We start from the raw sequence: 230,686 nt of genomic DNA on the forward strand, positions 1-230,686 counted from the left end.
GCTCCGCCAGCTTGTAGATCCCTGTATGAGGAGTATTGGAGGGATACTCAAGCTGCCGCTGGGTAATCACTCTCGAAAGGTGGCTAGACCACTGTTCGTAGTCAGGATACAGACTCTCCAGACGTCGGAGCCTTCTTCTCCCAAGGCGCCTTGAGCCAAACAGCAGGTAAAAGAAAAAACCGGCTACCGGCAGAATGAACAGCAACAGTACCCAGGCCAGAGTCACGCCTACCGGCCTGCGCTGCATAATAATGTGAATTCCGAAGGCGATGATCAGGGCAAGATAGATTCCCCCAAACAATGCATTGAGCCAGCTGTTGTCCATTCAAATATCTGAGTGACGTTATTCTTCACAAACAGTTATAAGACTCCAGGGCGAGGAGCCTGCAGGACTATCTATAATAACGCTAAACCGTCACTTTCGCAGAAAAAACGTCAAAACAGCAAATGTCCGTATTCGTCCCACATGAGTTTGCCGGTCATAACCAGTGAAATAACGACGATCATGGGACGAATAATCTGCTGACCACGCTTCACAACCATTCTCGATCCCAGTCTGGCGCCGATGAACTGACCTATCAGCATGATTCCCCCTACGGCCCAGACAACCTGACCACCCAATATAAAGAACAGCAGGGAAGCCACATTACTGGTACAGTTCAGAACCTTGGTATGAGCCGTCGCCATTGTCAGGGAATAACCAAGGAGGCTGATAAAGGCTATGGCGAAGAAAGAGCCCGTGCCCGGGCCGAAGAAGCCATCATAAAAGCCGACTCCCAACCCTGCTGAACAGGCAAAAGCGGTCAGGCTCATTCTGGCAGAAGAAGCTTTAGTATTTCGGACACTGGGGGAGAGAATAAAGTAAGCAGCTATACCCAATAACAGGAAGGGAATAATCTGCTTCAAAACCGAAGCATCAATCAACTGAACCAGAATCGTGCCTGCGGCACTGCCAACAAAGGTCATGAAAATGGCAAAACGCATTTCCCTGAGATTCACCAACCCTCTTCGAATAAAATAAACACTGGCAGAGAAAGAGCCGCCTGTTGACTGTAATTTATTGGTCGCCAGAGCCTGTGCCGGAGAAAGCCCCACCGCCAGAAGCGCGGGGACTGTAATCAATCCGCCGCCGCCTGCAATGGAGTCAACAAAACCAGCCAGAATCGCAACAAAAAACAGCAATAACCCCCAATCAAGAGTAAATACAAAATCCAAAACAGGCCTCAACTTTATGATGCGTCAGGTATTTGTCGTCCAGCAAATAACCCAAACGTTTTTTCTTTAATGACGAAATGTCTTTTTTTATTGGATCGAATCCAAACACGAATGAGATTATCTTGATGTTTTGAGTGCCTGGCTATCCGCAATGACAACAGATAAACATTCACACAAATAACTTCATGCTCAGAACAGCATCTGCGCCCCCCCCGAAGATCACCTTCCTGATCAAAACAAGTTGGGCGTTACTTATACATTGAGGTTTTAAAAGTCACTGAAACGAAGAAGCCCGACCTGTTTCAGTCGGGCTTCAGAAAGATGGCTGGGGTGGAGGGATTCGAACCCCCGCATGGCAGGATCAAAACCTGCTGCCTTACCGCTTGGCGACACCCCAATAAAATGGTAGCTAGGGGCAGATTCGAACTGCCGACCCCAGCATTATGAGTGCTGTGCTCTAACCAACTGAGCTACCTAGCCATTTTTATGGCTGGGGTGGAGGGATTCGAACCCCCGCATGGCAGGATCAAAACCTGCTGCCTTACCGCTTGGCTACACCCCAGCAAATACGAAATGTTTTATAGGGTATGGACATTCCGTGTACACTTTCGACCCTACGTTAGCAGTCGCCTGCCTGCAAGCTCCTGAATATGGTAGCTAGGGGCAGACTCGAACTGCCGACCCCAGCATTATGAGTGCTGTGCTCTAACCAACTGAGCTACCTAGCCGCCGAAAGATGGTGCGCATTTTCAGGATTTAACGCTGTCCTGTCAACTGTTTAAGCGGCTTTTTTAGGAACTTTCAGAAAACCCCTACCCCTGTTTCGTATTTCTGCGGGTACTGGCATGCGCCTTATTCAAAGCCTTATTATTTTTTCAGAACGGACTGTTAATGCTTCTATTAATACCTTTCTGGATAAGAGCAATGTCAATGGCAACATTCAATGACTCTCCAGAAGTTAATGACCCGGAATTAAAAAGGACAGGGCTGGTCAGACAGCCCCAATTGCATCAGACATTGAAACGGAAATGCATAACATCGCCATCTTTGACGATGTAATCCTTGCCTTCCACTCTCAGACGACCTGCTTCCTTGGCACCCTGTTCACCGTTGTACTGAACAAACTCATCGTAAGCCGTCACTTCCGCACGAATGAACCCACGCTCAAAGTCAGTGTGAATCACACCTGCAGCCTGAGGCGCCGTCGCACCGATCTTCACAGTCCAGGCACGCACTTCTTTAACTCCGGCAGTGAAATACGTCTGTAGTCCAAGAAGTTCATACCCCCCCCTGATCACACGATCCAGACCTGGCTCTTCCATACCCAGATCGGCCAGAAATTCATCCCGCTCTTCATCTTCGAGCTCAGCAATCTCAGCTTCCAGCTTGTTGCAGACTGTCACCACGACAGAACCCTCGCTCCTGGCGATGTCACGAACAACGTCCAGATAAGGGTTATCTTCAAAACCATCTTCATCGACGTTGGCAATGTACATGGTGGGCTTTGTCGTCAGAAGATGGAATGTTTTGGTCAGCTTCTGCTCTTCATCGGTCATTGCCATGGATCGAACAGGGTGGCCTTCTTCCAGATGGGGAACAATTCTTTCCAGCAGGACTTTCTGGGCCTTGGCATCCTTGTCGCCGCTTTTGGCGACACGAGTGACTCGCTGCAGCTGTTTTTCACAGCTTTCCAGATCCGCCATGGCCAGCTCGATATTGATAATGCCGATATCCGCCGCCGGATCAATCTTATTGGCCACATGAATAACATTATCATTCTCAAAACAACGTACTACGTGGGCGATAGCATCAGTCTCACGAATATTGGCCAGGAATTTGTTGCCCAGACCTTCACCCTTGGAGGCACCTTCTACCAGGCCGGCAATATCGACAAATTCCATGGTCGTGGGCAACACACGCTGAGGCTTAACAATCTCAGCCAGCTTGTTCAGACGCGGATCGGGCATGGCCACGACACCCGAATTTGGCTCGATAGTACAGAAAGGGAAGTTCTCTGCATCAATCCCTGCCTTGGTCAAAGCATTGAACAGTGTTGATTTGCCGACGTTGGGCAGACCAACGATGCCACATTTAAAGCCCATAAAAAGTTACCAGGGGAAATTCAATAAAAATTTGGGACAGGATTATAAAGCCCGACCTGAATTGACACCAGTATTATGCCCGACTGCTCTTTCCGGATTTATACTGACTCACAGCAGAATGCTTTCCCTACCGGCAGAACAACACCCGGCAGGTTAGCCAGACAACCCTGAAGAGAGCTTTAAAAAAAACCGCAGCCTTGAATCCAAACAACTGTTTCCGCAGTATAGTTACGCAATAGCAGGCCGGAGTCTGGCTCCTGCGACCACATAAGCGAAATTAAAATCAAAGAATAATGACAAGCTACGAACCAAGTCTGATAAAAAAGGCAACATTGATACTTGTGTGCAAAAAGCCCGCCTTACACCAGGGAAAACAACGCCTTGCTGCTGACATGGGAACAGAACAGGCTCTGACGGTTGCTCAGCACCTGCTAGCCTGTGCACTGGAAGATTTATCAGAGTGGCCAGGCCAGAAAGTTATTGCTCCCTCTCATGAAAGCGACTATGACTGGGCCAGTCAGCTTCTGAAGGGCGACGACAACCTGGTAGTACCCCAGGGCTCTGGCAACCTCGGTGAGAGACTGAACCACATCGACAATGAGCTGAGACTTCAGGGAAAAGAAAACCTCATCTATATTGGCAGTGACTGTCCGACACTCAGCCTCAAAGACCTTTCGGACACAGCACAAAAGCTCAAGACCTACGACACCGTATTCAGCAAGGCCAGTGATGGCGGCGTCACCATCATGGCGAACCGAACTCATTGGCCTGACCTTTCAAAGCTGCCCTGGAGCACAGGCTCTCTGGGAGTGTCACTGACGAGTCTTTGTCGTCAATCCCGCTTATCCGTCGGCTACGCTCCTTCTGGCCAGGATGTTGATCATTTAAAAGATTTGCTCGGAGTACTCCCCGAACTGAATCGTGATAATCGACCTGCCCGAAGGGCTCTGTCAAAACATATTCAATCTATTTTCAAGCAAGGAAAAATCTCTCATGCATGAAACAGTACAGAATTACTATGGCAAGACTCTGCAAGGCAGCGATGACCTGCAGACCAATGCCTGCTGCACCGATGCAACCATGCCACGCCACCTGAAAAGTGCCCTTGCCAATATTCATGACGAGGTTCTGAGCCATTACTATGGCTGCGGACTGGTCTGCCCTGAGCAGTTGCAAGGCGCCAGAATACTCGACCTTGGTTCCGGATCAGGTCGTGACTGTTATGCCCTGGCTCAAATGGTCGGAGAAGAGGGTTATGTCGTCGGTGTCGACATGACAGACGAACAGCTTGCGATTGCCAACCGACATGTCGAATACCACCGGGAAAAATTCGGCTATGCAAAAGCCAACACCGAATTCCACAAAGGCTATATTGAAAAACTGGATCAACTGAACCTGGAAGAAAACAGCTTCGACATGATCATTTCAAACTGCGTGATCAACCTTTCTCCGGACAAGGAAGCAGTGTTGAGAGAAGCCTGGCGTCTGCTGAAACCAGGCGGTGAACTTTACTTCTCTGACGTCTATTCTGATCGCCGCATTCCTGCTGAACTGGTCGATGATCCGGTGCTTTACGGAGAGTGTCTCAGCGGTGCCCTCTACTGGAATGACTTTTTGAATCTGGCCAGAAAGGCCGGTTTCACTGACCCCAGACTGGTGGAAGATAAACCTGTCACTATCAATAACCGTAAGATTGAAGCTCAGGTCGGTGATATCCGGTTTTTCTCGGCGACTTATCGATTGTTCAAACTGCCAGAGCTGGAAAGTCATTGCGAGGACTATGGACAGGCTGTGATCTATAAAGGCACGATTGATCACCATCCCAACACTTTCAATCTGGATGGGCACCACCCTATTACCAAAGGCAAGGTTTTCCCGGTTTGCGGTAACACCTGGAGAATGCTGCACGATACAAGATTCCGTGAACACTTCGAGTTCATTGGTAACTTCAGCACCCATTATGGCATTTTTGATGGCTGCGGAACCTCGCTGCCCTTCTCATCTTCCACCCATGAAAACAAGGGAAGTGATGGCTCATGTTGCTGACAGGAACACCTCCAGACACTAAAAGCCAGGATTGGCACTTTACGCCTGATGGCAGCCCCAGAGGTTATATCAAACCTCATCAACTGAAAGAACTCTGGTTTCATACCGGAACCCGTTGCAACCTTTCCTGCGGCTTCTGTCTGGAGGGTTCAAGTCCGGCCAGCAAGAGGCTGGACGCCCCGACTCTGACAGAAGTAAAACCCTACATTGATGAATCACTTGAACTGGGGGTTGAACAATTCTCTTTTACGGGAGGAGAGCCTTTTGTCATTAAAGACATTATCCGAATCCTGGACTATGCCTCCCAGCATCGCCCCTGCCTGGTTCTGACTAATGGCACGACCCCCATGATCAAAAGGCTTGATGAGCTGACTCGTTTGAGCAGTAACCCTTACCCCATATCCCTGAGAGTCAGCCTGGATCATCCAAACGCTGAACAACATGACGCAGGACGAGGTGAAGACAGCTTTGCCATCGCTCTTTCAGGACTGAAACTACTGCATGAAAATGGCTTTAACATCTCCGTCGCCAGACATATGGAAAAAGACGAAAACACGGCAGTGGTTGAACAGGCCTTCAGAGATCTTTTTGAACTGAACGGTTTGCCCATCAACCTGAAACAGGTGGCCTTTCCGGATTTCCTGCCTCCCGGTTCTTTACCGGATGTTCCCCACGTCAGCACAGACTGTATGACCCGCTATCAGACAGAAGAAAGTCGTCGTCAGTTTATGTGCGCGTTTTCCAAAATGATGGTCAAACAAAACGGGCAGATGCAGGTTTACGCCTGCACACTGGTGGATGACGATACTGAGTACAACCTTGGCAAGAGTTTACGGACGAGCCTGAGTGAAACCATCAGTATGAAACACCACCGTTGCTACAGCTGTTTTGCTTTTGGCTCTTCCTGCAGCGAACTCTGATTGTCTGCTCAATAACAGGAGATTTTGATGGCTAAAACCCGGATACTGTTCCTCTGCACTGGCAACTCCTGTCGCAGCCAGATGGCGGAAAGTCCAACACCCAGACAGGGGCAGATCATTCTCAAGTGTTTTGATGACCCTCCCCGGCTGGCTGAATCGGTGAAAACAGAAGAAGAATCATTAACAATCTATCGTCGTGTAAGAGACGAGATCAGAGCATGGGTCAATCAGCTTCCCAGCCTGATCCAACAGATGTCTGATGAAAAACACAATGAAAAGGAAACCCAATGCTGGCAGTGATTGGTGGAACAGGCATCTACAGCCTGGATGGACTTGAAGTATTAAATGAGCAGACGATTGAAACACCTTATGGCCCTCACTCAGGTCCAATAACAACAGGTCTTTTTAATCAACAAAAGCTGTTGTTCTTGCCCAGACATGGAAGCGGCCACCAACTTCTGCCTCATGAAATCAATTATCGGGCCAACATCTGGGCATTAAAAAGTCTGGGTGCGACCCGGGTGATAGGCCTTTCTGCGGTTGGCAGTCTGCAGGAGGAGATTGCGCCGGGCGAATTATCGCTGGTCAGTCAGTACTTCGACTTCGTAAAAGGACACCGGGAAAAAAGCTTTTTTGGTAACGGTCTTGTCGCTCATGTCTCCACCGCAATACCAAGCTGTCATCAGCAATCAGAACAACTGCTCAATGCTGCTAACCTGGCAGAAATAGGACTGCATACAGATAAAACCTATGCCTGCGTTGACGGTCCCAGGCTGGGTAGCCGTGCAGAGAGTCTGTTCCTGAAAAACGCCGCTCAGTGCGATGTTGTCGGCATGACTAATGTGCCTGAAGCGTTTCTGGCACGGGAAGCTCAGCTTTGTTACACAACAATCGCTATTGCCACTGATTACGATTGCTGGAAAGATGACCCTTCAGCCCACGCCAGCGTTGAGCAGATCATTGCCAGATACGGCAAAAGCCTGACACTGGCTAAAGCGTTGTTAGGGCAATATCTGAAACAGCAGGAAGAAACACCTCATGACAGCACTTATTGCCAGTGCAGGAGCGCACTGAAATCAGCAGTACTCTCTCCTGAGAACAAGCTTGGCCAGAAGCAGAAAGCATTGCTGGAAGTGCTGCAAAGATAATTATGCCCAGCCTATCTGTAATCGTGCCACTGGGCCCTGGTGAGACGCAGTGGCCGACGCTTCTTGAACAATTAAGTCTTCTTCCCGCAGGCAACGAGGTGATCCTGGTTGGCTATGACGACGATCAGCGGCCTGCCAAACTGGATCAGCTTCCGGGCCCTTTGCTTCACCTCAGGTGGATTTGGTGTACTGCAGAACAGGGACGTGCCTGCCAGCTCAATGCAGGCGCAGAGAAAGCCACAGGGAATTACCTCTGGTTTCTGCATGCAGACACAGTATTGGACAAAGAGAATGTCCAAAGCTTACTGAATGCCATTGATCAATATCCCAGACACTTGTTCTACTTTGATCTCTGGTTTTACGACAAAGACACTTGCTGGTTATCCATCAACGAATGGGGAGCCAGATTCCGCTCCGATATTCTGGGATGCCCCTATGGTGATCAAGGGTTTTGCATCAGCCGGACACAATTTTTCGACCTCAAGGGTTATCCCACCGACACTTTCTACGGTGAAGATCATGCATTTGTCTGGAAAGCCCGGCAAAACAGGATCCTCCTCCACTCCTGTGGCACCAGACTGGGTACCAGTGCGAGAAAGTATCACGATAAAGGCTGGCTAAAGCTGACCCTGAAATACCAGCATCTCTGGCTAAAACAGGCGACACCGGAATTTTTTAAATGGCTCAGGGTAAAACTGGACAGAGGAAGGGTCTGAATAGATTCATTAACCTGACTGGTCAGATTTGGCTTATGTACTAGGCTTGACTGATCATAGCCCTAACAAAAGCCATCAGACGAATGCCCAACAAAAGCAAAACTGTAGCCGTCATCTGCGGCGGCCTGTCTCCCGAAGCCGATGTATCCAGACTCTCCGCAAGCCGAATCACCCCCTGTCTGGAAGAACATTATGGCAGAGCCATCCACCTGGAGCTCGACGAAACCCTTCCGGAACAACTCGTAGCCCAACAGGTTGATGTTGCTTTCCCGGTCGCCCACGGTCCTTATGGTGAAGATGGCCGCCTGCAGGGTCTTCTGGATATTATGGGCGTTCCTTACGTAGGTTCCGGAGCCCTGGCAAGTGCCTGCTCTCTGGATAAGGTGGTTACCAAACGTCTGCTTCAGCCTGTCGGCATCACAATGGCCAGAGACAGAGTCGTCTATCGCAGCGAAAACTATGAAGATGCTACTCTCGACTGTATCGAATCCCTTGGGCATAAAGTCATCATCAAGCCGCCTGGTCAGGGTTCCGGTATTGGCATCCAGTTTGCCATGGGTTATGAAGACCTTTTCAGCAAGCTGAAAGCGGGCCTGCAAATGGATGAAAAACTATTGGTTGAAGAGTTTGTTGCCGGACGCGAAATCACTGCCGGTATCCTCCACCTGGATGACTACCAGATCCTGCCCGTTACCGAAATCACCACACCAGACGGTGCCTGGTATGACTATATTCACCGCTATACACCCGGTCTTAGTGATCATGTGATTCCCGCCAGAATCTCGGATGAGCAGTATCGAAAAGTTCAGCAGATTGCACTGAAGGCACACCAGATTCTGGGCTGTCAGGACCTGAGTCGCTCTGACTTTATCGTTCCTGAATCAGGAGAGCCAGTCTTTGCAGAACTCAACAACCTGCCGGGAATGACCCCAACCAGCCTGTTTCCGGACGGTGCCAGACATGCAGGAATACCCTTTGATACCCTGATCTGCAAACTGGTGGATCAGGCTTTGAAACGGGGAGAAAGCATTCGCAAAAGAAGAGAGTACTGGCCAATCCCGAAACTGAATATCAGGCCATCGTGAAGTCAGGCTTTAAAGGTATGTAACTCTTGAACGGCCTTGGCACGAGCACCATTAAAGGCCTCGGGGGAGATGCGGATGGCTTCGTCAATCACTGAATCAATCTTCTGTCGATCCGACACGGAGGGCTTGTTCAGCACATAATTAATCACTTCCTTGCTCTGACCCGGATGACCAATCCCCAGACGCAAACGCAGAAAGTCCCTGTTATTTCCCAGCGCTGAAATAATGTCCCGAAGGCCGTTGTGTCCGCCGTGGCCACCGCCCTGTTTCAGGCGACCAATACCCGCTGGCAAGTCCAACTCATCGTGAACAACAAGAATAGATTGAGGGGGAATCTTGAAGAAGGTGCTGATAGCACCCACCGCCTGACCACTGCGATTCATGAAGGTGGTCGGGTTTAGCAGACGGACATCCTCTCCAGCGATGGTAATGCGGGCAGTCAGACCAAAGAATTTTTTCTCGGGTTGCAGGCTGACGCCGTAGGCTCGAGCTAACTGCTCCACATACCAGAATCCGGCATTATGGCGAGTATCATCGTATTGAGCACCGGGGTTGCCGAGTCCGACAACCAGCCTGATCGAGTGATCCTTCGCCATAATATCCTCCATAGCCCTGACCTGCGTTAACAGCGCGGGGCCATAAAAAAAGCTGATTACTCTTCGCCGCCTTCTTCTTCAGAGGCTGCTTCTTCAGCTTCTTCTTCTTTGCCACCACGGGTAGTCTGAACAGATGCAACATCCAGATCATGACCTTCGCCCTGCAGCAAAGCAACCAGTTCAACACCCTCAGGCACGGTCAGGTCGGTCAGGTGAATATGACCACCCAGCTCGACATTAGCCATATCGACTTCGATGAACTCAGGCAGATCAGCAGGCAGACATTTAACTTCTACTTCAACACGAGCGTGAGTGATAGCGCCACCGGCTTTGACACCGACACAGCTATCTTCGTTCAGAAAGTGCAGCGGGATGTGCGTGGTGACCGCGTGAGCAGCGTCAACGCGCAGGAAGTCCAGGTGCATAGCATAGTCTTTTGCAGGGTGACGCTGAAGATCCTTCAGAATAACCTGCTGGGAAGCGCCTTCTACATCCAGGGTAACGATCTGGGAGTAGAAAGATTCAGATTCCAGTGCCTTACGAATAGCACGGGCTTCCAAAGTAATTTGAGCAGGTTCCTGCTCACCGCCGTAAATAACGGCAGGTACCAGTTCTGCACGACGCAGGCGGCGGCTCGCACCTTTCCCTACGTCCTTGCGTGCAACAGCGCTCAGAGCGATAGCTTCAGACATTTTCTTTCTCCAAAGGAATACCTCAATATCTTGCGACCAGATATCGGGGGCTTTAACAAAGGCGCCATATCATACCGGCAATCGGGGCAATTGCAAAAAAAAGTTTGGGTTTTACAGCAAGTCACCAACATCCTCATCAAAAATGCGAATAGCCTCTGTAAAACAACCCTGCGACGAGTGGTGTCGCTTGCAAACCTGAAAACAAGGATTGATATTTCCGTGACACTCCCCGCCTTGTCAGGCGAGGCTTCTGACTTCACGGGCTACTACAGCCAGCCTGTAGCGACTGGACTTACACAGAAGCCTCCATCAGCAGTAACCGGGTGCCCCTCGGTTATTTTGTTGGTCTTTTGTTTGATTTGTTGAGTATCTATACGGTTCCAGTCGATGCGTTGCAATAACGACTTTCGAAAGTCTTCTAGCCCAACAAGCAGCTAACTCTGCTATGGATTTTTTTTAACAGTGCTTGGTTTTCGTCACCGTGAGTCCCTGCATAGGGACAGACCGACAGAGAATATAGCCAGCTACGTACAAACACGCAAGCGGAACGCTCTGCGTTCCCGTCTTATATCTCCGCCCGATTGGGCGAAGGTTTACGACGATTTTGCTAAATGTCAGCCGGAGTGGTAAATGACAGCTACTATGTTAACCGCGAAAGAAAACCATAAGCGGACATGGGGAAGCCAATGCAGCTCAGCGTTAACATCCGTAACCTTTCAACTCGCTCCCATACTAATGCATCGGAGTGCGGTCGGCCCACGATAACCGCAGGCTTGCCTCGGGGTAGTTCATTCGCCAGATTTTTCGGTGTAGCCTGTGTTCTTTTAACGTTTATCTGTATTCAGGCTTATGCGGAGGATTTGTCGCTGACACTCCCGGACAGTGCCTACAAAGGAGATAATATCTCATACAGCCTTTACTGCGGTTTGGATGAGTCGATCCAGCTCGATCTGAAAATCGGTGATCACTGCGTATTTTCTTTTGACTGCTCTAACAGTCGGGATGGCCGATGCAATGTGAGCCTGATGCAAAGAGAAGGTTATAATTGCGCAGCATTATCAATCGATCATCGCTATTACCCTGTTTATAAAACGAAAAAGATTAATTCTGACTATTCACAAGTCAGCTGTGTCTCTGGAGATGGTTGTTCAAATAATAAGTGTCTGAGATGCACGTATGCGCAGGCTTATTGTTCTATCCCTAATGAAGTGGGCTGCCCCAAAAAGAAATGCCCTAAAGGACACTGTGTCATCAAAACGGTTGATTATATTGCTCATAGTCACATCAGCTTTGATTTTACGATGCCAGAAGGCTCTGTGACGCTGAGCAACTTCCATTGCAAAAAAAATACAGGTTCGAGCAGGACAAAAATCGAAAACTTTGTCATAGAGGACAGTTCTTCCAGCACAATAACCGGGATCAATATCAGTTGTGGCGAAAAAGGCAACCCTGTATTGAAATGGCAAAAGATTGATCCTGCTAATATTGGATTTATTTCAGTGGATCTTCCAGGGCAAGTCGATTCATTGATAAGGCCTGCCAGTGAAACCGAGTTGCAAATTCTTGATTTCATAGAAAGCCGATCTCTGTCAAGTGGTTTGATCAAGCTAAAAACCATCTTCTTTACACGAGAAGGCAAAAGATATGGTAAAGAAGCAAGCGTATTCTTTAATGCAGGCTCCTGTCATTAAACTGGATCACTTCGAGTGGCTACGTTAAAGGCGAATGCACAATGAACAGTTTATTATATCCAACGGTCAAGAAAAAATTACATAACAAATCAATTGTTTGCTCATTGTTATTTAATACGGGTTGGATTTATGCCTGTATGCTGTTGATAATAATGCCTGCCCGTTCTCAAACCCTTACGACATTGAGTTCCAACCGGCTTTGTCCCGGAGTTGACCATATACTTCTGAAATTACAGTGTGGCACAGACCAACATCCAGAATTCTCTGTTACCACCCGAACAGCCGGGGGTGTTTGTACGACACATTTTGACTGCTCTGGCACCCTTCATGGACATAAGGATGGAACTCACAGATGCCTGGAGAAAACAGATAATGGCAGTGTTTCATGCCCGATATTAAATTACAGTTACACGGATGAGCGACAAAACATACCTGATTTCCAGCAGCTGGCAGCAGAAACCTATGAATTTCCTGATTATAACTGCGGTCATTCGATCAATAGTCGATGTCGTTGCTACGATCGCAACGATCGCTACGATCGCGATAAAGCAAATGCATTTTGCGTTAAAAAATATTCTTGCTCTCGTTGCTCCCCCTCTCAAAAAGGTTCTGTTAATGCCGGTTACAGTGATTTAATCATTAATACACTGATGCCTGAGGGTTTGATCGAATTTCATAACATTAAATGCTGTAGAGACAGGCACGATTCAGGTTCTTTTCAAAGTTCCACCGAGTCTGAGTGCAATGCATTTAAAAATATTAAATTCAATCATTCAGTGCCTGGGCATGTCTATCACCCGGAAATAAAATACTTCGAAAAAAAGCCTGTTTTATCATGGACGGCAACCTCTGATGCCGAGCTATTCATGATTAATTTTGATGGTGACAGCTACTATACAGAAAAAACAAACATCGTTATTCCAAATGCATTACGAAATTATAAAGGAAATATTACGATAACCTCAGTGACAATTAATGAAAAAACACAAACGCCATGCCCCGGAAAGGGTACTGAACTATTTTTTAATTCAACAGCACTTGTTACTCGGTTAATGGGGGTTGTTAACTCCGATTCCGGAGAAACAGAAATAACAGTAAGCAGGACATCTCCGGAAAAAACAAGCCACTCGTTATCCAGCTCGATACTGCCATCAGAAAATGAATCAGCCAGATCATCATCAACAGGGTATTCTCCGATAATGTTCAAATTAATGACAGCGCTTATCATAAGGGTGTTATGTATTTAACAGGGAAAATAAAATCGAATATGGAATTGTCTATGAAGACAAAAAAATTAAGGAGCCCCATCGTTACTATCTGCCAGAATCTTATCGGCAAGGGCTTGGTTTCACTATGTCAAGGAGGCCGACTAAAAGTTCAGGCGATGTTGAAGGACTCCCTGGGTAAAATACCGGTTGATCCATAGTGGCTTCAATAAACTTTTATTTCACTGTTGAATTAACAGGTTTGCACTAATAGGTTCCTTCTGATCGTGAAAATGAATGGCAGGCTCTGCTTAGCTATAAATGAAAGCAGTGATCTTTTAAACTTATTTAGTGAATTAGACCTGCTGGAAGACCTTCAAGAAATAATAAATGAAATTTTAAAGTTAAGAGAAGGTGAAAAAAAATCACACATATAAGCCATATATCCTTTCAAGGGGCACAATTCTGACCTTGGAAGAAAGTCAGAACTAGTGATAGCTTTTGGTTCTGCTTGTTATAGTTCACTGCAAATTATTTGCTCACAGTAAACGCATATCGCAGTCTTCTGTGTACGACGGATTATATGTTAGTTTAGAAACTTTGTAGATATTCTGACTTTTTACTGACAATTTTCGCTCATTTTTTGTTTTTGCAAATATACAGTGCTATTTTACTTGAACTAAGAAAACCATGAGATTAGTTCACTATGAGACTCATAAATACGATTTTACTGTTAATAATATGTTCAATTTCATGTAATTTGAATGCGACGGTACTTTCAGCAGCTTCTCGCTTCATCAAACTCTACGACAATGGATTTGCAAATTCATTTCATAAAGGCGCAGACAGTCATCAAGCATTTTTGAAAGCTTTTGACAGCCCTGGGTTTTCAGGAATGGAGCCAGCAATTCGAATGATGATAGCAGTACTTTCAAGTGAAACCGAACATGACTCAAAAGATCCAAAAGATCTATATCTTGAGCAATTAAAGGCATCACCAAAGGTTTCTTTACATCCTCATCCTAATTGTTTTAGTTTTACGATGTCTCTTGATCCTATATCTGGACCAGGTGGTGTGCTTGATGTTACCTTTCAGAACATGCAAAAAAACAAATATTTAGAGGAGCGGTTGAAGCTTATCTTGATAAGAAAATTGAAAATAATTGATGAAAGTAGTGAATTTATGAAGTTATTTAGTGATTTAGACATAATGGAAGATTATCAAGAACTAAAGAGCGAAATTGAGGGGTTAAGTCAATCCGAATAAAAACATGACCTATATGGACCATCGTTCTTTCTACCCTTCCCCCGTCAATCCTGGCGGATGCCACTCTATATCTACCGCTTCGGAGCTGTGCATTACTACTCCGCCCATTAATATCAAACAGCAGGCTATACCTTTCTTAAACATGGGGCCATGATTTGATGCTCCGGAATATCAGGGTGCTACTATCAGTCATTGCAGTCGGCATATAGCTGAGGCGAGATAATATTATCGACTACTACTTCTGATAAAGCGGAAAGAACAGCCACTGCGACCCAGACTAATTGTTGAGAATACAACCGACCATTTAGTAGGCTGGCATTTTTCCTTATACGTTGTCGTTACCTGCTCTGTTCTTTTTCCATTTTTAGTGATCACTTTTATTTTGTATTCAGGTGCCCACATCAGCTCAACATCAACGGCGGCACTGGAAATAAACGACTCCAAACCTGAGTCCATTGATACACCCTGAACAATGCTTCCCCAGCTTATTGTTGCTTCTCCTTTTATGAAGTCACCCAGTGCCACTTTTTTTACTCCCTGCTTCCCAGCTAAATCAAATGACAACTGAAAGCCGCTGTCCTTGGAAAACTTGTCTTTACGCTTTATTTTTGTCTCGCCTTTGGCAGCATCGTAGACACCTGAAACTAACTCAATTTTACCCAATTAGGGCTTTTTATAAAGAGGGATGGCTTTAAAAGCTCGCTGCAATAGCAGCCACAGATACAACCAAAAGGCTAAAGACTCCCGCTGTTAAGGAAGCAGCGCCAGCAGTAGCTGTGCATTTCTTTCCGCTGCAAGTTCCACCTGAATTACAGACACATGTACTTGTCTGCAATTTTCCAGCTTTGCCGTCTTTAATGCTACATTCACCAAAGCAACCACAGGCTGTGCAATCGCTACAAGTCCAAGTGCCAACTTCTACGCCACCCAAGCTGACACCGTTGAACGTACAACCAGTTGCTTTCCCGCTAGACTCCCTTTTGCTTCTAGCAGACCGCTTACTAATATGTGTTGCTTGTTTATGAGTATTTCCGACACAAGCACCAGCCCCATCAGCCAGACAAACCACCTTCTCACCTGATATAACAGGGCTTCCAGGAGGGAGGTTAGTATCAGAGTGAAGCGGTTGGAACTGCACCCCATGTTTCACCTCTATATCACCTAAGCGAACGGTTGCGTGCCCGACAGTAAGGCTCTCCCCCTGTTGCAGGAAATAAGCCCGTGGTTCATTACCAGAAGCAGCAAGCCCTGTAACAGAGAACAAGCTATTTGGGCTTACTGCTCGGTGTAGCGAAGCGGAAAGAATCCCTTTCGCTGTTTCATCGGTATTAATAGCGGATAGATGCCCAATGCTTTGTCGGCTGTTATCCAACAGGTTTACTGTACCACCCATACTAACCTGTTCAGCTATGGTTTTAGCGCAGGCTGGCGCAGTAGCAACATGGCCAGAGGAAAGTAAAAGACCTTGGCAGGGCAGGCTCTCAGAAGACGGTCGGACTTCCGAGATGGAGGACGACGAAAAGGAGACTAAATAATCAGGTCTAGTGTTGAGAACAGAGCTGGCATGTACTGACAAATAGCTCAGTAGATTTATAGCTAATATAAGAAAGCGAGAAACAGAGGAAATCACAAGCTACACTCCCGAAATGGTACGGAAACACAACAAACATCGCACTTCCAAAAACAGAGTAAAGAGAAAGAGCTAACACTATTCGTTCGCAGCGGAAATTATAGTCACTTATCAGGGCAGTGCTTTTCAATTATCCTCAAACCCATAAAATTCCAAAGACAAAAAACGACACAAAGGAAATTTAGCAAAATCGTCGTCAACCCTCGCCCAATCGGCTATCACTTAGTCACAAATTCTATACTGGGCTTAACCTCTCTGAGACGAGTCAAGACCATGCTTCCACTGTCTCCTCAACAATGAGGGTGTCGCAAAACTCCAACAGCTCGTTCCTATGCTCTGAGTTCGTCATTCCCGGCTTCATCTCGTCATTCCCGCGAAGGCGGGAATCCACACTGACTCTCCACCAGAACCATACTGCCCGGTGTCCCCCTGGCCTTGTCATCCCCGAGAAGGCAGAGATCCACCGTTGGCGCTGGATTCCCGCCTTCGCGGGAATGACGACTTCAGAGCGTGAGAACGAGCTGTTGAAGTTTTGCGACACCCTCCAATGGGCTGAACATACTTTCGAGTTGCGCAGAAATTAGGTGATAAACGTCGTGCAAAGAGACTAACCCGTGTAGCTGCTGAACTAGCTGCCCACACGGGCTCATCTTTAGCCTCCTCATCGTCGTAAAAACCAATGTTCACTTTCCGACGGATATTAACCGAGGAATCAGCTCAGGCTATAGATTCAACGATATGGCCAGCGAGGCTATGACGCCCAAAACATTGGTCGCTGGGATTGTATCCGCTGATGAAGTAGAAACCGCGTTGATACTGAAAGTCGCATTGGTAGTCGCATTGGTAATAGAAACAGAGGACTGAGGGCCAGTCATGCAAACAGCTGAGTCAAAGTAGAACTGACCCGTCCACCAGCCTTGAGGTGTTTGGCAAGTACAGTGAACTACCCGCCCCTGAAGGATGGAGTACATTGTGGTGCATGAGGTGGTGCACTTGCTGGACCCCTTCTACAATGAACGCTTTAAGCAATTGATGACGCATTATATGCTGAACTGGCGGTCTTATCGGGATGAGCTGAATAGCTTGCCAGTGCAGTATGAGGATTGGGGGTATTGACAGCCATAGTTTGTGCTAACAAAGCCGGGCTGGATTTTGTTTATTATGTCCAAGATTGAAATTACTCAAAGAGAAATGGATCGTGCATTCAGAAGCCACCATGAGGCGACACGTCACCTACCATCATCGTGTAACCCTTCCAAACTGGTTTGCCTTTTTTACGCTGTTGAGTGTGGCTTGAAATCACTTATTATTAAGCGTGAAAGGCATCAAACTTCTGAGGGTATCGATCATTACGGGTTTGAACACAACATTAACAAGATGTTGAGTCATCTTCGCTGTGGAAAAAAGCTGAGGCTACCTGTGAATATATCTCTTGATACGAGCAAACCGAATACTCACCGTGATACCGACCAGAGTAAGTTGAACCAGGTTTGGCGGTATGGCGTTAAAATTAAAAATCAGGCAGATCATACACATATCACTCAAACCCTTGAGAATATCTGTCATTGGGTTAAGTAGCAGTATTAATGAACCTCTATAGCTGGCTGGATGCCGAACGACTGCTGGCATCCAAAACTCAGAACTTCACACACTTTCCTGAGGGTATAGCCGACATCCGTGCTTATAGTGAAGCGATCGAAATAGACCTTGAAGGTGACGATCAAACCCTTGCCTTCGATTTTGTAAAAACAGTATTTGGAAATAACTGGCATCATGATGAACGAAAAATTGAGCTGGCTTATGGCTCACAAAGCTCGATAGATGTTGAAATCATCACGGACTGTGAAGAACAGAACCCACGCCATCCAAGACCGCTTTGGCAAGACCTTGGTTATGATGGAGCAACGTCAATACTGCCAAAAAGCCCTGAACCTTTCGAAGGGAAGTGCAGGCTTGCAGCCTTTCACTCCTTTAAAGGAGGTGTTGGCCGCACCACTTCATTATTGACATGGTTTAAGGCGCTTCAGGTGAATTTCCACCATCGTGAAAGCAATCGTGGGAAATTAAAAGTGTTGCTTGTCGATGCTGATATTAAAGCGCCGGGGCTGACCTATTTGTTCAAAGACAGCGACAAACCGGATGTATCATGGATTCAGTTTCTGGAAGCCAGTCACTACCCTGCGGTTGATGAGTCAACCACGATTGCTACTTTTGCCAAAGAGCTTGATCGTTATACAAAAAGTGAAGCCGGTTTTGAATACTGCCTGCTCCCTGCCTTTTCCGATAGCGAAGCAGATATTGAAAAACACAGTGAAAGCAAATCGGGAATGGCTCAATTAATCAACATTTCTGTCCGACCAGAACACCTTGCCCGAACCTACGAGCAACCCTGGCGTTGTACCGATATGCTACAAAAGCTGGGAAATCAACTTCAGGCGGATTTGGTTCTGATTGACTTGAGAGCCGGACTCAGTGAACTCTCGAGCCCGCTGTTATTTGATCCGAGGGTGGAGCGATTTGTTGTGACCACTTTGGCCGAGCAGGCTATTAAGGGTACAGAATTCATTCTGAATCGCCTGACCTCTCTGGCCAATAATCGGGATTGGCGCAATAAATTTGGTGAAAAGACATTAGACCCTCGAGTCATCACCACATTTGTCAATGAAGAGTTCAAAAAAACCGATCAGTACAAAGCGGGCCTCGAACGACTGACTGCTGCGTATACGCCTGATATATACACTGATGATGCTAACGCCACTAACGGCCTTGAGATTATTGAGGCTGAATTCAGTTCTCAACTGTTGAACCTCGGGGCACTGGACAGCACACTTTCAGTTATAGAGCATGCAAGCCCACTGCTCAATGAAGGGTTAAACTGGGCCAAAGGCTTCTTTGATGCTGATTAACTAGCACATAGTTTCAATGAGTTTGATGTGAACAATCTACGCTCAGGGTGAACGGAGCTTGAGTGTCATTAATAGAGGGAACCCATCAATTACATTGAAACCGTGTACTAGTGCAGCCAAGCCTTGATATCCATACAGGCCACTCGTTCCGATACTCTGAGGTCGTCATTCCCGCGAAGGCGGGAATCCAGCGCCAACAGCGGGTCTCTGCCTTCTCGCGGATGAAAAGGCCAGGGGGGCACCGGGCAGTATGGTTCTGGTGGTGAGTCAGTGTGGATCGGGAATGACGGGAGTGAAGCCGGGAATGACGGGAGTGAAGCCGGGAATGACGAGAATGAAGCCGGGAATGACGGGAGTGAGGCCGGAAATGGCGGGAGGGGAACGGGTTTTGCGACACCCTCTGTTGCGTGGGAACGAGGGGTGTATGGATATCAGAGCTTAGCTGTACTAGCCATCAACTAAAAAGCCTTGATTCCGACCAGCACAGGGAAGCTCCGCAATGGCTGAGCAATAATAAAGTCAGCAGCCCTCTGGGTATTTGTATAGAATACTTCAGTTCGCTGAATTTTGGTAGAAAGCACTTCCTGCCTGGGGAGCCGATCTATGAGCCTGCATACCAATCTGGCAGGAAGGTTAAGGAATACCAATCTGCTCAAGAGTCATGGACTTTTCCCGGTTTTTGAAGCCGTCGTTAACTCTCTGCAAGCTCTTGAAGAAAACAATAATCTGCTCACAGGCGGCACTGTGACACTAAAAATACTACGTAGTCAGCAGGCTTCCTCTGGGCTTGACGACTCTGAGCGCTGCTCAGAAATAGTCGGCTTTGAAATTCACGACAATGGCATAGGCTTCAACGAAGAAAACATGGCATCGTTTGAAACCCTTGACTCTGATCATAAGATAGGAAAAGGGTGCCGGGGAGTTGGGCGTCTATTATGGCTCAAAGCATTCGACAGAGCGGATGTTACCAGTGCTTTCAAATCAAACTCATCAGGTATCGTTAAGCGGCAATTCTCGTTCACTGCTGCTCAGGGGATACAGACTCAGGATCCTGAGCCTGACCCGAATGGCGAAGGGCCTTTCTCTATCCTCACCTTATCTGGCTTCGATAAAAAGTATCGTGATGCCTGCCCAAAAACGGCGACCAGCATCGCTAATGCTTTATTAGAACACTGTCTTTGGTATTTTGTCAGAGAAGATTCTGTACCTCGTATAACGATAAAGGATGGGACAGAAACTATTGCCTTGGAAAACTTGTTTGATCAGTACATGCATAGCAAAGCCAGTAAAGAATGTATTGATATAAAAGGCTATGCGTTCAGGCTGACCCATATAAAATTTCATGCTTCGACCAAAAAGAAGCACTCTCTCGCCCTTTGCGCGGCTAACAGGCTGGTGCAGGAAATTCCCATTAGTCATCAAATCCCGGGGCTGTTTGGCAAAATATCGGATGAGGCTGGTGAGTTCATCTACACCTGCTACGTTTCATCCGACTATCTGGACGACCATGTTCGTCCAGAGCGCACTGCATTTGATATAGCGGATGATATAGAGGGTATTCTTGAGGATGTCGAAGTCAGTTTCAAAGATATGCAAAGTCATGTTCTGGCCAGAAGCAAGCAGTACCTGAGCAATTATCTGAGTGAAAACCTGAAAGCAGGTCGTGAGAGAATCAACGAGTTCGTCTCAGAAAAAGCCCCCAGATACCGACCGGTAATGCACCTGATCAATCAGCAGGAGTTTTCTGTTGACCCCAGAATAAGCGATAAAGAGCTTGATACATTGTTGCATAAACAGTATTCCGATATTGAGTGCCAGTTGCTGGCAGAAGGTCACGAGATAATGAATCCGGCCATTGAAAGTGACATGGATTTATATCAGAAAAAACTGAAAGCATACCTCAAAAAAGCAGAGGATTTTAAGAAGTCAGACCTGGCCAGCTATGTCTCTCATCGACGTGTGATTCTTGATTTGCTAGAGAAATATATTGGACAAATGGACAACGGGAAATATGTGCATGAAGAGCTGATTCATCAGCTTATTATGCCTATGCGGAAAACCTCTGAAGAAGTCTCCACAGATGCCTGCAACCTCTGGCTTATTGATGAAAGACTGGCTTTCCATGATTTTCTGGCCTCCGATAAATCACTTCGATCCATGCCCATTACCGATGATAGCTCTACGAAAGAGCCTGACTTGTGTGCACTGAACATTAACGACAATCCCATTTTGGTTTCTGAAAAAAAATCAATGCCCTTAGCCTCTCTGACAGTGGTTGAGATCAAGCGACCTATGAGGAATGATGCCTCAGAGGGAGAAGATAAAAACCCTATTGAGCAGGCTCTTGGCTACCTGAAGCGCATCCGTGAAGGTAAGGTAAAAACCACATCAGGCAGACCTATCAGGAACAGTCAGGAAATACCCGGCTATGTCTACGTCATTAGCGACCTGACCCCAACCATGGTAGAACGATGCGAGCTGGCGAGCCTGACCGAAACCTATGATGGAATGGGTTTCTTTGGTTATAACAAGCCTCGAAATGCTTACATTGAAGTCGTTTCTTATGATCGCCTGCTGCAATCAGCAAAAGAGAGGAACCGGGCTTTCTTTGACCAGCTCGGCTTACCTGCGTAGTCATGGAAATCAACTAAAAAGCCTTAATGTTGCATTAGCGGTTTTCGCGTACAAGGTTTAGAAGTCGGTCTCTGATATTGGGATTACTCATACGGTCATAGACATCTTTAACCGGGTTTTCACGCGACAAATGTCTCAGTCCCTGTCTGATGGGGTTTCCGGTCATTTTGTAAGCAGTAGTCACTTCAATCGCATCGAGCATTCTGGAGTAATCAGTACTGGGGCTTTGAGGTGCAAGATGTCGGGCTATATGGTCTCGAAGCTGGCGAAAATCACCTGTGTTCTCGAGGAGATTATCAACAGTTTCAGCCCCACGAAGCCAACTGGGATGACCATAAGTTGCAAACATCATCGAAGCAATGAAACCAGTGCTATATAAATTCCTGGCAAACAGCTCCTCTGCTGTGAGCTCACCCCGGGAACCCAATACATCCCTGAGTAAAAGTTTTAGCCTCTCTTTAAATAGACCTCCAAGAACACTGCTGCAGTCTCTTGCGGTTCTCGCGATATTTCGCCTGACAGTTTGCTCGATTTCTGAGAATATTCCTGACTCTTCTCTTTGCCTGACTTCCCATTCCAACCTTCTTTGGGCCACATTCTCTTGATAGCTCTGAGCATGTTCCTTTACGCGCCAACGATTTGTGTCTTCATATTCCTGTATTTTTTGTTGCACAATTTTCCAGGTTGAAAGTGTGAATTCACTATAATCGGATATTAACTCATTTTCGGCTCTCTCAGCCTTCTGTTCTGCATTTTCCTTCTCTTCTTTTTTTGTAGACTCCGTTTTTTTCGTTTCTTCAAGTTCGGCCTTACCCAAATACATCCCTATGGGCGCATATAGTAAGGCTCCTATACATCCTCCTACTTTTGCTCCTGGTATAACCCCGGCTGGTCCGGCCATAAATCCTGCAACACCTCCAAACAAAGCCCCAACAACTCCTCCCGAACATCCTACTCCTACTCCTACTCCTGCCAACAATGTTTCACGAATAAATGGAAGCCATTCGCTCTGTTGTTTTTGTAATTCTTCCAGTGCTTCGTTATGTGCTTGAAGCATTGTTTCCTCTATGCTTTTCAACTCAGTATACCGTTCAACAAGAGGGTTTCGTTTGCTGTCTAATTTTTCGAATTCCTCACTAACACCCGATTTACTTAGAAGCTCTGGTATTCTTTTACTTTCTACTCCCAGTTTTTCAAGATAATCTCCAATAATTTTTTGGGGGTGACTATCTTCAAATTTGTCAGAGTAAGTTAAACGTTCATAGATTAAACTATTGAAATCAGGCTCTATCTTATTTAACCCATACCTTGTTTTCTTGTAATGTTCCCATTGAGACTTTTCATGTTCTGAAACTTGCTCTTGTATTTCATCCAATAACCGCTGTATGGGCAAAGCGTTGCTAGCCTGTACACATTCAGTCAATACAAGTGGAAAGCTTTCAATATCGTTATCTTCGCCGAATTTCTGATTATAAGATTCAACATATTTTTCTTTTAATAAGGCCTCTGCACCCTTTATATCCTTTGCGCCTCCATCTGCGATGACTGCATCAATGCTTTTATTGCACTGATTAAAAACATGTATTAGGCGTTTACCAGATAAACGCCTGAGAAGTTCCATCTCTTGCTCTGAACCCTTGAAAACTTGGTTTGTGACATAAACAAAAATATTGTCTCGGTCACCAATAAAATGATCTGCCTCAGCCTTCACAAATTCATCTTTTCTATACCTTCGATGATCAAAGCCGGGTAACGACCTTATTTCAAGGTGGGGTGTAATATAAGGAGGCTCACCGTTTTCATTACCGGGTAATCCATAGGTTTCACTATGCCCCACCTTGAAAAAAGAATAACCAATAATACGATTGGCTATTGAGGATTTTCCAACATCGCCTGCACCCAGAAGCACTATTTTAACTGGCTTGACTGCGTTTTCACTCTGGGAAGCTGCGGCTGCCCCAGAGGCACCGGCTTCATCACTCCCACTATTCTCCCTGCTCTCCTGACTGCCTCTGTCGGATGGGTGGTTTTGATCGACAGGGCTAGCTTTCCCGCCAGAACCTGAACCTGAATTTTTTGCTACCTGCTTGCCAGAGCTAGCTGGTTTGCCAGGTGCCGTTTCTAGAACACCCTTAACAACTGTTTTCTCCAGACGATACAGATGTAGCTCCAGATTGAGAGCATGGTCACCGGTTTCCAGTAACTCTGCCAATTGCTCTTGCATTAACGCACGGGCGTTTTCATCCAATTGACTGACATCTGTTTGCGATAGCATGGCCAACAACAGCTGAACCAATTCTTCACGACCATTGAGTTTTGGGGCCAGCCAGTTCATTAATGCACGTGCGTTGGTCAGGTGCTCTTTCATTTCCTTCTGCTCATAAGCACTAATGTTCAAAATAATGACTGAAGATTTCTGATCGGGTTGCAGGTCATTACGCAATAGTACCGTCAGACCTCCATTCGCATTCAGATTCAGATAGTCAAGCAGGGTGTACCAGGTGCGCAGGTCGGGTAGATAATCGCCCAGCCCGGGAGGCAGTTGCAGGTTGGGCAGCAGGGTCAGGCTGTAGCCATTGCTGGTTTGGAATGGCATCCAGGGCGGGCGCCTGGTCTGGTCATCATCATCCAGCCCGTAGCCACTTCCACCAAAAAGCATTGGTTCATTCTGTTGAGCCGCGATTGGATCAAAGCCACCCAATACCCCTTGACCCGATAACCGCCTTGATGCTTTTTCCTGCTTGCTTACTGGCCGGAATTCCGCCATGAACGGCTGATCAGAGTAAAGTATATTTCGGATTTGATAACTGTAACCGGTTAGTGAAACGGTATTATAGGGTGCCGCTATCTGCAGGCGTGACTTTTGAGCAGTGGCTATCAATTGTCTACAACCTGCCTGTCTGAGTGCTACGTCATTTGGCTCTGTTTTTACTGCAACAATGGATTTGACAGCTTCAACATGCCCGGCACAAGCGACGAAGGTCTGCCCCGTGTTGGCCGTAATATCAACATCGGCCAAACCCTGTATGCTGCTGTCAGTATCAACAGGTGTTGAGCTAAGTCGCATGTTTACCCGATACCTTTCCCCCGTCAATCCTGGCGGATGCCACTCAATGTCTACCGCTTCGGAGCTGTGCATTACTACCCCACCCATTAATATCAAACAGCAGGCTATAGGTTGTCTTAAACAAGGGGCCATGATTTGATGCTCCGAAATAACAGGGTGCTACTGTCAGTCATTGCTGTCGGCAACTTCACCCGGCAAAGGAAGTCGAAACCAGCGGCACACTCCGGGTGGCAGTCGGTGAGATTGATGGAGAAACCGACGTTTGAAACTTATTTTCAAACTGGTTAATACTCTGAATAAGAATATTCAGGTCATCCTGTTGAATGCTGCCATCTCTATAACGAATACCGGTCAGGCGCGGCTGGTCAAAACTGTCTTTTCCTGATTTGGATTTCCCGGTGATATAAAACAGGTCTTCTACTTCCTTACCCTCATGTTTGAATTTGACTCCAACTTGAACAACGCCAAGACTTTCCGTTAAAGTGATGTCATTGATAGCTACATCGCCAAAATCCAACTCCAGATTGCCCTCTCCCAATACCTGTATAAGGTCTATGCCGCCCCATTGTTCGTATTGATAAACCATTGTCCCCCGGGACCGATGCCTTATATGGTCATCCCCAGCCCCCGATTCAACCCGCCCATTTAAGGCGGATGAGCCCAGCTCAAAGGTGTTATCAAGGTCATCTCCCTTTAATAAAACATCAGTCTTACTGTTCCATTTAAAATCCCTGATCTCTTTAAGAAGCACGTTCAAAGTCTGACCAGAGGTAACCTGTTGCGGATCAAGATCAAGATCGACCTTAACTGTCTGATTGTACTCGGTTGCCATTGCGGCCGCCGGGCCCTGGCATGGCGTGTAACAGTTAATGGCTTCTCCATAAGAAAAGGGTGTTAACTCGGTTATATTGTAATTTTTGCCCCCTTCGGTATCCCATACTAAACCTGTTACATTACAAGGCAAAAAGCATTCAGTCTGGTTGAGCAAAGAAGAAGAAACAGTCGGGATAGGAGAGGCACCAGTAGGCACCAGAGGCAAGCAAAGCGCAGAGCAGTTTCCCAATACCGACCATTGATCACCCAGAGGAACCTGCAGTTGCGGTGCCTGGTGATAATCAAGCAACTCGACAGAACTTTCATTGCACTGAAGTCCATTGTACGAAAACTGACGTTTATTACTGGTACTCGAATCCCTCCCACTGCCTGCAGGTGAGCCACTGGAAAAACATGGGAGGGATTCAAGCTCTTTGAACTCAGGCTCAGTGGAGTTGTTTGCCCTGGCAAGCAGATCTTCCCCCCCCGGTATCTTGGTTAATTCAGGCGCCTCCTCCTTAAGAACAGTCAATGAAGTATTAGGAAACACAAGGGGCTGAACACTTGGCTTTAATTGGGTAGGAGTCGGTGTTACCTGAGTAAACTGAGTATTTTTTGTGGGGGTAAGTCGATTTTCGACAGTAGCCGCAGGCTTTGCAGTTGCAGGTACCGGAGCGATGGTGGTCACTGAACCCGTAGCATTGGGGCTAACCTTTGGCTCCGTTAATTCAGCATCCTTCCGGAAGTTTTCCAAAGATTCCATACTTTGGTTCTCAACAAAGTCGGTATGATCCAGAGTTAAGCGCTGCTGACCCACGGTGACAGTCTTTGGCCCGCCCCCCTTGACCACCACACCCAGCTCAGGGGAATCGATTCGTTTTAACCGAGTCAACTTTCCGCTGGGTGTTTCTGCCAGCAAAGCTGCGGTTCTGGCGTTAACTCTGCCAGCCACCAAAACCACCGCGTCCAGCCAACCTCTGGCACTGTCCCCAATCTGCGTTCTGCTGCGTAAAGCCCTGGGCAAAGGAGCAAGCACTTCAGACTGGATAAGCTGGCCATTTTGATAAATCATCAAATCGTTCTGATTCTGGGACACCAGCAGGTGCGTTTTTTTGCCCGGTGGGAAAAAGTCATTGGCGTCAATCCTTCGTTCTTTCCCTTCAGACGACAATACCCTTATAACCAGATCCTTCCCCTGACTGACCAGCAGGGTCATTGCCCCCTTGTCGCTGTCCGTCAAGTCAGAAAAATCAAACAACTCAACCTCGGCAGATCCAGACACATCTCCAGACACATCTCCAGACACATCTCCAGACACACCAGGACTGACAAAACAGGACAGTGTCATCTGTCCCCCCGTCAGAATATTCTCAAACGTTGTTGCTGGCTCAAACTTTTGCACCATCAGGTCGGACAACTTGATGCCCGGATAGTTAAAATGGACGTTCTCAAGCCCGGTTCCATCTTCCTTGCAGGAGATAGTCACCGAGTTCCAACCGGTATCCAGCAGTCGCACAGTTCCGGTGTCACCAACGACAATGGTTTCAAGCCTGGCCCCGGTTTTAACCTGCACATCTCCCAAGGTAACCGTTAACTGTTTCACCTCCGGTGGTGGGATAAATTGGCCAGAACCGGATACCTGCCAGTGGATAGACTCGAATCCGGACACTGAGCCTTTTACCTGCCCATCCACAACAATGTGCTGTTGGTTAACAATAAACGACGTACCGACGGAGACTTTGGGGGCAAGCACCAGCGAATCATAGCCCTCACCGCCGCCGAGATAACCCCAGCGTAAATCCGTTACCGTGAACTGATCATCACCGCCCAGCCCAAAAAAGGCACCTGTCTCCCCTGATGAGTGCCACTTGTCAGCACCCGGAGTACCCAGACGTACTATACAATCTGACGAGGACGCAGCAATGTCAGTCAATGGGCAGAACCCAGCCGTTTTCTCAAACACATTACGGGCACTAAGCTGCAGCAAGTGCTCATCACTGATGTCCTTGTTTGACCCGGAAAGCAACACCTGTCCGTAGGCCCGGGCCAACCCGCGCCAATCCATGGCCGACAGGGAACATATTGCCTTTGTCCCTCTGGTGGGCTGAACGGTTGGGCAGCTTAATGTGACCAGCGGATCATTCTCATAATTATCCCAGACAACCGGCCACAACTGGCCCAGCGTCATTCCCAGGGGAAAATGGTTCCCGCCAAAGAACAGCAGCAACTGTCCCTGGCGTTCCAGCACCCTGACCTCCTCAAGTCTTGCCTTGTTGAGGATTTGTGAGGGTTGTGGAAAATCGCGGGTGAGCGACCAAATGTCTTCCAACCGCAAAACTCTATGATCCAGCTCAATGCGCTCAACCCGATCCGAATGGTTGCTATTAAAATAATTCTGATATCGTCTCCGATCCGAAACGCTGGTCAAAGAAGTCGTTTTCAGGCTTTCGCCATCCTTGAAAAGATAAATCATCAGGTCATCATTCTCTTTACGAAAGACAACCTGACTATCTTGATTAACGTTCACCACCAACAAATCGGCGCGCCCCGGCGCCTCGACAATCTCACTGTAACCATCGCCCTGCTGAAACAACCCTTTTTTGCTGTTTTTATCCGCAACAAAGACCTGTCGTCCATCCGGTTCAGGAATCATACCCGGCAAACGTTCAATAGACTGGAGCCAGTCACGAACCGTATCCTGACCATCAAGGTAGTACCTGGCACCCAACTCCAGATAGTCAGGATAATGAGTCAGAGCCACTTCAACTGAATCACACTCAGACGACAGCTTCACCAGGTTTCCGCTGGGGGATTTGGCCAGCTGACTAATGGCCTCATCAGCCATCGGATGATCGACCACCATCAGCCCGGCAACGGTCAAGGTTGCGTTACTGGGATTCTGAGTGCTCACCGCCAGCGCTTCCCGACCCAGAAAATTCACGGGCCTGATCATCCGTTTTGGCACATCAACCCTGACGCCTTCCAAAACGTTTTTCCCATCTTTATAAATGCCCACCAGGCCCTCACGATTCACCCGCAGCGCCAAATGCAGCCACTGGCCATCCTGAAAAAAATCAGATACCCGCCCATGAAAGCTGGTTTCAGCAGCAGCGTCGGAAAGGGTCAGTTCCAGATCATCACGGCCCGTTTTATCTACCCTGATGCCATGACGACCAACGTCATCAGCAAAATAAATAATGGGAAGCAAGGCCTGATCCAGACCAGAAACCCGCAACTGCAAGGACAGTGTCATGGCTCCACCCGTCAATAAGCCCGGTATTTCCAGCCATTGACTTCTTTCAGTTAACTTCCGTGCATTTTTGAAGCCTGCACTATTTTCACCAGAGAGGGGCCCGCCATGGCTGACCAGTTGCCCTGGCTCAACGGACTGCCAGGAAACGGACCTGAGCTGTTCTGGCGGAGATGGCAAAGAGAGCCCGAAGGTTTGTGATTGATCCGGATCAAAACTGACAAAAACCCTGGCCCCTTCACCCACAGCAAGCTGGTTATGGCCTGGCCCCGGGTAGACATCCGCTGTCGCATTGCGAACCAGGAAAGTATCGTGCCCCTCTTCACCGAAGAGCTTGTAGTGGCAGCCAGAAACTCCTTCCGTCTGGTTGGGTTTCCGGCAGCCCAGTGCCATCAGGTCATCATTGCCGATGCCTGCATGAAGCACCGGATCGTCAGCCTCTGCAATCAGGATGTTGTCCAGACGGGGATCCTTTATCAACCGGTCCTGATAAAAAAGCTTTAAATCTTGCTTGGTCAGGGGAGCCGCAGACGTTTTGTTGCCTTTTTCAGTATCCTCAATGCGCAGATAAGGAAAATGCTGATGGAGTGCTTCGACAAAATGCCCGGTGTCCAGGCTGCCATCAGGACGAACCCTTCTTGGCACAGCGTCCATGGTGATGTTTACCCAGTACTGTCCCTGGTCTTGAAAGGCCAGCTGACTGAAATTCCCATTAAGTACCAGCCCAATATTCTTAGAGGTGGCCCCTTTGCCTCTGAGCATCAGCATATTGCCATTATCCGGGTCAGCAATCTCTGACCCCCTGGCTTGCCAGTCGATGAGATAAAAATCCTTGCCTTTATCGCCCATCAACCGGTCAGGACCCTGATCCGCAATCATTTTATCATCGCCAGGGCCGCCATAATGAACATCGGAACCTGGCCCACCCACGGTGGTAGTGCCCAGGCTATCGTTACGAAGGCTGGCATGGAGTATGTCATCGCCTTTGCCACCGTTCAGGGTTGCTCCCTCTGATAGATCCACCAGGCGGTCATTGCCATCAGCCCCATTGGCTAAATGTTCGGCCAACGTCAGGAAAAGGACATCGTCACCCTGGCTGCCAAACAGGTTTTCAATGTCGTATAACTGATCTTTGATGCCTCGCGATCTGGGTAAAGTCGAACTCTCCTCATAACGAAAGACGACAAAGCCTGAACGACAGGTGACCGAAACATTGGCTGACCTGCCAAGGGTGTCGTCATTTGGACAAGGCAAGCCGGCCTGTTCGACATAGTCTGACCAATCCGGGTCAAACCAGTGGGTGCCATTAAACCCGCCCTGACCGTCTGACAGTGCCTGATAATCCTGTAAAATCATAATACCCGTGGTACCGGGGGGTAATTCCAGGGCCTGATAATCGACGGTATCCGTGCCATTGCCGCCAGAAACCAGGTGGGTTCCCTCAAACAGTAGAAAGCGATCGTTGCCTTCCCTGCCATGGACTTCCTGGTTGTCGCCTGCCCGGGGAGTGAAAACATTATCAAGTTCATCGCCGTAAAGAGTATCGCTACTCACACTGCCGGTGATCCGCTCAAATCCCGCGACATGAAATAGCTCCCCGGTTCCAACCCTGGCCTTGCCCGCTTCCAGATCTAACCAGACGCCCTGACGAGTTTCAAACACCAGGGTATCGATGCCGTTACCACCATTGAGGCTGGGTTTTACCGGCTCCTGCCCGGAATCCAGAACAATAACCAGATCATCGCCTCCGCCCATATCCACAGTATCGTCACCACCGCCCGTGGTATATTGCTCGTTATCGTCCGATCCGGAATAATGATCGCTATTGCCAGTACCAACAATATGGTCAATTCCGGTAAACTGATCTGAAAATGATTTGTCTGGAGATTGTCTGTTATTGGCTTTCCATGTATGAAGAACTCTTCCGCTGGCCATATCCACCGAAATAGCATCCAGCGTGTAGGGAATGAAGGGCCGACTTTTCAGCCAGGTCCGGGTCGTCACCTGATACAAAAGCGTGTCGTATCCGAGGCCGGCGGTGATGGTGTTATCTCCCATTCCTGTAGAGAACTGGTTATCTCCGCCCATATCAATTAAACGATTATTACCGCTGCCCCCGATAATTCTATTATTTTCATCGGGGTTTCCGGTAATCCTGTCATCACCGTCCTGAGCGACCAGGGTCGTTACATCTTGCACCTGCAAGCGCCCATCTTTTTTGTAGGTTAAATCGATGGTCACTGATGGCGAATCAATCGTTGAGAATTCGACCGACCATTGAGTAGGCTGGCATTTTTCCTTATACGTTGTCGTTACCTGCTCTGTTATTTTTCCATCTTTAGTGATCACTTTTGTTTTGTATTCAGGTGCCCACTTCAGATCAACATCAACGACGGCACTAGAAATAAACGACTCCAAACTTGAGTCCATTGATACACCCTGAACAATGCTTCCCCAGCTTATCGTTGCCTCTCCTTTTATGAAGTCACCCAGTGCTACTTTTTTTACTATCTGCTTCCCAGCTGAATCAAATGACAACTGAAAGCCGCTGTCCTTGGAAAACTTGTCTTCACGCTTTATTCTTGTCTCGCCTTTGACGGCATCGTAGACACCTGAAACTTTTAGCTTTAATACATTATTCGCAAGATCCACCACCAGGCGGACAGGTGCAAAATCCAAGCACTGGAATTTCGTCAGGGGCAACGATGTCGGTTTAACAAAATGTTCAAGTAAAATAGATTCTAAGAATGACAACACTGGAGACTTCGTTGTTGGCTGTGTGCTCGGAACAACGACAGAAGTCGGCAGCCGTTTGAATTTCAACGTAACAATGGGCCGCAGAGTACTGATTAGCTGATCCCTGCCTCCTCCGCCCTGAATCAGATGCTGGGTGTGAGTGGTATCCGAAAAATAAATTTCATCATTGCCTTTGCCACCCTCGACAGTATGATGCCCAGCCTTCAGGAAAACCTTATTACTCCCTTCATGCAACCGCATTGTCGTGGTTCCACCATCAGCCAGTACGGTGTCATCACCCCCGTAGGTATACACTATGTTATCGCCAGCCCGGGGAATAAAGGTAGTGCTTTCATCATTCCCCTTCATGATATCGTCGTGATTTGATCCCTCAAAGATTTCGACATTGACATACACATCACCATACGACAATTGACTTTTATCTCTGGTGAGGTCGATGGTCACGCGCTGTTTACTTTGTGCATATGAGACCCTGTCAACACCTGGGCCGCCGTCGACGTATTTCCGGCTTTTCTCTGAGGCCTTAATAGATATGGTATCCCGCCCGGCTCCGCCATAGACTTCATCAAACTCACTCCCGGTGACAATCTGGTCATCGCCAGATGATCCCTTGAAGAAATTACGGCCACTCTTACCTACCATCAGATTGTTCTGGTCATCTCCGATTATTTTGGTGCTGTAAGCACTGCCAACTACGTTTTCAATATTTTTGACCTCCCCCTGGGTTCCGATAAAATCCATAAGACCCGCGTAAAATCGAACCACCGGGTTATTAAGGTGAGTGTAACGCCTGCTATTACTCTTATCGTAAAAGGATTTAAGGTTGGCATATTCAAGCAACTGTGTATGATTAAACTCAATCAGGCGATCCTCTTTATCACTCAAAAAGTACATAGTGATTGAACGATCCTTCTTCTCCTCCTTGAGCCCCTTGGTATGTATATACAGAGCTCCCTCGTACACTTGGTTTTCTTTAATATAATCAATGCCCGCCACTCCATAAAAAACACAGCAATTTTCAAGAGTTTTATATGCTGAACTGTCTGCACAACGGGTCTTTTGATGAAGCAACTGACAACCGCCACCGGGCATTTTTTTTTCATTTACAACCCCATAAATTCGTCCTTTTGCATCAGCCTTCAGGCTGTTGTAAGAATGATGACGATGCTTATCCACATTCAGGGCAAAGATGTCTTTTTTAGACTGGGACTTATAAAGCTTTTTGTGCTCTTTAGCTTCCCAGTGCTTAACTTCCTCTCTGCGAAGAAGGGCGATAACAACATCACCCACTTTATAAACTTCTTTTGCAGGGAGTTCTTTGAAAGGTTGAATATCAGTACCAATTTCACTGAACGGCACCACATCCTCATCATCAGGGCAACCTGAACGACTTCGGGATATGTCAGTTTTACCTTTGCAGTTTTTCAGACTGGAATAACTATGAACCAGGAAGGTCGTGGGGTCACCCGCATAATTGATAAAGTTAATACCTGAATCGTGAACCCGCAGGCTATCTTTACCTTTCTTCTGCAAACCATACAGGTCCTTCAAGATACCGAAGTCATTGCCCTCCTGCTTTTTCCGCTCTAACAGTTCAACCAACCGGTTGGTGAACGTTTGTTTTGAGAGATCTACCTCAAACAGATAGGGGAAACCATCCTGCCCCGTTTTCAGCGCTTCCTGATTAAACTTGGCAACCACACCAGAAGAACTAAAGGTCGCTTTTTCATAGCAGAAGACGCAGTGATATTGGAGCTTTGAGAAATCATCAATCTTCCGTACCCCCAAATCAGTTTTCAGGCACTGTACCTGGTACATGCCCTTAAAATGGGTCTCAAACACAGGGCTGGGCAAGACCAGAGTGTCCTTACCGGCCTCACCGTCAATAACAGCAAACCCGGTACCGGGGCTTATTTCATCGTTACCTTTCCCTCCCTCCTGAACTACTTTACCGAGAGTATGCACGAGCCTGTCATCACCGGCACCCCCACTCTGAAACACTCCCCCCACCAGCAGGTCATTACCAGCGCCACCGAAGGCTTTCCCCTGGTGCATCTCGAGGAAAATCTTATCTTCGCCCCCCAGTCCATGAACTTCTTTATTGCCTTTTGCCACCACATAGTCGTCTTTATCCGTGGTGCGCGCCAACAGCTTTTTGGACAGTGCATCCATATCCCAGATTTTGATGCCTTTTTCACCGCTGCTCTCTAGATCCCTGACGACCTGGTGTCGTAAAGTTCGCAAATCCACTTCATAGGTTTTAAAGCGATCTTTAAGATGCTGATCTGCCGTTTCCCTCCAGGCAAATCGGCTATAGCCTTCCTCTGCTGCGTCCCCGGCCAACTTATCGATAAAGTCTGTAAACGCCTTACTCGTCATCAGGGCATCAAAGTCCTGACGGGCATTGGTGGGCGGGATAAAAAGACCGATGATGGTCTGAACCAGTCCAAGCAGGGTGGAAATGATATCCAGTAAAAAACCAACCGGTGCCAGAATCACCGAGGCTTCCATAACAGTACTGACCGCATCCAAAGCAAGACCAATGCAGTCCAGTGCAGCATTCACTGCATAAAATGCCACCTGGGCACTATTGCCTGCCTCACTGGCATCCTTCGCAGCCATGACACTGGAAGCCAGGGCGGCCGCACCTGCCGCCACGGCAACAAAGCCTCCCACCATGGGAACAAATCTGGCCAACCGGGATGTGGTTTTCGCCGATAATTTGATGGCGCTTTTCCCTACCAGCCTTGGCGCATTTTCAATGGCCGCACCGGCAAGACCCAGCCCTTCATCGGCAAAGCCGGCAGCTTTGGACAGTGCCGAGTGCGCTGTTCTGGACAAAGCGTAAATGCTGCCAGTGTATCCCAGTGCCACCCCGGCAATCCCCGTGGCATAGGTTTCTGGTGACAGATAGTCCCGATATTTATTCAAGTTGTACAGCGACACCGAGCTTTGGGCCAGGCCGGTTATCCCCATACCCACACCGAACGCCATCTGACCCTTGCCAAACCAGGGCTTGGCGGACAGTTTTGCCTGAACGTTCTGAAATTTTTTCAGGGTCAGGGATTGGTCAACCTTGTGTTTCCTGAGCCAGCGGTCAATCATGTTTTCCCGCAAAGCTCCAGCCTGTTTCAGGGCATCACTGCTTTCATGGCTGCCTTTTTGATCCACCATGGACTCAACAATGGCCTTGAATTCGTCGCTTCCCCTGATAGCCTCCCTCAAGTCGCTGATGTCTTCCGCAAAAACTTCCTTGCTGGCAAAACCTTCCTTGCTGTATATCTCCAGAACACTGTCTATAGCCGCGTCCACAGAACTGGCTTTACCCGTCGACAACAACTCCACCAGCTTCGTCATCACCTTCTGCTGGAGTTTGCTATCATCCGCAGGGCTGACTCCCGAAACGGCAGCAAATCTCTGGTTGGCAAAGAGATTAATGGTTTTCAGCAGCTCTGCCGCCTTACCCTCAGTACCCGATGCCATCAGTTGCTGTTTTAGCGCCTCCAACTCCCTGCTGGTCAGGGCTTTATCCAGCTCATCATCCACCTGATCGAGGGTTTGGATGGCAGAGCGACCACAGCTCTCACCCGTAGCCCTGCGACAAATAACCTTGGGTATATCCGGCTCCGGCTTGGGCAGGTTCAGTGTTCTGCTAAAAGCATTAAGCCGTTTGCGAAAAGGCTCCTGGCCGATATTCCAGTGGCTCTCATCGCCGGACATGGTTTGCAGTAATTTAACGCTGTTTGAAATTCTCTGTTTCAGTAATTCAACGCTGTTCGAAATTTTCTGTTTCAGTAACCGCGCACTGTCTGCACTGTCACCACTGCCAAATGCGTCCAATTCTCTTACTAACCCGGCGGCTGTTTCCAGACGATCCAGTTTGGCCGCCACGTCCAGGCGGGCTGGCATTACCCTGACCCTGCCCGGATCGTTGATCGCGAGACCTTCAGGATTATTTCGAACCCCGAGAGCTACCAGGTCGCTGCCGGTGTGTTCTCCGCCAATCGCCCTGTCCAGCACCTTAAACAGCGTTAAGGCTCCTACTGCCACCAGCCCCTGCGTCTTTGTGGTGCCAATAACCATCCGGTTTTGCCGGGTATCCACCCAGGAGGCATCCAGAGTCAGCGTCGGATTTAACTCCACTGCAACCCGGGTGCCCCGCAAATCCAGTGACAAAGTCACTACATCAGTCAACCTGCTTAAAGCGTCCACCCGCCGACACTGAACGTCTTCAAGGCGTTCATCTGCTGCCAACTGTCCGGCAATATCACTGAGCTCAAGTTTCAGCAGCTCACCAGCAAGTTCGGAACGAGCCTGCCATTGGCTGCGATCAGCAACAATGTCTGTTTTTTGCTCATCACTGACCCGATCAATCAATGCCTGCCCAAGTCGGTTCCGATCAATGGGACCAAGCTCACCGACTCTTCTGGCAATGTCTTCAGACAGGGACTGCGGGGGTTCGGTAACATCGCTGAAAACCGTTTCCAGATTCTTAATAAAGGCCAGAGTTTCTGAAACTGAGCCACCAATGCCCGACTGCCGGGTTAATTGCAATATCCCATCCACTTCCCCTGACTCAAGGTTTTGCCAGGCGGCCACTCGCTCAATATCGACACTCACCATGCCAAACACCTGGTCACCACTTTTTACCAGTGGCTGGCGTTGCTCCTCGTTAATGGCTACCGGGTCAATGACAGGGTCGCTGGTTCGCGGGCTCAGCGACATGGGCTCAACAGGTAACTGGAACGCCTCTCCTTTTGACACCCTGAGGGACAGAGTTTCCGCAAAAACGCTGTACACGGTTTTATCAAACAGATGACCCTTTAGAACATTTTTATCAATATTGGCAAAATCAGTAATGCGACGCGCAGCCGCCTTAATAGTGGCGGTGAAAGAGTCAAGCCGGTTTTTATTCACTGCCTCGTTCAGTTCTTTTGCCGCATTTTGCGGTAACTCACCGGCTACTGCGTCACTGACACCCGTCAGGGGCAAGAACCCTGCAGAAACATCAGGCGTCATCTGTCTGGCAATTTTCGTAATGCTTTGAAAAAGGAAGTTGGTAAACAGGGACTTAATATGAGACCGGTATTGGCTATCAACAGTCGTGTATTTCAGCACCAGCTTCTCTGCTTCTGAACGACACTTGGCAAGAAACCGTTGCTCACTTTCACTGGACATCAGGCGATCCAGGCCGGACAGCGGGCTTCCCCAGGTCTGTAAGTTGACGAACTCCCGCTGCTTGCCCGGTGAGCCATCAGGGGACGTTGGTTCAACATTGACAAAATCAGATACGGAAGTCTTAATTTTTTCAATCAGCTCATTGTTCACCACTTTGAAAGGCGGCAGTTCGCCTGAAGCCCGTTCCGCCAGTACTTGATTAACACGCTCAAGGTTTTGAACCAGGTAGCGACCGTTCGCCTGGTCATCACGCAGCGCTTCGGTTAACACCCGGCTGATTGTTTCCTCATCCAGACCAGAAACGGCCTTAAACGACTCAGGATCACTGATTTCCAACCGCAGGGAGTCCACAGCATCCATCACCAGCCGCACATAAGGCTTGCCACTCTTTCCCGGAGGCATTTCAGCAACAACAACCTGTCGTTTGAATTGGTCATAAGCCCCCTGTTCATTAATGGTCAGGCGCAGTCCCTGGGCTACCTCAATGGATCGAACGACGAGTTGCTCATCTCCCTTAGCGATGGCGTCCGAGATTTTTTGCTCAACGACGGGCAATCCCAGACTCTCCCTGATGCGGTTTTCATACTCAAGCTCCCCACCGGCAGGCAACACCTCCGGAAAAATACTGGCCAGTCTGGGAAACAGCTGGGTGCTATCACTGATTTCAGCTCCGGGCCTGATGGTTGACGGGTCTATTTTTATTGTCACAAACCCGTTTTGTCCCTGGTAACGCTCAAGGCGTAGATTCTGGTCGCTGGTGCTGTCCAGCGTCATCAGAACCCTGGCCTGATCGGGAATAACGCGGGAAACTTTACCTCCGGCTGCCTGGGAAATCTGCGGGAGGTCACTCAAAGAAACAGGCCGGGCCAGATCAGTGACCAGTGGGGTTAAGCGTTTTTTTAATGCCTTTCCTTCATCGGTACTTTTGAAAAAAAGCGCCAGCGAATGACGCATTTTTTTTAATACCCGAAGGCCATCAGCTTCCTGGTCAGCCGATCCTGGGGGAAGGTGAAAGAGAATGAACCTCAGTTCCGGATCAGAAGCAGTGAATAACCGGCCTGCCTCCGGCTCCCCTGTTGAGGGATTCAGTTTGCTGTCTATTGCTACAGCGTCCTGAATGTGACTGACGGTGGTTGTCTCACCGAAAGGCACGATCCGCACATTCTTTGGCACACTACTTACATCCGGTTGCTCGCCATCACTTTTAGCATTTTGTAGAAGAACCCCGTACTGACCACTGTCTTTCATCCTGACCAGCCAGAAACGCTGGTTCTCTCCCGAATTGACGACTTCCGTTGTCTTTATATTTTGGAGGTTTTGCAATAAGGGGCTGAGCTGAGACCGTACCAAGGCGGCTTTATCAAGGTTCAAAACCAGGCGGTCAGTGCCTGAATCAGCATCCGTCCTGACCAGCCTGAACTCAGCATTGGCATTGTCAATCAGCAGCTTAAACCCTAGCCGCTCGTAAGCGGCGGGTTCACTCCTGAAAACAGGCTGTATCTGTTTACCGTCATAATGACTGATGGCGAATTCAAGAGGTTGCCTGCCGCTGTATTCAAACTCGGAAGGATCGAGAACCAGCACTGACTGGCCGGACGATGGAAATTCAACCCGCGCCAGGCCATCATTTCCTCTGACCTGCCTTAGCACTGAGTTCAATGCGCCTGTCATGGCTATAAGCGTTTTTTCCTGGCCTGAAACCCCGTAGTCTTTCATTCGGGTCAGATGCTCAGGACCTATGGCTTTTAACAAGGCGTCTACTTTTTCCCGGTCGCCATTAACCGGGTGATTCAGGGCTTCATAAGTACTGGTAACCGCAAAAATAAAGCGGGCACGCTCCTGTTCCGGCATCTCACCAAAGTATTGAAAGGCCTGGGCAAACACCTGCCTGAGCTCTGCTGACGGTAAACGGTTAAAGACATCCCTGAAATCAGCAACCGTGCCGGGGCGAATTTGCCAGTCGTGTTCCTGACCGACCAGCATCTTGTGATAAAGGCTGTCTGCCGTTGACCTCAATACCGGCAACGGGTCATAAAGAGCGGTTAAGCCAACGGTATCGCCGAGCTTATCCAGAAATCGGTTATTTTGATTCCAGATAGTATTAACCAGAACTCTTCTGGGGTCAGTGGTGGCTTGTTCTGACGGTTGCCCGTCAGTGTAACTGGCGGCCAGGGCTAGCGGGTAAAGGGTTTTAACGAGGCCAGGAAGGTTCTCTCCCTGGGCTCGGAGGGTTCCCAACTGCACTCGCACTGGCCGGGCCGGGTCATCCCGGTCATACATAAGTACCCTGCTCTCAACCGGCGACCACTCTGGCATCAATTCAATGCGGATACCCCTGCCAACATTCAAACCAAGGTTTTCCCCGGCTTTTATGCCCAATGCCTCCAGTTTTTCCGCTATCCCCCTTTCTGAAAACTGGCGGACAATCTCGTCAATATCCAACTGCAACTGATGCTTGATCAGGCTTCCAGATAACAGTGCCTGCCTGTAACGGTTTTTATCAATCACCAGAATCGTTTTGGGCAGGAGAGCTTCCCTTGTTATTTTGATCTCATTAAGGTCAGGGCCATCATAGGTTACCCGGTAGTTGCTCTTGTCCCTGTCATAGGCAAGGTCGTCCCTTACACCCACCGTCAGGGTTTTCAGACCGTTCTGATCTTTCCGCTCAAAATCCCTCATGGACCTCTGGGCATCAAATTCCAGCCCGATGATCTTCCCGTCAGCAGTATCAAACCCGGCAGGAGGCGTTTTAGAAAGCGCGTGGAGTTGCGCCAGCCTGATAACCTGTTCACCGGTATCTTGCTGACCATAAAGCAGATCGGAGTGTAACTCACGGGCCCGGCGCTTGATCAGCTCAGCCAGCAAATCTTGCCTGCTGGCATCACCGATAAAGCCAGGGTCTTGTTTCCGGCTCAGGTCAATGAAAATGTCTTCCACTTGCTGGATGCGCTCATCCGTCAGGCCGACAACTTTGTCCCGCAGAATTTCATGAAAAAAATCGGCCTGATTAATCCCGTTGTAATTCACCGCTGTGTCCGCCAGGCCTAAAATAAAGTCCCGGGTTGCCTCGGGCTTAGTACCCAGGGCATCGGGATTCATCATCAGTGCCAGCCAGCCGGCCATGCCGGAACTTTCCGGTGATTGCCGGATCAGTGAGAGTATCTGCGATTGAGTATGCCTGATTTCTATTTTAACGTGATGTTGACCATCAGCCGTCTTCACAATCGGTAGTCTGGAGCCTGGGTTAAGCGTTCCGATATTGATCAGCTCACTTGTGCCTTTCCCGATAGGAAAAACACGGCGGCTACTTAAAATATCCGAAGAGGGAATCGGAACCCGAAAAGCGCCATATTTCTTTCTTATCACAATGGCTTCCAAAACGCTTTCGAGCCGCTCCTGTAGCATGGTTTTTTTCAGATCTGGAAAGGTTATTTCCTCGGAAAATCCCGACACAATATCCTGATGTATCTTATCCGTCAGGTTTTCAATAGTCTCCCGGGAAAAATAACGATCCAGTGTGTCGACTTCCTTTTTACTTAGAATGGAGGTAATTGCCTCGACTTCCCCAAACCTGAACAGCAAATTCACTCTCGTTTTTTTTGTTTCCTTAGGATCAGGCGCTCCATGGACGATACGTCCTTCGAAGAACAAATGGACAAGGAAAGACCTTATATTCTCGGTGACCTGACCCGTATCAATGCGTTTTGCGTATTCATGAGCCAGGACCTGGGCATTCAGGAAATCGGGGAGCACTGATTTTAGGCCGTCTGGATAAATAAGATCGGCCATCATGGTAAACGGGTCACCAATGGCTCGATAATTGGCATTTAATGTTCCCTGGTCTCTGACAGTCCACTGTTCCCGTTGTTCGTTACGAGTGAACCTTATGTTTTCAAGTGGGGTATCGCCAGAAAAATAAGGATTAGGACGAAGCTTGTAATCTGCGGCCTCATCACCTAATGACTCCAGGCTTTTATTAAACCGGTCAACAAATCCCTGCACCGACTCCGCTCCGTCCTGGGGAATCGCCTTGAAGCTTTTTTTCAGCTTTGCCATAACCCGGTAGTAGGTTTTCTCATTATACTGATCAAGGGTCAGAGGCGCGGTGACGACCTCAATGATCGCTCCACCAAGATGGGTATCCGTTGAAATATTGAGAAGAGGGTAGCCCCAAGAACCTAATTTCGAATAGGCGAGGCTCCTTCGTTTGTCTGCGTCCAGGAGGGAACCATCTTGTTCATTAAGGACGTGTATATTGAGATACTCTCGCTCAAAGCCAATCCGGTTGGGTTGGTTATCCCTGGCAACAGGAGCAATAACGGCCTTGGCTTTTAGTTCTCCATACACCTGCGCGAAAGATTTAGGAATATCGTCAAAATAAAGGTAATAATTCCGGAGTATTTCGTTTCTGATATCAATGGGGCTCAGGTTTTCACGGCTATTGAGTACCTCTTTGGCAACTTCTTCCAGGCCTCTGCTGCCTATACCTTTACCGGCGACAGGGGCAGTCGCGGCCATTATTTCCATAGCGACTTTGGGGAAGTTGTAGCTATAGTTCAATTGACCAAATGCTTTACCCAGCGTTGGGTCGACCAGCAAGCGGGTAATTGAACCAGATACGCCCGGCTTGTTGCCTTGTCCAGCCTTAGGGTCGAAGGGTAATACTCGTCTTTTCCTTTCCCCGGACTGCAACTTGGCAAGGCTTTCCGGAGTCTCAAGAACCAGTATTAACTTGAGTTCTTCTGGAAAACGTATCTCAGGCAGACCGGGATCCAGGTCACTTAACTTTTCAGGATGAGCCAGCCTCCCTGTCAAGTTTTGAAGGTATTGATTGAAACGTTTGCCGATCTCATTATTGCTTAAATAATAAATCAGCTTGTCTGTGAACCGGTCAACAAAATCATCATACTTATCACTGTCTGTAAATTCAGGTGAATTGGCCAGTATGCCAATCGTGCCGCCACTTTCCTCAATGACAGCCAGGTAAGATATTTTTTCTGAATCACTTCTTGAATCAAAATCACTGGCGGCTTCAGCTGCTTTTAAAAGAGCATCGGGGGTTTGCCCGGAATCGAACAGGACAACATCGCTGGCGTCTCCAGTATTAATCCTGACACCAAATGAATGGAGCCCGTCGGGCTGTTTTAAGTAAACCCATCGGTCATCCTGTTTTAGCGCAACGGATGTCCTGTCATTGCCATCAATAGTAAAAATCTTATTACCGGTTAGCTCGATTTGATCAGGAAGCCGATCAAATCGTTCATAATTTGCCAGGATAAAATTCTGGATCGCTGATATTTTTTTCGGATCATTCGGATCATCCACCTTAATTATTTTTCTCGCTCCCCCATCATCTGCCCAGGAGCTGACCCTGAACCCGTCAGCCTCTTTTACGACAATGATATTCAGCTCTGAGCGCAGCAGATAGAAGGGTATTTTTTTCCGCAATACCCGTTCAACCAGATCGGTCTTAACCGGCACATCGACAAATTCATTGTCTTTATAAACCCGTCCAGAGGGCAGTCTGCTTTTTAACTCAGCATTCAGGCTGCCATAACGAGCCTTCATGGTGATACCGTCGATCAAACCCTGTCCCAGCGGCTGGCCGGTTGATGGCGGCGTTAGGTCAGTCATTACCCGAATATCGGTAACCCTTTCCTCCTTTTGCAAGTCCCTCAAAACCGGCAGCACACCATTCCAGAAATAATTGTCGTACCTCAGCCCACCCTCTGCAAAAACATAAACTCTACCTTGAACACCCGCAGCATAAAAAGAGCTCGTAATGGCAGTATTTCTGTTAAATAACTTATAAAGCATATCTTTAGTTTTTTCTGGGTACGCCCCCCTGCTTAATTTCCAAAATTCGGAACCCATTGAATGTAGCCAGGCCAAACCATTCAAATCCAAATCAATAACGACTTTCTGATTTGTGTGCCTTTCGACCATTTTTTTATAATCAGGCAAATGATCGCGGCGTTTTCCATACCAAAATGCTGCGTTGCTTTGGTCGCCTGCATCGAAACGTAATCCCAAACGTTCCATATCGGAAATCAATACCCCTCTTTTTGGCAAACTGCCTTCCAGCAAGGAGTCCACAAACAGTGATGCCAACCTGTTAGCCTCAGCCTCGTTTGCTAAAGCGGGAGGGAGCATAAAATTATCCAGAATTTTTGCAGAAATCGAGCCGATCAGCGTTTCCCTTATATTGGCCGTAATCGCTTTTTTAATCGCCTGTTGATCGTACCCCGGCAAAACGGCTGGAAGAGACTCGCCATTATCTGCCTGCACACGTCGCTGAACGTCTTCAATGAATTTCAGTTTTTCCATGACCCAAGGAGAAATATCTGCGGATTCCGGGGTATCAGGAAGGAGGCGGTCAGGCCTTTCACTTCGAACCAGGTCAACACTCTGGCCGGAAACGGTCTCCAGTTTCAGTATCGGGTCAGCATCCGCCAGCTGGATGGCTTTTGCGTATTCCTTTTCCCATTGAAATATCAGGCCTGTTTCTTTCTCTACCAGAATATCCTTAATCTCAACAGAGCCGACCGGTATCGAGATGGGACGCCCTAAGCCGCCATCGCGCTTTTTCTGTTCTATCTGGCGATGAGTAGCAACCACCGAGTCCGCACCGACTACCCGGCGTCCCTTGATGAGTGAGTCACTCTCATTGATGATCTGGTAAATTTCACCGTTGAAAGCCCCATAGCGGTAAAGCTGGAACCGGGCAGATTCATCCTTTCCAACCATGTCCGGCGATACATCAATAACCCGCCGTTCTATCGGTTGGTCAGAGAGCAGAACCCGCATTGAACAGGAAGCTCCCACCACTCTTTTGCAGGTTTTGGAAAGGATGATGCCAACAGAATCTTTACCATCGTCTGCACGGATGATTTTCGTGCCGGAACGCTGGTAGTCCTCACCGTTGACTAGAAAAAAATCCTTCCTCGAATCACTGCGAACAATCGCCCGGGATCGTGTTCTGACCACAGGCTCAAAGTCTGTTTCCGAGGGGTCAAGGATGGTATGGGGATTTCCTGACTTGTCAGCGACAAGGTCTCCCAGACCGTCCGCTTTTACCAGGTCCCCTTTGCGCTCGCCCTTCGCTGCCAACTCAGCCATTTTAGCCATACGTTGCCGGGCAGGCTGATCCAGCTGAGTCTTGGACAGTTCCTGCCAGAGTTCCTTACCGAGAGCGACACTGAAATTCTGCTTATCCCAGGCGGCCGTCCCATCGTAGTGAACCAGCAAAAACCTGGCCCACTCAGTGATGGCGCTGTCCCCGGGATGTTGTCTGATGTATTCAAGAATCTGACCGACTGCTTTACTGGCACTGGTAGAGGGATATTCTCGCAAAAGCCAGTTCAGGGCAGCCTTAAAGCCGGTATTGTCACCATTGAGCATTTTCAGGTCATGGGGTGCTTCAGCCACCAGGGTTTGGTATAAGCGGTTATCCTGTTCATCGGGCAAGGCCGTTGGCTTCAAATCACTGAATAAGCCAATCCGTGACCCCAGCTCATCAAAATCGCGCGGTTCCTCACCCCAAACCTCCTGAATCAGGCTCTGAGGTCCCTCATAGGAAGGCTTCCGCTCAGGCGGGGTTCTATTCTCAGGTCTGGGGTTTTCAGTAGAGGAGCGAACGAATAAACCAATTTGGTCCTTGTAACGAGCCATCAATCGGTTGATGTCTTCATGCTCCACATTGGCAGCCTCACCAACCACTCGAAAACCATCCTGTTGCAATTGTTTTCTGAGTTTTTCAGCGTGTGTACCCAGATTTTCGTTATCTGAAAACAACATCAATGGCAGCTTGGTGGACACCTTGCGCAGGTTTTCTCTGATATTAAACCGTTTTGCCAGCCTGTTGATCATACGGCCAGAACCGGGAACAACACCCAGGCCATGAGCCACGACAGCCGCCCCAAGACTGGCCATGGGACGATCAAGAATAAACCCCGCTGGCAACTGTTGCCGGACCGCAGCCGTCCTGGCCAGATGCGCTCCGACAGCCGCTCCCATGGAATAGCCGTGAATCACAATACGACTGGGGTCTATATTTCGATCCTTAATCAGGTACGACAGCATGGTCCAGGCATCGTCCGTCAGCCCTTTCATACTGGGGGAGCCATCACTCTTGCCAAACCCCCGTCCGTTGACCGCCAGAAGATCCATACCCTGATTACGGTAATGCATCCAGGTGGTTTTGACCTGGGTTTCACAGGATAAATGAGTTCCATGGAGAAACAGCACGACCTTTTTATCCGCTGCCGGGCCACCATTGCCATGATGAAAATACCCCTTAAGCCTGCCACCGGTCCCGTCCAGTGTGATCTTTTCCGAGTTGCCTTTTCTAACGGCTTCTTCAAGAAGTAATTTCGTGGACAGATCAATGTCACGACGGTCATCCGTTGAACCATAAATCTGATCGTTCAGGACTCTGCCAATCGGGCTGGCCGGTGGTTGATCTACCGGAGGAATTTGATCATTGGTCAACACCACCGACTGATAATCAGACGACAGTTTAGATTTTTCCCCCACAGAATGAATGGCCTTCATGGGGTCGCCCTGACTCTGGAAAGGTAGCGTCGCGAGTTTTGAACTATGAGTGGCGGCCAACCCGAACAAGCGGCTGACGGTGCTGCCAAATACCTTTTTTTCAGTTAACTGCTTTCTGTCTGCCATCCCCAGTCGCACGATCACCGGAGGCTCCCCTGGGCGGTCAGCAGCCGGGGCAATAATCTGGCTTTGCTCCAGCTTCAGATCCGGGCGCAGAACGATCTCAATGTTCCGACCAGTGGTTAAGTCAATCCTGTGCTCATGGGCCAGATACTGGGCCAGGCGACGTTTTCCACCCAGCTCCCCGGGACCATTCAATTTAATCAGGGCGCTGATATCGTCCTGTAACGAACCGGACCACCCCGGGGAAATAGCCTTTTCTTTATAAATACCCGAATCCCAGGTAATCCGCGTTTTCGGGAATACCATGGCATCGTCAGCACTGCCCGTAACAAGGACGCTGGAGGGGGTGCCCTGTGATGGCTCAATGAGGTAGCCACCTCCGGGCTTGATGCCAAACCGGTCAAGGGCCCCGATTCCCAGCGTGTCAGGCTGGCCTGGTGCCCCCCGCGCAAAGTCAATGGTACCCAGTGGCAGGTCTGTGCGCAGAACAACCCTGTTGACGGTTAAGTTATCCTGTGACTTAACCGTCAGGCTCCGCGAACCAGACAGCTCCATCAGGCGGGCTAAGGGTTCCAGCGATTCCCTGGTCACCCTGTTGCCAGCCCGTTGCCCGACAACAAACTTGGCAAGGGGTTTTACCATTCTGTGAGCCAGCTTTTTCATCCCCGGACGATTATTCACCCCGTCCTGGTCAGCGCTGACCACTCTCAGCAGTTCTCTGCCCAGGCTTTCCAGGCTCTCCTGGTCAAGCCCTGAAATCACATTGCTCAGCTCAACACTAAAACTTTCTTTTGATTCCGCAAGCTGCTTATAGGTTCGGTCAACCTGCTCAAGAAACAGCCGGTTCTGATCCGGCCCACTTCCCGGTTTGATACCCTCCTTCAGGGCAGAAAGTTGTGGCAGTAAGTCGTCAGGCAAAATCCCGGTGCCAGAGCGTTGATTTAACGGACTGCCCTCACCCCAAAACTGCATCAATATATTGGCGGACGAAGCGGTAGCCCCAATGACTGGCTGCCGCGATGTCTGGGGCATCATTCTGTGAAGCACCAGTTCCGCGCTTCCCGGCGTCACCGGCTGCCAGGGGCTACCGGTATGGGTAACGGCCAGCTGAAAGGCAGGGAGCACCTTTCCATCCCGGTACCTGAGACTGAGGGCATGGTCAAACACCTCAGCAACCGCCGTATCAAAATTCCGCCTTACTGAATGCCCGGCAGGCAGTTGATCAAAGCGACCCAGAGAGAGTTCATCCAACGCCTTTGACAGTTGCCCGGTAAGATCCGTCAGCTTTCCCTTGTCCAAATAGCTTTTAATCGTCTCGATATCGCTCTCTGGCAAAACTGACACCAAGGCATCGGTAGGCGACACCATAAGCCCAAGGCCATCCGTTCTGGGGCTTACTTTTTCCAGAGTGAAATAGTACTCAGTCAGTAAAAAGTGCATTAAAAAGGCAGTGAGGGAACGGCCCGGCGTCTTGCCACTGATGTCACGAGCCAATCCTGTCGCAATGGTTTTTGCTCTTAACAACAGATCCTGTTGTATTAATGACGTGTTCAATCGGCCAAGAACCGAAAATGAATCGGCCAGGTTTTCATAACGGGTTTCTACATAGCTGGTCGGAACATAACTGAGCGGATGCCATTCATAAGGTTGTATAGCGATGTCGGTGCCAATGATATTTCCCAGCCGGTAGGGAGACTGATCATTCCCTGTTGCCTCTTTCAGCTTCTGGTTGTAATCGGAAATCACCCTGCTTAGGGATTTATACGGCTTCAGTCTTATAGTGCGAAAACTGCTGAGTAGCAGCTGTCTGGCCTGCTGGTAGCCCTTATCAGCCACTTGGCTGGCCGGAACGACCAGAATAATTTTCCCTCCGTTATCACCCGGTTCAGCTTTTAATCCGAAGCGGATGTTCGTGGTTTCGCCAGTATCGACCGCAGCCGTGAGCAGCCGCTGGTAACCCTCCCCCGGTTCGCTGGTCAGGGAAATTCCCTGAATAACATCCTCAAACCACTGGACACCCCGGGCACTTGTTTTGGGCACAGGCAACAGGTCTGATGACAAAGGTTTGCGGTTCAATGCCTGGAAACCCAGCGTTTTTCTGATCAGCGCCTGCTGTTCTGCTCGCCGTTGCTCTGGAAAAGCCGATGACTTGCCTGCGACCTGGAAAGCTGAAGCCGTCCATTCAGAGAACAGCCGGGTATGTTGTGACAACCAGTTGTCGGTCATGCCCCTCTCACTGGCATAACCGGGGTCAACGTGAATAATACTGAGTGACCCCTGACGATCATCGGCAGCTTGCCGGTCAAAGGGCACCGCCTGATTGAGTGGTTTTCCACTACTCTGGCTTTCACTACTCTGGCTTGAGTGCTGCAGGACAATCAGCTGCCTTGCTTCCTGAGGGATTGCTATCTTCGCTTCACGGTGCGAGTCGCCTGCCATCAATCCCGACTGGACCAGCTCAGCCAGAGTGACTGGTTTGCTAGGATCAGTAGCAGCAGACAGCAGCCGGGAGTATTGCCGAAAAGGCTCCGGACAATCCGCAAAACGGCTGGCCAGGGTATTCAGCTTTTTCAGTTCGTCCCTGACATTGCCGCCGGAATCAACGACAGCTTTCTGGTATTCCGGTGAAACCCAGACGACAACCAGATTACCCAGACCATCCACATCCTGGCTCAACCTTCTGAAAGGATAAAGGCCGGTATAGTCGTTCTCATCCGGCTGGCCGGGTATTCGAGCAGTTCCGGGAAGCTCATGGAGATTCCTGTAATCCCGAACCAGCAACCCACTCTGGTCAGAACGATGATCCAGAGACTGAAAAATATCCTTCAGGTCCGCACTGATTCGCTCAGTCTGGACATCAGTGATCCCCATGGCTAAGGGGCGTGAAGCGGTGATATCCCGTACCGCTTGCGGGCGAACAGCTTTCAAAAAACCTTCCGGCAACTGTCGTATTAAAAAAGAGTGCCCGGACTCAGGGTTTCTGATAGAGAATGCCAGCGGTTGACTGCCTTTGCCGGTCAAGTCAACCGACTCGTCACCAGACGGTTGCTGAGGACTCTTATCCGTCGAAGCCACCGCATAAAGTTGATTTCCAGCCTTGAATACTCTTACCCCGCCCTGAATATTTAATTTTTCCGGGATCTGGTCACGCCATTGAGTTGACAGGGTGTGTTGTGCATGTTGCGACAGACCGTCAGCAATGGCATTCAAAAATGCCTTGTTAGCCTCCAGCTGTTCTTTTTGATTACTGGCCTTGTTGCGGCTAAACCAGGTTATCTTTCCGTCATGGTAAACGGGTTTTGCTTTGCCCTCATTACCTGAAAGATCTATTTCAAGGGTTAATGATGGCATGGTAAAGCCGAGCGTTTCTTTGAAGATATTTCCGTATTTAAGCACCAGGGTGTCGAAGAGTTTTTTGAGACCAACGGTATTTTTCTGAAGCCCTATTTTCATCAGGCTGGGTACAATATTATCGTCCTTTAATATGTATTCAGATAACAGCCGGGTCATTCTTTCCCGAGCTATATGAATGGCATCCTCTTTCTCAAGCGTTTGATAGATCTTTTGCAGGGCCTGCTCTACCCTGTTGGATTTTTTGTGGAGGACTTTGCCTAAATCAACCTCTTTCTTTGCCTGCCGCAAAATGACGTCCTGGTACTTTTCCATTGACGACACCGGAAGACCAGCAAGAAGGGCCGGGTCAATGACCAGAGAGTGACGCACATCATGCTGCAACTTCCCGGCCACGTCTTCCAGTTTACTGACCGCCCGATTTTTGATGAGGGCAATATCCTGCTTAGCATCAACGTCAAGGCGTTTGAATTTAGCTCTGGTTTTATCCAGGGATTCCAGCCATCTGACACGATAGACACCCAGAGCCAGCCTGAATGCCTTTTGGGCATCCGGTGATTTGATGGTGTCATAGTAATCAGAAATCGCTCCGGCAAAATCAGACAACTCAAGCGGTGAATACCGAGCCTGATTTTTATGAATGTGTTCAATCCTTGCATGCAGCCTTCCAGACTGATAAACGGCTCTTACCGCCCGAAACATATCGGAATGAGGTTCGGACCGGATTCTGATATAGTCTGGTCCCTTGGCGACTAAATCACTATAAAGCGATGCGTCGGGAAGATTATACAGAGGGGCCAGCCTGAAGCTCTCATCCAACCCATAGTAGAGACCCAGGCTCATTAACTGGCTATTGCTGTATTTCCAGATATTCCCTGCCGGCCCCAGATCATCTTTGCCTGCTAACTGGATAGACCTTAACAGCGCCGAACCAAACAAACCGGAAACGGCTTCCCGAAGCGTTGAATCGGGTATGCTCTCAATACCCTTTGTACCTATTTCAATAACCGGTTTGCCGCCTTCGGGGATAACGACATGACTCTCAAACAGAGGTTTATCCGGATGAACCAGGACACGAACCTGTTCCTCACTGGTATAACGGATACTTTTTGCGGTTTTGCCCAATTCCCTGAGCTGGTCATTTAACCGCCCTTTCAAAAACAAGTCGGTTACTTTGCTGATATCATCCTGAAGCCGTGAAGCGGGAAAATCGTTATTTCGAACCCCCCTGTCATACTCGGCAATATCAAACTCCACGGCGATATATCGGGCAGGAAGGTCAAATCTCTCTTCCAGATACAAAAGGATACCCAGTCCTCCCGGAATTTTTTCTGTCAGATAACCTGCACCAAACTTCTGATAGGAAAGTTCTTCCTCTCCTATGATTAACACCGGAGCCTTGTCTGGAATAGCTGGGCGCTCAGGTTCATTGAGCTGTCCCGACTCAAGGATTTGCAACAGCGGGGCCAGACTAAACCGTTCACGAAAACTAATCCGGCTGCCGGCTCCCAGCCTGTTACTGATCTCCGTTGGTGTTTCATCAATACGCTTGTATGAACGATTTCGATAGGTCAGGAAGCCATCCACAACATCGTAGTACTTCTCGATACTTGACACCTGTTCAAAGGTATCCGTTTGATAAACCCGACCTTCAGGATCAATAAATAAAATTTTGTCATCCCGCTCGGGGTATTTGATGTTGTCCTGTTCTGTGCCATGGTGACAGACTTTAGGCAACCCCTTTTTCGCCGCCGCTTCATTGATCTGGTCAATGATGTTTTCCTGAAAATGAGTCAAGGTTCCCTTATCGGGATCAAACCTGCGTCGCTCACGCGTACCCAATGCTTCGGTAACACGACGATAGGCAGACAGCCAGCGAGCCCTGGCCAGTTCGCTGGAAAACTGACCCGCGCCCTTGTTCGCTGATGATAACCGCCCAATTCGATCCGCCTCTTCCCTCACGCCAGTCATAAGGTCGCTTGAAGATGTGTCCAACCGCTTGAACAGGGCAAACAGGTCAATGTCTGCCGTAAACAATCGACGGGAGCCATCGTCATTGACTTCAGCCATGACCATCAGGGGACGGAAAGCATTATATTCCGGATGCCCAATGCCATAGTCTTCACTTTTATACTCGACTTTCCAGAGGTCATTGGACTGCTCGGTCAAACGATACTGAAACACCACCGGGCGCTCACCGGCTCTGCCATCACTGGATTCAATGGAACGAGTTACCGTTGCCAGATAACTGCCATCCTCCAGTGGCGTCAGCGAACCCAGCTTGCCCTGTTCCAGACGACGCTCAATGGCGCTCCAGTCCAGTTGCAGCTGAACGGCGGCCATGCCCGGCAAGTGGGTTGAATGGACATTCTGGTAGTCCCCCTTTTCGATCTGCGACCGATGTTCCAGACCGCCTTTGCCAAAGACCTTGGACAAAGCGGAATCGAAGGGAATCAATCCCGCCTGTATTCCCCAGTCCGCACTTTTGCCCTTGACACTTAAACCTTTTGTGGCAATTTTGATACCGTCACCCAGACCATGATTGAGCAGGTCGGAGGCATCTGGATTAATGGGCCTGATGGCAATCAGTGCCTGGTTTTTCCGGGCTATTTCCCTGAATCCTTCCCAAAGGGCTTGCGGTACACCAGAAGCTGCAAAAGCCTGGTCACCCTGGATCAGCTTTCCCGCCCACTGCTCCAGGGAGACCGGACGTACTTCCGACGGTTCCGGCTCCTGGGGCGCGCGACGCTGTCTGTCACTTTGCCGGAGACTCTCGGCTATCGGGTCATGGCGTGAGAATTCAAGGATGGCACCCGTCGGGTAATCCTGGAGCAGGGTGAAATATCGGGTGCGGGTCAACTGAAACCATTGGCCTGAAGCATTCACCAGAACTTCGCGCTCGCCGCTGTGACCCCAACCTTCAGCCTTCGCCTGACTGATTTGTAAATCGGCGATTTCCTGTTGCTGTTTGATGGCCGTGGCAATCACTTGAAAGCGATGGCTCCAACCCTGGTACAGAGAAAGACGACGATCGCCTGCTAAGTCATTACCGGGGAGTTGTCGGTAAAGCAGCGTATTCAGAGCTGAGAATGAAGCCCGAGATAAAATCTGGTTTTGTATAAGAGCCGCCAGTGACTCCGCAACAAAATGGAGTCTGGATTGGCGTGCCAGCGGCGACACAGCCTGAGTGTCATCATCCTTAATAACAAAATGGAGTCTGGATTGGCGTGCCAGAGGCGACACAGCCTGAGTGTCATCCTTGGTAGTGTCGGGAGCAGGCGTCAACTTCCCAAGCGGCTGACAACCTGTTGCATCGCGGTGAAAGATGCTGAAATCCTTCCAGAACGCCCCCGGTTGCAGTCGCTCATAAATGACCATGGACAAATAATGAAGGAGAATCAAGCTACCCCGGTCGCTGGCTGGAGCCAGTTCTGCCAGAGCGGTGGACTGAAACGGGGAAAGATCAGAGTCCAGGAAGCTGCCACCCAGAACCAGCTTGACCCCCTCGTTGGTAAAATAGAGTCCATTTTTTACCCAGGGACTCAGAGACACCAGCACCGTGAAACGGTCAGTCATGTCATCCGGTAAGCCGGAATAACCAAGCAATTGGGTAAATGCCAGATTGACGTCCCTTTCGATCTGGCGAATGTCCCTGGATGATAAAAAGTACTCAGACTGGCTGCTGCGATCTGCCGTCACGGTATCCAGCAGCAACTGAATAGACAGTTTGCCTTTGTTTATCAACTTACTGAATACATAACCGCTTTCATTATCATATCCAAGCTCACGCAACACCTTACGATAATGCTCTCTGGTGAGGTCAATGGCTCGGGAAATATCATTGCGTGGAAGAACTTCCGTTTCTCCCGGGGCAAAATCTGAGGACTGGATTTTCCAGTGCCCCCCGGGGGTTCTGTAACAGGCCCAGTGCTGTCCATTCCCCTGCTGCCATAGCAACTTTCCACGATCATCAACAGCAGCGACCCAGGGCTGGCCAAGATCATCAATCTGGGTCAGCTCCCGGGCCACTTCCAGAGTATTCAATCTCGCCTGCCCTTCTGGCAGGGCGGCCAGCACCTCCCGGAAAAATCCGACAATGCGCTCATTACCCAATGCGGGATCGGCAAGACAGTAGATCTTTATTCGGTGGCTTGACTGACGCAGCCATTGGCTGGCAAGACCGGCCGCCAGGGCTGACCCGGAAAAGCCTGATAAACGACCATCTGCTGTCAATCGGCCAACCAAAACCAACAGCCCAGATGATGGCGGCTCAGTAAAAAAATCCAGGGCATGATCAGCATCCGGGGAAAGCGCTGACAGCCGCTGTGTCGCCTGAGGGTAACTGCGATGGAGGAATCCGGCGATGGCCTGAATGTCGTCATCCTGACCCAGGGGAAGAACATATTGCTTCAGCTTGCTGTTGTTCTTTTCAAGATGAAATGACAGGCTGTTTTGCTGTGGATCTACCGCCAGAGCCAGGTGTTCTTCGGTGGACAAAGTCCCCCAGCTGGCCAGCTGTTTCCCTATCGGGTGCTGCTCCGGGGGCACGGGCTGTTCGCCCAGCGATTGAATATAGTCGGTCATCGCCTCCCTGAGCAACTCATCGCCATTGAGAAACAGGTTAAGGCTTTCATCCCCGCGCAGCAGTCCCAACCGGTAAGTACCAATGCGGGCCAGATGCAGGGGAAAACCCTGATCCTTCGCCGCATCCAGCTGGCTGAAATAAAACCGTCGGGTCTCCTGCCAGTTGTAGGGTTCAGCTCCCCCCAGGGCATTGTCTAAAAACCGGTACCTTTTTACCATCAAAGCCAACACCCGTTGTGCGACAGGCGACTCCTTACCGGCGGCCATCATGCTGGCGGACAGACGCCCACGGGATTGTCCGGCCTGAACAGTACCGGGAATCAAACCCGTCTGGTTAATTGACCGAAAGGGTTGCCGGGTCTCTCTGGCTGCCGCCAGCAGTTGCTGACGAACCCCCGGCCTGAGATCATCCAGCAGCTTGAGGCTGTCAATGTAGCCACTGCGAAGCGGTTGCCGGAGTTTGTCCAGGCGGTGAGGGAAGTCGTCCGGATGGCTCTCCAAAATCGCCTGGACAATACCGGCTTCCAGCATTTCCTCTGGCAGGCCATCCAGTTCAATCCCCGTTAACCAATCCCGATTGATGCCGGGCAGGCTATCTGGCCTGACAATAAAGCCACCCGCACTGAACAGGATCTGAAAACGGGCCAGATTTTCCGCTCCGTTAATATTTCCTCGCAGCAGCTCATTGAAGTAATCACTGGTCAGAATGTTCCCTTCTGGCCACAGTGACGCAATATCCCGAACGTTAACCCGGTGCGCCTGATTCCCATGGTCACTTAACCGGCTCAACTCTTCCCTGGCATAGAGAATCTGCTGATTAAAACGCGCCTTCTCAGCGGCCAGTTCTTTGGCAGAAGCATTGGTATAGGAAACCAGAAAATTCTGCACTGCCCGGTCAATGGAAGCCCCCTTATTGAAACTATTGAGAACATGACTGACGGCACGGCGCTGGGTATCGATTATTCGACGGATCAGTTGTCCGGCAAATGGCTCAAGGTCCCGGGCATTGGCAACATCGGCGTGCGCCCACTCTATGATGTATTTTCGCATCAGAGAAGCCAGAGAAACCCTGTAGTCCTGCCAGAGATGGATTTGATAATCGGGGTTAGCCCTGATCCAGGCTTTCAAATAATCCAGGCCAACCCTGTCCAGTGGCTGGAGCAATAACAGGTGAATGGTTTTGGGGGGTTCTTCAAGGGTGCGGTTGAGAAAAGCCTGAACGGGAGATAACACTGAGGCTACCCAGTCTTTCTTAAAGGGTTCCTGCTGCAGGTACTCCTTCGCCCAGGTTTCTATCTGGCTGGCAGCCAGCCAGCCTTTAGCGGAATTTTTCTCCTGGATGGCATCGAAAACACTATAACTCTCCATTAACTTGCGGTAATGAAACGTTTTGCGGTCTTCCAGGGAAAGCCCGTTGTCGGCCATTTCCAGAAACTGGCTGAAATCAGGCTCTGATACTTGAGGACGTTTAGCATTCTTACCAGACATTTTTGAAAACCCTTTGCGATAGCCCTTTTACGTTTTCGTGATAGGGATTGCCATGCTGAATAAGACAAAATATATACGGCAATAGGCTTATTTTTATGAGTTACTCAGGTTGATATGAATCTCTGCTATCATTCCCGAGGGCCAGGAACCTTTGCCTGATGCTATGTAATCCGGATATTACGGCAACCTTATTGGTGATTGATTACAGTACAACAGGGTTTAATTTGCCAGCCGATGTGTTTTATTTTCTGGCTGATGACATGATTAAGGGGGGCATTGCCTATGAACTACCGAACTCGTCGTATCTATCGAAAAGACCGCGATACGAATCAAGTCTGCGCTGACCCTCTAGTGTTTTTAATTATGAGATCTGAAAATATAAGAACAAAGGCGTCTTTCCCCATCTTTGCTCTTATGTTCATTGCTATTGCATGGATTGCCAGCTCCGCTGCAGCGGAAGAAACCCGGCAACATCGCCTGCTATTAATGAATTCCAGCGGGCTGGCTGCCAGGGAGGAAACCTTGAATATCTATGAGGGTTCTGTTTCGTTCTATAACACTTCCCATATTCTGCTGACTGTTAATAATGCTACTGATTCCAGATCTCGCTTTTTAGTTGATTTCAATAACCTTAACGTTGTTCAAAAATGGTCAGATGTTCTTGCCACTTCACCTCCCGAGCAAGACTCTCTCTTCAGCGAGCCGTTAGCCGAATACCTGGCTCAAAAAGCAGGCTCTGTGGTTCCTGTGCCACAGTCAAACCTGACATACATTGCAGCTCTGAATGACATACAGGAAGGCAACAATGGTATAGCCATGATGAGCTCGCTGATTAAAGTGGACAAAGACTGGCAGGAGAATCAATGGCGGAATCGCACTCTCGCTTCATCTTCAGACATTCCGGCTCTGAAAGACATTGTTAGTATGACACTGTCACCGGATGGACAGTTCCTTGCAGTAGTCGCTGCCGAAACCCAAACCCTGCTGATTTTTCGATACGACCAGGGACAATTGCATCTGATGCAATCAGTCTCCAACCCGGAAGATCTTGAGAAAGTTGACAGCTGGTTTGGAGTGCACGATGTAACCATTGCCAGACTACCCCGTGACTCCATCACCGCCTTTATTGCCTCTACCGACCGGTTCGTCCATCTGGTGGTTTTAAACAAGGAAGATCAGTGGGAAACTCAGGAGGCTCAACTTATTGGCCTTCGAAACATGCCTCAGGCACTCACCAGCATAGCCTCCAGCCCGGATGGCAGAAAAATAGCCGTGATTGGCAGACGAGGTAGCCTCCATACCCTGAAACTCATCTCTCCCCCTTTATTCGCAGAATGGCAGGACCCTCCTGAATATGACTACGATGAATCCAATATGGAAAATAACCAGTTCGTAGTAGGGCTTATGAATGTGACGGACCCCAATCAGTCAGACAACGAGAATTATTCTCAATTGATCGTCAGGGTTGACTGTGAAGGCCATGAAGGCAATTGCCCATTCATTTGGCAAAACAAAAGTTTAGTGGTCAACCCAGAGAGTGATACCCCTTTGAGTAAAAAGAGCGGAGGTTGGGCACTCTCAGAAAGATGGCCCCTGACGGTAACAGCAACTAACCCACACAAGCAGTTCAGTCAAATACGAACAGTGGTCAGCGTAAAACCAGCTGATTACACCTCCCGATTACTGAAACGGGTGTTCGCTGGTGTGTTGCCAGCGTTGGGCGTAGCAGGCCTGGGTGGTTACGGCCTGATTAAATGTTACAGATCAAGGATGAGAAACTATGAACTCAATCAAGAAGATCCATCCGACGATAACACAGAAAATATCTCTGATCGCCCTGAAAGCAATGATCAACCAGCTCCGCCAGCCGGTTTAATGGTTCACTTTGATCCTGAATCAAATGGATTAACCCAAACGCTGGTGCACCCGGCACCAGGTGATACAGGCTCCAGTTTAAGCTTATCCCTGTCTTGGCCTGCCCCTGAAGTTATAGATATGACCACTGCAGATGCTCCTGAAGTTATAGATACGACTACTGCAGATGCCCCTGATGTTATGAATACGACTTCTGCAGATCCTCTTGAAGTTATGAATACAACCACTGCAGATGCCTCTGAAGCTACAAATACGACCACTGCAGATGACCCTGAAGCTACAAATACGACCACTGCAGATGCCTCTGTAGATCGCGCATATGGATATGGGGAGCCAACTATTCCACATCATGCTCTCAGAATACCGAAGGGTCCTGGAAACACATATCCTAACCAACGAGGACTGCAAATTTATTTTAAATACTTTGGTGTTGATATCAAAAATAACAAAACAAAAGAGCACTGATCTCATGTGGTGCCTGATTTTAAGGCAATAAAAAACCCCTTAGCGATTTCCCTGCAAGCAGTTCTATCGAAAGGGGCCGTGATACTGATGATCCTGGCTCACCTATGGACTAAGTCAATAAGCAATGTGGGAATCCCAGGTTCGGCATACGAGGTATTCCCCGCCCTACAAAAACGGATAACGAGCCATCATCGTTTTGCAACAGAAAGTGAGTCACCAACATCGCAAAATAGCAACAGCGTTAAACAACGTGGTAAGAAGCGGCACCATCGAAGCGACAAGTAATGGTGAAGACGATTCAAGGGGCAGACCCGCTTGATGAATTCTCAGGAGATGGACGGAACGATCAAAGCGATTGCCGAACACCAGCAGGCCACTGCTGAAGTCAAAGGTAATTCGGTTTCCTGGCCAACCGTCACTTCCTTGGCGACTGGTCAGAGTTGTTTGATAACAGAGGCTACCATTGTCAAACCGAACAACGTGCAAGCCCCGCTCGCCAGCAATCAAAAAAGTATTATTGTCGTATTGCCGGATTTCATCCAGTTTTCCCAAGTCTGGCCAGCTTGACTCGATGGTATTCTCGACGCCTTCCCCGTCCGATGAAAAAATGGCATTCTCACACGCACTTAACGAGCAAACCTGTTGGGTCGTTGCCTGCTTGCCGGTAGCGGTTTGGCATTGATGGGAATACAGTCGACAACCAAGGGCCTGATAGGAATAGTGAGCAGGACCAGTGTCAGTGAATTGATTAACAACCTCAGGAGGGCATAAAACTATCTCTCCACCCCTATGGATAAGCAACAAGTATGCATCTGCGAAGATAGCCCCTACAGGTTGGTCAATAACAACCTCACCAATAGCCGGTGTCAGTATGGTGACAGGCCGCCAGTCTTCAGCCAATTGCTCAAAGCAGGCTATCTGGTTGTCAAACGCCCAACTGACACACAATTGCGTGCTGTCCTTATTGAAACTGGCAGAGGAGCAGCCCCGGCGAAAAAGATAGTGACTTTGTCCACCAAAGCGTTGGAATGATCCCGTTTGACAGTTTTTTTCCTGCTGATAAACCCGCAACTCACCCATGAGCAGAGAGCAAGCGGCGAGCCATTTTCCATCCGGGCTCACCCCTAGAGATGAAACACCAGCAAACGCCACTAAAGGGCCCGTGGTCAGCTGCCCCTGTTCCCAACTGAAGCTGCCAATACTTCCTCCCTCTTGACCCGAATCGCTGGATACATAGAAACAGTTTTTATTTTTAACCAGACTTCGATGTTGTCTTGAGTTGGGTGATATCTGGGTCGTCGTTTGCACAACACACTGGTCAGAATCCTCTGAACATTGGAACGCAAGACAAAGCCCCCTGTCATTAATAACAACCACTATCACATTGTTTTTTTTGGCAAATAATGCAATGCCCGCAGGCGCACCAAACCATTGGGTCTCATTTGCAAACTGGTAGGTTTCACGCAACAACACATTGTCAATCAATGTCAGCCCAAGCCCGAGTGAAGGCATCCCAAGAACAAGAAAAATAACAGTACAGCAGGTGCGGCCCACGAGAGCCGCAAAGCAGGCAGAAACTTTACGTACAATATCAGTATTCAAGTTGACACCCTTTCAAACGACGGAATTTACGCTCATTCGATAAAGTAGCACGCTTAAATGAGAATCTGCCTGCAAAAGAACGCCAGTCTGTGCTCTGAAGACAGTTTTTTGTGATTTGCAAAAAATTTGTAACGGAACCAACGGAGAAGTCTACACTGTGAGACTCAACTGAGCAGCTGTCGTGTTAGAGGATTGCATCTTCAGGTTGAACTGTCGTTTAGCAACACAATCAGGATCAAGGATATTGCCAATGGACTCTATAGATGCCGATACCGAGCCATCTGCCGGGAGTGGCTTGTTTTGCTTTTTGTTGATGATGCAATACCTGAAGAAAACCATTGACATTAATGTCATTAAACATGAGTTCTGCCCCGAGGGAGATGACCTGACCCCACTGACGATGCTCAGGGCCTTCAAACAACTGAAACTAAGAGCCAGACAAGTCAGAATCAGGCGGCAGCGATTAACTAAAATACACTGCCCGTTTATTGCCATAGACAAAAACGAGCAGTTTTTCATTATTGCCGCCATCAGCGATGGCAAAGCATTGATTCAACGGGAGGGAATGAGACCTGAGTCAGTTTCTTTGGATAAACTCTGGAGTCATTGGCATGGCCAGGCCATTTTAATTACTGATCGAAGTATTCTGCCAGGCAAAAATCAACACTTCGATATCAGCTGGTTTATACCGGCTATCGTCAAGTTTCGAAAACTGTTCAGGGACATATTGGTTGCTTCTTTTTTCATGCAGCTATTCGCCCTGCTGACACCGCTTATTTTTCAGGTGGTGATGGACAAAGTGCTGGTTCACCGGGCAGAAATGACTCTGAATGTACTGGTTGTAGCGCTGCTGGCTATTTCCCTGTTTGAGGTTATGCTGGATGGCTTGAGAACCTATGTTTTTTCACATACCACCAACCGGGTTGATGTTGAACTGGGTACCCGGTTATTCCGGCACCTGCTGAAACTTCCTGTTGCTTTCTTTCAGAGTCGACCAGTGGGTCAGGTTGTGGCTCGTGTGCGTGAGCTGGAAAACGTGCGTAATTTCCTCACCAGCAGCGCTCTCACCCTGGTCATAGACCTGTTTTTCAGCCTGTTGTTTATTGTTGTCATGTTCTTCTATTCCAGTCGGCTGGCCTGGATCGTGATTGGCTCAATTCCGATCTATATTATCATTTCTATTTTGATTACTCCCCGCCTGCGCCAGAGAACCGAGGAATTGTTTCACCGCAGTGCCATCAACCAGGCATTTTTGACCGAAACCCTGACCGGGGTAGAGACCCTTAAATCCATGGCCATCGAACCCCAGATGCGCCAGCGCTGGGAACATCAGCTGGCCGGTTTTGCTCAGGCTTCTTTTCGCTCGGTGGTGACCGGCATGTACGGCAGTCAGTCGGTGCAGCTGGTGAGCAAGCTGGTCACCGCTCTGTTGATGTGGCAAGGATCTCTGGAGGTCATTCACGGGCATATGACGGTAGGCGAACTGATCGCCTTCAATATGATTTCAGGACAGATTTCTGCCCCCATCCTGAGGCTAGCCCAGCTCTGGCAGGACTTTCAGCAATTTCGCATTGCCATCGACCGCCTCGGTGACATCATCAATGCTCCTACCGAACCCCAGAGTCATTTAAGTCAATCCTCACCTCCGGTAATGAAAGGAGCCATCAGGCTTGAGAATGTTGTTTTTCGCTACAGCCCTGCAAACCCCGCAGTACTGAACCGCATTGACCTGGACATTCCTGCAGGACAGGTGATCGGCATTGCTGGCCGTTCAGGCTCTGGTAAGTCAACGCTGACCAAGCTGATCCAGCGGCTCTTCATACCAGAAAGTGGCAAAGTTTATATTGATGGTGCCAACCTTTCACTATTAAACCCAGCCTGGATCCGACGCCAGATTGGTGTCGTCCTTCAGGACAGCGTGCTCTTTAATGGCACCATTCGAGACAATATTGCTCTTGGGAATCCAACCCTGGATATGGAGTCGGTCATCGCTTCAGCCCAACTGGCCGGAGCTCATGATTTCATTATCGAAATGCCCCATGGCTACAATTCTGAGCTGGGTGAGCGCGGCGCAGGGCTGTCCGGCGGTCAGCTTCAACGCCTGGCCATAGCAAGAGCACTGGCCACCCAGCCCAATATCCTGATTTTTGATGAAGCGACATCGGCTCTGGATTATGAGTCAGAAAAAATTATTCAGGACAACATGCGGGCTATCAGCAAAGGCCGCACCGTCATCATCATCGCCCATCGACTCTCAACTATCCGTCGTTGTGATCGGATTATAGTGATCGAAAAAGGGGTTATTGAAGAAGATGGCAGCCATGATGAGCTGGTTCAACAGCAGGGACGCTATGCCCAGCTGTGGTCTTCACAAATTGATGTAACACAAAGAGTTTAAACAATTGGGACGCATTCTCACGCTGATCAGAGACAGCCTGCACCATGAGAAAAAACATCCTCGGGTCAGGCGCAAAAAAGATGAGCTGGAGTTTCTGCCGGCCGCTGTTGAAATTCTCGAATCACCACCGTCACCGTTCGCTCATGTCCTGATGTTGCTGATTTGTGCCCTGCTGACCTTTGTTTTGCTCTGGAGCTGGTTCAGCTTTATTGACACCGAAGTCACCGCCAACGGCAGAATAATACCAGTGGGCAAGGTCAAGGAAGTACAATCACTGATTGCTGGCCGAGTGGATACCATCTATGTCACAGAAGGTGAGCATGTTTATAAAAACCAATTACTGATCAAGCTGAACCCCACCGAGCCAGAAGCTGATATTCGCCAGATTGAAGCCATGTTGCTGCAAAACCAACTCAATGTCAGGCGATTGCAATTGTTGCTTGAATCGGCAACGGAAACGCCTCTGGCGCCACCTCCCAACCTGCAGCAATGGATTAGCCAGGCTAAGCTGCCGCTCTCGGGAAAGCCAAGCCCTGACCAGTGGTTTCGCCAGCAACAGTTACTGGATTATGACTACCAGCATTATCAGAGCAGCAATCAATCCGTAGTGCAGCAAATCGATCAGCGTCGGGCAAAGGTTATGGCGATTCAGGCCGAAATTGACCGACTGCAGATACTTAACCCCCTGCATCTGGAAAATGAAAAAGCGACCCGGCAATTATTAGACAAAGGTCTTGCGTCACGACTGGAGTGGCTGGCCACCAGGGAAAAACAGCTGGATACCAGCCAGCAGCTGCAGGTCCAACAGAGTCGCCAGAATGAAGCAAAGGCAGAGCTGGCAGCGCTTGTCAGTGAAAAAGAAAGTAGACAAAAAGCATTTCGTCATGAACGCATGGAAAAACTTAATGAGTTCAGTGATAAGATCACTGAACTACAAAACAGCATTATCAAAGCCAGGGAACACAACCAGAATTGTTATATCCGGGCACCGGAAGACGGTACGATACAACAGTTTTCGGCGCTGGGTCACGGCTCGGTGATCCAGCCGGCTGTGACTTTGATGTCGTTGGTTCCGGACAAAGCGGAGCTGCAGGCCGAAGTTATGGTGGAAAACAAGGACATCGGTTTTGTGAAGGCGCAGATGGCGGCCGATATCAAAATAGAAACGTTTCCCTATACATTTTTTGGCTATTTACACGGCGTAGTTGAGCTGGTTTCCAAAGATGCCCGGAACCAGGGCGAGCAGGGATTGATGTATCCGGTATACATCCGATTGAACCAGCAATTTGTCAATGTTAACGGTCAGAATGAACCTTTGCATGTAGATATGATGGTCTCTGCCGAGGTGAAAACCGGTAGACGCCGACTGCTGGCATTTTTTCTGGAACCATTCTTGCGCTACCGTGACGAAGCACTGAATGTCCGTTGAACTGGCTGCTAGAGCCTTGCGATACCCTCACCTGGGCGAGGGCTTACTGCGCTTTTGCCAATTCCCTGAAATTACTGGAACATCGCACTGATGGATTCAGCGTTACTGATTCTGCGAACAGACTCAGCCAGCAGAGGCGACATATCCAGCTGGCGAATCCGACCCAAAGCCTGGGCAGCGGGGCTCAGAGGAATCGTGTTGGTCACTACCAGTTCGTCCAGCTCGGAGTTAGCCACATTTTCCAGAGCACGGCCAGACAGAACAGGATGAGTACAGTAGGCAATCACCTTGGTAGCGCCTTTGGACTTCAGCGCAGCTGCAGCAGCGCACAGGGTACCGGCCGTGTCGACCATATCATCGACCAGCACAGAGGTACGGCCGCTAACATCACCGATAATGTTCATTACTTCAGATTTATTGGCTTCAGGGCGACGCTTGTCGATGATCGCCAGATCGGTATTCAGGCGCTTGGCCACAGCACGGGCACGAACTACACCACCGTGATCGGGTGATACCACCATCAGGTTCTCGTAACCCTGACGCTCCATATCATCCAGCAGAATAGGAGAACCGTAAACGTTGTCCACAGGAATGTCGAAGAAGCCCTGAATCTGGTCAGCGTGCAGGTCGACTGTCAGGACACGATCCACACCCACTCCGGCAATCATGTCAGCGACGACTTTGGCACTGATTGGTACACGGGAAGAGCGCGGACGACGATCCTGACGAGCGTAACCAAAGTAAGGCAGCACCGCTGTGATGCGAACCGCAGAGGAGCGACGCATGGCGTCTGCCATAACCAACAACTCCATCAGGTTGTCGTTGGTAGGGGCGCAGGTGGACTGGATGATAAAAACATCACGACCACGGACGTTTTCCTGAATTTCTACTGCAATTTCGCCGTCACTGAAACGGCCAACATAGGCCTTGCCCAGGGGAATATGCAGGTGATTGACAACCTTGTGCACCAGCTCCGGATTTGAGTTGCCGGCAAACACCATCATTTTGGACACGGATAAATACCTTGCTCTGGTCGTAGTCGTGGGTGGATGTAGCTCTTCACCAAAGGAGCTGACCGCCCATCGCCGACAGCAATGAGCGTCACATCCTGTTTTTGTCTGCCTGGATTGGAACCATTACCATCGAATGTTTCGAAGGTGAATGTTTTGTCCTGAGCGTTACGTCTCATAAAACAGTGGAGAGAGCTATCTGTAAGATAGGATTCTAAACAGTGGCTGGGGTGGAGGGATTCGAACCCCCGCATGGCAGGATCAAAACCTGCTGCCTTACCGCTTGGCGACACCCCAGTAACATAATTTACAGTCACTGTAAGCGGGATAATGGAGTTTAATTCACACATGATCGCAGTTGACTGATCGAGTTGTGAAGCGGAGATGTATTGACACCACTGGCAACGAAACCATCAACGTCAGAGTCGATTCCTGCCAGAGTCGCTTCCGCCTCTTTACGACTGGCAAACGGCATAAACACACAGGCACCCGAACCGCTCATCATGGCCTGCCCCACGCTCGAATTTCCGGAATTATCCAACAGCACTAAACATTTATCAACTTCCGGATAAAGCCTTCGAACCAATGGCTGAAAGTCATTGGTCAGCTCATTTCCATGCAGCCGGTTCAATGCGGCGGAAACTTTAATGGGACGAGTATCTCTTGTCAATTCCTGATGACGGAACATTTCGGTAGTGTTGACATGGCAGTCAGGTTTGAGAACCAGGTACCAATTCTCCTCAGGACTGACAGGAGTAAGCTTCTCGCCAACCCCCTCAGCAAAAGCAGCATGACCCCGAACAAATACCGGAACATCTGCTCCCAATTTCAGTCCCAGCTCTGCCAGTGTGTCTTCGTCCAGTCCCAGCCCCCACAATATATTCAGGCCATGGAGTGTTGTGGCGGCATCGGAGCTGCCGCCCCCTATTCCCCCCCCCATGGGCAGACGTTTAAGGAGCCTGATTCTGACGCCTTTTTCACAGCCTGTATGAACTTGTAAAAGACGGGCAGCCTTGAGAATAAGATTGTCATCACCGACCAGCTCTGGAAGGTTACAATCCAGTAATAACTCGTCGTGATGCTCAAAGGTCAGCTCATCAGCAAAATCCAAAAACTGGAAAATGGTCTGGAGCTGATGATAACCATCTTCTCGACGTCCAATTATGTGCAAGAAAAGATTTAGCTTCGCCGGAGCAGGCAGAACCAGAGTTGAAGACGACATCAACGAACCATCCTGAAATTGCGATCATGAACTATCAAGCAACTTCTGCCCGATAGCAAAAGAGAAATTAAAGATGAAAGCCTATTTTAGCTGCCATCTTCTGGCAAACAGAGTTGCCTGCACCTCACCCTGTCGGACTTTTATCCTGACAGGCAAGGTTATTCCGGAGAAGTCCTCGTACTGCAAATATTCAACCTGCCACCCCTGCTGTGTAATCAGCACAGGATAACCCTGATTATTTAACCGGATAGTGGCTCTGGTATCAGGACTGGGCAGCCCCATGACCCAATATCGCAGCAGACTGACAGGTAAATCCCAACCGGTCAGCTCAAACAGCAACTTCTCAGGACTCTGGCCTGGATAACGCTTACCTGAGGCTTCCAGTTCTACTGAGCCCGGTTGACCATTAATTTTTGCCACTGTCTGTCCCAGGGGACCATCCAGATAGATAAGATAGTTCTCTTTACTCTGTTGCCATTCCAGAGATAAGGTTCCGGAGTCTCCAGGGACTCTCAACCCCAGTCGCCCTGTCAAGTGCCAATAATCCAGTTCTGAGAGCTGCTGTTGATGAGCTTTCCACAATGACTGACGCTGAGCTTCTGAAAGCCCTTTTTCCGGTTTGGGAGCCGTGGCGCAACCAGAGAGAAGCAGGGCAAAAATCACAAGAATAGACAGTTTTGTTGTTAATGAAGAGTCAGTCAGGTATGAAGTTGAAAACGGTATCTGCATACAACTTGCCAGTTTTTGCGTTGAGTGAACGGGCCGCCAGGCCCGTTATGATAGATAATCCAGCAGGCTTACTTGACGATGGAAACCTTGGGGTCCGCTAAAGCATCGGCCTCTTTATGCTGCTTTTCCAATCGCTCTCGGGTCTCTTTCAGAACGTCACTGTCTGGAGTCATCTGCAAAGCCTCGTCCCACAAAGCTCGTGCATCTTCTTTCCGCCCAAGGGCCCAAAGCACCTCGCCCAGATGAGCCGCTACCTCATGATCGGGATACTTATCATAGGCGTTTTTGAGATAAACAAGAGCAGCCTGATAGTTACCCAGACGATATTGTACCCAACCCATGCTGTCCATAATGGCAGGATCATCTTCATCCAGGACATAGGCCTTCTCGATCAACTCTCTTGCCTCTTCAAAGCGATCAGTACGATCCGCCAGGGTGTAGCCAAGCGCATTCAGAGCGGCCGCATTTTCGGGCTGAAACTTGATAATGGCACGCAGATCTGACTCAAGATCCTTGATTCTTCCCATTTTCTCAAACACCATGGCCCGACCATAGAGCAGGTTAACATTCTCGGGGTAGCGCAATACGGCGCCTGAAAACAGCTTCAGAGCATCGTCAAGTTCTCCGGCATTCACCAGAATTTCTGTCTCGAGCAAATAAAGCTGAACAGCATGTACCGGGAATCGGTTGCGGTCTTCTTCCAATTGCTGTCGGGCCTCTGCCATTTTACCCTGCTTGAGCAGCATCTGGATAAGCGCGACCCGTGACATCATGAACTCCTTACCTGGCATCACGTTCAGAAAAGACTTCCGGGCCTGTTCATAATGCCCTTTCTGTTCTGATATCCATCCCAGATAATAATGAGCGGTACTTTTTCTCTGTCCCAGAGCCAATAGCTGTTTAAAATAGCTTTCAGACTCTGCCACCATCCCGCTCTCAAGTGAAATCAGAGCCAGAGACAACAACATCTCAACATCGAAGGGTGACTGATTCAGGAGCACCTGAAACTGTTCGCGAGCCTCGCCAAGCTTATCCAGATGCACCAGTACACTGGCATAAATCAGACGCAGACGAGGAATATCCGGATACTTTTTGACGGCATCAGCCAGCATTTTCTCAGCCTCATCACCTTTGTCCATCTTATTGAGGATGCGACCCTTGAGTATGATAGCCTTGACGTAGTCCGGCTCCTTAGCAAGAAGCTGATCACAGATCTTGATCGCTGCTTGCAACTGATTATCCTGAAGCAACAAAATGGCCTTACCCAGCTTCAGCGACCGATGACCGGGATAATCCTTAAGAATGCTGTCAAAGGTGCTCAGCAATTGCACCCTTTCATCTTCAGGAAGCTCCAGGGCACTGGCTGCGAGGAAATCAAAATTAGCCTCACCTTCCAAAGCCAGAACGTCTCTCATCTGCTCAACGGCTCGATCCAGTTGACCCGCCCTGATCAGTTCAATAGCACCAGCTTGCAATGCGGCAGCATTTTTATCATCCAGCTTGGCCCAGAGTAACGCCGCATCCAGAGATGCCTGGCGAGCCCCAACCACCTGACTGATTTGATAGGCCCGTTTGGCAACCCCCTTGTCCTGCGTCTTATGAGCCTGTTTGAGATAATATCCCAGCGCCAGATCATAACGCTTACGCTGCCCGCCCAATTCGGCCACGAGCAGATCGTAAAGGGTATCAGGTTCAAAAGAAGCTACCGGCTCTTGCGGCTCGTGACTGACCTGGGCAGGAACCGATTCAGCCGCCCCGGGCTGCCATGAATATTGAACTGAAGAACAACCTGATACCAGCATGGCTGTCAGCACTATAGAGAAACTATTAAGTTTCTTCATGAATGGTATGCCTTTACCCGTTGGAAATAATTTCTGCACTGAACTCTGCAGTCCCGGATGGATCAGCTTTGAACTGTGGCCTTCTTTATCATGACATACGCAAATTATTGTGAAAAACATTTTACTACAGAGCCTGCAAAGAAAGGCCGGACAAAATATTTCTCTTTTTCTATGGGTATGACTGGATACATCCGGGTTTGCAGTTGTTGCCGTTCCATAGGAGAATTGATCGGCCAGAATGTCCATAACGAAAGAAGGTGCTGTTAAAACAGAGTGAAGATCAAGATTCTTCGCTGACCTGAGCGTGTCACTGTTTGCTGACTGTAGTACTTAAACAGCACCGGGGCCTCGCACTGAACGAAGATCTGACAACAAACTGCGAATTATCAGGTGTTAAAAATCTGCCTGGCATGACAGGGATTCCCTCAGCTTCCATTGAAACAACTTGTATTGAGACAACCATGGACAGACAAAAAGTCAAACCAGTTACCCGAATGTCTGGAACAGAAGTTTCGATCTGCTTCGGGCAACATAATTAAGGGCACAGGCATCAGTCTGCTGTCCAGTGTTGTAGAATACTGTACGGTCAATAATAGCAGTGGCTCTCAAATAGACAGCCCAATCTTTCGTCAAAAGGCACGGAGACTGGATTAGATAAATGAACCTCCAGAGTAAAAAGACAGCCCTGAGTACCTCGCCAGTGGGTTACTTGTGGCTGGCTAGAGCGTAAGAAAAGGCAACAGGACTTTATGGGGTATCTTACCGCCGGTATCAATCACAGAACTGCACCCATCGCACTCAGGGAGCAGGTTGCTTTTTCACCTGAGCAACTGCCCGAGGCGCTACAGGATGCCCGTCATTTCATGCACACCAATGAAGTGGCCATTCTGTCCACCTGTAACCGGACAGAACTTTACTGTGCCAGCAACGCCGATTATCACAGAGCGCTTGAATGGTTGACAGGGTATCACAACCTGGATCAGAAGCTGCTTAGCGAGCACAGTTATATTCATCACGATAAAGCCGCTGTTCGCCATATAATGAGAGTGGCATGCGGCCTTGACTCCATGGTTCTCGGTGAACCCCAGATTCTCGGTCAGCTGAAGTCAGCCTACGCCCAGGCCCAGGAAGCCGGTACTATTGGCTCGCTGCTTTCCAGACTGTTCCAGTACTGCTTTACTACCGCCAAACAAGTTCGAACCAATACCGCTATTGGTAGACAGCCTGTTTCCATCGCTTATGCAGCCACGACACTGGCCAGGCAGATCTTTGCCGACCTTTCTGAAAACACCGCTTTACTGATTGGTGCCGGTGAAACCATTGAACTGGTGGCCAGACACCTTCATCAACAAGGCCTCAAAGACATCTTTGTCGCTAACCGGACCATGAGCCGGGCGAAACTGCTGGCCGACAAATTTGACGGCAAGCCGGCCCTGCTTTCAGATATTCCTCACTTGTTGCCAGCCGCTGATATTGTCGTCTCCTCAACGGCCAGCCCGGTTCCCGTTCTGGGTAAAGGCAGTGTTGAAAGAGCGATTAAAAAACGCAAACACCGCCCCATATTTATGGTGGATATCGCTGTTCCCCGGGATATCGAACCCGAGGTCACTGAGCTACCAGACATCTTCCTGTATACCGTCGACGACCTGCATGACGTTATTCAGGACAATATGCAACAGCGACAGGATGCTGCAAAAGAAGCTGAGCTGCTGATCGAAACCGGTGCTTTTGAGTTCATGAGCCAACTGCGCTCACTGGATGCAGTGAATGTGCTGAGGAGCTATCGAAAAAATACCGAGGAACTCAGAGATTTTGAGCTTGAAAAAGCCATGCTTTCTCTGGCCAATGGTGTTCCGGCGGAACAGGTTCTGACTCAATTTGCACGTTCACTGACCAACAAGCTCATGCATACCCCCAGCGTGCAATTGAAAAAAGCCGCTGCAGAAGGTCAGAACAACCGACTGGAATGGGCTGAAGAACTGCTGGGCATTCATCGCCGTTATGAAGACCGCGCTAAAGAGCCGAGCCACTCCTAGCTGTGCCAGCCATTACCGGCTGAAATTCAGCCAGAAGCCACCGGATACCTGTATAACCCATCAGGTTCACACCTGAAACAAGCATTGATTAAATCCAAATGAAAGATCCCAATCTGGACAGTCTGAGCGCCAAGCTTGAAAACCTGCTGGAACGCTTTGAGGAACTCGGTGCTTTACTGAGTGACCCACAAGTCATCGGTAACCAGGACCAGTTCCGCAGACTCTCCAAGGAATACGCTGAACTTGAACCCGTCGTCAATGCCTACCGGGATTACGACCAGATTCAGAGAGATCTGGAAGACGCCCGGGCCATGAAAGACGACCCGGAAATGGCTGATCTGGCTGAGGAAGAGATTCAGAGCTGCGAAGAAAAGCTGCCAGCCCTGGCTCAGGAGCTGCAACTACTGCTCTTACCCAAAGACCCCAGGGACAACAACAATACTTTCCTGGAAATTCGTGCCGGTACTGGTGGTGACGAGGCTGCTATTTTCGCGGGAGACCTGTTCCGGATGTATTCCCGCTTCGCTGAAAAACGTGGCTGGAAAATCGAAGTCATCAGTGCCAATGACGGTGAACACGGTGGCTATAAGGAGATTATTTCCCGCGTGGTCGGCAATAATGTTTTTGGTCATCTGAAGTTTGAATCCGGTGCCCATCGGGTCCAGCGTGTGCCTGAAACAGAATCCCAGGGGCGTATACACACATCAGCCTGTACTGTCGCCATCATGGCAGAACCTGATGAGCAGGAAGCCATCGAGATCAAAAAGGAAGATCTTAGAGTCGACACCTACCGTTCATCGGGTGCCGGTGGTCAGCATGTAAACACCACCGACTCGGCCATTCGACTGACCCACCTGCCTACCGGTATTGTGGTTGAATGTCAGGACGAACGTTCACAACACAAGAACCGGGCCAAGGCCATGGCTCTGCTTTCTGCAAAACTACAGGATGCTCAGGAGATGGCTGCCGCCAAAGAGATCAGCGAAACCCGTAAAAGTCTGGTGGGCAGTGGCGATCGCTCCGAACGTATCAGAACCTATAACTACCCTCAGGGGCGGGTCACTGATCATCGCATCAACCTGACACTTTATAAATTGCCAGAAATTATCGAGGGCGACCTCGACCCTGTGATTAACCCCCTCCTTCAGCAACATCAGGCGGACCTGTTGACAGGATTGTCCGATGAGTAGACTAATGAGCAGGATTGATCAGACCCTCAGTGAGGCCACTCAACGCCTCACTGATAGTCATACAGCCAGAAAAGAACAAAGCGACACGGCCCGTCTTGATGCCGAAGTTCTGCTCTGCCATGTATTGGGCAAACCATACAGCTACCTTTTCACCTGGCCCGAAAGAGAGCTGACGCCCGAACAGGCTGAACAGTTTGAGTCCATGCTGGCACAACGGATACTGGGAACCCCTGTCGCTTATATAACGGGTGAGAAAGAGTTCTGGAGTCTGAAGCTTAACGTTTCACCCTCCGTACTGATTCCCAGACCCGACACTGAAAGGCTGGTTGAGCTCGCCTTGTCTATGCCCGTTTCGGACCAGGCAACCGTTGCCGACCTTGGCACAGGCAGCGGTGCCATTGCTCTGGCAATGGCTATCGAGAGGCCACACTGGCAAGTGATTGGCGTTGACAGACTGTCCGGGCCAGTCGCCATCGCCAAAGAAAATGCCGCCCTGAACCAGATAGGCAATGTAACCTTTGTAGAAGGTGACTGGTGCTCACCCTTATCCGACCCATTGGACATGATTGTCAGCAACCCGCCGTACATTCGTGAAGACGATGAGCACCTTGCTCAGGGGGATGTACAGTTTGAACCCCGATCAGCATTGACTGCAGGCAAAGACGGTCTTGATGATATACGCACCATCAGCCGACAAGCCTTCGGGAAGCTGAAACCGGGTGGCTGGTTGTTGTTTGAGCACGGTTATGATCAGGGCAGTGATATCCGGATCATTCTGGAGTCCAATGGCTTTACCGCCATTAGCACACAACAAGACCTGTCTGGTCAGGACCGTGTCACCCTGGCGCAAAAAACCGCCTGAACTGGAGCCTGATAGCTGCATTTCCCCTATGCTTACGTTTGGTTATACTCCTCTGCTCTTAGCTGAAGCAGTAAACCCTTAAACAGTCGTGTGCGATAGAGGATATTTTTCGCATCTGACAATCAAAGATTTCACAAGGTAGGCAGGAAGTAGGGATGGAAAATACCGGAGCATTGCTGGTTAATCTGGGTTCGCCCGATAGTCCGCATGAACAAGATGTACGACACTATCTGAATGAATTTCTGATGGATGCTAATGTCATCGATATGCCCTGGCTCGTAAGACGCATGATTGTCAGTCTGTTTGTCCTGCCCAAAAGACCGGCTCAATCCGCCAGAGCCTACGCCTCTGTCTGGACTGAGAAGGGCTCACCTCTAATCAGCAACAGTAAAGACCTTCATGAAGAAGTCCAGAAGCTCACTTCCATGCCAGTAGAGTTAGCCATGCGTTATGGCAGGCCAGACATGGAGAGCGCTCTGGTCAGACTGGCAAGCAAGCCGGAGATCAAGGAAGTTCTGCTGTTCCCTCTCTACCCTCACTACGCCATGTCAACCGTCAAGACAGTGGTAGAGAAAGCTGAAGAAATCATCAAAGACTACAAACTGCCGGTGACATTGAAAGTTCACCCCGTGTTTTATAATCACGATGCCTACATTGAGGCACTGGTAGAAAGTGCAAAAGAGTATCTGGAAAAAGATTATGATCACATTGTGTTCAGTTATCACGGTGTTCCGGAAAGACACATCCGTAAGGATGACTGCACAGGTTCCCACTGCCTGAAATCCGAGGACTGTTGTCAGAAAGCATCACCTGCTCACCTTACCTGCTATCGACATCAGGTTTACAGAACCACCGCCTGCTTTGTCGAGAAAGCCGACATCCCGGTGGACAAATACTCCGTCGCCTTCCAATCAAAACTGGGGCGGGACAAATGGTTGGAACCGGCCACCAGCAGTACCATTAAATCACTGGCAGAACAGGGCATCAAAAAGGTTCTGGTCATCTGCCCGGCATTCGTGGCTGACTGTCTGGAAACCCTTGAAGAGATTGGCATGGAAGCGAAAGAGGACTTTATTGCAGCTGGCGGTGTATCCCTGGAACTCATTCCCTGCCTGAACAGCCACCCTGCCTGGACGAAGCTGGTCAGTCAATGGCTAGAGAAACCGCTCCATAATTGATCACGGGATGAGCCCGACACGCTTTCTCAGGTGCCTGCGCCTACTGCGCGGCATCTGGCTTTTGCCATATGTTATACAATAGAACTGGCCAACTGAGAATGCGATCAATGATTACCGGCGTTAGAAGAATTATTGTTTTTAGAACATAGTTATTATGCTTGATTCCTGCATATGAGCTTCCAACAATAACAGGCATAGCTAATATCACCATTTTTGAGATATCGCTTATGTCTAATTGTTTACTCTGATTCCCATAATATCTAACAGTAACGGATAGGAAAGATGCCAGAGCATTACTGTCTGAAAAAATATAAAACAGTCTGTTTTTTGTTCCCTGATAAAGTAACATTGCAGCCAGAGAGATGATAATAAACTCATTTTCATTTGATTTTAGATGATCAGCTCCAAACTCGTTATAGACCGACACACGTTCACTTAATGATGCAGCCAGCGAAATACAACTAAGGAGACCACCTCGAAAAAGATAAAGGCCTTCACTCATATCGAATTCGTCAATTATGCTCTTTAATTCAACAGGCTCTGGCCGTAAACAACCCATAAATTTTTCAGGTGCATTGGCCGCATATACAATCGCACCATGTCTATCTCGGGTAATATATCTCCTGATGGATTCTAAATCATTAATTCCAATATCTTGTTCATAAACAACACCCTTAGATGCGGTAAGCTTTATTTTGTGCACGTATTCTGACGGACTGGTATAAAAAGCTAAAGACAGTGGAGCTTCAGCCAATGCACTTATCAATTGAACAGCAAAAACACTGTAGCAACCCTCTGCTTTGTTTATTTCTTTCGTTTTTACTTCAGTTGATAAAAAAAACATCGCTATGACAAAAAATAAATTGTGCACTAAGTCAGCCCCACAACAAGTGATCATTTCATTTGGACTGATCAGAGTAGCCTGTGTACCCAAAAAATCCAGAAAACAGCCTTGGGTAGCCAATGACTTTGGCGTTTGCCGACAGATGCATGAGAGTTTTTCTGCTTTGGTGACACTCCCCGCCTTGTCAGGCGAGGCTTCTGACTTCACGGGCTACAGCCAGCCTATAGCGACTGGACTTACACAGAAGCCTCCATCAGCAGTAACCGGGTGCCCCTCGGTTATTTTGTTGGTCTTTTGTTTGATTTGTTGAGTATCTATACGGTTCCAGTCGATGCGTTGCAATAACGACTTTCGAAAGTCTTCTAGCCCAACAAGCAGTTAACTCTGCTACGGATTTTTTTTTAACAGTGCTTGGTTTTCGTCACCGTGAGTCCCTGCATAGGGACAGACCGATAGAGAATATAGCCAGCTACGTACAAACACGCAAGCGGAACGCTCTGCGTTCCCGTCTTATATCCCCGCCCGATTGAGAGTGTCGCAAAAGGGTATGGTCAGCAGGATATATCAAGATCGTCGTTCCCGCGCAGGCGGGAACCCACCACGAACAGTGGATCTCCGCCTTCGCGGAGATGACGGTTTGAAGCTTGAAGCGTTTTAATTGACCTTTTGCGACACCCTCGATTGGGCGAGGGTTTACGACGATTTTGCTAACTGGCGCTGCCCGGGATTGCTATTTTGTGCAATTTATCAATGAATGCTCTCGGAAACAGGCCACTACTGATGCAGTCCTTAATGATAGGTGTCAGTGGTAAGCATTTATCACGGATCACATTTTTCATTTGCAAAAAACTATTCATAACTGAAAGATTCCAGGCGCCAACACTCTTTTTGACTGAAGGTAGAAGTTTAAAGTGATTTAACAGCTCCGGTTTACGTAAATAAACATCGAGTTTGATTTCAACATCCCCCAGAATTTCTTCCTTTTCAACTAAATATATTTCCTCGTCATTGCGATTGTAGTAAGGGAGGCTATACAGCTCTGCTTGCCAGGCATCCCAGTCCCATAGATCCGGTTCGGTAGGGTTTTGAAGGGTGCTATCAGCGCTACTGGTAACACTGGCAGCTGGTGAAAGTCGCGTATCTGTCAAACCAAAACGCTCTATCAAAAAGTTAGCCAGTTGTCTGGCAAATAGCTCTGGCCGACACTGGTGCTCCTCCGACTGAGTTGTGATCAGCCTGACAGTCTGCTCTTGAAGGGCTACCATGCGAGAATGAAACTGTGCCTGTTCTGCATTAATGGCTTGCACCGTGCTCTCATAGCTGGGCGGCTGGTCAGTGGCAGCAGTTTCTTGACGGAGCGGGGGCGCTGTTTGGCCAGCGCCGTTATCAGAACCAAATGTATACATAATCTGTTCTCCATTTAAACAGATTATCGTAAAGCCCATGGACTCTACGAAGATCATTGTTATTCGCAAAAATGTTGCCATTCAGGCTGCAATAGCGCCCGATTGAAAAACCTCTTCATGGTTGGACAATGATTACAGGGAAAAATTCCCTAAGGGACTGCTCCTCAAGGCGTTTTTTCTGCCTGTGAGAACATCAGATTTCAGGCTACCTGGTGTTCGATCGACAGGATTAAATGATAAAGACTCAGGCCTGTTTCAGAAAACCTCTCAACCTTGGGTCTGCCAAGGCTCTGCTCAGCACATCACTGAGCACTTTATCGATCAGCTCTTCGTTCTTTTCATCAGAGGGTGCCTTGGGTACACGCTCACTGATTTCGCTGGAGTAGACCCCCTCGAAACGCTGATCGCCTTTTACAACCCTGACCCGGACTTTTGCCTTCAGGTCCACCTGGGTGATGTAACTGCCCTCTGGTACCTTGTACTCCAGATCATCAAGATAAACCTGGAACTGGGATACATCTTCAGATTCAGTAACTGTCAGCCCCATCTCTCTCAGACCCAGCTCCACTGCCGAGCGAATAGCCAGAGTCAGGCGGTCATTGGTCGTAATGGCGTTGGTATTTGAATAAACCCCTCCACGATGACCAAGAGAGCGGGACAAGCGCTCATCATAGACGGTCACACTGACCGTTCCCTGCAATGGTTTAATTGGCTTTTCCACAGCAATTCTGGGGGTTACATCCACTTCCTGAGGGCTCAGGGCACAGCCGGCCAGGGCGAGAGCGGCCAATAAAATAAGTGACATTTTTTTCATGAGTCCGGCTATCCTGTGATGGGCGGGGCGCCCTTGGCGAAAGAAAATAGGGTCGACACAAATCCTATCCAGTCTCGAAAACCGGATCAACCGGCTTGGCAAAGCGACTTATAGAGGATATAGTGCATTCCACATAATCCATTAAACAATCTTACGCTGATTTCAGAACGCTGAGCGTGATTACAATGCCTATAGCGAACGATAAGCAACAGCCCGAAATCTTCCGGGACTCTGATAACGACACCAATGCGCAGGTAACAGCTGCCCGTGAGCCTGTGGTGCTCACTCCCAAGTCCATCTTTCGTCCTTCCCGCCTGCTACTCCTACTGCCTTGAGCAGACTATTTAATTTCACCTTCGACCCCGGCCGTCTGGCCCTCTGACCCCAAAGTCAGAAAAATGATTACATTTGTACGAATTCCGACTGACAAGTGCAGAAAATGCCGCCTGTTGCAAGCAGCATCTTCTATGTCGGCACTTTCAAAAATCCTTTTGCACAAATAGAACCTTTTGCACAAAAAGCGCGTCAAAAAACATTGAACTGATAAAAGAACAGCGGGAGCAGCAACCATGAGCAACGATCAGGTTATTATTTTCGACACCACCCTGAGAGACGGTGAACAGAGTCCCGGCGCTGCTATGACCGGGGATGAGAAGGTCCGGATTGCCAAATCTCTGGAAATACTCAAGGTGGACGTCATTGAGGCAGGCTTCGCCATTGCCAGCCCAGGCGATTTTGAAGCGGTCAAAAGCATCGCTGAAACCATTAAAGACAGCACTGTCTGCAGTCTTTCCAGGGCATTGCCCAAAGATATTGAAGCAGCAGCACAAGCTGTGCAACCAGCTGCTCAAGGTCGTATTCATACCTTTATTGCAACCTCTGCGCTGCACATGAAACACAAACTTTGTATGACGCCTGAGCAGGTGCTGGAACAGGCAGTGGCTTCGGTTAAGCTGGCCCGCAACCTCATTGACGATGTTGAGTTCTCTCTGGAAGACGCTGGACGATCTGACATCGACTTTATGTGCCGTATCATTGAAGCCGTTATCGATGCCGGTGCCCACACCATTAACATTCCGGACACGGTTGGCTACGCCCTGCCTCACCAATTCGGCAACGTGATTGCCCAGCTGATTGAGCGTGTTCCCAATTCAGACAAAGCCATCTTCTCGGTTCATTGCCACAACGACCTTGGGCTCGCAGTAGCCAACTCCCTGTCAGCCGTGGTTAACGGTGCTCGTCAGATTGAATGCACCATCAACGGCCTTGGAGAGAGGGCGGGTAATGCCTCTCTTGAAGAAATCGTTATGGCTATACGTACCCGCCAGGACGAACTCAAGGTCGAAACGGGCATCAACACTCAGCATATCGTTCCTACGTCCCGTCTGGTCTCCGGTATCACCGGCTTCCCGGTTCAGCCCAACAAGGCCATTGTCGGTGCTAATGCTTTTGCTCACGAATCCGGTATTCACCAGGATGGCATTCTGAAAAACCGCGAAACCTACGAAATCATGAAGGCTGAAGACGTTGGCTGGAACACTAACCGTCTGACCCTCGGTAAATTATCCGGCCGCAGCGCCTTTCAGTCCCGGATGGAAGAGCTGGGTATTACTTTTGCTGATCGTAACGAACTGACCGAAGCCTTTAACCGCTTCAAGGTGCTGGCTGACAAGAAATCTGAAATTTTCGATGACGACTTGCAGGCACTGGTCAGTGATGTTCGCTCCGCTAATGAAGAAGAGAAATACCGTCTGCTTGAGCTGGAAGCGGGCTCCAGTACCGGTAAAACACCAGAAGCACGTCTGGTTATTGCAGTAGACTCTGATGAGATTGAAGTACGCAGTGCAGGAGACGGTCCTGTTGATGCGGTCTTCAAGGCCATAGAAAGTATTGCTAATTCCGGTGCCCGTCTGGCATTGTATAATGTTAGCGCGATTACCAGCGGTACTGATTCACAGGGCGACGTCAGCGTACGTCTGGAGAAGCAGGGTCGCATTGTCAATGGCTCCGGAGCAGACACCGATATTGTGGTCGCTTCTGCCAAAGCCTACATCAATGCTTTGAACCTGCTGAATGCTGACCATCCAAAAACCAACCCACAGACAGGGAACCTCTAACAGTCATGCAAGGCAGGATCAGCGAGCAAACTCGGCAGCACTACCTCGATGCCATGGGTATCCAGACCTGGTTTCCCAGCCAAATCCTGCCTAATGCATTGCCCCCCAGGGCGTTTGACTTTCCAGAGGAAGAGCCGGTAGAAGCGTATAAGCCCGGACAATTAACTGTTTCTTCCCACCCATCTTCAGCTCCACTTTCTGAAGTTGCCACAGGTGCTTCTTCGGCAAAAGATTTGCTGGGCATATCCAGTCGTGTTGAAACGAAACAGGATCCGGAGCCAGCAACCTCTGTAGAACAGAACATTATTTCTGAACCCCGGCCAATAGAAATCAGCAAGTTCAGGCTGGTCACTCTGGCCGCCAACGAACACTGTCTGGTAGTCGCCGAAATGCCTCACTCCGGACTGAATCAATTTTCACGCTTTCACCTTCGATTACTCAGCGATATTCTTCGCGCTATTCAACTGCCTGCAGGGTCTGAAACTCTGCCTTTCAGTGAGTTCGTCTGGCCACTGGGCAATGCTGGCCTGATGGAGCACCTGAGCCAGGACGACTCCGCTGCTGCCGACGCAGTTTGCGCCTACCTCAGTAACCAGTTTGGCCTGGCCAGACGAAAAGTAGTTCTGCTCTTCGGTCAGGCAGCAGCCCGTTTTGTGATAGATCCAAGCCGACAGTTCAACGACCTGAGAGGTTTGCAGACGGGCCTTCACTCCAATCAATACTTCATTGTCACTCACGGTCTTAATGAGTTGATGAAACTTCCAGCCCTGAAGTCAGAAGTCTGGCAGGATATTTCACCGATAATCAGGGAGCTGACCCCTTCATAACCGCCTCATGAGCAGAAAATCGATTACGCTTAGCAGCCTGTGCTGATGCCAGACGCCCGATATTCCTCAGTTATCACGATAAAGAAAACTTATATGCTGTCATTCAGAACAATGACTCACCAGGATCTTCCGGAACTGGCGGCTATCGAGCAGGAAGCCGGACCTCATCCATGGAATCAAAAGCACTACATGAACAGTATCGACTCGGGTTATCTCTGCATGGTAGCCGAACACCAGGGTAGAATTGTTGCCCAGGGAGTCGTCATGCTGGCTGCAAGAGAAGCCAGCCTGCTGATTCTGACCGTCTCTCGCAGTGAGCAGGGCAGAGGCTATGGCACTGCCATGCTGAATCAACTCATCGATGCTTCAGCCAAATTGGCAGAAACCCTGTTTCTTGAAGTGCGCGAATCCAACAAAAAAGCCTTCAACCTCTATCTTAAATCTGGTTTCAGTGAAATTGGCCGCCGTAAAAACTACTACCCGGCAAACAAAGACCATAAGGCCGAGGATGCTATTGTTATGGCTCTGGATCTCAGCGTCAGGGAGTGACCGGACAGTCATCCAGCCAAACGCCAGTGACAGGATGTCTGCCACATCTGCCAAGTAGCCACTCGAAGTAGACTTTTAGCTCTTTTGGTTTCTTTTTCTTCTGTTCGTTCACTGTGATGGGCAACGTCAATGCCTCAGTGTATGAATAAGGATCAAGGCCCCCGTTCAACATAGTTCTCAGACGCCCTCTTTCCGGGGATGCAGGAGTCTTGCCACGGGCAAAATACCACTTTTGAGACGGACTTCCTCCGGGAAAGCAGGGTAATAGTGAAAAGCTTCCCGGCAGCCAGGTCAGGCAATATCGGTAACCTGCAGCACGATTAAAGATTCGCTTGGTTAACAAGTCATGGCGCCAAACCTGGCTGTTCTGGCTATCGCAAGTACCCAGTTCAATGGATGTCGATGAATAGCAGCTACTCATGTCAGGAGATTCGGACAAACAGCTTTCTGCGGCGCTAACACCAAGGCAAAGCCTCAGGTTCTGATTCACCAGCAGGATATCTTCTGTCAAACGCTCAGAGACCCAGAAAGCTCTCTCAGGCCGCTCTTCCCAGCTCAAAACAGGTGGGACTTTTTCTTCCTCAGGTTGCGCTTCTTCCGGCGGCATTATCTCTTCAGGTGGAAGGGGCTTTTCAGGTTTCGTTTCTTGCCCAGACACCTCTTTCTCTTCACCGGATTCGGGCCCCTGGTCATTTAGAGGTTCCCGCTCAAACTCACAGACGGTCTGTCCGGTATGCAGATTCTGATAGCAGCGCCGCTCTCCCATGTCCGTCTCAAGATACCGATAAAGCAAAGGTGCAGGATCCTCACTCTTATCAAGCAGCGCGATATATCCGTTCTCCTGTTGTCGATCAGTTGCGTTCGACAATCTGCCTTGCTCATCAAATAGCCAGATCTGGGCGCTGGTCGATTCTATACAGGGCAACATTGCCAGAGTGTCTATCATTCTGGATAGACAGATACTGGCAGCAAAGCCCTGATAATGGATCGTTTTTCTCTGGAAATCATAATACCATTTCTGGAATGGGCTATTGTCGTCGCAGGGTTTGATCACTGCCCGGTTTCCGGGATAACAGAGCCTTTTCTGCTCAGGGTTCTGATGCACACAGGTAGTAGACTCATCCCCTTCAACATCCAGCCCCAGGCAATAGGAAGCGCCCTCTTTCTGGAGGAAGAATTGATTGGCAAAATGTGCAACCGGCCGATGATCGTCTGAGACATCTGCCCCGGACAGGAGCGGAAAAAAAACGAAGAAAACAGATAAAAGAGTAAAAGCTCCGAAGAACAAAAATCCCCATAATGAAACAGGAACAACTACCAGTCCATTTTTGTAGTTCCACTTACCTGCCATCTCTGTCGCCACTCTATTTATTAATTATTTTGACATTAGCTGATTACCCTTCTTTGTCAAAATGCTAACTGCCGGTCAGAGCCACAAAACAGCCGCTTTTGCAGCCCGATAAAAAAGTGTAGTAACCCTCTGAGCTTCGGGATTTTCCTACTTTTCTTACCATTACAATGCCACCTCAGCCCGGTATCCCTTAAAACAGTTTTTGAATAGCGCACAATCCCCACTACACAGAAGGAAATCGGCAGGTATAATTGCGCGCCTGTCACCGTCAGTAGAAAGGTCATCCAGCGTTGATTATCTTCACCGTCACTAATAAAGTAACAAAACAAATTTTTGTAGGCTCCACTCGCAATGACCTTGAAAGCCAGTGGGAAAAAATGGTGGCAGCTGCACACCAGGATATGGACTACCCGCTTTACAGAGAAATCCGCATCCACGGCGAAGACGCATTTACCGTGGAGGAGTGGGATAGGGCCGAGTCCCGTGAGGAACTGGCTGAGCTCGAGCAGGACGCGATCGATTTCTTTGGTGCCCATAGCCTCAGAGGCTATAAGACCAGCACGGTAAAAATCCTGCCCAAAAAGAAGCGGCGCCAGCGCAAGTCCAACATTGAAAAAGAGCTGGCCTCCATTTTTGCAGAAATCAATGAAGGTGATTCCAATACACCTCCAAGCCTTGCCATGAAATCCGGCAATGCTGGCAATAAAGCGAATGATGACTCTGCTCAACAGTCAGAAGCCGGTTCGACTGCGCCTGCTCAGGCCGCTGAACACTCAGCTGCTGAGCCTGTGTCTGCGCCAGCTTTACCCAGCCCGACTCCAGACTCAACCGGGATCAAGGTTGTCCAGTCCGAAAAAGAAAAGCCAAAGCCTGAACCAACCCAGTCTGCGGGCTCCAGGGCCAATGCGATGGTTCAGTTGAGCAGCATTGAAATGAGCGATGACATCACAGCCCAGCTGGCTGCGATTACTGCCGCTGCCGACGCCTGCCTGGCCGGTGACAGCGACGCCCTGAGTCAACTGGATGTTCAGTCTGAACCTGCAGTTGAAGAAAGCTCTCAACCGCCAGAAACCACTGAGCCAGAGCCAGCAGCCATTGTTGAAACAGAGGTCGTTGCTGCTGACCCCATCTGCCCGAAAGAGCTTCGCATACGTGAGGCTATTGAACGCCACAGAAAACAACGCGCACAACGCAGTGCTGAAAGTCAGGAGAACGAAAGAAGAAAAATGGCCGAAACCCTGGCAAAACTCAATGCCAGAATTCAGGAAATGCAAACAGGGAAGCTGGCAGCAGTAGCCTGATCGCTACCAGAGTCGACTCTATTGGGGTCGACTCGGTTGTCATTTTTGAAACGGCAGCAGAGAATTCAATACGGTTTCTGCAAACTCGCCCGTAAAAATACCTGAAACACTTCAAAATATAGTGACAAGACTGGTCAAATTTGCGCCATATCGAATATCCGATATTCAGGGCAGGCACTATCAATTTAACCACAACTTCTGTGGATAACCCTGTTAATTGCTCACATCATCCTGAACTAACCCCGTCAGTCACGGGCCTTCCAGCAAAGTGGGCATTATTTGCTCACAAAAAATCCAGACTACCAGATATGGGGGTATAAAAGAAAACGAGCACAAGACAGCACTTTACCCACAAAGATCAACCTAAGAAATCTCCACCATAAACCGTGATTTATCGAAAAAATAACGATACCACTCCCATATTCTAACCGACCGTAAAAATCGTTATCATCGGGGGTTTTTACTCCCGAGTGAAACCTCAGCATGTTAGAACGGCTATTCAAACTGAAAGAACATCACACCGATGTTAAGACAGAAGTGCTGGCAGGCATTACTACATTCCTGACCATGGCTTACATTATTTTTGTAAACCCAAGCATGCTGGCCACCACCGGTATGGATCAGGGGGCCGTTTTTGTTGCTACCTGTCTGGCTGCTGCTATCGGCTGTATGATCATGGGCTTTTATGCTAATTACCCTATTGCTCTTGCTCCTGGTATGGGTCTCAATGCCTTCTTCGCCTTCACCGTTGTAGGTCAAATGGGTTATAGCTGGCAGGTAGCACTGGGGGCGGTTTTTCTTTCAGGTGTCTGCTTTTTCGCATTGAGTGTCTTCAAGATTCGTGAGTGGATTATCAACAGCATTCCTCTCTCTTTGCGAGGTGGTATTGCTGCGGGTATTGGGCTCTTCCTGGGCTTTATTGCTCTGCAGAATGCCGGCATTATCGTTGGCGACCCGGCCACACTGGTAACACTGGGAGATATGAATTCCTGGAGCGCCATTATGGCATCCATTGGCTTCGCCCTGATTGTGGCTCTTTACTACCGCAATGTCACCGGCTCAGTCATGATTGGCATTCTGGCCATCACCGTCATCAGCCTTGTAGTCGGCAAAGTAGAGATGAATGGTGTGTTTTCCATGCCTCCCAGCGTCGCCCCGACATTTCTGCAACTGGATATTGCCGGAGCATTGGAAGTCGGCATGATCAGCATTATTTTCTCTTTCCTGTTTGTTGACCTCTTTGATACCTCAGGCACATTGGTTGCCGTAGCGCAAAAAGGCGACCTGCTGGACAAAGATGGTAAATTCCCTCGCCTGGGCAGAGCTCTGATGGCAGATTCCATGGCCAGTATGGCAGGGGCTGGACTGGGTACTTCAACCACTACCAGTTATGTTGAAAGTACCGCCGGGATTTCAGTGGGTGGTCGCACAGGCCTGACCGCTGTGGTTGTTGGCATACTGTTCCTGGGATGCCTGTTCCTGTCGCCACTGGCAGCCGTAGTGCCTGCCTATGCAACCGCCCCTGCTCTGATCTTCATAGCCGTTTTGATGACTCACAGTATGTTCCAGATTGACTGGGACGATCTGACAGAAGCTGCTCCAGTGGTTATTGCAGCTGTTTCCATGCCTCTGAGTTACTCGATCACAACCGGTATTGCCTTTGGTTTTATCTCCTATACCGCCATCAAACTCCTGAGTGGTCGTGCAAAAGACCTTAATAGTGCACTGATTGTTCTATCTCTGCTGTTCACCGTTAAGCTGGTGATATTCAATTAATGAACTGAAAACCAGTTTTCATCTCTTCGAAAGCGGCCCATAATATGGGCCGTTTTTATTTATCGAAGAGCATCATGTCATTAGCCGTAGTAGAGCCTGAAAAGTACGAAGCCCAGCTGAGCGAGAAGGTAAGCCTTACCCGAGAAGAATTTAAGACTTTTGATGTTCCTGAACTGGAAGTTTTCAGATCCCGGCCTCAGCATTACAGAATGCGGGCAGAGTTTCGCATCTGGCATGAGCAAGAACGCAGCTACTACCGAATGTTTGACCCTGAGACCAGACAGCCTTTCAACGTCGACCAGTTTCCTGCAGGCACAAAGCGTATCAATGAATTAATGATGCCGCTGATGAGAGACATCGAGCAGCAGGAGGTCCTGCGAAAAAGGCTTTTCCAGCTGGAATTTCTGACAACCCAGACCGGTGAGGCTCTGATCAGTATGCTTTACCACAAACCGCTGAATGATGAGTGGAGGGCTTCGGCGGAGAAATTACAGTTTTCTCACAATATTCGCATCATCGGTCGTGCCAGAAAGCAGAAAATAGTCCTGGATCGGGATTACGTTGTCGAAACCCTTAATGTGTTGGGTAAAAACTACCAATACACTCAGGTCGAGAATAGTTTCACTCAACCCAACGCCGGAGTTAATGAGCATATGCTTGGCTGGGCCAGTGATGTCTGTAGTGGTCTGAAAGGGGATCTGCTCGAGCTTTATTGCGGAAACGGCAATTTCACTTGTGTCCTGGCCAATCACTTTGACAAAGTTTTGGCAACAGAGATATCCAAAACATCAGTGAACTCTGCTCATGACAACTTTGAGCTTAATGCCATCGAGAATGTTCAGATAGCCCGTTTATCCAGCGAAGAGTTCACTCAGGCAATGAATCGTGAGAGATTGTTCAGACGCTTGCAAGACATTGATCTGGACAGCTATGACGTATCCACCATCCTGGTAGATCCTCCCAGGGCTGGCCTTGATGAAGGCACTGAAGCCCTGGTTCAAAAGTTCGACAATATTGTCTACATTTCTTGTAACCCTGACACACTGAAGAAGAATCTGGAAAAGATCACCCTAACTCATAGTGTGCAACGTATAGCCCTTTTTGATCAGTTCCCTTATACCCATCATCGCGAAATGGGTGTATTCCTGATGCGAAAATAATTCCCTGAAAGGCCAAAAAGCAACCAGCTGCTGACCTTTCCTTAAACGGAATTCTGTACCAGACTGTTAGCCTCCCTGTTTCAAAAGCAGATAAAACCAGTAACGGGGATTCTAACGGAGACAGAATGAAAAACTATGCAGACTCTCTTTGTGCGCTGTTTGTTTGTTTCTTTATAAACATTTTCAGCTCCAATGCACTGGCAACAGAAAACATTGATCTTCTTTTGGTCGCTTATGATCAAGGGGAAAGTAATGCTTTTAAACAGCTTGAAAAAGCCCTGAAGAAGCGAGGTATTAACTACCGCATTTTATCGATTGGCAGGGCCGCAGAAATCTTCCGGAATCACCCGCTCAACCTTACCATTTCTGTACCTGATCCAGAGCAGCTCAGGAACAATCGGGAAACAGTCTGGCCCAAAAGCGCTCTCATTGAGTTATCGAAACGTATTAGGCCTAAGATCGTTTATTCCGGAATGGCCAGTGCTGTACAGGCCCAGATTCTCAATCATATGAAGCAAGGTGGCAGCTTCACTCTGGCTTTCTATGATAATTTTGATCCCATTACCAACAAGGAATATGTGCAGGCATTTCTGGAAACAATTCGAACGCTTGATGAATTCCATATTCCCACTTCTGCAACCGCAGTAAGCTTCAAAGATCTTGTATTTTGCCCCAATCCCCTCTACGTAGTAATTGGGCAACCGGCGCTTGAGGCTTGGGATGATATTTACCGACAAACGGATAACCGATCTGTCCGCCTTGAACTAAACATTGGTCCCAATGAGCCTGTTGCGGTATTCGCCGGGGGTTATGACGACACCTATGAAGAGTATTTCAGAATCTTTATTGAAGCCACCCGAAAGCTGCCGTCCGTGACCTTTCTGGTCACCCATCACCCTAAGACCAGTGGTGAGGTCGAGCGATGCTGGATTAAGGAAAGAGGTACCGGGAATGTTCGATTAGTGGAAAATAATCGCCATTCTACCGCTGCTCTCACAAAAATGTCTGTTGCTGTTATGGTCCATAAATCCTCTATTGGAACGATGGCACGCTATAAGGGAAAACCTGTTATTTACATTGCTGAACCAGGAACAGACAACTTTCTGATCCGCGAAAAGGCAGCCTTTCTGGCTTCTACTCCGGAAGAAGTGGTCAAAAAGTTTCAGTCTGCCATTGCCAGCGATAACCAGGTTCCCTCACTGGAGTCGCTGGGTATACCCGATCAGCCTTCATTGTCTATTGCCATCGAAATCGAGACTATTTTGGAGGATATGAGACGATCAGAGTCCGATACACTTTAACCAGCAGGATGATTATGGTTAACTGTCTCTGAATTCCTTATTTTACGGAGACTTCCGAATGCAGGGCAGGCCGACCCGCCTAAAGGTTGTTACTGGCTTGTTTGCTGGAGCTGTGATAGGACTCATTTCCCTGATCGCTATCGCCAACTGGCTGGTCAATACCAAAACCAGCTCGCGGCTTTATAACAATGTAGAAAGCATTCCATACAATAAAGTCGGTGTTCTGCTCGGCACCAGTAAGTACTCTCGTGAAGGCGGGTTTAACAACCATTATGCTCTCAGGCTCAAGACTGCCTATCTTCTCTACACCCGGGACAAGATCGATTATATTTTGATCAGCGGCGACAATGGAACACCTTATTATGATGAGCCGAGCACCATCCGAAAGGACCTTTTGAAAATGGGCATTCCTGCCGAAAGGATCTACAGGGATTATGCAGGTTTTCGAACCCTGGACTCCATTATCAGGGCAAAGTTTGTCTTCGGGCTTGATACGTTCACCATAATTTCCCAGACCTATCACAATAAACGGGCACTCTATATCGCCCAGAATAAAGAAATTAATGCTATTGCTTTTAACGCTGGTGACGGGGCCGATAGTGACCTGAGCAATAAGGCCAGAGAGATCCTTGCAAGAGTTCTGGCCGTCCTGGAAGTTCACTGGTTAAACACTGGCCCCAAGTACCTGGGCCCAACGATCGATATTGGTAATACACCTCCGACATAGAACCAGACCTGAAATGCGACTGATTATCAACAAAAAAAAGACAGGCATACATTTTTTGGCTTTCTGCCTGCTTCTACCCAGCACTCTCGCTCTGGCCGATCAAAACAGGATCACTATTTCAACAGGGATGTATCCGACAGATTACCCTCCTCTTTCATGGAAAGATGGAAGAAAAGGCATTGTGCAGAAAACCCTTGAAGCCATCAGCGAGCGGAGCGACTTTGACTTCACGGAAGAGTACTACCCTTTCAACCGTATCATTTACAAGGTAGGCAATGGCAGCCTGGATCTGCAAGCCTGGAGCTCCCCCCAGTGGCGAGAAGGCGTTTCCGGGAAAGTTTACTTTACCGAACCTTTTGCAGAGCACTGTGAAATCATTGTGCAGTTACAAGGCAGTAAACTGGAAGTAAACCAACCTGGCGACCTTCAGGGAAAGCGACTTGGGGTGGTGCAGAACTATACCTTTAAGACTTTTGAACCTTACTTCCAATCCGGAGAAGTGATTCGCCACAACTCCAGGGATGAAGTGCACGCTCTGAAGCTTCTGGAGAAAGGCCGAAATGATGCAGCACTGATGGACGAAATGGTAGCACGCCACCTCATTAAAACCCGGTTCGCGGGTTTGTTTGTGACAGGGAAAACATTCGACTGTGTTCCTGTGACATTCATGTTCAGTAAGTCTGCTGAAAAGCACGGAATAAAGATCAACAGGATTCTTCAAAAGTTAAAGTCAGAAGGTGTCATAGATCAGATAATAAAAATGTATCGATAAAGGATAACGACGTCCTAAAATTCCTTAGAGATTGGACAAGTAATCGTCTAAATCACTAAATTGCCTGATCGTTTTATTAATTTGTAACATGCTCAGAAGCTCGTCCGTCTTAGCATTTACACCTACCAAGGTAAGCTTTCTTTTTTCAATTTTTAAACGCTTATAAAGAAAGACCAATACACCAATACCAGAAGAATCAAACTTTTCAACAGAACTCATGTCTATAATCAAATCACCTGAGCAATCTTTGATCAGGTGATCGAGTTGAGATCTTAAACCATTAACGGTTTCAGCATTAAATTGACCTTTCAGTGAGATGACATCATATGACTGAGCGTGCGAGATTGAGTAATCCATTACTTCCTACTCCTTAACTTTACTCCTGACTTTCAACAGCGAAGAACCAGACATTTTTTACAAGTTCTATTCTCATAATAGACAAGCCGTAGCCTAAAAGATGAACACATCTATATCCTTTGGCAATAACAAAACAAGCTCAAAATAACACTTCCCAATCAAAATACTCTTTTGCCAACTTGCCATCGTTTTTTTAAAGAAAAAACAAATAAAAAACCTTCCGACAATTATTTTACCTGATAAAAAGCTAATTAAAATTGTGTTTAAGGATTACAATTTTGTATTAGTAAACTGCTCTCAACTTCCTATAGTTAATTTCACAAGGAAATAAAAAACTCTTAAGCCAACATTTGTTTGCTCACTAGTTGCTTTCCTCTTTTTTTAATACATAGCCAACCTCGTTGAAGTCTGTCGTTGAAAACGTTCTATGGATGGCGTCAAAAAAGTCAAAGAATATGGAAACCAGCACAAGCATTGATGCTAAGCAACGCTTATCTGCCAAATTGCTAAAAGCTGTTCTAATGGCAGCCTGTGTGCTGGGTATTTCGATCAGCTGTGTTCAGATTTTCTTTGATGCCCGCCAGTCCAGCAAAAGCATTGACTCGGAAGCCTGGCAAATGCTGTCTATGATCAGGGAACCCTCCATTCAGGCCGCCCACAGAATGGAACCCACAATGGGCGAAGAGATTCTTTTCGGGTTAATGGAGCATCAGGCAGTTCACATCGCGGCGATCAAAATACCCAATGAACCTGAACTTGCTGTTATAAAGCGTGACCTTTCCAAATCAGGGTATCGCTATTTTTCAGACTATCTATTTGAACCTGTTCGAATTTATCGTATTCCTCTGTACAAAAAAGAACCCGTTCATGAACATTACGGCGAGCTCTTTTTGGCCATTGATACGGCTCACCATGGCCAGGAGTTCATTCAGCGCTCAGTGATAGTAATGGTCAGCGGTATTTTCAGAGCTATTGCAATGGCATTCTTGCTCTACCTGATCTATTCATTGATTCTTACTAAACCTCTGAACCGTTTGATCAGAAACCTGTCTCAGATTAACCCGGACGCTCCCGGCTCTCATAAACTGCGCATCCCAAATGGCCATCAGAACAATGAGCTCGGTCTTTGGGTTAGAACAGGCAATCAGCTACTGGAATCAATAGAACGAAACCTGAACCTGAGACAGAAAGCTGAGGCTCAGATCATGAGACTGTCTCAGTATGACTATTTAACCCGCCTGCCAAACAGAAGAACCTTGCAGAAGCACTTGCAGAGCATGATCAATAAACCCGGGAGCTCTGATAACAATATTGCCATTCTCTGTCTCGGCCTTGATGATTTCAAATCACTAAATGCCCATTTCAATTTCAATGCGGCAGAGCATACACTGGTCAAAATTGCAGATCGTCTGAGAAACCATATTGGTAATAGAGGCTTCATCGGTAAGCTTGGAGAGGATCAGTTTGCAATCATTCTTTCTAAAATCGCCCAACCGTATACAGCAGCTGAAACGGCTCAGGCACTTCTGAAACAGCTGGCAACCCCCATTACAGTGAATGATGAAAAGATAACCATTAACGGAACTGTTGGTATCACGTTATTTCCTGACGATGGTCAGCAAGTGGATAATCTCTTGCAGCAGGCTGAATTCGCCATGATTATGGCCAAGTCCAGAAATCAGAACCGCTACCAATTTTATATTGCCTCCGTTGATACCGAGATCCGGCAGCGCAAGAAACTTGAAAGGGATCTTCATGAAGCTCTGAAGCATCATGAACTCAGTCTGGTGTATCAACCACAGATTGATTTCAAAACTTCCCGGATGGTGGGTGCAGAGGCTTTACTTCGTTGGAAACATCCTGAGAAGGGACTTATTTCACCGGAAATGTTTATCCCTATGGCAGAAGATAATCTGGAAATTATTCCTATAGGTGACTGGGTGCTTGAATCGGCATGCCAACAGCTCCATGAATGGCATAAAACAGAGTTCCATGATCTGAGAATCGCCGTGAACCTTTCTGCCATTCAGCTAAGAGACAAAAATATCGTTGATCGCATCAAATACCTGTTAAAAAAATATCAGATTCCCCCCCAGTTGCTGGAAATTGAAGTGACTGAGACCTCCATAATGGAAGATATTGAGCTTTCCTCTGAACAGCTCAATAACATCAAGGCAACGGGCATTACCCTTGCAATGGATGATTTCGGCACAGGCTACTCCTCATTAAGTTACCTGAAACAGTTTCCATTCGATAAATTGAAAATAGATAAATCCTTTGTCGAAGGGCTACCAGGAAATAAGGAAAACACCGTTATCGTTGAAGCCATTATTCAACTGGGTCGCAGCTTTGGCATTAAAGTCATCGCCGAAGGTGTTGAAAACAAAGAGCAGGAAACACACCTTATCAAGTCAGGTTGCACAGAAGGCCAGGGGTACTTTTACAGCAAACCCCTTGCGGATCAGGAATTTGCTGAATTTTTAAGAAACTGGAAAAACAAATCTGCTAGCTCCAGGAAAAGGACATTCCCCAATGAACCCGACGTCGACAAGCACTGAAGAAACCACTCGTGCCATTGAGCGCTACCTGACCGACAACCCTGGCGATGAGTCACTGAATGCACTTGGCATGACGGCAGATGGGCGGATTGTCCGGTTGGCCGAGCATGATGAATGCCAACGGCTGGAACTGCATCAGATGCTTGAACAACAGCTCGGAACGCTAATGCCCCCGGAGTTAGATCAGTCGATAAGGGAGCGGATGATTGAGAACGCACTAAAAACTGGCGTTCAGACCCTGGGTGAATATAAGAAGAAGATTCGTCGGGACCGGCAAATCCGAAATAGGTTAGAGACTTTGAAGGCTGATTATGCCGCTCAATTTGCCATCATGCACGAACGGACCGAAACGAAAGTGGGCCGAAAGGGAGAGACCGAAACCGGTGGTTGCGGGTCAATCTATGGTATAGCAGATTGGGATTATCACTTCAGTAATGAGTTTACCCGGACGCATTGGAAATTCATGAGCAATTTCAAACGTGGAACTAATGTCGCCAGAGATTTTTTCATGAGTAACGTGATTACGTACCAGCTTGAATGGACTTTTCTGGACAAACGCTGGCTTCTGGAACTGCCAACAGCCATTGAACGCTGCAAAATTGTCAATAATGTGACTCTCGATGTTTTGCGCCATCATCATCAGGATTACAGCACCGAAAGCTTTCGCAAAGACTTTCTGGAAACCACCCATAATGGCAAGAGCACTGTAAGAGTCGCACAGGACCTGGGACTTAAAATTGCCGACCTGACCGTGACTTACTGTGACAAGCCCGTCAAAGCAGTCAATCTCGATGCACTATTTAATGCCCGAAGAGAAAAGACCTTTTCTGTGATTGTGCACGTTTATCCGGACTCCTCGATTTACGATGTATGAAATGAAAGCCGAAGCTAAAAGGGAGTCGAACCATGAAAGGAGTCACCTATATTCACCCGCTTACCACTCTCGGTAAAAGAGCAATGGATTTGGTCTTAGCAGTGATCGGCATTATTTTTACACTGCCTCTTTACCCCTTCATTGCTTTAATGATCAAACTGGACAGTCCTGGTCCGGTTTTTTATCGTCAGATGCGTATTGGCTATCAGAGCAAAAACTATGTCTGCCTCTTTCTGATGAACCGGTTCAGAACCATGAGCGTCGATAAAGAAGCCCAAGGTGACCCTGTCCGGACGACGAAGAATGAACTCCGAGTCACAAAAGCAGGTCTTTTTCTTCGCAGGACCCGTCTGGATAAATTACCTCAACTCTGGAATGTTCTCATGGGCGATATGTCCATCGTCGGTCCCAAACCTGAGCGCCTTGGAATCTGCCATAAGCTGGAAGACAACATCCCCTTTTATACCGAAAGAACCTATGATGTTATCCCCGGAATGACCGGACTGGCTCAGGTAAACCTGAGTTGCGACGAAACCCTCTATGATCTGAGAAACAGAGTCGCTTATGACCATGCCTATGCGCTGTCTTTGAGCAACCCTGCTGACTGGCTAAAGATGGACGTTAGCATCCTGCTCAAAACTCTTTGGGTTATGGCAACGGGCAAGCGGTAACCACCATCAAACTAATGACCTCAATAATTCAGATGGTTCGCTACCAGTATGTCCAGTGCTCTGCGCATTCCTTCCCGGCCATGCACCTCAGTTTGGAAAGGGTCGGCCAGAGGCTTCTGAAGCAGTGAACACCCTATCCCTTCCAGTGCTTCACGCTCCTTTGGCCACAAGAGCACATGAGGATAGACCCCTTTTGTGTAAGAAAGGTGGCTGATGTCTCCACCTTTACACGACTTTATACCACTTTCTTCAGTAATGAGCCGTTATCGATAAATCGATCCGGAATCAGTTCAGGTAACCTTTTTGTAAGATAGGCTTCCAGTTTGGTCTTGCCGGTTTTATCCAGCTCAATGCCCAGCTTGCTTCGACGCCAGATGATATCTTCAACCTGGTAAGCCCACTCATGCTCAATCAGATAATCAACCTCAGCGGCATAGAGACCGGCACCGAAATACTCTCCCAAATCGTCCAATGAACGACTCTCTCCCATCAAACGACGACTCAGGCTTCCATAAGTTCTACTGAAGCGGGAAGCGATCTCTGGAGGCAGCCAGGGGTAAGCATTGCAAAGCTCTTCGGTACAGTCCTGAACACTCTTGAACCCTTCACTGCCCGGCAGCTGACAGGCTTTGGTCCAGCTTTCACCCATAACAGGGAAATAAGGCTTAAGTTTGCCAATAGCCGCTTCAGCCAGCTTACGATAGGTCGTGAGTTTACCGCCAAAGATAGAAAGCAACGGCGCCTTGCCGTCCTGATCTTCCAGCTCCATGGTGTAGTCACGGGTAATCGCCTGGGGAGAGTCTGATTCATCTTCACAGAGTGGCCGCACTCCAGAGTAATCCCAAACAACGTCATTCAGTGAGATCTGTTGTTTAAAGTGTTTGTTCACGATATCACAAAGATAACGTTTTTCATCTTCAGAGCAGCATACATCAGCAGGATCACCCTTATACTCAACGTCGGTGGTACCCACCAATGAATATTGGTCCAGATAAGGAATGACGAAAACAATCCGGTTATCTTCGTTCTGCAAAATATAAGCACGTGGCTCTTCGTGAATACGAGGAACAATGATATGACTGCCTTTGATCAAACGAATTTTACGCGGGGATCTTTGCTTCAGCCCCTCATCAAAGAAAGATTGAACCCAGGGGCCGGCCGCATTCAGCAGGGCACGACTTCGAACAATAGACTCTTCTCCAGTGATCTCGTCACGAAGAGTAATATGCCAGACGCCATCTTTTCGTTCCGCATGCAATGCCTGAGTGCGAGTTCGAACTTCCCCACCTTTTCTCTGAAGCTCCATAGCATTCAGAACGACCAGACGGGCATCATCTACCCAGGCATCAGAATATTCGAAGCCTTTTCTGAAGTCTTCCCTGAGTGCAGAATCCTTGCCAAACCTGAGAGACTTTGATCCCTTCAGAGAAAACCTGGCACTGAGGTTGTCATAGAGAAAGAGCCCGGCACGAATCATCCAGGCGGGTCTCAGATGCGGTCTGTGAGGCAGACAAAAGCGCATGGGAGAAGCAATGTGAGGAGCCATTTTAAGCAGAACTTCTCTCTCTGCCAGCGCTTCCCTGACCAGTCGGAACTCATAATGCTCCAGATATCTGAGACCACCATGAATCAGCTTGCTGCTGGCTGATGAGGTGGCACCGGCCAGATCGGACTTCTCGCACAGACCTACTTTCAGGCCCCTGCCTGCTGCATCTACGGCAATGCCTACACCATTGATACCACCACCAATCACGTAGATGTCAAAGAGATCCCCTGTCTGCACCTGTTTCATTTTACTCACACCCAAAACGAATATTTACGAATACTTATAAACTATAGTGAACTTAATAGTACAAAAAAAACCAATACATTTACCAATTCGGACAAATACGAATATACAGGTGACTCATAACGGGGCAACAACACAAATAGGAAGGGTGCAGGAAGACCTTAGATCAGGCTCCTGCACCAAGAATGCGAGGGGTTATCAGGAACAGGCGCATTTGGCTGATGTTTTGCTTCTTATCGGCACGGAACAAGCGACCAAGAACAGGTATATCGCCAAGTACCGGAACTTTAGTCGTCTTCTGATCCTGACTTTCTTTATAGAAGCCACCAATCAGCAAACTTTCATTTTCGTTTACGATTGCTTGTGTACTAATCGAGCTGTTACTGACCCTGGGCAGGGAAAGGTTCTGGTCGTTGGAATCTCCTCCATCCTGAATATTCACACTCATATGGATCCGACGACCCATCTCCTCTTTGACAATTCTGGGGGTAACCTGAACAACGGTTCCCGAAGTAACGGGGAACAGTTCTGCATCTTCCTGGCTGGCCACCTGAACATAAAAGGTACTGCTGTTATCGAAGACTGCCTCCAGATTGTCCAGTGTAAGAATGGAAGGTTTGGAAACAACTTTGGCTCGACCTTCATCCTCCAATAGACTGAGTCGAGCATTAAAACTGCCAATGTTCATACCCAGAACAGTCGTAAATGAAGAGAAGTCATCAGCATAGGCAGAAGAACCCGGATCAAAAGTAATTTCAGAATTCGTTCCACGGGTATTGTTCCAGTCAACACCCAGCGCTTCTATGTCGGCTGTATTAACATCAATAATGGAGACGCTGACCTCGACCTGGGAAGAAGGTTTGTCCAGAGATTCAATAAGGCCTTCATACATGACCATCTTGGACTCCAGATCATGGACAATAATGGCATTCAGCCTCGGATCTGCACTAATGTAAGCCCCTTCTATATAGGCACCGGCATTCAATGCTTCTTCGGGCTGCCGGGACTGCTGTTTATTCTGAGCACCATTGCGAACAACACCCTTTGCGGGCTGCATTGCAAGTGGTTCAACAGGCTTACGTTCAACGCTGGCAACCCCTCCTCCACTGACGATGTTTCTTAACAGGCTAGCTACTCCGGGAACAACAATCTGCTGACCTCTGAAATTGAAACTTTTATCGGTAGCCCAAGCGTACTTGAGTCTGAACATACGCACTGTCAGTTTACTCTTCTGCCGTTCCCCCTCTTTATCATCGAGTAACTCAGCCGTTTGCCCCACTATTTCAATGTATCTTGGTGGTCCGGATACATAGATCAGGCCATCTTTTGGCTGTTCTTTCCAGAAAAAGCGACCGTCCCAGACACCCACTTTTTTAAGTGTTTTCTTGAAGTCCCGGGTACTCATGTATTCTAGGCTGATGATCTTTTGCTCAGCTGAACTGCCACTGTAAATGTAGAGTGAGTGGCCATCAAAATACCAGATAAACCCGTAAATATTAGCCATGTGATCCAAAAAATCGACGGGCGTCAGTGGACCAATCTTGCCGTTCACTTCTCCTATAACATCTTCAGAGATAACGATTGGAACATAGTAACTGGCAGCAAAGTTCTGTAATGCCTCAAGCAGATCTTCACCACTGCCATAGAAGGAATAAGGACGGTCTCCAAAGACAGCCAGGGCTGGAGAGTCTGAATCTTTTACGTCCTCCTCCAATTCTTCCAATAATGCCTTGCTGGCCGCCTCAATACTTTTCATCTGTTTGACCGCAGACTCAGAACTATCTTGTTCCCTGGATGATGCTTCAACTTCCAGAGGAATATCAAAGCCAACCCTGACTTCGGGCTGTGGAGCCTTTCGCACATAGTTGTAGTCGATATTTTCGATACCTGTCGTTTGTTTCTGACCACCCATCCACTGCTGCAACCTGAAATATTCCTCTTCATCAGGTCTGGATCTTGACGGAGGAAACGCAGTTGCATCCAGAGCCTGAACCGGAGGCTCTGCTGGCCGGGTTGTCAGAAACCCGGGCTCAACATATTCGGTAGAATTATCTGGAAGGTATATGGTTTGTCCCACCATCAGATTTGAAGGGTTGCTAATATTGTTCAACTCAGCCAGCTCATGGAGCTCAAAACCATAATTCTGAGCAATGATGAAGAGCGATTCACCAGGGCGCACAATATGCCTTCGAGTAGTGTCAGATTGGGAAACGGAAGACCAGACCGCCGCCTGAGAATTGGACGACAACAAGCCAGCAAAAAGTATTTGGCTTAACAAAGCCAGAGCAGGCAACAAAATCAGCCAGAGCTTTAGATTTTTTGAGCCCATTTGAAGAGTGCCTCCATGCCCATCCTCTAAACAACCCAGTAATAAAGGTATTAACGGCTAAATAAACTTTTTACAATTAATATTTTATTTTTTTATAACTATTTTGAATACACAACAGAATAAGACCAGTGTATCCAAGATTACCCATCAATTCTAATCATTTACACAGTTTTAGAGCCAGTGCTACGGTTTACTGTCATCCAGCCGATGCTAAAACGAAGATAATCAATTCATCTAAATAGAGGCTGTGCATTATGGACGTGTCTTTTAAAAACGGTCTTTCGGGGATTTCATTCATCAATAATGATTTCATTGATAAAGATTTTCCGAAAAACAAGTCTTCTTTTAAACCCTCCGGCAAGGGTATTTCAGCCGAGCTCTGGAAAGCCCTTGAACTGGGTCGTAACTACCAGAATCGTGAAAAAAAATACGCGCTCGGCCTGACTGAAAAGACTCCTTCACTCTCCCCTGATGAACATCACATGATGACGGATATGGCCATGAGCCTTCTAAGTAAACACGCTGAAGAATGGCCCGAAGCAAAAGCAGCTCTGGCCGTATTAAAAGAGTCAAAAGAATTGCAGGAATACCTGACCATGACACGAAACGTTCTGGTCGCAGGCTAATAGCAACAATAGGGAGGAGAAACCATGAATAGGCCATTAAGACAGTGGTTACTGGCTCAGGCCTCTTATTATATGGAGTATCTACAGCCACGAAAGTCGATCGCTTTGTTGGAAGCCGTTAGACGATTTGAGCCCAAAAATCCCGATGTTTATCGAATGCTCAGCTACGCCTACCTGCAAACGGATCGACCTGAAGATTCCATCAAGGCCGCCGATACTTTTCTGCAGTACGCGAAGCCTGGAATGGATACCCGGGCTATTAAATGGATCAAGGGGCGAGCACTGCTCAAAAAGAGAAAGAAAGCTGCTGTAAAATAATCTCTTGCTTGACCAGACTGCTCTCTCCTGCAAACAGACTGGTCATAAAGCATGAATCCTGTCGTCGCAGGGCTTAATAAACTGGGCCAAAGAAATGACCTGATGCTGGCAGTCATGCTGGTAGCCATCGTCAGTCTCATCATTTTGCCCATGCCCACCGTTCTGGTGGACTTTCTTATTGCCCTTAACATGGGGCTCTCTTTCATCCTGATGATGACGTCTATCTATCTGTTATCTCCGCTGGAATTCTCTTCGTTTCCAGCAGTGCTTCTGGTAACGACCCTGTTCAGGCTGGCACTGTCCATCACCACTACCCGACTGATACTTCTCCAGGCTGATGCTGGTGAAATCGTCTATACCTTCGGTAATTTTGTGGTCGGCGGCAACTTGATTGTCGGTATCGTAATCTTCCTGATCATCACGATTGTGCAGTTCCTTGTCATCACCAAGGGCTCAGAGAGGGTTGCAGAAGTCAGTGCCCGCTTCTCACTGGACGGTATGCCCGGTAAACAGATGAGTATCGACGCCGACCTTCGTGCCGGCTCCATCGAGATGGAAGAAGCACAAAAACGTCGGGAACTGGTGCAGAAAGAAAGTCAGATGTACGGCTCCATGGATGGCGCCATGAAGTTCGTTAAAGGTGATGCCATCGCGGGTCTGATCATTATCTTTGTGAACATCACAGCTGGTGTTGCCATTGGTACCATGATGAACGATATGACGGCAGGTGAGGCATTGCAGCTTTATGCCATACTGACTGTGGGCGATGGTCTGATTTCACAGATACCAGCTCTGCTGATCTCCATCACCTCCGGTATTATCGTCACCAGGGTCTCCAACGAAGACTCCAAAGATCTGGGTAATGAAATTGGTGGACAGCTGCTCGATAAACCCAAAGCGCTTCTGGTTGGGGGCGTTCTGCTTCTTGGCTTTGCCCTGATTCCCGGTTTTCCCACATTCATATTTCTAATGCTGGCTCTGATAATTGGTGGTGGTGGCTATTACCTGTTGAGGAAGGCCTCCCGCGAGATGGCTCAGGAAGCCGAAGGCGGAATTCCAGCCATGGCCGCTGCGACTGAAACAGCCGGAGATGCCAAGTCCAGACTGGATCAACAGGAAGAGTTTACACAAACCCTGCCACTGATTATTGATGTACCGACTTCCATTCAGGAAACATTGAACACCCAGATGCTTAACGATGAGCTTCTGAAAGTTCGAAAAGCTCTATACATGGATCTCGGGGTTCCCTTCCCTGGTATCCATCTTCGCTTTAATGACTCGATGATGGACAACACCTATTCCATCATGCTTCAGGAAGTTCCTGTGGCGAACGGCCATTTCAGACCGGGTTATGTCTTCGTGCGCGAAACCATCGACCATCTGGAAATGCTGAAAATACCTTATGAGCAGGAAGAAGATTTCCTACCCAGCCTTGATACGCTGTGGGCAGAAGAAAGCCAGAAAGAGAAGTTGGAAAAAAATAATGTTAATTACATGGATGCCCCTAAAATCCTGACATTTCATCTGGCACATGTATTGAAAAAATACGCAGAAGAGTTCATTGGCATTCAGGAAACCCGATATTTGCTGGAAAAAATGGAATCTTCATTTGGCGAGCTGATAAAGGAAGTCCAGCGTCTTCTACCAGTCAATAAAATCACTGAAATATTCCAGCGACTGGTCTCAGAAGACATCTCGATCAGAAACCTGAGGTCCATACTCCAGGCACTGGTCGTCTGGGGCCATAAAGAAAAAGAAGTGGTTCAGCTAACTGAATACGTCCGCTCATCATTGAAACGATACATCAGTTACAAGTATTCGAATGGTAAAAACATGCTGCCCGTATATCTTCTTGATCAAGATGTAGAAGATACCATTCGTGGTGGCATCCGACAGACGTCGGCAGGCAGTTACCTGGCCCTTGATCCGTCCCAGTCTGCTCGCTTTGTCGAGAATGTAAAAAACACAGTGGGTAAAATTGGACACCTTGAACATAAGCCTGTCCTGATCACATCCATGGATATTCGCAGATACGTCAGGAAACTTCTGGAACTGGAAGTTTATGATCTGGCCGTATTGTCCCACCAGGAGCTTACTGAAGAGATCACAGTACAACCTTTGGGTCGTATATCACTTTGATCAATGCTGATAACTCAGACAGCCTATTCTCTTTAGTAGAAAGGCTGTCTGCTTAGAAAAGAAAGTCAGGGAATGAAGACAGATCTTCTTTTAAAGGACGTTAGCTGGAGGATTATTGAAGATCAGAGCGAACCAGACCGTAAACGTATTGATCAAAGTAATCTTCACCTTTGAAAATATGTTTTCGGAGGACACCTTCGAGTTGGAAGCCGCACTTTTCGAGTACTTTCCCAGACCCCTTATTGTAATCAACAACATCGGCATAAATGCGAACCAGACCCATTTCGTCCATAGCATACTGGGTAACCCGGCTGAGAGCTTGAGTCATTACCCCTTTACCCCAGTGAGACTCAGATAACCAGTAGCCGATTTCAGCCGTAAAGCGATGAACATCCAGTTGGGTTACAAAGCCGATCTCACCGATGGCCTCCCCCTGATGATCAATCACAAAACGGGAATCAGCTTCATTTTCCTTCACATGCTGAATCCATGCCCTGGCGTGCTCTATCGTATAGGGGTGAGGAAAACTGTCCCTGAGATTCTTGGCCACATTCCAGTTGTTGCCATGACGTGAAAGTGATGGTGCATCACCATAAAGAAAGCTTCTAACACAATATCCGTTACCCAGATCAAAGCGCATATCCATAGCCTGACATGATCAATTTATCAGGTATTCAATCGGCAAAATACTGTGTGACTGAAGAGAGGCATAAGGTCTGTTACTGCCTTTTTTTCATTTTATCCAACATAGCATCAACAACAGCTCTTGCTTCATCCTGCGCATCGGGCATAGTGTCAGGGTTAAGGTCGGGAGCTACACGCCATTCAATGACGCGTTTGGCAAGTTTTCGAGCCAGAACGCCAACGATATCATCAAGGTACTTTTCATCCAGCATGGGCAAGTCCATAAACCGAAGGTGTACTAAAAGCTGCTCCGATTTGCCTTCTTCTTTCATGTGGATAGCAAAATCGCCTGCGTCTGATGTGCTCTGACTGATGGTCAATGTGAAATGTTGGCCACTCATAACATTCTCCAAACATAACTAATCCAGTTGTCGGCGAAGCTATGGCGGGCTTTAAGGTATGCCCCCCCTGTTCTTACACAGATTGGAAATAAAAATCCTTGATCCATAGAACAACCTCCATTTCGCTCTCAGGTAAACTTTCAGCCCACTTAGCTACAATGAAGAATGTTTGTGGGCGATATAAGCAAGGATAGACATAACCGCTCATCAGAATATTCAACCCAGGGAGAGAACCATGATCACAAACCATGACGCTGAACCCATCCAGCCTTCCAACCGTGGTCAAGTTGAACCGACCAAGCCGGTACAGCCAATTGATGCGGCTGAGGCTGAGCGCTTTGCTAATCTCAAGAAGCAGGCAGAGATGAAAGAAGGTGAGGCTAGTGAAGTCGAAGACGGCATGATCAGCCCGGAAGAGCTTCAAAGGCAGATCAGGGAGAACCTTTTCAAAAATGGCTTTAACAAGGCTATGGAGAAAGCTCGGGAAATATCTAAAGAGTTAAAAGAGGGCTAACCCTCTAGCTCTTTTACTTTTTTTTGATAGATTTCAATAGGACAAATAACTACATGCATTGGCTTGAGGCATAACCTGAGTCTGTTTCAGGCCAGTTAGACAGGCCACTCAATAAAAGGACCAGAGCCAAACTCAGATCTGATTGTCATACAAGGAGTAGTAAGATTTATGACAGGAACGTTGAGCAATGTTGTAACGCTACCGAGTTCGGCAAAACTCTCTCAGGTCGGTGAAATAAACACCGTTCTCATTAATGCTTTCCAAAAGAGGATATTCCCCCCTGTCGATCCTATTCTTACTGACCTGATTCAACATCTGGTAGAGCTTTCTGAGGCTGGCGAAAACAATGTTCAAATTATGCAGTTCATGGAAGCCAGGCAGAACCTGATAAGATCAGAAAGTGAAATCATAGAATACTTCCGGATGGAAGTATTAAAACATTTTCATGATTTTGAAGAAGAGGACAATACAAACACCTCCATATCCCAGGGTGAGTTGTCATTAATTGACAATGGCGATCTTGAGAAAAAACTGGCGTGGCAGTCTGCCGCCAGACAGCTCAGCATGAATGACCATCTTCAATACTTCAACAATATTCAAAACAGGCTGTCCGGATTAATCCATTATGAGCCGGAGAATAATCCACTCGGTGCTCAGAAGATCTGTGAGAGTTTTGCGCAGGCACTATTTCCCGCTCAGCTGGAACCGGAACTGACCCAGGAGCTGCTTTTACAATTTGCTGTCAAGATAAAGCCTGCAGTGATGGAGCTCTGGCATGAAGTAGACGATTACCTTGACTCTATCGGCCTTGAAATCAGTAAACCGGCTACAAAAATTGCAGAAATACCTGAAGATGAACCCTTTTCAAAATCGAAACACATTCAAGTATTATCAGCGGGGAACAGCAGAGATACTGTTCCCCGAAATAAGCAAGAAGCGCCTGCACCTGATACGAGTCAAAAAACGGAAGACTCATCCCACATCTGGAATGAAGCATTCATAAATGAGCTGGCAAACAGGCTGCTTTCCAGAGTAGAAGGACTCCTGAATGCTCCGTCAAAGGCTCCTGATGCTACGGTGAGTTGCGATGCCAGTCTGTTTGCCAGCGTCGAGCTAGCCAGCACCCTGACATCTATACAAGAAGAGCTCTCAAGTCAAAATGCCTCTATCTTCAGCCTGGCAGAGTCTATAAAAAGCGCTTTGAAAGACAAAGGCGTAAAACAAAAACTATCACCAAGGCACCGTGACCTTATCAACGTGGTCGGCATGCTGTTCGAGTTTATTCTGGACGATCATGAGTTACCGGATGAAGTTAAAAAACTGATTGGCTTACTTCAGATTCCCGTTTTAAAACTGACTTTGCTGGAAGAAAATTTTTTAACCGATCGCCACCATGCGGCAAGAGAATTGCTCAATGACATGACTTCGGCTGGCATGCGTACGACACTGGAGCCAGAAACCGAGAAGCCAGTCATCGAGTTGATTGAAGGCACCATCAAGTACATTATCAAAAACTTCACAGAAAACCCTGATATATTTTCCAGTTGTCATAAAACCTTTAACGAAAAATTACTTAAAATCAGGGGGTCTATAGAACAGAATCAAACCACGACAGAGCCCAATCAGACTAAATCTGTCGTACATGAAGAGGTTGTCGTTACCGAGGCTATTGCTCCTGAAGCTGAAACAGGCGAGGTAACCAGCGAGTTCCAGCTCATCATCTCCAATCTTATTTCTACACACCAATATACAGTACCAGAGTCCATGGAAAAGCTGGTTAATGACGTTTGGTCTGATATTCTGGAGAGTGTCCTTAGTCACTCAGAATCAACAGACGTTTCATGGTTCGATGCCATCAATACACTGGATATTTTGTTATGGAATCTACAAACTGATCACCGTGACTCAGTCTCAACTCAGGACTGGCTTCTGTTGAAAACTATGTTACTCGACTACCTCAACAAAACCAGTCATGACCCCTTTATCGTAGTTGAATGGATGAATGATTTGGACGCACTAATATCAATACCCAGTGAATTCCCCAGAGAAGAAGTCATTACTGTATCCCCCGAAGATTCAACAGCAGAAGAAGTGCATCCAGAACCGGATACCGAAGAGATCGTACTCCAGAGTAAGAGGTTAGATGATTCTGACCTTGAATTAGGTGCTCTTACCCCTGAAGTCGATGATAATGTTTCAGAAGATGACGAAGTCAGCGAAAAGAATACTCTTGATGAACATACCGGAGTGCAACTAATTGTAGGCCAATGGGTTGAATTCATAGGCAAGAAGGATCAGCATTTCCGTTGCAAGCTCTCCTCTATCAATGCAGTCACCCATCGCTATACCTTTGTTAACAGCTCTGGGATGAAAGTTGCCGAAATGTCCGGCTATGCACTCAAGTCCGGCATAGAAAATGAGCGCATCCGTATTATTGAAGACACTCAGTTCTTCGATAAGGCTCTGCATGCCGTGATGAACAAATTCCTGAAGTTTTAGCATCTATCGACGACACATATTCTGAATGCTCTCCAGAACTGATCAAGATAAAAAGGAGGTATCCATTGATCGACCTTGGGAATCTGCGACAGCTCACCGAGGAAGATGCTCCTCTCATGCAGACGCTTCTGGATGAATTCCTGAACACCACAGAAGAAGATCTCAGGTCTCTGGATCAAGCGGTTGAAAAAAAGATGCATCAAGAGATCGCCAGTCTGGCACACCGAATCAAAGGCTCTTCTATGATTGTGGGAGCCAGCCAGCTGATACAGCTGACCAATGAGCTCGAAGAAGTCGGCAAACGCGCTGAAAATGAGAAGTTCGAATCATTACTTTCTGCTATCAAAGAGTGTTACAGCGGTGTTTCTGAAGCTATCAGAAAGCTGTAAAGACCACGACTACAGTTGTCTGACGGGAGCTGTACTCAAACCGGAAAGATCCTGCCGGATAATCTCAGCAGCCAATGTTACCGGAAGCATTCCGATGACCCGGATCAAGGCTACAGAACCACTGTTGCATGCACTCTTTGTCTGTTTTAAGACAGTCAGACAGGATACGAGTCTTTTATGGAGGTTTGATGGGAGCGATTTATCCGGTAGAGTAACGCCTCTTAACCCATAAACAGAACGTGCGGAATGAGTCTGACCTCCACCCCACTATCAACACCCTCTCCACAGAGCCTTGCTAAAGACTTGGCCAGGTGTGCCCGGGGGGAACAAAAAGCCTTAAAAAATCTTTACCAGCAGACTTCGGCGAAACTCTTTGCCGTGATCCTGCGTATATTGAAAGACAGGGAGCTTGCTGAAGACTGCCTTCAGCAGGTTTATATCAAAATCTGGCAGGCATCATCCAGCTATAACAGCAGCAAGGCTGCTCCTATGACCTGGATGAACACCATTGCCAGAAATCAGGCACTGGACCATTTGCGAAAGCTGAAACGAGAGCCCCAGATGGAAACGGAAACCCTTGACTTGCAGGTCGACCAGAGTTCCAGCCAGGAACAAATGGTGACGGACAGGCAGAACAGTCAAGAGGTTCACCGCTGTCTGAAAACTCTGAATGATAACCAGAGACGCTGTCTGGAACTCAGTTATTTTGATGGAATGACTCATCAGAATCTTTCTAACCAGCTGGAGGTTCCTATTGGCACCGTGAAAACATGGATTCGACGTGGACTGATGAGGTTGAAGGAATGCATGACCGCTTAGACCTGAGCAATCCTGATGAAAGAAATCAGGCTGCAGCAGACTATGTGCTCGGTTTGCTGACGCCCGATGAAAAAGCTCAATTTGAAGTATTGATGGCCGTGAGCCACGATGCTCAGCGTGAAGTTGATGAATGGCGAGAGCATCTGGATGTTCTGAACGAGGCTTTACTTCCTGTGAAGCCGCCAAAATATATCTGGAAAAATATTCAGAAAGCCACCAGCAACAAAGAATCATTCTGGAGCAGCCTGAAGTTCTGGCAAGGTACCGCTTTTGCCTCTGTTGCCCTGGCTCTTTTGATGGCTCTGGCGAACTTCCAATCGGTCAACCCGACAGGTATGGAGTACGTTTATGTCGTCAATAATCAGGAAAAAAGCCCCGGGTGGATTCTCAACGCATCTCTGGGCAGTAAAAAGCTGGTCATGGAGACCGTTCAGCCTGATTCCGTCCCTGAAGGGAAAGCCTGTGAACTATGGTTGATGATGGATGGTGTTGAGCCCATTTCTCTGGGAATGCTGCCTGAATCAGGCACTAAAGAGATGACGATACCCAGGGGGTGGGCAGAAAAGCTTTCCAAAGCGAAGATTGTAGTCACACTGGAGGACCAGAAGGGCGCACCCAACGGCTGGGATATGGGGCCTGTTCTGAACAAAGGAAACTGGAGTACACGGACTTATTAAACTCATAGACACTGCCTGTAAAAGCAGTGTCTAACCTTATGATTACCAGGGGATCAGGGCACCATCATAGTTAAAAAACTGACCACTGTTCTCCAGCCCAAGCCGCTCAATCACTGCAATCAGTCCTTTTATGGAGATTCGGGTATCAATCAGAGCATTGGGTCCACCCATATCAGTCAAAACCCAACCCGGGTGACAGATAGCAACACTGATTCCCTTATCCGACAGATCGTGCGCCATACTCTTGCCAACAGCATTTAATGCCGCTTTTGTGGAGCGGTAAATGTAGCTTCCACCGCTTGTGTTATCAGCGATACTGCCCATTTTGCTGGTCATCAATACAATCTTTGAACCCTGAGGCATGAATTCAACCAGCTCCTGCACCAGCAAAAGAGGTGCAATAGTGTTGACTTTCATGACCTTGAGCCATTCTTCAGACTCAACTTCGCCGAATTTTAGTCGCTGACCGTAGATGCCCGCATTATTGACCAGTATATCGATCTGCTCTCCCTGCAACGTGTTCTTCAGATTCGTTCTCTGTGCAGGATGGGTGACATCCAGAGGCACCGTCTCCAGCTTTTCACGGTGTTGCTGCTTCAACCTCAGCAGATCTTCCGCTGACTCCGGTGCCCGACAACAGGCATAGACCTTGTCGCCTTTTTCCAAAAACTGCCTGCAATACTCAAGACCCAGACCCCGGTTTGCTCCGGTCACCACCACCGTTTTAGTCATCACTTAACTCCTCATAAAGACTGTCCAGACGAGCCAGATACTCAGACCTTTCTGAACGCTCAAGAAAACTGGCATTGAAGCTGTTTCGAATCAATTGATAAACAGACTGATCGTCCAACCCTAACGCTTGCTGCATAGCACGGAAATTGTCGTTGATATAACCACCAAAATAGGAGGGATCATCAGAATTGATAGTGACACAGAGTCCTTTGTCCAGCATCTGCTTAAGATTATGGTCTGACAGTCTGTCAAATACACACAACTTGACGTTCGAAAGGGGACACACTGTCAAAGGAATTTTGTTCTCAACCAGATATTGAACCAGACTTTCGTCATCCAGGCATCGAACACCATGATCAACCCGCAATACTTTCAGTGCCTTCAAAGCCCCCCAAATGTACTCTGCCGGACCTTCTTCTCCTGCATGAGCAACGGCCTTCAACCCAGCCTGTCTGGCTTTGTCAAAGACCTCGGCAAACATCTCCGGAGGGTTCCCCAACTCAGTAGAGTCGAGACCGACAGCAATCATTCTCTGATGCCAGGGTTTCGACATTTCAAACGTGTTCAGCGCTGCCCCGGCACCCAAGTGTCGGAGAAAACACATAATGATGTGACTGCTGATACCCAGCTGTTTCCTGCCATCCTGAAGTGCGGCATCAATGCCTTCAAACACAGTGCCAAATGCAATACCTCTATCGGTGTGGGTCTGTGGGTCAAAGAAAATCTCGGTATGGATCACATTGTCCTTTTGACAGCGCTCAAGATACGCCCAGGTCAAATCATAGAAATCCTGCCCGGTCTGAAGAACCCGGGCGCCGGCATAGTAAATATCCAGAAAGGATTGCAGATTGGAAAACTGGTAGGCATCCCGGACGTCGTCGATACTTTGGTAGGGAAGGCTGATTTTATTTCTTTCAGCCAGAGAAAACATCAGTTCGGGTTCCAGAGTACCTTCAATATGCAGATGAAGCTCTGCTTTGGGTAACGTGTCAATCATGGAAGAGTCTGCCTTTTCATCTGCCATTGAGGAAAGTCGGGAGTTCATTCTTGAATGAATACTGCATTTCCACGCTAAAAAGAGCTATTCTTTCAGAAGATACTCACAATACTGCTCTGCCTGCAAATCAGGCAGCGATATCAGCAAGAATGCTTTCGCTTTCAGGCGTCCTTTCTTGCTAAAAACCACGGAATGGTACTATGTCGAAAATTGATGGCTCAGGACAACCGCTCCCCCAGACACAATTTGACCCCAAAAAACCCCTTGTCGATGAAGGCAATGCGTCTGCTGATCCCGCCCAAGCGAAGAAATATCTCTCATCAGAGAAGCCAGAGTCAGGACCAGGAAACAAGTCGATTCTCTCCAGAGGTATCAAAACAACGCCCTCGGAAGGCAAATTGGCGCCTGCAGAACTGGGCATGATGTTGGAGTTTTTTAAAGAGGGTGATTTAGTCGGTGCTCAGATGTCCATGGATCGCTTCATCAAGGACCTGAATCAACTGAATAAACTGATCTCAACCTTACCAAAAAATCAGTCAGATGGAGCCATGAAACTGTTAGCCGGCTTCGCTGGCCAGCTCACTGCTGAAGATATCGTCAGTAAACTGGTGGTTTCAGACGTTTCATTGACAGAGCAATTTGAACAAATCAGTGAGTATATGACTCAGCTGGGCACTTCAGAGAACCCGGTCAGAATCATTGCCAAAGTCAGGGCCCATGACTACCTCGATAACAGCAGGCTTGGGCAGGATCTTCTCCCGGAAATGGTTGAGCGTACGGAAAAAGAATGCCTCTCTTCTTTAAGTCAGATGATCAACAAACTGGGGGTGAAGTTACAGGAAGGGGAGCTGACGCCTGATCAGCAGAAGGCCCTGGAGCAGCAACTTCGTCAGATTCGCATCGAAATGTCCGCTTTATAACCGGGCTTAGAAAGAAGAAAAGCCGTCAAACACTGTCTGACGGCTTTTCTTGATCTGAAATCTCTTTAATTCAGACCAGTACCAGCATCACAGTCACCACACTCAAAACCAGAGTGGCTCCATAAAGCAGTGCTTTCAGCCCTGCCCCCGGATGAAAACCCAAATCATGCAGTCCGTGGTAAATCCGGTGGATACAGGCCCAGTAGGAAGGCACCAGGGCGACCAGAAGAACCAACTGTCCAATCAGGTTATTCAGGAAGAAACCTGACATTCTTTCATAAGAAAGCGCTTCTGCAGGAATCACGCCCAGAGATACCGCCAGGATCACCAGGATCACAGCCGGGAAGAAGAAGGCGATTGTCGTGCCACCAGCGCCAAACAGGCTCCAGAGCAACGGCTCAATATGTCTTTTCTGACTCATGACTCTCTCCCTCAAAACCGCACTAGAGCTGCAAAAATAATGACAGAAACTGCTGCCAGACCTGCATACATCAGTTTATTGACCAGATTATCAGCCACCATCTTGCGAATCTGCTGAGGTAATACCCGTGGTGTCATATCAAAATAGGTGACTGCATGAAACAGAGTCATCCCCAGTGTCACAACAGTGAACAAAATCATCAGAGGATTAGCCTGAAAAGACAGCCAGGCCTCCCAGGCATCTTTTCCCCGGGTTAGCTGAAGAATACCGAAGAACAGGTTGATACTGTATAGCGCATCAAACAGAGAGGTTGCTTCCCTGACCATATAGGTGCGGTAAAAAGGATGATCCTTATACCAGGTGCGCTTCATGGGGCGCACATAAGGACGACGACTCATCACTTGCCTCCTTTACGCGGCATCAGGAAAGACAAAGCCCAGTCCTGGGCACCCTGCAACTTGTTCTGGTTGATAGCAGCAGCCGGATCGACATTCTTCGGGCAGACCTCTGAGCAATAGCCCACGAAGGTACAGGACCAAACACCATTCTTGCCCTGAATGACTTCGGTACGCTCATCATAACCATCATCCCGCGTATCCAGATTATAACGGTGTCCCAGTGCAATAACGGCTGGGCCCGTAAACAGCGGATTAATTCCCATTTGCGGGCAGGCTGAATAGCAAAGCATGCAGTTAATGCAGCTGGAGAACTGCTTGTAAAGGCTCAACTCTTTGGGTGTCTGTCTGTTCACACCTTCTACAACCGGTTTTTCCATTGCGTTGATGATGTAGGGCTTAACGGACTCCAGTTTTTTGATAAAGTCTTCTGCATCCACCACCAGATCCCGCTCAATCGGGAAGTTAGCCAGAGGTTCTACCCTGATAGTTCCCTTGTAATCCCTCAGGAAGGTCTCACAACCCAGTTTTGGTGTTCCATTAATGACCATGCCGCAGCTACCGCAGACAGCCATACGGCAAGACCAGCGATAGGCCAGGGAAGAGTCCAGTTCGTCCTTGATGTATTCAAGGGCATCCAACATGGACCACTCTTCGAGGAAAGGCACCTCAAACTTGCCATAACCGGGCTTCTCATCGCTTTCCGGGTTGTACCTCAGAATCTTGATGTTGATTGTCTTGTGACTCATTTTCAGCTCTCCCGTCACTTTGTATCAGACGCCGCAGCACTCTTTTCAGCCACAGCGCCCTTCTCAGCCGCTGCACCGTAAACACGCTCTTCTGGCTGATAACGAGTAATATTGACGTTCTGGTAGTCCAAACGGGGAGCTGAGTCACCGTTATAGTAGGCCAGAGTGTGTTTCAGGAACTTCTCGTCGTCACGGTGTTCGAAGCCATCAATCCGCTGGTGAGCACCACGAGACTCCTTGCGATTCAGGGCGCCTACAGCCATGGTTTCAGCGACAGCGAGAGAGCTTTGCAACTCAAAAGCCTGCAAGAGCTCAGTGTTGAAAGCCTTGCTGCGGTCTTCAACCCGAACGTTACGAAAGCGCTCACGAAGCTCTGCAATCTTGTCGACCCCTTCCTGCATCTCTTCGCCGATTCGATAGATACCAAAACAACGCTCCATAGTTTTCGCCATCTCATGACGAATGTGAGAAGCTTTTTCAGTACCCTTTGCGTTGCGCAGGTTTTCGATGCTGACCAGGTGCATTTTCGCCTGATCCATTAGTTTTTTCTCATCGGACATTACAGCCTGTTGAGCAAACCCGGCTGCTTTATCACCCGCCAGGGCACCGAATACCACCGTTTCTGCCAGCGAATTTGAGCCCAGACGGTTGGCACCATGCATACCCACGCTGGCGCATTCACCCGCAGCGAAGAGGCCGGGAATATCGGCGGCACAGCTGATATCAGTTCGGATCCCCCCCATGGTGTAATGAACCGCAGGACGAACCGGGACAGGCTGATGAACAGGATCAACACCTACATAGTTTTTAGCCAGTGAGCAGATCAGCGGCAGGCGCTCCATCAGTGTTTTTTCACCCAGGTGACGAAGATCCAGCAGTACGGCATCACCCAGAGGGGTTTCAATGGTATTGCCCTTGCGCTGCTCATTCCAGAAAGCCTGAGAGAGCTTGTCACGTGGGCCCAGTTCCATGTACTTGTTCTTTGGCTGACCCACCGGTGTCTCCGGACCCAGGCCGTAATCCTGCAAATAGCGATAGCCATGCTTATTGAGGAGAATACCGCCTTCACCACGACATCCTTCCGTCATCAGAATTCCTGAACCGGGCAGACCGGTTGGGTGATATTGAACAAACTCCATATCTCTCAGGGGCGCACCCGCTCTCATAGCCATGCCATGACCATCACCGGTCACAATGGCACCATTAGTGTTGAAGCGGAATACACGACCAGAACCACCGGTTGCCATAATCACGGCTTTAGCCAGAAAAACCTTCGGCTCACCGGTTTTAACTTCAATAGCCACCACACCCTGAATACGGCCCTCTTCAACAATCAGGTCAGTAGCAAAGTACTCGTCAAAACGTTCAATAGCAGGATATTTGACAGATGTCTGGTAAAGCGTGTGCAACATGTGGAAGCCGGATTTGTCAGCAGCAAACCAGGTTCTCTCAATCTTCATACCGCCAAATGGACGTACATTAACATTACCATCCGGTTTCCGGCTCCATGGACATCCCCAGTGTTCCAGCCGAATCATTTCTTCAGTAGCATTCTGAACAAAGTAATCGACAGCATCCTGATCACAGAGCCAGTCACCACCCGAAACGGTATCCTTGAAGTGATTCTCGAAAGAGTCATGATCCTGAATAACGCCAGCCGACCCCCCTTCTGCTGCCACAGTGTGACTGCGCATCGGGTAGACTTTTGAAAGCAGTGCGATATTCAGGTTTGGGTCTTTTTCTGCAACCGCTATAGCTGCACGAAGGCCAGTAGCGCCAGCACCTACAATTGCAACATCGGTCTTAATGACCTGCATTTTATGCCAACCTCTTCTGAAGGTCCGGCCTTTCAGTCAGGCAGCAGCCTTCATCAAAACCGGACAGGGGTGAGTGAAATCGTCAGAAAGGAAACCTTTTGGGTAATCTCTGGCTACTGCCTGATGGATGGTTGGATTTTCAATGCTCACATTGAAAGCCAGTATAGCTCTATTCAATGCTCTTTATGGCTGATGCAATGACAGTGGCCAACCAAACCCATTAACAAGTTAATAAGTTGAATATACTCACTAAGAACATCTTAAACAATCAGTTCAAATCTCATAGTTATGAGTATTTAACACATACTGACTCTCACAGGGGGAGTACAATGTCCGAACCATTATTATTCACACCAAAAATACGGGTAAGCCAGTATCTGAATATGACTCAGGGACTGAGAAAAAACGATCAGGGAAGGTTATCGCGTTATATATGAATCACAATCATTTTGGCTCATCGAACATGGAGTGATCGTTGGTAATACTGGTTACAGCTTCAGAGTTAATTCTTTCAAAGCGTTTTTGTAGCGCCTTGATTTGCAGATCCACACTGGCATCAACAACCCCGATGTCACTCTCCATGATACAGTCACCGGTAGACAGACGCTCATCCGAAACAAGATCTATAAAGCCTACACCTTTGTATTCCCCCAGTATTTCATTGAGTCTTGCTTTAACCATCTTGAATTGACTGGGAGGGATACGTATGGTGACTTGCTTCTCATTTCTGACATGCTGTAGGGCATTTTTTACCAGACTTACGGCAAGTTCTTCCTGATCATATTCACCAATTATTTTTTTAATCCCCGACATCAGAATATCAGCCAGGGCTTTCTCCACCTCTGAGAGATAGTTTATGGTTCGACTGACAACCTTAAGCATCTGCTCAGCCTGATCCACCTTACCTTCTGCTAAACCTTCTTCAAAACCTCTCTGCTTTTCTTTCTCATAGGCCTGACGAGACTGCTCCAGTATTTCTCTGGCATGCTCCCGAGCTTTGCTGACGATTTCTTCAGACTCAAGATAGTCTGCATAATCTTGTGATTTCAGGACTTTGGCTGACGGGTCAATCGTCAACTGTCCGGAAGTCAGACGAACAGGTGACGCCATTCTCTATTCACCTCTTTATGAACTTTAACGACCAGTGTCTTGCACTGATTGATATCCAGGTCCGATTTCTCTGAACTCCGGTCTGAACTCCAGATAGTATCGCGAAATGAAACAGGCAGTTTTAATTCCAGCCTTTTGATAAAGGCAGGAGAACTCTCTGAGAAAGCCCTTCCAAGCACCTGAAAACCGGATTGCGTAAGATATCGTTTAAAACTATCGAGATGATCCCAGTCAATCAAAAAACTTGGCCCCAGATCAGTTCCGATGCGACTGAAAAACTGCGCCTTTTTAACCGCGAAACGAAACCCATCCTCACCCAACGTTTTCTTTAGCAACAGCCTTTCCCGCTTACGAAGGGTATTTCGAATAACACTTTCGTTGAGAATAATACCCAAATAAAAAGCCAGTTTTGTAATGGCTTCTTCGTCAGCCAGCGCTACTCTTTTGTGCTTTTCATCAAAGTCGTAATCAAAGTCGTTGCTAAGATCAAACTCTTTTAATAAAAAATGAGACAGATGAAAATCTGCATTACCGGCCTTTCTGAGCTGTTTGACCAATGGTGATAACTTGATGGTTTGCAACCAGCTGTGATGGATAAAGCGCACCAGGTACAGGTTAAATTCAGCAATGGACTGAAACAGTTCTAATTCAGGGTCCATCTGAAGGTTTGGTTGCTCTGTGTTCATTCAGTCTTCCTGACTTTCTTCTTGCCTTTCTTCATAAACATCATCCAATACAGTGCTCCACAACCAGCAAGGGTCATGATCAAAAGAAACAGGAGCCCATAGATAACCCCTCTCAAAGCCCCTGCAGAAGAAGGATTGACCTTAACGAAAAATACCGATTCCATTTTGGGTGCAGCACTGCTCCCCTGATTAATACGGGTAGCAGGAAACAGAGAAACCGTGATTTTATCCAGGGACAGTCCTTCAATACTGTTAGACACCAGTGTTTTGACCTTTGGAATGAAACCCGCCAGCTCCAGCTCTGGTGTGTACTTGATAAACACAGAGGCCGATGAAGGGTAATTGACGTCACTCAGAGAATCCTGCTCCTGAGGCAACACCACATGAACACGAGCGGTGATGACACCATCAATCATGGATAATGTTGATGAAAGCTCCTGTGACATGGAATAGGTATAACGAGCTCTCTCTTCAGTGGGTGAGGAGATCAGACCATCTTTCGGAAAAATATCACCAATGGAAGAGTACTTCTCCTTGGGATATCCATAACCACGCAACAACTTGATCGAACGTGAAACTTCGTCAGATGGCACCATCAGGGTCACCATCTTTTCTTTATTAATGAGCTTCTCTGCAGGTATGCCCCCATCCAGCAGGATAGCCAGCATATCATTGCCTTCCTTTTCAGAAAGACCAGAGTAGAGCTCAACCTTACACCCGGCCAGCAGAAAGCTGAGACAGATGACTCCCAGGTATTTCAGAGTACGGTGCACAGTTCCCTTGATCATGAACGGGTGACTCCGGCTGTATTTCTGGATCCAAAATAACCAGACAGCTGTGCACCTGCTTCAGGACTCCGTCAGGAATTACTGATTGCGCAGCAGAGTATCAAACGTCTGGGTACTCTTACTGACAATCTTCCCTATGTAGTCCTCGGTGACCATCAGGTTGGTCATGGCCATCTGGGTTTTAAACATGTCCTGCATGGTCATGGTTTCACCAGGCTGCAGGTTGGAGACGACATTCTCTTTACCTGCTTCAACATGCTCTCTTAACCCCTGCATACCTCTGAGAATCTTATCTCCCAGAGTCAGGGCTCCCCCTTCTGGCTGACCAACAGCTGATGCAGCTTGTATTGCCTGCTGTCCATCGGCATCACCTGACAGCAAGTTGCCAAATTTATCTGCCGCACCTGCATCCACTTTCTCCGGAACGGCAAAGGTTTCGGCAGATTCAAGTGCTTTCTCTGTCAGGCCTTTTGAGTTGATAATATTTTCGGCCATATAACAGACCTCTTGAGTTGGTCACAGTTTTCAGCAGGTCAAGCCTGCCACCCTACGGAGCATTAAGCAGCAAGCTGCTCAGATTGTCTTATTATTGTTTCGATAGCACTTTCGACGGTTGGACGGGAGAACTGTTCATTATTGAGATAAATCAACCAGACCAGTTCCTCTTCTCCTTTCAGTCCTGCCTGCAATGGCAGCACAAGTGACTGGGTGTAATGACACTTTTTTAGCGCGTAAACCAGACTTTTGGAGGCATCGAATCGGGACAATCCCTGAACCATGTAGACCAGAACACCCTCTTCCTGTGTCTCCAGATACAGGGTCCTTTCTGATTCAAATTCCATGCTGATCACTCCGGATACGCCGAAACTGAGTCCCTCAACACCCATTCCCCGGCCGATATCCGAAACCACCTCATCGCGCCAATCCATAGCTTGCTTCCCTCGTGCTAAACAGCTTTCACAGGCACGCCCTGCCCTTTTTCAGCTGTAGAGTCTTCAATGGTGGCTACTGAGATTTTTGTTCCTTCCCAGCAGCAAAAAAAGGCGTTTCAACTTTCTTACTTGATGGCAAATCCAGAGAGGCGGTTACTTCACCCAGAAAACTATCATCCAGCTTGGCATCCAGATCAGCCTCTTCAATGGCCTCTGACTCTTCCTCTTCAATTTTGCTATCCAGACTGTCTGTTGCCGCAGACAGCATATTCAGTTTGGTCTCATCATTGGTAAACACTTCTTCGGGAATGGATCTCACGATATCGACGATGGAAGTCAACGCAAAAATATGAGCTTCCAGTTTTTCCAGATTCATTTTTAACGGCAATTTTTCAAAATCAGACTCTGTCACCCACTGTTGATCGACAAGATCGAGCATCTCTTCCATCAGCACCAATCGAACGACTTTTTCTTCAGGGAATGTTCTTTCCAGCCTCTCTTCAGCTTCGCAACAGGCATCATGAACACCCGACTGAATCTTCAGCCCTTTCATATCATCAATAATGACTTTCAATCTGACCGGTGAAGTGGAGTGAGTGGTGCAGTTCAAATCCGTCGCAAGGAGATCAAGTTGTCCCTGAATAGCTCCTTCCAGATTCTCTGCTCCGTAGGTTTCTACCAGATAGCGATAAGTTGTCTTGAGTGAACCGTCATCACGCACATGATCCATCTTCGCTGAATCAATGAGGTTGGCATAGCTTTCACGGACCGTACGAACATCAACATCAAAGCCCATCTCTTCGATCATCTCGGCTGCTGACTCAGAGATATTGAGGCCAGCCTGGATCAGTGTCGGGTTCTTTTCCCTGATGCTTTGCTGAGCCGTACGAATTTGATTGGCTTTTTCCTGGTCTCCCTGCTCTTCAAAATATTCTGCGGCAAAATCCAGTGCCGCAAATTGCTCAAGCACGTCGTCCGAAAATTCCTGGGCCTGCTTCAGAACCTGATTGGGGTTGAGATTGGTTTGATTACTGAAATTGTTAACCAGATCCTTGAATGCCTGGGTTTCCTGAATAGCCTGTATTTTCTTGATGCGCTCAAGCAGCTTGTCGGAGAGTTCTGAACCACTGGAAAGTTTTCTGTCTTTGAGTTTGGTTTGCTTGAAGCGGTCAGCGACCATGGAAAGCTCTTCTGCACTGTCAAGCAGCGCAGAAGTGGCATCAGACCGAACCTGAACCGTTTGTCCGGCAACCTTGCCTTTGGCTCCCTGGTTGCCTGCAACGTTCTGGTTACTCTCCAGAAACGATGGCGCTGATGCACCACCGGCCCTGTCGAGTGGAATAGTCATGTCATGCCTCCTGCATGCAGTAGACGGCAATCCTCAGAGATTGAACGTCTCTGTTTAGCCTCGTGTAGTGGTTTTCAGTGTTTCGAACCAGGTTCGTATAATTTCGTCCATCTTACTTTGAACAGTCTTCACCATGTCCTGTTGCAACTGCATCCACTCAGATGCACTCTGAGCCGAGTTTTCGTGGGTTTTCTGGTAGGCTTCATGCTCTTTCTGTAATGCCTGGTGTTTTGAAGCGTGATAGTTAACGCCCGCAGAAACAATGTCACCCCCACCCGTCGCTATCTGAGCCTGCTGGGTAGCCAACTGCATCCTGATCTGCTTCTCAGCGGCGGAACCACCACCCCGTGCACCATTAATTGCAATCATACCTGCACCTATTTTCATGGTACCGCTGATCGTGCCTGCTATCAGAGTGTAGAGGGCCGCTGATCTCATTTCTTCGGCCTGGTGCAAAACTTCCTGCTTGGCTGCATCATACTCAGCGGCCCTGGTTTCTCTGGCGGTTCTTCGACCCTGAACCCCCATCTCGTGAAGGAGTTCAAACACAGTAAAAATGTCCACCAGCTGTTGCAGCACTCTGTCACCGATCGGGCTGCCTGTTGATAGTACGTTGGCGACCTTTGCCATCTCTTGCAAATGAGCAAGCTGATTAGAATCTATTGATCGGGCAAGCTTACCTTGAGTTTTCAACGATTGAGGATCGGCCGTGGCCAGCAACACATCGGCTTCTGCATCACTAAACCCCATCTGTTTCAGTAGTTCTTTCTGTTGTTCAGTACCAAATGTCTGGCCGTTCAACAGAGCCGTCAAACGTTCTGCCTGAGCATTGCTGAATCCCTGAGAGGCAAGGGCCGATTTATTTTTCCCGGACCCGGCCTGATGAGTTGACATCAGTGAATTGCCTTCATCATCCGGATCAGCCAGTGACAGCAAGGCATCCACCTGACTTTCACTGAAACCCATGGCCTTCAGAGCATCTTTTTTACCCTGTAAGGCTGATTCACCGCCATGCAGGGACGCCAGAGAGTTGCCTGCATCATCCGGATCAGCCAGTGACATCAGGGCATCGAGCTGGCTCTGACTGAAGCCCATTCCGGCAAGAACACTTCTCTTACCCTCAGCAGTTCCGAGATTATGGCCATGAAGGTTACTTATAAGACCGGCGCTGCCTTTCAAAAGATCAGCGTTTTTTTTCAGTTGCTGTTGCTGTTCCGGGCTGAGGTTACCAGTGCGCAACCCTTCCGCCAGCTTCTGAGTATTTTCAAGAGATGACTGAGTTTGCTTGCTGATATCGTTGACGTCAGAACTGGCTGTTTCAAGATGGGTGGGCTTGACATCACCGGGTTTATCAAGCTCTGGTGCTCTCTTCTGTTGACCTTTCAAAACTTCGGTACTTTTGCTTTCACGGGAATATCGAAGGTTTTCGCCGTCAAGATCTCCCCGTCCGACTTCATCCAGCGGCGCTGTGCCACCTGACCCTGATGTCTGGGAACTATAGTCCACTGGCGTATTCTGTGACGCGCCTGTCTGTCCTACCTGTGACATAATCTACCTCCTTGAGACTCAGGCACGCAGGTTGCGCGCAAGTGTTGTCTTGGTTTCATGATTCGCTTTAATGATGCTGGCGGCTGTGGAGTAGCCATTCTGGAGTTCCTGGATAGCCTTCTCCAAACCTTCCATAGCATCATCTATGGCCTTCTGGATCCTGACCATTTCGGCTTTTTCTTCAAGCGCTTCTGCCCTGAATATGTCTGCCTGATATTTGTAAACAGTGGTTCCGATATCAGCACCACCCGAAGCAATCTGACCGGCGCCCCCTATCAACTGGGCTGTCTGTCCTAACTTGGTCACGATCGCGATTTTTTTTGCAACAGCAGCGGATGTGGTTGCAGCCGTGTTAGCGCCTGTCGCCGTCACCGTTGCAGCGGTTGAAGACCCTGCTGCGGTACTTGATGAAGCTGTACTGGCAGCGGCTCCACCGGCACCGGCAAAGCCACCTGCGACAGCTGCGCCTGCGGAAAGTGCGATCATAATGACAGCCCAAAAGACCGTCGCACCAATTTTGGTATCTTGCTCAGCGTCTTCGTCACTGGCAAGGCCGTCAAAAATTTTCATCATAAAGTTGTTGGTTTCTGATGAAACCGTCATGGTGATCATAAGACCTGTCGCTGCAACCATCAGACTCGCGGCAACAATACTCAAAGCACCACCGGTAAGAACTCCCGCAACAGCCAAAGCGACGGTGGCAATCGCCATGAATGCCAGCGCGATATAATTGAAAATCTTCCCTACCCTTTGGGATTTTTTCGATTCTTCGACTTTTGCAATGGATTCACGAATTTTGCTGATGATATTGCTACTGCGTTGCTCTGCAGCGACCTGACCTATCTTGATACTTTCCTGGTCAAAGCGGAGTCGCTCGTTCTGCAACTTTGACTGGATCTGAACCAGCATCGTGGTAGCGGAGTCTATATCAAGGGGCCTTTCAGCGTTGAGAGCTGCTTTGGTAAATGTATCGAGATCCTTCTTCAGCTCAGCTTTCAAATCATCCGGAATTTCTTTGATGGCAGAGAAACGAACCATGACATCTTCGAAAGTATTAAACAGTGTATTCAGCTTGGGATCGCCACCCCGGGCCTCCATATCTTTCAATCTGGCAGTGGCAGAGTGCATGGGAGCAAGAGCGTTTTCAGAATCTTTGGGATCAGCCACAGCCAGCATCCCATTGATTTGGGATTTGCTGAACCCCATACTTTCAAGTTCATTGCTCTTACTCTGAAGATGGTTTGTCTGCTTTCTGATGGGAAGGTTACTGTGTTCCTGAACCACCTCACCTGGCGACCTCGGGCCTTTTGCCGACTTGTCTGTTGCCTGCCCTTCCTGATGCTTCAACACTTCTGCGGTAGCCTTTTCAGACTCAGCATTTGCTGAAGGCGCATCCAGGACTGGAGCATTGATCTGTGCTTTAGGGGCTTCTCCACCTTCCGTTCTTGAGTAACTGTTCTGGTTACTAAAACCTCGCTGAACCGGATTTTCCTCATTATCAACAGCATTATAAGAAGCCTGATGAATATTTCCGGTTTGCTCTGTAGGGGCAGGCCCCTGACCGATTGAAGACATCCTTTCACCTCTTCCCTTAACTGCTCAGGTTTTCCAGCATGCTTTCGGCTCTCTGTTTTTCTTCCTCAAAAGCAGCCGCATTTCCAGCCCATTCAATGGCTGTTTCGTATGACATTTTTGCTTTTTCGTTGTCACCCATTGCCAGATGACAGTCTCCGATGTAGAGCATGGGCTTGGGGTCGTCGGCATCCAGTACAGTGGCAAAAGTGAAGATTTCAATAGCATTTTCATACTGCTTCATCATTTGCTGGCAGGCACCGAGACCCATAAAGTATTTTCGATTGAAGTGATCATAGAAACAGAGAAACTGAAAGACCTTTTGCGCCTCGTCGTACTTGCCCCCCTGATAAAGGTTATAAGCGACGCTGTATATGGCTTCCATGGCATCATCGCTCATATTTTTGAGGTCTTTGAAGGTTCCGCCCTTACCAAAGAACTCGAGAAGCATATCATCAAGTTCTTCACCTTCATTCATCTTGGCTTCTTCATTCACAGCGGGATCCTCCATGATTCACCGTAGGTTCTGAATAATCGTACTGAGTGACTGATAGTATTTGTTGACAAAGTTAGAAAGCATTTCAAAGCTTTGGTTATATTTATTTATAGTCTGCTGTAGCTTGGTTGTTTCCAGCTGGGATTGACTGGTCAAAGCTTCAATTTTGGTCTTCAAACCTTCGATATTAACTTCCCAGTCAGCTGAATTGTGATTAGTACCACTCTGGTACTTCGCGCCAAGGCTGTCCCAAAAGTCCTTGTACTCCTGACTAAAGGTTGTTGTGCCCGATGTACCGGCGTCAGCTTTTTTAGCTTTGGCTTTGGCTAACCAGTCGTTTGCTACTTCCAACTGGGCGTTCTTGTCCTGAATCGATTGAATCTGATCTCTGAGTTGAACCTCTATGATTTCCGCCCTGGCCGTTAGCACTGACATCACCAAGGCATCCAGACTGGGCTTGGAAAAATCGACAGGCTCTCCATTCAAATAGGCATTTACAGAAGCTGCACCCGGGCCAATATAATTATCTCCCTGCCAATTGCTCGGATTACTGACCTGATTCAGAAGCGAGACGGGTGTCTGGACATAGACCAGCTGCCTCGCAGCATCCGTGAGTTTGCCTGAGTACTGAAGAGAGTTGAGTGTCGACTTATCAACGGTATAAAAGTGAGTGGGTGTCAGGGAATTCCCCTGATCATCAGGGTCGGCCAGTGATAATAAAGCATCAATCTGTGCATCACTGAAACCCGCAGCTCTGAGTGAGTCTCTTTTGGCATCAGTAAGATGAACAGACCCCCGCGTGCCAGTGAGTGTTACTCCCCCCTTATTATCCACTGCCGGTGTGGAATCAGTCATAAATTGGCTCCCTGCCGCCCTGAGCAAATCACATTAGTATTAATTTAGTACATGACTTCAATGTGAAAATTTCATCAACAACATAAATTAAGAACTATTTGAAATGATTTTTATCTCTCATTTTGTCGATCACATTACTAAACCTGTCTCCGGTATGTCTTTCAAGCTCATCCAGGAACTCTGCTCCCGTGATCCTTTTTCCTCTGGGTTTTTCGAGCACCTCCTTCGCGGCGTTCAGAAAGTCATTTCTGTCACTGACACCAAGACGATCGGCCCTGTTCAAAGTGTCCAGTTCAAAAGAAAGCACTCGAAGGTGGACTTGATTTTGTGAAATAGTCGGATCAAAGGCCTCTGAAGCGCCTGTTCCAGAGGCAGAGGACTGTAGAGGTGTTGTCGGTTTTCCAGACTTAAGAGCTACAGGAGGAGGAGGTGGAGGAGGTAGAGGAGGTTCTGGCACCGCATCAGAGACCCCTGCAGAAGCCCCAAATGCAGCCAGGCTCTGCTGTTTTAACAAACGCTCGGCTTTTTCTGCTTCGAGCAACTTCAGGACATGAGTCAATATTTCTCTGGCTTGTTCTGTGCCGGGACTGGCCAGCGCTCCCTGGGTCATGGCCATCAGCTGACCCAGGGAAGCATCGCTCATTCTGGGCAGCATCTCTTTCATTTTCGACAGAAAATCAGCCAGAGCCTGCTCTCTCTCAGTGGCTGATGTGGCATTCATCATAGCTTCTGCCGCACTCAAAATAGCGTTTGTGACCGATTTGAATTCATTATCGCGGGGATCAAAATTCTTATCTCTACTCAATACATCGGCAATAGCCTCTGAAATCACTTCTGAGAGAGGCAAGCCTGCTTGCATCCCTGAAGAAACTTGCTCTAAAAGCGCCTCGGGGTCTCCATTAATCCCGCTCTGCTGAGCAAACTTCCTTAGCCTTTTTTTGGCTTCGTCTTCATCCAGAGAACCATCTTCCCTGACAGGAATCGGGCCATCGCCCTGAGTGAGGGCTTCCAGAATGGGTTTGCGAACAGCCACGAACTTGCCATCATCGACATTGTTTTCAACCGGCTTGGATTTAGACTCATCAGGTTTTGGCTCAGGCTTATCAGGCTTCGGTTCAGGCGGGTTAACCGGAACATCACCCGGAGCAGCCATGATCTCGGTGAGGCCCATACTCAACATCATTATTCCACAAGCGTATATACAAAGTCCTGCTGGGGGAAAAGCAATGCTTGCGAGTGCACCTATGCCCACCAGAACACCACCCACTGCAGTGACCGTTGACTCTTTTTTGTGTTTATCGAAAAAACCAAGCTTGGGCTGAAGCTGATTCTTGAATGCTTCTTTTCTGCTTTGCACATCAGGATCATCGGATGAGCTGACAGACACGTGGGGTTGCGCAGAAGGTGAAGTCGCTGTTGGTGAAATGGATTCATCATTCGCGTCAGGGGCTGGACTGTCCCCATGCTCACCCGGAGATGTTTGCCCGGGTTCTTCGTGAAGCTGAGCACTTTCATCACTGTGCGGATCAGATGCTGTAGATGATTCATAAAGTCCGGAAAGTTCGGGAGGGCTGGTTCTGGAAGACTTTCTGGAGGCTTGCAGCGAATTCAATATTTGAGAAGCTTCATCATCTTCCATGGAATCTTTCAGCTTTGAATCCGTCAGCGCTGGCAAATCTTTACGGACACTGGCAGTACGTGAGTGTATACTCTCTGGCGCTGGGCTCGAAACTTCAGAACCACGCCCCCCAATGAGACTCCTTCCCGGCGTTCCGGTTACATTTCTGGGACCCAACCGGCCCGATTCATCAGTCTTATGCTCTGGTGGCACCAAATCAACAGGTGATGTAGTTTGAGTTTCGACTCCCGTCGTTCTCCCTTCCATAAACCTTCTTCCAAAAGTTCGTCATGTACTTCAATAAAGCTTAGATGAACTATCGCTTTGGCAGGAAAATTTAATACTCAAAGAGAATAAATAAGGCTTCAGGTGAGAGAGCAGGACGACTTACACAGCTTTTTGTTTAGCTGGTGTTTCATAAAATTCCAACACCGCTGACATGACATCCTTAGGACTGAGCATTCCGACCAGAGCACCGTCGTCAACAACGGGGACCCTGAAAGCGTGGGCTTTCATAAAGTGTTCGTACGCAGTAATGATATTGTCGAAGGGTGATACGGTGAGGACTTCCCGGGTCATACTTTCTCCCACAAGACTCCCTTCCTGGGAAAAATACCCTCCCATCAATGTTCCCTGGAGACAGTCGGTTTCTGAGAGGATACCGACCACGCCCCCACTCTCATCGACAACCGGTACGGCCGTAATATCGTTGTGGAGCAGTATTCGTATGGCCTCAACCACTTCCATAGTTGGTGGAATAGTGATCACCTGAGGTGTCATGCAGTCTTTAACTTTGATTGATCTCATAAAACCTCTCCGGTTATTCTGAGCAGTCAGGAGCAATATGACCCTTACAGTATTCTACTCTTTTTCGAACAATGTCCAGTTGCCAAAGGAACATACTTCATAAAGTCTTGTCCAGAACGGAGACAACTCCCTTCGGGAACTCTATAATGACCAGCTTTCCATCCATTTACCTCTGTAATCGAAATAAGGCAAAGGTATACACATGAGCTATGCAAATATCCCGGCAGGTAAGAGTCTGCCTGAAGATATCTATGTTGCCATCGAAATTCCGGCCAATGCGTCACCCATCAAGTATGAAATTGATAAGGATGTCGATGCTCTGATGGTAGACCGTTTCATGGCTACCCCCATGTTCTACCCTGCCAACTATGGTTACATTCCCCAGACTCTGGCGGACGATGGTGATCCTCTGGACGTTCTGGTAGTGACGCCTTACCCTGTTGTTCCGGGTTCAGTCATCCGCTGCCGTGCGGTTGGCATGCTGAACATGTCAGACGAAAGTGGTCAGGACGAAAAACTGATTGCAGTCCCCCATGAGAAGCTGTCTGCATTATACAACGATGTACAGGAATACTCTGATCTGCCAGAACTACTGCTGAAGCAAATCGAGCATTTCTTCGAGAACTACAAAGATCTGGAACCCGGAAAGTGGGTCAAGATCGAAGGCTGGGAAGGCAAAGAAGCTGCCTTTGAGGTCATCAAAAAGTCTGCAGCAAACTACAAAGGCTGAAGGAATTAACGCAGTAAACTATTTTCATAAGTGGTTTATTAATCCTTTGATGGTGCTGGAGATGTTATCTCCAGCACCATTAGCGGACTCGGGAGCTTGCATCCCGGCCATTTCACTTCACAATTAAAGAACCAGAAACAGGAACAGTTGGTTTTACATGGTTCAGCTATTCATAAGCAATCAAAAATCTTACCTCAGCACCTTTTTCATTATTCTTTTTACCTGGGCTTTTTCCAGTGGTGCTTCTGCTAATTTAAGCGCACTACTGGGCTCCGGGACGCAGCAATTTTTGCCAGTTGAAGAGGCGTTTCAGCTGGAAGCAGAGATCGAAAACAACACACTGCTCCTGCACTTTCTGATAACACCAGAACATTATCTTTACAAGGATCGATTCAGCTTTTCCAGTGATGAAAGCACTACCCTGCTTGGTGAGCCAATATTTCCAAAAGGCAAACAAAAGTACGACATTAACTTTGAACAGGACATGGAGGTCTTTCCAAAAAATGTCACTGTTAAAATTCCTGTCAAGAGTTCTGAAGCCGAGCCCCAATTCCAGATAAGGTTTCAGGGCTGTGCTGATGCGGGCCTTTGCTATCCGCCACAGACTCTTACTATTACTCTGCCAAACCCCCATGTCTCCAGTACTGATCGGGTCAGGTCTTCTGAAAAGGCGCCGGATGACGGCAAGGATCAGAGTATCCCGGAATCCTTTGTCGACAAGAACCTTCCTGTTACACTTCTGCTGTTTTTACTGGCGGGGCTGGGGCTGGCCTTCACCCCCTGTGTACTCCCGATGATTCCTATTCTCTCCAGTCTGCTGGTAGGCGCTGCAGCAAAGGGAGCCAGTAGAAAAAGAACGCTCACTCTTTCCATCATTTATGTGCTCAGTATGTCGATCACCTTCGCTCTGGCTGGCACTTTGATGGGGCTTTTCGGGGCGAGCCTGAACCTGCAGGCAAAACTTCAATCACCCTGGCTATTGATCCCCTTTGCCATTCTCTTCGTTATTCTGGCCCTGAGCATGTTTGGTTTTTATGAACTCCAGCTTCCGGAAAAGCTCAGGGATCGTCTGAACAAACAGCCTCAGAAGTCAGGAAGTCTTTCAGGTGCAGCCGTCATGGGGGTTTTATCAGCCCTGGTGGTATCGCCGTGTGTCTCAGCACCCTTGGCAGGCGCACTGATTTACATCAGCTCAACAGGTGACGCACTCATTGGCGGACTCTCCCTGCTGGCTCTTGGCCTGGGAATGGGGCTGCCACTCCTATTGATTGGTCTGGGTGGCAAGAGCCTGCTACCAAAAGCAGGCGGTTGGATGGAAAATGTCAAACGCTGCTTTGGCTTCCTGCTGCTTGGCGTTGCCATCTGGATGCTGGAGAGGGTTATTCCAGCACCACTCACGCTCTTTCTCTGGGGAACACTGGCACTTGGTGGTGCTGTCTGTCTTGGCGCTATGGACTTCAGCAAGAAAGCCGGAGCCGCTTTATTTTTTCAGGCGCTCGGCCTCGTTCTCCTGATCTATGGCACTCTGCTGATCATCGGAGCAGCTCAAGGTCAGAACGACCCATTACAACCTCTTTGCAGAAACAGCCAGCCCGCTGAAAACCTTTCAGCAGGGTATTCCTTTCAAACAGTGACAACGGTTAAAGCGCTTTTGGCCCAGCTGGAAATGGCCAGGAAGAGTGGCAAAGCCGCGATGATTGATGTTTATGCAGACTGGTGCATTTCCTGCAAGGTTATGGAAAGAAACGTTTTTCCTGAAGCTATTGCCAAAGTCAGCCCAGGCAACTGGCATTTCATCAAATTTGATATAACCGCCAACACCCCCGAACAACTCATCTGGCTAAACAATTATCAATTGTTTGGCCCACCCTCTCTGCTATTTTTCAACACCTATGGTCGAGAGCGGAGTGAACTTCGCTCTCTGGGAGAGATTACCTCCTCTGAACTCCAGAAAAAACTGAATCAGACGCTTTCTCCATAAATCTGGATCTAACATCATCGTTCTGGGCTTATATGGCTTTGAAATGCTTGGTAACTGTCTTTAACGTTCAGTAACACGCACGAACTAGACCCTTTGAATGCATTGCGGCACAATAAAAGCCAACATAAGAGGATACAGATGGCAACAATACTTGTTCTTAATGGCCCCAATCTGAACCTGCTGGGAACCAGAGAGCCCGGCGTGTATGGTGCCACCACACTGGAACAAATCGATTATATTCTGACCCAACAGGCTCAAATGGCTGGTCACCAGCTCAGTTGCTTCCAAAGCAACGCTGAGCATGAACTCATAGAACGGATTCATAAAGCTTCTGAAGAACGGGTTAATTTCATCATTATTAATCCTGGGGCTTACACTCATACCAGTGTTGCTATCAGAGATGCCCTGCTGGGTGTTGCCATTCCCTTTGTTGAAGTTCACTTGTCCAATATCCATCGACGGGAGGCTTTCCGACATCATTCCTATTTCAGTGATGTCGCAGAAGGCGTAATCGCTGGACTCGGACCCAAAGGCTATGAGTTTGGTCTGGCCTATGCCATTGACCTGCTCAGTCAGAAGTCATAGAGGCTACTCGTGACTGACTGCATATTCAGAATGTTCTTCTGAAAAGCCAACTTCTCATAAAGCTAAGAAGCCGAGTGCAGAAAATCACTTCTTCTCTTTTCGGGAATAAAATGATTTTCACATTAAAACAATCAGGGCTGCATGATTGAGTGCACCCATGAACATCCTATTAACCACGGGGCAGTTTCTCCCTGTCCAACAGCATTTGAGATTAACGATGGACATCCGAAAAGTAAAAAAGCTCATTGAGCTGCTGGAAGAGTCTGGAATTGACGAGTTGGAAATTCACGAGGGTGAAGAATCTGTTCGTATCAGCCGTTATTCCCAGAATGCTCCGGTAGCCTCACTCGCTGCTCCTCAGGTTATTCCTGCTGCAGTTCCAGCTTCAGCGCCTGTGGCAGCTGTACCTGAAGCTCCGGCAGCAGCCCCGGCGGCTGAAACCAGACCTCAGCTGTCAGGTCACCATGTAAAATCGCCAATGGTCGGTACTTTCTACACAGCATCTTCACCCAGCTCACCGGTTTTTGTTGAGCTAGGGCAGCAAGTTAAAGAAGGTGATGTTCTCTGCATTGTCGAAGCCATGAAAATGATGAACCAGATCAAGGCCGACAAGTCAGGCACCATCGAAGCCATTCTGGTTGAAAACGGGCAGCCCGTTGAATACGACCAGCCCTTGTTCACCATTGCCTGAGACAGATCCCATGCTGGATAAAATCGTAATCGCCAACCGGGGCGAAATAGCCCTGCGGGTCTTGCGGGCCTGTAAAGAACTCGGCATCAAGACCGTAGCCGTGCACTCCAAGGCTGACGAAAGCCTGATGCACGTGCGTCTGGCTGACGAGTCTGTCTGCATTGGTCCCAACAGCCCTGCTGAAAGCTACCTGAATATCCCGGCTATTATCAGCGCTGCAGAAGTGACTGATGCCAATGGTATTCACCCTGGCTACGGCTTTCTCTCAGAAAATGCCGATTTTGCCGAACAGGTAGAACGCAGCGGGTTCACCTTTATTGGTCCCAAACCAGACGTTATTCGCCTGATGGGTGATAAGGTATCTGCCATTGCCGCCATGAAAAAAGCCGGTGTTCCAACCGTTCCAGGCTCTGACGGCCCCATCACAGAAGATGATGAACGCACACTGGACATTGCCCGCCGCATTGGTTACCCGGTCATTATCAAAGCATCAGGTGGTGGCGGTGGTCGAGGGATGCGAGTCGTTCACAGCGAATCCGATCTTCTCAATGCCATCAACTTAACCCAGTCTGAAGCCAAAGCAGCCTTCAATAACGACGTGGTCTATCTGGAGAAATTCCTGGGAAATCCTCGTCACGTTGAATTCCAGGTACTGTCAGACAGCCACGGCAATGCTATTCATCTGGGGGATCGTGACTGCTCTTTGCAGCGACGCCACCAGAAAGTCATTGAAGAAGCGCCTGCACCTGACATTGATCAGGATGCCAGAGCCACGGTAGCAGCAGCCTGTACCAAGGCCTGTATAGAAATTGGTTATACCGGTGCAGGTACTTTCGAATTTCTGTATGAAGATGGCCAGTTCTACTTCATCGAGATGAACACTCGTGTGCAGGTTGAACACCCTGTAACAGAAATGATTTCCGGCGTGGATATTGTCAGAGAACAGATTCGCATTGCCAGTGGTCTGCCTTTGAGCATCTCCCAGGAAGAAGTTGAACTTCAGGGCCATGCTTTTGAATGTCGTATCAATGCCGAAGACCCAAAAACCTTTATGCCTTCTCCGGGTCTGGTCAACCAGTTCCACTCTCCTGGCGGTAATGGTGTTCGGGTAGATTCTCATCTTTACAGTGGCTACAGCATTCCTCCCTACTATGATTCACTGATAGCCAAGATCATCACCTATGGTCCAGATCGTGAAACCGCTCTGTTAAGAATGAGAAATGCATTGGATGAAGCGGTTGTAGATGGCATTCGTACAAATATCCCACTGCACCAGGAGCTGGTGAAGGACAAAAACTTCCAGAAAGGAGGCGTTAGCATCCATTATCTGGAGAAGAAGCTTGAAGATGCCTGATCCTGCTTCCAAAGCTCTCTGAAAACTGCTTTCAGAGAGCCTCCTCCCTCTTCTACTTTATTAACTCTTGTCCCACTTCCTCAATCAGCTAGAATGAGACGGACCCGACAGGAAACTTATTCTGCCATTCACCCCAATCTGTAAGCCCATACCCATGCCCTGGATACAAATCAAACTAGACACCTCTTCCGATCATGCTGAAGAACTGGAAGACCTGCTTCTGGAAGCCGGAGCCAGTGCCGTAACCCTTCAGGACGGTAAAGATCAGCCCCTGTTCGAGCCCGAGCCAGGCAGCACCCCGCTGTGGCAACATACCGTGGTCATTGGACTCTTCGATGCCCATAAAGATATGGACGCCGTAGTAGAGCACATACAGACTCAATACCAGCAAAGCCCATTTCCTGACCACAAGGTTGAAATTGTCGAAGACAAGGATTGGGAAAGAGAATGGATGACCCACTTTGTGCCCATGCAATTTGGTACAAAACTCTGGGTCTGCCCCAGCTGGAAAGAGATTCCGGAACCTGATGCCATTAACCTGATGCTTGACCCGGGTCTTGCTTTTGGAACAGGCACTCATCCAACCACAGCTCTGTGTCTGGAGTGGCTGGAAAAACAGGAAAGCTTAGAAAATCAGTCGGTTATCGATTACGGGTGTGGATCTGGAATACTGGCGATTGCAGCATTATTACTGGGTGCTAAAACCGTAACCGGGGTCGATCTTGACCCTCAGGCACTGGAAGCAACTATAGATAACGCCGAAAGGAACAAGATCGCCCCGGAAAAACTGAAAGTTTATTTGCCGGATCAGGCTCCAAAGGATACAGCAGACGTTGTGATCGCCAACATACTCGCTGGCCCACTGGTAGAATTGGCACCGACACTGGCGAGCTATCTCGACAACGGCGGGAAGATCGCTCTGTCGGGTATCCTTTCTGAACAGCAAGACATTATCGTCAGCACCTACTCTCAATGGTTCGAACTGGAGCCTGCTATGCACCATGAAGACTGGATTCTGGTGACCGGAACCCGAAAGTGACAACTAAAAAAACGCGGCATTTTTCGATACTAGGAGCCTGTCGGACTTAAGACTGTCCTACTGCGGTTGCAATAAATTGGTCTAAAAATCCCTGTTTCTTCGTCAAATAGCTCGCTATTCTCCTCAGAAACAGAGATTTTTATCCTCAATTTCTTGCAATCCTCGCTACGGACGCTTAAGTCCGACAGGCTGCCAGGCTCATTTCAGGCTGCTGTCCGAGAGATTTTATCTTTTGGACAGTAGACATCCTTTGCAGCTCTTTGATCTAATAATCCCCACTCAATCAAGACAATATCCCATGCAGGCTTCATGACCAGCTCTCGAATCACCCGCTGCCCAAAATGCCAGACCTCCTTTAAAGTGACCCAGGCACAATTACGAGCTGCCGGTGGCTCCGTTCGTTGCGGTTCCTGTCTCGAGGTGTTTGATGCCCAATCAAACATGTCCGCAGACGCTGCTCCAGAAAAGCCACTCCAGATGAAGCCGCAGATCAAACCTTATAAAAAACAATCGAGCCAGCCCGACAAAACAGCAGAACAAAACGCTGCTCAAAACAGCAAGCCTGAAGCCAGTTCAATAAAAGCTATCGAACCACCTTCTGAAGAAGAGGCCCCCTTCCACTCTTTTCTCGACACTCTGGACAATGAGCACGTTGAAGTTGATGAAGAACCGGGACGAAGTTCCCTGAAAATTGCTGGCTGGCTCACTCTAATCCTGATTTTCTCTATCACTCTTGCAGGGCAATACGCCTGGTTCAACAGAGATCAGCTTTCACTCGACCCGCGATTGAGACCAGCATATACTTTTAGTTGCCGATACCTGAAGTGCTCTCTTCCTGCATTGGTAAACATCAACGCCATTAAGAGCCTGCAACTGCATATCCGCAGCCACCCTCTGCAAAGCGAAGGACTGGTTGTAGACTCAGTGATTATCAATGAAGCCACATTCCCACAACCCTGGCCTCGGCTTGAATTAACATTTAGTGACATTAACGGACAGCCCGTAGCCAGCAGACGTTTTCGCCCCAAAGAATATCTGGGCGGAGCCCTGGCCGGTTCCAGAGAGATACCCAGCGGACAACCCGTAAGGCTCAGCATGGAAATCGTTGACCCCGGCAATGGAGCCACCAACTATCAATTGCGCTTTTTACCTGTCAAACAGCGCTGATTAAAGTTAAAAAAACCTGTAAACCTTGCTTATCTGGTGTTTTACCGACGAAGGCATCTCGAAAACCAACTCAAGAAATTGCAATAAGTGCTTGACCCAGATCAAAAAAGCAATCAGATCACTTAAGTTATTACTTGCGGTTTTTCCCGAAAAAGTCACTATACAACGCCCTTGGCAAGGATATATTTCGCAACAGGACACTGCTACGTGGTAATAACTGCTCCTGAAGATAAGTGCTATTCCAGTGAGAGCCAACAACAGAACCCTCTTTCGTCTAAAAATTGTACAGAGTATTATACCCGGCTACGCCTGCCTGATCTCCTGAACAGAGACGCTGAAAGTCGTACAAATAAATAGTTGAAAACTCCGCAAGATCAGCCTCTTGCTTTTTTCATAATTCCGAGCAGCGATTTAAATCACTTGAGACGGTTTTATCGCACTCTGGGCACTACTAACGCTGGATTGAGGCAAATCACCTTGTTGAAGATTGGTCCATACGCTATTCAAAGCCCGGTCATCCTGGCCCCTATGGCCGGAGTAACAGACCGCCCATTCAGGCAGCTGTGCTTGAGAATGGGGGCGGGTATGGCCGTCTCAGAAATGGTGACCAGCAACCCAAAACTCTGGAACACCCGGAAGTCCCGACTGAGAATGGACCATCACGCTGAAGAATTCGAACCTCGTTCTGTTCAGATTGCAGGCAGTGACCCGGAGCAAATGGCCATCGCGGCTCGCCTGAACCAGGAACGAGGCGCCCAGATCATTGATATCAACATGGGCTGCCCTGCCAAAAAAGTCTGTAACAAAGCGGCTGGCTCTGCTCTGATGAGAGAACCTGAACTGGTAGAGCAAATACTGAAGTCGGTGGTTCAGGCGGTTGATATCCCGGTCACCCTCAAGACACGTACCGGCTGGTGCCCCGAAAACAGAAACGGCCTCGACATTGCCTTAATGGCACAGGACTGCGGTATAACCGCTCTGGCCATTCATGGCAGAACCCGTCAGTGTATGTACAAAGGTGAGGCCGAATACGAGACCATTGCCCGGATTTGTGAATCCCTGGAAATTCCAGTGATTGCCAATGGCGATATTACCTCTCCCGAGAAAGCAAAAACGGTACTGGATGTCACAGGCGCAGACGCGATTATGGTGGGCCGTGCAGCCCAGGGGAAACCCTGGATATTCAGAGAGATTAACCACTTTCTTGAACAGGGTGAACACCTGCCAGCGCCCGAAAACAAAGAGATTCAGTCCATTTTAACAGGTCACCTTGCTGCGCTTCACGAGTTTTACGGTGAAGTCCAGGGTGTGCGCATCGCCAGAAAACACGTTGGCTGGTATTTGCAGGCCAGTCCATCAGGCGCCAGTCTTCGCAAACGATTCAACAGACTGGAGTCTGCAGAAGAACAAGAAAACTGCATACTGGAGTATTTTCAAACCTTAAGTCATCACAAGGATATTGCAGCATGACGGCATCCCATATTATTACTGACGAACCCTCTGTTAATGGACAGGCATTGACCAGCCCTATCGAGAGTGAAACACAGACACTCCGCGACAGCGTTGAAAAAGCAATGAACAACTACTTTAGCCATCTGGATGGTCAGGAAGTGACTGATGTTTACCAGATGGTCCTTTCTGAAGTAGAAGCCCCCCTTCTGGAAACGGTTATGGCTTACGTCAAGGGTAACCAGACCAGGGCCTCTGTCCTGCTTGGGCTGAACCGTGGCACACTGAGAAAGAAACTCAAGCAATACGACCTGCTCTAATCCCCGCCTTAAAGTCGTATTATGCCATCTGACGTGAATACGACTTTATGCGCCCCCCTTGCCTTTACAACCTGCGCAAAGACAAATCCCGTATCTTTTCGAAGAATAACAGGTCAGTAATAACCCTCATATCAGCCTGGGGTGGTAGCATTATTTCTGTATTTCCCTCTATTCCCGAGAATCGGATGCTGCGAAGCAGGACAAATCCAGCTAGAATCAGTCAGCTTTTCAGGCAACGATTTTTCAGTGAGTAAAGGAACGATGGCAAACGATTTCGAACAGCCACCTCTTCGAAGAGCCCTGATCAGTGTCTCAAACAAAACCGGCATAGTTGAATTTGCCCGGGCACTGCACCAGCGCTCAGTAGAAATCCTATCCACGGGCGGCACCTACAAACTGCTGGTTGAGCACGATATTCCCGCTGTGGAAATCTCCAGTTACACAGGCTTTCCGGAAATGATGGACGGCAGAGTCAAAACCCTGCACCCCAAAGTTCACGGAGGCATTCTCGGTCGCTCCGGTCAGGATGAAGCCGTCATGAGCGAACACGGTATCGACCCAATCGATCTGGTTGTTGTCAACCTCTACCCTTTCGAACAGACAGTGAGCCGCGAAGATTGCACCCTGGAGATGGCTATTGAGAACATTGATATTGGTGGTCCTACCATGGTTCGTGCTGCTGCCAAGAACCACAGGGACACCACTATTGTTGTCAACGCAGAAGACTACACCCAGGTACTCTCTGAGCTGGATGAAAACAATGGTTCTGTCTCTGCAGCGACTCGCTTTGACCTTGCTGTAAAGGCCTTTGAACATACTGCTCATTACGATGGCGCAATTGCCAACTACCTCGGAACATTAACAGGCAACAAGGACGAACCAGAAGCCTTTCCTCGCACCTTTAACCGTCAGTACAAGAAAGTCCAGGACATGCGTTATGGCGAGAACCCTCATCAGAAAGCCGCCTTCTATGTAGAAGAACCTGCTCCTGCAGGTACCGTTTCCAGTGCTCGAAAGATTCAGGGCAAGGCACTCTCTTTCAATAACATTGCTGACACCGATGCGGCTCTGGAGTGTGTCAAGGCCTTTGAAGCTCCAGCCTGCGTCATCGTCAAACACGCCAATCCATGTGGCGTAGCCATCGGCACCGACATCCTGGAGGCCTATAACAGAGCCTACACAACCGACCCTACATCCGCCTTTGGTGGCATCATAGCCTTTAACAGAAAACTCGATGCAGTCACTGCCAAAGCCATCATTGATCGTCAGTTTGTAGAAGTCATCATAGCGCCGGAAATCGACGGCGAAGCAGAAACCATTCTTCAGAACAAAAAGAATATCCGCCTGCTGTGCTGCGGCACCCTGCCAGAAACTGCCGGGCATTTTCTGGATTTCAAACGAGTCAATGGCGGACTGCTGATTCAAGACGGTGACATCAGGGTAACCAGCGTTCAGGAACTGAAATCAGTGACAGAGAGAGCTCCCACTGAAGCAGAACTGAGCGACCTGCAGTTCGCCTGGAAAGTGGGTAAATTTGTTAAGTCAAACGCGATTGTTTACGCCAGAGATCATCAAACCATTGGTATTGGTGCAGGTCAGATGAGCCGGGTATACAGTGCCCGCATTGCTGGCATCAAAGCCGCTGATGAAAACCTGGAAGTCCGTGGGTCTGTGATGGCATCAGACGCCTTCTTCCCATTCAGAGATGGCATTGATGCGGCCGCCAGTGCCGGAGTTACCGCTGTCATCCAGCCAGGCGGCTCCATGAGAGATCAGGAAGTGATTGATGCTGCCAACGAGGCTGGCATTGCCATGGTATTCACTGGCGTCAGGCATTTCCGCCACTGATCGCTGGTAAGAGGCATTTAATGTGTCTCTTTTTTCACTCGCTTTACGACCAATGACAAACACTGGTTATTCACCACCAGACTTCCCGGGGACAGGCAACCTATGAAAGTACTCATCATCGGCAGTGGCGGACGCGAACATGCGCTCGCCTGGAAAGTAGCTCAGGACAACAACGTAGAGCAGGTTTTTGTAGCGCCTGGAAACGCAGGGACGGCTCTTGAGCCAGGAATCACCAACATCAGCATTGATGTACTTGAACTCGATAAACTGGTTGAATTCACCGTTAAAGAAAACATCGACCTGACCATTGTTGGCCCCGAAGCCCCTTTAGTGGCCGGTGTCGTTGACCGCTTTGAAGAAGCCAATCTCATCATCTTCGGCCCCTCACAAGGCGCCGCTCAGCTCGAAGGTTCAAAGGCTTTCAGCAAAGACTTCCTGGCTCGTCACAACATTCCTACTGCTGACTATCAAAACTTCACTGACATTGATCAGGCCAAAGCCTACGTCCGCGAGAAAGGTGCCCCCATTGTCGTAAAGGCGGACGGACTGGCCGCTGGCAAAGGCGTCATTCTTGCTGACACAGAAGAGCAGGCATTTGCTGCCATTGATGACATGCTGGCTGGCAACGCCTTTGGTGAAGCGGGGCACCGGGTGGTTATTGAAGAATTCCTTCAAGGCGAAGAAGCCAGCTTTATTGTTATGGTTGATGGTAAAAACATTTTGCCACTGGTTACCAGCCAGGACCATAAGGCCAGAGATAACGGTGACAAAGGCCCTAACACGGGTGGTATGGGTGCTTACTCTCCTGCACCGGTAGTGACTCAACGTATTCACGAGCGCGCCATGCAGGAAGTGATCATTCCCACCGTGGAAGGCATGGCCGCCGAAGGCAACACCTACAAGGGTTTTTTGTACGCAGGCCTGATGATTGACGACAAAGGCACGCCCAAAGTACTGGAATTCAACTGTCGTTTTGGTGACCCTGAAACACAACCCATTATGATGCGCCTTCAATCCAGCCTCACTGAACTTTGTCTCGCCGGTGCAACAGCTAAGCTGGATCAGGTGGAAGCCCGCTGGGATGAACGAACAGCACTGGGGGTTGTTATGGCCGCAGGTGGCTACCCTGAGAAATACCACAAAGGCGACATCATCACTGGCATTGACGAAGCCAACTCAACAGACTGCAAAGTGTTTCATGCCGGCACACAGCTCAGTGGAGAACAAATAGTGACCCATGGCGGTCGCGTACTGTGTGTCACCGCCCTGGGCAGCAGCGTTAAAGAGGCACAGAACAAAGCCTACCAGGCTTGCTCAAAGATTCAGTGGAATAATGCTTATTTCAGGACTGACATTGGCTATCGCGCCATAGCCAGAGAGCATTGAGCACTTGATACTTTTCAGATGGAGCGGACAGGATGACCGCTCCCTCAGCTGATCTCAGCTTAACCCACTCAAATAAACGTCCACCGACTAATAGAATAAAAATTCATAAAGCAGTTATCCCGAAAGCAAAATAACTTTCAAAGTAAAGTTATATAAAATTGCAACAATTTCACTTTTTCGCAGGGCAGCTTAGGGTATACTCAGCAACAATGGAAAAATGGAATTTTCAATAAATATTATGAGAGTTGTATTCAACCGCCTGTTATCCATTGCCCCCCATCCACCCTCAGGTGAAGAGTCAGTGTCACGACTCTCCATCAGGGTTGGATTCTGGATTAATGTAGTCTTACTGCTGTTTCTGGCTGCCTTTGGTGCACAAGCATTCAGTGCTGAAAAGGTCACTGATCAGCAGCCTGGTAAGGTTTCTATCAATCTCGAGCCATTCTCAAGCATTTTCATTGATCCGGAAAGCTCCCTTGAGCTGAATCAAATCAATGATCTGAATTACCTGTTTCGTTTTGCTCCCTGGCAGAAAGAAAGTCTCTACTTCACCAGCCAAAAAGGCACGGCCTGGATCAAGATATCACTGCCTGAGGACGTCAACGTTAAGCCTGTGCCCATCCTCTGGCTTCAACCACCACCCGGCGTATCACTTAATGTCTATATTTCAGGCCCAAAGTATTACAAGCAACTTCCAAATAAACGACAGCCAAACAGTAATATTTATCTCTATAATCTGACGCCCTATGCAGATAAGAAACTGGATGTGTTTATTGAGATACCCGCAGCCGCCGCAGGCAGCTTACTTGCCTATCTAAAGTCTCCCAGAGCATTTCTCAGTGATCAGGCATTTGTACACTGGCAAACTGGCTGGCTGCTAGCCCTATTTATCGCAACAATGATTATGAATGCCATTAACTGGTTTAATTATCACAAGAAAGCCTATATCTTCTTGGCTGGCTTCGGCTTAATGGGCTCAATGTTTTTGATAAGCTGGCAGGGATTGTTCAATATCAGCGAGCTCGGAGCAGGTTGGCTGCAGAACCTGATGATGAACGCCTCACTGATCGTTGGAACCATTCTGATCAGTCAGATAGCTCGCATCAGCTTGACGGGAAACAATGTCAACCTTATCTACTGCTTTAACATACTTTCTATCATCTCGGCATCATTACTGATTCTTGCTTTAACGGGTACCTTTGCATCTCTGGAACACAGCCTGATGATCAACCTGCTGACGACTCAGGTCTTCTGGTATTGCAGTCTGTTCATCAGAGTACCCGGTGCACTGAAGATTCCTGCCTGGCTTTCCACCCCTTATGCGATTATCCACCTGGTGACCTCTCTAGCTATCCTGGGCGTTACCAATCACAACCCCATAGCTGCCACCTGGATACTGCTTCAAGCGACCTCGATAAACATTCTTGCCTTCAGCTTTTATTTTGCCAGCCAGAGGCATTTGCGAACTGAATCAGGACTTTCAAAGAATCCATCTCTCAGCCCGGCACCCAAATCCCAGATGGCAAAAGATAATGATCTTTTCAACGCAATGGGTCATGAACTGAGAACACCTCTGAATGGCGTACTGGGAATGTCTGAACTACTCCAGAGTACACAGCTGACCCCCAAACAGGAAAACTATGTTGAAACCCTGAGATATGCAGGCAATGAGCTCAGCAACCTGATTAACCTGCTTTCTGAAGCATGGAAACTTGAGCAAAACGAAGCCAGCCCTGATATTAAACCCTACGATATCAATGAATTTCTGAACGACTGCCTCTTTAAATTCCGTTTACGGGCAGAACAACTAAATACTGAGCTGATCAGCTTTGTACACCCTGATGTCCCGGATATCAGTGAAACAGATACACGTCAGTTATCACTCATTTTGGAAAGTACCCTGATTCATATCTTCCGCCATATTAAAAACAGTGAAGTCATGATTTCTGTCAATCAGACCTCTCAGCTACCTGGCTCAGAGCCGAAAAGCCAACAACAGAGTAAAGACGGCTACATTCTTTATCAGATCAGGTACAGTCAGGGACAACAAGTCCTGAACCTGCCAGAGAACACCAATGAACTGAGCTACTCTGAAGCGAAACGACAGGCCGACATTAGCATGCAACTTTACATTACCATCCAATTAATTGAGGCCTTGTCGGGACACTTCGGCATCATGAACCAAGGCAGCACGCACATCTGGTTTGCTATTCCACATAAGGAACAAACAACAGATGTCATTCATCGGGATGAACAACCACTTTTCTATGACAAAAATGTCAAAGCACTCATTGTTGATGACAATAAAACCTGTAGACAGGTTCTGGCCCAACAATGTGCCCTGATGGGTATCAATACTCTGGATGCTGAAGACGGTCGGGAAGCACTGGCAATGATACGCAACGAAGCCTATTTGGGAAGAGACTTCGACGTGATCATCCTTGATCACCATATGCCTGGTATGAATGGCATCCAGATGTTAGAGAGGCTTCAGGAAGAAAGTCAGATAGAAATCCCGGGAATCATCATGCTCACGGGCGCCACAAACCCACCCGGAAAACAGCGTGCAGAGCGACTGGGAATCAGTAGATTCCTGACCAAACCGGCTGAATACAAAACACTCCAGAAGACACTATCACAAGTATTGGGAGAAAGAACTCCGTCAAGATGAGAATAAAACAGCCTGATGTCAGATAACATCAGACCTAGCAGCCAGTTATTGTAGGTGGTATCGAGCTGATAATTCGTGAACCGCATCGACAAAGACTTTGGCTCTATCAGGCTCGACAAACTGATGAATGCCGTGACCCAGATTGAATACATGACCTTCACCCGGACCGAAATCTCCAAGAATTTTAGCCACCTCTTCTCTTATACGCTCTGGTGATGCATAGAGAACCGATGGATCCATATTGCCCTGTAGCGCGACTTTATCCCCTACACGACGACGTGCACCAGAAATATCTGTCGTCCAATCCAGACCCAGAGCATCAGTGCCCGTTGCAGCCATAGATTCAAGCCACTGACCACCATTTTTGGTAAACAGAATGACGGGCACCTTCCTACCCTCATGTTCTCTGATCAAACCTGAAACAATCTTTTCCATGTACTTTAGAGAAAATACCTTGTAGCACTCTGGTGAGAGTGCTCCTCCCCAGGTATCAAAGATTTGAACAGCCTGAGCTCCCGCCTTAATCTGAGCGTTCAGATAGCTTGTCACAGAATCAGCCAGGACACCTAACAATTGAGACAATAGCTGAGGCTGATCAAACATCATCGCTTTGATACGACGAAAGTCTTTACTGGTTCCCCCTTCAACCATGTAGGTAGCCAGTGTCCATGGGCTGCCGGAAAAACCAATCAGAGGTACACGTCCATTCAGCTCCGAGCGGATGGTTCGTACTGCATCCATGACATAACCCAGATCCTTTTCAGGATCAGTAACAGACAGAGCTTCAACATCAGCCGCTTTACGGACGGTTTTTTTAAATCTTGGGCCTTCGCCCTTCTCAAAATACAATCCCAGACCCATTGCATCCGGGATGGTGAGGATATCCGAAAACAGAATAGCTGCATCCAGGTCAAAACGCTCCAATGGCTGAAGGGTCACCTCGCAAGCCATTTCAGGATTCATACAAAGCGACATAAAATCACCCGCCCTGCTTCTAAGCTCCCGATATTCGGGCAAATAACGTCCAGCCTGACGCATCATCCATACAGGGGTGACATCAACAGGCTCTCTCAGCAGAGCCCTTAGAAAGCGGTCATTTTTCAGCTCGGTCATGGGGTTTCCAGAATTCAGGGACAGTGCAGTAAATTTTAAAGAAGGCCGGGACAGACATTTAAAAACCTCGCCCGGCCAAAAGAAACTGCGATGTTACAAAATAAAAGGGGGAGAATACTCATTCCCCCCCTTATTGACAATCTTCCGCCGCTCAGGAGCATCTATCCCGATAAGCTTTCTTCAAGCTCAGACATCGAGATAGTCCATGATCCCTTCAGCCGCCTGACGGCCTTCCCAGATCGCGGTAACCACCAGGTCAGAGCCGCGGACCATATCTCCACCTGCAAAAATTTTAGGATTGGAAGTCTGGAACTTGTAGCTGGACTGCTCTGGCGCTACAACACCTCCCCACTCGTTCAACTTGATAGAGTGGGACTCAAACCAGTCAGCAGGACTTGGACGGAATCCAAAAGCAATCAGTACCGCATCGGCTGCCAGTATTTCCTCACTGCCCGGAACCGGCTCAGGCCGACGACGTCCCTGCTCGTCAGGCTCACCCAGTTTGGTGGTGATGACCTTGACACCTTCTACCTTTCCATTGCCGACAATTTCAACGGGCTGACGATTAAACAGGAACTTGACACCTTCCTGCCTGGCATTGGCCACTTCACGACGGGAGCCGGGCATATTCTCCTCGTCACGACGGTAAGCACATGTGACTGACTCAGCGCCCTGACGGATGGAACTACGGTTACAGTCCATCGCAGTGTCACCACCACCGAGAACCACAACACGTTTTCCTTTCATGCCTATGAAATCAGATGCCTTCTTTTCAAAGCCCAGATTACGATTCACGCTGGAAATGAGGAAAGGCAGAGCATCATGAACACCGGGAAGATCTTCGCCCGGAAACCCACCCTTCATGTAAGTGTAGGTACCCATACCCATAAATACGGCATCGTACTCTGCCATCAGATCGTCCATCAGGACATCTTTACCGATTTCAGTATTCAGTCTGAATTCGACGCCCATTTCGGTAAACACTTCACGACGACGTGACATCACTGATTTCTCAAGCTTGAATTCAGGAATACCAAACGTCAGCAAGCCGCCAATTTCCGGGTTCTTATCAAATACAACAGGTTTTACACCATTTCTGACCAGCACGTCTGCACAACCCAGACCCGCAGGACCGGCACCGATCACGGCCACTTTTTTATCGGTCCACACCACCTTGGACATATCCGGGCGCCAGCCCAGAGCCAGCGCTGTATCGGTAATATATTTTTCAGTTGCGCCAATAGTTACAGCACCGAATCCGTCATTCAGGGTACAGGCGCCCTCACAGAGTCGATCCTGGGGACATACACGACCACAGACTTCCGGCAAACTGTTGGTCTGATGGGAAAGCTCAGCGGCTTCAAACAAGTTACCTTCTGAAACCAGCTTCAGCCAATCCGGAATATAGTTGTGAACAGGGCACTTCCATTCACAATAAGGGTTACCGCAGGAAAGGCAGCGGTGAGATTGCTGCTTGGCCTGTTTTTCACTGTAGGACTCATAGATCTCTACAAAGTCATTCTTGCGAACCTGAAGAGCCTTTTTTTCCGGATCTTCTCTGCCTACTTCGACAAATTGAAAATGATTGTTAAGTCGATTGTTAAATTGTGACATGGATTTGACCTCATTCGCTGATTGTTTTTATAACGCTCGTGGCGCTGCCACTGCTGCAGCCTATTATTAGCTCAGGGCTGCAACGCACACGGCTGTTCTAAAGACTTTCCTTGCAAGCGGTTGCAGGTGCCCTACTCAGGACGCCCGCGTGTACTCGCCAGCAATGAGTCCAAACTGGCCGCCTTTGGCTTCACCAGCCAGAAACGACCCCGATAGTCGTAAAACTCCTCCTGAAGTTCACGCCCCCATTCACTGCCTGTCTCTTTTACATATTCATCCAGAAGACCCATCAGATGAGACTGATAATCTTCCATGGATTCGGTATCAATTCGGTGAATATCCACCAGTTCGTGATTGTAGCGATCAACAAAGTTGCGCTTCAGATCCAATACGTAGGCAAAGCCACCAGTCATACCGGCGCCAAAGTTATGACCTGTTTCGCCCAATACAACGACCAGACCACCTGTCATGTACTCACAACAGTGATCCCCGGCACCTTCGACAATAGCGGTAGCACCAGAGTTCCGCACAGCAAGACGTTCACCGGCACGGCCGGCGGCCAGCAGGCGACCACCGGTGGCACCATAAAGAGAAGTGTTACCAATGATAGAGGTTTCATTAGAATTGAAAGCACTTCCCCGGGGCGGACGGATAATCAGGTTACCGCCTGTCATCCCTTTACCCACATAGTCGTTGGCATCTCCTTCCAGACGCATATCCAGGCCACCGGCATTCCAGACTCCAAAGCTCTGTCCAGCGGTACCTTTCAGATTCAGCTTGACCGGACTGTCTGCCATACCCTGATTACCATGACGTTTGGCAATCTCACCCGACAATCTTGCACCGATTGAGCGGTCACAGTTGCTCACCGTGAACTCAAACTCACCTCCTTCACCACTTTCGATGGCTGGCAGACAGGCTTCAACCATAACCTCTGCCAGCTCACCCTTGTCGAAAGAAGGGTTACGTTCAACCTGACAGATATGGGGCTTATCTTCAGGAATCAGATCGTTGCGGACAATCGGCGTCAGATCGAGGCCTTTTTGCTTGTCAGTGTCACCGGGAAGCAGCTCCAGCAACTCTGTACGACCAATAACATCTTCAAGGCTTTTAGCACCCAGCACTGACAGCCATTCACGCACTTCTTCAGCCACAAAAGTGAAGAAGTTCATGATCATCTCAACTGTACCGATGAAATGATTTTCCCTGAGATGCTGGTCCTGGGTTGCAACACCGGTTGCACAGTTATTCAGATGGCAGATTCTCAGGTACTTACAACCCATTGCAACCATGGGCGTTGTACCAAAACCATAACTTTCAGCACCCAGAATGGCCGCTTTAACCACATCCAGACCTGTTTTGATACCACCATCTGTCTGAAGACGGACCTTTCCACGCAAATCGTTTGCTCTAAGTGCCTGATGAGCCTCTGTCAGACCCAGTTCCCAGGGAGAACCGGCATACCTGATAGACGTCAGCGGACTAGCAGCAGTACCACCGTCGTAGCCCGAGATGGTAATCAGGTCAGCATAAGCCTTGGCAACACCGGCAGCGATGGTACCAACACCTGGCTCTGATACAAGTTTTACGGAGACCAGCGCATCCGGGTTCACCTGCTTCAAGTCAAAGATCAGCTGAGCCAGATCTTCAATCGAATAAATATCATGGTGCGGTGGAGGTGAAATCAGTGTCACACCGGGTACTGAATAACGCAGTCTGGCAATCAGTTTGTTCACCTTGCCACCCGGCAGCTGCCCCCCTTCACCCGGCTTGGCTCCCTGCGCCACTTTAATCTGCAAGACATCCGCATTAACTAGATAATGGGGCGTTACACCAAAACGACCAGAAGCAATCTGCTTTATTTTGGAAACCCGGTTAGTGCCAAAGCGCGCTTCATCCTCACCCCCTTCTCCCGAGTTAGAACGACCACCCAGACGGTTCATCGCTTCAGCCAGGGCTTCATGGGCTTCCGGAGACAGAGCACCAAGACTCATAGCAGCGGAGTCGAATCGCTTGAGAATGTCTGCAGCTGGTTCAACTTCATCGATAGCCAGAGCCTGATCGGCAGTTTTGAGGCCCATCAGATCACGCAGGGTGGCAACCGGTCTTTCGTTGACCAGTTTGGAGTAACGACGAAACTCTTCATAATCACCCGTAGAGACGGCTTTTTGAAGTTGCTGAACGACATCAGGATTGAATGCGTGATACTCACTGTCATGCACGTATTTAAGCAGACCACCTTGCTGAATGGGCTTTCTCTTCTTCCAGGCAGTCCCTGAGAGCAACTGTTGATCTTGCTGAATAGCTTCAAAGCCGGCGCCTTCAATACGGCTCTGAACCCCTTTGAAACAGAGGTCAACCACTTCAGAAGACAGACCAATGGCTTCGAACAGCTGCGCAGCACGATAGGAAGCAATGGTGGAGATTCCCATCTTGGAAAGAATCTTCAAAAGACCTTTATCGATACCCTTGCGGTAAGCTTTGTAGGCATCCAGTGGGTCTGCGAGAATCTCCCCGGTGCGAATCTGGTCATGAATAATTTCATAGGACAAATAGGGATAAATCGCCGTAGCACCAAAGCCCAGCAGTACCGCAAACTGATGAGAATCTCTGGCTGTTGCCGTTTCTACCAGAATATTGGCATCGGAACGCAGGCCCGTATCAATCAGTCTGTGATGAACAGCACCGGTAGCCATGGCTGCATGCACCGGCAGCTTGTTATCACTGATATTACGATCACTCAGATGAATCAGAGCCTTGCCGTCTCTCACAGCCTGCTCTGCCTCATCACAAATACGCTCAATGGCGGACCTTAAGCCTTCTTCAGGCTTGTAATTGATGTCGATGTAAAGCACATCAAGATCATCATGCTGATGATGAGCATTGATCAGATTCAGGAATTTGGTTGTCGACAGCACTGGCGATTTGAGTACCACACGGCTCGCATGCTCTGGCGTCTCTTCGAATATATTTTTCTCACGTCCCAGGCAGGTTTCCAGGGACATCACTATTGCTTCACGCAAAGGATCGATAGGTGGGTTGGTAACCTGGGCAAACTGCTGCCTGAAAAAGTCATACACAGAACGCACACGACCTGACAAAACCGCCATTGGTGTATCGTCACCCATTGAGCCTACAGCTTCCTGCCCACTCTCAGCCAGGGGACGAATCACCTGATCACGCTCTTCAAAGCTGACCGAGAACATCTTCTGATGAACCTTCAGCAGCTCTGAATCCAGGTGCTCGATCTTGTGATCTTCATCCCTGAAACGGGAACGGATACGATAAGAGTTTTGCTTCAACCACTTTTTGTAGGGCTGTCGAGTCTTCAGCTGCTCATCGATATCGTGGGCCTGATGCAATTCACCTGACTCAACATCAATGGCCAAAACTTCACCCGGACCAACACGACCTTTTGCCACAACATCTTCAGGCTGGTAATCGTAAACCCCCACTTCAGAAGCAACGGTCAGAAACCCGTTTTTCGTAATGACCCAGCGAGAAGGACGCAAACCATTACGATCCAGTGCACAAACCGCACGACGACCGTCGGTAATAACCAGACCTGCAGGACCATCCCAGGGTTCCATGTGCATGGAGTTGTATTCATAAAAAGCCCTGAGGCCAGGATCCATGGTATCAACATTCTGCCAGGCAGGTGGAACCAGCATTCGGATAGCCCGATAAAGGTCAACGCCGCCGGTTACCAGAATTTCAAGCATGTTGTCGAGGCTTGACGAATCGGATCCGGTTCGGTTGACCAGGGGATAGATCTGATCCAGATCAGGCAGCAACTCTGATTTGAATTTGTTTCGACGAGCCTGTGACCAGTTTCTGTTACCGGTGATGGTGTTAATTTCACCATTATGAGCCAGTAGACGGAAAGGCTGGGCCAGCTTCCAGCGAGGCATGGTATTCGTAGAGAAGCGCTGATGGAATACGCAGATCGCAGTTTCGAACCTGGTATCACCCAGATCCTGATAAAAGTTAGCCAGATCTACGGGCATCATCAGACCTTTGTAGGTCACTACCTGAGTCGACAGGGAGCAGATATAAAAGTCTTGATCCTGCTCAAGTGCCATGTTGGTGAAGCGCCGTGCCATATAAAGGCGGGCTGAAAACTCTTCTTCTTCCAACTCACCCTGATACCCTACAAACACCTGTTCAATAACGGGTAGCTGATCTAAGGCAATAGGGCCGAGACAGTCACTATTGACGGGTACTTTTCGCCATCCAATCACTACCAGTTTTTTCTTTTCCAGCTCGGCTTCAAGTGTTTTTCTGGCATGATCAGCTACCGCTTCATCCTGGCTCAGGAATAGCATCCCCACAGCGTAGCTGGCTGGAAGATCTTTACCCAGTTGCTCTTTAACAACAGTGCGGAAAAAGGTGTCAGGCGTCTGAATTAATAAACCACAACCATCGCCTGTTTTTCCATCTGCGGCAATACCACCCCGGTGCGTCATGCAGGTAAGCGCTTCTATCGCGGTTGTCAGGAGATTATGACTTTTCTCTCCTTCCATGTGTGCTATAAGCCCGAAACCACAGTTATCCCTGAACTCCCCGGGATTATACAGACCTGCTTTCATAAGCACTCTCTCATCGTAAGTTATTATATACCTTGAAACTTCTGTCACTCTGGAAGCCGGAATGTTCTGTTACCGACCAGGCTTCCAGACGATCATTGTTCTCGTTTTGCCAAGGCGCTTATTCTATAAAAATGCAGCTCTCCCACCCCCTGCGGTCTTCATACTGTGATGCTGGCTGCATTCCTGGCTCGAGCCAGAACGGCTTTGCTGCGGGGAGGTAACCACACCCAAAGAATATTAATTCATTTTTATGGATTTTAATTCAAAAAAGAGTACAAAAAAAAGAGTATACCCTTAACTACTACTTCATGAAAAATAGGTCGAAGTTGCAGACGTTTAACCTCGCCACAAAAGACAAGGGGCCAACCATTTTACACAGCCAACCCCTCAATCACAAATACATAAAAAGAACAATAAGCAATAAGCTCTATATCCTGCACACCTCACTCAGCATCTTATCAAGCACACCCCGGTCAAACTGTTCTGTCACAATGGCTTTACCAATCTGCTCTAAAAGCACCAGCCTCAATTTTCCATTCAGCACTTTCTTATCGACGGACATCAGTTCAACAAAGCGATCGGGTGACATACCCTCAGGAGGCTCTACAGGCAGATTTGCTGCCTTGAGAATAGCCACAACCTCCTGTACTTCTGCTCTGGCAATCCAACCCAGTCGGCAAGAGAGCTCAGCAGCCATCACCATACCGACAGCAACGGCCTCCCCATGCAACCATTCGCCATAGCCAGTATGTGTTTCAATGGCATGACCAAAGGTATGACCCAGATTTAAAATAGCTCTGAGCCCGGACTCTTTTTCATCCTTTGCCACTACCTGTGCTTTGTCAGAACACGAACGGTGGATCGCGTAAGTCAGCGCCTCCCGATCCCTTGCCATGATTCGTTCAATATTTGCCTGCAGCCACTGATAGAAGGAGTCATCACAGATCAGACCGTACTTGATCACTTCGGCAACGCCAGCAGAAAACTCACGCTCTGGAAGTGTATTCAAAGAGTCAGTATCAATCAGGACAACATTGGGTTGATGGAAAGCGCCAATCATATTTTTGCCCAAAGAATGATTGACACCGGTTTTCCCGCCAACAGAAGAATCTACCTGGGACAGCAGAGTGGTTGGAATCTGAATAAAATCAACACCGCGCTGGTAGGCGGCGGCAGCAAAACCTGTGATATCACCCACCACACCACCACCCAGAGCGATCAATGTGGTTTTGCGGGTATGACGAGCTTCAAGCAAGCCATCAAACACTCTCTCAAGGGTAGCAAGGTTCTTGAACGCTTCTCCATCAGGAAGAATGACTTCTGTCAGGTCAAAGCCATCAAGCAGATTGCGCACCCTATCCAGATAGAGGGGAGCAATGGTTTCGTTAGTGACAACAGCTACTTGCTGTCCTTTGATATAGGGCTGGAGCAACTGAGGTCTGGCAGCACCCGCATAAAGGCCTGAACCGATAAAAATGGGATAACTTCTCTCACCCAGATCCACATTCAGTTCAAGGATGTTCGACTCTTCCATCAAACGTCTCTCTCTTTTTCTAAAAAACCTTCCATCAATTAAATGATCCGAAGGCTTCTTCCTGGCTTATGGCAACTTGCCAACGGTTCGGATGATTTCACTGATCAGTGCTTTGGGTGATAGCAACTCTGTATCCAGCTCGATATCGGCAATACTGGAATAGAGCGGCGCTCTGTCACTCAACAGTTGAGTCAGCACTTGCTCTCGATCAGGCCTTTGCAACAGAGGCCTTTTCTTGTCTTTCTCGGTTCTGATCAATTGCGCTGCTACTGATGCCTTGAGAAAGACAACCACTCCGCTGGTACCCAGCTGCTGGCGATTTTCCAGTCTGGTCACAGCCCCACCACCTGTGGCAAGAACAATACCCTGTCTGGAACAGAGATCCCGTATTACCTGTATTTCACGCTGCCGAAAGCCCTCTTCGCCCTCAACATCAAAAATCCAGGGAATCTCAGCACCACTGCGTGCCTCAACCTCATGATCTGAATCGAAAAATGGCAGCCCCAGTTCCTTGGCCAACATCCGCCCGATCGTACTTTTACCGGCCCCCATAGGGCCTACCAGATAAATATTTCTCAATGGCATTGTCTTTGTTAGCCTGACTTCCTGCCTGCATGTGAGGCTGAGCCTAGCGCATCCTGAGTCATGCTGACAACAAAAAACGGGAGCTTTCACTCCCGTTTTTTGTTAGATAAATACAGAGATCAACTCAAGGCAGCCAATCTTCTGTCATGATCTCTTCAAACGACCAGGGGCAACACTCCGGATAACTATCCTCAGTCAGCCACTTTTGTTTCGGAAGATAGTCATTCATCTCTCGTATTGCCCGCTTCTTGCCTTCTTTGTATGCCGAGAGAAACAATCCATCCAGCCTTGGCCTCAGCGACGGGTTGGCAAGCAATACTTTGCCAGCATCATCCCTGGCATTGCGGATACTCCCAAACCATGATCTAAACACTTTAGGTTCGGGCATCTGAGGATTCAGGATATAAGTCTGATACTGGTACTTCAGTAGGTGCTGCAGCAAAACCACCAGATGAGACTCCAGCGACCTTGGCTCACTCTTACCCATACCCTCAACTTCCTCAATGAGATTATCCAGGTCAAGCCGATCAAACTGACGGTTTTCCAGCAGTTTTTTCTGCTGCTGCACCCACTGGTAATAGTCAAATTCGTAAAGGTGATTGGAGCGGCCATCCATAACAAGATTCCTCTATCAGTGCGGATTCCATTATAGGGCATTTTTTTGGAAGAGATCCCGGAAGGTCTGAACCTACCGGGATGCGGGAATTAACGCAGGGTAATATTATCGCTGACCACTCGAGGTGTAATGAAGATCATCAATTCGGCCTTGTCATCTGAATAGGTATCTTTTCTAAACAATCTTCCAACATAAGGAATATCGCCCAACATTGGCACCTTAACTGTCCCTTTCTTTTTCTCCCTGGTAAATACTCCACCCAGAACAATTGTTTCACCATCTCTGACCAGCACCTGGGTATTCACTTCATTCTTATTAATGGTAGGAACACCATTAGGCGCATCAGCACCCTGAGAGTCATTGGTAACCGTCACATCCATAATAATACTGCCCTCAGGCGTGATCTGCGGAGTCACTTCGAGAGACAGCACGGCATCCTTGAAAGCTACAGAGGTCGCACCACTGGATGTTTTCTCTTCGTAAGGAATTTCCTTACCTGACTTGATCACTGCTTTGGTCTTGTCAGCGGTTATCACTTTTGGCTGAGAAACCGTTTCACCACCACCATCTGACAGAATGGCTGAAAGCTCAAGGTTCAGCAGAGTACTGTTGGTTGCAAAACCAATCGCCAACGTTGCGGCGTTTGCTCCAGTCACGCCAAAATCAACAAAGGGAGCGTTGTCTGGCAACTGGACAGTTGGCACACCATCGACGATAGTCGCCTGAGTCCCCTGACCACCGATAGCTACATCCCGATTGGCTGAACGATCAAAGTCTGTCGCGCCTCCCCACTTTACCCCCAGATCACGCACATAGTCGGAGTCCATATTGACAATCCTCGCCTCAATCATCACCTGTCTGACAGGGATATCCAGACGTTGAATCAGAGCTCGCAGCTCATCCAGCTTCTCCTGAGTATCCTTAACCAGAAGACTGTTAGTACGAGCCACAACCTGAACCGAACCACGCTCAGTCAGCAGAGTGGTCTCTTCCCCTTCACCGGCAAGAACCGTCGCAATCTCTTGTGCATCAGCGTAATTGATCTGAATCAGATCGGTGTAAACAGGCGCCAACTCACGAATCTGCTTGTCATTCTCCAGTTGCTGACGTTCCCTGGCTGCAATCTCTTCGGCTGGAGCCACAGTCAGGACATTACCTTCAAGTCGCTTGTCCAGACCTTTTGATTTGAGAACGATATCCAGAGCCTGATCCCAGGGCACATTCTGCAGACGCAGTGTCACATTACCGCTGACCGTATCTGAGGCCACCAGATTCAGATCAGTAAAGTCAGCAATCAACTGAAGAACAGCACGCACTTCGATATCCTGAAAATTGAGGGACAGTTTGTCTCCCTTATAGGCCAGACCTTTCCGGTCACGACCATAATCTTTATCGGATACCGGCTTAACACTGACTGTCAGTGTGTTATCTGCCTGATAAGCAAGGTAGCTATAATCACCCTTGGGCTCGATAACAACCACTGCATTCCCGTCTTCGACCTTGGCATCAATGAATTTTACGGGAGTAGCGAAATCAATGACGTCCAGACGGTTGCGTAACCTGCCTGGCAGAACATTCCCCTGAAACTCCAGACGAATGCGACCACCCAACTCATTCATATCCATTGGAATGTTAGGATCTGCGAGCGAAATAACAACATTACCCTCTCCTTCCTCCCCCCTCTGGAAATCAATATGGGTAATACCCTGGCTGGCAGGATCAGCCAGAGGCGCACCAGAACTGGCTACTGTTGGAAGAACTGAACGGGTATCAGAACCTTCTGCGCCCACATAAACGTAGAGAACATTACCGTCCGCTTTAGTGGTAAAACCGGCAGCTGTTTTCAAATTAACAACGAGCCGGGTTCTGCCTCCAGCCTCAAGCACGGTGACACTCTCTGTGTTCTGAAAGCCAACTTCATTATATTTGGGCAGATCACTGCGGGTGAACGGTAGATCCAAAGAAATCCTGGGAGGCTGCTCTATCGTGTAACCCTTTGCCTCAGGTGCAGGGCCGTCGAACATCAGCCGCAGCTCTACGATATCACCCGGCAAGGTGCCAGCATCCATTTTCTTGAGTGTTACACCCCAGACAGAAAGCGGCAACCACGCCAACACTATATACAGCAGCATTCGTACTGCGCTGGCTTTCAACACGGGCTTATTATTCATCTAGTGAACCCACTTAGCATTTTAGAATTGTTGTTCTAATCGGCATGACATCAGAAAAATCCAGTTTCCTGCAGCGATGTCGCCTACCTTGTCATATCAGCCATGGGAACTCTCATTACAGCAAGTATTTCAACAGGCACTGTAACGAGAGCCACACCTTGTGTCTCCACGTCAAAAAAAGACGTGATCTGTGAGGTATGCACGGCAAAGCGGGAAATCCATTTCGAAACTGATCGGACTGTCCTTGCAAACATATGTTTAACGATCAGGGTTGGCCAAGATCCAGCCTCATACTTCTGGGTCTTTCAATCCAGACGTCAGAGCCCGCAGGCACTATTTCGATAATTCGCAGTTCACTGTCGTCGATGTAAGTGATTCGACCGTGGTTTTTACCCAGATAATCACCCACCCTGACACGGTGGATGCCGTCGTCACCACGGATCAAACCCCAAAGCCCATCGTCGTTGCTGATAGACCCCACCAGAGCAAAGGTTTCGATATCGAACTGCTCCAGGTACTGTCTGGCACGACCATTGTCAGGTTTGACATTACTGCTGAGTGCCCGGTCAGAGGCTTGCAACTTGACCGGCGGCTCAAAGGGACTTCTTAAACCAGAAGCACTGTAAGTAAATGCCTCGTAGGGAGTAAAGGTCGGCAGCGGTTCAATTCTTCCGGAAGGCCTGGATTTCATCTCAGCCATATACTGGTCAAGATCACTGAAACCACTGTTTCCGGAACAACCCAACAACGCACCTCCGGCACAGACAATCAGAAGTCTTTGTAAATACTTCATTACTGAGACTCCCTGTCGTTGTAGCGATAAGTTCTGGCCAGAATCTCCATTTTCAGCATCTGCCCATTTTTTTCCGGCGTGATAGAAAAGTCATGAAGCGTCACAATTCGTGACAGACTGGCCACTCCACTGACAAAATTGCCAATATCATGGTAGTTACCACCGACTGAGATACTGATTGGAAGCTCAATATAAAACTCTGTGGCTTTTTCAGGCTGCAACTTGATGGTCTCAAACGTCAGACCAGCACCACGACCGGTGAAAGTAATATCTTCCAATAATCCGGGCACTTCAGTGTCGCTCGGTAACTGTTTAACCAGAGCACCAAAGGAAGCCTCCATCTGTTCCATCTGAAGCCGGTAAGCATCGAGATTCGCAGACTGGAAAGCCTTGATTCTGAATTGATCTTTTAACTCTTTCTCTTTTGAAATGACAGTGTCGTAAGTTTTCTGAAGATTACTTAAGTGCAATTGATAACCCAAAAAAAGCACCAGCCCGAGGGTCAGTACGCAGGCAACAACCCTGACCGGCAATGGCCAGCCACCGACATTTTCCAGATCCAGTTCTGCCAGATCCAGCTCATTCAGTTTTTTTAAAGAATCTGCGAAACTCATGATTCGTCTCCGGCTTCTTTCTCAGGCGATGTTCGAATCACAGTCAGATCAAATTCATTCATCCGTTCTCCGCCAAGGGTCACCTTACGTACAGCGGTCAGATTGGGATCGGAAAACCACTCAGAGGAATCAAAATTACGCATCAAGCTGGAAATACGATTATTCGACTCAGCGACACCCACCAGCTTGAGAGTGTCTCCCTGAAACTGGAGGCTCTTGAAGTGCACCCCGTCAGGAATCAGTCGAGCCAGCTGATCAAACACCCGAACAATGATAGGGCGGTTACCCTGTAAATTCTGTATGACCTCCATGCGCTCCAGAAGCTGGGTTCGCTTCTCCCTGAGGCCTTTGATTTCAGCAATACTCTTGTCGAGTTCAACAATTTTATTCTGAAGGTACTGATTCCTGTTTTGCTGGTGACTGATGGCATTTCCGGTGTAAATATCTGCCATGAAAATCATCGCGCCACCGGCCAATATGGTCATCAGCCAAGCGGCGATAAAGCGTTTTTTGCGCTCTTCCCGAAGTTGTTCACGCCAGGGGAGAAGGTTAATCCTTGCCATTAGTCAAAACTCCTCATGGCTAATCCACAGGCGATTATCAAAGCCGGAGCGCTGCCGGTTAATTTACTGGCATCCACTTTTGGAGAGAGCGCCATTCTGGCAAACGGATTGGCCAGCAATGCCTGTGTTCCAAGTTTGTCCTGAACCAGAGCAGCCAGTCCTGGAATAGAAGATGTCCCTCCGGCCATAAGAATGGCATCCACATCATTGTATTGACTGGAGGAATAGAAAAACTGCAAGGATCGTGAAACCTGCTGCACAACCGCCTCTTTGAAAGGCTCCAGAACTTCAGGTTCAAAATCGTCTGAAAGCCCCCCTTCACGTTTGGACTTTTCTGCTTCTTCAGGGCTTAGGCCATAGCGTCGCTGAATCTCATCAGTAAGCTGTCGACCACCAAACAATTGTTCGCGGGTGTAAATAGTCTGACCATTACTCAACACACTGATCGAAGTACTGCTGGCACCAATGTCAACAATAGCAACCACCGGATCTTCCTCTGGAAGCTCCAGCATATCACTGACCAGTTCGTAGACTCTTTCCATGGCAAATGCCTCGACATCCACCACTTTGGCTTTGAGACCACCAAGTCCAAGAGCCTCTTCACGCATTTCAACATTATCACGACGACAGGCAGCGAGAAGCACCTCAGCCCGCTCAGGGTTATTTTCCTTCAACCCAAGGACTTCAAAATCAATAGCTACTTCGTCTAATGCGTACGGAATATACTGATCGGCTTCTACGGTGATTTGTGTTTCCATCTCTTCATCACTGAGAGAGGAATCCATTTCGATGGTCTTGGTGATAACAGCTGAACCGGAAACAGCCACTGCAGCATTTTTCACACTACTGCGACTGCGGGAAACAGCTCTCCTGATAGCATCACCGACGGCCTCAGGCTCCTGAATGACATTTTCAACCACAGTTCCGGGTGGCAAAGGTTCTTCACCGTAGGCTTCTATTCGGTAGCCCTTACTGCCACGACTCAGTTCCAGCACCTTCACTGAGGTCGAACTGATATCCACTCCAAGGACAGCACTTGTTTTATTATTAAACAGCCCAAACACAGACACGATTCCTGCTTTTTTCACCACGAAACGTCAGTTTGATCGACATCAACACCCTGACGTTTGTCTCTCATGGCGGCTTTAGTTATAAAAATTCCCTATATTTTTATTTAATAACAGTCCGTTCAAATGCGCAACGAAAGGAACCTTTCGAATCCACTTTATTTCAAACAGATCACGCTATGCACCTTCCCGTGGCTGCTTTTTAATCAATATACCCAAGACAAAGCCTGTTGATTTACCCACTTTGCCCAAACCGTATCGATAACTATCCGATATCGATGACAGAACACATCGTCCAACCGGCACAGCCCTGAGCTGAAACAGTCATGAGCTAAAAACGCCCTTCAACCCTCTCTGGATAGAGAATCATTCTCGCGATAAACGAATATAAAACCGAACATTACATTAACTAACGATCCGGATTCTAGGGAAATTGAACATTTCCCTTTATAATGACCCTCCTGTAACTGCCAGGAGACTGTCTATTCCCGGTCAGCCTCCCCAAGCCAGAACTGGACATCAGCCAAGCATGAATCGATCGGTAAAAATTTTAAAATTTCTGCTCTGGAGCGGCCTGGCAGCCGTCAGCGGCATCACCCTGATAGCAGCCAGCGCCTATCTCTATCTGAGCCCTTCGCTGCCCTCAGTTGACACCCTGCGTGATACTCATCTGCAGACGCCTCTGCGTGTCTTTTCAAAGGACGAAAAACTGATCGCAGAGTTTGGCGAAATGCGTCGCACACCCATTCACTTCGCTGACGCCCCTGACCCCCTGATTAAAGCTTTCATGGCAGCTGAAGATGACCGTTTCTACCACCACCCCGGCGTCGATATCATGGGTCTGATGCGAGCTGCTGTGCAGCTGGCTTCAACCGGTCGAATCCAGTCAGGAGGCAGCACGATCACCATGCAGGTGGCCAAAAACTTTTTCCTGAGTCATGAACGGGTCTTCTCCAGAAAGTTCAACGAGATTCTGCTGGCTATCCAGATTGAACAGCAACTGACCAAAGATGAAATTTTTGAACTCTATCTTAATAAAATTTATCTGGGTAACCGCGCCTACGGAGTAGAGGCTGCGGCACAAGTTTATTACGGTAAATCGATCGATGAACTCGATCTGGCTCAGTGGGCCATGATCGCGGGCCTGCCCAAGGCTCCTTCCCGTTATAACCCGATCAATGATCCCGAACGTTCACGGATTCGCAGAAACTGGATTCTAGGCAGGATGTATGATCTGGGTTATATCAACCAGGCTGATTATGAAGAGGCTTTTAAGGCTCCAGTGACGGCTAGTTACCACGGTCCCAAGATCGAACTGCAAGCTCCCTACATCGCCGAGATGGTTCGTCAGGAAATGATTGAGAGGTTTGGCCCGGAAACCTACACGGAAGGTTTCAAGGTTTACACCACTGTTGACAGTATCTTACAAAGGTCAGCTAACGAAGCCGTTGCCAATGGTCTTTTTGCGTATACAGAGAGACATGGATACCGGGGACCTGTTAGCAACCTGAATGAGGTCGACAATGGTAAGCCCATTGTTCAACAGGAAAAAGATACAACGGCTCTCTGGAAAAAGACCCTGAAAGAAACCCATTCTACCGGTGTCCTTATACCAGCTGTGGTCACCACCGTAGCAGATCAATCGGTAACAATCCTGATGAAAGAGGATAAGACCGATCTCATTGACTGGGACAATCTCAAATGGGCAAAGCCTTTTATCAATGTTAATGCCTATGGCTACAATCCCAAACAGGCGTCTGACATTCTGAAGCCAGGTGATCTGATTTGGGTAAGAAAAATGCCAGACGGCCGCTTCCGTCTGAGCCAGGAACCCACGGCGCAATCTTCTCTGATTTCCATGAATCCGGAAAATGGGGCTATTCTCGCTCTGGTGGGCGGCTTTAATTTCTTCGACAGTATGTATAACCGTGCCACTCAGGCCGTCCGTCAAGCGGGGTCGGCTTTCAAACCTTTTATCTACATGGCCGCTCTTAATAAGGGACTGACCGCCGCTACCATCATCAATGATGCTCCCGTTGTTTTTGCTGATCAGGGACTTGAAGGCGTCTGGCGCCCGAATAATGACAATATGAAGTTCAACGGCCCAACGCGGCTCAGAGAAGGCCTCTATCGCTCACGGAACCTGGTCTCGATTCGGATCCTCAGGCAAATTGGTGTTAAGCGAACTGTGAACTTCCTGATGAAGCTGGGATTGCCTGAAGAGACCCTGACCCGAAACCTCTCTCTGGCATTGGGTAACGTTTCCATGACACCGCTGGAATTGACCACAGGCTACGCTACGATTGCCAATGGCGGTTACAAAGTCACGCCCTACCTGATTCAGAAAGTCGATGTTCTGGATGACACAGTATTCGAGGCCAACCCGGTTATTGTCTGTCGGGACTGTCGTAAGGTAGGGACGCCTGAGGAGGGATTTGTTTCAGAGCAAGTAACTGAAACCTCAACACCCTTGACGGGAGACGAACCTACGGCCTCCCTGAACATTGTCAATGAAGCTGAGTCTGTTATGGACAGCCGAGTCAACTATATCCTCAATGACATCATGCGCGATGTCATCTGGAAAGGCACCGGTAAAAGAGCAAGAGTCCTTGAACGTCACGATATTGGCGGTAAAACAGGCACCACAAATGAAAGCAAGGATGCCTGGTTTGTCGGATTTAACCCCGATGTGCTTACCAGTGTCTGGGTCGGCAAGGATAACTTCTCCACTCTGGGCCGGTGGGAGTTTGGAGCTAATGCCGCTCTACCCATCTGGATCAGTTACATGAAAACTGCTCTGGCAGACCAACCGGTAAGACGCCTGCCCCAGCCAGGAGGCATAGAAACGGTTCGAATTAATTCGAAAACAGGGCAACTGGCAAAACAAGGCGATCCTGAAGCTATTTTCGAACTGTTCAGGAAAGAAAATACTCCCAAGAGTTTTAGTGAGGGAAGCCTTCCCTTACTGGAAGAAAGCGGCTCACTCAAACCAGAGGATTTGTTCTAGCACTCAGTCAGGTGCAGAAGCTTACTTAGCAAAAAAAGCCCTCGCCTGAAATCAGGGAGGGCTTTTTTTATGACGACTGAATCTCTGGTCTAAATATCCTCCAGAGACCTCAAAGGATAATGAGCAGGATAAGGCTGACGAGCTACACCAGAATCCACTGCAGCTTTTGCCACTGCGGCAGATACAGAGCCCAGCAAACGAGGATCAGTCGGTTTGGGAATAATATATTCCGGACCAAAGATTAGCTCAGCCCCCTCGTAGGCATCGACAACCTCCTGGACAACTGCCTCCTTGGCCAATTCACGAATTGCCTGAACAGCGGCTACTTTCATCTCTTCATTGATGCGACTGGCTCGAACATCCAGAGCACCACGAAAGATGAATGGGAAGCCGAGAACGTTATTAACCTGGTTCGGATAGTCAGACCTGCCTGTTGCCATAATGACATCAGAGCGCACTTCTTTGGCCAGCTCTGGACGAATTTCAGGATCAGGATTGGCACAGGCAAACACAATAGGATTCTCAGCCATTTTTGCCAGCTGTTCCTTAGACAAAAGGTTTGGCCCAGACAGACCCAGAAAAGCATCAGCCCCACTAATTGCATCGTCCAGATTACGGCAATCGGTCTCAACCGCGAACAAAGCCTTATACTGGTTAAGGTCATCACGCCCTGTGTGGATAACGCCTTTACTGTCCAGCATAAAAATATTGGCTGGATTCATGCCACAGCTGATCAACAACTTGACGCAAGAGATGGCTGCAGAACCAGCTCCGAGACACACCAGACGGGCTTCTTCGATCTTCTTGCCGGCAATCTCAAGAGCATTCAACATACCTGCCGCAGTAACGATTGCAGTACCATGCTGATCATCATGGAAGATAGGAATATCGCACTCTTCAATCAGACGACGCTCGATTTCAAAACACTCTGGTGCCTTGATATCCTCAAGGTTAATACCACCAAAACTGCAGGCAACCCGCCTGACTGTATCAATGAAATCCTGAGGACTTTGGCAGTCCACTTCCAGATCAATGGAATCTATTCCGGCGAAACGTTTGAACAGCAGAGCCTTGCCTTCCATCACAGGCTTACTGGCCAGCGCGCCAAGATTACCCAGACCAAGAATCGCAGTACCGTTACTGATCACTGCGACCAGATTACCTTTCATGGTGTATTTGTAGGCATTTTCAGAGTCAGCAGCGATTTCACGCACTGGCTCTGCGACGCCCGGGCTATAGGCCAGAGACAGATCCTTGGCAGTCTCCGCCGGCTTGGTCAGTTCAATCGAGATCTTTCCGGGTTTAGGCTGAGCATGGTAATCCAGGGCGGCTTGCTTCATATCCTTGTACTTTAATCCTAATGAAAATATGAGGTCTTAAGTGTGGAGAATATAGGATCACTCTTTGTCGAACAAGGATTCGGTAGACCAGAAAAGTATATCTACAGACCGGATACCCAAATTAATGCTCAGTAACGAAATGTCTGTAGCGCAGGCAAAACATTTTGTGCCACCCTTAACTATGAGCAGAATACCTTTCACAGAAAGAGCACAGACTATCAAGTGATGCTCATCAGAACACTATTCCAGTTTTTGGACGCCATCTCGACTGTAAATACCTACCATCCAACGCTTGTAACGACGTCCTCCTTTATTTTTTTCCTCGCGATCCACCAGCCAGCCTCTGAATTCAATACGCTGACCTGCCAGACCTTTTAGCCACCCTGCATCTACAGAAAACTTGGGCACACGAATAACCACTGGGCCATCCATTTCCACCCATAAGAAATCACTCTTTTTGGAACTCGCAACCTCAACGACTTTGCCCCTGAGTACTCTGAAACCCGGTTTCAACCCGTTGTCCTTGATATCCAGAACAGGATTTTTTGACCAAACACCTGCTTTCTCTTTTCTTGCTTCGGCTTCCTGCCGCTTCAGACATTGCCGATAAGTATCAAGCTCCTCAGAAAAGAGTTGGTAACCCAGGCCTTTTTCAATGAGCAGTGACTCAATGGATCGACCATCCATTAAAAAGGGATGGGCAAGTACTCGACCATAATGGTCTTTTCCAACGACCTGAATCCTGATTTTTTGCGTTCCTGACAGCAACTTTTTGAGGGCCAGAGAGGCTTCATCTCCGAAGGGTTCTGACGGCTTTTTTTCATAGGCTATTTCAGGTGTATTGATGGAGGGGAAACGAATTTTACGACCATCCTTCAACCACAATGAATCGCCGTCAACAATATAATCCCACTTTACAGTTTCTGAAGGGCCACTCTGAGTGCAGGTCTCAATGGCAAATGCGGGGGAGATCAGGCAAAACTGCCAAACACAAAAAAAGGCGCCCGCAAAAATGCGAATCGCCTTTTTTGCACAGCCAGCAAAGTCAGAAAAGCTCATCATACTACCTTTAGAATCATTCTCCGAACAAGCATAGCGGTATTTTCAACTCACACTATTCCAAGTTCATGACTGTTCTGTAGCTTACGACTGTTTCTGATTCGTGGCTGTCCGGCTAAAAGCAAGCATGCAAATGCTTACTTGCGAGCACCTACCTTGCCAAAACGCTTGGTGAAGCGCTCGATACGACCGCCAGTGTCCATCACTTTCTGAGTGCCGGTGTAGAATGGGTGGCACTTTGAACAAACTTCAATGTGCAGATCTTTGCACAGAGTAGAGCGAGTCTTGATCTTGTTACCGCAGGAACAGGTAACTTCGATTTCTTCGTAATTCGGATGGATTTCCGGCTTCATGGGATCTACCTCAAAACAATGCGTGCCGCCACCCGGTCTCTGGCTAATAGCAACTCGGCCTGGGCACCGCACGCGAAACGGTCACAAACTGTCATTACCGGGGCAGTCAATAGAATGCACTGCCCAGAGACTGCCATTCAGTGACCCTGGAAAATTGTGGCAGAATCATACCAAAGTATCCCCGTCAGGCAAATACTGGTATTTCACTGACCGTACATTTCAACCGAACCGCAACTCAGGTTAAACTGAGCGGGAGCCTGTCCGAAGGCTCCTGACGCCATTAGCCATTAAAAGTAGCCTCATGACCTCATGTGACGATAATTATCTCAGCATCGCCATACCCACCCCATTGAGGCAGATGTTCGACTATCTTCCTCCGGATAGTGAGGCAAACCTGCAACCGGGTATGAGAGTTCAGGTTCCATTTGGACCCAGAAAGCTGGTTGGCATAATCGAAGCCATTAAGCCTGAATCCGATTATCCCAGAGAAAAGCTCAAAAAAGTCTCTGCTGTTCCAGACCAGAGCCCTCTAATCCCCAGAGACATAATGCAACTTTGCCGATGGGCATCCAGTTATTATCATTACAGTCTGGGAGAAACCCTGCTTCAGGCATTGCCCAAGGCTCTCCGACAGGGAAAACCTGCAACCCGGGAAAAAATAGCACTCTGGAGCCTCACCGCTCCACTTGATGAAGCCATCACCCAGTCTCTGAAAAGAGCTCACAAACAACTCAAGGCATTGCAATGGCTGGAAAAATACCCTGAAGGTCTGTCAGAGCCAGAACTTCGGGAAGTCGGTATCAGTAAAACCATTCTCACCCAGTTGCAAAAGAAACAACGAGTTGTCGTACACGAAGTTGAGCGGATTGACCAACATTTCACTGAGTATGCAAACCCGCTAAGACAGGAACCGCTGAACCTGAATACTGAACAGGCTTTCGCCTTGAAAGGCATTCTGGCATGCCTCACTTTTCACCCTGTTTTACTGGATGGTGTCACCGGGAGTGGTAAAACGGAAGTCTACCTCCAGGCCATAGAAGCTACTCTTAAAGCCGGTAAACAGGTGCTTGTTCTGATTCCTGAAATCGGTCTGACGCCTCAAACCGTCAGACGATTTCGCAGCCGGTTCTCTGTCCCCGTGGCCTGCCTTCATTCCGGATTGAGTGATGGCGAACGTTTGCAGGGCTGGCTAGCTGCCAGCCGAACCATAGCCGGGGTATTGATTGCTACCCGCTCAGGAATTTTTACGCCTCTACCCAAACTGGGATTAATTATTGTTGATGAAGAGCACGACAACTCATACAAACAGCAGGACACCCTCAGATACAACGCGCGGGATCTGGCCATATACCGGGCAAAAATAGCAGACTGCCCGGTTGTCCTGGGATCCGCCACCCCTTCTCTGGAAACCCTCGTGAACGCCAGGAAAGGTCGTTACAGCCATCTTGAGATCAGCAGCCGGGCAGGACATTCCCGCCCACCGACTCTGGAACTACTCGATATCCGTCAGCAAATACTCCATGAAGGTTTTGCCCAGGGCCTGATAACAAGGATGCAGTCAACTCTGGATAAGGGCGAACAGGTCATGGTCTTTCTGAATCGCCGAGGCTACGCCCCCTCCCTGATCTGCCATGATTGTGGTGAAGTCATGGATTGCCCGCACTGCGATGCCCATCTGACACTGCATCGCACGCCACCTCATATGCATTGTCATCACTGTGATTACCAAACTGCTATTCCCTGGTCATGCCCAAAATGCCACAGTAAAAACCTTCAGCCTGCAGGTCAGGGTACCGAACGGTGCGAACAAATTCTGGAGCAAATATTCCCGACTATTCCTTTGATTCGGGTGGACAGAGATTCGACTCGTCGAAAAAATGCGCTTTCAGAGATTCTGGATAGGGTCCAAACTGGCGAACCCTGCATACTTCTGGGAACTCAAATGCTGGCCAAAGGCCATCATTTTCCCGATGTTACTCTGGTCGCAATCATCAATGCCGATTCCGGGCTGTTCAGTTCCGATTTCCGAGGGCTGGAAAAAACCGGACAGTTGATCCTTCAGGTCGCTGGCAGAGCAGGCCGGGAAAAGAAACCGGGGCATGTCATTATCCAAACTCATAACCCTCAGCATCCCGCTTTGCAGATGCTGGTCAGCCAGCCGTACAGTCGCTTTGCAGACAGCTTGATGATCGAACGAAAACAACTCAAGCTGCCACCTGAAGGTTATCTGGCCCTGTTCAGAACAGAGTCATCTATGGCGGCAGCGGGGGAAAATTTATTAAAAAGTCTCAGGCATATTTTATTAAACCACCACCAGCAAGGCTCTGTCAGAGTATTGGGCCCAATCCCGGCGCCTATGGAAAAAAGACAGGGGCGTTATCGTTATCAGCTGTTATTGCAGAGTTACCAGCGTGTTTCTCTGCATCGCTTATTGGATATTGCCGTCAAACACCTGGATTCCATGAAATTACCGAAAGACCTTCGCTGGACATTGGACGTGGACCCTCAGGAGATGACTTAAAGAATTCGGGCTATAGCCAGGATCTGACCACGCTGAAAATTCTGCATGGCAGAGCTTCGGGCAAAATTCAGATAGTCGCGAATCTCACTATCTGGCAAGCTTCGATAGGTATAGAGATAGACGTACCTCATATGATCGTTCATCCCCTTACGAATGATCGGCTTTTCCCTTGCCTTGAGCACCTCAGGCGGTCTTAAAGGAAGTCCGTCATTGATCGGCATGACTTCATGGAGTATGCGCTTGGCTCCCACCGACGCACTGGCAGCCAGCTCAGTACCCAGTTCAACCGCATCCAGAGTTTCCATCAATTCTTCAATCAGACGAACACGACTGGTTCTAGGTAACTCAGTGGATAATTTTTCTTGAATGTAAGCCTGCATACGCTCTGCATTGCGAGGATCATTGGCTTCCATTTCCAAGCGCAGAATTTTTTGACCCAGTGCCGAGTTATACCAGTCCAAAAGTTTCAGTAATTCACCGATACTTAACGCTTCATCGAGAGTCGCTTCCATGGAAGATTTGAAAAGATCGGGACTGTAGCGGACCTTGACGACCTGATTAACCGTACTCACCACTTCCGGAGGCAGTGAATATTCCTTCTGGTTAATGGTCATGCTGGACAGCACCCAACCAAGCTGCTGTTCCAGCTGAGCGTCATCATAGAGCTCATCCAGTAAAGCACCTTTATCAGCGGCTGTCAGTTTTCCGCTGAGGAAAAACAAAAGCAAGAAAGCCAGAGATTTTGAACAATGGCTCAATACTGGAAATGAAAAGTCGCTTTGTGTATCCATACACTCACTCTGCGAACGGGAAGGCTTTTCTTACAACATACCTAAACCGCAGGTCAGTGTAAAATACCATTCAGTCGTACAATTTACTGGTAATCGCTGTGACAGCGGTTTCAACCCGGAGAATTCTTGAGCCCAGATGAATCCGGTCAAACCCTGCCTCTTCCAGCTTTTCCACTTCGTAAGGAATAAATCCACCTTCAGGCCCAATCGCCAGAACCACTTGATCATCGACCTGATGAGGGCATGGGACTCCGCCTGAAGGATGGGCGACAAGACAACGCTTGCCGTCCATAATGGCGGGTAATCGATCCTCAACAAAAGGCTTAAAGCGCTTCTCAAGAATAACTTCCGGGAGCTGCGTATCCCTTGCCTGCTCCAGCCCCAGAATAAGCTGTTCGCGGACTTTTTCTCCTGTCAGCCAGGGCGACTGCCAAAAGCTTTTCTCGACCCGGTAACTGTTCATAAGAATGATTTTCTTAACCCCAAGAGACGACAAGTGTTGCAGACTTCTTTTCAGCATTTTCGGACGCGGGAGAGCCAGCAGAATCGTCAGAGGCAGAGGTTCAGGAGGCTTTTGATCCAGACAGACATCCAACTCCATTGCCTGATCCGTCAGAGAAACAATAACGCCTTGACCCATTTCTCCATCCAGCATCCCTACTCTGATGCTGTCACCCGCTTGAGAGCGATGAACGTTCAGGACATGCTGAAGAGATCTTCCCGTCAGCCTGACGCGGCTTTCAGAAATAAAATCGGTGGGAGTCAATAACAGCAGGTTCATATCGGGAAGCATCAATAGTCAGAAAAGAAACCTGCATTTTCCAGATAAAGCGCCCTTAACGAAAGGCTAATTTTATCGAAGATCCGTTGCAGGGAGTCAACTTGACTCCCTGGGAGGTCTAGGGGTTCTCTCCCCCTTGGAAGCCAGATCGATCAACTCAATTAATTTTTGCTTGAATCTTGGGTTTTTATGGACTGTCTCAAATTTCATGCAATCCTGCTTTCTAAGACACCGAACAAAAGCATCTACCAAGTGAGAAGCATAAGCTTTGCATAAATCCATATGTGTGTAATTTGTTTCGATTATACCTCTTGGAAAATCGGACAAAAACAACTTAACATCACCAGACTCGAGTATCTGATAGTTAATTGAGCCAGAGTCCAGACATATTTTATTCTTCACCAATATGCCTGCGTCTTCAATAGCATGTTGAAGTACACCACAAAACGCCACTTCGTCAGGAATTTCTTCAGCCTTGAACTTTTCTCCAGTACTTTGATCTATAAAAGCAATGTCGTCTATAAACGAATCGAGAACATAGGCGTTTTTATGATCTGCAATCTGGCCATCAAGATCGTCAAATAAAGGCATAACTGTGGCGGGAACAGTCACACCGTCTATCTCGACAAGAACGGTTTTATGAAAAGAGAGCGTGTTAAAACCTAGCTGCCTGAGTCGTTCTGTTGACTGTGTTTCCTTTAACACAGTAGGCCAATGCCCCGCTTCATAACTTTTCGTCGGCACGGAAATAGCAAACTCTTTACCTTTTATCTTTATTTTAAAAACTTTTTTTATGTCTCGTTGAAATAAAAAATCACACAAAATATCTTGCTTATCATCTAACACCTCTTCCCCTTGAGAATTATTGGGCGCCTTTAACATTGTTATTTTTAACTGATCCCCAATAGATACGTTTTTCAAATTATATTTTTTTTCGGAATCACGAGCCTTATTGAGTATTTGCGCATCATCTAAAGACACCTCAAAGTCTTTTAATTCGTCAACCTCAACCGGGGGAGATATTTCATGTATGCTATCAGACACAAAATCGGGAGCTTGTGAAACTTCCTCTGAATCAGAGAGTTCCTCATTAGACTCTTTCAGTTTTCCATAGATTTCTTTCAGTGCATGCAACAAAGGTCTGGTGTATTTTTCAGGCGCGTGGTTGATCAACTCTTTAATCATGTCTTCATAAGAATCACAGAGCTCTACCTTTGCCTTGAGTGCTCTCAGGGCTTTAACATCGGGCAGATCCTCGGGGTTAACCTCGGCATATGAAACGAAGACGTATTTTTTTTCTGACGAGGCAGACTCGCCCTCTTCAACTACCTTATCCTGAACAGCCTTCGCATAACATTCGTCTGATATTCCCTTGATGATAGTGTCAATATCACCGATCAGGCCTGCCTTCAGCTTGGCTACCATCTCAAAGTCTTGAGACACATGACTCCAGTTTAAATCTAAAGAGGTGTCTTCAGCGCAGTTCTCACGATCCTCCAGAAACTGTCTTGTGGATGGATCCAGCTGTAAGTTATCGCCGGTTTCCTCACAGATTTCCTTGAAGGCAGTCAGCAAGTCTTTCGCGTATTTTGAAGGTGCCTCCTGTTTGATCAACTCAAATACGTCATTGATATTGCTGGCCTTCATGACATTCAGGGCCAGGGCACTGATTTGATTTTTTATCAGGCCGGATCGACTGTCTATTTGTTCACTTTCATTCTTATGAATCAATTCCAGATGAGGGAAAAACGTCTCTTTAAATACACCCAGTTCATAACCAGCAGCCAGTAGCGGGGCCCGCACCTTAAACGCTCCCCGCTTAAATCCAGCCTGCTCCACCAGTGCTTTCAGTTTCAGAAGGTAACCATATTGTTCACAATGCTCAAAGTGGTTATCGAGACGTGAAACCATTTCTGGCACATCTTCGACCGTCTGAATCGAATGCAAAAGACTGCGCTCTTTCGCTGTATATTGTTTAAAACCTTCCGCCAGCCATTCAGTGGATTGACCCAGCTCGGATTTCAATAGCTGAAACAGATTTTCCTTTAGCCCTTCAAACGATTCATTTTGAATCATGGATTCCAGCCATAAATGGCCCCGTTCTGACAGTCCCAAATCGGCCCCGGTTTCCCGCCCAATCTGTAGGAAGCTCATACACAGCCTCTTCAGATAGGGCTTCGGTACTACATCATTCAATAACACCAGCATCTCATCCAGAGATTTACAATCATCAATTCTCTGAAGAAGGCTGCTCTTTACTTCCTCGTATAATTCCAGTTCTTTATCGCCTTCAATAGCAACGATATCATCCATAACATCTCTAACCCGGAGTTTGAAATCGTCCTTGAATGCATCCACCTCCGGAAATGAATAGCTTTTTAGTAATGCTGACAGCCTCTGGGGTTCCATAGCTGTTATGGAGCGCTGTTTCATAGGTGACGCAGATGGTTTAAAAGGATCCAGGTTTTTTTTCAGACGGGAAGGAATCAGCACTGCAACGACACTCCGACAGAAAGCCCGGGCTTTGCCAAGTGCCAGAAAAGTTGCTTTGCTAATACTGATCGCAGCCATCCTGAGATGGTGCAGAATACTGTCGTCCTGCGGTGTCTTCTGAAGATTATCCATATGCGTCCTGAAAGTTATGTCATCCCTCCATTCAACTTAGTCAAAGCAGGGCGAGTCATTTCAGTGGCAGGAATCACACAATAGCCCAACAGCGAGAGAAATCCCAACTTTAATCTGACGTTCTCCGGATGAGAAGTCTGGAGAAAAACAGACCGGTTTCAAACAACAACCACATCGGAATGGCCAGAAGGGATTGGGAAACAACATCAGGGGGAGTCAGCAACATACCTATAACAAAGCAGCCTACGATGACGTAGGGGCGTTTTTTCGAAAGGCTTTCTACCGTTGAAATACCACTCCACACGAGCATTAATGTCGCTACAGGAATTTCAAAAGCCATGCCGAAGGCAAAAAACAATTTCAGTATAAATTCGAGGTATCGATTGATATCAGTCATCACCGTTACCGATTCGGGTCCGACGGTAGTAAAGAAAGAGAAGATAATCGGGAAGACCACATAATAGGCAAAGGCCATCCCCAGATAAAAAAGCAGAACACTGGCTACCAGTACGGGAATAGCCAACCGTTTCTCATTCTTATAAAGACCCGGCGCAATAAACCCCCATAACTGATGCAAAATATACGGAACCGCCAGAAAAAAAGCCACAAACAGGGTTAGCTTGAAGGGGGCCAGAAAGGGCGAAGCTACCTCGGTGGCAATCATGGTGCTACCCTCGGGTAAATGCACCGTCAGGGGCTCTGAAACGAATCGATAAATATCGTTGGAAAAATAGAAGAGCCCCAAAAATACCACCAGCACAGCTGCAAAACTGCGCAGCAAACGACTCCTTAGCTCAACAAGATGCTGAACCAGAGGCTGTTCTTTGTTGGCTCCATCTTCGCTCATGCGCTCTTGTCTTTTTTCTCTTCAGTTTCGTTTTGAGCTCTGTTTTTAATGCCACCAGAGTCCTTTTCATCGCGATCTGTACCAGGCTCAATGGACTTGTTTAATGTCTCCAATGGCTCCTTGATCGACTCAGCCACCTGAGAGCGGGTCTTTTCCAACTCTTTCATAACCTGTTCGTTATGAATCTGTCTTTTGATGCCATCGACATCCAGTTCTTTTTCCAGCTCTTCCCTGGCAGACTGAAAACTGCGTTTAATTTTGCCGATCCAGTAGGCCGTGGTTCGAATCGCACCCGGCAGCCTCTCAGGCCCCAGAACGACCAGAGCGATCACAGCAATAAGAAGCAGCTCTGTGAAACCGATATCGAACACTTTATCTCCAAAGGTATCTCAAAAACGTGTTGAACGTAAAAGCAGTTTATCCTGTCCTGATACAGGGAAGAGGCAAACTGGCCTGCAACCTGACTCAGGATTTACGTTGAGTATCTTCAGTCTCTTTTTTCTGATGACTGTTCTCAGACTGCCCGGGCTTCTGTTCTTCGTCAGAAGAGATCGCTTTTTTGAATCCCTTTACGGCCCCCCCCAGGTCACTTCCCAGGCCTTTCAATTTCTTGGTACCAAACAACATCACCACAATCAGCAGGATAATGAGCAACTGCCAGATACTGATTCCACCAAACCCCATAATGCACCCTCCTTTCAGACTGGCCGGGAAATGCCAGCCACTATGCCAACATCCCCTGGAAACATTAACAACTGCCCTCTTGCAAGTGCAGCCGTATGATCAATACTATTCTACCGGATATCCGGTTTTTCCTCACTCAGGAGGGTTGCCTAGAGGCCTTTTCTTCTATGCCAGACAGACCAAAGCGTCGCTCCAGCTCTTTAAGAACTTCTCTGTAGCTCAGCCCCAGGTGGGACAGCATGATCAGAGAGTGAAACCAGAGGTCCGCCGTTTCGTAAACCACATCATCAAGACTGCCGCCAAATTCTGCCGCTTTGGCTGCGATCAGCGTTTCTGCCGACTCTTCACCGACTTTTTTCAGGATCTTGTCCATACCTGCGTCATGCAGACTGGCAACATAGGAGCTGCCCGGACTGGCCTGACGGCGTTCTTCCAGCACAGCTTCCAACTTATCCAGGATGTTATTCATTATCGCTGCTTCCGCTCTTGTCTTCACCGTAGATGGCATCGGGACTTTTCAGAACTTCATCCGTAGTTAACCATTGACCGTCCTCGGTCAACTTACGATAGAAGCAGGATTCCCGCCCTGTGTGACAGGCTATTCCACCAAGTTGTTCTACCACCAGCAGAACAGAATCGCCATCACAGTCCAGCCGCAGCTCATGCAGTCTCTGCACATGACCGGATGACTCACCTTTACGCCAGAGCTTGCCCCGGGAACGTGACCAGTATATTGCTTGCTGTTCTTCAGCGGTCAGGGCCAAGGCTTCCCGGTTCATCCAGGCCTGCATCAGCACCCTGCCGGTTTGATGATCCTGGGCTGTCGCGGCCACCAAACCATCACTGTTCCAGCGAACGTCATCCAACCAACTCATGCTACTTATCTCCAATCCTATCGAATCAGGAGCCAGACCCCGGCTCCTCCCGTTAACACTCCCTGCCAGGGAAGCTGTGCAGACCATTCAGGGAACACCAGAACAGTAGCGGCCAGTACAACCAATACCCCACCCAACCACTTGCTTTTGTCGGTTCGCCGGTCTGCCCGATTATGTATGGCCATCAGCTTTCGCTGATGCTCCGAAAACTGTTTAACGCTGTGCAGAGCATTTCTGGCCATATTAGGCGCACTCAGCAGCCAGTCGGGAATATTATCATGTACTGAGCGGCCGATTCCGCAGGGGCTGACCTGATCCTTCATCCATTTCTCAAGATAAGGCTGTGCTGTATTCCACAAATCCAGTTCCGGGTAAAGCTGTCGGCCCAGACCTTCGACATTCAGTAACGTTTTCTCCAAAAGAACCAGCTGGGGCTGAACTTCCATTTCAAACCTTCGTGCAACCTGAAACAATCTGACCAACAGATGCCCGAACGATATATCTTTCAATGGCCGTTCAAATATAGGCTCACAGACTGTCCGAATAGCGGCTTCAAGCTCACCTACTACGGTATGGGAAGGAACCCAGCCTGAATCCACATGCAGTTGGGCGACCTTGCGATAATCCCGTTTGAAAAAGGCCAGCAGATTACAGGCCAGATAATACTGATCTTCAGGTTCCAGAGTACCGACGATACCACAGTCAATACCTATATATTTTGGCTCAGAAGGGTTAGAGATATCGACAAAAATATTCCCCGGATGCATATCGGCATGGAAAAACCGGTCGCGGAAAACCTGGGTGAAAAAGATCTCAACACCTCTTTCCGCTAGTTTTTTCATATCGGTACCCTTCGCCTTCAGGGTATCTGTATCAGCAACAGGCACACCATAAATTCGCTCCATCACCATCACTGAAGGTTTGCAGTAATCCCAATAGACTCGGGGAACAAACAGCAACTGTGAGTCGATAAAGTTCCTGCGTAACATAGAGGCGTTGGCAGCTTCCCGCAACAGATCCAGCTCATCAAGAATCGTTTTCTCGTAATCCCTGACCACTTCTATTGGCCTGAGCCTTCTGGCTTCTCTTACAAGCGCGACCAGCAAACGACTGAAGCCGTACATCAGCCGAATATCCTTGCGGATCACCTTCTCTATGCCAGGCCGTATCACCTTAACCACCACTTCTTCTCCACTATGCAGTCGAGCAGTGTGCACCTGGGCTATGGACGCAGAAGCCATAGGTTCGTGATCAAAGCGGTCAAACCGTTCTGAAACCGGGGCTTGCAGGCTTCGTTCAATGATGGCTACGGCCTCTGTCGCAGGGAAAGGCGCCACCTGATCTTGCAGTCGGGCCAATTCATCACTGATATCTTCAGGCAACAGGTCGCGACGGGTAGACAGAATCTGGCCGAACTTGATAAAGATAGGTCCCAGGGATTCCAGCCCTTTTCTGAGTCGGACGGCTCTAGGGTCGCTGTTCTTGATAAAGTATCGCCAGGGAAGGAGTCGCATCAGAACTCTGGCAGGAAAAGGCAGGCAGTCGATCTCGACCAGATCGTCCAGCCTGTAGCGGGCAATAGCCCCAACAATTTTTATTAAACGGGTTAACTGCAGCACCCTTTTCTCCCGCGATACTCTTGTTTGCTCAACTCGCTTGCTTAACTCACAAAGGGGCTGTTCTGCGCTCGAGGCTGCCTTGTCAGCTTTCCCATCAAGTTTTGTTCAAACGTCTGCTCAAGCTTTCCACAGCTTCACTCAGAGCGGTAACCTCACGACTGAAAGCACCGATTTCAGACTCTGAGGGCACCAGCTCCAATTCGTACTGAAGATAAGCGGCCCCTTGGCCAGGAAGCGTTTCTCCAAAGCCTGTCAGCGTTGAGGTTATGAAGCGCAGCCCTTCAGCCAGTGAATGCCCTGCTACTGGACCCACTTGCTCACAGATCAGGGTTTCCCAGTCGAGCTGCATCCCTCGATGGGTAGATTGCAGCGCTTCCAGAACTTTCTGATCACCCGAGACATTTAGCCCTCTGATGGCATCCCAGGAAGCGTCTCGATCAGCGGCAAGCGTTATAAAACTACTTAATGGCCCCTGCAGAGTGACATCAACAGAGCCCTCATGCCAGCCAGCACAGCGGACTCCTGAGGCGTCCAGAAAAACATAGCAGTTAAAATCAGGCTGAAGACCAATGAGATGAACAACGCTGCCGTCCAGAGACTTTAAAGCCCCGGCTGTAACGGGATCGAGCTTAAACAGCTGATTGATCCGGTTCTCCACAAACGCCAGAAATGCCGTCTTCATGATAATCAGGGTTTGATGCCTTTATGCAGGGCAACAATGCCGCCGGTCATGTTGTGGTAGGTGGTATTCACAAAACCGGCTTCTTTCATCATGGCTTTCAGGGTTTCCTGATCCGGGTGCTTGCGAATACTCTCGGCCAGGTAGCGATAACTCTCTGAGTCACCTGCCACCAGCTTACCCATCGCCGGCAACAGGGAGAAGGAATAAGCGTCATAGACTTTGGTTAACAAAGGATTGTTAGTCTTTGAGAACTCCAGAACCAGCAGACGGCCACCAGGCTTCAGGACCCGGCACATAGAGCGCAGTGCTTCGTCCTTATCGGTCACATTTCTCAGGCCAAACGCAATAGTTATGCAGTCGAACGTATTTTCCGGGAATGGCAGGCACTCGGCGTTGGCCTGGACATACTCAACATTCCCGACAATGCCCTGATCAATCAAACGATCACGCCCAACCCTGAGCATCGACTCATTGATGTCAGCCAGCACGACCCGACCCGTATCGCCCACCAGACGGGAAAACTGTTTTGTGAGGTCGCCGGTACCACCGGCAATATCCAGAACCTGATGACCTTTGCGAACCGCAGAAAGCTCTACGGTAAAACGCTTCCAGAGCCGGTGTACACCCATTGACATGAGGTCGTTCATCACGTCATAGCTATCAGCCACTGAGTGAAAAACACCCGCCACCAGCTTCTCTTTATCATCAGGATTGACATCTTTGTAACCAAAGTGGGTCTTGTCCTGATCTCTTACCTTCTCAGTCATTCAGATCTCCGCCCCAGCAACAGAAAACAATCCGAACCCCGTCTTTCGATTTCCGGTTACTGGCAAGCATTCGGGAAAAATTGCAGGCTATTGTAATGGGTAATGACAAATAGGTAAATTTGCCCACTCATCGCACTATTTCGCAGTGGGGTCGACCAGCCGCCTATTCAACGAAAGGCTCTCAGCGTTTTCTGACGACAATACTGCCAATAGAGTAACCCGCTCCGAAAGAACAGATAACACCACAACTACCCGCTTCCAGATCTGCTGAATACTTATGGAAAGCAATGATTGATCCTGCAGAACTGGTGTTAGCGTACTCATCCAAAATAACCGGCGCTTCTGCCGGAGTCGCTTCACGGCCTAATACCCTGCGTGAAATTAGCTGATTCATGCTCAGGTTCGCCTGGTGTAGCCAAAGACGAGAGAGTTTCTCAGACGTCAGTCTCAACTCATCCAGGTGACTTGAAATGATCTCTGCCACTTTAGGACAGACCTCCTTGAAAACCTTGCGACCGTTTTGCACAAACAGCTTATCGGGTTGTCCAATACCGGACTCATCAGCACGATTCAGGAACCCAAAATTATTACGGATATTATTGGAAAACTGAGTCCAGGCTCTGGTACCCAGAATTTCAAAGCCTTTCTCATTACTGGCAACACTTTCCGCTTCAACTACAACAGCTGTCGAAGCATCTCCGAAAATAAAGTGGCTGTCCCGATCACGGAAATTCAAATGAGCAGAAGTGATCTCGGGACTGATCACCAGAACCCTCTGCGCATTACCGGACAGAATGGCATCCGTTGCCGCTTTGATACCAAAAGTCGCAGAAGAACAGGCCACATTCATATCGTAGGCGTAGCCAGATGCTCCCAAGTAGTACTGCACCTCAACGGCAATGGCAGGATAAGCCCTTTGCAGGTTGGAGCAAGCCACAATGACCAGATCTATCTCTTCCGGCCTCACTCGTGCCTGGGAAAGCGCATCTCTGGCAGCATGTAATGCCATTTCACACTGAACGGAGATTTCTTCGTTATCCCGCTCGGGAAGTCGGGGTACCATACGACCAGGATCAAGAACACCTTCACGATCCATGACATAACGACTTTTAATGCCCGAAGCTTTTTCTATAAAGGCACTGTTACTCAATGGCAGGGGGTCTTTTTCACCGGCAGCGATTGCCTGCTGGTGTTTGTCATTCTCTTTCTGAGCCCAGGTATTGTAGCTCGTGACCAGCTCATCATTGCTGATAGAACTGGTCGGGGTGTATAGCCCCGTTCCTGTGATAATTGCAGCGACAGCCATGCTTGTTCCGATCACCTTATCTTGACGTGCTCCGTGATCCTATATCATGCACCATGGTAATAAAACCTTAAAATTTCACCCCGGATATCATTGTACGTCAGCCACATTGAAGACTGACCGGGTGGAGACTCTCCTGCGACTCCTGCCTTTGCTGGAGCATTGGAACGAGTTACAGGAGACAAACACATTGACTCTGACAATAAGCCAGTTAGCCGGTATTACGCATACCTGCAGCAATACCAACAACAGTAATCATCAAGGCCTGTTCCAGATTTTCACAAACCTTCCCTTCTTCTGAATGTCGAACGCGGTAGAGTAACTCTGCCTGAAGCACATTCAGAGGGTCAGTATATGGATTACGCAAAGCGATAGCCTGCTTATTCTGAGGATGGTTAGACATCAACTCTTCCCCGCTTTTAAGCTCCAGCAGTGCCTGAACTGCAGTTTTCAGCTGCTCTCGCAGACTTTCTCCCAGATGCTGTAGCTCGGTCGGTACCAACCGCTCTTCATAGTATTCAGCCAGATTCGAATCGGTCTTCATAAAGACCATCTCCAGCATTTCCAGCCGCGCCTTAAAGAAGGGCCATTGACTGATCATCTCTTCCAGAGTTTCTTTCTGGCCGTTTTCCAAAGCATTTCTTAAGGCGGCACCACACCCAAGCCAGGTGGGCAGCATGAGACGAATCTGGGTCCAGGCGAATATCCATGGAATCGCCCGCAGACTTTCCACGCCACCATTGGGCTTGCGCTTTGCAGGTCTTGAACCCAGGGGTAACTTGGCCAATTCCTGTTCTGGCGTCACCGCACGAAAATAGGGAACAAAATCAGGCTCATCCCGGACCATACCCCGGTATATTTGCAGGGAATCTCTGGCCAGCTGATCCATCATATCCCGCCAGCTTTGCTCTGGCACAGGCGGGGGCAGCAGGGTTGCTTCCAGCGTGGCGCTTGCATAGAGCATCAGGCTGTTAATGGCCACATCAGGGAAACCAAACTTGAAACGGATCATTTCTCCCTGTTCAGTGACTCGCAGATTATTGTTCACCGAGCCCGGTGGCTGGGAGAGAATCGCCGCATGGGCAGGGCCACCACCACGACCGATGGTACCACCACGACCGTGGAACAGTGTCAGCCCGACATTATTTTTACGACAGACCTCCGTCACCTCTTCCATGGCCCGATACTGAGCCCAGGCTGCTGCCATCCAGCCAGCATCCTTGGCAGAGTCGGAATAACCGATCATCACCATCTGACCGCCATGGCAATAACCACGATACCAGGGCAATGACAATAGAGAGCTGATACACTCACTGGCACCATCCAGCGCGTCAAGTGTTTCAAACAGAGGAGCAATAGGCATTGCAAAGCCAACGCCACACTCTTTCAGCAACAGCGCTACAGACAAGACATCGGATGGTTTGTAGGCCATGGAAATGACATATGCGCCTAATGCCTGCTGACCTTCTCTGGCAATAGCACGACAGGTGGCAAGGACTTCAGCGACATCTTCGGAAGGCTGCCATTCTACCGGAATCATGGGCCTGGGATTCTGCAGCTCTTTCAGTAAAAAGGTCTGCTTTTCCTGTTCATCCCAGCTCTGGTAATCACCAATCCCCAGAGCTCTGGTTAACTCACTGATCGCCTGAGTATGTCGGCTCGCTTCCTGACGAATATCCAAACGTATCAGGGTGAGACCAAAGCTGTGAGCACGACGGATCATGTCCAATAGCGGACCATCGGCAATGACGCCCAGACCCACTTCATGCAAGGAGTGGTAGCAAAGCTCCAGAGGCTCAACAAGATCTTTATGCTCCAGAAGCACTTCAGAAGAACGGGATTTGTCGACCAGTGCATATTCGCACCAGGTTCGGGCCTCTCTGAGACGCTCTCTGAGCTGTCTGAGAACGACCCGATAGGGCTCTCGACAATCCCCCAGTTTCTGCTTCATTTCTTCACTGCATTCCGTCATGGAGAGCTCTCCAATCAGGGGGTTCAGATCCCTGAGGTACAAATCCGCAGCCATCCAGCGACTCAATAAAAGCACTTCCCGGGTCACCTCAGCGGTGACGAATGGATTTCCATCCCGGTCTCCTCCCATCCAGGAAGAAAAGCGCACCGGTACAGCATCCAGTGGCAGACCAATATCGGTATGTTCCCTGAGCCGCTCATCTATAGCACGAACAAAATCAGGCACCGCATTCCATAGAGAGTGCTCGATGGTGGCAAATCCACCCTTGGCTTCATCAACAGGTGATGGTCGCTTCATCCTGAATTCATAAGTGTGCCAGGCCTGAGCTATCAATTGACGAAGCCGGTCTTCAAGACGGGCTCGCTCCCTGAAGCTCAGACGGCTGCTTTCCAGCTTGCTGAGACACTCAAAAATCGATTCATGTTTCTGGATCAGGGTTCTGCGGGAAACTTCGGTGGGGTGAGCGGTCAGTACCAGCTCCATATCAAGGCTGGCAACACTGTCTGCGATTTGCTCCTGGCTGAACCCCTGATTTCTGAGCCTCGCCATCAGCTCATCAAAGTGATCCGGAACACAGAACGTTTCGCCATGGCTAACAGCAATACTGTCATATTGTTCGGCCAGGTTAGCCAGATTAAGAAAATGACTGAACGCCCGTGTAACGGGCACCAGGTCGTCATCAGAAAGGTTTTTCAGTTGATCCAGTAAAACTTCCCGATCATCCTCACTGCCTGCTCTTGCAGCCTTGGAAAGCTGACGAATGCTTTCAATACGATTGAAAAAAACCTCGCCATGATGTTCCTTTATAGTCTGACCCAACAGTGTTCCCAGCAGGTTCACGTTGCGACGCAAATTCGCCTTACTGTCTGTCATAGATTTAACTTCCCGGGTTTCTACCGTGAAATTGCTTTCACTCTGGCACTTTGTTCATGGCTAAAAGCACGACCACCTTGTTCTGATGCAGGAATACCGGAAACTTTTGAACCAAAGTACCGTTTTCATCCCTCATTTTGATGACGTACAACTTCGAGAATTACTGAGCCTATACCATAAAATCCGAATAAAAAAGCCTTCACAAACACGCACCAAGACGCACAAACAAGTACAGGACACACAAAACATGGACATGCTCGATTTCAGAAGGATTTCGAAGAAAAAAAACTGCCCGGCCACGGAAAAGCTATCGCAGAAACAGCTATTATTTCTGGCGTATCCCCATAGATCTTGTAATATGTTTATCTCATGATGAATGAGGTAGATTTACTTGCTTTCAAGAGGTATCAGCATGAAAGAAAAAGACCCCTTTGAGTGCAACACCTGCAATACGGTAGAGGTCGGTACCCTGATCCGCGACGATGATACCTGGGTTACTGTGGAAATTCGTGGTGACAAGGCAGTTTCTGCCCAGGAAAAGTTCAACAAGATAGAGCAGCGAGCTCTTTCAGTCGGATCAGGCAACTGCAAGATTCAGTCAGAAACCATTCAGGAAAACGGTATCACGGTGATCAAGGCGATGCTCGACTTTGACTGTACTGCAGAAAAGCTGATCTTTGAAATGTCTCTGCGATAACAGCTCCCAGTCTACGGATTTGCGTTCAATCAACATTCATGCTCCCGACGCCGAGCTGTCTTTCTGGCCAGATCTGATCACACAACAAGATTGTGAATCCTATTACCAGCAACTTCTGTCTGGCACCCGGTGGCGTCAGGATACAATCACAATTTTCGGAAAAACATTGGATTTACCTCGATTACAAGCCTGGTATGCTGATGAGGGAATGACTTACAGCTACTCTGGCCTGACACTCACTCCAGAGCCATGGACACCGGTGTTGCTGGCGATAAAAAAAGTGGTCGAACACACCTGTCACTCTTCATTCAACTCGGTTCTGCTCAACCTGTATCGTGATGGCAATGACAGTAACGGCTGGCATTCTGACGATGAGGCAGAACTTGGAGAACAGCCTGTTATTGCCTCACTGAGTCTGGGCCAGGAAAGACGTTTTCGACTGAAACACAAAGAGGCCAGTTCAAGGGGTATCCAACCCTTGTCACTGGATTTACCTTCTGGCTCACTGCTGGTGATGTCAGGCTCAACCCAGCGCTGCTGGCAGCATTGTCTTCCCAAAACATCCAGAACCGTTTTACCCCGTATCAATCTCACTTTCAGGAATGTCATTTATGGCCCGAGCCAAATGCCCGCGCTGTGAGCGTCCTCTTCGATTCTGCATTTGCCAGCATTTACAACCCGAGCAGGCCTGCTGTGAACTACTGATCCTGCAGCACCCCGATGAGGTCAAACATCCGCTGAATACCGCCCGGATCGCCAGACTGGGCATTGAGAACTGCAAGGTTCTCGCAGGAGAGGACTTCTCCGAAAACCCACACCTCAAGATCCTTCTGGAGAACAAAAAAAGCTGCTTACTTTTTCCGGGCGAAGAGGCTTTCCAACCTTCTGAATATCAGAAAATCCATGGCCTGCCTGATGTTTGTATTCTGCTGGACGGTACCTGGAGAAAAGCCAGAAAGATACTTCATCTCAACCCTCAACTTCGGTCTCTGCCACGGATATCCCTGCCAGAAAATCTGGAGTCCCGCTACCGAATTCGCAAATCCCCTCATCAATCAGCCCTTTCTACTATTGAGGCTACGGTATGTCTTATGCGAGAGTTTTCAGGAGACCCAATGGTTCACCAAAACTGCCTGGACAGCTTCCAGACCATGATCGACCGACAGATCCTGGCCATGGGGCGAGATGTCTACGAAAAAAATTATAGAAACCGATCGAAATGAACTACTTTGATTAGGCGCTACGCTGATTTGGGTCCCGATTAACGTCCCAGTGATATTAATTAGGGACTGGGCTTTTTTTCAGTATGCGAATAACATGGGTCCGAGGCTTTTTTGCTTTATGTTTGCTATCAATGAATCGGCCGAAGCAATACGAAGTAATGGAATAGCAACATTCATAACCTTGTGCATTTCCACAGCAACCAGAGACAGAGTGCAAAATAATAATGACTGACGCCTCCCTGAAAACCTCTTCCCGCTGGCTCTGGGTGTACCTTCTGATTCTGTTCGCCATTCTGATCCGGCTCCTCTCCCTTGGCCTATATCCTCTGATGGATACTTCAGAAGCCCGATACGGTGAGATCGTCAGACTGATGGTCGAGACCAATGACTGGATCATTCCATATTTTGATTATGGTGTCCCGTTCCTCGGTAAACCACCCATGTTTATCTGGCTTTCAGCCATAAGCTTCAAGTTATTCGGAATCAATGAATTTGCCGCCCGCTTACCTTCTCTGGTTTGTAGTCTGGGCACACTGGCATTGGTCTGGAAGCTGGCCCATTTTCAAATGGGGGTACAAAAGGCAAAAATTTCGGTACTGTTCCTGGTCACCTCCGCCATGTTTCTCGTTCTTTCCGGTGCCCTGCTGGCCGACCCGGTCATGACCCTGACGACCACTCTGATACTCGGCAGTTTCTGGATGGGCTGGCAGAGTCACGACAAATCTGAAGCACTTCGGTGGCAATATTTGTTTTTTGCCGGTTGCGGCCTGGCACTGCTGGCAAAAGGGCTCGCTGCAGTGGTTCTGGCGGGTGGTCCGATTTTCTTATGGTGCCTTCCTAAAGGCAGATTGATAACGCTGTGGCATAAATTTCCCTGGATCAAAGGCACTATTCTGTCAGCAGCCATTGCCCTTCCCTGGTATATCAGCGCCGAGATACGCAACCCCGGTCTTCTGGAATACATGTTTATTGGCGAACATTTTTCCCGCTATCTGGATTCCGGCTGGCAGGGTGATGAATACGGCAATGCCCATGTCCACGCTCTGGGAGCCATCTGGGGCTACCTGCTGGCAGGAGGCTTTCCCTGGACATTCGTGTTACTCGGAGTTGCCATCAGACAACTCTGGAAATTCTGGCAAAAGAAGCCCACTCTCAAGTTAACTGAATGGGATTATTTCCTGCTCTGCTGGCTGTTGTTTCTGCCCCTGTTTTTCACTTTCACTACCAATCTGATCTGGACTTACACGCTCCCTGTGATGCCTGCCCTGGCAATGATTATTGCACGACTGTTCGGGGAGAGCTGGTCCAACCACTCTGGTAAGCTTATCACTCTGGCAACCCTGACACCTCTGTTGATGATTGCTACTATCATGGTCATGATGAACGACGGTGGTAAAAAATCGCAAAAGTACCTGATCGCCAACATGATGACACACCCTAATGAACAGCCTGGTCGCCTCATTTACTTTATGAAGCGTCCGTTCTCGGCTCGCTTTTATTCCCAGGGTCAGGCCCAGCTGGCCTCCAGTGAAGAGGAGATCTTCGATCAATTACACAGGGATCGCAGGGACTTTCTGGCCACTCGCGACGGCAACATCAATAAGCTGTCTGCCCCGCTGAAAGATCGCTTCGAAAAAGTATCCAAATACAGAAACTGGACCCTCTGGGTTGAGAAAAAATAATACCTTGTGAAGAGTGCTGAATTATACCAATCGTGCTTTCTAACTCCCATGGGGAGTTAGAAAGCACGATTGGTATTACTTCCATTTAATATTACAGCCGATACTGGGACTTTGATTCTCTGCTACTCGCTCTCCCGCCAGCACTGAGTCCATGGCAGACTTTAAATCAGCCCCGGTCACAGGCTTGTCATTACCAGGACGAGAGTGATCAAACTGACCACGATAGACACACCTCAGTTCGGCATCAAAGAGAAAAAAATCAGGTGTACAGGCCGCATCGTAGGCTTTCGCCACCGACTGACTTTCATCATACAGATAGGGAAACGGATAAGATTTTAATGCCATCTTGTCAGGAGCATCCTCGGGATAGGTCCTGGCATCATTAGCACTGATAGCCACTATGCCAAGATCTCGATCAGCATAATCCTTACCCAACTCTACCAGCGCATCTTCAATGTGAATCACATAAGGGCAGTGATTACAGATAAACATCACCAGAACGCCCTTCTCCTTTCTTACTTCCTGCAGGGAGACGGACTGTCCTGATGAAGGATCAGGCAATTTAAAATCAGGGGCAGACGAGCCCAGTTCAACCATATTCGACGGGGTCAGTGCCATTCCGGTATTCTCCAGCTTATATCCCACTACAGGTGCTAATCCATTGTGGGAGTTGTCGGGAACAGAAAACTGCTGCTACATTGGAAGTTCGAAAATCAAATTATGTCACTTATGGGCAGGCATACCTCTTTTAATAAAGACAAGGCGCTGGATAACGCACTTGCTCTCTTCTGGTCTCGGGGATTCTCGGCTTCTTCGCTCAGACAGCTGGAAGAAGCTACCGATCTGCACCCTGGGAGCCTGTATCATCATTTTAAAAACAAAGAAGGCTTATACCTGCACGTCTTAAAGTACTACATTGAACACTACCTGCAGTTAAGAATCCAAAAGTATCTCGGTTCAGGGCCTCCCCTTGAAGGTTTACGCCGATTTTTGACAGCAGGCTATCGTCATCCCCGCAACGTGCAATACCAGAACTGCTGCTTTCTGGCCTGTACCAGTACAGAGCTGCACCTATTGCCAGATCAGGCTGCTGAGCTGGTCAGACAGGCTGTGAACACGATCCAACAGGCATTAATGGCCCAGATACTCAGGGGGACTGAAAAAAACCTGATTGCCCCCTGCCTGAGCAGCGCGGAAGCAGCCAGAGAGCTCACCAGCTTCTTTCTGGGCCTTCAGTTAATGGCCAGAATCAGCCCCAATCAGCATCAGTTAGATTTGCTGGTAAAGCACAGTCTTGAGCATATTCTGAATCCCAAAACATGATTGGGAAGAAGGTACCATTATGGCAATGAACAACCAAAGTGGCGCAACGAGAACAGCAAAAAGTTCAACCAGAAAAAACCTGAAGCACCCGGCTTCAGGTTTTTTTACTATGAACGCTTACTTGTACAAGTCATCGTCATCATAGTCTTCATATAAGTTTGCTGCTCCTTGTGGCACTCCTGCTGCTCCAGATGACACTGATGCAGAGGGGGGTGTATCCCGAAAACGGAATTCAGTTCCGGCCTGACTTGACCGCTTGTGAAAATCTTCATAACGGCGAATTTCTCCATCCCCGACACTGCGCCTCGCTGTGCGCATGGCTTTCTCAAAATGACTGCGCGTTAACATGCAACTCTCAAGGGACTCGTCAACGTCCATTGCATCACTTTGAGCTCTCAGCGAGCTACGACTGCTAATGTATTCCCTGACAGCATGTTGTATTGCAGACTGGCAGATTTCGTTAATATCGGCTCCGGAGAAACCCTTGGTTACGTCAGCCAGCTGCTTTAACTGAACATCACCCTCTATCGGGGTGTTACGCAGGACAGCTTCGAAAATATGCAATCGGCTTTCATGATCTGGCAGTGGAATGTAGATATGCTTGTCGAAACGGCCTGGTCGCATAAGAGCTTTGTCAAGAATATCGGGTCTGTTGGTGGCGGCGATGATATAAATGTTATTCCGTTCAGCTATACCATCAATCTCGATTAACAGTTGGTTCAGGACGCGATCGCTTGCGCCATTGGCGTCACCTAATGAAGATCCCCTGGAGGACGCCAGAGAATCGATTTCATCAAAAAACAGGATGCAGGGTGCTGCCTGCCTGGCTTTGTCAAAAAGGTCACGTACATTATGCTCTGATTCGCCAAACCACATAGTCAACAACTCTGGCCCTCTTATGGCAATGAAGTTAGCCTGGCAATCGTTAGCCAAGGCTTTGGCTAACTGTGTTTTGCCACAACCAGGGGGACCATAGAGAAGTACACCCCGTGCCAGTTTCTGACCAAAATGCTTCAGCAGCTCGGGCCATTGAAGGGGGTAGCGTACCATTTCCAGCAATTCATTTTTGACATCCTTCATGCCGCCTATGTCTTCCCAGGTCACATTGGGTATCTCGACAAAGGTTTCTCTGAGAGCTGACGGGTTGGAGGATTTGAGAGCCTTTTCAAAATGAGCCTGGGTGATTTCCAGACTATCTAACAACTCGGCATCAACGTTCTGTTCATCATCGAGGGTGCTAATGTCTATTTTTTCCCTTATACAAAGCATTGCGGCATTGGTGATAAGCTGCGTGATGTCAGCGCCGGTGAACCCATGGCAGACTTTTGCAATCTTTTCCAAATCCACGTCGTCGGACAGTTTTTTGTCTCTGGTATGAACCTGAAGGATTTCCAGGCGACCGGTTTCGTCAGGAACGCCGATATGAATCTCTTTATCAAAGCGGCCAAAACGACGCAGTGCCTGATCAATCGAATTGACTCTGTTAGTGGCGGCCAGAATCATAACCTGCCGCCTGGACTGCAAACCGTCCATAAGGGTAAGCAACTGACCGACAACGCGCCGCTCTACTTCACCCGGGGTTTTGTCACGCTTTGGGGCTATCGAATCAATTTCATCGATAAAAATAATGGCAGGGCTGTTTTTTTCAGCTTCTTCAAAAGCCCTTCTCAGATTGGATTCTGACTCACCTGCCACTTTGCCCATTATCTCCGGGCCGTTAATCAGAAAGAGGAAGGCGCCACTCTCGTTGGCAACAGCCCGGGCAATCAGTGTTTTTCCATTCCCCGGTGGTCCACTTAGTAGTATTCCTTTTGGAGGACTGACATTCAGGGTATTGAAAAGTTGTGGGTATCGCATTGGCAGCTCAATAATTTCCCGTATCGTTTGAATCTGTGGTCTGAGCCCACCAATATCATCATAACCAACATCCGCAATTGAAGACGGATCCTGCCGCTCGACGGGTTCGCCTTCACAGTGAACAGTTGTGTCCTGGGCAACTATACACCCACCTTCCGGGTCTGTTTCCATCACCCGGAAATGAACGGTTCGCAAGCCAGCACTTATAGGGATAACGTCGTTTTTACTGACAGGTCGGTACGCCTCTAGAAAAAATGGCTTCAAAAACACATCAAACAAGTTGCCGGTTATACCTTCAAGGCTATCTTTTATTGGCAATATGCCCACTCGTTTACCATAGGGCAGCATAGGGAGTTGGGAGACTTTGACGATATCGCCTAACCTCACCTTAAGGTTGTTACGGACTGCCCTGTGCATCCTGATACAGCCAGATGGCTGATTTGCATCCGATATAGCAACAGCTATAGTGGTTTTTCTTACTTTGCCGGTTAGCAGGACAGAGTCTCCACGATAAATTTGTAACCCAGCCATTTCATCTTCTGACATTGTAACTACGGAGTACTCATCACTGGGACTCTCATCAACCAAAAGCCGTCTGGAAATTGCCTTACGTGCTGGAGCCGAGGCAGGAGCGGGCGGGGCAGGAAACTGCTGTTCCGACATGCTTCCCTCGCCAGGGTCTCCGCCGCCATGAGGGGACTGGCTGACGGGCCCTGGAGATCTTTCTGCTGGCTCCTCAGGTAAATTTTCGAGAGGTTCGCAGGGAGGAGATGCTCCTGGACCCCGTGGCACTTTACGAATTCGCCAGTGCCACTGATGCCAGCCACCTCCGGCAGCCAGTCTGGGGCCAAAATACTCTGGATAAAGGTATTCAAGCCAGCTCTGGAAGTGCATTGATAGTAGCCGCTGGTATTCTTCCTTACTGATGTAATGAACCTGTTTGTTCTCATCCAGCCTGTAAAAGACGTTACCATTATGATCAACCGCTCTGGTGGCCGCTACCTGTCCACTGGCCGGAATCAGTGCTGGATTCTGGTCACTCCAGGGGGGTGTATCTTCGAATAATGGGGCAATAGTTTCTGACAGGTCCAGAATCCATCCACTTCCATCATCCAGGCCCCAGCTCAGACAGGGTTCATCATCGCAATTCCCGGGAATAAGATTGATTGTCGTTTTAGTATCCCGTGTTATGCCACCTATTGAGCCAGGAGGCCCGGGCAGGAAATCGCCATTTTGACCGGGAACAGGTTGTCCCGGCTTCCATTGTAAACTCGTGTCAGGGACTGATATGTGGACTGGCACACCTTCATCACCGACCTTCACCTGTGTCTGTTCAGGGTAGGGTTCTGGCCTGCTTTTGCCGGGTAAAAGCCAGGTCCATTGATCCGGGTCTCTCCGGTCGGGGGCCAATGTCATATCCAGCTCCCCTGGCAACGGCAGGCAGCCCGACTTGTAAGCAAGGAGGGGGTCTTCAGGCTCGATGCAAAAGGATGGTTCAGTCCCGGCTTTCTGATGGGTGCCAGAATGAGAAAAACGATTGAAGTAGGTATGGTATGCAAGAGGGAGTAAGAGGATAGGCAGTGAAATACCGGATGGATTATAAATGCCCGGAGCGGTACTGGCATACCCCGTCGACACGAGTGTCCCGCTCTGCCCGGAAAAGGTTTTGACAGGTGTCACCAGAAACGAAATGCCAAGAAATATTAGCGGCAATTTGATATCGATGCCGCTCAGATGAAGGTTGTCTGATCGCCGGGAGATAGTGAACACGGACAGAATAAAATAGAACATAACCTATTACTTATATCATCCTGTGTAGGGCTCAGGCCCACTGACTGGCCTTTGCCGTTTGTACAAGGCTCTATATATAGCACCGCACTGGCTGGCGTGCCATGAACAGAGATGGCGGTAATCAATATTTGTTTGAAATAGTTAATACAAGACTGATGTCGCTTGCTATGAATTACCCCGACGAGCCAAGGAATTAGCTCACTTCGGATAGCTATTTTACGAAACTGCAGCACGCCAAAATCGAGGGACAACTCATCTCCTTAAAATCAGCTCTGACAGTTTTACCATTAACAGGGTGAAAACGAAGGGTTTCTTGTGTATGTTTTGCCATAGCAGGCTCCGGTTTGCTTCTTCCGAAGCTTACTTTTGTTCGAACCTGCTCTAAGAAATTTTTGGGTTAGACGATCCTCACTGCGTTCAAGACTATTAACTTATGGCCATACAACAAATCATTGTCCACCAGCTGAAACAGGTCCCCGACAGTGACTCCCTGACTGCTGTTCCGGCAAATCACAGCCTGCCCCCCACTCCGGCCCTGGAAGCCATGCTGGACGACCTGATGCAAACTTACAACAAGAAACAGGACAAACAGTATGGCCAGTTCAACCCCGATGCCGAAAGCCCTTTCCCAACTGAACTGGGTGATTACCTGGCAGAAAAGATGGACTTTACAGCCCTGACCCGCAATACCCTGAACCAGCTTCTGGAAAAGCTCGATCAGGCCGGAGCACTGGGTGGGGGCTACCTGCTGTTTGCTGATTATCAGCAGGGCCTGACCCGATACTTCATGCTCTGCATGCTAACCAGTAATGTCAGCATAACCGTGACAGATGATCTTGCTATTCAGGATGTAGCCTATCTGGATACAGCCAGAATGCCACTGGCCTGCCGCATTAATATCACCGAATGGCAGGGTAACGAGAACAGTGGTCGTTATCTCTCATTCCTGCGTCCCCGCGGTGGCCGCCGTCTGAGCGATGTATTTCAGGAAGCTCTGGGCTGCAATGAAACCAGTAACAGCAAGGAAGAAGCTGACACACTGGTCAGTGCTGTAAAGGAGTACGCCAGGGAAGCGCCTTCTCTGGAAAATCACAAGGAAGTCAGCCGACAGGTCTACGACTTCTGCCAAACCAAAATGGATGATGGCGATGCCCTGACCCTGGATGAACTTACCGGCTATCTGAGTGAAGCGGGCTCCGATGATTTTGCCCGCTTCGTCAACACCCGCGACTACGACATGAGTCAACCTATGGCTCCGGAAAAACGCACTCTAACCAAACTGGTTAAGTATACCGGTCGCAGCAAAGGTCTTAACATTGCCTTTGATGCCGAGCTGCTCGGTACCCAGGTGGTGTACAACAAAGATCTGAATCAGCTCGTGATCAAGGAAGTTCCTGCCAAGCTCAAGGAACAGCTGGAAGGCAATAACTGACATCACAGTCGTATTTGCATGCTCTCATAAGCATTGACAGGTCTTCCAGTATGGCTGTTCACTGTCTTTGAGGGCTGCAAATGTCGATAAGCTGCTTCTGGATTGTCAGGTTAAGTGACAGCCGGGATATCCGATACATAAGGGATGATTTAACTGTTTCCGGACCCCGCAATGTCTAAAGCTCAATTACTGACCACACTGCTTTTCCTTCTGACTTTTATGAACCAGGCTATGTCCTCAGAGTCGGCTGCCAAAAACAACAACCTGACCCCAGAGCACCTTTTGAAGCAGGAGTTATTGCTGAATCAGCTGATCGAAAATATTCACTTGCTCCAGATCGATTTTCTCAACAAGGACGCCAGAATGAAAATGCAGGACAATCTGGCTCTGCTGAACCAGAGCATCCCGGCCTTGCCGGAAAAGTCCAACGATCAGGAAACTTCGAAGTTGCTATCATCGACCCTGAGTCTATGGCCTATCATTAGCCGACACGCCGCCTGGATGGCTGATTTGCCCGCTCACTCCCGTCCCCCTGAGGCCACTACACTGCTTCTGGCCTTGGCCAGACTGGATAGAAAGTTATTGCTTCTCAGACAAGAAATCCTGACCAGCAAACCACACAAAAATGAAAAGCTCGATTTTCTTGAGCAGGCATTACTCATGCAACGCCTGTCCCGTCACTATCTCAGCCTGACTCTTTCCGAGTTAAATGAAGACAAGAGCGCTTCCGGTCGGCTTCAGCTGCAAACACTGGCTCGACATTTCGAACAGAAGTTGTCCAGGCTGGGTCAAGAATACGGCGACCACGCCCATGCGGCCAAACCGATCAAACAAGCTCAGGTGACATGGAATTTCATCAAGGTGGGATTAGAGCAATTTCCGGATAAACCGATTCCTGAAATGATCGCTCGCTATGGCAGCAGCGTCGTCAAACGCATGACTTCTGCACACAAGATGTTCTGACCTGCAAAAATATATCCGCTTCCCCCCACGGGAAGCGAGCAGAAAAGCGTTCACTCTGTTCAAAAATACCCGGTATGGGGCAATAATCCTGGAGCGGATAGCTGACAGAAATCACTTTACTCCCGGGTTTAAGGGCCAGCATTCTCAGCGTCAGGCATCGAATAGTGAGATCATCCAGATTGGATGCATAAAGATAAACGACCGTCGCCCCCGAAAGATCCGCCTCCAGATAATCCCCCTCAATAACGGTTAGTTTATCCAGCTTCATTCTACCACTGAGACGCCGGAGTCTCAGACAAAACGTGGGAATCTGCTCAATCGATGTCACTCGAACACCTGCAAAAGCAGCCATCCAGAGAGAGGTAAAACCGCTGCCTGCACCCAATTCAAAAACGTGGTCCCGGGACGTTAATCCAGACTTTTCACAGATATCATCAAGCACTGTTAAAGGTGTTTCACCGTAAAGATATAAATCATCTGACTTTTTCTTAATCAGGAAACGCTTACTGACCTGAAAAGGGCTGTCCAGCAGGTATCGAAGCTTCAACCCAAGATAGGCTTTGAGGAATGTGCGATGGGATGAGAAACGACGAAATACCCTGTATAGTTCGACCCACTCGAAATATTGAACTTTTAACGCCAATAAAAACAGTTTCACCCGCTGCGCCCAGTTTTCATACCGTTTAAACTAGATTGATCGAGAGCTTGAGCCCAGTCAACCGTGATTGATTGGTTAATTAGTACACAAGTTCAAATTATTTTAGGCTTTTCTCAGTCAAATTCAGGTTATCTATTGGCAGATTGACTGCTTAAATAGCATACTCTAATGTGCTGACCGAGGATACGGAGTGGCAAATGGAAAAAATCCAGACCCGTCTATACCCTGAAGATCAGGCCAAAGTTGACCGTTTTATCAGCACTGGGACCAATGCGACAGAGCGCAGCCGCTTCAGACCCTTAAAGCTGATGTTCTGGCTGAGCTTTTTGATTGTCATACTTGGTGTTCTCAGCCGTCTGATAGGCGTTTTTATCCTGGGCTGAGTCAGCCTGAATAGCTGTAGGGTGTGTTCTCAATCAGTTTTCCGCTCTTTCTAACCATAAAGCCAAGAAGAGAGCTGGGGATTTCAGACTGATTCAAAACACTCCTTTATAAAAATAGAGAGAATGAAGTGACTGACCAGCTGCATAAAATAGTAATTGTTGGAGGAGGTGCCGGAGGGCTCGGATTAGCCACCAAACTGGGAAAAAAACTGGGCAAGAAGAAGAAAGCCCGAATTACCCTGGTGGATGTTCGAAAAACGCATTTCTGGAAACCCCTTTTGCATGAAGTGGCCGCAGGCTCCCTGAATGCTTTTGAAGATGAGCTGAGCTATTTGGCTCAGGCCAAATGGAATCATTTCCACTTTCTACCCGGAAGAATGTGCGGTCTGGACCGGGATAATAAAACCATTACCCTCGCTCCTATTAACGACGAAGCCGGACAAGAGGTCGTTCCCGAGCGCAGCTTGGAGTACGATGACCTGGTCATCTGTTTGGGCAGCACCGCCAACGACTTTAATACACCAGGTGCAGTGGATCACTGCCTGTTTCTGGACAACCGGGAACAAGCAGAAAGAGTACATACAACGCTTCTGAATCATTACCTTCATGCCCAGGCTTCCCATGAGAAATCACCTGAGTTAAACATCGCCATCATTGGTGCCGGAGCGACAGGTGTGGAACTGGCAGCAGAACTTCACTACGCAGCCATAGAACTCGCCCGATATGGCCTGGACGCGATTCAGCCAAACAAAGTAAACATCACTGTCATAGAAGGCAGCGAACGAATACTGCCTGCCCTGCCCGTTCGTATCAGCAGCAGTGTTCACAAACAGCTGCAGAAAATGGGGATTGTTATACAAACCCATCAGCTGGTCAGTGAAATTACTGACAAAGGCCTGAATACAAAAAGCGGTGACTTTATCAACTCCGATCTCAGTATCTGGGCCGCAGGCATCAAAGCGCCAGCATTCCTGAAAGACATCGCCGGCCTTGAAACCAATCGAATTAACCAGCTAGTGGTCAGACCCACCCTGCAATCTACATTGGATGATCACATTTACGCACTGGGTGACTGCGCCAGCTGCACACTGACAAACAGTAACGGCGAACCGTTCACTATACCTCCAAGAGCCCAGGCTGCTCACCAGCAGGCTGAGTTGCTGACCAAGAGCCTGACAGGAAAAGTTCTGGAGGGTGAGGCACCTTTAACCTTTACCTACAAAGACTACGGTTCTCTGATCTCTCTGAGTCGTTTCAGTGCCGTAGGTAATTTGATGGGAACCATCACAGGCGGCGATATGATGGTGGAAGGCAGGATGGCCAAGATGTTTTATATCAGCCTCTACCGAATGCATCAGGTAGCGCTGTTTGGACGATTGAGGACTGGAGCCCTGATTATCAAAGACTTTATCGGGAAAACGACACGCCCCCATCTAAAGCTGCATTGATTTATTTTTAGCATGCAAAAAACAAAAAGCCGGTTCTTTGAACCGGCTTTTTGTTGATTTGGTGGGTCGTGTAGGATTCGAACCTACGACCAATTGGTTAAAAGCCAACTGCTCTACCAACTGAGCTAACGACCCTTGATGCTTAATGAACACGCAGTTCAGGAAACAAACTCTTGCTTGAGAGTGAGAATATGGCTCCCCGTTCACAACTCACTGCGAACCAGAGCGGCGCTAATAGTACCCATACCCCCTACCCTTGTAAAGTCTTCTAAAAAGGCTTTTTTATCAGTAAATACCGCATAAGCGTGACAGCTCTCTCCCTTTTTATGTCGTGCTCATAGTGAAACCATGTCCCAATGAAACCAGTGCCTGTTGAGCCAGCGGGATCGGTTACTTTTCGCTGTGCTGATTGTGAACATACCTTCGACGACCAACCGACACGCACGGAATCTGCTCCGGAGCGTGCGCATCCTTACCGCTATTTTTCAGACTGTCCGCTTTGTGAAAACGAATGTTCCCAGGTTCCATGGCAGGTGGGTTTGTTTTGTGCTCATTTGAAAGCTACTGGTCCTAAAACACCAGAGGGAAAAGCGGCCTCAGCTTCTAATCTGGCTGGGCATCCGACGCCGGAAGAAGCCAGGATTACTCGTTTTAATGCTATGAAACATGGGGCGTCAGCGAAGACCGCCATGTATTTTCCTGCCCGGCCTGACAAATATCCGCACTGTAAAACCTGTGATGTGGATCGGGATTATTGCGCCCAGCAGGTCGCCTGTCTGAAACGTTCTGATTTGATGCTCCGCTGTCTGGTGGCTATTGAATCTGGAGACCCAACGGCCCTTCAGGATTTGCATGCTATTAACCAGGCTAACTTCATGGCGATTATGCAAGACATGATGCAGGCCCTTATTGCCGATGGCGTTACATTAAGGAATCCGGTCCATGACTTTGATAAGGAAGGGGGGTTTCATATTGGTCGTTATGTGGACCCTGACACTGGGGAATGGAACATAGTCGAAGACATCAAAGCCCATCCATTGCTCAAACCGATGATGGACATGATCAGCCGCAACAATCTTTCTCTGGCTGATTTGAACATGACACCGAAAATTCAGGTGGATCAGGGTATTCAGCAAGGTCAGCTGCAACAGGAAGAAGACGAAAAAGAATCCGCACTGGAATACCGCAATAAGATGGAAAAGCAGGTATCCGATCTTAAAACCATGATCGGGCGCTCTCAGTTAAGAGCCAGCCAGGACCCGGTACTGATCGAACATCGGCAGGAAGACGGAGAGGAAAAACCCAAGGATATAGAAGCCGAGGTGCTGGATGACACAACGCCTTAGCGCAGCCCAGCGGCTTGAACTCTGTCAGGTTTCTGAACGTGAAATCCATCGTTACGCTGGCGATCATGCCATGTGGCACAAACATGTGCATAACGTTGAGCTGGACGCCATGCAGATCCTGAAAATGATCGAAATGGATGAGAACGACAACTCGGTTGATTTCTCCTGCCGCCGAACCGGTAAAACCGCTGTCAAAGAGATGTGGATTCAGGAGTACATGGCCACGAACTCTGATCAGGAATTGGGCGTTGTCGCCCCCAGGGAAGCTCAGGCTATTACCAACCTGACCTATCACACCGACGCCATCCGCCGCTCTCCTATTCTCGAAAATTTCCTGCTCTATAAAAGTGGCAGAAAGCAAATGGCCGACGCCTCTTATCAGTTCAGCAACCGGAGCAAGGCAGGCGCTTTCGGGATCATGGCTCAGGTAGACGGTTCTGATTTAACCATTGCTTCTCTGGAAGAAGTCGACGATATGCCCCCAGAACGCCTTTACTCCCGTTTTCTGCTGACCATGGGTGCTACCCGTCGTCTGGGTGCCAGCAAAAAAGCGGTGAACAAACCCATTATCCGCATCACCGGAGTATTCAAAGGCGCTGACACCCTGTCCGAAATGGTCGACTCAGGAAAATACTGCATTCTCCCTGTGGTGGATTGTTACCTCGGCATCGAGCTGGGCATTCTGAACGAACAATTCATTATGGATATGCGTGACCAGCTGGCCCCTGAAGAATTTATCCGCCAGCTGCTCTGCAAAAACGTCGCCGCCCGAAACTTGATCTGGGACAAGTGGCTTCAGAAAGCCAAGGTCCGGGGCGTAGCGGCTCAACTCAAGATCGAGGAAGCCATCCCCGGCATTCAATACAAAAAACGGGGGCTGGTCAGTTTTGGTTACGATGCCTCGGGTCATGGTGAAGATCCGGCAGCGTCCAAACATGCCCTGGTAGTGGGTGAAGAAATATCCGGCTTTGTGGTGCCTATCTTCTGTCGCACATGGCCACCGGGTACCGACGAAGCCACCGTTATGCAGGATATTGTCACCCTCTGGAAATACTTCATGCCCGATTATGCACTGGGTGATGCTTACGGGGTGGGTATGCTGACCGCACTCTGTGACCGTCTTTTCTTCGAGGGCCTGACACCTGTCGACCGCCGAGCCATCGGCGAAGGTGAATCCACCGCCAGCACCTGGCCCGAATGGCCTTGCTCGCCTATCCGTTTTGAAGGCATGACCAAGCACCAGATGGCCTCTGCCGTTCGCAGTCTGTTCAATAATAACCGGGTGGCGATTCCTGCGGTGGATGATGACCCGAGCACTGACCCGGTCATGGCCGATATGCAACTGCTTTGCCGACAGCTGACCAATATTAAATCTGTCCCCACCAAAGGGGCTTATGCCAGTTACAAAATGGTGAAACGTTCCATAGGGGATGACCTGTTTGATGCCTTCATGGCCATGGTTTGGGGTTTTGTGACCCGGGGCGAGTGCCATGTGCAAACGGTGATTTCAAACCGCACACAAACACGGGAGCAACTGCTGGGGCAGTCGCCTCTTGGACTGATCGGAGGCTTTCAATGAAACTGCCCAAACTGTTTAGCCGTTATCAAAACACCAATGCTTTGCACCAGGAAGCCCTGGCGATGAATGCGGAAATGGACCGGCAGAAAAACACCCTGGGTCGGATCGCCACGCCTGAAAACAGCATCAAGCATGTTTACAACCAGATGCACGTCGATCCTGATTTGCGTCAGGCCATTCTGCACCTGCGTTATATGGATAAAGTGGATGGTCGTATCAAACAGATCCACAAACGTATGGCCCGTGATGTCACCAAAGGCGGCCTGATGTTGAAGTGGAAAGGTTCGCAGAATAAAAAAGTTACACGTCTCTGGGCTCAGTTCTGCCAACGCCTGCAACTGAATAACCGTAACAAACTGTTTTCCGATGCCCGTGGTGCCGCTATGGAAGGCAATTTGCCGCTGCAGTGGGTCTTGAGTGATGAGCGCCATGTTTGCGGTGGTATCCGTATGCCGACAGAGACCATTGTGTCCAGAGTAGACGCCAACGGTCGTTTCAAAGATATGGCCGAAGCCTACAAACAAGTAGACCCACTCACCTGGCGAGAGCTGGCCCGGTTTTCTCGCTGGCAGTTAACCCTGGTCCGACTGGAGCCGGACAATTTTGACGATATGGGCTGCCTGGGTCGTCCCTATCTCGATGCCACCCGAACGATTTGGCAAAAGCTCACCATGACCGAAGAGGATCTGGTGATCCGTCGTCGGCATCGGGCCCCGCAAAAACTGGCTCATATTCTTGAGGGTTACACCAAAGAAGAGATGCAGGAGTACGAGGCCAATGTGAACAACAATGCAGGCCAGATCCAGACCGATTTCTTTATGAACAAAAAGGGCGCCATTAATGCGATTCAGGGTGATGCGGCTCTGGATCAGATTGCCGATGTCTCCTATCTGCTGGATACCTTTTTCTCAGGGTCGCCTGCACCTAAAGGGCTTTTTGGTTATGTAGAAGACCTGAGTCGTGATGTGCTTGAAGATCTGAAAGGCGATTACTTTCAAGAGATCGACAGTCTTCAGGATATGATCAGCCAGGCCTATCTGGAAGGCTTCCGGCTGGAACTGTTACTGCAAGGCATGAACCCCGACGCCTACGACTTCACCATAGAGTTTGCCGAGCGCAATACGGAAACCAAAAACCAGCGGGCTGACCGGGCGCTCAAATTGCAGGCACTGGGTATTCCTGACGAGCTGATCTGGGAAGAAGCCGGGCAGGATGTTTCCAGAGTCAAAGCCAAGCGGGAAGAACAAGCCAACAATAACGATCCTTACCCAGAAGAAAGCAGCCATAAAGCGCCAAAAGTCAGCGTCACCCCCAACAATGCACCGAAAGGTGAAAGCGCCACCACAATCTCCACCCGAGGTGGTCAATGACACCAGAAGAAAGAAAGCAGGCCATTAAACGTGCCAGTGAAAAGGCACGAAAAGAAGCCAACAAGCTCGATGCCAAGGCGCTGAAAGAACTGCAACAAGTCTACCAACAGACAGCTGAAGAAGTGCGCCTACGCATATTGATGATGGCTGGATCGGACGGCACTGTCAGGCTGGAAAACCTGCGTCTGCTGCGCACTCAAATTGATGAAGTGCTGGAACAACTGGCATACATGGAAGACCAGCTATTAGCCAGCTATCAGGGACAAACCGCAGTCGTGGCCACAGGCGCTTTTTCCACCACAGTGGCCGTTGAACAACTGAACGACCTGGCAGGCGAAGCCGTAAGAACCGCCAGAGCCTTTCAAGCAGCGGATGGACTGCAACTGTCCGACAGACTCTGGCGAATAAACAACCATGCCCGTGAAGTGGTGGGCCGGGCCATTGAGTCAGCCATCATTCAAGGCCACAGCGCCAGTGAAGCAGCTGAAGACTTTATCCGTCGGGGTGCTCCGGTTCCGGCAGAGCTGCAAAAGAAAATCAACAGGGCCAATGCCTCTGGTATCGGCAGGGCCACCACCAGTGAACTGATGACCGGAAAGGGCAGCCCTTATGACAATGCCCGCCGACTGTTCCGAACCGAAATCAACCGGGCCCATGGTTTGGCGTATCAGACCACAGCCTTCGAAGACGATGAGGTGATAGGTACCCGTTTTCTGTTATCACCCGGCCACCCTGAACCGGACATCTGTGATCTGCACGCCAAGGTCAATAAGTACGGTCTGGGCAAAGGCGTTTACCCAAAAGATAGAAGCCCCTGGCCCGCTCATCCTAATACTCTCTCCTATGAAGAGGTGGTCTTTGCTGATGAGGTCAGCGAAGTAGAAAAAGCAGGTAAAGAAAGCAGAATAGACTGGCTGAATAACCAGCCCGGTGCGGTACAATATCAAGTATTGGGCAGTCAGAAGAAAGTGCAGGCACTCAACGCAGGTCTGCTGCAAGAAAAAGACATTGAGCGTCCATGGAAGGACATCCGGCATAAATATGAGGATGGAATTCAGTGAACAGTGAACGGTTGCCAGTGGACGGTAAGGAAGATGTTGAAACAGTGACTTGCACCTGTGGGCATAAGATTTTTGATGGTGAAGTGATTCGCTCTCGTTGTGTGAAAGTGTTTGAGAGTAAGGCGCTTTGTCGTTGTAAGAAGTGGGTGTCTGTGCCAGTGCTTTATCTTCCTTATTGAGGGCTGAAGGATGAAACAGTTTTTGAGAGGAAGTTTGCGGCTGGGGGTTAAAATAGGGTTGAGTGTTAAAGGGTCTTTGCCCAAACAAAGAAACGCTTGGTCACCTAATTACAATGGCGTGAACTCTTATATCGATATTCCTCAGTGGAGTGCTATTAACTACGCTGTGGAGTTCACATTATATAGGCCAACTCCGGATACTGTCGGTTATATATTGTGTGAAGATGATTCTTCGGATCGTCGGATTAGTTTATGGGATAACGGAGGGACCGTAAAACTATTAATAGGTAAGTCAACTTATATAGATGTTGATAGCAGTAAGCTGTGCACCAAATTCCGAATCCAGTCTGACGGTAAGGTGTACCAAGATGATGTGCTAAAAGCCAGCACTGTTGTCCCATCGAGCTTTATTACAGACAGGATTGGGGCGAAAGGTGACAGAGTTTCTTCATCAATACCCCCAATAAAAGGGCAAATCTATAACCTCAAACTGATCGACAATATTGATCCTGATAACTCACGTTCCTATCCCGGTGTGATCCATAGTTATGTTGACCCAAGTGCTACAGATGTACCCATGCCTGATAGTACTGTTCTGATCGATGAGTTAGGTGACGGTGATACTAACGGCACTATGTACAATTTTGGAGCAGCACAACCGTATGTTCCGTTGTTGGGTGATCGGCAAGCGTATTTAGGCAACCGCTCAGCTAGTGGCTATGTGAGAGGGGTATCGAAAACTAGCTTTTCATCGTATCGTGATCCAAATACAACTAAGCCTGTCGAGGGGAGCTGGACAAATGCACTACCCCCTATCAATAGTCTGTTGATATCGGATAGCGGGATAAAAGTTAAAGTCACCGGGCATCTCAATAACAGCAGTTATACAGTACATTACAGCGTGGTTACTGGCACAACTGAACAAGTAAAGGTGGCTTTCCAATACCCCAATGCATTCAAGATAATCAAACCCACCGACCCTGACTACGGGGATTACCAGTAATGGAAGAAGTCGAACCAAAACTTTACACCCTATTCAGCTATTACCACTCCAATTTCGTCCACGGCGCAGAAGAACGAGACGGCACTATAACCATACTCCCATGGATGAATACCCCTAATACCCCGAGGCTGTCTCTGGATGGCAACCAAGGCATAGTCACCGGCATCTTCGAATTCTCCGGCGCAACCCACCTGACCCAACAAGAAGCCGAAACCCTAATGCAAACCCCCGAATGGAATCCCCCACAACAAGAAGGAGCCCCCCATGCTGCTCATTGACAAAACCACCACTAACACCGAAAGCGCCACCCAGACGGCCACAGGAACCATTCAGGTTCAGGTCTCGGGCCTGAAAGAGGCAAAAGTAAAACTGGACGTCAGTCAGGACAGCCTGCCAATGACATACGCAGACACTGTCTCAAAAGACGGAATAGCCAATTACCAGTTAGCGTCGGGCTGTGCCTACCGCTTTCGGGTCGTCGGCATTGGCCCGGATGAAGCGGTGTCGGTTTCTGTGCTGGAGTCTTGAGAGTCTGGCGCTTAGCGACGGAGGCATGTGGGTCAGCGTGTTGGTTTGTTATGGCTCGCTGCCATGCTCCAGCGTGGGAACGTGACGCACTACCCGTATGCATTCCCACGCTGGAGCATGGGAACGAGCTGGATTTGTGCATTTTATGATATGCTGGGAATACATCATATTAATGGAATAATTATGAAGCTCAGTGATCTCAGTGATGATATAAAAGCATCCCTATACACCAGACTATCTAGCCCACTGGCTGGTGCCTTAATGCTCTCATGGGTCATCTGGAACATTGACGCAGTGCTGGTAATTGCTTTTGAAAATAAATCAATGTCAGAGCGAATTGCATTCGTGAATGATCAGTATCTAACCAGTTTTTTGTTTGACTGGTTTGCACCCGTTGCGTTAGGTATTGCATGGATTTTGATCTATCCAGTGCTTTCCAGAATCATCTTTAAATATTGGGAAACGCAGAGAGTAGAGAAAGAAAAAACTCGTATAAAACTATTAGGTGAGCTGCCTATCACCCCAGATGAACATATGAGACTTCTAAAAGAGGTCAGTGATAGCAAGCAGAAGTATGTTGAGGTACATGAAGTTAACAAGAAGCAGAGTGCTGAAATTGAAAATTTAATAGCAAAAAATAACGGTCTGGAATCTGCCTCTTTAGCACTTAAAAATATTGAAAGTAGTCTAAATGATCGTATTTCCAGCGTTACTGAGCAAATGGAAAATGCTAAATCAGAGCTAGATAGAGTCAGGAGAACCCTAACTTCCAAAAATAATGATTTAAAAACCAGGTGTGAGGATTTAGAGAGCGATAAAAAAATATTGCTGAATGAATTAAGCAAAATTAAAGATGATCAAAAAAAGAATCAAGGGCTTGGTGTCTTGGGTACAAGCTTATTTAATAATAGAAATTCCAACCTACCTAACCTATTAAAAAATAATGAAAATCTGGAAAAATTATCTAATCCAACAAAGTTACCTGAGATTCTCAGGAGTAACAAAGGGTTAGAGAGTGCATATAAAATTACAAACGCAATGCCTGATTATTCACGCATTGGTAATTTTGGAAAAGTTGACTTTGGCCAGAGTAAAACAAAAAGAGGAATGACCGCTTTACTCGGTACAACGTCCTCTGAATTAAAACAGAGATTAGGAATTAAAAATACAAACGAAAAGGAGTAACGACACCCCACTCCCTTCCAATGTCGCCCACAACCTGAGACGCTGACACCTACCCAAGAAGGCATCTGAAGCCCGGTCAACCGCCATTCCCTTTATAAGAATGCAGGTTCACCGGGCTTTTTTATTTTCGGCAGAAAGGGCTTGAACGTGTGAATCGACCCAGACACCTCCAGCTCAAAGAACAGGACGATCTCAGCCAGCGTATCCGTATTCTTACCGATGCGCTTTCCTTGTCTGCAGAAGACAGCCCTCAATCCTGGGTCACACTGACCCGCACCGGCAGCTTTTACCATCCCCAATACGGACGTTTTGAACACACACGGCAGCTGCTGGAAGACCTGATCAAGAATTTTAACGGCAACGTTTACGGGCAAGACATCGCCATCGATGTGGCGCACAAACCCGAAGACGGTGCCGCCGGTTATGTTCGCAAACTGTCGCTGGATGGCGGCAAGCTGCGGGCCCTGGTGGAATGGACCCCCTTCGGCGTGGACGCGGTGAAGAACAAGGGTTATCGCTACCTCTCGGTGGACTACACCGACAACTACATCGACAACGAACAAAGGAACGAACATGGCCCCCTGCTGTTTGGTGCTGGCCTGGTGGTTCGTCCCCATGTGAAAAATCTGGATCGGGTGGTGCTGGCGGAAGATGCCGACAGCGAGATACCCACCATTATTCCGGAACGAATCGCCAAAAAGCTCCAGGAGGAGAACACCATGTGGAAACAATTACTGGCGGCCATGAAAAAGGCCCTGGAAGGTCGCAAGCTCAGTGAGGCAGTTATCGCTCAGTTTATGCTGCTGGCCGAAAATATGCTGGAAGGCATTAAGGATGAAGCCAAAGCCAAGACCCTTATTGCATCGGTTCAAAGCGGTGCGATCAAACTGGCTGAAGAGTTTGAAAAAAACGGCAAGGGTGGCGAGTTCACCATCAAACTGGATGAAGCTTTTCTTAAAGCTGCTGGTACTGGCGGTGCTGATGATCCTGGTGATAAAGACAAGCCGAAAACGCTCTCGGAAGCGGACGTTAAACGTATCCTGAAAGATGCCGCCGACGCTGAAGCGGAAAAGGCCCGCAAGCTCAGCGAGAACAACGCCAACAAACAGAAAGTCCTGACCGAAGCCATTGACGGCGCAGAAGGTCTGGAAGACGACGTTAAAACCAGCCTGAAAAAAGAGCTGGCTGAACTGATCACCCCGGCTATGTCCGACGATCAGATCAAAGCCCTGGCCGAGCGTGAAATCAAACACGCTAATGACCAGGCCACCGCCCGCAAGCTCAGTGAAATGGGTTTCCCGGTCAACACTCCGGCGGGTCGTGTGCAGGTCAACAATCCCCACGCCACTGAAGCGGCTCGTCTTCAGGCGATCCAGCACGAACAACTGCGTTCCACCAGTGCCTTCCTGAACGGCGATATTCGTCTTTCTGAAGACAAGGACCTGCCCAACTTCACCAAAGAAGTGCTGAAAGTCTTTGACTCACAGTTCGGCGTCCAGATCGGCAATGCCGTTCGCACCCTGTCTGAAGGCGGTCCCACCAATATGAATCATGTGGATCTGCCGGTCGGCTTCCAACGTGAAGTGATTCGGGAAGCTCTGTCAGACCTGAACGTTCTGAACCTGGTCAGCACCTATGTCGATCCAGCGGCCACCGTCGCTACCCAGATTCCCTACGAACAGCGCAAGACTGGCGGCCTGACTCACGACGGTATTGTCTACGAGCGTGGAGCCATTCCAAAAGCCGGTGTCAGTCAGAAGATGCACACCGCCTACGTCAATGCCATGAAACTGGCCATTGATGTTTCCAACGAAGTGATGCACTTCAGCAAGAGTTCCGGCATCAACTGGGATGCCTGGGCCCGTAACCTGGCCAGCGCTGCCCGTCTGATGCGTGAAATTCTCTGCCGTCGCATTGCTAACGAGATGCAGCGTGCCGCCGATGCCTTTGGTGCAAATGACATCAGCGAAGAAACCATCACTCTCGATGGCGGTGTTTATAAAACCGCACAGTTCCCGGTGGTTCGTGAAAAGCGTGTTTATGACCTTCAGGGTAATCCTGTCGGCAGCCCACAAAACCCCATTGTCGTGAAAGACGGCAGCACTGAGTTGGCCGCGTTTAACGGTTCTGGCAAACAGGCAGCGGGTACCTACTACGCTGTCGTTAATTACAACCTGGGCTATGTGGTTCTGGTTGACCAGACCGGTGCAGCAGCAGCGGCAACAGGCACGGTAAAAATCAGCTACAGCTATGCCACCAACGTCAAGAAAGTGGATTCCGATGTACCCAACGGCATGAGCCCGGAAGTGCACCTGAACAAGCTGATTCAGGCCATCGGCAGCCGCAAGGCGATTATGTCCGGCGAGCGTTTTATTCAGCCCAACTTCCTGCTGATGAGCCCCAGCCTGAACGACACCTGCACCAATGCCGAGCAGTTCACTTATCAGGCCAAGCGCAACGGTTCCGATACTAACAGCGAAGGCGACCTGATCACCGTGAAGGGTGTGTCGGCCTTCGGTACCAATGCCCCCGGCATTGATCTGGGTGACGAGCGTATTCTCATGGGTCAGCGTGGCACAACCAGCTACACCGTCGCCAAGCCCTGGATGATGTCCGAGCCCATCGAAGCCCGCGATGAACACGGTCAACTGACCGGCGCGAAAGAGAGCTATGGCGAAGAGTACAACGCCATTGATACGCCACCTGCGCTCTATGACCGTTATACATCGGTGCTCTTCTACAGCTTCAGCAACCGTTAAACCCTGGCGTCCATGGACGGACAAACACTCAACCCTGTTTTCCCTGGCAGGGTTGAGTTTCTCTGATCTGAATCGTTAAGGACCCGGAGCCATGTATAAAATCCCTTACCACAACAAAGAAGACAAAGCGGTTCACATTGGCCCTGTAACCGTACCGGCTGGCGAAACCCGAATGGTAGAAGCGGCTTATGTGCTGGCCCGTGCCGATCAGCAAGGCCGACAGCCTCAGTCAACAGAAGCCACTGAATGGCGCCTGGAAGATTTCGTTAAGCAAAAGCAGGATGACGAAATCGAGCAACTGCCCGGCCTGACAGATGACCAGTTTGCGGCTGTTGTTGCCTACTACGAAAACAACCAGCCACCTAAAAAACTGGAAAAAGCGCTGCCTGTTGAAGCCGATGCCCGTACCGCCCAGAAAGAGGCTGACGCTTATGTTGAAGCCCTCAAAGCCATGAGCGACGAAGAGCTACAGGGTGAACTGCTGAGTCAGACAGCCGACGAAGGACGTCTGGCTCTGGTACAGGTTGAACTGAGTTCCAGAAAAGAAGGCGAGGAATAACCCGGATGAGTCTCTCACCCTGGCCCAACTTCAGCTATCAGGAACTGGCCTGCAAATGCGGCCAGTGCTCTGCTGACAGTGGCAGGCAGATCAGTCCCGAGTTGATGAGTCAGGTGCAGATTCTCAGAGATAGTTGTGGTTTCCCTTTTGAAATCAGCTCCGCCTATCGCTGCCAAAATCATCCGGCAGAAGCTCGTAAGTCAACGCCTGGCTCCCACAACAAAGGACTGGCGGTCGATATTCTGGTGAACGGCTACCAGGCTCATCACCTGCTGACGGAAGCTTTAAAACTGGGCACCTTTACCGGCATCGGTATCAGCCAGAAAGGCGATTATCATCGTCGGTTCATTCATCTGGATATTTCCCGTGCTGGCAACAGACCCTGGGTATGGAGCTATTAAAGGAGCGAGTCATGGACTGGAAAGCCATTTCTCAACTAGTAGGCAAGGCCGCACCGGTTCTCGGTACCGCTCTGGGAGGTCCCGCAGGCACAGTACTGGGCAGCATGGTCGCTAATGTTCTGGGGGTCGAAGACACGCCGACTGCCGTAGCAAATGCTATCAAAAATAACCCTGAAGCCCTGATTTCCCTCAAACAATTTGAGCGCAAGAACGAGCAGCAAATTCGGGAAATGGCGTTCAGGACCCTGCAGGTGGAACTGAACGATAAAGCCAACGCCCGGGCCAGCCACAAAGACAGCAACATGCCTGCGATTATTGTCTGGCTATTAACGGCGATTGTCGCCGGTCTGCTCTTTGCCCTGTTCAAGTTTGAAATCCCTGACAGTAATCAGGATGTGGCCTTCTACCTGTTTGGTCAGGCCGTGACACTCTGGGCAGCTTCCATTACCTACTGGGTTGGTACAACACGCTCCAGTGCTGACAAAAACCGGTTAATGACGGGGCGGCGCTGATGGAATTTTGGGACGCTATGAAGGCACTGATGCCGCTGATTGTGTTTCTTATGACCTGGCTCATGGTCTGGAATATTTTCCTGTTCACCCAACTTAATAATCTGAAGATGAAAGTGGCTGAAGAGTACATCCCGGAAAAGAAAATCCGGGTAATGCTCGGCGATATGGAAAGCCGGATCGAAGCCAAGCTGGATCTGGTACTCAAATCACTGGGAGCCCGGCATGAGTGATATGAGTCTGGCTGAGCTGAAAAAAGATCTGACTCTGTCGTTAACCGATAGTGCCGAATATCTGGACGATCAGCTGGACCCGCTATTGACCGTGGCCGCTAATGAGTTGGCACGTATTAAGCGTCGTCCCAAAAATGTCGCTCTTACTCTCGAGGACGGTAAAAGCCTTTATGATGCGCCTGCGGATTTGATTGAATTCAGTGCCCATGCCTGGGGGCAAAAACAGCGGACACTGTTTCAACCCTGGGAGCCGAATTATCCTCGCACACTGCCAACGGTGTCTGTGATGGAAGGCAACCCGAAACAGCTGCTGCTTTCTTTTGCCCCCACGGCTCAGCTAATTGCCCAGCTGGGCAGTGAGTTTCGTTTTACCTATTACGCCCGTCATATTCTGAGCGAAACCGCAGAAGACACCACCGTCAACCCCGCCGACAGAGACCTGCTTTTGCTCCGGGCCCAGGCCGAAGCCATGAAAGTGCTGTCGATCCGTTACGCCGACAAAACCATCAGCAGCAAACAGATGATCTCAGGGGCTGCCCGGATCGGTACCCCGGCGGCACTCTATAAAGAGTTCCTGGCTGAATTCGAGCGGAGGGCGTCATGCTGAAAAAGCTCGATATTCAACTCACGGGTGACAAAGCCTTTTTAAGGGCACTGGAAAAAGCGCCCGGTGCTCTGATCAAACATCTGAAAAAGTCCGTCTCCCGTGGCAGCAGCGAAGCCGCCAGAGCCGCCAAACGCCGGGCACCCAAAGCCCACAGCACACTGGTCAACAGTATCCGCAGTGTGCGTGATGGTGATCTTTCAGCGCTGGCAGCGCCTCATACCGACTATGCAGGCTTTGTGAACGATGGCACTGAGCCGGGGGGCTTTCCTTCTCTCCAGGCCATCAAAGACTGGATCAGGGTTAAGAATATTTCACCCCGCAATCCTGAGCACGATCTGGACGATCTGGCGTATATGGTCAGTCGCTCCATTGCCCGCAAAGGCACACAACCGCAGCCGTTTATTGATGATACTGCCGAGAAGATCAGGCCACGGGTTGAACAGTTAATGAGTCAGGCTGTGCGCAACAGCCTGGCGGAGGTGGGGCTGTCATGAGTATCACCGATCAGATTATGGATGAGCTGCGCCAGAGCTTTGCTGAATACGTCGCCATCAGCCACCCCAACCGTAAAATAACCCGGCAATGGCAAGAGCGGGACGACTATTCAAAACAGGATCGTGACAACGGCATTCACGCCCTGCTCTACCGGGGAGAAATGCCCACCGATAACCCGAACCTGGGCATTATTCGAGTGCTGGTAATGGGGTTGATCCGGGTGCATTCCCGCGACGGTAATGGTCTGGAACTGGAACAGAAAGAACTGGAAATGCTGGAGCAACTCAAAGGCTTCAGCCAAACCACTGAAGGCGCTTTATTGCATGTGAATAACATCGTCACCAGCCTGCAGGTGGAATGCCCGGAAGGCTGGTACATGGCTGAGTGTGAGTATGGCCCGGTGGATCTCACTATCACGCCGAACCGCTGGGACGATGGGCGACAGTTTACCGGTGATATTTATATGGGCCGTGCGCCTGACATCGGTGCTGACCATAAAAACGATTACACCAACATCAGTCTGGAGGATGACGATGCCTGACCTTGCCGGACTGAACCAGTTGCTGCAGAAACTGCTCCAGACGGGAACGGTGGACGAGGTTCAATTAAACCCTCTGCGCTACCGGGTGAAGTTCTCGGAAGACCGGACCAGTTACTGGCTGCGTCATGGTTATGCACGAATGGCAGACTCTGCCAGCTGGGACCCTTATCAGAAAGGCGAACAGGTGCTCTGTGCTCTGCCAGGCGGTGGCCGTCAGGGTGTGGTGATTTGTGCCATTGATTCCGATCAGCACCAGCAGCGCAGCAGCAGCGATGATGTTTATCGTCGTGATATGCCCGACGGCGCTGTGTTTGAGTACAACAGCAAAACCAGTCAGCTGACAGTAACCTTACCTTCCGGGGCGAAAACCACGGTCGTCAGTAATGGCGGGATAAATCTGACCGGCGATGTCAGTGTCACCGGTAATATTTCGGCCACTGAAAGCATCAGCGCCACCAAGAACCTGAGTGCTGGCCAGAATGTCTCGGACCAAACCGGCACCATGGACAGCATGCGTGGCACTTATAACAGCCATGCCCAAAGCCATCATTCACCGCCAGCGCCGGAGATGAACTGATGAGCATAGGCACCCACGAAATCACCGGTAAAAGACTGGAAGGTTTGCCCGAGCTGCAACAACGCATTCAGCGTCTGTTCCGCACTCGCAAAGTCACCCTGGTGGTACGCCGTGCCTATGGCTCCAACCTGCCAGAGCTGGTTGATAAAAAAACCGTGCCTGGCTTTCGGCTGGATGTTTATGCCGAAGTCGCCGAAGCCCTGGCCAATCCGGCCAATGAGATTAATGACGAGTTCAAACTGCACCAGACCCAGATGACCGTAGACAACGAAAATGGCGAGGTTCAACTCAGCCTGTTGGGTGAATACCTGGTGGATGGCCAGGTCGTCAAAATTGAGGGGATCACACTATGACCACCTATTCCGTGAATACCCTCTCACAGCTGCCACCCCCAGAGTTTGTCGAAGCGTTTTCGGTAGAGGATATTTTTCAGCAGCGTCTGGCCGAACTGCGTCAGCTGGACCCGGAACTGGCGGACAATTTGCGGGTGGGCGATCCCACCTATAACAACCTGCTGCAAGGCGCGATCCGGGAAGCGAAGTTGCGCCAGCGAATCAATGAGGCAGGCAAGGCGATCTTGCCCGCTTACGCCAAAAATTCAGACCTGGATCAACTGGGCGCCCTGTATTACGTCTTCCGTCAGGTTGTTGATCCGGGCGATCCGGGTGCAACGCCGCCTGTTGATCCGATTATGGAAGAAGACGAACGCTTTCTTGAGCGGATTATGCTCTCCATGGAGGGGCAGACTAACGCCGGAACTGCAGGGTTTTATCGTTTCCATGCTTTGTCTTCTGATGCGGAAGTATTGAACTCAGCAGAGAAAAGTCCAACGCCGGGTCAGGTATTGATCAGCATTCTATCCCGTCTTGGCGATGGCACCGCCAGCACGGCACTATTGGACAGAGTTCGGACTTATATGCTGAATCCGGAAGTCCGGCAAATGACCGATGAACTGATTATCCAGAGTGTGACGGTTTCGACTTACCGTATTGAAGCGGTACTGACCCTTGAGCCGGGTCCCACTGCCGGGCTGGCGCTGGAAGAAGCCAGAGCGAAGGCTCAGGAATACGTGAGCCTGATGCATCGTAAAATGGCGGTGGTTTCAGTATCGGGTATTTATGCCGCCTTGCAGCAACCGGGCGTTGTCAGCGTTAACCTGACTTCACCTTTAGCGAACATTAACCCCGGTGACACGGGTACGGCTTATTGCTCTGCTATTGAACTGAGTTCGGTGGTGGCTAATGGCTGATCTGTTGCCGTCATCGGCCACCCGGCAGGAAAGGGATATTGCCAGTCTGGACACTCGACTGGATAACTTGCCCGTACCCTTTCGGCAGCTCTGGAACCCCGACACCTGCCCGGTCAATCTGCTGCCTTATTTAGCCTGGTCGTTCAGTGTTGATGAGTGGGATGACGACTGGCCCGAGCATATCAAGCGGCAGACGGTGAAAGATTCTTTGTATCAGCATCGGATAAAGGGCAGCCGGTTGGCGGTTGAGAATGCTATTGCCTCTTTCGGAACGACGGCGAATATTCTGGAATGGTGGGAGAAAAGCCCCAAGGGAACGCCACATACGTTCAGTGTGGCTATCTCGGCTCAGGATAATGAACGGCAGTTGCCTGTTATAGAAATCGGCACGGGTGATGATGAATGGGTATTTTGCAGTCAACCGATACCTGTGCAAACCAGCCGGGTTTATAAGATTCGATTTAAAGTGCGCCAGACACAGGATGATGTCGGTAAAAGCAGAGTTTACGTTGGCGTCGCCACACTGGATGCACAATTTAACAACCTCACATCTGGCCCCGGCAGACATCGTTATTGTGCTGTCTCTAACAGGAGTATCACAGTATCAGAGGGTTGGCAGGTGTTTGAGGGCGAGATAACTGGCGAGGGTGATGAGAATCATAACCAGTTCAGACCGGGCACCGCTTACATTCGCCCGATGTTTATCGTCAATTACAACGCTGGCACCGGAACGGCTCAGGTGGCAGAACTGGAATGCTGGGATCTGTTCGACAACAAGCAGTTAATCCCTAATCCACACTTTAAAGACGGTTTAAACGGGTGGTCCAATAACTATGCTGGCGAAACCGTCCCCGACAACGCACCCGGCACCATCACAACCGCCGCATTCCGCCCCGATGCCGACCTGCAAAACGACATCATCAAAGCCATCGAACGAGCCAAGCCATTGCGCTCACATTTTGATTTCACTGTGGGCACGGTTCACGCCGCACCCATAGAACTGCAATCACAACTCACTGTTACCGTTATGCACAGAGGGACTTGGGAATGAGTTTAACGATTCATCAAACCGGAATTGATGCCGCGATCAACGCACAGGCCGACGGATTCTCAGGTGCGACACTGAGCGATGTGGATCTGTATAACGGTTCAACAAAAATAAAACGCCTACCACTGGAAGGGGTTGCCGTTATTGAACCAGGTCGTATTTATGTGGTGGCTAAAGACCAAACGCCCGATCTGAGTTATGACGTTACAAAAATGGAGTTTATCACCGACACCGGTGCGCTATTCGCTACGGCTCAATATAACGATGGCTCTGTCATTCAAAGCAAAGGGCCGGACTCGATCTTGCTGTTGTCTGAGCAGCTGAATATCTCGGCGGCGCCGGGTTCGATTGCGCCGTCGGGTGATGTTTCTATTTATATGCCGCCAGCGACTGAATCGTTATTGGGTGGCGCTGAGATTGCCACCCAGGCTGAAGTGAATACAGGATCTGATCACACCCGGATCGTCACACCCAAGACCCTGAAAAGCTGGTTAGCGTCTTTTACACGCAATGCTACTGAGACCATAAAGGGGTTTCTGGAAATTGCGACTCAGAATGAAGTGAATACGGGGACTGACCACACTCGGGCCGTGACACCGAAAACGCTCTGGGGTTTGTTGAATGCAAAATTTGCCCGGACGGATGTTCGGCCTACTTTCAGCCAAGGCATTGATACCGGTGGTGATCCCATCGTCTACAGCGGGTCAGGCTCAAACGTTGATCACATCTGGTACGACGACGGAACTAATACCTGGCATGCGGTAGCGGATGCGTCAGAGAAAGCGCCCGGTAATGCTAATTTCAAGTTGCGTGGTATTCAGCTGAACTCTGGCAACCTTGTTACCGGTGTCAGTGACTCTGTTAGCAGTAGTTCCACTTCTGTTCTTGCCAGTTCAAAAGCCGCTAAAACTGCTTATGATGCCGGGACTCGCTCAGCGAGTGAAACCCAGAAAGGGCAGGTTGAGCGGGCTACGCAGGCTGAGGTGGATGCAGGGACGGATGATAGTCGGTATGTGTCGCCGAAGAAGTTGTTGACCTGGATGAACAGCAAGTTTAAATCAGCTGCATTCCTGGATGCCGGGCAGAGCGACGGACAGGTGGCAAAAATTGGAGATACGGCAGTTGCTGGGAATACGGCGGTTGTTGTTGCATCTGGAAACAATGCAAATGGTGAGTATCGTATTTTTTCCGACGGATTCATTGAACAATGGGGTTTAAAAGATATAAGAAACAACAAAATCGTCACTTATCCCATTTCATTTAACACTGGGGGACAGGTATTAATATCAAAAGACTTTGCCGGAGTTGCCTGTGATATCCAGATTAGATTTAACACAGCAACAAAGTTTGAAGTAAGTACTTCAGTCCCCCCTTCCTCACCCGGCATTATTTTCTGGCGGGCATACGGAAAGTAGAGGCAAATATGGAAAGATATTATAACTTTAAAACAGAAACAGAATGTCTTGATGGCATTCACGATATAGAAAGCACTACTAAAAAATCAGACATGCCACCCGAATCTAAGGAGTGGTTTGACCGCCTTGCTCGGCCTGGCTACGAGTGGGTCTGCAATAATGGACTGTGGCCGGAAGAAGTGCCAATAGACCCCGCACCAGCGGCTGAGCGCCGACAAGCCGCCACAGCCGCGATCGACACCGCAGCAGGCCAAGCCCGAGCCCGGTTCGCAACCGACACCCCCTTCATTGAACCCGAATACGAACTGTCATACAGTGACGCCGTCGCCTTTATAGCCACAGGCTACACCGGCCAATGCCCAGACACTGTTAAATCCCACGCCGAGGCCTTCAGCGTCACCAACCAACAGGCAGCCGATGAAATAAAACGCATGGGCGACCAATGGAACAACGTACTCCGGGCTGTCCGCAAAATCCGATTAACAGGCAAGCAGGCCGTTGAAACCGCTGCCGACGATGCGGATTTTAATGCCGTGGCTCAGCCGTTTATTGACCAGCTTGAGGCCCTGAAGCCGTAGCAGTAACCACCATGACCCCATTCATGGTAAATTAACCCAAACTCGCAGAAGCCGCCGAAGGTATTGCGATTGTCATTCCAACAGGAAGGAGAATCCCAATGCCACAATTTCGACACGGCATTTATGGCGCGACCAGCGAAGCCGGACCCCGCCCCGTCCCCATTGCCCCCACAGGTACTATTTGCATTGTCGGCACCGCCAAGGACGCCGATGCAGATGTTTTTCCACTTAACACCCCGGTCTTGATTGCAGGCTCACCGCTCCAGGCGGCAAAGCTGGATACCACTGGTGACCGTGCCGGTACTCTGCTGCCAGCGGTTGAAATGATGCTGGCCATTACCGGTGCCATTATCGTGGTGATCCGGGTGGCAGATGGCGCTGATGATGCCGCCACCATCAGCAATGTGATCGGCAGCACCTCTGCAGAAGGGGCACGCTCCGGACTGGATGCGGTCTTCAATGTTCAGGCCATGCTCGGGCATAAACCCCGCATCCTGATTGCCCCCGGCTTTTCTGATCAGCTGACTGTGGCAACCAAGCTGCAAACCATTGCTGAACGTCTCAGAGCGTTTACTTATGTGGATGCGCCCGGCACCACAGAAACCGCCGCCAACACCTATCGGCAGAACTTTGGTTCTCGTCGTGTAGAAATCTGCTGGCCCAAAGTCATCAATACCAAGGCTGAAAAGGTGGCCATGTCCGCCGTCGCTGCTGGACTTCGGGCGAAAATCGACAACACACCCTGGCAAGAATATTCCGCCAGTATCTCTAACCAGGAAGTGCTGCCCATCATCGGCACCGAATTCCCCGTGGACTTCCAGGACGGCGATAACAGCTGTCAGGCCTACCTCCTCAACAGCAACCAGATCAGCACCATTATCAACGACGGTGGTCTGCGTTATTGGGGTAACCTGAACTGTTCTTCCGATGCCAAGTGGCAGTTCTCAACCCACGTCCGAATCAACGACATCATTCTGGACAGCACCACCGAAGCACTGAAGTGGGCCCGTGATCGCAAGATCAACAAAACCTTTGTGGAAGACGTGCTGGAAACCCAGAACAACTTTCTGGCCCGTGAAACCCGTGCTCAAAACCTGCTGGGTGGTCAAGCCTGGGCCGATCCGGAGCTGAACAGTCCTGACGTGATTCTGGCCGGTGAGTTCTATATGGATTACGACTTCACCCCGCCCGGCATTGCCCAGGCCATCACGGTGACCAGTCATTTTGTCAATGATTACGCCAAAGCCATTTTTAACTAAGCGCCATTAGCACAAAGCACAGAAAGGAGAACGCAAGATGGCAACCCCAAAAGTGTTAGTGGATTACGACTGGTTTGCGGATGGTGTCGGCAAGCTCGGTCTGGTCCCAAAAATAAAACTGCCTGACTTTGAAAAGGTGATGGAAGAGTACAACGCCGGTGGTATGGCTGCGGCTATTGAGATCTTCATGGGCATGATCGAACTGCAAACCATGACGGTGACACTGGCCGAACCCGACGCCCAGGTATTGAAGCTGTTCAAGTTCACCAATGGCGAAGAAAAACAGTTCACCTTCCGTTCGGCCCTGTCCGGTCGTGGTCGTGGCAGTGAAGAAGGTTTTGTTATCCGCTGTCAGGCTCAGCTCAAGAAGTTCAGTATGGAAGAGATTGAGCGCAAGAAGCTGCCCAGTTGCGACTTTGAGCTGTCCCTGGTCACGTTCAAAATGGAACGCAATGGCAGCGTGATTTTCGATGTGGATGCCGAAGGTGGCAGGCTGATTGTGGATGGTGTGGATCTGCGGGCAGGTATTAATGATTTGATTGGGAATTGACGGGGGCTTGCTCCCGCTTTTGCTCCATAACCTTTCACAATAGCAAGACAACCCCGGTATAAAGTATGAGCGAAGCTGAAACCTACCCGACCTATCAGGCAATTTCTATTCAGTTGGAAGCCCCCAGGGAACTGGATAATAAACCCTTGTCTGAATTAACCATGCGACCACCGACTACCAGTGATGTGGTGATTGCCCAGAGTCAGGCCCAGAACCCGATTCACAAAGACGTGCTGCTGTACGCCAACCTCACCAATACCACCGAAGACTTTATCCAGTCTCTGGCCTTTTATGACTTCAAACAGCTGGAGCGGGCTTTCGACACTTTTATGTGCCGGGTGTCCGAACATGTCGACAGGCGTGCCTTGTTCTTGCCAAAGCCCTCGGCGGCCACAGCCTCCGGGAATTGATGGCGACACCCATACACGAAGTCTTTGAGCACCTGCAGGAACTGAAGGAGATGGCCCGGGATGCAGGACAAAAATAACGACATTGGTATCCGAATCACGGCAGCCGTGGATAAGCGTTCTATTCGCGCTTTTCGCACCACGGCCCGTGAATCTGAAATGGCCCGCCAGAGAATGATTGGCTCTGCGGACAAAGACAGCCGAGCCATCGGCAATGTCAGCCGGGCCCAGAACAAACTCAATCGCAGTACCTCTGACACCAGTCGCAGCATCGGCAGGGAAGACCAGGCGTTCAAGCGAGCTTCACGTTCTATTGGTGAATACGACCGCAAGCTGAAGTCGGCCACCAAAAGCCAGGGACTATTGAAAAAAGCCGCCATGGAGACCGGCAGTGCCATTAATACCAAGGTGGCCACCATCGCCGGTGGTGCTGCCGTCGGGCTATCAGCCATGGCATTGGTGGACGACGAAGCCTTCTGGACCCGATTAAAAACCGACGCCAGCGCCTCGGAAGCCGCCATAGAAGACCTGAAAAACCGCACCTTTGATATGGCCGTCAATATGCGCATTGACCCCGCCCAGCTCAAAGCGGCCATTGCCGAAATTCAACAGCAAACCGGTGATCTGGATCTGGCCAGGGAGAACCTGGGTAATATGGCGATTGCCATCCAGGGCTCAGGTTCAACCGGTGTCGATATTGGCGGCCTGATCGCCAACCTGAACAAAAAGCAGGGCCTGAGAAGCGCCGACGAAATGCTGAAAAATCTGGATATTGCCAAACAACTCGGTGACAAAGGCGCGTTTACCCTTAAGGATTATGCCAGTCAGGGTGGACGGGTGTTATCGGACCTGGGATCGCGTGGCATTACGGGCTCTCAGGGCAATATTGAAGCCATGGCATTGTTGCAGTTTGGTATGCAGGGCACCAACTCTAAAGAGATGGCGGTCTCCGCATCGGAAACCGTTACCCGTGACATGATCGGTAATCGTGAAAAACTGGAAGAGCTGGGTATTGAGGTCTTTGACCCTGATCAGGAAGGCGAGCAAATGCGCTTGCCTTCGGAGCTGCTCAAGGAGATCTTTCAGGCAACCGAAGGACGGACGACCGAGTTAACGGAGATTTTTGGTGATGAATCCTTTCGTCTGATCAAAGCTATGCAGCAGGATTACCAGAACGGCTGGAAAGATTACAACAGCTACCTGGGTACCGAAGGTGATGGCAAAAAACTAACTGCAGCCGCCAATGAAAACCGAAGTACTGCTGCATCGAGCCTGACCTATTTATCGGCGCTCTGGAACAGTTTTCTGGACGACGCTGGCAGCTCACTGATCAGCTCAACTGCGAACCTGTTGGATGATGCGGATAATGATTCAGCCAAGAAAGTGGTGGGAACGGTTGGTCTGGGAAGTATGGGGGCAGCAGGGTTTGCCTCATTGGGTGCGTCGCTTGGTTCAGTGGTCCCCGGTCTAGGTACTGTAGTGGGCGCGGGTGTCGGTGCCATTATCGGTGGCCTCGGCGGTGCCCTTTCTGGCTACTTTCTTTCTGAAGATCAGATCGATACACAGGAGCAGAAAGACCCGGCAAAACAGAGGGCTACGGCCACTTATCTGTTGCCTGAAAAGCAGAAGGAAACTCACCAAACAGCCGAGCAGCACGCTCAAAGTGTTATCCAACATTATCAGAAACAGGAAACCCTGATCCAAGAAAAAGCCGCCGCCAGTGCCGCTCCCATCAAGGTTGAAATGGGCGACATTGTCCTACAACAACAGCAGGGCGAAAGGGACGAGGATTTCCTGACCAGAACCCGCTCGATCATCCGGCAAGAAATGGAACGAGCCGCAGAGCAACTGCGTCGACAACAGGAACGTTCACTGACCGACAACACCGGAGGCACATATGGTTGAGCCACAGCTGGCACTGGGAGAGTACCGGTTCAGTGTCGGAACCGCAGCCCTGCAGGAGTTAGAAAGAACGTCGGAATGGCGCTGGGCCGACAAGGATGTGATTCAGGGAAAACCCCAGTCTGACTATATTGGCCCTGGACTGGACAGCCTGGAACTGAATGGCGTGATCTTCCCTCATTTCAAAGGCGGGCTGGGTCAGGTGGATGCCATGAGAGCTGAAGCCGATAAGGGCACGCCCCTGCGTTTGGTGCTGGGGACCGGACAAGATATGGGCTTGTGGACCATTCGCCGAATTCAGGAAACCCAACGCCGACTCTACGACCGGGGTATTCCATTAAACGTGGAATTCAGGCTCTCGATCAAACAATACCGAGGCTGAGCATGGCGAAATACACGACCAAAGACGGTGATATGCTGGACGCCATTTGTTACCGCCACTATGGCAACCTCAACGGCACTGTTGAGCGGGTATTGAACGCCAACCCCGGACTCTGTGAACAACCGCTGGTCATGCCCGCCGGTATTGTTATTGAGCTGCCGGTGCTGGATTCTGCCGAAGCCAGTGACACGATAGACCTGTTCGAGTAACCCCCATGACCCCTGATTTCAAAATCACCATTGGTGGTAAAGACCAAACCGCAGCGATCCGGCAACGACTGATCAGCCTGACCATTACCGATGAAGCCGGGCACCGGTCCGACAGCCTGACGCTGGAGCTGAACGACGACGGTAAGCTGTCGTTTCCTTCCAAAGAGCAGGACATCAAAGTCTGGACCGGTTATCAGGATACTGCAGGAAAAAGTCAGCTGGTCTACCGGGGTAATTACCGGCTCGATGGTGTCGAGTTTCCCTTTCCTGACACCCGAATGGTTATCTCAGCTTCAGGTGCCAAATTAAGAGGCTCGTTCACAACGCCCAGAGACGACGTATGGATCGACACCACGCTGGGCGATCTGGCTCTGACCATCGCCCACCGTCACGGGTTTGACCTGGCCATGTCAGACCAGCTCAAAGCCATAGAGATTTTTTATGAAGACCAGCAGGCCCAGAGCGATGCTGATTTATTAACCCGGCTGGCCGGGCGTTACGACGCCACCGTGAAACCCGTCGGGCATCAGCTGGTGTTCTTTGAAAAAGGCGATGGTCAATCGGTCTCGGGTCAGGCGACAACACCGGAACCCGTTCCGATCACTGAAGAAACCAGGGGCACCGTCAAACTCAGTGGCCGTATTCGACAGAAATCAGTGCGGGCTAATTACCGGGATCTGAGCGCAGGCTCAACTCAATATGTCGAAACCTCAAATGAACAACCGCAAAAGGTGCTGGGCTTACTGTACGACTTTGAACCCGATGCCCGCCAGGCGGCCTTTGCCGAACTGCACGAGATTCAGCGCCAGCAGTTTGAATTTGTGATGAGTCGAATGCCGGCTAATTCGGTGTTGAGGGCCGAAGGGCTGGTGAATATTACTGGTCATCCACGTCCCCAGGCTAATGGTGAATGGGTCATCAAGAGCCTGACGGAAATGCTGGATGAACAGGGGCTCTGGCAGAGTTTTACGGCGAGTTATCCGAAGCAGAGGGTGAAAAGTTTGCCAGATCCGGCTGATAAATAATTGTGCTTTTGCTTTATTTGCCACCCTATCTATGCTTGTAATATACTCAGCGCCCGCGCCGATAAGGACGGTATTACAGGTTTTCAGCATGCCCATTAAGGAGGAGTTCTTGAGCAAGATAACCGCTAAAAACGTTGCTGATTTCTTCTTGCACAAGGTTCATGCCCATGGCGACGTAATCACCAATAAAAAAATCCAGAAAATGGTTTATTACGCCCAGGCTTGGTATCTGGCTTTATATGATAAGCCTCTCATCGGCGAAGACTGTGAGGCTTGGGTGCATGGGCCTGTGTACCCAAAGTTGTACCATTGCTTCAAGTCGTATACCTGGAATCCTATTTCTTTTGATCCGGGCAAGCCTGAACTTCCGGTAAAAGTCGAACAACATCTCAACGAGATCTATGACACTTTTGCCAGCTTCACCAGCTACCAACTGGAAATGATGACTCACCAGGAGCGCCCCTGGCAGGAGGCTCGCAAGGGTCTGGCACCTGATGACTTCTCTACCGCCATCATTAGCAAGGCATCCATGAAGCACTTCTATCGGAAGATGGCAGAAGAGAATGGCGAAGAAGCGTAAAGTACAGCCCTCTAAACTCCAGAAAAAGTATCTTCCGACCACGCCCGTTCACGAAAAGCATGTCAGCTTTTCGTTCAAGCATTTAGACCTGAACAATAATAAGTTCTCCATCACGGGTAAAAACGCACGGTATTTTCACAAAGTGCTGGAGCGTTTGAAAAACTTGTCTGAACTGCTGCCCGGGGAGATACTGCAAAACCGTACCAGTGCGCTCAGAGCCCATCCTATAGAATGGAAACAAACCAGCGAGCGCGAAGGTTTTGCCACTCTTAATGAACAGCTACAGGGGCAGAGACCTTATCAATTTCAAATCAGTGCCAATGAGCATGGCCGCATTCATGGTTTTTTTATTGACTCGGTTTTCCATGTGGTGTGGTTCGATCCTGACCATAAACTTTACCCTTAATCCATCAGGCATTAAGTGTCTGAATAAAATCTGCCAGGGCATCAAGCTGGGGCGGGTTAAGCCGGGCCACGGCTTCAATCACGGTAATTAATTTATCCGACAGTGGTGCATCATGGCGGAACATGGGCTCAACCCCTTCCAGATACCAATCGGTAGTTATTCCATAAAGGCGACACATAACGATCAGGTCATCTTGAGTTTTGGGACCCGCTCCACCGTCGGTTTCCCAATTCCTTATGGTACTTAACCCTTTACCGAGGGCATTAGCCACTTCTCTCTGGGATAAACCGGCAATGGTTCGGGCCATTTTGCAACGGCGGTTTCGGTCTGCTGGGTGAGTTGGCAATTTGGTAGACATTGGTCAGGTCAGCCAGAATTGTTTTGACGAGCGTCAAGACTAGTTTCGCCTTAGGTTGTCTATCTACGTGAGTTTGCGTAAAAAATTACGTGGCTTTCTGGCGGTTGTCAGACTATGGCTATAACAATATACTGTATTTATATACAGTATTATTTCAGGGAAGTTAGAGGGTGGTATGGCAGAAGAAATCAAAGAAGCAGCCAGTGAATTAAACAGTCGGCTTGTGTTGATCAATGAACAGGAACTCAACAAACTCAGGCAGGCACGCCAGTTATTATTGCGAAGGGTAGAGGCCGAACAGGAGTCTGAACCAGAGGTCAGGTTAAAAAAACTGGCCATTAACCGGTTGGATACTTTAGCGTGGTGTAAGCAAGAATTGGTTTAACTGTGGCAGTAACCCGGTTACTGCCAAGATAATTTACATGGGGTAGTCTCTTCTATTCACCCATGGCAACCCAATATCTTGAACGGATATATCCAACTTTTTAGAGAGGTAGGCTTTTAATGCAGGCTCGTCCGTTAATCCATTCACCTGGAATTTACCCCGATGCTCTCTCCATTCTTCAACAACCATCAATTCTATTTCGGGTATCAGTTTTTCGGCAGCACTGACCTCCCATGTCCACCCCTGTGAGCCGTCATTTCCACCACCATCAGGTGAGTAGTTTGCAATAGCATAAGCCAGTCCATAACCAGCAACAGCTTCCGAAGGTTCCAAGTAGACCCATACAACGTCAGCATTCTTTGAACGTTGCACATTCAGTGCGGCTCTGATGGCTGTCTGTGCGAACTCTTCATGAGTTGTTACTTCGCTTGAGCTAATAGATACACTGTATCTGACTCTCCCTGGATAACTGGAATCCTCAATTTTGTTTAGCTGATAAGGTTTGGCCTGAGAAGTATCTGGGTCACTGGAACAACCAGACAGCATAAAGATTAGAAATAGGGAAATCCATTTCATTGCATTAACTCCGATTATTTAATGACTTCGATAAGAGAAAGGATATAGGATGAATCCAGTTCTCGGGCCGTCAGCCCTTTGCGCTCCGCGTGGCGGTAAGCGGTTGTGTAGATCCGGGCTCTTTGGTCGACAGACAATGTAGTAGCTTCGAGCATTTCTGTTTCTTCGACAAGGGTAATGACGGCTCGCATCAGCTGGGTGTCGATTTCACCCAGGGATCTTACGAATTGGGTGCAATTATCCAGCAGTTTTTCCAGAACCCCCGAGGTTTCTATCCATACGGGTGCCAAGTAACCCGGTATTTTATCATCGCCGTATAACTGGAAAGGCCCCATCACCCCCTTCTGGAGTTTCTGAACTGAATTGGGTTCCAACAAAGCATCAAACCATTGATTAGGATCTAGCTTGTACTGCTCTAGCAGTATCTTGCGGGTCTTTTCACCCAGAGAGCCAGTCAGATACTCATATTCCACATAATCCACGCATTTTCCTTTGTATTCCAGCTGAGCCTTTTCGCTGAGTTCAATCACCAGATCAGACCCGTCATGGATCAGGTGAACCTTATAGGCACAGTCTTCAAAGTGGTGGGCCAGCTGCTCTGCCAGTACCTCATCACTATCACAGCGGTCAATAAGGTAGGGGTTGCCTCGACCATCCAGAAGCCAGTTCAGACTGACGTTCTCGGTACGGCAGATGGCGGTGAGTATTTCAGAGCCTGGTATTACATTTTGTCCTATCCGCCGAGCAATACCGCTCGAAATATTGAGAGCTTGTGCCCAAGGGTATAGCTTCCTGCCGTGCAGGATCGCACTGATGCGCTCTGAAAATTCCATAAAATTTTGAGTTCAACTATTGACGAAATCAATTTATTGATTTAATTTCTTTAAAAGCTCGATAAATTGAGTTTCAATTGTTAAAAGACATTAATAAGAATTGTCCTTGTATGGAGGAATAGATGCAACCTCAACCCTTCATAGGTACAAGAGTACCTGTTGAACTTACGGCCAGACTGGATCGTTTGGCAACGTTAGAACAGCGTAGCCGCTCACAGAAGATCCGGATGCTTCTGGAGAGAGCGTTAGCTGAAGAGGAAAAGGTATTGGGTTTGCCCCCCATTGAAGAGGCTGGAACAGGAAGTAACGAGACTGGCCATGTGGCCTGAAAAAGAAAACCCCGCTATTCGTGGTAGCAGGGCTTCGGTGTCAAATCAAAAGGTAACGGGATGAATAATAACATAGCATTAGTGAAAAAGCCTCAACTGGCCGTTATAGATGGCTCAGTAAAGACCACCACTTGTGATGTAGCTGAAAAATTCTCTAAACAACACAAGGATGTGTTGCGGGCCGTCAGGGAGGTAGATTGCTCTGAGGAATTTGCCCAGCGCAATTTTGCGCTCGGCTCCTACAAAGATGGGAACAAACAAGATCGCCCTATGTACGAAATCACCCGTGACGGGTTTTGCTATCTGATCATGGGCTTCACAGGCAAAGAAGCAGCCAAATGGAAAGAAGCCTATATCAATGCTTTCAACACCATGGAAACCGAGCTGAATAAACTACCTGAGCCAAAGCTGGATATAGAGCTGCGTCGCCGTCTGCGTGACCAGAAGATGAAATTGGTCAAGCTGGTATCTCTAGCAAAAACCCAATTTGAACAGGCTCAATACCTGGCGGATCTGAAAGAAGTCTGCATCGCATTAGAGCAGCCTTTGCCAGATGAAAACTTGATTGGGATGAGTTTGCCGGAGGTTGAAAATAAAGCTTAAGGATTAAGCTCGAACACGCCTGTGGCAGCAGGCATTAAAAAGCCCCCTGGCAGGGGGGCTCCGGTTGGGGCAGAGCTGGCAGGCTCTTACCCCGTTGTGGCGCTGGTCACCCAGATAGCTCGAACACTTTCACCACACAGCGATGTTAACACAACGCTATGGGTATGAAGATAGACCAGCGCCTCCTTTTTATCTACGTGATAAGCATGGAGGTATTACGTGAATCCCATCAACCCAAAAACCGGCCAGCCTGACACGACACTGGTCGAACAGGCCATGAAGGCCACAGTCCGCAACTACAAAGGCGGCGCCCAGGCTCTGGGTAACCCCCTCAACAAATCACCCGGTGTGCTCTCCAACGAGATCAACCCCTCCCAGCCCCACCATAAACTGGGGCTGCTGGATGCGATCCTGATTATGCACATTACCCGTGATTTTCAGATCCTCAAGGCCATGGCGGCCTGCGTGAATCACTCCATTATCAACCTGGGCGATTTCTCCGCCACCTGCGATACCGAGCTGCTGAATATGTATGCCCGCTGGCACGCCGAGATCGGTGATGTTTCAAGGGAAGTGTCGGCCGCTCTCAGTGATGGCCGCATCACCCGGGATGAGTTCCATCGGATCCGAAAGGAAGGCATGGAGCAGATCCATTTTTTCTTTGAGTTCCTGGCCCGGGTCGAGGCGCTGATTGATGACTGATATTCCGCCAGAGCTTCGCAAACGGGGGATTACCCGAGTCAGCGATAACCTGGAGCCGGAAGAGGTCATTGACCCGAAAAAGGCCTCGGCCTACGTCCGGATCTATTTTCGACAGGAATTTATGGAGTTCCTACAGCAGTACAGGGAACGGCAGGAGAAGGACTCATGCCCGTACGACCCGAACACCGCTGGCAGCGACAACGACGACAGTATCGTTTCGTGATGCCCGTAGAACCCACTGAAGTGATGTTGCAGAACGCCTGGGAACGGTCAGGGATGAAGACCCCGTTTCAGGAAGCGATGGACAACCCGACCCTGGCCCGGCTGATTCGGATGATGGCGGTGCAGGGACACAAGAAAAACGAAGCCGTTGGAGGCGAAGCCCTATGAAGTTTTTTACGACCTATTTCACCGTAGCTGAAGAGAAAAAGCTGCTGGCCACCGTCAAACAACACTCGGCAGATATTTATGCCGAGCGTGATTACTGGTGGATGGTGCTGGCCCGTCACACGGCAGTGCGTGTCTGCGTGCTCGCTGGCCTGACCATCGGTGATGCACAGGCAGCCATAGCCAGAGAACGTCTGGTGATTCGGCCACAGATCAACAAACGCCGGAAAGCGCAAGAGCTGTTTGGCAAAAAGATCATTATCGAAGCCCTGCGTAACCTGGTCCGCATCCATAAAAAGATGGCACGGCCTCAGGACTTTCGCGGCCTTGAGTATGAAAACCGGCCTCTGATTATTTCCCGCAACCATAAGCACATGAGTGTGCGCAGCTTTCAGGACCGCATGAGCCTGTGGTGTGAAAAAGCCGGACTGGAAGCCGGATCGCCCCACTGGTGGCGTCACACCTGGGCCAAACGCCAGGTCAAAGCGTCTGATGATGTGGCCCGCACCCTGTTAAAAGTGCAGGTGTGGCTCGGGCACGAGGACCCGAAAACCACCGCTATTTACACCCAGCCAGACAAGGAAGAAATGACCGAGTTTGGCCGGTATGCGGTTTAAGAAGGAGAGAACCATGCTGATACTCGCTCGCAAAAACGGAGAAAGCATCCGGATTAATAACACCGTCCGGCTGACTCTGCAGTCTCACAACGAACAACAGGTCAAGGTGCTGCTGGAGTCGCCAAAGGGCAAGGCCATTCTGGTGCGTCCGGTGGGTAAAAAGCTGTTCAGTGAAGGTGGCGTTCACATCAGTACTACTCGTTCGCATCAGGGGATGTTGCGCTTTGCTTTCCGGGCACCCAGTCATATCACCATATGGCGTGAGGAGATCTGGTTGAAGATGCATCAGGAAGAGCACAAGGCCCGCAAAAACAAGGAGGTGGCCTAATGGACGACGCTACCAGAGCACAGGCCCAAAAGGTCGTCAGGCCATTGGTTGACGTAGCTTTCAGTGATACGGGTGCGGCAGAAGCCGCTGCCCAGGCGCTGTTGAGTTGTTACGACGGCTCTCGTTTTCATCTTTGCGTCAGGGATCTCTGCCTGCTGGATGACAGCCATTACCGGGCGGCTCTGCTGGTGATTCGCCTCAGGATCGAGAAAGGCATCGAGCCCCATGAGCTGTTTGATGATCAGGAGCTGTTTCCAAAACTCTGCAAACGATGGGGCACACAACTGCATGTGATATCCAGGGGAGAACAGTATGGCTGCTGAAACGGTTGAACCGGTCTACGACTTTGAACTGGAACCTCTGGAGATCACCACCGCTGAGGCCAATGTGCTGGGCAAGCTGGTCAGCCATGTGCGCAGGCACCACCTGACCCTCGACGGTTCCCTGGAAGATCACGAAGCTCGCATGGTGCTGAGACTGTTGAATGAGATCAACAACAGCATTTACCACGTGGGCAGCCAGGAAAACCAAGAGGCCGCCCATGGATAAGGATTTGCTGGGCTTTCGTTGTGAGTTTGTACCGGGCTGCTGTTTTCCGAAGTATCGGCAAGCCGCTCGCTGCAGACCGGTTAATAGCAAAGACCTTTACCGCTGCCCTGGTTCTGACCAGTGCAGCAAACCTGAAGCCTGCCGTGTACGGCAGACAAATGACGTTAAGAAGAACCACTGAAACGAACTGTTGGCAGGCAGTTTTAAAGTCAGGAAAGACAAAATGGCTCGAACTCGAAAAAAAATAAACCTCTCCCGCCTGAGCCGGGAAGAAAAAAAGAAAACCTGGCAGCGAATCAAACAGGTCAACCCCAATATGGCCGCCCTGCTCCAGGATGCTCAATTTCAATCGTTGCGTGATCACTTCCAGGGGGAAATATTGATCGATGTCTCTTCGGTCAATGACTCGCTCAATGACTCGCTCAATGAAGAGCCGGAGGCCCCGATCCATGGCTAGCATTGAGCAACTGAAAGAACGCATCGACCTGAATGACCTGTGTGAACTCCTGGGCATGAAGCGCGACGGCAAGCTCAAGCAGAGCGGCGAGGCGATGTATCACTCACCCCTGCGGGATGACAAGCACGCCAGCTTTTCGGTCTATCGCCGCAATGGCGAACTGCGCTGGAAAGACCATGCCACCGACGAAGGCGGCAGCATTATTGATCTGGTGATCTACACCGGTCAGGCCACGGATACCGGCGAGGCTATTAAATGGCTGCATCAGGCATTCAATATCCCTTTTGACAAACCCAATGGCCCGCCAGAAAAACGCAGCCGTGAAGAGTGGCTGGCGGATCAGGTGATGCAGCAGCCCGAAGATGTGATGGCTTATCTGTGCGATGAGCGTCGTTTGTCGAAAGAAGTGATTGAGCAGGCCATTTCGGCCAAAACTCTCGGGTACTCCGATTACACCCGCACCGACCAAAAGCCCGGTGAAAAGTTTTATGGCGGCCCTGCCGCTGCGTTTATCTGCCGGGACTTTGCCAGCCGCAGGGTAACGACGGTGGAATACCGTTACTTTGATAAAGCCCTCAATGGCGGTGTCAAAAGCCACTGCCACGGCGAGAAAGGCCCCGCTTTCTGGTGCCTGAGCCACAGCCACATTAAACAAGCCCACACGGTTGTTCTGGTGGAGTCGCCTATTAATGCGCTGTCCATGCATTGCACCAGTCTGGCGAAAAAAGGCTGGGCAGCGCTGGCGGTGATGGGGGCCAGTAATCTCCATGAAAAAGACTGGAGCCTGCTGACAGGCAAGCGGGTGATCTGTGCCTTTGATAACGATGAGCCGGACGAGAAAACCGGCTACCGCCCCGGTGCCCATGCCGCCTGGTCGGTGCATGAGAAGCTGACTTCGATCAATATGCCCTGTCTGTTTGTCGATCAGCTCTCTGGTAATCGTTGGGAAGGGGTTAATGATCTGAATGACTTCCTGGTGAAGTATGGGCTTGAGGCGGGTAAAGGTACGTTAGCCTCTGCCCTTCAGGAGTGGGAACCCTGGCTGGTGCCCGGTCTGCCCGGAAAAGTCGATAAAGATACCGTGTTCAACCCCGGCAAGCCGCGACTCTTTTTACCTGCCCATGATTACAGCGTCTATTGGAAATTCAGGGTTAAAGAAGACTTTACCCAGTTGCTGAAGGTGGGCACCGATGAGGATGGTAACGAGAAAATAGATTATCAGGACTTGTGTGGTTTCCGCATTGCTGGCCTGAGTCGTGTATCTATCCAGAGTGCCACCGCCACCATGAGCGGTGAGAAAGACGTTCAGCCTAATACCATCTTTGCGGCCACAGTGCAGACGGCTCGCCACGCTCATCATCTGCAGCGTCGGGTCTTTCAGGATGAACAGCTGCACAACCCGGAGCAGTGGAAAAAGTTTGGCCCGATTTTCTCACCCGCTAAGTTTTCCCGGATGCTCAATATTATGGAGCGTGCCACCGACATTGGTGCCCGGGATGCCATCAATTTTGTTGGACTGGCCTGGCGTAATGGTCGCCCTGTCCTGAACGAAGGCCCAGACTGTTATTTCACTGAACCAGAAAAGCAGTGCCCTTATCACAACCTGAAGTTTCCCAGTGGTCCGGTGCACCATGGTCGGCGTGTGGTGGAAGCGTATCAGGCCACCTTTACCCACAATGCCGCATTGATTAAGCTGGTTTGGGCGCTGGGCGCACATCTGAAAGCCTTTCTGGGTTTTTGGCCCCACTTCATTCTCCAGGCCGGTAAAGCTGCCGGTAAGTCGACCTTGGTCAAGCGAATGGAAAGAACCATTGGTATGACCATGTTTGGTGGACAGAGTCTGCAGACCGAGTTTCGACTGCTAACGTCCATATCCCATACCAATCACCCAGTAGGCTGGGAAGAACTGTCGGCTCGCAGGCAGGACATTATTGATAAGGCCGTGGCCATGCTGCAGGAGTGTTACCAGTTCACCGTGACACGACGCGGTACGGATATGACAGAGTACGTACAGTCAGCTCCTGTGTTGCTTGCGGGTGAGGACGTGCCCGTCAATACGCTGCTGGGTAAGGTGGTGCGCTCTGACCTGACCAAGAAACAGAATGGAGAGATGCCAGAAGACCTGCCCCGTTTCCCAGTACGTGAGTGGGTCAAGTGGCTCTCTACCCTGGATCGTAAACGAGTGCGGGAACTGCACGGTAAGTGCCGCCAGTTTTTAATGAGCAGAAGTGCGACCAGTGGTGAAGACGACGGTGCCAACCGGATGGTGGGCAACTATGCCGCCATCTATTGCGCCTGGAAGCTGCTGTGTGAATTCCTGGAACTGCCCAGCAATCTGGGAAACTTCCCCATGGATCTGCTCAGCACCATGAACCGCCACGTTACCGAAAGCAGCTCAGATCGTGAGCCCTGGGTCTGGATTATGGAAATCCTGCTGGGCGAGATCGATGCCGGCAACTTCAAGTTTCCGTACCTGTTTGAGAAGAACCCCAACGATCCCGACGAGTCGCTGCTGTTCGTGCGCTTCACCCACATTATGCAGCACCTGTCTACTAACAACAGTTTAAGAGCCAAATTCGACGCCATGCCGGTGAAAAGTGCGACGGTCTTTTCCCGGCAGGTCAAAGACGCCGGAATCTGCCCTGAGCCGTTCCGGAATAAAGAGCGCTCCATCGGCACCAGGCGGGTCGCCCACCTTTATGGCCTGTCGCTGACAGAGCTGGAGCGGTATGGGTTGAGTGTGAGTGTGCCGGAGGTGCAGGGGAGTGAATAACAGTCAAACACTGTTGGCGTTGAAGCTGGAGCTTGAAGTGCTTCAGCTAACTCCAGCGAGAACACCTGAACAAACGAGGGATAAAAGAGAACGGGTGTTGTTTATTGGGGCTTTGATTGGGTTGATTGAAAAAGCTGAGCTGGAAGATTCAAGAGAGGGTTCATTATGAGCATTTACGGAAAATGCATTGTTTGCAGAAAGGAAGGTTTTAACGAGAGAACCGAAGGCGGTGATGTCTGTGAAGACTGTCGTGATTATTGGTTGTTTGGTGAAGAAAATTGCGATGAGTGCGACGGGCATGGGGTGGTAATGCCTGGTGATGAATGCCCTGTCTGTGACGGCTCAGGAGTAGAAGATGTTCTGCCGGGCTACATAGCCATCAAAGTTGATTTTGGCCGTAAGCTGACGCCCGAAGAAAAGGCACTTGTCAGTGAGTTTGAATACGTCGCAGATGATCCCGCCGTGTGGGGTCTCGGAGAATAACTCGTTTCCACGCAAAGCGTGAGAACAGATAGCTAATGGATTAACCAGGAGATTAAACATGCAAATATTCGCAAACGTCAGACCCGAATCAAAGTACTTTGCTGGCCAGGCTCAACCGGAACCTTTTCCCGTCATTCTGGCTCCAGACGTCCTCGGCTATCACTGGAAGGGTGGTGTGGGTGGTCAGTATAAAACCATGGACTTGTTTTTCTTTGTTAAAGAAGAAGATGGATTCCGTGAATTCAACCTGCTGAACCTGTCCGAAATTAAACACTTGGAGATCAACAAGAAGGCCATTCTGGAAGGTGCAGGTAATAAGTGGGGCTCAAGGTATTGGGAAAAAATAGCTGAACTGGCTAATGAGCTGCTTTCAGCAGCTAAGGAGGAGCAGCAGGCTGAATTAAATCGGGAGGCTGAGGAGCGGGAAAGGGATCGGTCGGATTGGTGGTAAGGTTGTTAGGCGTAGACAATTAATTTAGAGGAAATAAAAATGCCGTTTGCTAAAGCAATTTTCAACAAGAATAAGCGGTTTCACTGGTACCGCGATGAAAGTGATCTCGTCACTTCACTAAGTAAAAATGATTTAAAACAGACGTGGTTTATTGCTGACCTGTTTTATCCTGAATTTCCAGATTACAACAGCAATATTCATAGGCAAGAGATCTCATTATTTCTTTCAAAACCTGATGAGCTGGTTATGTTTGAGATTTCTGAAGGGGTTAAGCGAAAGGTTTTGGAGTTGGAAGAATTGATAGGAGAAACAAAGTGACAGTTGACTCGCTCCCATGCTCCAGCGTGGGAGCGTAATGGGTAAGATATGACATGCAACTTAGCTTTGCTAGAGATAACAGAATGAAGCTGAGTGCATTTCTTTTTGCTCATTCACCAATAGAAACATAACCCTGGCAGCAACGGCGGCAGTCCGTTGGCTGCTGTTGTTATGCGGCGATATGCAGGGAATTAAAGTATGGAATACCAGCCGAAGGGCAGCATGTGTATGAGCTGCACTGACAGAGACAAGGATTGTTCAAAACTGGACTTTAGATCAATGCGAACAATGACCAGTGATGGACAGCGAACTATCGTTAAATGCAGCGACTATAAAAAACATATTCACCACTGGCAACCCTCGCTAGACGGGCATACCTATGTTTGCGATTGTGGAGCATGGAAATGAGCAAGGCAGAAGAATTGATTAAACAAATAGAGGAAGCTGACGAGATTGAAATTCTGGAGTTCGATTTTGACCCTTGTTTCGCATACATGCGAGAAATGGAATCAGCTCTAAAAGAGATTACTGCCAGATTCCAAGAAAAACTTGATCTACATAAGCAGGATTGCTTTGCCTATCAAGTCGCAAAGAAGGCGCTAGATGAAGCCGTATAACACTGGAATAGGCCGCAGACGCGGCATAATATCATTAACAAACGTACCAGGTAGGACTGGTTAATCTAAAACACTATGACTCGTTCCCCGGAAGATCCTGGGAACGATTTTTATCTGGAAATCAGTTCGTTGAATTAGTGATTTATTTCCATGTAATTTCTGAAGTGCTCATCAACAACAGAAAACTGAGCCACTAACCATTTTTTTGCACTAGATTCTTTATTAACAAGCTCTGTCCTTCTATCACCAACAGGAACCCCTTCAAGCTGTGCTCTGTATGCTTGTATATCAATAGCTTTTTCATAGATTGAATTTAAATAGCTTGCTACTTCTTCAGAAAAAAGCCACTTAGCATTTCTGGTAGCTTGCATGTACGCTCTAACTTCATCGTCTGTAACCTTACCTGTTTGAAAAACATGAGCAATAAAAGAGGTTACACCCTCATACACAGCTAAACGCTTATCAAACAGGTCAAGCTTTAACTTATTCTGTGCTGTTTTCCACTGCCAATAAGCAATTAATGCGGCAATGCAGGCAATTAAAGGTACCAAAAGCGCCGATGAAAAGGTTTCTATCCAACTAACTATGCAACTCATAAATGCACCTTTAAAACGCTCGACGCTCAGCCAAATATCGCCATGCAGGCACCTTGCATGTGTCATAAAGCTTTATCATGGATTCCAGTGATAAATCGGCACCCGTCCACTCTGACTGTATTTGAACAAGGTCAAATTCACACTGATCCTCATGGAGCCAACCCAGCAACTCATCATCATCCATATCAGCATACTCCGGCCATTGATCAATCATGCCTCTGGCACGCTGTATGACTTCTTTTTCCGTCTTGCCTACATAAGCTTCAGTGATCTCACAATGCCCGTAGGTGATCATATAAAACGGCATGCTTTTACTCCTGGCCTGCCACTCAACAACCTAATAAAAACGGCCTTTCCAAATACGACACCGGCTCCCCCGTACCCCCTGCAAATAACCTGCGGCGCTGCCTTTGTGGGCGCAATGCGCCAGACCAGGAATGAGGCAAGGCGTCGGACTCTTCTGTCGTTTGGGGGTGTCGGAGGCTCTGCCGTTTTCCCGTGGTTCCGTGGTCGCCCGTCGTTAACCTGTTGAATATTCTGGCATTGTCGTTTCTGACTGTCCACGCTAGACGCTATTTTTCCCACACTAACACCCTATTCTTCCACGCTCGCCAATTTTCGCCGCTTTCTCACTCCATTTATCTATTTATTTCTTTAAAGCTTTGAAAAGGAAAAGGAAAGAGAGAAGAGAAAGCCTGAAAATCCAGAAAAAACGGCCAGCTGAACACCCACGGATTAGACGAACTGCGTTTTTTATCTTCCACGGTTTTTTAAACCATCCACAGTGGTATTTGTGGATAACAAAATTCAGAAAAAAGCTGTTATATCAATAAGATATGGTAAAATTAGAGAGGTACCACGCTTCCACGCTCTGCACTGCGCCTGGCAGACTTATGAACAATAAAAACGCTCCCGACAATGCCACTGCAGATGATGAATTACTGCTGATTGAAGACTGGCTGGCTTTTCTGATGGCCAGTAAAGGACGTGCCCGCTCAACGATTAATAAATACCGTGGCTATCTGCTAAAACTTCAGACTCATCTGATACAAGAGCATAGAACTCTGTTGCTGCTGGCCAGATATGAACAGCTGGAGCATTACACCGGGATCTGGCTGCATAAAAAAGGGGTTGCTCCCAAAAGTCGTCACGCCATTGTGGCGGCTTGCAGAGGTTTTTATGAGTGGCTGCAGAGTAAAGATCATATCCACTCCGATCCTTCTGAACAACTTCAATATCCTAATACTGGCCGTAAGCTGCCAAAGCAACTGGGTCTTTCCAATGCTGAAAAGCTACTCATGCAGCCAGACATTAATTCATTCACTGGTTTGCGTGATGCCGCTATGCTGGCCCTGTTGATGAGTACTGGTATGCGGGTGTCTGGTCTGGTCAACCTGAACCAGGAACAGCTGTTCTGGTACCAATATCAAGACAAACAGCGTCTGGCCCTGCTGGTAACCGAAAAAGGCGGTCACGAAAGAGAGTTGCCGGTTCCCCATGAAGCCATGCTGCTACTCCAGGCCTATCTGGGCCATGATGAACTGCAAGAAATTGACAGGACGTTGCCCAGTGGCGAACAAGTTCTTTTCGTCAGTGTTCGTAATCGTAAAGTGCCAGTGCATGAATACAGAGGCGAAGCCAGGCGACTGACTCAGAAGTCAGTCTGGAGTTTTATGCAGAAGTATGGAGAGTCAGCTGGCTTGCCAGAGGAACTTTGCCATCCTCACGCTTTACGTCACATGCTGGGCGCTGAAATGATGGAAGAGGATATTACTACCCTTCAGATCCAGGCCATCCTCGGACATGCCGACCCCAAAACATCAGAGATCTATGCAAGGATTGCCAGAGGCAAATTGACCGAAGTGGTTGATAAAGCCAATCCATTGCGAAAGATCAAGACAGCAGTCACTCCCCTGGTTCAGGAAATGAAAAAGCGAGGAGCGCTATGACTCAACCCAAACCACTCAATAACCTGGTGCTGGTTGACCGGGCCTGTAACCCAACAACTTCAGAAGGAGGCATTGTTCTACCCGGTTCCGATGAACCTCAGCAGTGCCATGGCATTGTTTTGGGAACGGGAGCTAAAGTCACTGAGCCAATTAGCGAGGGTGATACCGTGTTGTTCAGTCGTTACTCAGGAACAGAGCTGACCTTCCGGGGTAAAACCTATGTACTCATTCGAGAAGAGGAGCTGCTGGCCACGGTTTAGTTATCCGATCCAGCCACAGGCTTTCATTCTGGAACCGGCAGAGTAATAGAACTGGTATAGCCTAGACCTGAGTATATCTTTAAACCCAGTAATACCGGAGGTTTCCGAACGTTGTTGGAGGTACTGGAAACTACCCTTTAGAACAGCCTAAAACGTCTCTGGCAGGGGATGGCCTCAACTGCGCACTATCCCATTATGCGCAGTTCAACAGCTCGAACACGACGGGAGATCAATAACTTATGGACGCTCATCAGGAAGAAAAGCGCAGTACAAATCAAAAATACCCGAATAACCACCCACCAATAGACCTACTCAACAAAGGGGTGGGGGCCCGGCAAGAAAACACCCCCTTCCCCCAGAGGGGGGGTGGGTACCTGAATATCTGCACAGATACTGAAGTTTGCCATTTGCAAAATTCGGCCATGCCTCTTTCAGAGCTTTCAGCAATGGGGGTCTCATTCACCTGGCAAAAAGTAGCCGCTGCAATCGGCATCGAGGCTTTTTTGAAGTTGTGGCAGATACTGGATCAGTCTCACGATCAGGGTGCAGAGTTGAATAGCTCAATCCGGGTAACTGTGCCAAGATATGAGCGTTTTCTGCGTTATCAACGTAACCAGGTTATTAAGTTTTTAGTGAACCAAGGGCGCAGCCCTGTTGTCATACAACATTATCTCAAGGCTGAAATGGGTATTCACATCAGCCTACGTACAGTACAAAGAGTTGCAAGAAGGTGTTATGAGCCAGCAGCAGAGCAAGAAAGCAGTCATTTATCTCAGGGTCAGCACAGGCAAGCAGGCCGAGAAAGAGCTACCACTGGAGTCTCAGCTTGAACAGTGCGAAAAAAAAGCAGCTGAGCTTGGAGCGAATGTCGAACAAGTGTTCAGAGATGAAGGCCTGACAGCCCGAAACGACAACCGCCCTGCATTTCAATCAGCACTATCGTACTGTGAAACGTTCGATGTGGATTATTTTATCTGTTGGTCCACTTCGAGATTTGCCCGAAACAGGCTAGAGGCTCAGCTTAACAAGCGGCGCCTGGCAGATTGCGAAACCGAAATAGCCTACGTCTCCGTAACGATTGAAAAATCAGGATCAGGCATCCTCCAGGAAGGCATTCTGGAACTTTTTGACGAATACCTGAGCTATCAGGTCGGAACGGACACCCGACGGTCTATGATCCGCAATGCTCAAAAAGGATTCTGGAATGGAGGTAGGGAGCCATTTGGCTTTAAAGCAGCCCCATCCCCAGAGGATTCAAAACGAAAGTGCCTAGTTCAAGTCCCCTTAGAAGCTTTAACAGTAGAAAATATTTTCAGACTCAGGGAAGAAGGGCTGGGAGCAAAAGCGATTGCTCTTCGACTGAACGAAGACGGCTCAACAAACAGAGGTAAACGCTGGACAAAAGTAATGGTCTATGCGGTTCTGAAGAGCGAAAAAGTTGCAGGCCTAACTACTTTTAACAAGAAAGCTCACACCGGAGCCAAAAACCCACCTGAACAATGGATCACTGTTGAGAGCCATGAGGGCATTATCTCAAGGGACCGTTTTGAGCGTATCCAGAAAATCATTGATAACGCATCACCGGCTGGAAAAGGAGGATCATCAAAGAGCACGCGCCTATTCACTGGTATGGTCAGCTGTGGACGATGTAAAGAGAACATGGTCATAACCAGTGCAACCGGAAGAAGTGCGACCTATTACTATTACGAATGCCAAAGCCGTTGCAACGGATCTGGATGTGACACCAAGCACAAAAGAATGCCCGCAGGCATACTGGATGACTTTCTCATAGAGACTGTCTCCAGCAGAATTTTTAACAGGAATAGTCTGACTGACTTAATTCTTGAAATAAACGATCTGGCAGGAAACTGGGTTAAAGAGAACAGAAAGAAAAAACGAGTCATCCTCAGCGAAGTTGATAAGCTACGCCAGAAGAACAGAAGACTGTACGAATTTCTTGAAG

Annotated in this window: 199 protein-coding genes, 6 tRNA genes and 1 pseudogene (2 of these 206 running past the window's edge); 120 read left to right on the forward strand and 86 right to left on the reverse strand. The window is 48.9% G+C overall.

Annotated features, from left to right (window positions below; all coding sequences use genetic code 11):
* From cls to ychF, 7 genes are all read right to left on the reverse strand, one after another.
* Positions 1 to 325, reverse strand: the beginning of a protein-coding gene (gene cls / locus ACOJUN_RS00865; RefSeq protein WP_422134802.1) for a cardiolipin synthase. 1,142 nt of this gene lie to the left of the window's left edge; only the first 325 of its 1,467 coding nucleotides appear in the window; it begins with the start codon at positions 323 to 325; the stop codon falls past the left edge of the window.
* Positions 326 to 435: 110 nt separating this feature from the next.
* The gene (locus tag ACOJUN_RS00870) at positions 436 to 1,215 is read right to left on the reverse strand and encodes a TSUP family transporter (protein ID WP_422134803.1); all 780 of its coding nucleotides are present in this window, start codon (positions 1,213 to 1,215) and stop codon (positions 436 to 438) included.
* Positions 1,216 to 1,537: 322 nt separating this feature from the next.
* Positions 1,538 to 1,612 (reverse strand) — tRNA-Gln (locus tag ACOJUN_RS00875).
* Positions 1,613 to 1,618: 6 nt separating this feature from the next.
* A tRNA-Met gene (locus tag ACOJUN_RS00880) sits at positions 1,619 to 1,695 on the reverse strand.
* Between the two features lie 7 nt (positions 1,696 to 1,702).
* Positions 1,703 to 1,777 (reverse strand) — tRNA-Gln (locus ACOJUN_RS00885).
* Positions 1,778 to 1,866: 89 nt separating this feature from the next.
* Positions 1,867 to 1,943 (reverse strand) — tRNA-Met (locus tag ACOJUN_RS00890).
* Between the two features lie 282 nt (positions 1,944 to 2,225).
* Positions 2,226 to 3,317, reverse strand: coding sequence for a redox-regulated ATPase YchF (ychF, locus tag ACOJUN_RS00895; RefSeq protein ID WP_422134804.1), 1,092 nt, complete (start codon positions 3,315 to 3,317; stop codon positions 2,226 to 2,228).
* Positions 3,318 to 3,610: 293 nt separating this feature from the next.
* Here ychF and ACOJUN_RS00900 point away from each other — a divergent pair, with 293 nt between their 5' ends.
* From ACOJUN_RS00900 to ACOJUN_RS00930, 7 genes are all read left to right on the forward strand, one after another.
* A complete protein-coding gene (locus ACOJUN_RS00900) occupies positions 3,611 to 4,318 on the forward strand; it encodes a TIGR04282 family arsenosugar biosynthesis glycosyltransferase (RefSeq protein WP_422134805.1) in 708 nt (235 codons plus the stop codon).
* Positions 4,311 to 5,363, forward strand: a complete 1,053-nt coding sequence (locus tag ACOJUN_RS00905) for a methyltransferase domain-containing protein (protein ID WP_422134806.1) — start codon at positions 4,311 to 4,313, stop codon at positions 5,361 to 5,363. Before ACOJUN_RS00900 ends, ACOJUN_RS00905 begins: the two co-directional genes overlap by 8 nt.
* Complete coding sequence (locus ACOJUN_RS00910; protein ID WP_422134807.1) at positions 5,354 to 6,283, forward strand: radical SAM protein; 930 nt, start codon at positions 5,354 to 5,356, stop codon at positions 6,281 to 6,283. The genes ACOJUN_RS00905 and ACOJUN_RS00910 overlap by 10 nt, the downstream gene beginning before the upstream one ends.
* A gap of 27 nt (positions 6,284 to 6,310) precedes the next feature.
* Positions 6,311 to 6,583 carry a hypothetical protein gene (locus ACOJUN_RS00915; RefSeq protein WP_422134808.1) on the forward strand — a complete coding sequence of 91 codons (273 nt, stop codon included), beginning with the start codon at positions 6,311 to 6,313 and terminating at the stop codon, positions 6,581 to 6,583.
* Positions 6,571 to 7,431, forward strand: a complete 861-nt coding sequence (locus ACOJUN_RS00920; protein ID WP_422134809.1) for an MTAP family purine nucleoside phosphorylase — start codon at positions 6,571 to 6,573, stop codon at positions 7,429 to 7,431. Before ACOJUN_RS00915 ends, ACOJUN_RS00920 begins: the two co-directional genes overlap by 13 nt.
* 2 nt (positions 7,432 to 7,433) lie before the next feature.
* The gene (locus ACOJUN_RS00925; protein WP_422134810.1) at positions 7,434 to 8,147 is read left to right on the forward strand and encodes a glycosyltransferase; all 714 of its coding nucleotides are present in this window, start codon (positions 7,434 to 7,436) and stop codon (positions 8,145 to 8,147) included.
* A gap of 83 nt (positions 8,148 to 8,230) precedes the next feature.
* Positions 8,231 to 9,232: a D-alanine--D-alanine ligase family protein gene (locus ACOJUN_RS00930; protein WP_422134811.1), complete on the forward strand. Its 1,002-nt coding sequence runs from the start codon at positions 8,231 to 8,233 to the stop codon at positions 9,230 to 9,232.
* A 2-nt stretch (positions 9,233 to 9,234) separates the two neighbouring features.
* Here ACOJUN_RS00930 and pth read toward each other — a convergent pair whose 3' ends face one another.
* Together pth and ACOJUN_RS00940 are read right to left on the reverse strand one after the other, a co-directional pair.
* Positions 9,235 to 9,828, reverse strand: a complete 594-nt coding sequence (pth, locus tag ACOJUN_RS00935; RefSeq protein ID WP_422134812.1) for an aminoacyl-tRNA hydrolase — start codon at positions 9,826 to 9,828, stop codon at positions 9,235 to 9,237.
* A 56-nt stretch (positions 9,829 to 9,884) separates the two neighbouring features.
* A complete protein-coding gene (locus tag ACOJUN_RS00940; RefSeq protein WP_422134813.1) occupies positions 9,885 to 10,520 on the reverse strand; it encodes a 50S ribosomal protein L25/general stress protein Ctc in 636 nt (211 codons plus the stop codon).
* Positions 10,521 to 11,545: 1,025 nt separating this feature from the next.
* On the opposite strand from ACOJUN_RS00940, the gene ACOJUN_RS00945 reads away from it, so the two are divergent.
* The 3 genes from ACOJUN_RS00945 (at position 11,546) to ACOJUN_RS00955 (ending at position 14,683) form a co-directional block, all read left to right on the forward strand.
* Positions 11,546 to 12,211 (forward strand): hypothetical protein, encoded by a 666-nt coding sequence (locus ACOJUN_RS00945; RefSeq protein WP_422134814.1) that lies wholly within the window; start codon positions 11,546 to 11,548, stop codon positions 12,209 to 12,211.
* Positions 12,212 to 12,252: 41 nt separating this feature from the next.
* On the forward strand, positions 12,253 to 13,458 hold the full coding sequence (locus ACOJUN_RS00950; RefSeq protein WP_422134815.1) for a hypothetical protein: 1,206 nt from the start codon (positions 12,253 to 12,255) through the stop codon (positions 13,456 to 13,458).
* A 664-nt stretch (positions 13,459 to 14,122) separates the two neighbouring features.
* On the forward strand, positions 14,123 to 14,683 hold the full coding sequence (locus ACOJUN_RS00955; protein ID WP_422134816.1) for a hypothetical protein: 561 nt from the start codon (positions 14,123 to 14,125) through the stop codon (positions 14,681 to 14,683).
* Between the two features lie 225 nt (positions 14,684 to 14,908).
* Here ACOJUN_RS00955 and ACOJUN_RS00960 read toward each other — a convergent pair whose 3' ends face one another.
* The 3 genes from ACOJUN_RS00960 to ACOJUN_RS00970 form a co-directional block, all read right to left on the reverse strand.
* Positions 14,909 to 15,346, reverse strand: coding sequence for a hypothetical protein (locus tag ACOJUN_RS00960; protein ID WP_422134817.1), 438 nt, complete (start codon positions 15,344 to 15,346; stop codon positions 14,909 to 14,911).
* Positions 15,347 to 15,374: 28 nt separating this feature from the next.
* On the reverse strand, positions 15,375 to 16,313 hold the full coding sequence (locus ACOJUN_RS00965; RefSeq protein WP_422134818.1) for a hypothetical protein: 939 nt from the start codon (positions 16,311 to 16,313) through the stop codon (positions 15,375 to 15,377).
* Positions 16,314 to 16,578: 265 nt separating this feature from the next.
* On the reverse strand, positions 16,579 to 16,704 hold the full coding sequence (locus tag ACOJUN_RS00970) for a hypothetical protein (protein WP_422134819.1): 126 nt from the start codon (positions 16,702 to 16,704) through the stop codon (positions 16,579 to 16,581).
* A 198-nt stretch (positions 16,705 to 16,902) separates the two neighbouring features.
* On the opposite strand from ACOJUN_RS00970, the pseudogene ACOJUN_RS00975 reads away from it, so the two are divergent.
* The 4 genes and pseudogenes from ACOJUN_RS00975 to ACOJUN_RS00990 form a co-directional block, all read left to right on the forward strand.
* Positions 16,903 to 16,986: pseudogene (locus tag ACOJUN_RS00975) on the forward strand (hypothetical protein); the annotation flags it as partial.
* A 287-nt stretch (positions 16,987 to 17,273) separates the two neighbouring features.
* Positions 17,274 to 17,429, forward strand: a complete 156-nt coding sequence (locus ACOJUN_RS00980) for a YgjP-like metallopeptidase domain-containing protein (RefSeq protein WP_422134820.1) — start codon at positions 17,274 to 17,276, stop codon at positions 17,427 to 17,429.
* Positions 17,430 to 17,474: 45 nt separating this feature from the next.
* The gene (locus tag ACOJUN_RS00985; RefSeq protein ID WP_422134821.1) at positions 17,475 to 17,891 is read left to right on the forward strand and encodes a hypothetical protein; all 417 of its coding nucleotides are present in this window, start codon (positions 17,475 to 17,477) and stop codon (positions 17,889 to 17,891) included.
* A gap of 8 nt (positions 17,892 to 17,899) precedes the next feature.
* Positions 17,900 to 19,219 carry a KGGVGR-motif variant AAA ATPase gene (locus ACOJUN_RS00990; RefSeq protein ID WP_422134822.1) on the forward strand — a complete coding sequence of 440 codons (1,320 nt, stop codon included), beginning with the start codon at positions 17,900 to 17,902 and terminating at the stop codon, positions 19,217 to 19,219.
* Between the two features lie 107 nt (positions 19,220 to 19,326).
* On the opposite strand, the gene ACOJUN_RS00995 is transcribed toward ACOJUN_RS00990, so the two are convergent.
* Positions 19,327 to 19,461: a hypothetical protein gene (locus ACOJUN_RS00995; RefSeq protein WP_422134823.1), complete on the reverse strand. Its 135-nt coding sequence runs from the start codon at positions 19,459 to 19,461 to the stop codon at positions 19,327 to 19,329.
* A gap of 28 nt (positions 19,462 to 19,489) precedes the next feature.
* Between ACOJUN_RS00995 and ACOJUN_RS01000 the strand changes: the two genes are divergently transcribed.
* Both ACOJUN_RS01000 and ACOJUN_RS01005 read left to right on the forward strand, forming a co-directional pair.
* Positions 19,490 to 19,681, forward strand: coding sequence for a hypothetical protein (locus ACOJUN_RS01000; protein ID WP_422134824.1), 192 nt, complete (start codon positions 19,490 to 19,492; stop codon positions 19,679 to 19,681).
* A 141-nt stretch (positions 19,682 to 19,822) separates the two neighbouring features.
* On the forward strand, positions 19,823 to 21,853 hold the full coding sequence (locus tag ACOJUN_RS01005; RefSeq protein WP_422134825.1) for an ATP-binding protein: 2,031 nt from the start codon (positions 19,823 to 19,825) through the stop codon (positions 21,851 to 21,853).
* A gap of 34 nt (positions 21,854 to 21,887) precedes the next feature.
* Here the strand turns inward: ACOJUN_RS01005 and ACOJUN_RS01010 are convergent, their stop codons facing one another.
* The gene (locus tag ACOJUN_RS01010) at positions 21,888 to 24,554 is read right to left on the reverse strand and encodes a hypothetical protein (RefSeq protein WP_422134826.1); all 2,667 of its coding nucleotides are present in this window, start codon (positions 24,552 to 24,554) and stop codon (positions 21,888 to 21,890) included.
* Between the two features lie 553 nt (positions 24,555 to 25,107).
* Positions 25,108 to 55,017 (reverse strand): anthrax toxin-like adenylyl cyclase domain-containing protein, encoded by a 29,910-nt coding sequence (locus ACOJUN_RS01015; protein ID WP_422134827.1) that lies wholly within the window; start codon positions 55,015 to 55,017, stop codon positions 25,108 to 25,110.
* A gap of 282 nt (positions 55,018 to 55,299) precedes the next feature.
* On the opposite strand from ACOJUN_RS01015, the gene ACOJUN_RS01020 reads away from it, so the two are divergent.
* Positions 55,300 to 57,357 carry a hypothetical protein gene (locus ACOJUN_RS01020; protein WP_422134828.1) on the forward strand — a complete coding sequence of 686 codons (2,058 nt, stop codon included), beginning with the start codon at positions 55,300 to 55,302 and terminating at the stop codon, positions 57,355 to 57,357.
* 213 nt (positions 57,358 to 57,570) lie between these two features.
* Here ACOJUN_RS01020 and ACOJUN_RS01025 read toward each other — a convergent pair whose 3' ends face one another.
* Positions 57,571 to 58,959: a hypothetical protein gene (locus tag ACOJUN_RS01025; RefSeq protein ID WP_422134829.1), complete on the reverse strand. Its 1,389-nt coding sequence runs from the start codon at positions 58,957 to 58,959 to the stop codon at positions 57,571 to 57,573.
* A 250-nt stretch (positions 58,960 to 59,209) separates the two neighbouring features.
* Between ACOJUN_RS01025 and ACOJUN_RS01030 the strand changes: the two genes are divergently transcribed.
* Together ACOJUN_RS01030 and ACOJUN_RS01035 are read left to right on the forward strand one after the other, a co-directional pair.
* Entirely contained in the window at positions 59,210 to 61,357 is a 2,148-nt protein-coding gene (locus ACOJUN_RS01030) for a type I secretion system permease/ATPase (RefSeq protein WP_422134830.1), read from the forward strand.
* 4 nt (positions 61,358 to 61,361) lie between these two features.
* Complete coding sequence (locus ACOJUN_RS01035; RefSeq protein WP_422134831.1) at positions 61,362 to 62,786, forward strand: HlyD family type I secretion periplasmic adaptor subunit; 1,425 nt, start codon at positions 61,362 to 61,364, stop codon at positions 62,784 to 62,786.
* Between the two features lie 71 nt (positions 62,787 to 62,857).
* Here the strand turns inward: ACOJUN_RS01035 and ACOJUN_RS01040 are convergent, their stop codons facing one another.
* The 5 genes from ACOJUN_RS01040 to ACOJUN_RS01060 all read right to left on the reverse strand — a co-directional run bounded on the left by ACOJUN_RS01040 (position 62,858) and on the right by ACOJUN_RS01060 (position 67,588).
* Complete coding sequence (locus ACOJUN_RS01040) at positions 62,858 to 63,799, reverse strand: ribose-phosphate pyrophosphokinase (RefSeq protein WP_317145524.1); 942 nt, start codon at positions 63,797 to 63,799, stop codon at positions 62,858 to 62,860.
* Between the two features lie 219 nt (positions 63,800 to 64,018).
* A tRNA-Gln gene (locus ACOJUN_RS01045) sits at positions 64,019 to 64,093 on the reverse strand.
* Between the two features lie 40 nt (positions 64,094 to 64,133).
* Complete coding sequence (ispE, locus tag ACOJUN_RS01050; protein WP_422134832.1) at positions 64,134 to 65,018, reverse strand: 4-(cytidine 5'-diphospho)-2-C-methyl-D-erythritol kinase; 885 nt, start codon at positions 65,016 to 65,018, stop codon at positions 64,134 to 64,136.
* An 81-nt stretch (positions 65,019 to 65,099) separates the two neighbouring features.
* Positions 65,100 to 65,747 (reverse strand): lipoprotein insertase outer membrane protein LolB, encoded by a 648-nt coding sequence (lolB, locus tag ACOJUN_RS01055; RefSeq protein ID WP_422134833.1) that lies wholly within the window; start codon positions 65,745 to 65,747, stop codon positions 65,100 to 65,102.
* 68 nt (positions 65,748 to 65,815) lie between these two features.
* Positions 65,816 to 67,588 carry a tetratricopeptide repeat protein gene (locus ACOJUN_RS01060; protein WP_422134834.1) on the reverse strand — a complete coding sequence of 591 codons (1,773 nt, stop codon included), beginning with the start codon at positions 67,586 to 67,588 and terminating at the stop codon, positions 65,816 to 65,818.
* Positions 67,589 to 68,337: 749 nt separating this feature from the next.
* On the opposite strand from ACOJUN_RS01060, the gene hemA reads away from it, so the two are divergent.
* The 4 genes from hemA to hemH all read left to right on the forward strand — a co-directional run bounded on the left by hemA (position 68,338) and on the right by hemH (position 72,854).
* Positions 68,338 to 69,624 (forward strand): glutamyl-tRNA reductase, encoded by a 1,287-nt coding sequence (gene hemA, locus ACOJUN_RS01065; RefSeq protein WP_422134835.1) that lies wholly within the window; start codon positions 68,338 to 68,340, stop codon positions 69,622 to 69,624.
* Between the two features lie 98 nt (positions 69,625 to 69,722).
* Positions 69,723 to 70,814 (forward strand): peptide chain release factor 1, encoded by a 1,092-nt coding sequence (gene prfA, locus ACOJUN_RS01070; RefSeq protein ID WP_422134836.1) that lies wholly within the window; start codon positions 69,723 to 69,725, stop codon positions 70,812 to 70,814.
* Positions 70,807 to 71,676 carry a peptide chain release factor N(5)-glutamine methyltransferase gene (gene prmC / locus ACOJUN_RS01075; protein WP_422134837.1) on the forward strand — a complete coding sequence of 290 codons (870 nt, stop codon included), beginning with the start codon at positions 70,807 to 70,809 and terminating at the stop codon, positions 71,674 to 71,676. Before prfA ends, prmC begins: the two co-directional genes overlap by 8 nt.
* Before the next feature lie 155 nt (positions 71,677 to 71,831).
* Positions 71,832 to 72,854, forward strand: coding sequence for a ferrochelatase (hemH, locus tag ACOJUN_RS01080; protein WP_422134838.1), 1,023 nt, complete (start codon positions 71,832 to 71,834; stop codon positions 72,852 to 72,854).
* 40 nt (positions 72,855 to 72,894) lie between these two features.
* Here hemH and ACOJUN_RS01085 read toward each other — a convergent pair whose 3' ends face one another.
* From ACOJUN_RS01085 to ACOJUN_RS01095, 3 genes are all read right to left on the reverse strand, one after another.
* Positions 72,895 to 73,905 (reverse strand): hypothetical protein, encoded by a 1,011-nt coding sequence (locus ACOJUN_RS01085; RefSeq protein WP_422134839.1) that lies wholly within the window; start codon positions 73,903 to 73,905, stop codon positions 72,895 to 72,897.
* A 500-nt stretch (positions 73,906 to 74,405) separates the two neighbouring features.
* On the reverse strand, positions 74,406 to 75,104 hold the full coding sequence (locus tag ACOJUN_RS01090) for a hypothetical protein (protein WP_422134840.1): 699 nt from the start codon (positions 75,102 to 75,104) through the stop codon (positions 74,406 to 74,408).
* 244 nt (positions 75,105 to 75,348) lie between these two features.
* Positions 75,349 to 75,918, reverse strand: coding sequence for a YajG family lipoprotein (locus tag ACOJUN_RS01095; RefSeq protein WP_422134841.1), 570 nt, complete (start codon positions 75,916 to 75,918; stop codon positions 75,349 to 75,351).
* A 185-nt stretch (positions 75,919 to 76,103) separates the two neighbouring features.
* Here ACOJUN_RS01095 and ACOJUN_RS01100 point away from each other — a divergent pair, with 185 nt between their 5' ends.
* From ACOJUN_RS01100 to rimI, 4 genes are all read left to right on the forward strand, one after another.
* Positions 76,104 to 76,253: a hypothetical protein gene (locus ACOJUN_RS01100; RefSeq protein ID WP_422134842.1), complete on the forward strand. Its 150-nt coding sequence runs from the start codon at positions 76,104 to 76,106 to the stop codon at positions 76,251 to 76,253.
* Positions 76,254 to 76,487: 234 nt separating this feature from the next.
* Positions 76,488 to 78,035, forward strand: a complete 1,548-nt coding sequence (locus ACOJUN_RS01105; RefSeq protein ID WP_422134843.1) for a 2-isopropylmalate synthase — start codon at positions 76,488 to 76,490, stop codon at positions 78,033 to 78,035.
* A gap of 5 nt (positions 78,036 to 78,040) precedes the next feature.
* Positions 78,041 to 78,862 (forward strand): hypothetical protein, encoded by an 822-nt coding sequence (locus ACOJUN_RS01110; protein ID WP_422134844.1) that lies wholly within the window; start codon positions 78,041 to 78,043, stop codon positions 78,860 to 78,862.
* Positions 78,863 to 78,955: 93 nt separating this feature from the next.
* The gene (gene rimI, locus ACOJUN_RS01115) at positions 78,956 to 79,411 is read left to right on the forward strand and encodes a ribosomal protein S18-alanine N-acetyltransferase (RefSeq protein WP_422134845.1); all 456 of its coding nucleotides are present in this window, start codon (positions 78,956 to 78,958) and stop codon (positions 79,409 to 79,411) included.
* On the opposite strand, the gene ACOJUN_RS01120 is transcribed toward rimI, so the two are convergent.
* Positions 79,401 to 80,762: an RICIN domain-containing protein gene (locus ACOJUN_RS01120; RefSeq protein WP_422134846.1), complete on the reverse strand. Its 1,362-nt coding sequence runs from the start codon at positions 80,760 to 80,762 to the stop codon at positions 79,401 to 79,403. The two genes, rimI and ACOJUN_RS01120, sit on opposite strands and share 11 nt — an antisense overlap.
* A gap of 290 nt (positions 80,763 to 81,052) precedes the next feature.
* Here ACOJUN_RS01120 and ACOJUN_RS01125 point away from each other — a divergent pair, with 290 nt between their 5' ends.
* The 6 genes from ACOJUN_RS01125 (at position 81,053) to ACOJUN_RS01150 (ending at position 87,799) form a co-directional block, all read left to right on the forward strand.
* Entirely contained in the window at positions 81,053 to 82,063 is a 1,011-nt protein-coding gene (locus tag ACOJUN_RS01125; RefSeq protein ID WP_422134847.1) for a hypothetical protein, read from the forward strand.
* A 483-nt stretch (positions 82,064 to 82,546) separates the two neighbouring features.
* Positions 82,547 to 83,839, forward strand: coding sequence for an NCS2 family permease (locus tag ACOJUN_RS01130; RefSeq protein ID WP_422134848.1), 1,293 nt, complete (start codon positions 82,547 to 82,549; stop codon positions 83,837 to 83,839).
* A gap of 74 nt (positions 83,840 to 83,913) precedes the next feature.
* Positions 83,914 to 84,999, forward strand: coding sequence for a tRNA (uridine(54)-C5)-methyltransferase TrmA (gene trmA, locus ACOJUN_RS01135; protein WP_422134849.1), 1,086 nt, complete (start codon positions 83,914 to 83,916; stop codon positions 84,997 to 84,999).
* Between the two features lie 125 nt (positions 85,000 to 85,124).
* Positions 85,125 to 86,300: a hypothetical protein gene (locus ACOJUN_RS01140; protein WP_422134850.1), complete on the forward strand. Its 1,176-nt coding sequence runs from the start codon at positions 85,125 to 85,127 to the stop codon at positions 86,298 to 86,300.
* A gap of 58 nt (positions 86,301 to 86,358) precedes the next feature.
* Complete coding sequence (locus tag ACOJUN_RS01145; RefSeq protein WP_422134851.1) at positions 86,359 to 87,027, forward strand: SanA/YdcF family protein; 669 nt, start codon at positions 86,359 to 86,361, stop codon at positions 87,025 to 87,027.
* Positions 87,028 to 87,040: 13 nt separating this feature from the next.
* Entirely contained in the window at positions 87,041 to 87,799 is a 759-nt protein-coding gene (locus ACOJUN_RS01150) for a substrate-binding periplasmic protein (RefSeq protein WP_422134852.1), read from the forward strand.
* Between the two features lie 24 nt (positions 87,800 to 87,823).
* Here the strand turns inward: ACOJUN_RS01150 and ACOJUN_RS01155 are convergent, their stop codons facing one another.
* Complete coding sequence (locus ACOJUN_RS01155; RefSeq protein ID WP_422134853.1) at positions 87,824 to 88,156, reverse strand: STAS domain-containing protein; 333 nt, start codon at positions 88,154 to 88,156, stop codon at positions 87,824 to 87,826.
* 455 nt (positions 88,157 to 88,611) lie between these two features.
* Here ACOJUN_RS01155 and ACOJUN_RS01160 point away from each other — a divergent pair, with 455 nt between their 5' ends.
* The 3 genes from ACOJUN_RS01160 to ACOJUN_RS01170 are packed head-to-tail and all read left to right on the forward strand — an operon-like array spanning position 88,612 to position 92,259.
* Complete coding sequence (locus ACOJUN_RS01160) at positions 88,612 to 90,714, forward strand: putative bifunctional diguanylate cyclase/phosphodiesterase (protein WP_422134854.1); 2,103 nt, start codon at positions 88,612 to 88,614, stop codon at positions 90,712 to 90,714.
* Entirely contained in the window at positions 90,689 to 91,588 is a 900-nt protein-coding gene (locus ACOJUN_RS01165; protein ID WP_422134855.1) for a hypothetical protein, read from the forward strand. Before ACOJUN_RS01160 ends, ACOJUN_RS01165 begins: the two co-directional genes overlap by 26 nt.
* 32 nt (positions 91,589 to 91,620) lie before the next feature.
* Complete coding sequence (locus ACOJUN_RS01170; RefSeq protein ID WP_422134856.1) at positions 91,621 to 92,259, forward strand: sugar transferase; 639 nt, start codon at positions 91,621 to 91,623, stop codon at positions 92,257 to 92,259.
* Between the two features lie 20 nt (positions 92,260 to 92,279).
* Here the strand turns inward: ACOJUN_RS01170 and ACOJUN_RS01175 are convergent, their stop codons facing one another.
* The 3 genes from ACOJUN_RS01175 to sctC form a co-directional block, all read right to left on the reverse strand.
* A complete protein-coding gene (locus ACOJUN_RS01175) occupies positions 92,280 to 92,435 on the reverse strand; it encodes a hypothetical protein (protein ID WP_422134857.1) in 156 nt (51 codons plus the stop codon).
* 59 nt (positions 92,436 to 92,494) lie between these two features.
* Positions 92,495 to 94,051, reverse strand: a complete 1,557-nt coding sequence (glpD, locus tag ACOJUN_RS01180; protein ID WP_422134858.1) for a glycerol-3-phosphate dehydrogenase — start codon at positions 94,049 to 94,051, stop codon at positions 92,495 to 92,497.
* Positions 94,052 to 94,214: 163 nt separating this feature from the next.
* Entirely contained in the window at positions 94,215 to 96,377 is a 2,163-nt protein-coding gene (sctC, locus tag ACOJUN_RS01185; RefSeq protein ID WP_422134859.1) for a type III secretion system outer membrane ring subunit SctC, read from the reverse strand.
* 254 nt (positions 96,378 to 96,631) lie between these two features.
* On the opposite strand from sctC, the gene ACOJUN_RS01190 reads away from it, so the two are divergent.
* From ACOJUN_RS01190 to sctV, 3 genes are read left to right on the forward strand one after another with little or no spacing between them, the layout of a single operon-like run.
* Positions 96,632 to 97,003: a hypothetical protein gene (locus tag ACOJUN_RS01190; protein WP_422134860.1), complete on the forward strand. Its 372-nt coding sequence runs from the start codon at positions 96,632 to 96,634 to the stop codon at positions 97,001 to 97,003.
* Between the two features lie 24 nt (positions 97,004 to 97,027).
* On the forward strand, positions 97,028 to 97,321 hold the full coding sequence (locus tag ACOJUN_RS01195) for a hypothetical protein (RefSeq protein WP_317145497.1): 294 nt from the start codon (positions 97,028 to 97,030) through the stop codon (positions 97,319 to 97,321).
* A gap of 51 nt (positions 97,322 to 97,372) precedes the next feature.
* The gene (gene sctV / locus ACOJUN_RS01200) at positions 97,373 to 99,460 is read left to right on the forward strand and encodes a type III secretion system export apparatus subunit SctV (protein WP_422134861.1); all 2,088 of its coding nucleotides are present in this window, start codon (positions 97,373 to 97,375) and stop codon (positions 99,458 to 99,460) included.
* 112 nt (positions 99,461 to 99,572) lie between these two features.
* Here sctV and ACOJUN_RS01205 read toward each other — a convergent pair whose 3' ends face one another.
* Complete coding sequence (locus ACOJUN_RS01205) at positions 99,573 to 100,106, reverse strand: GNAT family N-acetyltransferase (protein WP_422134862.1); 534 nt, start codon at positions 100,104 to 100,106, stop codon at positions 99,573 to 99,575.
* A gap of 73 nt (positions 100,107 to 100,179) precedes the next feature.
* Positions 100,180 to 100,485: a hypothetical protein gene (locus ACOJUN_RS01210; protein WP_317145494.1), complete on the reverse strand. Its 306-nt coding sequence runs from the start codon at positions 100,483 to 100,485 to the stop codon at positions 100,180 to 100,182.
* Between the two features lie 235 nt (positions 100,486 to 100,720).
* On the opposite strand from ACOJUN_RS01210, the gene ACOJUN_RS01215 reads away from it, so the two are divergent.
* The 5 genes from ACOJUN_RS01215 to ACOJUN_RS01235 all read left to right on the forward strand — a co-directional run bounded on the left by ACOJUN_RS01215 (position 100,721) and on the right by ACOJUN_RS01235 (position 105,383).
* Positions 100,721 to 100,999 (forward strand): hypothetical protein, encoded by a 279-nt coding sequence (locus ACOJUN_RS01215; RefSeq protein ID WP_422134863.1) that lies wholly within the window; start codon positions 100,721 to 100,723, stop codon positions 100,997 to 100,999.
* A 168-nt stretch (positions 101,000 to 101,167) separates the two neighbouring features.
* Complete coding sequence (locus ACOJUN_RS01220) at positions 101,168 to 103,498, forward strand: DUF1631 family protein (protein ID WP_422134864.1); 2,331 nt, start codon at positions 101,168 to 101,170, stop codon at positions 103,496 to 103,498.
* A gap of 65 nt (positions 103,499 to 103,563) precedes the next feature.
* Complete coding sequence (locus tag ACOJUN_RS01225; protein WP_422134865.1) at positions 103,564 to 103,887, forward strand: Hpt domain-containing protein; 324 nt, start codon at positions 103,564 to 103,566, stop codon at positions 103,885 to 103,887.
* 246 nt (positions 103,888 to 104,133) lie between these two features.
* Positions 104,134 to 104,706: a sigma-70 family RNA polymerase sigma factor gene (locus ACOJUN_RS01230; protein ID WP_422134866.1), complete on the forward strand. Its 573-nt coding sequence runs from the start codon at positions 104,134 to 104,136 to the stop codon at positions 104,704 to 104,706.
* Entirely contained in the window at positions 104,691 to 105,383 is a 693-nt protein-coding gene (locus tag ACOJUN_RS01235) for an anti-sigma factor (protein WP_422134867.1), read from the forward strand. Before ACOJUN_RS01230 ends, ACOJUN_RS01235 begins: the two co-directional genes overlap by 16 nt.
* Before the next feature lie 42 nt (positions 105,384 to 105,425).
* Here ACOJUN_RS01235 and ACOJUN_RS01240 read toward each other — a convergent pair whose 3' ends face one another.
* Together ACOJUN_RS01240 and ACOJUN_RS01245 are read right to left on the reverse strand one after the other, a co-directional pair.
* Entirely contained in the window at positions 105,426 to 106,115 is a 690-nt protein-coding gene (locus ACOJUN_RS01240) for an SDR family oxidoreductase (RefSeq protein WP_422134868.1), read from the reverse strand.
* Positions 106,108 to 107,112: an adenosine deaminase gene (locus ACOJUN_RS01245; RefSeq protein WP_422134869.1), complete on the reverse strand. Its 1,005-nt coding sequence runs from the start codon at positions 107,110 to 107,112 to the stop codon at positions 106,108 to 106,110. The genes ACOJUN_RS01240 and ACOJUN_RS01245 overlap by 8 nt, the downstream gene beginning before the upstream one ends.
* A gap of 200 nt (positions 107,113 to 107,312) precedes the next feature.
* On the opposite strand from ACOJUN_RS01245, the gene ACOJUN_RS01250 reads away from it, so the two are divergent.
* Positions 107,313 to 108,032 (forward strand): hypothetical protein, encoded by a 720-nt coding sequence (locus tag ACOJUN_RS01250; RefSeq protein WP_422134870.1) that lies wholly within the window; start codon positions 107,313 to 107,315, stop codon positions 108,030 to 108,032.
* Positions 108,033 to 108,102: 70 nt separating this feature from the next.
* Here ACOJUN_RS01250 and frdD read toward each other — a convergent pair whose 3' ends face one another.
* From frdD to ACOJUN_RS01330, 16 genes are all read right to left on the reverse strand, one after another.
* Complete coding sequence (frdD, locus tag ACOJUN_RS01255) at positions 108,103 to 108,453, reverse strand: fumarate reductase subunit FrdD (protein ID WP_317145485.1); 351 nt, start codon at positions 108,451 to 108,453, stop codon at positions 108,103 to 108,105.
* Between the two features lie 11 nt (positions 108,454 to 108,464).
* The gene (locus ACOJUN_RS01260; RefSeq protein WP_422134871.1) at positions 108,465 to 108,851 is read right to left on the reverse strand and encodes a hypothetical protein; all 387 of its coding nucleotides are present in this window, start codon (positions 108,849 to 108,851) and stop codon (positions 108,465 to 108,467) included.
* Positions 108,851 to 109,597, reverse strand: coding sequence for a succinate dehydrogenase/fumarate reductase iron-sulfur subunit (locus ACOJUN_RS01265; RefSeq protein WP_422134872.1), 747 nt, complete (start codon positions 109,595 to 109,597; stop codon positions 108,851 to 108,853). The genes ACOJUN_RS01260 and ACOJUN_RS01265 overlap by 1 nt, the downstream gene beginning before the upstream one ends.
* Positions 109,598 to 109,611: 14 nt before the next feature.
* Positions 109,612 to 111,414 carry a fumarate reductase (quinol) flavoprotein subunit gene (frdA, locus tag ACOJUN_RS01270; RefSeq protein WP_422134873.1) on the reverse strand — a complete coding sequence of 601 codons (1,803 nt, stop codon included), beginning with the start codon at positions 111,412 to 111,414 and terminating at the stop codon, positions 109,612 to 109,614.
* Positions 111,415 to 111,858: 444 nt separating this feature from the next.
* Positions 111,859 to 112,524, reverse strand: coding sequence for an HrpE/YscL family type III secretion apparatus protein (locus ACOJUN_RS01275; protein ID WP_422134874.1), 666 nt, complete (start codon positions 112,522 to 112,524; stop codon positions 111,859 to 111,861).
* The gene (locus ACOJUN_RS01280) at positions 112,503 to 113,210 is read right to left on the reverse strand and encodes a SctK family type III secretion system sorting platform protein (protein ID WP_422134875.1); all 708 of its coding nucleotides are present in this window, start codon (positions 113,208 to 113,210) and stop codon (positions 112,503 to 112,505) included. The genes ACOJUN_RS01275 and ACOJUN_RS01280 overlap by 22 nt, the downstream gene beginning before the upstream one ends.
* Positions 113,207 to 113,998: a type III secretion system inner membrane ring lipoprotein SctJ gene (gene sctJ / locus ACOJUN_RS01285; RefSeq protein WP_422134876.1), complete on the reverse strand. Its 792-nt coding sequence runs from the start codon at positions 113,996 to 113,998 to the stop codon at positions 113,207 to 113,209. The genes ACOJUN_RS01280 and sctJ overlap by 4 nt, the downstream gene beginning before the upstream one ends.
* 78 nt (positions 113,999 to 114,076) lie before the next feature.
* Positions 114,077 to 114,493 carry an EscI/YscI/HrpB family type III secretion system inner rod protein gene (locus ACOJUN_RS01290; RefSeq protein ID WP_422134877.1) on the reverse strand — a complete coding sequence of 139 codons (417 nt, stop codon included), beginning with the start codon at positions 114,491 to 114,493 and terminating at the stop codon, positions 114,077 to 114,079.
* A 62-nt stretch (positions 114,494 to 114,555) separates the two neighbouring features.
* Entirely contained in the window at positions 114,556 to 114,927 is a 372-nt protein-coding gene (locus ACOJUN_RS01295) for a hypothetical protein (RefSeq protein ID WP_422134878.1), read from the reverse strand.
* A 76-nt stretch (positions 114,928 to 115,003) separates the two neighbouring features.
* Complete coding sequence (locus tag ACOJUN_RS01300; RefSeq protein ID WP_422134879.1) at positions 115,004 to 116,278, reverse strand: TyeA family type III secretion system gatekeeper subunit; 1,275 nt, start codon at positions 116,276 to 116,278, stop codon at positions 115,004 to 115,006.
* A 54-nt stretch (positions 116,279 to 116,332) separates the two neighbouring features.
* Entirely contained in the window at positions 116,333 to 117,826 is a 1,494-nt protein-coding gene (locus ACOJUN_RS01305) for a hypothetical protein (RefSeq protein WP_422134880.1), read from the reverse strand.
* A gap of 18 nt (positions 117,827 to 117,844) precedes the next feature.
* Complete coding sequence (gene sctE, locus ACOJUN_RS01310) at positions 117,845 to 119,401, reverse strand: type III secretion system translocon subunit SctE (RefSeq protein ID WP_422134881.1); 1,557 nt, start codon at positions 119,399 to 119,401, stop codon at positions 117,845 to 117,847.
* Between the two features lie 16 nt (positions 119,402 to 119,417).
* Positions 119,418 to 119,894: a SycD/LcrH family type III secretion system chaperone gene (locus ACOJUN_RS01315; protein ID WP_422134882.1), complete on the reverse strand. Its 477-nt coding sequence runs from the start codon at positions 119,892 to 119,894 to the stop codon at positions 119,418 to 119,420.
* Positions 119,895 to 119,912: 18 nt separating this feature from the next.
* Positions 119,913 to 120,749, reverse strand: a complete 837-nt coding sequence (locus tag ACOJUN_RS01320; RefSeq protein WP_422134883.1) for a hypothetical protein — start codon at positions 120,747 to 120,749, stop codon at positions 119,913 to 119,915.
* A 94-nt stretch (positions 120,750 to 120,843) separates the two neighbouring features.
* A complete protein-coding gene (locus ACOJUN_RS01325) occupies positions 120,844 to 122,634 on the reverse strand; it encodes a hypothetical protein (protein WP_422134884.1) in 1,791 nt (596 codons plus the stop codon).
* Positions 122,635 to 122,754: 120 nt separating this feature from the next.
* Positions 122,755 to 123,174 (reverse strand): CBS domain-containing protein, encoded by a 420-nt coding sequence (locus ACOJUN_RS01330; protein ID WP_317145470.1) that lies wholly within the window; start codon positions 123,172 to 123,174, stop codon positions 122,755 to 122,757.
* A gap of 202 nt (positions 123,175 to 123,376) precedes the next feature.
* Between ACOJUN_RS01330 and ppa the strand changes: the two genes are divergently transcribed.
* From ppa to ACOJUN_RS01390, 12 genes are all read left to right on the forward strand, one after another.
* Entirely contained in the window at positions 123,377 to 123,904 is a 528-nt protein-coding gene (gene ppa, locus ACOJUN_RS01335; RefSeq protein WP_422134885.1) for an inorganic diphosphatase, read from the forward strand.
* Positions 123,905 to 124,061: 157 nt separating this feature from the next.
* Positions 124,062 to 125,885, forward strand: a complete 1,824-nt coding sequence (gene dsbD, locus ACOJUN_RS01340) for a protein-disulfide reductase DsbD (protein ID WP_422134886.1) — start codon at positions 124,062 to 124,064, stop codon at positions 125,883 to 125,885.
* A 138-nt stretch (positions 125,886 to 126,023) separates the two neighbouring features.
* Positions 126,024 to 126,470, forward strand: a complete 447-nt coding sequence (gene aroQ, locus ACOJUN_RS01345) for a type II 3-dehydroquinate dehydratase (RefSeq protein WP_422134887.1) — start codon at positions 126,024 to 126,026, stop codon at positions 126,468 to 126,470.
* Between the two features lie 217 nt (positions 126,471 to 126,687).
* On the forward strand, positions 126,688 to 127,161 hold the full coding sequence (gene accB, locus ACOJUN_RS01350; protein ID WP_422137134.1) for an acetyl-CoA carboxylase biotin carboxyl carrier protein: 474 nt from the start codon (positions 126,688 to 126,690) through the stop codon (positions 127,159 to 127,161).
* 10 nt (positions 127,162 to 127,171) lie between these two features.
* Complete coding sequence (gene accC / locus ACOJUN_RS01355; protein ID WP_422134888.1) at positions 127,172 to 128,515, forward strand: acetyl-CoA carboxylase biotin carboxylase subunit; 1,344 nt, start codon at positions 127,172 to 127,174, stop codon at positions 128,513 to 128,515.
* Positions 128,516 to 128,669: 154 nt separating this feature from the next.
* A complete protein-coding gene (prmA, locus tag ACOJUN_RS01360; RefSeq protein ID WP_422134889.1) occupies positions 128,670 to 129,554 on the forward strand; it encodes a 50S ribosomal protein L11 methyltransferase in 885 nt (294 codons plus the stop codon).
* A 309-nt stretch (positions 129,555 to 129,863) separates the two neighbouring features.
* Complete coding sequence (locus ACOJUN_RS01365) at positions 129,864 to 130,721, forward strand: DUF3426 domain-containing protein (protein ID WP_422134890.1); 858 nt, start codon at positions 129,864 to 129,866, stop codon at positions 130,719 to 130,721.
* Between the two features lie 471 nt (positions 130,722 to 131,192).
* Positions 131,193 to 132,191, forward strand: a complete 999-nt coding sequence (gene dusB, locus ACOJUN_RS01370) for a tRNA dihydrouridine synthase DusB (protein ID WP_422137135.1) — start codon at positions 131,193 to 131,195, stop codon at positions 132,189 to 132,191.
* The gene (gene fis, locus ACOJUN_RS01375; RefSeq protein WP_422134891.1) at positions 132,188 to 132,490 is read left to right on the forward strand and encodes a DNA-binding transcriptional regulator Fis; all 303 of its coding nucleotides are present in this window, start codon (positions 132,188 to 132,190) and stop codon (positions 132,488 to 132,490) included. Before dusB ends, fis begins: the two co-directional genes overlap by 4 nt.
* A 261-nt stretch (positions 132,491 to 132,751) precedes the next feature.
* On the forward strand, positions 132,752 to 134,338 hold the full coding sequence (gene purH / locus ACOJUN_RS01380; protein WP_422134892.1) for a bifunctional phosphoribosylaminoimidazolecarboxamide formyltransferase/IMP cyclohydrolase: 1,587 nt from the start codon (positions 132,752 to 132,754) through the stop codon (positions 134,336 to 134,338).
* A 102-nt stretch (positions 134,339 to 134,440) separates the two neighbouring features.
* Positions 134,441 to 135,724, forward strand: coding sequence for a phosphoribosylamine--glycine ligase (purD, locus tag ACOJUN_RS01385; protein ID WP_422134893.1), 1,284 nt, complete (start codon positions 134,441 to 134,443; stop codon positions 135,722 to 135,724).
* A gap of 217 nt (positions 135,725 to 135,941) precedes the next feature.
* Entirely contained in the window at positions 135,942 to 138,395 is a 2,454-nt protein-coding gene (locus ACOJUN_RS01390) for a response regulator (protein WP_422134894.1), read from the forward strand.
* A gap of 45 nt (positions 138,396 to 138,440) precedes the next feature.
* On the opposite strand, the gene hemE is transcribed toward ACOJUN_RS01390, so the two are convergent.
* The 11 genes from hemE to ACOJUN_RS01445 form a co-directional block, all read right to left on the reverse strand.
* On the reverse strand, positions 138,441 to 139,508 hold the full coding sequence (gene hemE / locus ACOJUN_RS01395; RefSeq protein WP_422134895.1) for a uroporphyrinogen decarboxylase: 1,068 nt from the start codon (positions 139,506 to 139,508) through the stop codon (positions 138,441 to 138,443).
* A gap of 186 nt (positions 139,509 to 139,694) precedes the next feature.
* On the reverse strand, positions 139,695 to 141,122 hold the full coding sequence (locus tag ACOJUN_RS01400; protein WP_422134896.1) for an FAD-dependent oxidoreductase: 1,428 nt from the start codon (positions 141,120 to 141,122) through the stop codon (positions 139,695 to 139,697).
* Positions 141,123 to 141,253: 131 nt separating this feature from the next.
* Positions 141,254 to 145,711, reverse strand: a complete 4,458-nt coding sequence (gene gltB, locus ACOJUN_RS01405) for a glutamate synthase large subunit (RefSeq protein WP_422134897.1) — start codon at positions 145,709 to 145,711, stop codon at positions 141,254 to 141,256.
* A gap of 427 nt (positions 145,712 to 146,138) precedes the next feature.
* On the reverse strand, positions 146,139 to 147,245 hold the full coding sequence (gene aroB, locus ACOJUN_RS01410) for a 3-dehydroquinate synthase (RefSeq protein WP_422134898.1): 1,107 nt from the start codon (positions 147,243 to 147,245) through the stop codon (positions 146,139 to 146,141).
* 66 nt (positions 147,246 to 147,311) lie between these two features.
* On the reverse strand, positions 147,312 to 147,830 hold the full coding sequence (gene aroK, locus ACOJUN_RS01415) for a shikimate kinase AroK (RefSeq protein WP_422134899.1): 519 nt from the start codon (positions 147,828 to 147,830) through the stop codon (positions 147,312 to 147,314).
* Between the two features lie 124 nt (positions 147,831 to 147,954).
* The gene (locus ACOJUN_RS01420; protein WP_422134900.1) at positions 147,955 to 148,446 is read right to left on the reverse strand and encodes a DUF29 domain-containing protein; all 492 of its coding nucleotides are present in this window, start codon (positions 148,444 to 148,446) and stop codon (positions 147,955 to 147,957) included.
* A gap of 89 nt (positions 148,447 to 148,535) precedes the next feature.
* Complete coding sequence (locus tag ACOJUN_RS01425; protein WP_422134901.1) at positions 148,536 to 150,617, reverse strand: type IV pilus secretin PilQ; 2,082 nt, start codon at positions 150,615 to 150,617, stop codon at positions 148,536 to 148,538.
* A gap of 265 nt (positions 150,618 to 150,882) precedes the next feature.
* The gene (locus ACOJUN_RS01430; protein ID WP_422134902.1) at positions 150,883 to 151,410 is read right to left on the reverse strand and encodes a pilus assembly protein PilP; all 528 of its coding nucleotides are present in this window, start codon (positions 151,408 to 151,410) and stop codon (positions 150,883 to 150,885) included.
* Positions 151,410 to 152,024: a type 4a pilus biogenesis protein PilO gene (locus tag ACOJUN_RS01435; protein ID WP_422134903.1), complete on the reverse strand. Its 615-nt coding sequence runs from the start codon at positions 152,022 to 152,024 to the stop codon at positions 151,410 to 151,412. Before ACOJUN_RS01435 ends, ACOJUN_RS01430 begins: the two co-directional genes overlap by 1 nt.
* Positions 152,021 to 152,587 (reverse strand): PilN domain-containing protein, encoded by a 567-nt coding sequence (locus tag ACOJUN_RS01440; protein WP_422134904.1) that lies wholly within the window; start codon positions 152,585 to 152,587, stop codon positions 152,021 to 152,023. The genes ACOJUN_RS01435 and ACOJUN_RS01440 overlap by 4 nt, the downstream gene beginning before the upstream one ends.
* Positions 152,587 to 153,651 (reverse strand): pilus assembly protein PilM, encoded by a 1,065-nt coding sequence (locus ACOJUN_RS01445; protein WP_422134905.1) that lies wholly within the window; start codon positions 153,649 to 153,651, stop codon positions 152,587 to 152,589. Before ACOJUN_RS01445 ends, ACOJUN_RS01440 begins: the two co-directional genes overlap by 1 nt.
* Positions 153,652 to 154,183: 532 nt before the next feature.
* Here ACOJUN_RS01445 and ACOJUN_RS01450 point away from each other — a divergent pair.
* Entirely contained in the window at positions 154,184 to 156,661 is a 2,478-nt protein-coding gene (locus tag ACOJUN_RS01450; protein ID WP_422134906.1) for a penicillin-binding protein 1A, read from the forward strand.
* Positions 156,662 to 156,750: 89 nt separating this feature from the next.
* Here ACOJUN_RS01450 and ACOJUN_RS01455 read toward each other — a convergent pair whose 3' ends face one another.
* From ACOJUN_RS01455 to rpmE, 3 genes are all read right to left on the reverse strand, one after another.
* Complete coding sequence (locus tag ACOJUN_RS01455) at positions 156,751 to 158,001, reverse strand: malic enzyme-like NAD(P)-binding protein (RefSeq protein ID WP_422134907.1); 1,251 nt, start codon at positions 157,999 to 158,001, stop codon at positions 156,751 to 156,753.
* 240 nt (positions 158,002 to 158,241) lie between these two features.
* Positions 158,242 to 159,063: a thermonuclease family protein gene (locus ACOJUN_RS01460; RefSeq protein ID WP_422134908.1), complete on the reverse strand. Its 822-nt coding sequence runs from the start codon at positions 159,061 to 159,063 to the stop codon at positions 158,242 to 158,244.
* A 134-nt stretch (positions 159,064 to 159,197) separates the two neighbouring features.
* The gene (gene rpmE / locus ACOJUN_RS01465; RefSeq protein ID WP_257279891.1) at positions 159,198 to 159,413 is read right to left on the reverse strand and encodes a 50S ribosomal protein L31; all 216 of its coding nucleotides are present in this window, start codon (positions 159,411 to 159,413) and stop codon (positions 159,198 to 159,200) included.
* Positions 159,414 to 159,714: 301 nt separating this feature from the next.
* On the opposite strand from rpmE, the gene ACOJUN_RS01470 reads away from it, so the two are divergent.
* Entirely contained in the window at positions 159,715 to 161,934 is a 2,220-nt protein-coding gene (locus tag ACOJUN_RS01470; RefSeq protein WP_422134909.1) for a primosomal protein N', read from the forward strand.
* On the opposite strand, the gene ACOJUN_RS01475 is transcribed toward ACOJUN_RS01470, so the two are convergent.
* From ACOJUN_RS01475 to ppc, 13 genes are all read right to left on the reverse strand, one after another.
* Positions 161,931 to 162,725 (reverse strand): DUF2059 domain-containing protein, encoded by a 795-nt coding sequence (locus tag ACOJUN_RS01475; protein WP_422134910.1) that lies wholly within the window; start codon positions 162,723 to 162,725, stop codon positions 161,931 to 161,933. The two genes, ACOJUN_RS01470 and ACOJUN_RS01475, sit on opposite strands and share 4 nt — an antisense overlap.
* A 70-nt stretch (positions 162,726 to 162,795) precedes the next feature.
* Positions 162,796 to 163,506, reverse strand: coding sequence for a 16S rRNA (uracil(1498)-N(3))-methyltransferase (locus ACOJUN_RS01480; RefSeq protein ID WP_422134911.1), 711 nt, complete (start codon positions 163,504 to 163,506; stop codon positions 162,796 to 162,798).
* A gap of 96 nt (positions 163,507 to 163,602) precedes the next feature.
* The gene (locus ACOJUN_RS01485; protein WP_422134912.1) at positions 163,603 to 166,131 is read right to left on the reverse strand and encodes a hypothetical protein; all 2,529 of its coding nucleotides are present in this window, start codon (positions 166,129 to 166,131) and stop codon (positions 163,603 to 163,605) included.
* A 109-nt stretch (positions 166,132 to 166,240) separates the two neighbouring features.
* Positions 166,241 to 166,978: a twin-arginine translocase subunit TatC gene (gene tatC, locus ACOJUN_RS01490; protein ID WP_422134913.1), complete on the reverse strand. Its 738-nt coding sequence runs from the start codon at positions 166,976 to 166,978 to the stop codon at positions 166,241 to 166,243.
* The gene (tatB, locus tag ACOJUN_RS01495; RefSeq protein WP_422134914.1) at positions 166,975 to 167,349 is read right to left on the reverse strand and encodes a Sec-independent protein translocase protein TatB; all 375 of its coding nucleotides are present in this window, start codon (positions 167,347 to 167,349) and stop codon (positions 166,975 to 166,977) included. Before tatB ends, tatC begins: the two co-directional genes overlap by 4 nt.
* A gap of 94 nt (positions 167,350 to 167,443) precedes the next feature.
* Positions 167,444 to 167,662: a Sec-independent protein translocase subunit TatA gene (gene tatA, locus ACOJUN_RS01500; RefSeq protein ID WP_422134915.1), complete on the reverse strand. Its 219-nt coding sequence runs from the start codon at positions 167,660 to 167,662 to the stop codon at positions 167,444 to 167,446.
* Between the two features lie 136 nt (positions 167,663 to 167,798).
* Complete coding sequence (locus tag ACOJUN_RS01505) at positions 167,799 to 168,131, reverse strand: phosphoribosyl-ATP diphosphatase (protein WP_422134916.1); 333 nt, start codon at positions 168,129 to 168,131, stop codon at positions 167,799 to 167,801.
* The gene (hisI, locus tag ACOJUN_RS01510; RefSeq protein ID WP_422134917.1) at positions 168,124 to 168,537 is read right to left on the reverse strand and encodes a phosphoribosyl-AMP cyclohydrolase; all 414 of its coding nucleotides are present in this window, start codon (positions 168,535 to 168,537) and stop codon (positions 168,124 to 168,126) included. The genes ACOJUN_RS01505 and hisI overlap by 8 nt, the downstream gene beginning before the upstream one ends.
* Positions 168,538 to 168,554: 17 nt before the next feature.
* A complete protein-coding gene (ubiB, locus tag ACOJUN_RS01515; RefSeq protein WP_422134918.1) occupies positions 168,555 to 170,156 on the reverse strand; it encodes a ubiquinone biosynthesis regulatory protein kinase UbiB in 1,602 nt (533 codons plus the stop codon).
* A gap of 94 nt (positions 170,157 to 170,250) precedes the next feature.
* A complete protein-coding gene (locus ACOJUN_RS01520; RefSeq protein WP_422134919.1) occupies positions 170,251 to 170,838 on the reverse strand; it encodes a ubiquinone biosynthesis accessory factor UbiJ in 588 nt (195 codons plus the stop codon).
* A gap of 5 nt (positions 170,839 to 170,843) precedes the next feature.
* Positions 170,844 to 171,605, reverse strand: a complete 762-nt coding sequence (gene ubiE / locus ACOJUN_RS01525) for a bifunctional demethylmenaquinone methyltransferase/2-methoxy-6-polyprenyl-1,4-benzoquinol methylase UbiE (RefSeq protein WP_422134920.1) — start codon at positions 171,603 to 171,605, stop codon at positions 170,844 to 170,846.
* 181 nt (positions 171,606 to 171,786) lie between these two features.
* Positions 171,787 to 172,911 (reverse strand): beta-ketoacyl-ACP synthase III, encoded by a 1,125-nt coding sequence (locus tag ACOJUN_RS01530; protein ID WP_422134921.1) that lies wholly within the window; start codon positions 172,909 to 172,911, stop codon positions 171,787 to 171,789.
* A 208-nt stretch (positions 172,912 to 173,119) separates the two neighbouring features.
* Positions 173,120 to 175,753, reverse strand: coding sequence for a phosphoenolpyruvate carboxylase (ppc, locus tag ACOJUN_RS01535; RefSeq protein ID WP_422134922.1), 2,634 nt, complete (start codon positions 175,751 to 175,753; stop codon positions 173,120 to 173,122).
* 412 nt (positions 175,754 to 176,165) lie between these two features.
* Here ppc and ACOJUN_RS01540 point away from each other — a divergent pair, with 412 nt between their 5' ends.
* The 4 genes from ACOJUN_RS01540 to ACOJUN_RS01555 all read left to right on the forward strand — a co-directional run bounded on the left by ACOJUN_RS01540 (position 176,166) and on the right by ACOJUN_RS01555 (position 179,355).
* Positions 176,166 to 176,450, forward strand: coding sequence for a DUF406 family protein (locus ACOJUN_RS01540; protein WP_422134923.1), 285 nt, complete (start codon positions 176,166 to 176,168; stop codon positions 176,448 to 176,450).
* A gap of 19 nt (positions 176,451 to 176,469) precedes the next feature.
* Positions 176,470 to 177,090 (forward strand): alpha-ketoglutarate-dependent dioxygenase AlkB family protein, encoded by a 621-nt coding sequence (locus ACOJUN_RS01545; RefSeq protein ID WP_422134924.1) that lies wholly within the window; start codon positions 176,470 to 176,472, stop codon positions 177,088 to 177,090.
* On the forward strand, positions 177,062 to 177,673 hold the full coding sequence (locus ACOJUN_RS01550) for a tRNA-uridine aminocarboxypropyltransferase (RefSeq protein WP_422134925.1): 612 nt from the start codon (positions 177,062 to 177,064) through the stop codon (positions 177,671 to 177,673). Before ACOJUN_RS01545 ends, ACOJUN_RS01550 begins: the two co-directional genes overlap by 29 nt.
* A 224-nt stretch (positions 177,674 to 177,897) precedes the next feature.
* Entirely contained in the window at positions 177,898 to 179,355 is a 1,458-nt protein-coding gene (locus ACOJUN_RS01555; RefSeq protein ID WP_422134926.1) for an ArnT family glycosyltransferase, read from the forward strand.
* A gap of 75 nt (positions 179,356 to 179,430) precedes the next feature.
* On the opposite strand, the gene ACOJUN_RS01560 is transcribed toward ACOJUN_RS01555, so the two are convergent.
* A complete protein-coding gene (locus tag ACOJUN_RS01560) occupies positions 179,431 to 179,973 on the reverse strand; it encodes a thioredoxin family protein (protein ID WP_422134927.1) in 543 nt (180 codons plus the stop codon).
* 102 nt (positions 179,974 to 180,075) lie between these two features.
* Here ACOJUN_RS01560 and ACOJUN_RS01565 point away from each other — a divergent pair, with 102 nt between their 5' ends.
* The gene (locus ACOJUN_RS01565; protein WP_422134928.1) at positions 180,076 to 180,678 is read left to right on the forward strand and encodes a TetR/AcrR family transcriptional regulator; all 603 of its coding nucleotides are present in this window, start codon (positions 180,076 to 180,078) and stop codon (positions 180,676 to 180,678) included.
* Between the two features lie 117 nt (positions 180,679 to 180,795).
* Here the strand turns inward: ACOJUN_RS01565 and ACOJUN_RS01570 are convergent, their stop codons facing one another.
* Positions 180,796 to 184,326 carry an AAA family ATPase gene (locus tag ACOJUN_RS01570; RefSeq protein WP_422134929.1) on the reverse strand — a complete coding sequence of 1,177 codons (3,531 nt, stop codon included), beginning with the start codon at positions 184,324 to 184,326 and terminating at the stop codon, positions 180,796 to 180,798.
* A 433-nt stretch (positions 184,327 to 184,759) separates the two neighbouring features.
* Between ACOJUN_RS01570 and ACOJUN_RS01575 the strand changes: the two genes are divergently transcribed.
* Complete coding sequence (locus ACOJUN_RS01575; protein ID WP_422134930.1) at positions 184,760 to 185,758, forward strand: nucleoid-associated protein; 999 nt, start codon at positions 184,760 to 184,762, stop codon at positions 185,756 to 185,758.
* Positions 185,759 to 185,929: 171 nt separating this feature from the next.
* Entirely contained in the window at positions 185,930 to 186,721 is a 792-nt protein-coding gene (locus ACOJUN_RS01580; RefSeq protein ID WP_422134931.1) for a hypothetical protein, read from the forward strand.
* On the opposite strand, the gene ACOJUN_RS01585 is transcribed toward ACOJUN_RS01580, so the two are convergent.
* On the reverse strand, positions 186,687 to 187,379 hold the full coding sequence (locus ACOJUN_RS01585; RefSeq protein WP_422134932.1) for an SAM-dependent methyltransferase: 693 nt from the start codon (positions 187,377 to 187,379) through the stop codon (positions 186,687 to 186,689). The genes ACOJUN_RS01580 and ACOJUN_RS01585 overlap by 35 nt on opposite strands.
* Positions 187,380 to 187,576: 197 nt before the next feature.
* Here ACOJUN_RS01585 and ACOJUN_RS01590 point away from each other — a divergent pair, with 197 nt between their 5' ends.
* Together ACOJUN_RS01590 and ACOJUN_RS01595 are read left to right on the forward strand one after the other, a co-directional pair.
* The gene (locus tag ACOJUN_RS01590; protein WP_422134933.1) at positions 187,577 to 187,762 is read left to right on the forward strand and encodes a DUF3094 family protein; all 186 of its coding nucleotides are present in this window, start codon (positions 187,577 to 187,579) and stop codon (positions 187,760 to 187,762) included.
* A 128-nt stretch (positions 187,763 to 187,890) separates the two neighbouring features.
* The gene (locus ACOJUN_RS01595; RefSeq protein WP_422134934.1) at positions 187,891 to 189,210 is read left to right on the forward strand and encodes an NAD(P)/FAD-dependent oxidoreductase; all 1,320 of its coding nucleotides are present in this window, start codon (positions 187,891 to 187,893) and stop codon (positions 189,208 to 189,210) included.
* A gap of 59 nt (positions 189,211 to 189,269) precedes the next feature.
* On the opposite strand, the gene ACOJUN_RS01600 is transcribed toward ACOJUN_RS01595, so the two are convergent.
* Together ACOJUN_RS01600 and ACOJUN_RS01605 are read right to left on the reverse strand one after the other, a co-directional pair.
* Positions 189,270 to 189,345 (reverse strand) — tRNA-Lys (locus ACOJUN_RS01600).
* Between the two features lie 255 nt (positions 189,346 to 189,600).
* Positions 189,601 to 189,738 (reverse strand): hypothetical protein, encoded by a 138-nt coding sequence (locus ACOJUN_RS01605; RefSeq protein ID WP_422134935.1) that lies wholly within the window; start codon positions 189,736 to 189,738, stop codon positions 189,601 to 189,603.
* Between the two features lie 11 nt (positions 189,739 to 189,749).
* On the opposite strand from ACOJUN_RS01605, the gene ACOJUN_RS01610 reads away from it, so the two are divergent.
* The 32 genes from ACOJUN_RS01610 (at position 189,750) to ACOJUN_RS01765 (ending at position 215,152) form a co-directional block, all read left to right on the forward strand.
* Complete coding sequence (locus ACOJUN_RS01610) at positions 189,750 to 190,556, forward strand: hypothetical protein (RefSeq protein ID WP_422134936.1); 807 nt, start codon at positions 189,750 to 189,752, stop codon at positions 190,554 to 190,556.
* The gene (locus tag ACOJUN_RS01615) at positions 190,540 to 192,135 is read left to right on the forward strand and encodes a hypothetical protein (protein WP_422134937.1); all 1,596 of its coding nucleotides are present in this window, start codon (positions 190,540 to 190,542) and stop codon (positions 192,133 to 192,135) included. The genes ACOJUN_RS01610 and ACOJUN_RS01615 overlap by 17 nt, the downstream gene beginning before the upstream one ends.
* Positions 192,132 to 193,505: a hypothetical protein gene (locus ACOJUN_RS01620; protein ID WP_422134938.1), complete on the forward strand. Its 1,374-nt coding sequence runs from the start codon at positions 192,132 to 192,134 to the stop codon at positions 193,503 to 193,505. The genes ACOJUN_RS01615 and ACOJUN_RS01620 overlap by 4 nt, the downstream gene beginning before the upstream one ends.
* Positions 193,502 to 194,566 carry a hypothetical protein gene (locus tag ACOJUN_RS01625; RefSeq protein ID WP_422134939.1) on the forward strand — a complete coding sequence of 355 codons (1,065 nt, stop codon included), beginning with the start codon at positions 193,502 to 193,504 and terminating at the stop codon, positions 194,564 to 194,566. Before ACOJUN_RS01620 ends, ACOJUN_RS01625 begins: the two co-directional genes overlap by 4 nt.
* Complete coding sequence (locus ACOJUN_RS01630; RefSeq protein ID WP_422134940.1) at positions 194,563 to 194,745, forward strand: hypothetical protein; 183 nt, start codon at positions 194,563 to 194,565, stop codon at positions 194,743 to 194,745. Before ACOJUN_RS01625 ends, ACOJUN_RS01630 begins: the two co-directional genes overlap by 4 nt.
* 10 nt (positions 194,746 to 194,755) lie before the next feature.
* Complete coding sequence (locus tag ACOJUN_RS01635; RefSeq protein WP_422134941.1) at positions 194,756 to 195,748, forward strand: hypothetical protein; 993 nt, start codon at positions 194,756 to 194,758, stop codon at positions 195,746 to 195,748.
* Complete coding sequence (locus ACOJUN_RS01640; RefSeq protein ID WP_422134942.1) at positions 195,748 to 196,026, forward strand: hypothetical protein; 279 nt, start codon at positions 195,748 to 195,750, stop codon at positions 196,024 to 196,026. The genes ACOJUN_RS01635 and ACOJUN_RS01640 overlap by 1 nt, the downstream gene beginning before the upstream one ends.
* The gene (locus ACOJUN_RS01645) at positions 196,013 to 196,276 is read left to right on the forward strand and encodes a hypothetical protein (protein ID WP_422134943.1); all 264 of its coding nucleotides are present in this window, start codon (positions 196,013 to 196,015) and stop codon (positions 196,274 to 196,276) included. Before ACOJUN_RS01640 ends, ACOJUN_RS01645 begins: the two co-directional genes overlap by 14 nt.
* 183 nt (positions 196,277 to 196,459) lie before the next feature.
* Positions 196,460 to 197,461 (forward strand): hypothetical protein, encoded by a 1,002-nt coding sequence (locus tag ACOJUN_RS01650; protein ID WP_422134944.1) that lies wholly within the window; start codon positions 196,460 to 196,462, stop codon positions 197,459 to 197,461.
* A gap of 149 nt (positions 197,462 to 197,610) precedes the next feature.
* Positions 197,611 to 200,220, forward strand: a complete 2,610-nt coding sequence (locus ACOJUN_RS01655; protein WP_422134945.1) for a phage protease — start codon at positions 197,611 to 197,613, stop codon at positions 200,218 to 200,220.
* Positions 200,221 to 200,311: 91 nt separating this feature from the next.
* Positions 200,312 to 200,779 (forward strand): hypothetical protein, encoded by a 468-nt coding sequence (locus ACOJUN_RS01660; RefSeq protein WP_422134946.1) that lies wholly within the window; start codon positions 200,312 to 200,314, stop codon positions 200,777 to 200,779.
* Positions 200,780 to 200,784: 5 nt separating this feature from the next.
* The gene (locus ACOJUN_RS01665; RefSeq protein WP_422134947.1) at positions 200,785 to 201,180 is read left to right on the forward strand and encodes a D-Ala-D-Ala carboxypeptidase family metallohydrolase; all 396 of its coding nucleotides are present in this window, start codon (positions 200,785 to 200,787) and stop codon (positions 201,178 to 201,180) included.
* Between the two features lie 11 nt (positions 201,181 to 201,191).
* Entirely contained in the window at positions 201,192 to 201,692 is a 501-nt protein-coding gene (locus tag ACOJUN_RS01670; RefSeq protein ID WP_422134948.1) for a hypothetical protein, read from the forward strand.
* Positions 201,692 to 201,922, forward strand: coding sequence for a hypothetical protein (locus ACOJUN_RS01675; protein WP_422134949.1), 231 nt, complete (start codon positions 201,692 to 201,694; stop codon positions 201,920 to 201,922). The genes ACOJUN_RS01670 and ACOJUN_RS01675 overlap by 1 nt, the downstream gene beginning before the upstream one ends.
* Complete coding sequence (locus ACOJUN_RS01680) at positions 201,915 to 202,529, forward strand: hypothetical protein (protein ID WP_422134950.1); 615 nt, start codon at positions 201,915 to 201,917, stop codon at positions 202,527 to 202,529. Before ACOJUN_RS01675 ends, ACOJUN_RS01680 begins: the two co-directional genes overlap by 8 nt.
* Positions 202,523 to 203,023 carry an HK97-gp10 family putative phage morphogenesis protein gene (locus ACOJUN_RS01685; protein ID WP_422134951.1) on the forward strand — a complete coding sequence of 167 codons (501 nt, stop codon included), beginning with the start codon at positions 202,523 to 202,525 and terminating at the stop codon, positions 203,021 to 203,023. The genes ACOJUN_RS01680 and ACOJUN_RS01685 overlap by 7 nt, the downstream gene beginning before the upstream one ends.
* A complete protein-coding gene (locus ACOJUN_RS01690) occupies positions 203,020 to 203,565 on the forward strand; it encodes a hypothetical protein (protein WP_422134952.1) in 546 nt (181 codons plus the stop codon). The genes ACOJUN_RS01685 and ACOJUN_RS01690 overlap by 4 nt, the downstream gene beginning before the upstream one ends.
* Positions 203,558 to 204,142 (forward strand): phage baseplate assembly protein V, encoded by a 585-nt coding sequence (locus ACOJUN_RS01695; RefSeq protein WP_422134953.1) that lies wholly within the window; start codon positions 203,558 to 203,560, stop codon positions 204,140 to 204,142. The genes ACOJUN_RS01690 and ACOJUN_RS01695 overlap by 8 nt, the downstream gene beginning before the upstream one ends.
* Complete coding sequence (locus tag ACOJUN_RS01700) at positions 204,142 to 204,495, forward strand: hypothetical protein (RefSeq protein ID WP_422134954.1); 354 nt, start codon at positions 204,142 to 204,144, stop codon at positions 204,493 to 204,495. Before ACOJUN_RS01695 ends, ACOJUN_RS01700 begins: the two co-directional genes overlap by 1 nt.
* Positions 204,492 to 205,391, forward strand: coding sequence for a baseplate assembly protein (locus ACOJUN_RS01705; RefSeq protein WP_422134955.1), 900 nt, complete (start codon positions 204,492 to 204,494; stop codon positions 205,389 to 205,391). The genes ACOJUN_RS01700 and ACOJUN_RS01705 overlap by 4 nt, the downstream gene beginning before the upstream one ends.
* Positions 205,384 to 206,442: a phage tail protein I gene (locus tag ACOJUN_RS01710; RefSeq protein WP_422134956.1), complete on the forward strand. Its 1,059-nt coding sequence runs from the start codon at positions 205,384 to 205,386 to the stop codon at positions 206,440 to 206,442. Before ACOJUN_RS01705 ends, ACOJUN_RS01710 begins: the two co-directional genes overlap by 8 nt.
* A complete protein-coding gene (locus ACOJUN_RS01715) occupies positions 206,439 to 207,854 on the forward strand; it encodes a hypothetical protein (RefSeq protein ID WP_422134957.1) in 1,416 nt (471 codons plus the stop codon). Before ACOJUN_RS01710 ends, ACOJUN_RS01715 begins: the two co-directional genes overlap by 4 nt.
* 8 nt (positions 207,855 to 207,862) lie before the next feature.
* Positions 207,863 to 208,432, forward strand: a complete 570-nt coding sequence (locus ACOJUN_RS01720; protein WP_422134958.1) for a hypothetical protein — start codon at positions 207,863 to 207,865, stop codon at positions 208,430 to 208,432.
* 98 nt (positions 208,433 to 208,530) lie between these two features.
* A complete protein-coding gene (locus ACOJUN_RS01725) occupies positions 208,531 to 209,691 on the forward strand; it encodes a phage tail sheath subtilisin-like domain-containing protein (protein ID WP_422134959.1) in 1,161 nt (386 codons plus the stop codon).
* Positions 209,692 to 209,728: 37 nt separating this feature from the next.
* Entirely contained in the window at positions 209,729 to 210,241 is a 513-nt protein-coding gene (locus ACOJUN_RS01730) for a phage major tail tube protein (RefSeq protein ID WP_422134960.1), read from the forward strand.
* 65 nt (positions 210,242 to 210,306) lie between these two features.
* Positions 210,307 to 210,651 carry a phage tail assembly protein gene (locus tag ACOJUN_RS01735; RefSeq protein WP_422134961.1) on the forward strand — a complete coding sequence of 115 codons (345 nt, stop codon included), beginning with the start codon at positions 210,307 to 210,309 and terminating at the stop codon, positions 210,649 to 210,651.
* A gap of 60 nt (positions 210,652 to 210,711) precedes the next feature.
* Positions 210,712 to 212,553, forward strand: a complete 1,842-nt coding sequence (locus ACOJUN_RS01740) for a hypothetical protein (RefSeq protein WP_422134962.1) — start codon at positions 210,712 to 210,714, stop codon at positions 212,551 to 212,553.
* Positions 212,546 to 212,932 carry a phage tail protein gene (locus tag ACOJUN_RS01745; RefSeq protein ID WP_422134963.1) on the forward strand — a complete coding sequence of 129 codons (387 nt, stop codon included), beginning with the start codon at positions 212,546 to 212,548 and terminating at the stop codon, positions 212,930 to 212,932. Before ACOJUN_RS01740 ends, ACOJUN_RS01745 begins: the two co-directional genes overlap by 8 nt.
* A gap of 2 nt (positions 212,933 to 212,934) precedes the next feature.
* On the forward strand, positions 212,935 to 213,141 hold the full coding sequence (locus ACOJUN_RS01750) for a tail protein X (RefSeq protein ID WP_422134964.1): 207 nt from the start codon (positions 212,935 to 212,937) through the stop codon (positions 213,139 to 213,141).
* 5 nt (positions 213,142 to 213,146) lie between these two features.
* A complete protein-coding gene (locus ACOJUN_RS01755; protein WP_422134965.1) occupies positions 213,147 to 214,166 on the forward strand; it encodes a contractile injection system protein, VgrG/Pvc8 family in 1,020 nt (339 codons plus the stop codon).
* Between the two features lie 109 nt (positions 214,167 to 214,275).
* Positions 214,276 to 214,746 carry a Panacea domain-containing protein gene (locus ACOJUN_RS01760; protein ID WP_422134966.1) on the forward strand — a complete coding sequence of 157 codons (471 nt, stop codon included), beginning with the start codon at positions 214,276 to 214,278 and terminating at the stop codon, positions 214,744 to 214,746.
* The gene (locus ACOJUN_RS01765) at positions 214,730 to 215,152 is read left to right on the forward strand and encodes a hypothetical protein (RefSeq protein WP_422134967.1); all 423 of its coding nucleotides are present in this window, start codon (positions 214,730 to 214,732) and stop codon (positions 215,150 to 215,152) included. The genes ACOJUN_RS01760 and ACOJUN_RS01765 overlap by 17 nt, the downstream gene beginning before the upstream one ends.
* Positions 215,153 to 215,156: 4 nt before the next feature.
* Here ACOJUN_RS01765 and ACOJUN_RS01770 read toward each other — a convergent pair whose 3' ends face one another.
* Positions 215,157 to 215,459, reverse strand: coding sequence for a helix-turn-helix domain-containing protein (locus ACOJUN_RS01770; RefSeq protein WP_422134968.1), 303 nt, complete (start codon positions 215,457 to 215,459; stop codon positions 215,157 to 215,159).
* 226 nt (positions 215,460 to 215,685) lie between these two features.
* Here ACOJUN_RS01770 and ACOJUN_RS01775 point away from each other — a divergent pair, with 226 nt between their 5' ends.
* On the forward strand, positions 215,686 to 215,895 hold the full coding sequence (locus ACOJUN_RS01775) for a hypothetical protein (protein WP_422134969.1): 210 nt from the start codon (positions 215,686 to 215,688) through the stop codon (positions 215,893 to 215,895).
* A gap of 33 nt (positions 215,896 to 215,928) precedes the next feature.
* On the opposite strand, the gene ACOJUN_RS01780 is transcribed toward ACOJUN_RS01775, so the two are convergent.
* Together ACOJUN_RS01780 and ACOJUN_RS01785 are read right to left on the reverse strand one after the other, a co-directional pair.
* Positions 215,929 to 216,471, reverse strand: coding sequence for a DUF4875 domain-containing protein (locus tag ACOJUN_RS01780; RefSeq protein ID WP_422134970.1), 543 nt, complete (start codon positions 216,469 to 216,471; stop codon positions 215,929 to 215,931).
* A 14-nt stretch (positions 216,472 to 216,485) separates the two neighbouring features.
* On the reverse strand, positions 216,486 to 217,304 hold the full coding sequence (locus ACOJUN_RS01785) for a hypothetical protein (protein WP_422134971.1): 819 nt from the start codon (positions 217,302 to 217,304) through the stop codon (positions 216,486 to 216,488).
* Positions 217,305 to 217,426: 122 nt separating this feature from the next.
* Here ACOJUN_RS01785 and ACOJUN_RS01790 point away from each other — a divergent pair, with 122 nt between their 5' ends.
* From ACOJUN_RS01790 to ACOJUN_RS01860, 15 genes are all read left to right on the forward strand, one after another.
* Complete coding sequence (locus ACOJUN_RS01790) at positions 217,427 to 217,633, forward strand: ribbon-helix-helix protein, CopG family (RefSeq protein ID WP_422134972.1); 207 nt, start codon at positions 217,427 to 217,429, stop codon at positions 217,631 to 217,633.
* Positions 217,634 to 217,693: 60 nt separating this feature from the next.
* Complete coding sequence (locus ACOJUN_RS01795) at positions 217,694 to 218,236, forward strand: Rha family transcriptional regulator (protein WP_422134973.1); 543 nt, start codon at positions 217,694 to 217,696, stop codon at positions 218,234 to 218,236.
* A gap of 219 nt (positions 218,237 to 218,455) precedes the next feature.
* Positions 218,456 to 218,938, forward strand: a complete 483-nt coding sequence (locus ACOJUN_RS01800) for a phage regulatory CII family protein (protein WP_422134974.1) — start codon at positions 218,456 to 218,458, stop codon at positions 218,936 to 218,938.
* Between the two features lie 165 nt (positions 218,939 to 219,103).
* Positions 219,104 to 219,328, forward strand: coding sequence for a hypothetical protein (locus tag ACOJUN_RS01805; RefSeq protein WP_422134975.1), 225 nt, complete (start codon positions 219,104 to 219,106; stop codon positions 219,326 to 219,328).
* A complete protein-coding gene (locus ACOJUN_RS01810; RefSeq protein ID WP_422134976.1) occupies positions 219,325 to 219,942 on the forward strand; it encodes a tyrosine-type recombinase/integrase in 618 nt (205 codons plus the stop codon). Before ACOJUN_RS01805 ends, ACOJUN_RS01810 begins: the two co-directional genes overlap by 4 nt.
* A 13-nt stretch (positions 219,943 to 219,955) precedes the next feature.
* On the forward strand, positions 219,956 to 220,270 hold the full coding sequence (locus ACOJUN_RS01815; protein ID WP_422134977.1) for a carbon storage regulator: 315 nt from the start codon (positions 219,956 to 219,958) through the stop codon (positions 220,268 to 220,270).
* Complete coding sequence (locus ACOJUN_RS01820) at positions 220,270 to 220,593, forward strand: DUF7673 family protein (RefSeq protein ID WP_422134978.1); 324 nt, start codon at positions 220,270 to 220,272, stop codon at positions 220,591 to 220,593. Before ACOJUN_RS01815 ends, ACOJUN_RS01820 begins: the two co-directional genes overlap by 1 nt.
* Positions 220,583 to 220,819: a hypothetical protein gene (locus ACOJUN_RS01825; RefSeq protein ID WP_422134979.1), complete on the forward strand. Its 237-nt coding sequence runs from the start codon at positions 220,583 to 220,585 to the stop codon at positions 220,817 to 220,819. Before ACOJUN_RS01820 ends, ACOJUN_RS01825 begins: the two co-directional genes overlap by 11 nt.
* A gap of 223 nt (positions 220,820 to 221,042) precedes the next feature.
* Positions 221,043 to 221,276, forward strand: coding sequence for a hypothetical protein (locus tag ACOJUN_RS01830; RefSeq protein ID WP_422134980.1), 234 nt, complete (start codon positions 221,043 to 221,045; stop codon positions 221,274 to 221,276).
* Positions 221,269 to 224,049 (forward strand): toprim domain-containing protein, encoded by a 2,781-nt coding sequence (locus ACOJUN_RS01835; RefSeq protein WP_422134981.1) that lies wholly within the window; start codon positions 221,269 to 221,271, stop codon positions 224,047 to 224,049. Before ACOJUN_RS01830 ends, ACOJUN_RS01835 begins: the two co-directional genes overlap by 8 nt.
* A complete protein-coding gene (locus ACOJUN_RS01840; RefSeq protein WP_422134982.1) occupies positions 224,042 to 224,218 on the forward strand; it encodes a hypothetical protein in 177 nt (58 codons plus the stop codon). The genes ACOJUN_RS01835 and ACOJUN_RS01840 overlap by 8 nt, the downstream gene beginning before the upstream one ends.
* On the forward strand, positions 224,215 to 224,532 hold the full coding sequence (locus ACOJUN_RS01845; RefSeq protein ID WP_422134983.1) for a hypothetical protein: 318 nt from the start codon (positions 224,215 to 224,217) through the stop codon (positions 224,530 to 224,532). The genes ACOJUN_RS01840 and ACOJUN_RS01845 overlap by 4 nt, the downstream gene beginning before the upstream one ends.
* Positions 224,533 to 224,590: 58 nt before the next feature.
* Positions 224,591 to 224,983 (forward strand): hypothetical protein, encoded by a 393-nt coding sequence (locus tag ACOJUN_RS01850; RefSeq protein WP_422134984.1) that lies wholly within the window; start codon positions 224,591 to 224,593, stop codon positions 224,981 to 224,983.
* Positions 224,984 to 225,022: 39 nt separating this feature from the next.
* Positions 225,023 to 225,301, forward strand: a complete 279-nt coding sequence (locus tag ACOJUN_RS01855; protein WP_422134985.1) for a hypothetical protein — start codon at positions 225,023 to 225,025, stop codon at positions 225,299 to 225,301.
* Positions 225,302 to 225,705: 404 nt separating this feature from the next.
* Positions 225,706 to 225,918, forward strand: a complete 213-nt coding sequence (locus ACOJUN_RS01860) for a hypothetical protein (RefSeq protein ID WP_422134986.1) — start codon at positions 225,706 to 225,708, stop codon at positions 225,916 to 225,918.
* 134 nt (positions 225,919 to 226,052) lie between these two features.
* Here ACOJUN_RS01860 and ACOJUN_RS01865 read toward each other — a convergent pair whose 3' ends face one another.
* Positions 226,053 to 226,514 carry a hypothetical protein gene (locus ACOJUN_RS01865; RefSeq protein WP_422134987.1) on the reverse strand — a complete coding sequence of 154 codons (462 nt, stop codon included), beginning with the start codon at positions 226,512 to 226,514 and terminating at the stop codon, positions 226,053 to 226,055.
* Positions 226,515 to 226,524: 10 nt separating this feature from the next.
* Positions 226,525 to 226,821, reverse strand: coding sequence for a hypothetical protein (locus ACOJUN_RS01870; RefSeq protein WP_422134988.1), 297 nt, complete (start codon positions 226,819 to 226,821; stop codon positions 226,525 to 226,527).
* A 586-nt stretch (positions 226,822 to 227,407) separates the two neighbouring features.
* Between ACOJUN_RS01870 and ACOJUN_RS01875 the strand changes: the two genes are divergently transcribed.
* From ACOJUN_RS01875 to ACOJUN_RS01890, 4 genes are all read left to right on the forward strand, one after another.
* A complete protein-coding gene (locus ACOJUN_RS01875; protein ID WP_422134989.1) occupies positions 227,408 to 228,463 on the forward strand; it encodes a tyrosine-type recombinase/integrase in 1,056 nt (351 codons plus the stop codon).
* Positions 228,460 to 228,723, forward strand: a complete 264-nt coding sequence (locus tag ACOJUN_RS01880; RefSeq protein ID WP_422134990.1) for a co-chaperone GroES — start codon at positions 228,460 to 228,462, stop codon at positions 228,721 to 228,723. The genes ACOJUN_RS01875 and ACOJUN_RS01880 overlap by 4 nt, the downstream gene beginning before the upstream one ends.
* A gap of 239 nt (positions 228,724 to 228,962) precedes the next feature.
* A complete protein-coding gene (locus tag ACOJUN_RS01885) occupies positions 228,963 to 229,553 on the forward strand; it encodes a hypothetical protein (protein ID WP_422134991.1) in 591 nt (196 codons plus the stop codon).
* Positions 229,459 to 230,686 carry the 5' portion of a recombinase family protein gene (locus ACOJUN_RS01890; RefSeq protein WP_422137136.1) on the forward strand. It continues 356 nt past the right edge of the window, so 1,228 of the gene's 1,584 nt are visible here — the first part of the coding sequence; its start codon is at positions 229,459 to 229,461; its stop codon lies beyond the right edge, outside the window. Before ACOJUN_RS01885 ends, ACOJUN_RS01890 begins: the two co-directional genes overlap by 95 nt.

The organism is Endozoicomonas sp. ALD040 (genome assembly GCF_049275945.1).
Lineage (GTDB): Bacteria > Pseudomonadota > Gammaproteobacteria > Pseudomonadales > Endozoicomonadaceae > Endozoicomonas_A.

Coding starts and splice junctions, on each gene's coding strand:
- ACOJUN_RS01815 (WP_422134977.1), top strand. CDS start 219,956: ATGCTGATACTCGCTCGCAAAAACGGAGAAAGCATCCGGATTAATAAC.
- ACOJUN_RS01320 (WP_422134883.1), bottom strand. CDS start 120,749: ATGACTGATTCCACACCGGCAGTGGATAATAAGGGGGGAGTAACACTC.
- ACOJUN_RS01665 (WP_422134947.1), top strand. CDS start 200,785: ATGAGTCTCTCACCCTGGCCCAACTTCAGCTATCAGGAACTGGCCTGC.
- ACOJUN_RS00925 (WP_422134810.1), top strand. CDS start 7,434: ATGCCCAGCCTATCTGTAATCGTGCCACTGGGCCCTGGTGAGACGCAG.
- ACOJUN_RS01160 (WP_422134854.1), top strand. CDS start 88,612: ATGGAAACCAGCACAAGCATTGATGCTAAGCAACGCTTATCTGCCAAA.
- ACOJUN_RS01210 (WP_317145494.1), bottom strand. CDS start 100,485: ATGAGTGGCCAACATTTCACATTGACCATCAGTCAGAGCACATCAGAC.
- frdD (WP_317145485.1), bottom strand. CDS start 108,453: ATGAGTCAGAAAAGACATATTGAGCCGTTGCTCTGGAGCCTGTTTGGC.
- ACOJUN_RS01865 (WP_422134987.1), bottom strand. CDS start 226,514: ATGAGTTGCATAGTTAGTTGGATAGAAACCTTTTCATCGGCGCTTTTG.
- ACOJUN_RS01730 (WP_422134960.1), top strand. CDS start 209,729: ATGGCAACCCCAAAAGTGTTAGTGGATTACGACTGGTTTGCGGATGGT.
- dsbD (WP_422134886.1), top strand. CDS start 124,062: ATGGTTCAGCTATTCATAAGCAATCAAAAATCTTACCTCAGCACCTTT.
- ACOJUN_RS01290 (WP_422134877.1), bottom strand. CDS start 114,493: ATGGCCGAAAATATTATCAACTCAAAAGGCCTGACAGAGAAAGCACTT.
- ACOJUN_RS01205 (WP_422134862.1), bottom strand. CDS start 100,106: ATGGATATGCGCTTTGATCTGGGTAACGGATATTGTGTTAGAAGCTTT.
- ACOJUN_RS01645 (WP_422134943.1), top strand. CDS start 196,013: ATGCTGCTCATTGACAAAACCACCACTAACACCGAAAGCGCCACCCAG.
- ACOJUN_RS01755 (WP_422134965.1), top strand. CDS start 213,147: ATGACCCCTGATTTCAAAATCACCATTGGTGGTAAAGACCAAACCGCA.
- fis (WP_422134891.1), top strand. CDS start 132,188: ATGACGGCATCCCATATTATTACTGACGAACCCTCTGTTAATGGACAG.
- rimI (WP_422134845.1), top strand. CDS start 78,956: ATGCTGTCATTCAGAACAATGACTCACCAGGATCTTCCGGAACTGGCG.
- ACOJUN_RS01820 (WP_422134978.1), top strand. CDS start 220,270: ATGGACGACGCTACCAGAGCACAGGCCCAAAAGGTCGTCAGGCCATTG.
- ACOJUN_RS01870 (WP_422134988.1), bottom strand. CDS start 226,821: ATGCCGTTTTATATGATCACCTACGGGCATTGTGAGATCACTGAAGCT.
- ACOJUN_RS01625 (WP_422134939.1), top strand. CDS start 193,502: ATGACACCAGAAGAAAGAAAGCAGGCCATTAAACGTGCCAGTGAAAAG.
- frdA (WP_422134873.1), bottom strand. CDS start 111,414: ATGCAGGTCATTAAGACCGATGTTGCAATTGTAGGTGCTGGCGCTACT.
- ACOJUN_RS01670 (WP_422134948.1), top strand. CDS start 201,192: ATGGACTGGAAAGCCATTTCTCAACTAGTAGGCAAGGCCGCACCGGTT.
- ACOJUN_RS01835 (WP_422134981.1), top strand. CDS start 221,269: ATGGCTAGCATTGAGCAACTGAAAGAACGCATCGACCTGAATGACCTG.
- ACOJUN_RS01615 (WP_422134937.1), top strand. CDS start 190,540: ATGACACAACGCCTTAGCGCAGCCCAGCGGCTTGAACTCTGTCAGGTT.
- ACOJUN_RS01650 (WP_422134944.1), top strand. CDS start 196,460: ATGAAGCTCAGTGATCTCAGTGATGATATAAAAGCATCCCTATACACC.
- ACOJUN_RS01215 (WP_422134863.1), top strand. CDS start 100,721: ATGATCACAAACCATGACGCTGAACCCATCCAGCCTTCCAACCGTGGT.
- ACOJUN_RS01305 (WP_422134880.1), bottom strand. CDS start 117,826: ATGTCACAGGTAGGACAGACAGGCGCGTCACAGAATACGCCAGTGGAC.
- ACOJUN_RS01325 (WP_422134884.1), bottom strand. CDS start 122,634: ATGGAAGGGAGAACGACGGGAGTCGAAACTCAAACTACATCACCTGTT.
- ACOJUN_RS00930 (WP_422134811.1), top strand. CDS start 8,231: ATGCCCAACAAAAGCAAAACTGTAGCCGTCATCTGCGGCGGCCTGTCT.
- ACOJUN_RS01810 (WP_422134976.1), top strand. CDS start 219,325: ATGAAGTTTTTTACGACCTATTTCACCGTAGCTGAAGAGAAAAAGCTG.
- ACOJUN_RS01805 (WP_422134975.1), top strand. CDS start 219,104: ATGCCCGTACGACCCGAACACCGCTGGCAGCGACAACGACGACAGTAT.
- accC (WP_422134888.1), top strand. CDS start 127,172: ATGCTGGATAAAATCGTAATCGCCAACCGGGGCGAAATAGCCCTGCGG.
- ACOJUN_RS01880 (WP_422134990.1), top strand. CDS start 228,460: ATGACTCAACCCAAACCACTCAATAACCTGGTGCTGGTTGACCGGGCC.
- ispE (WP_422134832.1), bottom strand. CDS start 65,018: ATGTCGTCTTCAACTCTGGTTCTGCCTGCTCCGGCGAAGCTAAATCTT.
- ACOJUN_RS01240 (WP_422134868.1), bottom strand. CDS start 106,115: ATGACTAAAACGGTGGTGGTGACCGGAGCAAACCGGGGTCTGGGTCTT.
- ACOJUN_RS01005 (WP_422134825.1), top strand. CDS start 19,823: ATGAGCCTGCATACCAATCTGGCAGGAAGGTTAAGGAATACCAATCTG.
- ACOJUN_RS00945 (WP_422134814.1), top strand. CDS start 11,546: ATGCAAAGAGAAGGTTATAATTGCGCAGCATTATCAATCGATCATCGC.
- ACOJUN_RS01530 (WP_422134921.1), bottom strand. CDS start 172,911: ATGGCTGTCGCTGCAATTATCACAGGAACGGGGCTATACACCCCGACC.
- ACOJUN_RS01250 (WP_422134870.1), top strand. CDS start 107,313: ATGTCGAAAATTGATGGCTCAGGACAACCGCTCCCCCAGACACAATTT.
- ACOJUN_RS01705 (WP_422134955.1), top strand. CDS start 204,492: ATGACCACCTATTCCGTGAATACCCTCTCACAGCTGCCACCCCCAGAG.
- ACOJUN_RS00980 (WP_422134820.1), top strand. CDS start 17,274: ATGGAGTACATTGTGGTGCATGAGGTGGTGCACTTGCTGGACCCCTTC.
- ACOJUN_RS01475 (WP_422134910.1), bottom strand. CDS start 162,725: ATGGATACACAAAGCGACTTTTCATTTCCAGTATTGAGCCATTGTTCA.
- ACOJUN_RS01440 (WP_422134904.1), bottom strand. CDS start 152,587: ATGGCAAGGATTAACCTTCTCCCCTGGCGTGAACAACTTCGGGAAGAG.
- ACOJUN_RS00910 (WP_422134807.1), top strand. CDS start 5,354: ATGTTGCTGACAGGAACACCTCCAGACACTAAAAGCCAGGATTGGCAC.
- ACOJUN_RS01435 (WP_422134903.1), bottom strand. CDS start 152,024: ATGAGTTTCGCAGATTCTTTAAAAAAACTGAATGAGCTGGATCTGGCA.
- sctV (WP_422134861.1), top strand. CDS start 97,373: ATGAATCCTGTCGTCGCAGGGCTTAATAAACTGGGCCAAAGAAATGAC.
- lolB (WP_422134833.1), bottom strand. CDS start 65,747: ATGCAGATACCGTTTTCAACTTCATACCTGACTGACTCTTCATTAACA.
- aroK (WP_422134899.1), bottom strand. CDS start 147,830: ATGCCATTGAGAAATATTTATCTGGTAGGCCCTATGGGGGCCGGTAAA.
- hemH (WP_422134838.1), top strand. CDS start 71,832: ATGGAAAATACCGGAGCATTGCTGGTTAATCTGGGTTCGCCCGATAGT.
- purD (WP_422134893.1), top strand. CDS start 134,441: ATGAAAGTACTCATCATCGGCAGTGGCGGACGCGAACATGCGCTCGCC.
- ACOJUN_RS00990 (WP_422134822.1), top strand. CDS start 17,900: ATGAACCTCTATAGCTGGCTGGATGCCGAACGACTGCTGGCATCCAAA.
- ACOJUN_RS01430 (WP_422134902.1), bottom strand. CDS start 151,410: ATGAAGTATTTACAAAGACTTCTGATTGTCTGTGCCGGAGGTGCGTTG.
- ACOJUN_RS01195 (WP_317145497.1), top strand. CDS start 97,028: ATGAATAGGCCATTAAGACAGTGGTTACTGGCTCAGGCCTCTTATTAT.
- ACOJUN_RS01485 (WP_422134912.1), bottom strand. CDS start 166,131: ATGGATAATCTTCAGAAGACACCGCAGGACGACAGTATTCTGCACCAT.
- ACOJUN_RS01520 (WP_422134919.1), bottom strand. CDS start 170,838: ATGAAGACGGCATTTCTGGCGTTTGTGGAGAACCGGATCAATCAGCTG.
- ACOJUN_RS01635 (WP_422134941.1), top strand. CDS start 194,756: ATGAAACAGTTTTTGAGAGGAAGTTTGCGGCTGGGGGTTAAAATAGGG.
- ACOJUN_RS01560 (WP_422134927.1), bottom strand. CDS start 179,973: ATGGCACTGACCCCGTCGAATATGGTTGAACTGGGCTCGTCTGCCCCT.
- ACOJUN_RS01795 (WP_422134973.1), top strand. CDS start 217,694: ATGAATAATAACATAGCATTAGTGAAAAAGCCTCAACTGGCCGTTATA.
- ACOJUN_RS01155 (WP_422134853.1), bottom strand. CDS start 88,156: ATGGATTACTCAATCTCGCACGCTCAGTCATATGATGTCATCTCACTG.
- ACOJUN_RS01720 (WP_422134958.1), top strand. CDS start 207,863: ATGGAAAGATATTATAACTTTAAAACAGAAACAGAATGTCTTGATGGC.
- ppc (WP_422134922.1), bottom strand. CDS start 175,753: ATGACAGACAGTAAGGCGAATTTGCGTCGCAACGTGAACCTGCTGGGA.
- ACOJUN_RS01745 (WP_422134963.1), top strand. CDS start 212,546: ATGGTTGAGCCACAGCTGGCACTGGGAGAGTACCGGTTCAGTGTCGGA.
- ACOJUN_RS01120 (WP_422134846.1), bottom strand. CDS start 80,762: ATGGCAGGTAAGTGGAACTACAAAAATGGACTGGTAGTTGTTCCTGTT.
- ACOJUN_RS01390 (WP_422134894.1), top strand. CDS start 135,942: ATGGAATTTTCAATAAATATTATGAGAGTTGTATTCAACCGCCTGTTA.
- ACOJUN_RS01060 (WP_422134834.1), bottom strand. CDS start 67,588: ATGAAGAAACTTAATAGTTTCTCTATAGTGCTGACAGCCATGCTGGTA.
- ppa (WP_422134885.1), top strand. CDS start 123,377: ATGAGCTATGCAAATATCCCGGCAGGTAAGAGTCTGCCTGAAGATATC.
- ACOJUN_RS01540 (WP_422134923.1), top strand. CDS start 176,166: ATGAAAGAAAAAGACCCCTTTGAGTGCAACACCTGCAATACGGTAGAG.
- ACOJUN_RS01505 (WP_422134916.1), bottom strand. CDS start 168,131: ATGAATAACATCCTGGATAAGTTGGAAGCTGTGCTGGAAGAACGCCGT.
- ACOJUN_RS01365 (WP_422134890.1), top strand. CDS start 129,864: ATGACCAGCTCTCGAATCACCCGCTGCCCAAAATGCCAGACCTCCTTT.
- ACOJUN_RS01450 (WP_422134906.1), top strand. CDS start 154,184: ATGAATCGATCGGTAAAAATTTTAAAATTTCTGCTCTGGAGCGGCCTG.
- ACOJUN_RS01030 (WP_422134830.1), top strand. CDS start 59,210: ATGGACTCTATAGATGCCGATACCGAGCCATCTGCCGGGAGTGGCTTG.
- ACOJUN_RS01425 (WP_422134901.1), bottom strand. CDS start 150,617: ATGAATAATAAGCCCGTGTTGAAAGCCAGCGCAGTACGAATGCTGCTG.
- ACOJUN_RS01580 (WP_422134931.1), top strand. CDS start 185,930: ATGTCTAAAGCTCAATTACTGACCACACTGCTTTTCCTTCTGACTTTT.
- ACOJUN_RS01020 (WP_422134828.1), top strand. CDS start 55,300: ATGAACTACCGAACTCGTCGTATCTATCGAAAAGACCGCGATACGAAT.
- ACOJUN_RS01845 (WP_422134983.1), top strand. CDS start 224,215: ATGAGCATTTACGGAAAATGCATTGTTTGCAGAAAGGAAGGTTTTAAC.
- ACOJUN_RS01620 (WP_422134938.1), top strand. CDS start 192,132: ATGAAACTGCCCAAACTGTTTAGCCGTTATCAAAACACCAATGCTTTG.
- gltB (WP_422134897.1), bottom strand. CDS start 145,711: ATGAAAGCAGGTCTGTATAATCCCGGGGAGTTCAGGGATAACTGTGGT.
- ACOJUN_RS00955 (WP_422134816.1), top strand. CDS start 14,123: ATGAGACTCATAAATACGATTTTACTGTTAATAATATGTTCAATTTCA.
- ACOJUN_RS00985 (WP_422134821.1), top strand. CDS start 17,475: ATGTCCAAGATTGAAATTACTCAAAGAGAAATGGATCGTGCATTCAGA.
- ACOJUN_RS01300 (WP_422134879.1), bottom strand. CDS start 116,278: ATGACTATTCCACTCGACAGGGCCGGTGGTGCATCAGCGCCATCGTTT.
- ACOJUN_RS01275 (WP_422134874.1), bottom strand. CDS start 112,524: ATGGCGTCACCTGTTCGTCTGACTTCCGGACAGTTGACGATTGACCCG.
- sctE (WP_422134881.1), bottom strand. CDS start 119,401: ATGTCTTCAATCGGTCAGGGGCCTGCCCCTACAGAGCAAACCGGAAAT.
- ACOJUN_RS01245 (WP_422134869.1), bottom strand. CDS start 107,112: ATGATTGACACGTTACCCAAAGCAGAGCTTCATCTGCATATTGAAGGT.
- ACOJUN_RS01140 (WP_422134850.1), top strand. CDS start 85,125: ATGAAAAACTATGCAGACTCTCTTTGTGCGCTGTTTGTTTGTTTCTTT.
- ACOJUN_RS01700 (WP_422134954.1), top strand. CDS start 204,142: ATGAGCATAGGCACCCACGAAATCACCGGTAAAAGACTGGAAGGTTTG.
- ACOJUN_RS01105 (WP_422134843.1), top strand. CDS start 76,488: ATGAGCAACGATCAGGTTATTATTTTCGACACCACCCTGAGAGACGGT.
- ACOJUN_RS01470 (WP_422134909.1), top strand. CDS start 159,715: ATGACCTCATGTGACGATAATTATCTCAGCATCGCCATACCCACCCCA.
- ACOJUN_RS00900 (WP_422134805.1), top strand. CDS start 3,611: ATGACAAGCTACGAACCAAGTCTGATAAAAAAGGCAACATTGATACTT.
- ACOJUN_RS01295 (WP_422134878.1), bottom strand. CDS start 114,927: ATGGATTGGCGCGATGAGGTGGTTTCGGATATCGGCCGGGGAATGGGT.
- accB (WP_422137134.1), top strand. CDS start 126,688: ATGGACATCCGAAAAGTAAAAAAGCTCATTGAGCTGCTGGAAGAGTCT.
- ychF (WP_422134804.1), bottom strand. CDS start 3,317: ATGGGCTTTAAATGTGGCATCGTTGGTCTGCCCAACGTCGGCAAATCA.
- ACOJUN_RS01740 (WP_422134962.1), top strand. CDS start 210,712: ATGCAGGACAAAAATAACGACATTGGTATCCGAATCACGGCAGCCGTG.
- ACOJUN_RS01235 (WP_422134867.1), top strand. CDS start 104,691: ATGCATGACCGCTTAGACCTGAGCAATCCTGATGAAAGAAATCAGGCT.
- ACOJUN_RS01850 (WP_422134984.1), top strand. CDS start 224,591: ATGCAAATATTCGCAAACGTCAGACCCGAATCAAAGTACTTTGCTGGC.
- ACOJUN_RS01170 (WP_422134856.1), top strand. CDS start 91,621: ATGAAAGGAGTCACCTATATTCACCCGCTTACCACTCTCGGTAAAAGA.
- ACOJUN_RS01790 (WP_422134972.1), top strand. CDS start 217,427: ATGCAACCTCAACCCTTCATAGGTACAAGAGTACCTGTTGAACTTACG.
- ACOJUN_RS01605 (WP_422134935.1), bottom strand. CDS start 189,738: ATGGAACCTGGGAACATTCGTTTTCACAAAGCGGACAGTCTGAAAAAT.
- ACOJUN_RS01265 (WP_422134872.1), bottom strand. CDS start 109,597: ATGAGTCACAAGACAATCAACATCAAGATTCTGAGGTACAACCCGGAA.
- ACOJUN_RS01260 (WP_422134871.1), bottom strand. CDS start 108,851: ATGAGTCGTCGTCCTTATGTGCGCCCCATGAAGCGCACCTGGTATAAG.
- ACOJUN_RS01565 (WP_422134928.1), top strand. CDS start 180,076: ATGTCACTTATGGGCAGGCATACCTCTTTTAATAAAGACAAGGCGCTG.
- ACOJUN_RS01785 (WP_422134971.1), bottom strand. CDS start 217,304: ATGGAATTTTCAGAGCGCATCAGTGCGATCCTGCACGGCAGGAAGCTA.
- ACOJUN_RS01765 (WP_422134967.1), top strand. CDS start 214,730: ATGGCGAAGAAGCGTAAAGTACAGCCCTCTAAACTCCAGAAAAAGTAT.
- ACOJUN_RS01860 (WP_422134986.1), top strand. CDS start 225,706: ATGAGCAAGGCAGAAGAATTGATTAAACAAATAGAGGAAGCTGACGAG.
- ACOJUN_RS01590 (WP_422134933.1), top strand. CDS start 187,577: ATGGAAAAAATCCAGACCCGTCTATACCCTGAAGATCAGGCCAAAGTT.
- ACOJUN_RS01690 (WP_422134952.1), top strand. CDS start 203,020: ATGAGTATCACCGATCAGATTATGGATGAGCTGCGCCAGAGCTTTGCT.
- ACOJUN_RS01420 (WP_422134900.1), bottom strand. CDS start 148,446: ATGGATGGCCGCTCCAATCACCTTTACGAATTTGACTATTACCAGTGG.
- glpD (WP_422134858.1), bottom strand. CDS start 94,051: ATGAAACAGGTGCAGACAGGGGATCTCTTTGACATCTACGTGATTGGT.
- ACOJUN_RS01230 (WP_422134866.1), top strand. CDS start 104,134: ATGAGTCTGACCTCCACCCCACTATCAACACCCTCTCCACAGAGCCTT.
- ACOJUN_RS01830 (WP_422134980.1), top strand. CDS start 221,043: ATGGCTCGAACTCGAAAAAAAATAAACCTCTCCCGCCTGAGCCGGGAA.
- ACOJUN_RS01090 (WP_422134840.1), bottom strand. CDS start 75,104: ATGTATACATTTGGTTCTGATAACGGCGCTGGCCAAACAGCGCCCCCG.
- trmA (WP_422134849.1), top strand. CDS start 83,914: ATGTCATTAGCCGTAGTAGAGCCTGAAAAGTACGAAGCCCAGCTGAGC.
- ACOJUN_RS00940 (WP_422134813.1), bottom strand. CDS start 10,520: ATGTCTGAAGCTATCGCTCTGAGCGCTGTTGCACGCAAGGACGTAGGG.
- ACOJUN_RS01675 (WP_422134949.1), top strand. CDS start 201,692: ATGGAATTTTGGGACGCTATGAAGGCACTGATGCCGCTGATTGTGTTT.
- prmA (WP_422134889.1), top strand. CDS start 128,670: ATGCCCTGGATACAAATCAAACTAGACACCTCTTCCGATCATGCTGAA.
- ACOJUN_RS01660 (WP_422134946.1), top strand. CDS start 200,312: ATGTATAAAATCCCTTACCACAACAAAGAAGACAAAGCGGTTCACATT.
- ACOJUN_RS01100 (WP_422134842.1), top strand. CDS start 76,104: ATGCCTATAGCGAACGATAAGCAACAGCCCGAAATCTTCCGGGACTCT.
- ACOJUN_RS01150 (WP_422134852.1), top strand. CDS start 87,041: ATGCGACTGATTATCAACAAAAAAAAGACAGGCATACATTTTTTGGCT.
- ACOJUN_RS01460 (WP_422134908.1), bottom strand. CDS start 159,063: ATGATGAGCTTTTCTGACTTTGCTGGCTGTGCAAAAAAGGCGATTCGC.
- ACOJUN_RS01780 (WP_422134970.1), bottom strand. CDS start 216,471: ATGAAATGGATTTCCCTATTTCTAATCTTTATGCTGTCTGGTTGTTCC.
- ACOJUN_RS01825 (WP_422134979.1), top strand. CDS start 220,583: ATGGCTGCTGAAACGGTTGAACCGGTCTACGACTTTGAACTGGAACCT.
- hemE (WP_422134895.1), bottom strand. CDS start 139,508: ATGACCGAGCTGAAAAATGACCGCTTTCTAAGGGCTCTGCTGAGAGAG.
- ACOJUN_RS01575 (WP_422134930.1), top strand. CDS start 184,760: ATGGCCATACAACAAATCATTGTCCACCAGCTGAAACAGGTCCCCGAC.
- sctJ (WP_422134876.1), bottom strand. CDS start 113,998: ATGATCAAGGGAACTGTGCACCGTACTCTGAAATACCTGGGAGTCATC.
- ACOJUN_RS01015 (WP_422134827.1), bottom strand. CDS start 55,017: ATGTCTGGTAAGAATGCTAAACGTCCTCAAGTATCAGAGCCTGATTTC.
- ACOJUN_RS01885 (WP_422134991.1), top strand. CDS start 228,963: ATGGACGCTCATCAGGAAGAAAAGCGCAGTACAAATCAAAAATACCCG.
- ACOJUN_RS01770 (WP_422134968.1), bottom strand. CDS start 215,459: ATGGCCCGAACCATTGCCGGTTTATCCCAGAGAGAAGTGGCTAATGCC.
- ACOJUN_RS01750 (WP_422134964.1), top strand. CDS start 212,935: ATGGCGAAATACACGACCAAAGACGGTGATATGCTGGACGCCATTTGT.
- ACOJUN_RS01715 (WP_422134957.1), top strand. CDS start 206,439: ATGAGTTTAACGATTCATCAAACCGGAATTGATGCCGCGATCAACGCA.
- ACOJUN_RS01680 (WP_422134950.1), top strand. CDS start 201,915: ATGAGTGATATGAGTCTGGCTGAGCTGAAAAAAGATCTGACTCTGTCG.
- ACOJUN_RS01855 (WP_422134985.1), top strand. CDS start 225,023: ATGCCGTTTGCTAAAGCAATTTTCAACAAGAATAAGCGGTTTCACTGG.
- hisI (WP_422134917.1), bottom strand. CDS start 168,537: ATGAGTTGGTTGGATGACGTTCGCTGGAACAGTGATGGTTTGGTGGCC.
- ACOJUN_RS01550 (WP_422134925.1), top strand. CDS start 177,062: ATGGCCCGAGCCAAATGCCCGCGCTGTGAGCGTCCTCTTCGATTCTGC.
- ACOJUN_RS01735 (WP_422134961.1), top strand. CDS start 210,307: ATGAGCGAAGCTGAAACCTACCCGACCTATCAGGCAATTTCTATTCAG.
- ubiE (WP_422134920.1), bottom strand. CDS start 171,605: ATGACTGAGAAGGTAAGAGATCAGGACAAGACCCACTTTGGTTACAAA.
- ACOJUN_RS01280 (WP_422134875.1), bottom strand. CDS start 113,210: ATGAACACAGAGCAACCAAACCTTCAGATGGACCCTGAATTAGAACTG.
- ACOJUN_RS00905 (WP_422134806.1), top strand. CDS start 4,311: ATGCATGAAACAGTACAGAATTACTATGGCAAGACTCTGCAAGGCAGC.
- pth (WP_422134812.1), bottom strand. CDS start 9,828: ATGGCGAAGGATCACTCGATCAGGCTGGTTGTCGGACTCGGCAACCCC.
- prmC (WP_422134837.1), top strand. CDS start 70,807: ATGAGTAGACTAATGAGCAGGATTGATCAGACCCTCAGTGAGGCCACT.
- ACOJUN_RS01775 (WP_422134969.1), top strand. CDS start 215,686: ATGGCAGAAGAAATCAAAGAAGCAGCCAGTGAATTAAACAGTCGGCTT.
- hemA (WP_422134835.1), top strand. CDS start 68,338: ATGGGGTATCTTACCGCCGGTATCAATCACAGAACTGCACCCATCGCA.
- ACOJUN_RS00920 (WP_422134809.1), top strand. CDS start 6,571: ATGCTGGCAGTGATTGGTGGAACAGGCATCTACAGCCTGGATGGACTT.
- ACOJUN_RS01455 (WP_422134907.1), bottom strand. CDS start 158,001: ATGAAGCAAGCCGCCCTGGATTACCATGCTCAGCCTAAACCCGGAAAG.
- ACOJUN_RS01725 (WP_422134959.1), top strand. CDS start 208,531: ATGCCACAATTTCGACACGGCATTTATGGCGCGACCAGCGAAGCCGGA.
- sctC (WP_422134859.1), bottom strand. CDS start 96,377: ATGGGCTCAAAAAATCTAAAGCTCTGGCTGATTTTGTTGCCTGCTCTG.
- ACOJUN_RS01480 (WP_422134911.1), bottom strand. CDS start 163,506: ATGAACCTGCTGTTATTGACTCCCACCGATTTTATTTCTGAAAGCCGC.
- ACOJUN_RS01095 (WP_422134841.1), bottom strand. CDS start 75,918: ATGAAAAAAATGTCACTTATTTTATTGGCCGCTCTCGCCCTGGCCGGC.
- aroQ (WP_422134887.1), top strand. CDS start 126,024: ATGGCAACAATACTTGTTCTTAATGGCCCCAATCTGAACCTGCTGGGA.
- purH (WP_422134892.1), top strand. CDS start 132,752: ATGGCAAACGATTTCGAACAGCCACCTCTTCGAAGAGCCCTGATCAGT.
- ACOJUN_RS01130 (WP_422134848.1), top strand. CDS start 82,547: ATGTTAGAACGGCTATTCAAACTGAAAGAACATCACACCGATGTTAAG.
- ACOJUN_RS01165 (WP_422134855.1), top strand. CDS start 90,689: ATGAACCCGACGTCGACAAGCACTGAAGAAACCACTCGTGCCATTGAG.
- ACOJUN_RS01110 (WP_422134844.1), top strand. CDS start 78,041: ATGCAAGGCAGGATCAGCGAGCAAACTCGGCAGCACTACCTCGATGCC.
- ACOJUN_RS00915 (WP_422134808.1), top strand. CDS start 6,311: ATGGCTAAAACCCGGATACTGTTCCTCTGCACTGGCAACTCCTGTCGC.
- ACOJUN_RS01640 (WP_422134942.1), top strand. CDS start 195,748: ATGGAAGAAGTCGAACCAAAACTTTACACCCTATTCAGCTATTACCAC.
- tatC (WP_422134913.1), bottom strand. CDS start 166,978: ATGAGCGAAGATGGAGCCAACAAAGAACAGCCTCTGGTTCAGCATCTT.
- ACOJUN_RS00950 (WP_422134815.1), top strand. CDS start 12,253: ATGAACAGTTTATTATATCCAACGGTCAAGAAAAAATTACATAACAAA.
- ACOJUN_RS01555 (WP_422134926.1), top strand. CDS start 177,898: ATGACTGACGCCTCCCTGAAAACCTCTTCCCGCTGGCTCTGGGTGTAC.
- ACOJUN_RS01145 (WP_422134851.1), top strand. CDS start 86,359: ATGCAGGGCAGGCCGACCCGCCTAAAGGTTGTTACTGGCTTGTTTGCT.
- ACOJUN_RS01570 (WP_422134929.1), bottom strand. CDS start 184,326: ATGTTCTATTTTATTCTGTCCGTGTTCACTATCTCCCGGCGATCAGAC.
- ACOJUN_RS01710 (WP_422134956.1), top strand. CDS start 205,384: ATGGCTGATCTGTTGCCGTCATCGGCCACCCGGCAGGAAAGGGATATT.
- aroB (WP_422134898.1), bottom strand. CDS start 147,245: ATGGAAGAGTCGAACATCCTTGAACTGAATGTGGATCTGGGTGAGAGA.
- ACOJUN_RS01875 (WP_422134989.1), top strand. CDS start 227,408: ATGAACAATAAAAACGCTCCCGACAATGCCACTGCAGATGATGAATTA.
- tatA (WP_422134915.1), bottom strand. CDS start 167,662: ATGGGGTTTGGTGGAATCAGTATCTGGCAGTTGCTCATTATCCTGCTG.
- ACOJUN_RS01685 (WP_422134951.1), top strand. CDS start 202,523: ATGCTGAAAAAGCTCGATATTCAACTCACGGGTGACAAAGCCTTTTTA.
- ACOJUN_RS01695 (WP_422134953.1), top strand. CDS start 203,558: ATGCCTGACCTTGCCGGACTGAACCAGTTGCTGCAGAAACTGCTCCAG.
- prfA (WP_422134836.1), top strand. CDS start 69,723: ATGAAAGATCCCAATCTGGACAGTCTGAGCGCCAAGCTTGAAAACCTG.
- rpmE (WP_257279891.1), bottom strand. CDS start 159,413: ATGAAGCCGGAAATCCATCCGAATTACGAAGAAATCGAAGTTACCTGT.
- ACOJUN_RS01400 (WP_422134896.1), bottom strand. CDS start 141,122: ATGTCACAATTTAACAATCGACTTAACAATCATTTTCAATTTGTCGAA.
- ACOJUN_RS01220 (WP_422134864.1), top strand. CDS start 101,168: ATGACAGGAACGTTGAGCAATGTTGTAACGCTACCGAGTTCGGCAAAA.
- ACOJUN_RS01190 (WP_422134860.1), top strand. CDS start 96,632: ATGGACGTGTCTTTTAAAAACGGTCTTTCGGGGATTTCATTCATCAAT.
- ACOJUN_RS01330 (WP_317145470.1), bottom strand. CDS start 123,174: ATGAGATCAATCAAAGTTAAAGACTGCATGACACCTCAGGTGATCACT.